This is a genomic window from Aequorivita soesokkakensis (assembly GCF_001641085.1).
Taxonomy (GTDB): Bacteria; Bacteroidota; Bacteroidia; order Flavobacteriales; family Flavobacteriaceae; genus Aequorivita; species Aequorivita soesokkakensis.
Window position 1 is genome coordinate 1 of record NZ_LXIE01000050.1, and the last position, 230686, is coordinate 230686.

The window sequence follows — 230686 nt, forward strand, 5'->3', positions numbered from 1 at the left end:
AAGGCGCAGAGAACGCAGAGAGAAAAATAAAAAATGAAAAATAAAAAATATCTAAAATTAAGCGGTCTTGAACCATTGATTATCACCCCCGAAAGCAATTTCATAAACGTGGGAGAACGCACCAATGTGGCAGGTTCAAAGAAATTTCTTCGACTCATAAAAGAACGAAATTTTGAGGAAGCCCTTTCCGTTGCCCGCGAACAGGTGGAAAACGGCGCACAGATCATCGACGTAAATATGGACGACGGACTGATTGACGGGAAAGAGGCGATGGTGAAATTCTTGAACCTTGTGGTCGCCGAGCCGGATATTTCCCGCGTTCCAATAATGATAGACAGCAGCAAGTGGGAAATAATCGAAGCTGGATTACAGGTTGTGCAGGGAAAATGTGTGGTAAATTCCATTAGCTTAAAAGAAGGCGAAGCGGAATTTATCCATCACGCAAAACTCATAAAACGCTACGGAGCCGCAGTGATCGTGATGGCTTTTGATGAAACCGGCCAAGCCGATAATTACGACAGAAGAATTGAAATTGCCAAACGGTCTTATAATATTTTGGTGAACCACGTGAAATTCGCGCCAGAGGATATTATTTTCGATTTAAACATATTTCCTGTGGCAACGGGAATGGATGAACACAGAAAAAATGCGATCGATTTTATTGAAGCTACGCGTTGGGTTCGTGAGAATTTGCCACACGTTAGCGTAAGCGGTGGCGTAAGCAATGTTTCTTTCAGTTTCCGCGGAAATGATCCCGTTCGTGAGGCGATGCACTCCGTGTTTTTGTATCACGCCATCCAAGCTGGAATGAATATGGGTATCGTAAATCCGGCAATGCTGGAGGTTTACGATGATATTCCAAGGGATTTGTTAGAGCGTGTTGAAGATGTAATGCTCGACCGTCGCGAAGATGCCACGGAACGTTTATTGGATTTTGCCGAAACCGTAAAAGGAACCACAAAGGAAAGTAAAGTTGATCTTTCGTGGCGAGAGGAGCCACTGCAAAACCGCATTACAAGGGCATTGGTAAAAGGAATTGACGAATTTATTTTAGAGGATATTGAAGAAGCAAGGCAAAATGCTGACAAGCCAATTGAAGTAATTGAAGGTAATTTAATGATTGGAATGAACGTAGTCGGCGATCTTTTCGGAAGCGGGAAAATGTTTTTGCCACAAGTGGTAAAAAGCGCTCGTGTAATGAAAAAAGCTGTAGCGTATTTACTTCCATACATCGAAGATGAAAAACTAAAAAATCCTCAAATAAATGATTCAAAAAATGCTGGCCGGATTTTAATGGCAACTGTAAAAGGTGATGTTCATGACATCGGCAAAAATATTGTCGGGGTTGTTTTGGCGTGTAATAATTATGAAATAATCGATTTGGGCGTGATGGTTCCGCCGGAAAAAATTATTGCTACAGCAAAAGAGGAAAACGTGGATGCCATTGGTTTGAGTGGTTTAATAACCCCTTCATTGGACGAAATGGTTTTTTTGGCGAAGGAAATGCAGCGGCAAAATTTTAAAGTTCCGTTGTTGATTGGCGGCGCAACCACGAGTCGGGCGCATACCGCGGTAAAAATTGATCCTGAGTACGAATGTGCCGTGGTGCACATAAACGATGCTTCGCGGGCAGTTACCGTTGTGGGCGATTTGCTGAAAAAGGAAACTTCGGCTTCGTATAAGGACAATTTGAAAAAGGAATATGACACTTTCCGACAGGATTTTTTGAAGCGACAAAAGGTAAAAACCTATTTACCTATTTCCGAAGCGCGGAAAAACAGATTTCAAATTGACTGGAATTCTTCAGAAATAGTGAAACCCAACAAACTGGGAGTCCAAGTTTTAAAGGATTTCGATTTAAATCTGTTGTTGGATTTCATGGATTGGACCCCGTTTTTCAGAAGTTGGGAACTGCACGGAAAGTATCCAAACATTTTAACAGATGAAATTGTGGGCGAACAAGCTTCGGAATTATTTGAGGATGCGAAAAAAATGCTTCAGAAATTAATTTCAGAAAAACTGTTGGAAGCGAGGGCTGTCCTTGGAATTTTTGAAGCAAATACTGTTAATGATGATGATATTTCTTTGGAAATCCCAAATCCCAAATCCCAAATCCCAAATCCAGTATTCCGAACCCTTCGCCAACAATCCCAAAAGGCAAAAGGAAAACCAAATCTCGCCTTGGCAGATTTTATCGCTCCGAAAGAAACTGGAATTCAAGATTACATCGGCTGTTTCTGTGTAAGTACAGGTTTTGGAACTGCGGAATTGGCCGCAAAATATATTGCAGAACACGACGATTATAACGCCATAATGGTGAAAGCGTTGGCAGACCGCTTGGCGGAAGCCTTTGCGGAATATCTTCACAAAGAAGTACGTACCAACTATTGGGGCTACGCTTCCGAGGAAAATCTTTCAAATGAAGACTTGATTTCCGAAAAATACAAGGGCATTCGTCCCGCGCCCGGCTATCCTGCCTGTCCAGATCATTTGGAGAAACGAACCATTTGGGAAGTTTTAAAAGTTATGGAAAATATAGGCGTTGAATTGACCGAAAGTTTGGCAATGTGGCCGGCAGCTTCGGTTTCGGGCTATTATTTTGCAAACCCTGAAGCGCGCTATTTCGGACTTGGAAAAATTAAGGAAGATCAAGTGGAAGATTTCGCAAAGCGAAAAAATATGAATTTAGAAGAAGCCACGAATTGGCTGAAAACAAACCTTGCAGATTAGATGAAAGTTACAGAACACATAAAAAACGGAAACGGAAAAACGCAATTTTCGTTTGAGATTTTACCGCCATTAAAAGGGGAAAATATACATTCCATTTTTGAGAATATTGATCCGCTGATGGAGTTTAAACCACCATACATTAACGTAACCTATCATCGCGAGGAATATGTTTTTAAGGAATTGAAGGATGGTTTAATAGAGAAAAAAGTTGTTCGTAAGCGTCCTGGAACGGTGGGGATTTGCGCGGCAATTCAAAATAGATATGAAGTAGATGCCGTGCCGCACATTCTCTGCGGCGGTTTTACAAAGGAAGAAACTGAGAATTTTTTAATAGATCTTCAGTTTTTAGGAATTGATAACGTAATGGCCTTACGTGGTGATGCGGTAAAAAGCGAAACCTATTTCACGCCTGAAAAAAACGGACATAAATATGCTTGCGATCTTGTTTCGCAAATAAATGCTTTGAATAAAGGAACATATTTGGATGACGAACTTCAGCATACTTTCCCGACGGATTTTTGTGTGGGCGTGGCGGGTTATGCCGAAAAACATATGGAAGCGCCAAGCAGTGAAAGCGACATTCATTTCCTAAAAAAGAAAATTAAAAATGGCGCAGAATACATTGTAACACAAATGTTTTTTGACAATGAAAAATTCTTTCAGTTTGAAAAAAAATGCAGGGCAGAAGGCATTACCGTTCCAATTATTCCGGGGTTAAAACCCATTGCCGTAAAATCACATCTCAATTTAATTCCGCATAGATTTAAAGTTGATTTACCAGATTCGTTGGTGATGGAAGTGGTGAAAGCCAAGGATAATAAGGCTGTTCGGCAGATTGGGATTGATTGGTGCGTAAAGCAAAGTCAAGAACTTGTAAAAGCTGGAGTTCCGTTTCTACATTATTACTCAATGGGAAAAAGTAGCAATATTAAGGAAATCGCTTCGCAGGTATTTTAAGATTGCTTTATTTTGCGGTAATGTCCCGAATTGCGTTTTTGGTGTTTTTTCTCACAACTTCTTTTGTTTTTTCACAGGAAAAAAACAGAGACTTTTTCGTGGACGCCAATTATTTCTACGGAACCATTCTTCGGCACAATAAGGATATTTCACATTTGGTGAAAGCCCATCCCGATGGTTTTATCGTTGGCTTTAACCGAAAAACTTACGGAGCCGAGCGATGGCAACAGGAATACAATTACCCCGATTGGGGTTTTTCATTTGTACATCAAAATGCAAATTATGATGTTTTGGGTGAAAATTATGGGCTGTACGGGCATTTCAATTTTTACTTTTTAAAACGAAATCTTTTCTTCCGAATAGGGCAGGGTATTGCCTATAATACTAACCCTTTTGACTTTGAAACCAATTTCAAAAACAATGCTTACGGCAGCCATTTGTTGAGTTCAACTTATTTGATGCTGAATTACAACAAGCAAAATCTTTTCAAAAACTTTGGGGTTCAAGCGGGAATTGCCTTGGTGCATTATTCCAACGGAAATTTTAAGGCGCCAAATTCGAGCACAAATGCCTTCACTTTAAATATTGGCGTGCAATATTCGTTGGCTGACGAGACTCAAGAATATATCTCCGATTCGCTTCCGAAGAAAATCGCAGAGCCCATAAAATACAACTTCGTGCTTCGAGGCGGGTTGAACGAAAGCGATTATTTAAATCTTGGGCAGCATCCGTTTTTTGTGGTTTCGGCCTTTGCGGACAAGCGGTTGAGCTATAAAAGTACCCTTCAGTTGGGTGCGGATTTTTTCTACTTGCCATTTCTGAAAAAGGAAATTGAATACCTTTCCATTGCTTTTCCAAATATGGGCGTGGAAGGCGATGAAGATTTTAAACGCGTCGGCATTTTTGCGGGCCACGAATTGCACATTAACAAATTGGCGGTAGTTTCACAAGTAGGTTATTATGTTTATTATCCCTATGATTTTGAGGGAAGAACGTATTTTCGGGTAGGTTTGAAATATTATTTAACCGAAAAACTTTTCAGCGCAATCACTTTAAAATCGCACGGTGCGAAAGTGGAAGGCGTGGAATTTGGCGTGGGAATTAGAATATAGATTATGAAGAAGTTATTTTTTGTCAGCTTGGTTTTTTTGTTGCTTTCATGCGATTCCGAAAATGGTTGGGATTGTGTGCAAGCTGCGGGAAGTTCGGTTTCCAAAGAATATTTTGTTTCAGATTTTACAAAAATCAGGATTGAGGATGACGTGACTTTACATTTGAAACAGGGCGATTCCACAAAGATAATTCTTGAAACGGGCGAAAACCTTTTAAGCGATATTTCCGTAAGTGTTGAAGGCGTAACATTAGTGGTGAAGGATCATAACAATTGCAATTTGGTGCGCGATTACGGAATTACAAAAATATATGTAACCGTTCCAAACATTACTGAAATCAGAAACAGCTCGGCTTACGACGTTATTGGCGAAGGAGTTTTGCAATTTCCGAGACTCACTTTGGTGAGCAATAGTTCAGCTGGTCCAGAAACAATTAGAAAGAGTGGCGATTTTTATTTGAACATTATTTGCGAAGAATTCCGTGTAAATGCAAACGGCCAAAGTGTTTTTTATATAACTGGCACTGCTGAAAAAGCCAATCTAAGCTTCGCTGATGAAATGCCACGTTTTGATGGAATGGATTTTTTAATAAATGAACTCACTGTTTTTCAAAGAAGTGCAAACAAAATGATTGTCAATCCACAGCAAAGTATCATCGGAAAAATCGTGGCAACGGGCGATATTATTAGTTATAACCGTCCGCCATTGGTGGATGTAAAAGAATTATTTACTGGCAGGCTATTATTTGAAGATTAGTTTATCTTTACCGGCGTTGAAAAAAATATGAAGCACCTTCTTTCCTTATTTACAATATTGCTTTTAAGCTTTCCCCTTTTTGCGCAGGAAGAAAAAGAATTGAAACCCGTTTCGCTGGAAGCAGATTTTTTCTACGGAAGTGTTTTGGAGCACAATCCGGATATTGAACATTTAATATCGGGGCATCCTACCGGATTTATTTTTTCCTTCAACAGAAAAACATACGGTTTTAATGAGTGGGAACGCCGCTATAATTATCCTGATTGGGGTGTTACGGTCGCTTTTCAAAATTTGCACAATGAGTATTTGGGAAATGTTCTGGGTGCTTACGGACACATAAACTGGTATTTTTTAAACCGAAATCTGATGGTGCGTGTTGGGCAGGGAATTGCCTATTCCGATCTTAATTATGATCCAGAAAACAACTACAATAACAATGCATACGGCACAAACCTTTTAAGCACCACTTTTTTAAAGGGAAATTATGTGCGTGAAAATATTTGGAAGGGGCTCGGTTTTCACGCTGGCTTTACTGTAATTCATTATAGCAATGCCAATTTTAAAGCGCCTAACAATAGTACAAATTCATTTTTGCTAAATGCTGGAGTAAGCTATCAATTGGATTACAAGGAATTTCCAGAATACATACATAAAGAAGATTCCCTCAGTAAAACGCACGCCGAAAGGTTTAAGTACAATCTTGCTTTCAGAACAGGTTTGAATGAAAGTGATGTAGTGGGTCTTGGGCAGGAACCGTTTTATGAATTGTCTTTTTTCGTTGATAAACGATTAAATTATAAAAGCACACTTACTGCTGGGGTAGATGTTTTCTTTTCCACTTTTTTAAAGGAATTGATTAAGTATCGTTCCATAGCTTACCCTGAAGACGGACTTTCGGGCGATGAAGATTACAAACGTGTCGGTATTTTTGTGGGGCACGAATGGCGTTTTAATCGTGTAGCTTTTGTTTCGCAGTTGGGCTATTATGTGTATTGGCCGTATGCTTTTGAAAATCGAATTTATAACCGCTTGGGGTTGAAGCGTTATTTCTTTGATGATAATATATTCGCCTCCGTAACAGTGCATGCGCATTGGGCAAAGGCGGAAGCTGTGGAATTTGGAGTGGGATATAGATTGTGATGCAAAATGATGGAAAAAATGAGAAACAATAAAAGTATCGAATTTTGCAAAAGAACATCAAAGCTTTTCCGAAAAGTCTTGCTTCTTGTTTCTTGCAGCGCAGCGTTCTTGGTTCTTTTTTCTGGATGTGATTCAGAAAATGGTTGGGACTGCACACAGAAAGCCGGCACTATTGTACAAACGGAATTTACCGTCCAGCCATTTTCAAAAATCCTAGTGTGGGAACGCATTAAACTTTTTGTAAAGCAAGGTGATGAACAAAAAGTAGTTGTTGAAACTGGTGAAAATTTAATGAACGATATTGAAGTTACCGTAACAGATGGAAAACTTGAAATACACAACAACAATTCCTGTAATTTGGTTCGTGATTATGGTTTGACTAAAGTATATATCACTTCACCAAACATAACTGAAATCCGCAGTAGCACAGGTTTGCCTATTGAAAGCATTGGCGTGCTTCAATATCCTTCCTTAAAACTTTTGTCAGAAGACCAACAAAATGAAGATCAATATCATACCGATGGTGATTTTACGATGAATCTGGAAGTAGAAAATTTGACTATCGTAGCTAATGGTTTGTCCAAATTTTATTTAAGTGGAAGCGCTACAAGTGCCAACTTTGGGCTTTACGCTAGTGATTGTAGAATTTTTTCTGAAAATCTTATCGTACAAAATCTGATTGTTTTCCACAGAAGCACTGCCGAAATGATTGTGAATCCACAGCAATCTATCCGAGGAAAAATAGTAAGCCTGGGGGATGTAATTTCCAAAAACCGACCGCCGATTGTTGAGGTTGAGGAATTGTATCGCGGCAAGCTTATTTTTGAATAGTAAGCTCGCTGAAAAGCTTTTCCAAAGTAGTATTCTTTTGGTGCAGTTGAAGTATTTTTAACCCATTGTCGTGCGCAAAATCGAATACTTTTCCACGCATATCCTGTTCGGTTTCAAAATAAAGTTGATACACAAAACCTAATGAATTTTCAACCTTTTCAATCTTTGGAAGTTTTTGTAACGCAATTTCTTCAACGCGATAATCAAACTCCACTTCAATAATTTGTTGCTTGTTGTTTTTTAAATCTGAAAGCTTTTTATCGAGGACTATTTCGCCTTTATTTATAATAATTACTCGGTCACAAATTGCTTCAACTTCCTGCATAATGTGGGTAGAAAGCAAAACGGTTTTTTCTTTTCCAACGCTTTTTATAAGTTGTCTTATTTCAATTAATTGATTTGGATCTAAACCGGTAGTTGGCTCATCAAGAATCAAAACTTCAGGATTGTGCAAAAGTGCATTTGCAAGTCCAACACGCTGACGATATCCTTTTGAAAGCTGTCCAATTTTCTTGTTCGCTTCGGGCGTTAAGCCAGTCTTTTCAATAACATTTTCAACTTCTGTTTTTGAAATATTATAAATCCCAGCATTGAAAAGAAGATATTCGCGAACGTACATATCCAAATAAAGCGGGTTGTGTTCCGGCAGATACCCAACGCTTTTTTTAATGGAAATATCATCTTTGGTTACTTCAAAACCATTTACAACAGCAACCCCTTCCGAAGCTGGAAGAAAAGTGGTCAAAATCTTCATCATCGTAGATTTTCCCGCGCCGTTTGGCCCGAGAAAACCAACAATTTCACCTTTTTCAATTGTGAAGGAAACCTTGTTCAGCGCTTTTTGTTCGCCGTAGGTTTTGGTAATATTTTCTACTTGTATCGACATATTTTCAGAAGTTGAACAAAGTTAAGCAAATAAAAAAATGAAAAAAGGCTTTTTCGTTTTTAAGAATTAACTACATTAGCAATCTATTAAAACACAATGAGCACACTTTTTACTTTCAACAATTTTTGGTTTTTCTATTTTAACGATAGAACCGGGATTGTTGTATAGGTAATTGAACCATAAAACATTTAAAGTCCCGGAAATATTTTCCGGGACTTTTTTTTTAACCTAAATTTAAAATTATGAGCCTAAAAGTAGCAATACAGGGAATTGAAAGTTCGTTCCACCACCAAGCCGTTCAAAAACTTTTTCCCAATGAGGAAATTAATCTTTTGACTTGCGATTCTTTTGAAAAGGTAACGACCGCAGTAAATAATAGTAATGCTGATTTTGGCGTGATTGCAATTGAAAATACTATCGTTGGCTCGATTTTGCCGAATTATGGGTTGATTGATGCAGGCAATTTTGAAATCTTGGCAGAAACCGTTTTAAATATTCAAATGTACGTGATGGCTTTGGAAAGTGAATCCATTCACGATATAAAAGAGATACATTCACATCCTGTGGCGCTGCTTCAGTGTCGGGATTATTTGCAGAAATTTCCGCCGCAATTCAAGGTTATTGAAGGAAAAGACACCGCTTCCGAAGCAAAAAGAATCAAAAATCAAAACTTAACAGGCGTTGCTGCAATTGCTGGGAAACAAGTTGCAGAGAAATTCGGACTTAAAATTTTGGACAGTAATATCCAAGATATAAAGGAAAACCATACGCGCTTTGTACTTTTGGGCAAAAAAGAAAAGCAAAGTATTCGGCAAGCCGACAAAGCTTCTCTTAAATTTGTACTGGACCATAATGTTGGGAGTTTAGGAAATGTTCTGAGTCTTTTAACGACTTTCAACATAAATTTAACCAAGATACAATCGCTGCCAATTGTCGGCAAACCTTGGCAGTATGCTTTTTTTGTCGATGTGGTTTTTGAGGAGGAGAATTTCTTTTTTGAAGTGGTGGAAATGCTCAAAAAAACAGTAAAAGAATTAAAAATATTGGGTGTTTACAAACAAGATGAAACACATGCCCAAGCTCAATTTTCAAATGCAATTTTAAATGGAAAATAATAAAAATCTACGCAATTGGCTAAATAAAATGGAACTGGCACACCCAATTGTAATTGCGGGTCCGTGCAGTGCCGAAACGGAAGAACAAGTGCTGAAAATAGCACACCAACTAAAGGAAACCGATACAACCGTAATGCGTGCCGGAATCTGGAAACCCAGAACCCGTCCAGGAAATTTTGAAGGCGTTGGTGCTTTGGGATTGAAGTGGCTTCAAAAAGCGAAACAGGAAACTGGTTTGATGACCGCGACCGAAGTTGCAAACGCAAACCACGTAGATTTGGCGTTGAAACACGATGTGGATATTCTTTGGGTTGGCGCGCGCACAACAGTTTCGCCTTTTATTGTTCAGGAAATAGCCGATGCTTTAAAGGGAACCGATAAAATAGTTTTGATAAAAAACCCAGTGAATCCAGATTTAGCACTTTGGTTGGGAGCAGTGGAGCGTTTTTATGAAAGCGATGTAAAAAATCTGGGTGTAATTCACCGCGGATTTTCAACTTATGAAAAAACGCGTTACCGAAATAATCCGGAATGGCAGATACCGATTGACCTTCAAAATAAATTTCCAGATTTACCTTTGATTTTGGATCCTTCGCATATTGCGGGACGTCGTGATATTATATTTGATTTATGTCAAACCGCCTTGGATCTAAATTATGACGGATTGATGGTAGAAACACATTTTGACCCAGATAACGCTTGGAGCGATGCCGCACAGCAAATTACACCAGCCGCTTTAAGGCAAATGACTATCGATTTGCGAATTCGGAAACAGGAAGGCGATGCAGTTGAATTTAGAAATAAATTGAACACATTGCGTACAAAGATTGATGTTTTGGACCATCAGCTTATAGAATCATTGGGCAAAAGAATGAAGATTGCAGATAGTATTGGAGCTTTAAAAAAGAAAAATAACGTGGCTATTCTTCAAACAAAAAGATGGAATGAGGTTTTAGGGAAAATGATTTTGGAAGGCGAAGAAAACCAACTGAGTGAGGAATTTATTTTGAAAATTTTTAAAGCCATTCATCAAGAATCCATCAATCACCAAAAAAAGGTTATTAATGAATAATGAATAATGAATAATGAATAATGAATAATGAATAATGAATAATGAATAATATTGTAATATAGATTGAATATTTTTGAAACCTGAAACCTGAAACCTGAAACCTGAAACCTGAAACCTGAAACCTGAAACCTGAAACCTGAAACCTGAATGAAAGGCCTTGTCTATAAATCTACCGGAAGTTGGTACAGCGTAAAAGCCGAAAGCGGAACTTTTTACGATTGCCGCATAAAAGGCAAGTTCCGTATGGATGGAATAAAAAGCACAAATCCTGTTGCGGTAGGCGATCACGTAGATTTTGATATCGAAAAAAAAGGCGATGAAACCGTTGGGGTAATCAAACATATTGACGAGCGCGAAAACTACATCATCCGAAAATCTGTAAATCTTTCAAAGCAAACCCATATAATTGCGGCTAATATTGATGTTGCTTTTTTGTTGATTACCCTAAACAATCCACCAACCTTTACAACTTTTATAGATCGGTTTTTAGTTACTGCGGAAGCATATCACATTAAAGCGGTTTTGCTTTTCAATAAAATTGACACTTACAACGAAGACGAATTATTAGAGATAAAATTCCTTGCGGCACTGTATCGAAAAATTGGGTACGAATGCATCGGAATTTCAGCAATCACAGGAAAAAATATTGATAAAGTAAAAGCTTTGATGCAGGACAAAGTAACTATGTTTTCTGGCCATAGTGGCGTGGGCAAATCTACTTTGATAAATGCTTTAGAGCCGGGCTTGAGTTTAAAAACCTCAAATATTTCTGAACAACATTTGCAGGGACAACACACAACTACTTTTGCCGAAATGTTTGATTTATCCTTTGGCGGACAAATAATAGACACTCCCGGAATTAAAGGTTTTGGAGTGGTTGAAATGGATAAAGAAGAATTGGGTGATTATTTCCCTGAGTTTTTTGAGCTGAAGGAAAACTGCAAATTCAACAACTGCCTTCATTTGGAAGAGCCACATTGTGCGGTGAAAGAAGCCTTGGAAAATGAAGAAGTAGCGTGGTCCCGATATAAAAGTTATTTGCAGATTTTAGAAGGCGAAGAGGATCATTTCAGAAAAGATATTTATGAGAAGTAAAATTCCAAATCTCAAGCACCAAATACCAAAATTCCACTAATCGAACTATCCAACAATCTAAAAATCCAACGATCCAAAAATGCGCGTTTTAATCCAAAGAGTAAAAAAAGCATCCGTAATTATTGAAGAAAAAGTTTTTTCCGAGATAAATCAAGGGTTGCTGATTTTATTGGGAATTGAAGCGGAAGATACCCAAGAAGACATCAACTGGTTAGCTGGAAAAATTGCCCGTTTGCGGATTTTTTCTGATGAAAATGATGCGATGAATCTTTCGGTGCAGGACATAGACGGCGAATGTTTGGTGGTTAGTCAATTTACACTTCATGCAAACACAAAAAAGGGAAATCGTCCTTCTTTTATAAACGCCGCAAAGCCAGAAATTGCTATCCCACTTTATGAAAATTTTGTGTTACAACTTGAAAGGGAAACCAATAAAAAAGTTGAGACCGGTAGCTTCGGAGCAATGATGGATGTAGCTTTAATTAATGATGGGCCGGTTACTATTTGGATTGATTCGAAAAATAAGGAATAAACTCTTTAACTTTTTTTTAACCTTTCGGAAATTTTATATATTGCCAAGCATTAAAATGAATTCATGAAAAAGATTTTTTGCTTTGCAATCCTACTTTGCTCAGCTCATACGTTTTCCCAAAAGGGTTATTCTATAGCATCCATTCCCAGTGAATTAACTGAATATTCAAACAGTGTATTGATAGATGAACTTGTTGAAATTGATGTAACCGACATCAATAAAATGAAGGAAAAAACACACAGAGTTATAGCCGTTTTTAACAAACTTGGCGATGAAGACACCAATCTTTACGAATATTACAACGAAAATTCACGTGTAAAAGACGTGGAGGTACGCATCTATGATTCCTTTGGAAAAGAAATGGAGCATTTCAGAAAAAAGGATTTTATGGACGTAAGCCGGACCGGCAATAATATGTATGTAGATTCTAGGGCATTGTATATAAATTACACTCCAACAACCTATCCGTATATTGTGGTTTATGACAGTGAGACTGAAACAGGCGATTCTGCATTTATAAGTCCTTGGTATCCTTTGGGCGGGTATGCCGAAAGCACTCAAAAAAGTACGTTGAAAATTAAGTTCGATCCGTTGAACAAACCAAAATACAAGTCCAAAAATTTGGAAGATTTTGATATTTCAATTTCTGAAAGTGCTGATGAAATTACCTTTTCGGCTTCAAATATTTCGGCAATTCGTTATGAAGAGCACAGCCCTTCCTTCAGCAATATTTTCCCCAATGTAACCATCGCACTCGATAATTTTCGGTTAAAAGGTACTTCTGGTTCTGGCAAGGATTGGCAACAATTTGGAAGCTGGATGGACAAAAGTTTGCTTTCTGATGTTCGTGACCTGCCCGAAGGTACGTTAGCGCGTGTAAAAAGTCTTGTTGCAAATGAAACAACAAACGAAGGAAAGGCGCGAAAAATTTATCAATTTCTTCAGAATAAAGTGCGCTATGTAAGCATACAAATAGGTATTGGTGGATGGAAACCTATGCTGGCATCAGATGTGGACAAGCTTAGTTATGGGGACTGCAAAGCGCTGACCAATTATACAAAAGCAATGCTTGAGGCAGTGGGTGTTCCTTCTTATTATACCATATTATATGGCGATACAACGGAACGGAATATTGTTTCGGATTTTTCTTCACTTCAAGGAAATCATATGATTTTGGCAATTCCAAACGGAGAAGAAATGACTTGGCTTGAATGTACAAGCCAAGATACGCCCTATGGCTTTATAGGCGATTTTACTGATGATAGGGATGTTTTGATAATTACTCCCGAAGGCGGAAAAATTGCACATACCAAAGTTTACAAAACCGAAGAAAATACCCAAGAGAATGTTTCAAAAGTAAAAATTGATCCAAAAGGAAATGTTACTGCCAGCTTTCAAAGTATTTCCAAAGGACTTCAGTATGACGATAAATATTTGCTTCCCAAAGAAAAAAAGGAAGATTTGGATGAAAAGTATAAAAACAAATGGAGCTACATTAATGGTTTTGCAATAAACAGTGTGGAATTAAATAATAATAAGGAAGATGTAGTTTTTACTGAAAACTTATCGCTCACTATTCCAAATTACGCCAACCCGGTTGGTAATGATTTTCTTTTCTGTGCCAATATTTTTAACCAGAGTCAATACATTCCGCCGCGAATTGAAACCAGAAAGCAAAACTTATATATAGGAAGCGGATTTATAGATGTTGATACTGTTGAAGTTGAAATTCCAGAAAACTTCGAAATTGATGGGCTTCCAGAAGAAACTATTTTGGAAACAAAATTTGGAAAATACCAGATTGGTTTCAGTAAAAATCCTGATAATAAATTAATCTATAGTCGAAAAATGACTCTAAACAAAGGCGAGTATCCACCTTCAGAATATGAAAACTTTAGAGATTTTTTAAGGTCTATAGCAAGGTTGGACAAAACAAAAATTCTTTTAAAACAAAGCGTACAATAAATATTAATAACCAATGAAAACAAATATACTTACAGCAATTACAGTTTTATGCTTTTTGAATTTGTCAATTGCCCAAAACTATAAATTTGGAAAAGTTTCCAAAGAAGAACTGGTTCAAAAGGAACACCCGCAAGAACCTACGGCAGATGCAGCAATTCTGTATAGGGAAATCCACACAAACTTTGATTATTCAAGCGATTCGGGATTTTATATGATTACTGACGTTTTTGAACGTGTGAAAATTTACAAAAAAGAAGGATTCGATTGGGCAACAAAAGAAATAGATTTATATCAGGGGAGCTCAGGGGCCAACGATGAAATTTCGGGATTAAAGGCCTATACCTATTACTTGGGAGCCAATGACAAAATTGAAGAGATAAAACTTAGAAGTGAAGGTATTTTTGAAGAAGCAACTACCAAATACATCCACAAAGTAAAGTTCACGATGCCCGATGTAAAAGAAGGCTGCGTTATTGAATACAAATACACCATTAAATCGCCATTCATAAACAATATTGACGAGTTCCGTTTTCAGGAAATGATTCCAGTGGATAATGTTGAGGTGACTTTTGCTTCCCCAGAATATTTTATTTTCAAGACACATCAAAAAGGATGGATTCCCTATAAAGTTGATAAAGGCGGAAAAGACCGCATTATCCCTTTGGCCAATTCGCGTTCGGAATTTGACAGACATGGAAACATGACCAGTAAAGCCAGTACGAGAGATTTAAAGTTTAAGGAAGACGTATATACCATAAAACTGAATAATGTTCCCGCAATGAAGGAAGAAGCATTTGTGGGTAATATTGACAACTATTCCACCAGTCTCAAATTTGAATTGAGTTATGTGGATTTTCCAGGATCTCCAATGAAAACCTATTCTACAACCTGGGAAGATGTTTCAAAAGGTATTTATGAAGTGGATTCCTTTGGAAATGAATTGGAGCGAAGCAATTATTTTGAAGACGATCTAAACAGCCTCATAAACGGAGTCAGCAATCCCGAAGAAAAGGTAAATCGTATATTTTCATATGTGGTAAACAAAATGACTTGGAACAAGTTTACAGGCTATTATACAAATGAAGGCGTTAAAGAGGCCTATAAAAAAGGCTCGGGAAATGTAGCCGATATCAATTTGATACTTGTGGCCATGCTTCGTAAAGCAAACTTGAATGCCGACCCTGTTTTGGTCAGTACCAAAGACCACGGTATGCCTTTGTTTCCAACCCGAAATGGTTTCAATTATGTAATTGCTGGGGTTGAGCTTCCACAGGGTGTTATCCTGCTTGACGCCACCAACAAAGATGCTGAAATGGGCATTTTAAAATCCAGCATAATGAATTGGCAAGGAAGAATGATTAAGAAGGACGGTTCTTCCGGATGGGTTTCATTAACTCCACAAACTCCCGCAGTAAAGAGCGCAATGGTGACTGCTGAAATAAAACCTGATTTGTCCGTTTCAGGGAAAGCACAAAATAGATTTACGGGCAATTATGCTTTTAAATACAGAACAGAATTTAAAAGCTTAAACGAAGATGCACAGCGCAAGGAAATCGAAAAAAACAGTAATCAAGTGGAACTTTCCGCGCTGCATTTTGAAAATTTGGATACCACCGGAAAACCGGTTTCGTTGGAATATGATTTTGAATCACTGGACGCGGTAGAAGATGTTGCCGGAAAACTATACTTTTCGCCAATGGTGTTTATGGCCACAAAAGAAAGCCCCTTTAAACCTGAAACACGCGACTATCCAATTGATTTTGGCTATCCAATGAAAGACCGCTACATCATAAACATAGCGTTGCCCGAAGGTTATAAAGTAGAATCCCTTCCTGAAAATGCAGTGTTTAATTTAGGCGAAAATACAGGTAGCTATCGTTATTTAATTTCACAGGTTGGCAACAAATTGCAACTTTCAGTAGAATTTACAATAAATAAAGCTTACATCGCAGCCGAGGAATACGGAAATTTGAAAAAATTCTACGAGCTTTTAATAGCGAAGGAAAACGAAAAAGTTGTACTTTCAAAGGCATAATGGATATTAAAAACGCACAAAAAGCAGTTGATGCCTGGATACAGGAACACGGCGTTCGCTATTTCAATGAGTTGACAAATATGGCACAACTCACGGAAGAGGTAGGTGAAGTGGCCCGTATTATAGCGCGTCGTTATGGAGAACAAAGCGAGAAGGAAAGCGACAAAAACAAAGATTTGGGCGAAGAACTTGCAGATGTTATTTTTGTGGTACTGTGTCTCGCCAATCAAACCGGTGTTAATCTTGAAGAAGCGTTCAAAAAAAAGTTAGAACTTAAAACCAAACGTGACCACGACAGACATCACGGAAACAAAAAATTGAAATAAATGTTCAAAAAAGTACTAAATACAAAAGGTTTTTGGAAATCGGTTTTTGTTTTGGCCATCTCTTTTGCTGTGCTTTTTACACTTATAAAATGGGCTATAGAGGGGTTTGAAATGGCTTACTTCACAGAAAGAAATCCCGTAATGTTTATACTCACTATTTTACTTGCCGGGTTTGTGTATGGCTTTTTTGTAACTTTTGGAAAGTTCAGGGCGAAGCTAAAAGAAAACGATCCTGGGCGATGAAAGCCAATCTTGAACGCGGAAGTTTCCCAACGGAAAATATAAAAATCAACATTAGTGGATCTAAAAGTGAATCCAACAGAATGCTGATTTTGCAAGCACAATTCCCGAATATTTCAATAGAAAATCTATCAGAAAGTGATGACACGGTAGTTCTTCAACAAGCACTTAAAATCTTAAAAGGTTCAGTTGATATTCATCACGCAGGAACAGCAATGCGGTTTTTGACGGCTTATTTTTCCGCAAAGGAAGGAGCTGAAATTACTCTCACGGGAAGTCAGCGCATGCAGGAACGCCCCATTGGAGTTTTGGTAAATGCGCTAAAAAGTTTAGGGGCAGATATTGAATACCTTAAAAACGAAGGTTTTCCTCCACTGAAAATAAAAGGTAAATCACTTCAAAAAAGGGAAGTGAATATTGAAGCCAACATTAGCAGTCAATACATTTCTGCGTTAATGCTCATAGCGCCGATGCTTCCCAATGGCTTAAAAATTTCTTTGGAAGGAAAAACCACTTCCATTCCATATATTGAAATGACCTTGTCCTTACTTAAAAATTTAGGGATAAAAGGAAGTTTCAGTAATAATGAAATCGAAATTTCCGCAGCAAAAAATGTTGAAAATACCAAATTGATCGTAGAATCTGATTGGAGTTCGGCATCCTATTTTTATAGCTTAGTCGCACTTTCTGAAAATGCTGAAATCACCCTTGGAAGTTTTTCTGAAGATAGTTTGCAAGGCGATGCTGCTTTAGTGCAAATCTATAATTCTTTGGGCGTACAGACGGTTTTTAATTCTTCCAAAAAAACCATTTCAATTTCAAAAAAGAAGATTGAATTGCCGGATTCGTTATTGCTGGATTTGGCAAACACACCTGATTTGGCGCAGACAATTGCCGTAACGTGCTTCGGTTTGGGCATTGGCTGTAAACTTACTGGTCTGCACACATTGAAAATTAAGGAGACTGATAGGCTTTCAGCCTTAAAAAATGAATTGGAGAAATTGGGTGCTACAATTCAAATTGATGAAAATTCTTTAAACCTTGAAATAGCTTTACAAATTCACCCGAACAAAATCATTGAAACCTATCAAGACCACAGAATGGCTATGGCTTTTGCGCCACTTTCATTAAAAACAAATCTCACTATAAACAATGCCGGGGTGGTTTCGAAATCATACCCAGCCTTTTGGGATGATTTTCAGAAAGCGGGTATTAAATGCGAAATTGAAAATTCCTAAAAAAACTAATTTCCTTCCCGCTTTCGGCGCTTAGCGCCCAGCATCAAACATTTCCAAATAATAATCAGCCATTTACTTGACAACGCCTGTTTTGAGGTTGTATATTTGCGCCCTTGTAAAATCTAAAGACACGACGAATTATGGGAATGAAACTTTCAAATTTTAACTTTAACCTTCCTGAGGAATTATTGGCCGAATATCCAGCTCCAAACCGCGACGAATCTCGCTTAATGGTCCTCAACAGAAAAACCAAAACCATTGAGCACAAAATGTTCAAGGACCTTATTGATTATTTTGAAGAAGATGATGTGTTGGTAACCAATAATACAAAGGTTTTTCCAGCACGCTTGTTTGGAAACAAAGAGAAAACAGGCGCGCGTATTGAAGTTTTTCTTTTGAGGGAATTGAATTCTGAAACCCGTCTTTGGGACGTTTTGGTAGATCCCGCAAGGAAAATCAGGATTGGAAACAAATTGTATTTTGGCGATGATGAAACGCTTGTGGCTGAAGTTATAGACAACACAACTTCCCGTGGAAGAACACTTCGTTTTCTTTTTGATGGTTCTTATGAAGAATTCCGAAATAAATTGACAGAATTGGGTGAAACACCACTTCCAAAATATATTAAAAGAGAAGTAGAGCCAGAAGATGCAGAACGTTACCAAACCATTTTCGCGAAAAATGAAGGAGCCGTAGCTGCGCCAACCGCTGGGTTGCATTTCTCAAAACATCTTTTAAAGCGACTTGAAATTAAAGGTGTGAATGTGGCTGAAGTTACATTGCATGTTGGTTTGGGAACCTTTAGTTCTGTGGAGGTTGAGGATCTTTCAAAACATAAAATGGATTCTGAAGAGATGAGCATTCTCCAAGACGCTGTAGATATTATAAATACGGGTATTAAAAAGAAGAAGCGAGTTTGTGCCGTGGGAACAACCGCAATGCGTGCTTTGGAAAGCTCGGTTTCTTCAAACCATACTTTAAACTCTTATTCAGGCTGGACTAATAAATTTATTTTTCCTCCCTATGATTTTAGTATTGCAAATGCAATGGTTACTAATTTTCACACCCCGAAATCTACTTTATTGATGATGGTTTCTGCGTTTGCGGGGCATGATTTTATAAAGCAAGCCTATGCCGAAGCCATTAAAGAAAAATACAGGTTTTATACCTATGGCGATGCCATGTTGATTATTTAGTGAGAAGTTTTAAATAGCAAAAATCCTGATGAGAATCAGGATTTTTTATTTTATAAGCATTTGGTTTTCAAATGTCAAAATAAAAATTTACCTTAGTCTTCCTTATTAAAAACTAACTAGCCGTCTGAATGAAAAAAACATTACTTTTCTTCATTTTTTGCATAATTTTCTCCAATGCCTTTTCACAAGACGGTGATGGGGATTTGCCAGAAAGCTGGGGCCTAAACTTAGCGGAACTGCCCAATGTAGTTCGTCTTCCCGCATTAGATTTTGAAATGATAATCCAGCAGGACAGCATTAACGATTTAGACAAAAGCATGCCTTGGCGTTACGGTATTGAAAGATCCGTTGTACTGAACATGCAAAATGGAGGGCTTTGGACGGTTTTGCCAAATGGCGGGAAGATATGGCAAGCAACCATAAAATCACCCAGAGCATTAAACCTCAGCGTAAATTTTGACGATTATTATCTGCCCCATGGTTCACGTCTTCAGCTATATAATCAAGACCATACTGATATTACAAATACATATACAAATTCCCAAAACAGATTGAATGGCCAAATAGGAACTTGGTTTGTTGAAGGGGATATAATTTGGGTAGAATATTATCAACCTCCAGGAACACAAGACTCGCCAAGACTCCAAATTAACAGTGTTATTCACGGTTATAGAATGGGAAAGGTAAACACCCTATTTGAAGGAAATCGTGGTTTAAATGATTCAGGGGAATGTAATTACGACGTAAACTGCCCGATAGGAAGTGATTTTGATTCAAAAAAGGACTTGGTTAAAAAAACTGTCGCACTTTTGAATTTGGGGAATGGGTATTTATGCTCTGCTGCATTGATGAACAATACTACTAATGACAAAACCCCATATCTGCTAACGGCCAATCATTGTTTGGAAAACAGCAATCCTAGCCTTTGGTCCGTTCGGTTTAACTGGGTAAGTCCGGTGCCGGTTTGTGGAACGGGTGATGAAAGTGGGGATTTGCAAACCAATTTCACAATTAGTGGCGCAGAACTAAGAGCAAACAATAGCAAAAGTGATTTTGCATTGGTAGAACTTTTTGATCCCATTCCTGAAGCTTGGGATGTTGCTTTTGCCGGCTGGGACAATTCAGACGGTAATCCTTCGTATGAAGTAGGAATCCATCATCCAAATGGCGATATAATGAAAATATGCCGCGATGATTCCGGGGCACAAAAAGTAGATGCTAATGGTACCCAAGTTTGGCTTATTGGTGGAGGTTCTCATGGAACTGGCAATGGCTGGGAAATTGGCACTACGGAAAGTGGATCTTCGGGCTCGCCTTTATTTGATGAAAACGGAAGAATTATTGGCCAGCTTTATGCAGGACAATCTGCTTGCATCGGTCAATCCAACAATCACGATTATGATATTTACGGTAGGTTCGGTGTTTCTTGGGATGCCGGGACAACTCCCGAAACCCGATTATTGGATTGGTTGGATCCAATCAATTCAGGCCACACCAATATTGAAACCCTTCAAAATCTCTTGAATACTCCAGATTTTGAACTTATTGGAGATCTTAAAATTTATCCAAATCCGGCAAGCACTTCTATTACAGTTATGAACAACAGGTATCCGCATTTATCATTTCAGTTTATAAATGTAATTGGGCAGCGCATACTCTCCGGATCATTGTCAAATACTATGAATACCATCACCGTTGATAATCTTGCTGAAGGTATTTATTTCCTTTATTTATTAGATGAAGACAGCAAGGACAGTATCACCAAAAAGGTAATAATTAAAAAGTAAACCATAATTCTATTTATTGGTAAGCCTCTATTCTGAAAAGGAAAGGGGCTTTTTACTTTAAAATAAAGTAATTTTGCGCAATGGTTTCAGAAAAAAAAGATATTAGGGCACTTTCAAAAGAAGAATTGCGAAGCTTTTTTGTAAGCATTGGTGATAAAGCCTTTCGCGGTACGCAAGTTTATGAATGGCTTTGGAGCAAAGGCAGCCACAGTTTTGATGAAATGACAAACTTGTCAAAAGAAACCCGTGCACATTTGAATGAAAATTTCGTAATCAACCACATAAAGGTGGACCATCTTCAAAAAAGTGCGGACGGTACTATAAAAAATGCAGTAAAGCTTCACGACGATTTGGTAGTGGAATCTGTTTTAATTCCCACAAAAAAGCGAACAACTGCCTGTGTTTCCTCTCAAGTGGGCTGCAGTTTGGATTGTACTTTCTGCGCCACGGCCAGACTTAAAAGAATGCGAAACCTAAACCCGGACGAAATTTATGACCAAGTAGTTGCAATAGATAAAGAAAGCCGTTTGTATTATGACAAACCACTTTCAAATATTGTGTTTATGGGTATGGGAGAACCGCTGATGAACTATAAAAACGTGCTCGAATCCATAGAGAAAATAACCAGTGATGAAGGTTTGGGAATGTCTCCAAAACGCATTACGGTTTCTACTTCAGGTGTGCCGAAAATGATTAAAAAATTGGCGGACGATGAAGTGAAATTCCATCTCGCCGTTTCGTTACATTCCGCAATCCAAGAGACTCGGGAACAGATTATGCCTTTTGCCAAAAACTTTACATTACCCGATTTGCGAGAAGCTTTGGAATATTGGTACAGCAAAACAAAAGGCAAAATAACTTATGAATACATAGTTTGGAAAGGCATCAATGACAAGAGGGCAGATATTGAGGCGCTGGTCACGTTCTGCAAATATGTGCCGTGCAAAGTAAATATTATAGAATACAACCCAATAGACGATGGCCATTTTCAGCAGGCTTCGTCAACAATTATAGACGATTATATTGAAGCTTTGGAGCAAGATAGAATTCCAGTAACCGTCCGCCGAAGCAGGGGAAAGGATATTGATGCCGCCTGCGGACAGTTGGCAAACAAACAATAAAAAAGAGCGGCTTTTGGCCGCTCTTTTCAATTCAGTATAAAACGTAAATTAGTTTTTTACAATTTTGAATGACTTGCTTGCTCCGTCAATAGATACCGTAGCAATGTAAACGCCAGACTGTAATCCTGAAATTTCAACAGTTTCGTTGTTGCTGTTCAATTTTTGGGAAACAACTTGTTGGCCCAACATATTGTAAAGTGCAACTTGCTCCATTGAAGTGTTTGCAGAAAGGTTCAATTGGTTGTTTGCTACAAAATAGTTGAAGCCTGAAAAAGCAATATCGTTCACTCCCAAAACATCCGCAGTAACTTTAAAGTCGTCTACTTGGAAACCAAACTGATCAGCACCTACGTGGTTAATTGCGATATAAACATCCTGTCCTGCATATGCATCAAGATCAACTGTGAATTCTTCCCAATCAATTGCTTGAGGAACTAAGCCTGTTTCAAGTGGTGAAAAGTTGCTTGGATCTGTATCAACTGTTGAAATTAAAATGTTGAAGGTTTCTTCCGAATATAAAGCATCGGCAGCTTTTGCCCAAAAAGATAAAGTATTTCCAGCTGCTCCAAGAGTCATTTGTGGAGAAATTAGCCAATCATTGTTTGCGTTAGTTGTTCCATCTGGTACAGCTGCGAAAGATGTCATTGCTTTTACACCACTATATGCTGTCCAGTCCGAATCAGCTGTAGGATCTAACGGAGGATTTGTTGTAGTTGAATTGAAAACAATAAAAGCTCCAGTGTACCCAGAATTATCAAATGTAATGCCTGTGAAACCATAAGTAGGTAAAAGGTCAAGATCTACTAAAGTCCAATCTCCAACATTCTCAATTATGAAGTCATCGTAAGCTTCAAAATCGTCTTCAAAAATTGTAGTCTGTGCATTCATAGCAAAGCCAGCAAATAATGCTGCCAATAATGTAATTTTTTTCATTGTAAATATAAATTAAGGAGTTAAAATGATTTTTCCAAAAATAGGGCTAGCACCTTTATTTTCGAGGGTTTCCAAATATTTTAACGTCTTTTTGAAGATTGGCAGAATATTACCATAATATTAAATTTTCTGTATTTTTATTAACAGCCTTTTTAAAACATTCTATTTATAAGACAGAAATAATTGCTTTTTTTATTTCTTCCTGTGCTGGACATTTATATAAAAAAATGTTAAATAAATTTTTTCGGTCTTCGAAGCAAGCAATTCTAGTTGTTTGCCAGCTTGAAACCGTCATCCAATTTTAACTATCTTTGAGCCTTTATGAAGATAGTTTCGCGCATCAAACTTCCCATTGAAAAGGAAATGGAGCTTTTTGAAAAAAAGTTCACGGCTTCCATGTCTTCAAAAGTTTCCCTTTTAAACCGAATCACACATTATGTAGTAAACCGAAAGGGAAAACAGATGCGCCCTATGTTCGTTTTCCTCATTGCAAAAATGACAGGCGGTGGCGAAGTGAACGAACGTACCTATCGCGGAGCTTCGGTAATAGAACTCATCCACACCGCAACCTTGGTGCACGATGATGTGGTGGACGACAGCAACCGCCGCCGCGGATTTTTCTCTATAAACGCACTTTGGAAAAATAAAATCGCCGTACTGGTTGGTGATTATTTGCTTTCCAAAGGTTTATTGCTTTCCATTGACAACGACGATTTTGATTTGCTGAAAATAATTTCGGTCGCCGTTCGTGAGATGAGCGAGGGCGAATTACTTCAAATTGAAAAAGCGCGAAAACTAGATATTACCGAAGAGGTATATTTTGAAATAATCCGTCAAAAAACAGCAACATTAATTGCCGCGTGTTGTGCAATGGGCGCACGTTCCGTAATGGCTCCCGACGAAGAAGTTGAAAAAATGCGCAAATTTGGTGAACTCATCGGTACGGCCTTTCAAATAAAAGACGACCTTTTTGATTATGGCAACGAGCATATCGGCAAACCCACGGGCATAGATATTAAGGAGCAAAAAATGACGCTACCTTTAATATATGCCTTAAATAATTCCACTTCCGAAGAAAAAAAATGGCTTATCAATTCGGTTAAAAACCATAACAAAGACAAACAGCGTGTAAAGGAAGTTATCAGTTTTGTAAAAGAAAACGGTGGTTTGGATTATGCCGTTGAAAAAATGAAGGAATATCAACAAGAAGCATTGCAACTTTTGGAAACCTATCCCGCATCGCCATACAAGGAATCACTGGAATTGATGGTGAATTATGTTATTGACCGGAAAAAATAGTAGTCAGTAATCAGTTCGCAGTAGTCAGTTTTTACTGCGTACTGAATACTGCGTACTGAATACTGAAAACCCAGACAACCATTCTTCAAAAATCTGCGTCTATTAAAATAGAAGCACAAACAGCAAAGCTTGCGTGAAAATTATACCATTACATAAAAACTATTCAAATTTAATTGACAAAGCGTCCAAAGGCGATCGCCGCGCGCAGCATCAATTGTTTGAAATGTTTTCACCAAAAATGTTGGGAGTTTGCAGACAGTATTTAAAAAACAACGATTTAGCGGAAGAAGTAATGCTTTCGGGCTTTTTCAAAATGTTTACACATTTAAAGGATTTTAAAAACGAAGGCAGTTTTGAAGGCTGGATAAGAAGAATAATGGTGAACGAAAGCATTTCACAACTCCGGAAGGACAAAAAGTTGCATTTCGTTTCAGAAACCGAAATTGAAAATACAACAGAGCATTCCACTTTTATTGAAACCGAACTTGAGGAGGCCGATATCCAAAAAATGATAGACAGTCTGCCGGACGGTTATAAAACGGTGTTTGTGCTTTATGCGGTGGAAGGTTACAAACACAGTGAAATAGGGGAGTTGTTGCAGATAAGTGAGAACACTTCAAAAACACAACTTTTCAAAGCGCGTAAAATGCTTCAAAATATGGTAAAACAACAAAACAATTTAAGCTATGGCATCCTATAAACTGGAAGACAACATCCGTGAAAAACTGGAGACGAGGGAACTGAAACCTTCTGCGGACGCATGGAAAAAACTGGAAGCAAAATTGGATGCCGAGCAGCCCAAAAAGAAAAGTAATGTTTTGTATTACGTGGCAGCAAGCTTTGTTGGGATTCTCATTTTGGCCTCTGTTCTTTTTAGCAGAAATAATTCAGAAGTGGATAATCAAATAGTGGAAGAAAAAATTCAGCAAAACCAAACCAATTCGCAACCCGAAATTATTCCCAATAAAACTCTTTCTGAAGAAATTGTTTCCGAGGAAAGAAATTCTGAAAAGATAAATTCTGAAGAAAAACAAAAACCGAATACGAGGGAAGTAAAAGTGATTCCGCCGAAAAAATCGACAATTGATAAAAAAATGGAAAGCACGGAAGCGCTTGCAAATGTTTCAAACGAAAAAATAAAAAAGCCTGTAATTAAAGAGGATTTAATCATTTCCGAAGAAGACAAACTCATCAATAATAAGGTTGATGAAGTGGTTGCCTCAGTAAAAAAACTACAGGAAGACAATGCGGAAATATCGACGACGGAAGTGGAAAGGTTGTTAAATAATGCACGTCGCGATATTCAAACCCAGCGAATTCTAAACAGCCCAAAAGTAGATGCAACGGCCTTGTTGCAAGATGTGGAATGGGAGCTTGATAAAAGTTTCCGCGATAAGGTTTTCGACGCTCTTGGCGAAGGTTTTCAAAAAGTGCGGACAGCTGTTTCAGAAAGAAACGATTAGCAATTTTAATTCTCAATTTTCAATAAACAATAAACATTCATCATCATTAATCAAAAATCGAATAGTTATGAAATCATTAATTACAATTACAAGTGCGCTTACAATTTGGTTGCTTGCGTCGTGTTATTCCAACGCACAGGAAAATGACCAAGATACCCAGGCTTCCATAGAGAAACTCACCAATCTGAAGGAAAAAATAATTCAAGAAGAAAAGGATGCTTTAAAGTTAGATGTTGAAAACATCAATGCCAGACTCCAAAGTGAAGCCATTACAGAAGAAGAAGCTGAAACGCTAAAAAAAGAAGCTGCAGAAAAGCATGCGCTTAATATTGAAAACAGAATTGCGATTGTTGACAATCAAGTGGCATTAGTAAAACGAAATGGAACCATAGAAGATGACGAAGATAACGGAATGATCATTCGGATTGGATCCAGCGGAAAAAATAGTGAGAATGACAACGTTCTCTACATTGGACCCAAAAATAAAAAGCGCAAATTTGACCGTCGCACTACCTCAGATATGGTATTTGCTTTTGGATTGAACAATGTAATTACTGAAGGAGAATCTTTGCAGGATTCAGATTTTAAGATAGCTGGCAGCCGTTTTGCAGAGTTGGGCTGGGCTTGGAAAACCCGCGTATTTAAAAACACAAATTGGTTGCGGATTAAGTATGGCGTTTCTTTTCAATTTAATGGTTTAAAACCAACGGACAATCGTTTTTATGTAGATGCTGGCGAGCAGACCAAACTTCAAAATTATCCATTGGACTTGGACAAATCAAAATTCCGGATGGACAATCTTGTTGTTCCAATCCACTTTGAGTTTGGCCCATCCAAGAAAGAAGAATACGATGGTTACTTCCGTTATAACACAGAAAACCAAATTAAAGTAGGTTTAGGCGGGTATGCAGGAATAAATCTCGGGGCCCGCCAAAAACTAAAGTTTGAAGAAGATGGCGAAGACCAAAAACTAAAATTAAAAGCAGATTACAACACAAATAAATTTATCTACGGTTTAAGCGCTTATATAGGCTGGCAAGGTGTAGCGCTTTATGGTAAGTATGATTTAAACACAATCTTTAAGAACAACCCAATAGATCAGCGCAATGTTTCCCTCGGACTTCGGTTTGATGTGGATTAGCCATAAACACTTTCATTATTCGTTGTTTAAAACCTGCATGGATTTTTAAAATTCGTGCAGGTTTCTTTTCTTAATATCCCTATTTTTACAAATCAAAAATCAAACCGTCCAAAAACCTAAAATTCCAATAATTTGATTTCCAAAACCACCATAGACAATGTTTTTGAAACCGCCCGCGTAGAGGAGGTGATCGGTGATTTTGTTCAGTTGAAAAAATCCGGAAGCAACTATAAAGGGTTAAGTCCGTTTACTGACGAGCGTTCGCCGAGTTTTATGGTTTCGCCGGTGAAACAGATTTGGAAAGATTTCAGTAGCGGAAAAGGTGGAAACGTAGTTGCTTTTTTGATGGAGCACGAACATTTCACCTATCCCGAGGCCATAAAATTTTTGGCAAAAAAATACGGGATTGAAGTAGAGGAAACCGAACAAACCGCCGAAGACAAAGAACAGGCAAATGAACGGGAAAGCCTTTATTTAGTAAGCGAATTCGCTAAAGATTATTTTCACAGTACGCTTTTAAAAACCGAAGAGGGGAAAGCCATCGGCCTTTCATACTTTAAAGAAAGAGGTTTTACGGACGAAACCATCAAAAAATTTGAACTGGGTTATTCTCCCGATTTTTGGGATGCTTTCACAAGCCACGCAATAAAAAAGGGCTACAAGCTGGAGTTTTTGGAAAAGACGGGTCTGTCGATTGTAAAAGAAGAAAAACAGTTTGATCGTTTTAAGGGAAGGGTAATGTTCCCAATTCTCAGTATGAGCGGCCGCACCCTTGGTTTTGGCGGTCGTATTTTAACATCGGATAAAAAAGCGGCGAAATATTTAAACTCTCCCGAAAGCGATATTTACCACAAAAGCAAAGTGCTTTACGGTATTTTTCACGCGAAACAAAGTATTGCGAAAGAAGACAATTGTTATTTGGTGGAAGGTTATACAGATGTTATCCAGTTTCACCAAACGGGAATCCACAATGTGGTTTCGTCTTCGGGAACGGCATTGACTTCGGAACAAATTCGGCTTATAAATCGACTTACCAAAAACATTACCGTTCTTTTTGATGGCGATGCGGCGGGGCTTCGTGCATCGCTTCGCGGAATCGACCTGATTTTGGAACAGGGAATGAACGTGAAAATCTGCACTTTTCCTGAAGGCGAGGATCCCGACAGTTTTTCGCGTAAAAATACGTTGGAAGAATTGACGCTTTATTTAGAAGAAAACGCCAAGGATTTTATCACTTTCAAGGCTTCTTTACTCGCTAATGAAGCAAAAAATGACCCCATAAAAAAGAGCGAGACCATACACGATATGGTGAACAGTATTGCCAAAATTCCCGATGTTATAAAGCGGGAAGTGTATATAAAGGAATGTTCACGGATTATGGATATTTCGGAGCAGGTTCTTTTTAATACGCTGGCGCAGATTTTTCAAAAGGACAAAAAAGATGCGGCTAAAAGGGAAACTATTCCGCAGGAGGCTTTTGAGGTTATTCCCACAGAAAAAAAGATTGAAAAAGTAGATGTACAGTTTCAACTGGAACAAAAAATAATCGAGCTGTTGCTTCTTTATGGCAATGTTGAAGAGGATTTTGAGGAACTTATTCTTGAAGCGAACGAAAAAGGCGAAATTTCATTAAAACCAGAAATTCATAAATCGCGCGTTTATGAAAAAATATTTTTGGATTTGCAGGAAGACGAAATTGAGTTTACAAACCAGGAATTTAAAGATTTGTATTACGAAGTTGTAAATCGTTTTACACAAAATCCAGATGCGAAAGCAGAAACTTTTATAAACGAACTTCAGCCAGAAATGGCTTCTGCAATTACGCACGTTTTGATGGAAGAGGAAAGATATATTCTCCACGATTGGGAGCGAAAGGAAATTTATGTAAAGGAGAAAGAACAGACCATTGCCCAAATGGTGAGTGAAACTATTTTAAATCTTCGAAGGCATTTGGTTTCCCAAAAAATAAATGAATTGTCCGAAACAATGAAGCAAGAGGACAATACTGAAAAAGAAACAGGACTACAGGAAATTGTAGATTACATCAGTCTAAAAAAAGTGCTTTCCGATAAATTGAATAGAGTACTGTAGTTAATTAAACTGAAACAAGCGCGCCTGGTTAATAAGCTCTGCCAGGCTGGTAACGTTTAATTTTTTCAAAAGCCGGGTCTTGTAGGTGCTCACGGTTTTTTCGTTAATTTCAAGTAGGGTAGCAATGTCTTTGTTGCGTTTGCCGTTTGAGAGAAGGTTCAACACTTCAATTTCCCTTGCGGAAAGTTTTTTATAGCGGCCCACAATGGTATTGTCGTTTACGGCTTTGCTGTTTAGAGCCGCCGCAAGTTGTTCGTTTAAAAATACCCCGCCCATAGCTATGCGCTTAATGGCTTGAATAAATGTCTCTTTGGAAGCCGTTTTCGGAATATAGCCAGCAGCGCCAGATTTTATGGAGCGCAAGGCATAAATTTCTTCTGGATGTGATGAAAAAATTGCGATTCTTGTTTTTGGAAATTCTTCACGAATGCTTCGTAAAGCGTGGAAACCATTAATTTCCGGGATGTCGAGCTCTAAAATTAAAATATCCGGGCGTTCTTTTTCCAGACATTTCAATAATTCCGAACCTCGCGAAACCTTCCCAACTATTGTATAATCGTTTGTATTATTGAGCAAAACTGATACCCCTTTTCTGGTAATAGGGTGGTGGTCTGCAATTACAACTTTTTTCATCTTATGGTATTTTATAGATTCTTAAAAATATAAAACCTTCAGATTTGGGGGGAGAAATTAAGGTTTAACAACGTAATATTAATACTACATTTTGGATATATAAAATCTTAAGGAGAAGAATGATAAACCTTTCGTTTAATGGTTAAATTATTCGATAAATAACAAGACTACCTAAGTTTTTCAGGGATTTCGCAAACGGGAATAGGTATCATTTTGTGTTGATTTGCCCGATTCAATCTATGGAATATATCAAAAACTACTTTTTGCCTTCCCGAAAAATCTGAAGTGGTTTTGCCATTTTCCTTCATTTTCATCGCCCATTCCAGTTCGTCATAGCTTGCGCCAAGTTGGTCTTCATCGGTCCGGTCATCACCCCACAGGCCATCCGTTGGGGCTGCGTCAATAATTTCTTTGTTAATACCCAAATGACGGGCAATTTGATAGACTTCACTTTTCATTAAATCGGCAATCGGACTTAAATCCACCCCGCCGTCGCCATATTTTGTGTAGAAACCTACGCCAAAATCCTCTACTTTATTGCCGGTCCCTGCTACCAAATATTTTTCCAAAGCCGCAAAATAATAAAGTGTCGTCATTCGCAAACGGGCACGCGTATTTGCAAGCGACATAAAACGATCTTCCTCTTTTTCAACTTTTGGTAAAACATCAATCAGGGTATCAAAAACAGGCGTGAGGTTAATCTCAATTTTTTCAACGCTTGCAAAATTTTCCTTAAGCCAAGCAATATGGTTGTAGGCCCGACTAACTTGTGAGGCCGCTTGGTGTATTGGCATTTCCACACATAAAAGCTTAAGTCCTGTTTTTGCGCATAAAGCGGAAGTTACGGCAGAATCAATCCCGCCGCTAATGCCAATTACAAAACCTTCCATTTTTGCATTTACGGCGTATGTTTTTAACCAATTTACAATATGATCTACAACTTTTTCGGTTTGCATTTTCTGTGTTTTTAATCTTTTATAATAATACCTTTGCAGCGCAAAAGTTGTTAAAGATAAAATTAATAAAAAGGAATGGCGTTAACCAACAATAACATTTTTTCTACTATGAAGTATTCCGTTTTGGTTCTTTTTCTGGTCCTTCTTTTTTCCTGCAATAACGAAAGTAAGGTTGAAAAGGAAATTGAAAAAATTCCTATTGATTTTGAAATGATTCGTTTCGACAAAGAATTTGCAAATGCATCTCCCGTAGAACTTCCAAAGTTAAAAGCTGAATTTCCAGCTTTTTTTCCGAAACAGTACAACGATAGTATCTGGATTGAAAAATTGACGGATACCCTTCAAAATCAACTGGAAATTGAAGTGATAAAAACATTTCCAACGGATGGGATTTTGGAAGATGATTTGGTTCCGTTGTTTCAACACATAAAGTATTATTTTCCCAAATTTCAAACTCCAATTGTTGTAACTACGACTTCAGACGTTGATTACCGAAATAAAATAATTCTTGCAGACAGTTTGCTGATTATAGGTTTGGACAATTATTTAGGAAGTGAACATCGTTTTTACGAGGGCATAGATAAATACATTTCAAAGGAAATGAAACCTTCACAAATTGGTCCCGATGTTGCAGAAACCTATGCAAGACTTTATATAAAACCGCCAAACAAGGCTTCATTTTTGGGGCAAATTGTTTATTACGGAAAGCAACTTTACTTGAAGGATATTTGGCTTCCAAATGCATCCGATGCCGAAAAAATAGGATATACTGAACAGGAATATAAATGGGCCGAAGAAAATGAGGAATATATGTGGCGCTATTTTGTGGAAAAGGAATTGCTTTATAGCACCGACCCCAAACTTGGCGCACGCTTTATAAGTCCGGCACCTTTTTCAAAATTCTATCTTGAACTAGACAACGAATCTCCCGGCATGTTGGGGCGTTATTTGGGCTGGAAAATTGTTCGTGCATATATGGAAAACAATGATACAAACGTGCAGCAACTAATGGTAACAGAGGCTGACGAAATATTTACAAACTCAAAATACAAACCAAAAAAGTAATGGCAATAAAACATACTTCTGAAATAAAGCTAAACGTAGGCCTTGACGAAAATAAAATCCCTGAAACCATTCATTGGACCGCTGAAGATGGCGGTATTTCAAATGAAGAAACAAAGGCGGTGATGCTCTCGGTTTGGGACAGCAAAAAAAAGGAATCGCTTAGAATTGATCTTTGGACAAAAGAAATGCCCGTTGATGAAATGAAAATCTTCTTCCACCAAACTTTAAGCGCGATGGCTGATACTTTTCAACGTGCTACAAATGATGATAAAATGAGCGCTACCATGCGCGATTTCTGTGATTATTTTGCTGAAAAGCTAGAGCTGAAGCGGGATAATTAATTTAGAATTCAGAAGTTTGAATTGAATTGTTGAGTTCATTAATATAATTCAAAACTTCATCCCTTCCCGTGGAATCGCTGGCTGAGGTTATAAAAAACGGGGGCATTTCTTCCCAAGTTTCCAGCATTTTTTCGGAGTATGTTTTAATATTTCTTTCCAATGCTTTTGGTTTCAGTTTATCAGCTTTTGTGAAAATTATGTTGAAGGGAATTCCTGTTTCGCCCATCCATTCCATAAATTCCAGGTCGATGGGTTGTGGTTCGTGGCGACAATCTACCAAAACAAAAGCGAGTACCATTTGTTCCCTTTTTTCAAAATAATTGGTAATAAATTTCTGAAAAACTTTCTTACTGCTTTTTGAAACACGGGCATAACCGTACCCTGGCAAATCTACCAAATACCAGTTTTTGTTTACGAGAAAATGATTGATAAGCTGCGTCTTTCCGGGTCTTCCAGAAGTTTTTGCCAAGCTTTTGCGCTGCATCAACATATTGATAAGCGAAGATTTCCCAACATTACTTCTTCCAATAAATGCATATTCCGGCAAGCGGTCCTTCGGGCATTTGGCAACATCACTGTTGCTCATCACAAATTCTGCGGATTTTATATGCATTGTTTAAAAGTTAAGAATTAGGAATTAAGAATTATGTGGGAAATATTTTTTAGAAACCAGAAACCCTTTAAAACCCACGCTTTTCCAGCCAAGCATAAAGCAATTGGTTAAATTCTGCAGGATGCTCCATCATTGCGGCATGGCCACATTTATCAATCCAATAAAGTTCAGAATCAGGCAGGAGTTCATCAAATTCTATAGCAACTTCGGGCGGTGTAACATTGTCGTTTTTTCCCCAAATGATGCACGTTGGCGTGTGCATTTTTGGTAAATCTTTCGCCATATTATGTCTAATGGCACTTTTGGCAATGGCAAGAGTGCGTATCAATTTATTTCGGTCGTTTACGGTTTCATAAACATCGTCCACAATTTCTTTGGTAGCAACCGCAGGATCGTAAAATACATTTTCTGCTTTCTGCCTAATGTATTCATAATCGCCTCGTTTTGGGTAGCTTTCGCCCATTGCGCTCTCATAAAGGCCAGAACTTCCGGTTATTACTAAAGCCTTAACTTTTTCAGGATACATTTTCGTACAGAGCAAACCGATGTGTCCGCCAAGCGAGTTCCCTAAAAGAATAACTTCTTCATACCCCAAATGATCAATGAATTGCGCCACGTATTTTGCAAAATTTTTCACATTCGTGCGCAACAAAGTCATTTTGTAAATGGGCAATTCGGGAATTAAAATTTTATAGCCTTTCGGCGGAAAGAAATCTGCAACGCCGTCAAAATTGCTCAACCCGCCCATAAGCCCGTGAAGGATGATTATTGGAGTGCCTTCACCTATTTCTAAATATGAAAATTTTCCTTCTTTCTTTAAGTTTTCCGACATGCGTTGGTTGCTGCAATTTAGAATGACAAAAGTAAACAAAATTATTTCATAAGGTCTATTTAAAAGAAGCCTTTGTTTTTTCAAATTTTCAATCTGGGTTATTTACAAAGTGGTAAAACTTATCAACAAAGTGGTAGAATGTGGTAAAATGTGGTAAAAGTTATATATATTTGAAACTACAAATTACAAATCGGGAATTTCTACAATGCTCAATCTAATAGGCACATACGAATGTAAAGCAGACGTAAAGGGACGGGTCATGGTGCCCGCGCCTTTAAAAAAGCAATTGGCATCCGTAGCGCAAGAAGGTTTTGTTATTAAACGTGCCGTTTTTCAGCCCTGTTTGGAGATGTATCCAATGAAAGAATGGGACGCCCTGATGCTGAAAATGGGCGAACTAAACCGCTTCAGCAGAAAGAACAACGATTTCATAAGAAGATTTACCGCCGGCGTAAAAACGGTTGAACTGGATTCAACTGGCAGATTGCTCATTCCCAAAGACTTAATGGCTTTCGCTGGAATTGATAAGGAATTGGTTATTTCTTCCGCAATAAATATTGTTGAAATCTGGGATAAAGATAAATACGAACAGGCCATAGACGATGCGGCAAGTGATTTTGCCGACTTGGCTGAGGAAGTAATGGGAAACAAAAGCAATGATGGTGATGGAGTATCATAATCCGGTTTTGCTAAATGAAACTGTAGAGGGGCTAAACATAAAGCCAGACGGGGTTTATGTGGATGTTACTTTCGGCGGCGGCGGCCACTCCAGGGAAATTCTTAGTCGATTGGGTCCAAACGGAAAACTTATAGCTTTTGACCAAGATAAAGATGCTTTGGAAAATGCTTTTGACGACCCAAGATTTTTATTAATCAATCAAAACTTTCGATTTCTGAAGCAATTTTTGAGATTTCATGGCTATAAAACTGTAGATGGAATTTTAGGTGATTTCGGCGTTTCCTCGCATCAATTTGACGTTGCCGAAAGAGGCTTTTCAACACGTTTTGAGGCCAATTTGGATATGCGGATGAATCGCGACACAAATTTTTCGGCATATACGGTGGTCAATAAATATGAAGAAGCACAATTGCGAAATGTGCTTTCAAATTATGGTGAATTGCGCAGTGCAGCCGGAATGGCACGTGTTATTGTTGAAGCCCGTGAAACCGAAAAAATAAAGACCAGCGAACAACTTAAAAAAGTGCTCAGTAGATTTCTGCCAGCACATAAAGAAAACAAAATCTTGGCCCAAATCTATCAAGCAATTAGGATTGAGGTTAACCAAGAATTGGAGGCGCTTAAGGAATTTTTGCTTCAAACAAACGAAGTTCTGAAACCTGGCGGACGTATCAGTTTGATAAGCTATCATTCTTTGGAAGACAGATTGGTAAAGAGATACATAAGAAACGGAATGTTTGAAGGGGAGCCAGAAAAAGATGTTTTTGGAAGGGTGGAAGTTCCTTTTAAAGCAGTGGAAAAATTTATAATCCCTTCCGAAGAAGAAATAAAACAAAACAACCGCGCCCGAAGCGCAAAGCTTCGCATTGCGGAAAAACTATAAAATGAAAGACGGTTTTTACAATATAATAAAAGGAAAATTTTTGGTGAGTGACGATGCCTTGAAAAACTGGCGCTTCATCATTTTTCTTTCTGTCTTGGCTTTGATAATGATTGGCAGCTCGCACACCGCAGACAAAAAAGTGCATAAAATTTCAAAACTGAACGCTGAAGTTAAAGAATTGAAAAGCGAATACGTTGACGTTCGGATGCTGTTGATGCAAGCAAGAATGGAAAGTAAAATTATAGCCGCAATGGAAAATCGGGGCCTCCAGCCTTCCGGAACGCCACCAAAGAGAATCCGAATTGTAGAAACGAAAAAATAGAATTTAGAAAATAGCGAAGAGCGAAAAAAAACCTGACAACAGACAACTGATAACTGAAAAATGGCTTTTGAAGAAAAAAACATATTAAACCGTTTGTACATCGTGGCCGGATGTATGTTTCTTTTCGCGCTTGCCATCAGCATCAAGTTGATGAACATTCAGTTTGTGGATGGTGAAAAATACCGTGAATTGGCAAAGGAAAACACTACAAAAAACTTTGTAATTCCGGCAAATCGTGGAAATGTTTATGCAGATGACGGCAGTTTGTTGGCAACGTCGGTGCCGAAATATGACATTCGTTTTGATGCAGTTACGGTTTCTTCCGAAGATTTCAATGAAAACGTAAAACCACTTTCCGAAGGATTGAGCAAAATGTTCGGAAAGCCGGTAGCTTATTATCTGGATATGTTCAGAAAAGCTCGCGCCGATAAAAACCGCTACCAATTGGTGGTTAAAAATCTAGGTTATTCAAATTATATTAAAGTGAAGAATTTACCGCTTTTTAACAAAGGTCCGTACAAAGGCGGAATTATTGTTGAACAGCGCACCGTTCGCGAGCATCCCATTGGGCAGATTGCACAACGAACTGTTGGCGATGAGGCTTTTGACCGTCCCGGCTATTACGCAGTAGGTTTAGAAGGCGCCTTCAATGATTTGTTGACTGGGAAAGAAGGCCATCGCCTAAAACAAAAAATTGCCCAAGGCCAATGGAAGCCAGTTTATGACGAAAACGAAATTGAACCACAGGATGGGTATGATATTGTTTCAACCATAAATGTAAACATACAGGATATTGCCCACCATGCGCTGTTAAAACAGCTGGAATACTACGAAGCAGAACACGGGAGCGTAATTGTAATGGAAGTTGCCACGGGTGAAATTAAAGCCGTTTCAAATCTTGGTCGAACTTCTGACGGAACATATTACGAAAAATTGAACTACGCCATTGGCGAATCACACGAGCCTGGTTCTACTTTTAAAGTGATGGCTTTTATGGCCGCTTTGGAAGATAAGGTTATCGATACCAGTTCGGTAATAGATACTGGTAATGGCGTGAAAGTTTTTTACGGAAGAAAAATATATGATTCGCACCGTGGAGGCTTCGGAAAAATTTCTGCAGCTCGTGCTTTGGAAGTTTCCTCAAACATTGGTTTGGCTACGATTATAAACGATAATTATTCAAAAAACCCGAACAAGTTTATCGATCGCTTGAAAAGTTGGCATTTAAATGAAAAAACTGGAGTTGCCATAAAAGGCGAGGGAACCCCAATGATTCCACAACCGGGTGACAAAAAATGGAGCCGAAATGCACTCCCTTCTATGGCTTATGGCTATAATCTGAGACTGACGCCTTTGCAAACGCTAACTTTTTATAACGCAATCGCAAATCATGGCGTAATGGTAAAACCCCGATTTATAAAAGAAGTTAGGGCTTGGAATGAAAAAGTTACTGCCTATGATACCAAGATTATAAATCCTAAAATATGTTCTGATGAAACGTTGAAGCAGGTTCGGGAAATACTAAAAAATACTGTGAAAAGAGGTACTGGTAAATCACTTTATTCGCCAGATTTTTCGATGGCAGGAAAAACGGGAACTGCCCAAACCGAATATTGGATGCCGGATTGGAAGAGCAATCGCCGCTACATTTCATCATTCGCAGGATTTTTTCCTGCGGAAAACCCGAAGTATTCCTGCATCGTGATTATTCACAAACCGAGTACAAAAAAAGGATTTTACGGAGCCGATGTTTCGGGTCCAGTTTTTAAAAGAATCGCCCAGAAAATCTTTACCGATTCCCAAATTATTGATTCTGTGGAAGGCGTAGAAAAGACCGATCCAGCAATTGAAAAAGATTTTGAACAGTACTATGCAAAGTTGCAACAACCCGCCAAAACCGTTCCAAATGTTACCGGAATGGCGGGAATGGACGCTGTTTCACTTTTGGAAAACCTTGGGCTGCGAGTGCAAGTTGTGGGCAATGGAACTGTTTCAAGCCAATCCATAAAATCTGGCGAAAACCTGAAAAAAGGACAATTAATAACATTGAACTTATCGTGATTTTGTTAAAGGACATATTGTACAAAGTTACCATCGAAAGCGTCGTTGGCAGTACATCCGTGGCCATAAACAATCTTGAATTTGATTCGCGAAAAGTTTCATTGAACGATGTTTTTATTGCAATAAAAGGAACCGTTTCAGACGGACATCAGTTCATAAAAAAGGCAGCCGATCAAGGCGCTTTGGCCATTATTTGCGAGACCTTACCGGAAAATATAGTCAACGGAATTACGTATGTTCAGGTTGCAGATTCACACAAAGCTTTGGCTATTATGGCCGCCAATTATTACGGAAATCCTTCAGAAGAATTAAAGCTTGTGGGTATAACGGGAACCAACGGGAAAACAACGGTTTCCTCTCTTTTATACCAACTTTTCAAAAAAGCGGGGTTGGAGGCTGGACTGCTTTCCACCGTAAAAATAATGATCGGCGATGCTGAATTTAAGGCTACACACACAACGCCGGATTCTTTAACCATAAATAAATACCTGCGCGAAATGGTGGATGCAGGTGTGGAATATTGCTTTATGGAAGTGAGTTCCCACGGAATCCATCAAAAACGTACAGAAGCGCTTCATTTTACGGGGGGCGTTTTTACGAATCTTTCCCACGATCATTTAGATTATCACAAGGATTTTGCGGAATACCGAGATGTAAAAAAATCTTTTTTTGATGAATTGCCAAAAACCGCTTTTGCATTGGTAAATGTGGATGATAAAAATGGTGTGGTAATGCTTCAAAACACAAAAGCAAAAAAATACACCTACGCCCTAAAAACCTATGCTGACTATAAAGCGCAGATTTTGGAAAGTCAATTTACTGGCCAACTTCTTAAAATAAACAATCAGGAATTGTGGGTTAAATTGATTGGCGGTTTTAATGCTTATAATCTACTTGCAATTTTCGGAACTGCACAACTTTTAGGCTTGAAGGAACTGGAAATCCTTCAAATAATGAGCACTTTGAATAGTGTTGATGGACGTTTCCAATATTTAATTTCAGAAAAGAAAATTACCGCCATTGTAGATTATGCACACACGCCCGATGCATTGAAAAATGTTTTGGAAACCATAAATAGCATCCGCACCGGAAATGAAGAAGTGATTACTGTAGTTGGCTGCGGCGGCGATCGCGATGCGCAAAAACGCCCTGTGATGGGGAACATCGCAGCTTCATTGAGCACAAAAGTGGTTTTTACAAGTGACAATCCGCGGACTGAAAATCCAGAAAAAATTATAGAACAAATAGAAACAGGCGTGCCTGCGGAACATTATAAAAAAACAATTTCCATAACAAATAGAAAGGAAGCCATAAAAGCCGCCTGCCAAATGGCGCAGGAAAATGACATCATTTTGATTGCCGGAAAAGGCCACGAAACCTATCAGGAAATAAACGGAGAGCGCTTCAATTTTGATGATTTTAAAATAGTAAACGAAATTTTAATAGCCCTAAACAAATAGCCAATGCTTTATTATCTTTTTGAATATTTAGATAAAACATACGACTTGCCAGGTGCGGGATTATTCAATTTCATTACGTTTCGGGCTATTTTGGCGGTTATTCTTTCGCTTTTTATTGCTTCGGTTTACGGAAAAAAAATAATCAATTATTTAAGAAAAAAACAAGTTGGTGAATCTATCCGCGACCTTGGTTTGGAAGGACAAAACGAAAAAGCGGGAACGCCAACAATGGGCGGAATCATTATAATTCTCGCTACGTTGGTTCCGGTTTTACTATTCGCAAAGCTTGAAAATATATATGTAATACTTCTGATTGTAACCACACTGTGGATGGGAATTATTGGATTTATAGACGATTATATAAAGAAATTTAAAAATGACAAACAAGGTTTACCCGGAAAATTTAAAATAATAGGGCAGGTTGGCTTAGGATTGTTTGTTGGCGCAACAATGTATTTTCACCCAGATATCATCGTGCAGCGAAATATTGCCGATCCAGGAACCGAAACTGAAATTATTGCGAAAGGGCCAACCAATGAATTTTACGTGAAGGACAAAGCAATGCTCACAACCATTCCTTTTGTAAAAGAAAACGAGTTTAACTATTCCGAATTGATCAGTTGGGCTGGTGATAATTACAAAAGCTATGTATGGCTAATTTTCATTCCGATCGTAATTTTTATCATCACCGCAGTTTCAAACGGGGCCAATCTCACCGATGGAATAGATGGGCTTGCGGCAGGAACATCGGCAATTATTGGAGTTACGCTCGCACTTTTTGCTTGGGTTTCGGGTAACGTAATTCTTTCTGACTATCTCAATATTATGTACATCCCGAACACGGGTGAAATGACCATTTTCATCACCGCATTTGTTGGAGCGCTTATCGGGTTTTTATGGTACAATACCTACCCTGCACAAGTATTTATGGGCGATACAGGCAGTTTGACCATTGGCGGAATTATAGCAGTAATAGCAATTGCCGTTCGAAAAGAATTGTTGATACCGATTCTCTGCGGAATATTTCTGATGGAAAATCTTTCAGTGGTTTTGCAAGTAAGTTGGTTCAAATACACAAAAAAGAAATTTGGTGAAGGAAGGCGCATTTTCAGAATGTCGCCATTACATCATCACTATCAAATTAAAGGTTTTCACGAAAGTAAAATTGTAACACGATTTTGGATTGTGGGAATTTTTTTGGCAATAATTACAATTGTTACACTAAAAATTAGATAAAGTGAAACAACGGCTGGTGATTTTAGGAGGTGGAGAAAGTGGAGTAGGAACAGCCATTTTAGGATTAAAGAAGGGGTTTGAAGTATTCGTTTCAGACTTCGGAAAAATAAAGGATAAGTACAAAGAAGTTCTTATAAATAATGGGATTGAATGGGAAGAGGAAGGTCATTCCGAAGAGAAAATCCTTTCCGCAACAATAGTGATGAAAAGCCCGGGAATTCCCGATAAGGCACCAATCATCAAAAAGTTGCACGAAAAAGGAGTGAAGGTTATTTCTGAAATTGAGTTCGCTGCAAAATTCACGAAAGCAACAATCGTAGGAATCACTGGAAGCAACGGAAAAACCACAACGGCAAGCTTGACCTATGAATTGCTAAAAAATGGCGGATTGAATGTGGCTTTGGGCGGAAATATCGGGAAGAGTTTCGCAGAACAGGTTTCCGAGGAAAAGTATGAAAATTTTGTACTTGAGCTAAGTAGTTTTCAGCTTGACGGAATTGAAACCTTTGCGCCACACATCGCAGTTTTGACCAATTTGAGTCCGGATCATTTGGATAGATATGATTATAAATATGAAAACTATATCGCTTCAAAATTCAGGATAACGATGAACCAAACGTCGCAAGATTATTTCATCTATGACGCAGATGATGTTGAAATAATAAAATGGCTTTCGCAAAACCCAATCAAATCGCAGCCGCTGCCATTTTCAACAAAAAAAGAATTGAATCAGGGGGCGTTCAAAAGAAATAAAGAAATAATAATAAAAATAAATAATAAAGAATTCAATATGCCAATCGCAACAATCGGAATCCAAGGGGAACACAATGTAAAGAATGCTATGGCCGCTTCAACGGTAGCCACATTATTGAGAATACGGAAACAGACTATTCGTGAAAGCCTGGAAGGTTTTCAAGGTGTGGAACATCGACTTGAAAAAGTATTGAAAATTAACAATGTGATGTACATCAATGATTCCAAGGCCACCAATGTGAACGCAACATTTTTTGCGTTGGACAGCATGGAAAATCCAACCGTTTGGATTTTGGGCGGCGTTGACAAGGGCAATGATTACACTGAATTGCTTCCATTGGTAAACGAAAAAGTAAAGGCAATAATCTGTTTAGGAGTTGATAATGAAAAAATTATTAGTGCTTTTGGAAACGTTGTGGATACTATTGTTGAAACAGATTCTATGAAGATGGCGGTGCAGGTTGCTTATAAATTGGCCGAACGAAACAACACTGTTCTCCTTTCTCCCGCCTGCGCAAGTTTCGATTTATTTGAAAACTACGAAGACCGCGGAAGACAATTTAAAGAAGCGGTTAGAAATTTATAATTTCAATAAACAATAAACAATAAACGGAAAAGTGAAAAACATTTTTCAATACATACAAGGCGATAGAGCAATTTGGGGAGTAGTGGGGCTTTTGGCGTTGTTTTCCTTTTTGCCGGTTTACAGCGCGAGTAGTAATCTTGCGTATTTGTATGGCGATGGAAGTACACTGCCTTATCTATTTAAACATTTCGCCCATTTAGTATTGGGGTTTGCCATTTTGTATGGCGTTCACAAAATTCCGTATAACTACTTTCGTGGACTTTCAATTATTGCTATTCCGGTAGTTGTATTGCTTTTGATAATTACAATGGCCGAAGGAACCACTATTGAAGGCGCCAACGCGAGCAGGTGGATTCGTGTGCCTTTTGTTGGGGTTACATTCCAAACTTCAACTTTGGCTGGAGTGGTTTTGATGACTTATGTAGCGCGTTATTTATCGCGAATAAAAGATAAAGCGGTTACTTTTAAAGAAACATTGTTGCCGCTTTGGGTTCCGGTATTTATTGTACTTGCTTTAATACTTCCGGCAAATTTTTCTACCACGGCAATCTTCTTTTTAATGATCGTATTATTGGTGTTTATCGGCGGGTATCCATTGCGATATTTAGGAATTATTTTAGGCGCAGGCCTAATTTTTCTCACCCTTTTTGTGATTTCAGCAAAAGCGTTTCCGGGAGTTTTCCCGAACCGTGTAGATACTTGGATAAGTAGGGTTGAAAATTTCAGTGATGATAAAGATACTGAAGCAGACTATCAAATAGAAAAAGCGAAAATAGCAATTGCCTCGGGTGGTGTAACAGGTCTTGGACCGGGCAAAAGTGTCCAAAAAAACTTTTTGCCGCAGTCGTCGTCAGATTTTATTTATGCAATAATTGTAGAAGAATTTGGTCTTTTTGGTGGTCTGTTTTTAATGGTGCTGTATTTATTTCTATTATTCCGAATTGTAATAGTTGCACATAAATCAACTTCCGTTTTTGGAAAACTGCTCGTCATTGGCGTGGGCTTGCCAATTATTTTTAGAGCGATGATAAATATGGCTGTTGCCGTGGAATTGTTTCCTGTAACGGGTCAAAACCTACCATTAATAAGTAGTGGAGGAACTTCAATTTGGATGACCTGTTTGGCCTTGGGAATGGTTTTGAGCGTAAGCGCAAAAAGAGAAATAGTTGCAAAAGAAGAAAAGGAAGAAAACCCATTGGATATTTTAAGCGAAGCGATTTAGAAATACGAAATACAAAATTGAATAAATAGAAATCTTTTGAAACACAAATTCATCATAAGCGGCGGCGGCACCGGAGGTCATATTTACCCGGCGGTTGCCATTGCGAACGAGTTAAAAATCCGTTTCCCCTATGCTGAATTTTTGTTCGTGGGCGCTGAAGATAGAATGGAAATGGAGAAAGTGCCGCAAGCGGGCTATAAAATAAAAGGTCTTTGGATTTCTGGTCTGCAACGAAGTTTATCACTTCAAAATTTAGCTTTTCCCTTAAAACTCGTTTCCAGTTTGCGAAAATCCCAAAAAATCCTGAAAAATTTTAAACCAGATATTGCAATAGGAACGGGAGGTTATGCAAGCGCTCCGTTATTGCGAATGGCTGCATTGCGTAATATTCCCTGCTTAATCCAAGAACAGAACAGTCATGCCGGAATCACAAACAAATGGCTGAGTGGGAAAGTTCAAAAAATATGTGTGGCTTATGAAGGGATGGAGAAATTCTTCCCATCGGAAAAAATAATACTTACGGGAAATCCAGTTCGGCAGGATTTGCTGGATATTTCTTCCAAAAAAGAAGAAGCTATTTCTTTCTTCAATTTAAAAAATGAAAAGAAAACATTGTTGGTTTTGGGCGGAAGCTTGGGCGCAAGACGCATCAACCAATTAATTGAGAAATCATTGCCATTTTTTGAAAAGAACGATTTACAACTAATCTGGCAATGCGGAAAATATTACGAAGAAACCTATAAAAACAAAGGAAGCGAAACAGTGCAAGTCCACGCTTTTTTAAACCGAATGGATTTGGCGTATGCTGCGGCAGATTTCATTATTTCAAGAGCGGGAGCACTTTCTGTTTCTGAATTGTGTTTGGTTGGAAAGCCTGTTGTTTTCATTCCATCACCAAATGTTGCCGAAGATCACCAAACAAAAAATGCAAAAGCAATTTCTGAAAAAAATGCTGCGTTGCTGATTAAAGAAAACGATTTGGATTCCAGCTTTGAAAGTGAATTTTCAGAATTGATTACTTCCGAAGAAAAACAAAAAACCCTTTCGGAAAGCATAAAAAAACTGGCGAAACCAAATGCCACAAAAGAAATTGTGGAGGAGATTGAGAAATTATTAGAAAAAAGTCGATGAGTTGAGAAGTCGATGAGTTGAGAAGAAGACTCAACTCCTAAACTTATCGACTCATCGACTAAATTAAACCTGAAACATTGAATAACCTAAAAGACATACAAACTTTCTACTTCGTCGGCATCGGCGGCATTGGGATGAGTGCGCTTGCGCGTTATTTTAAAATGCAGGGGAAAGCGGTTTTTGGGTATGACAAAACTTCAACAGATTTGACGGAGGAATTGGTTGCCGAAGGAATTTCGGTGACTTTCATTGATGAAATTTCTGAACTTCAAAAAGAAGTCATTTCAAAAGAAAACGTTTTGGTGGTTTATACCCCCGCAATTCCGAAGCATAACAAGATTTTAAATTATTTCTTTTCCGAAGAATTTTATATCGTGAAACGCGCCGAGCTTTTGGGTGAAGTTTCAAAAAACACCCTTTGCCTTGCCGTTGCCGGAACGCACGGCAAGACAACAACTTCAGCAATTTTGGGGCATTTATTGGCAGAATGCAATATGCCCGTAACAGCATTTTTGGGTGGAATTGCAGAGAATTATAATTCAAATTTTATCTATAAAGGCAGTGAAATAACAGTTGTTGAAGCCGATGAATTTGATCGTTCGTTTCTCCAACTCCGTCCAGATATTGCTTGCGTTACATCAATGGACGCGGACCATTTGGATATTTATGGCGATGCCGCTGAAATAGAAACCGCCTTTAGAACATTTGCGAAATTGGTTGAAAAAGAGGAAAATGTTTTCATCAAAAAGAACCTTCCTCTTGACGGAATGACTGTTGCGGTAGAAGAAACCGCCGATTACGAAGCGCAAAACGTAAAAATAAAGGGCGGTGCCTATCTTTTCGATTTAAAGACTCCGAATGGAACTTTGGAAAATTTAACTTTCCATCTTCCCGGGCACCATAATCTTACAAATGCCATCATGGCTTTGGGCATGGCAATTTTAGCAGGCTCCCCAACCGATTGCCTGCCCAAAGCATTGGCAACTTTTAAAGGCGTGAAGCGTCGTTTTTCGTATAAAATTAAATCTGAAAATTTGGTTTTGATAGACGATTACGCACATCATCCCACAGAAATTGATGCTTTATTTCAAGCAGTGGATGAAATGTATCCGAACGATCACAAACAGATTGTTTTTCAGCCGCATCTTTTTAGCAGAACACGTGATTTTGCAGTAGGTTTTGCAAAAAGCCTTTCCCAATTTGATGAAGTTGTGTTGCTTGATATTTATCCCGCACGGGAGGAACCTATTGAAGGAATTACTTCAGAATGGCTTTTAAATCAAGTTGTTTCAGAAAAGAAAAGATTGGTTTTTAAATCTGCTTTGCCAGAAGTTTTATTGAAATCGAAATGTAGAATAAAATTGCTTGTAGGCGCTGGAGACATTGGTGCCGAGGTAAATAAACTAACCCAAAAATTGAAAGATGAAGCGTAGTTTAGAAATCATAAAATTTATTTTTCTGCTTGGATTAATGGCGCTTCTTTTCAGCTTCACCAAAAAGCGAAATGATGCCCGAAAACTCACGAAACTGGATGTGGAATTTGTGGATGAAAACAGCCCATTCATCACCTACAATTCAGTTAATAAATTGTTGATACAAAATCATGGGAAGGTTACGAGCATAGATAAAGAAACTTTAGTTTTGAAGAAGATGGAGCAAAGACTGCGTGAAAACCCTATGGTTCGTGATGCTCAGGTCTATGTATCGGTTGACGGTACTTTGGGGGCAAAAATTGAACAGCGCAAACCTATAGGTAGGGTGTCTGCTTCGCCGGATTATTACTTGGATGCAGACGGAAAAAAGATGCCGTTGTCCAATGTTTATTCAGCGAGGGTACCCATAATTACGGGAACTTCAAAGAATAATTTCACCGAAGTTACCCCATTGTTGCTTAAAATTGAGAAAGATGAATTTATGAGAAGCAGCGTAGTAGGTTTAAACCGAAAAACAGATGGTGACATCGAGTTGGAGCTTCGAAAAATAAATTTTAAAGTTCTTTTCGGGAAGCCGGAAAATATTGAAAAGAAGTTTCAAAATTTTAAAGCGTTTTATAAAAAAACAAAACAGGACAGTACGCTGTATGGGTACAATATGGTAAACCTGAAATTTGACAATCAGGTAATCGCCACAAAAAAGTAAGGCCATGGAAAACGAAAATATTGCTGTAGGATTGGATATTGGGACTACCAAAATTGTTGCTATGATTGGTAGAAAAAATGATTACGGCAAAATGGAAGTATTGGGAATTGGAAAAGCGAAAAGCCTTGGCGTGCACCGTGGCGTCGTAAACAATATTACCCAAACCATTCAATCTATTCAACAGGCGGTGCAGGATGCAGAAACTTCTTCAGGAATGAAGATTAAAGAAGTGGTTGTAGGTATTGCGGGGCAGCACATTCGCAGCCTTCAACACAGCGATTATATTACCCGCCCGAATGGCGAGGATGTTATTAGTGAAGCCGATATTGACAGGCTTTGCAACCAAGTTCACAAGTTGGTGATGCTTCCCGGGGAAGAGATATTGCACGTATTGCCACAGGATTTTAAGGTTGATGGGCAGGCAGAAATAAAAGAACCCATCGGAATGTACGGTGCGCGTTTGGAAGCTAATTTCCACGTTGTTGTGGGGCAGGTTTCTTCTATCAGAAATGTGGGTAGATGTATTAAAAGTGCGGGTTTGGAACTTTCAGCAATAACCTTGGAGCCATTGGCTTCGGCAAAGGCTGTTTTGAGCCAAGAAGAGAAAGAGGCTGGTGTTGCCTTGATTGACATAGGAGGTGGAACGACGGATTTGGCAATTTTTAAAGATGGAATCATACGTCATACGGCAGTAATTCCTTTCGGTGGAAATGTTATTACGGAAGACATAAAAGAAGGTTGCTCAATAATTGAAAAGCAGGCAGAATTGCTGAAAATAAAATTTGGCTCTGCTTGGCCTGGGGAAAATAAAGACAATGAAATTGTTTCAATTCCCGGTCTGCGCGGAAGGGAACCGAAGGAAATCAGCTTAAAAAACCTTTCAAAAATAATCCATGCACGTGTTATCGAAATTATCGAGCAGGTGTATATGGAAATCAAAAATTACGGACACGAAGACCAAAAAAAGAAACTTATTGCGGGAATAGTACTTACAGGGGGTGGAGCCCAGCTTCAGCATATAAAACAATTGGTTGAATACATTACTGGAATGGACACCCGTATTGGTTATCCAAACGAGCATTTGGCAGGCGATAGCGATGCTGAAACTACCAGCCCAATGTACGCAACCGCAGTAGGTTTGGTGCTGAATAGTTTGGAAAGCAAAGAAAAATCTTCTTTGATGAAACGTTTTTCGCACGAAGATACTGCTCAAACTGAAGAAGCTGCATCGGATACAACGCAAGCAGAAACTGAGCTAGAAACGGAAACAGAAAAGAAAGACAAAAAAAGCAAAGAAAAAGAATCAAAGACTTCAAAAAAGTTTTTTGATAAATGGGCTGAAAAATTCAAAGAGTTTTTGGATAACGCCGAGTAAAAAGTGTTCAGTATGCAGTAACAGTACGCAGTAAAAATTAAAAATAAAAAATTGCAATAAAAAATATAAAATATGAGCAGCAAAACAGAATTTGACAACATTTCCTTCGACCTGCCAAAGAACCAATCCAACGTGATTAAGGTAATTGGAGTTGGTGGTGGAGGGAGTAACGCCATTAACCATATGTTCAGCCAGGGCATAAAGGGAGTTGACTTTGTAATTTGTAATACAGATTCACAAGCATTGGAAAACAGTCCGGTGCCAATCAAAATCCAACTGGGGGTTTCACTCACAGAAGGTTTGGGAGCTGGTGCAAATCCTAAGGTTGGCGAACAATCTGCCGTGGAAAGCATGGAAGAAATTCGCAGTATGCTCACCACCAATACCAAAATGATTTTCATTACCGCCGGAATGGGCGGAGGTACGGGCACTGGCGCAGCGCCAATTATTGCAAAAATGGCCAAGGATATGGACATTCTTACCGTGGGAATCGTTACCATTCCATTTCAATTTGAAGGTAAAACCCGAAACGATCAGGCCCATATTGGGGTTGAAAAACTGCGTCAAAATGTGGATTCGTTAGTGGTTATCAATAATAATAAATTACGTGAAGTTTACGGAAATCTTGGTTTTAAAGCAGGTTTTTCAAAAGCTGATGAAGTTTTGGCCACTGCTGCTCGTGGTATAGCCGAAGTAATCACACATCACTACACCCAAAACATTGACCTTCGCGATGCTAAAACAGTATTGGCTAATAGCGGAACCGCTATTATGGGAAGTTCTACCGCTTCGGGTGCCAATAGAGCCAAAGAGGCTATTGGTAAAGCTTTGGATTCCCCATTGCTGAACGATAACAAAATAAAAGGTGCCAAAAACGTGTTGCTGCTTATCGTTTCTGGAACTGATGAAATTACCATTGATGAAATTGGAGAAATCAGTGATCACATTCAAGATGAAGCTGGCCACAGCGCAAACATCATTATGGGGGTTGGCGAAGAGGAAAGCCTTGAAGGTTCAATCTCTATTACTGTAATTGCGACCGGTTTCAATGTGGAACAACAAAACGAAATAGTAAATACCGAAACAAAAAAAATAATCCACACCTTGGAAGATGAGCAAAGGGCTGAGCAAAACCTTACTCCGAAAGCAACCGCTTCACCTGTAAGATTGCCTGAAAAGCCTTTGAATGCAACTCAAAAGGCCGAAATTCCCGTTGTGAAACATACATTGTTTGACGAAACTGAAGTTGAAGAAAAATTGCCGTTTAAGGGGTATATTAAAACTTCCGAATTGCTTAAAAACCTACATGTTTCTTATGAAGAGGTTGAAGTTGAAAACATTGAGGAATTCAACCAAGTGGAAATTAATAGAATAAACGTCAATGAGTTTGTGATTCTTGAAGCGCCAAAGAAGCAAGTTGAAGAAGAGGTGCAAGCTTCTGAAAATGATTCTGATGAGCAAATATTAATGTTTGACCTTCCTATAAATTCCGCAAAAAAACCTTTACAAAGCGAAGAGAAGGAAGAAACAGTTTTCTTTAATTTGGAAGAAATTGAAGTGCAGGATCACGTAGAGATTATTCCTATTACAGAAGTTTCGGGCGATGGAATAAAGCGTTATAGCTTGGACGATTACCAAGAGGTGGAAAATCAATTAAACAGCGCTAAGCCTTCAAAATTGGTTGCTGAAGAAGTGGAAGACGAAGAAATAGTCTTTGAAAAAAGAACTGTTGTTGAGCCCAATACCAATGAAACGGAAACCCAAGAAGAAGATCCATTGAATTCACCAATCTCAAAAATCTTGAGCGATCGCACCGAAGAGCGCAAAAGAAAGATGAAAGAATTCAACTATAAATTCAAAAACAGTCCTTCGCGAATTGATGAGATTGAAAAACAACCCGCATACAAGCGTATGGGCATTGATTTGAATGAAACCAAAAACGAACCGAATATCTCCAGAACTTCTGTAAATACAGAAGATGATGAGATTGAGTTGCGGAAAAACAATTCATTTCTACATGATAATGTAGATTAAGTGAAATTTTTTCACTTAAAGCAGGGCCCGAATTTCAGTATTGATTTCGGGCTTTTCTTTTTAATGCCAATTCATTGCGAATAATCTAAATTTTACTGTTTCGGGTTTCCGCATTATTAAGTATCTTCGCACTCTATAAAAAACAAAGAAATGAGCTTACAGGAAAAGGTAATGGAGGCGATGAAGACTGCAATGAAAGCAAAAGACACCCAGTCTTTGGAAGCCTTGCGCGCCGTAAAGTCAGCCTTGCTTTTAGCGCAGACGGAGACAGGTTCTAAAGCAGATTTAACTGAAGATGAAGAACTGAAATTACTTCAGAAACAAGTTAAACAACGAAAGGATAGTGCTGCAATTTATACAGCCCAAAACCGTCCAGATCTCGCTGAACCTGAACTGATTCAGGCAAAAGTGATTGAGCAGTTTTTACCGCAGCAATTAAGTGAAGAAGAAGTAAGCAAAATTGTAGATCAAATTATTGCTGAAACTGGTGCCTCATCTATGGCAGATATGGGAAAGGTTATGGGTTTGGCAAGTGCTAAGCTTGCAGGAAAAGCTGATGGCAAAACCATTTCAACCGTGGTGAAGGCGAGACTTTCTTGATTATTAATTAATAAGTTATTGATTATTTATAAATACTGAATAAGGCCGCGTGGCGCAACTGAATAGCGCATCAGATTTCGGCTCTGAGGGTTGGGGGTTTGAATCCCTCCGCGGTCACGAATAAATGAAAAGGAAGAAAAAAGTTCTGAGCTTGCTCAAGAATTTTTTCTTCCTTTTCATTTTCAAAGCGGAGCTTTGAGGGATGCGCGCGGCGAATCCCATTCGTGAATTTGTGGTTCAGTTCTGAGCTTACTCAAGAATTTTTTTCTTCCTTTTCATTTTCAAAGCGGAGCTTTGAGGGATGCGCGCGGCGAATCCCATTCGTGAATTTGTGGTTCAGTTCTGAGCTTGCTCAAGAATTTTTTTCTTCCTTTTTTTTTAACACAGATTGTTCGTTTCAAACCCCAAACTGCTTTAAATGATGGTCCAAATGTTTGTATTGTATCTGTCCCCATTGTTGTTTTGTAAAATAACCAAATCCTGGATGGGCCTTCCATTCTTCCCGTTTTCTTTGGCTTTCAAATTCATCCAGTAAAGTGGTAAGTTTTCCCTTTTCAATGTTAAAATCCCGAGCTTCAGATTCTTTTAAAAATTTAGCGGTGGGCAAATTTTTTCGAAATGGGGTATCGTTATAAAGCATTTTTTTGAAAAATAACTTGGCCAGTAAATTTGGCTTCATACCATAATCATCCTTTTCCAACATAATGTTAAAAGGACCTTGGCAATGGTGCATCATTTGTCCAACGGTCATCTTGCCCCATTGTCTTTCAGAGTTTTCAGAAAGCTTATCCAATCTATTTCGCGTTTCAGAATACGTTTCGGCATCAAAAAGTGATTTCATCTTTATGTATATGTGTTTGAAGGAATAAATTTATTCAATAAAATATGAAATCTTCTATTTAATAAGATTGTTTTCAAATCTTTATGTAGTTTAAACATTCGTTATTATCTTTAATGAAAAGCTTAGAATATGGAAGAAACTACTTCTTTTTCCATAAAAAACTGGAACGAAGACGATCGCCCGCGCGAAAAATTGCTGCTGAAAGGTAGAACCGCGCTTAGCGATGCCGAGTTGATTGCAATTCTGATTGGTTCTGGCAGCCGCAACGAAAGCGCCGTTTCATTAAGTCAGCGTATTTTGGCTTCAGTGGGCAATAATTTAAGCGAATTGGGAAGGCTTTCCATTCCTGAATTAATGGAATTCAAAGGTATAGGCGAGGCCAAGGCCATAAGCATCGCCGCTGCAATGGAACTGGGGCGAAGAAGAAGAACGGGCGAAGCTTTGGAACGAAAAAAAATAACTTCAAGTAACTCGGTTTTTGAATATGTGCAGCCCATAATTGGAGAACTTCCGCACGAGGAGTTTTGGATACTTTATTTAAACAACTCAAACAAAATTATAAAAAGCGCCCAACTAAGTAAAGGTGGAATTACTGGAACGGTTGTAGATGTGCGGCTGGCTTTTAAGGAAGCTTTGCAGTTAGGTGCCGTTGGAATTATTTTAGCGCACAATCATCCCTCGGGAACGTTGAAGCCCAGTCAAGCAGATATTCAACTTACCAAAAAACTGAAAACGGCAGGCGAAAGTCTGGACATAAAAGTGCTGGACCACCTCATAATTACCGAAAAAGCGTACTTTAGCTTTGCCGATGAAAATATGCTGTAATCCGCTATGCTTTTAATTTATACCCAAAAACTCACACCTCGAATTTCCTATATTTTCAAGCATATTTGCTTGCGTATTTTGGGTATTGATGTTGTTTTCACTTCAGGAATTGAGGAATTTATTGCCCATACTGGCCCTAAAATTTCCTATGGGAAAAAACCTATGGGCAACGAACTTTTTTTCCAGAGTTATGGTCTTTTGGAACAGCAAGGTTTTGAAGCCATTGAAATAACGGTAAAAAAATGGGGGGACACCTTTGGTTTTTTTGCTGTTTCGGCAAACAGCCATTTGCCTTTTGATATTTTTTCCGCTAGCTTTTATATGATCTCGCGCTATGAGGAATATCTGCCGCACGTAAAAGATGAAACGGGTAGGTTTATGGCTTCGGAAAGTCTTGCTTTTAAGGAAGGATTTCTCCAGCAGCCCATTGTGGACATCTGGGCCTATATTTTTAAAGGCAAGCTGGAGGAAGCTTTCCCCGATATGACTTTTCCCGAAAAGAAACTCACTGTTCACCCAGTGATTGAGGCGGCCCAGCCTTATGCTTACAAACAAAAGGGTATTTTCCGTTCTGTGGTGGGTTATGCAAATAATCTCTTTCAAGGGAAATTCCGCAATATTATAGCGCGTACGCAAGTAATTTTGGGCTTCAAACGCGATCCTTTGGACACATTTAAATGGGTTGTGAACAAAGCAACAAGAAGTAAGTTCAATTTTACTGTTTTCTTTCTTTTGGGCAATTCCTTGGTTTTTGATGAGAGTATGAACACACATAGGCAGAAGTTCAAAATGCTTATAAAATATGTATCTGATTACAAAGAAGTGGGGCTCATTTTCTCGTTTAACGCCTTGAGTGACTATGAAATTCTTAAAAGTGAAAAACGCCGAATGGAGGAAATTACAAACCGTTCCCTTTCAAGTTCAATGAACTCTGAGTTTTTAGTAAACTTACCGGATATTTACCGCCATTTGATAGAATTGGAAGTGAAGCGCGATTTCACAATGGTCTTCCGCGATACTATTGGTTTTAGGGCCGGAACTTGTACGCCATTTCTTTTTTATGATTTGGACTATGAAATCAAGACGCCTTTGGTTGTTCAGCCTGCGGCGATGACTACCTTGGCTTTTCAAAAGAAATATGCTTCAGATATTGAGAAAACCGTAAATAATCTAATCGCTACGGTAGCTAAAGTGAACGGAACCTTCACAATTATCTTTTCAAACAAGGATTTTACTTCCACTGAAAATAATAAAGTTTGGCGAAGTATTTTTTCCGAAAAATTAGATGAGTATGCCCAATAATATTACAGATGTTTTTTTTGACTTGGACCACACCCTTTGGGACTTTGACCGAAATTCTGCTTTGGCATTTGCACGCGTTTTTCAAAAGCATAAAATTGATTTGTCGCTGACGGATTTTTTAAAAGAATACGAACCCATCAATTTGATTTATTGGAAAAGATTCAGGGAAGAGACCGTTTCCAAGGAACAGCTTCGCAGAGGAAGACTGACGGATACTTTTGATGTTTTTAAAATACAATTTCCCCTGGAAACCATAGATGCGCTTGCCATTTCCTATATTGAAGAACTTCCTGTGGACAACCATCTTTTTTTGGATACGATTGAAATTCTGGAATATCTTTCAAAAAAATATAATCTTCATATAATTACCAACGGTTTTGAGGAAGTACAATACCTTAAGTTACATAATAGCGGTATAAAAAAATATTTTTCCACAATTACCACTTCCGAAGAGGTAGGGTTAAAGAAGCCCCATCCTGTTATATTTGAAATTGCCCTAAAGAAGGCTTCGGTAGCGCCACAGAAAAGCATTATGATTGGTGATAGCTTGGAAGCAGACATTATAGGAGCGAAAAATGTAGGTATGAATACGCTATTTTTTAATTACAGAAATGAAATTGTTGCAGAAAACTTTTTTGCAATTAATGAGCTTTCGGAAATTAAAAACCATCTGTAATAATAATACTACAGAAAAGAGCGTTAATAACTCGTAAACTATCCCCACTTATGAATAAAACCCTATTCCTGCCCATCTTTGTGGTATGCATTTGCCTATTTTTCACGGGTTGCATAAAGAATACCGATTTTGATCAAGCCGAGGATATTGCACTTACCCCGGTTGTTGAACTGGATTTGATATACTTCAATCTTCGCGCGGAGCAGTTTTTTGATTCTATAAATTCCAACCCCATACTTACCGTTCGCGACACGACCGATATTAAATTTTTAGATGATGGTACTTTGCAGGAAAGTCTAAAAAGAGCGGAATTCTATTTTAATTTTACCAACAGCATTCCCCGAAGTTTCCAAGTTGATTTTCAGTTTTTAAGTGAAGTGAATGACACTACCTATGTAACCCAAACCTCAGTAAGCCAAGGTACGCCAAATGCTCCCGTTATATCTGAATTTATTGAAAACATTGAAGGCGATGACATTTTGCAACTTACGAAGGCACATAAGGTTGTGGTTTCAGTAACCATACCTTCTTCCGATGAAAACCTTGAGGGCACATTGAATCTAAAATCCAAAACTACCTACTTTTTGGAATATTAATACAATGCAACATTACTTAACTATCATATTATCCCTTGTGGGCTTTTTTGCTATATCTCAAAATAAGCAAATACTTTACGGTTTTGATGACGTTCCGCAGTCGTTAATGCTCAATCCCGGAATGAAAGTGACCCAGAAAAAGCACTACGGAATTCCTTTTTTGTCTCAAATACATTTTAATGGCGGTTCTTCTGGCGTATCTGTTTATGACATTTTTAAAGATGGAAGTGATAATATAAACGACCGGATTACGGCAAAGATTTTCGAAATGAAAAATACTGATTTCTTCACGGCCACCCAGCAGTTGGAGCTTATCAACTTTGGGTGGCGCGCAAAAAACGAAATATATTTTTCCGGCGGAATTTATCAGGAATTTGATTTTATAGCCTATTTCCCGCGAGATTTGGCCATTCTTGCTTGGGAAGGAAATCGCGATTATCTGGATTATGAATTTGATTTGGGAGAAATAAGTACGACCGGCGATTTTATGACCGTTTACCATTTCGGGCTAAACAAGCAGATTACGGATAAATTGACAGTGGGAGCACGGCTTAAACTATATTCCAGTATGTTCAGTTACAGAAGTGTAAACAATGCAGGAACTTTCGTCACCACCTTGGGCGATGAAAATTCGGAAAATATTTATGAACACACAGTTAGAAATGCCGATGTTACTGTGGAAACCTCTGGCTATGCGTCACTGCGCGAATTGGATGGAGCGTCCCAGGTTACAAATGAAATTTTAGGCCGTGCTTTTTTTGGGGGCAACTTTGGAGTAGGAGTGGACTTGGGTTTTACCTATGATTTTAATGAAGCTTGGACGCTTTCAGCAAGCGCACAGGATGTGGGCGCCATTTTTCATTCAAAAGATGTTGAAAATTATCGCGCCCATGGCAATTATACTTTAGATGGTATAAACCTTATTTTCCCGCCTTTAAGTCAAGGGGAATCAACCTTTCCGTACTATGACGATCTTGAGGATGAAATAGAGCGTGAAATTCCGATAGACACACTTCACAATTCATATACTCAGTTACGTCCCGTAAAATTCAATGCGGCACTGAGTTTTGGTTTTGGTAGGTTTAATGCTTCTGGCGATTGTGATTGTTTGAATATGGGTGGAGGCAAGCTTCACAAACAGAATGTTGGGCTTCAGTTCTATTCTATTTTTAGGCCGAAGGGACCACAAATGGCGGGTACACTTTTTTACCACAGAAGGCTTACGGACTATCTTTCCGCCAAGGCAACTTATACGGTAGATTCCTATTCGTTATCCAATGTTGGCCTTGGTGTTTCGGCAGATATTGGTAAAATAAATTTTTATATCGCAGCAGACAATCTCATAAAGTATGGCAATTTGGCAAAAGCAAAAAGTGTATCTTTACAATTAGGTTTTAATATTATAATTGACGAAGAATGACACGATTATTACTGATTTTTATTTCTTTATTTTTTGCCACAAATGCTATTTCGCAAAATGCAAACCTGAGTGATTATAGCTATGTAATTGTTCCGAACCAATTTGATTTCTTAAAAGAGAAAGATCAGTATCAAATGAATTCCATGTCAAAATTCTATTTTGAGAAAAACGGATTCAATGCATATTTTGCTGAAGATGCGCCCAATGCAAATCGTTGCGATGGTCTTTACGCAAATGTGGAAGAGCTTAAAACCATCCTAGGAACAAAGTTGCAAATAGTTATAAAAGACTGCAATGACAACGAAATATACAGAAGCCAAGAAGGGAAAAGTAAATACAAAGAGTTTGATAAAACCTACCAAGATGCTCTAAGAAAAGCGTTCAATAGCATTGAAGGGATGCGCGTGAAACAGAAAGATGTAATCCTTCTAAGTGATAACTCCAGCAATACAACTGTTTCTGATCAAACAAAATTAAAAACAGAAGAGGCTGAATTAACAAAACCAAAAGTTTCAAGAGTTTCGGGGAATTTGCTTCCCGACGCAAAATTTTCAAATTATTCCAACAGTGGAAAAACATTTCTACTTAGAAAAACCACGGAAGGTTATTCATTATATGAAGAATCTGCCAACGCTTCGGATGGCCTTCTTTTAATAGGGAAAATAATAGTTATGGATAAAGTTGTGAAATATATGGATACCTCTGGAAAAGTTTCTGATGCTTCTTTTGATCCTTCCGGGAATCTTACAATTAAGGATGGTTCCTCGGTTACAAACTATCTCTCTGAAAACTAAAAATCATATTTATCCTTCCAAAGTTGTTTCAAATAGCTTTTTAGCGCATTTTCCTTGGGATTATTTCCCGGCCTGTAAAAAGTGGTGCCCGCTAGTTCTTCGGGCAAAAATTCGTGCGGCACAAAATTACCTTCATAATTGTGCGCATATTCATATTCCTTTCCGTAGCCCAATTGCTTCATAAGCTTTGTTGGCGCATTTCTAATTGATAATGGAACAGATAGATCGCCTGTTTGCCGAACGGTTTGTTGTGCTTCGCCAATGGCTTTATAGGAAGCATTACTTTTATGTGAAGTTGCCAAATAAATAGCGCACTGGCTCAAAATGATTCGTGCTTCGGGATAGCCGATAGTGTTTACGGCTTGAAAAGTACTGTTGGCGAGTAATAATGCATTGGGGTTTGCATTGCCGATATCTTCGGAAGCGAGGATGACCATTCTTCGCGCGATGAATTTTATATCTTCTCCACCTTCAATCATCCGCGCCAGCCAATAAACCGCAGCATTTGGATCACTACCGCGAATGGATTTTATAAATGCTGAAATAATATCGTAATGTTGCTCGCCAGTTTTGTCATAAAGCACCGTGTTTTTTTGTGCTTTTTGCATTACAAGTTCGTTTGTAATTGAAACCTTTTCTGCGCTTTCAGAAAGAATGACCAGTTCCAAAATATTCAGAAGTTTTCGTGCATCACCACCGGAAAGTCTTATTAAAGCTTCTGTTTCCTGCAGTTTTACTTTTTTTGAGGACAACATTTTATCTTCCTTTAAGGCCCTTTTCAATAAGGCTTCCAAGTCCTCGCGGCTAAATGCTTCCAAGACATATACCTGACAGCGCGATAAAAGTGCGGGAATTACTTCGAAACTCGGGTTTTCAGTAGTTGCACCAATAAGCGTTATCCAACCCTTTTCAACAGCGCCGAGCAATGAATCCTGCTGCGATTTGCTGAAACGGTGTATTTCGTCAATAAATAGAATTGGGTTTTTTGTAGAAAATAGCGTATCGCTTTTCTTTGCCTTTTCAATCACTTCCCTAACAGCTGCCACGCCACTATCTACAGCACTTAACGTATAAAAAGGTCTTCCGCTTTCATTGGCAATAATGTTTGCGAGTGTGGTTTTTCCTGTTCCCGGCGGTCCCCAAAAGATCATTGAGGGAATCATTCCGGACTTTAATTGCGAAGTAAGCGAACCCTTTGGGCCAACCAAATGTTGCTGACTTAAATATCCTTCAAGAGTATTGGGACGGATTCGTTCGGCGAGGGGAGCATTCATATATATACAAAATTACAATTTTAATAAATCGGTTTCACTGACAATTTATCATAAATTTGAGTTTGGGATTGTTTTTGTAATCACGTATCTATGTCAAATCAATTAAAGTTTTCTAATTCTATAATCTATTACCCGTTGCTGTTTGTGATGGTGTTGTGGATTATATTTTGGGTAGAGACTGTTTTTGGTTTTAATTTCAACTCCTACGGAATTTATCCAAGAAGGGTAGAAGGTTTACGGGGCATTATTTTTAGTCCTTTTATTCACGGAAGTTTGGAGCATCTTTTTAATAACTCTGTTCCATTGTTCGTTTTGACTGCGGCCTTATTTTATTTTTATAGAAATATACGTTGGAGAATTTTAATTTTTGGCCTCTTGTTGACAGGTTTGGCCACTTGGTGCATTGGTAGAGCATCTTTGCATATTGGCGCAAGTGGCGTAGTATATATGCTTGTGGCATTTTTATTTTTTAGGGGAATCTTTTCCAAAAAGTTTCAGCTTACCGCCTTGGCCTTGGTTGTTGTTTTTCTTTATGGGGGAATGTTGTGGTATGTATTTCCCATAAATTCCAGTATATCGTGGGAAGGGCATCTTTCGGGATTTTTCGTTGGAATTTTCCTTGCTTTTTTCTTTAAGGAAAATCACATAGAAAATAAAAAGTACGAATGGGAAAAAGAGGATTACAATCCAGAAAACGACCCATTTTTAAGACAGTTTGACGAAAAGGGTAATTTTATTGAATTGCCAAAGGAACTGCCAATAGAAGAGGAGATTGAGCGTAAGCCTCGTGGGATTAGAATAATATACAGTTTAAAAAAGACGCCAGACACTAAATCTGAGTGAACTACAAACGCCGTTGGCGCGTTACTTCATAGAGAAAAGCTCCACAGGCTACAGATACGTTCAACGAATTAATTTCACCAAGTAGGGGTAAAGAAGCTTTTTGGTCTACCAGGTTCAATACAGATTTTGAAACTCCTTTTTCTTCTGAACCCATAATGATTGCCAAGGGCATGGTTAAATCTAAGGAATAAATATCAGTTTGGGTTTTTTCAGTTGCCGCTACAGTGGTAATTCCTGAGCCTTGCATATAAAAAATAGCGTCCTTTATATGTTCCACTTTACAAATTGGAATTTTAAATATAGCCCCAGCTGAAGTTTTTACGGTATCACCTGAAACAGGCGCACCTCCACTTTTTTGAATTATAACGGCATCAACGCCGGTACATTCTCCTGTGCGCAAAATGGCCCCGAAATTTCTAACGTCGGTTATTTGATCGAGAATTAAAAACAGTGGATTTTTTTTATTGGCTAAAGCTTTTTCCACAACGTCTTCCAATGAATGAAAAGCAACTGGTGATGTTACTGCCACAATGCCTTGGTGATTACCTTTTGTAAGTCTATTAAGTTTTTCAAAAGGAACTATGCTTACAGCTATGTTTTCTCTTTCAAGATCCTTAATAAGGTTTTCAATTTTATCACTATCAACCCCTTTTTGGATAAACACTTTATCAAAGATAACTTTTGAAGCTAAGGCCTCTTTTACTGGGTAAATTCCAAAGATTGTATTTGTTTTTTCTTTCATAATGCTTGCAATTAATTCTTCTTTTTGGAATTAAAAACGCGTAAAGGTAAAGAGAATAATTTTTCTTTTGGATCTAAATTATTTGTAAAAAAAAGCACCCCTTAAAAAAGGGGTGCTTGATAAACTGATTGTTTAATATGTGGAATATTAAAATTTAATTTTTAACACCTACTAAAACTAAACCACCTGAAACTACATCTGGACCTCCCTGAATAGCAAGTTTGAAGAAATTTCTTTCATCAGTTATTGAATTATCAATCGCGGTAACCACGATAGATGCTTCACGCGTATTTGCTGGAAAAGTTACTGTAGCGTCATAAGTATAGTTCTCTGATGCTGTTTCCATTGAATCTAAAGGTACTTGTATAACAGTATAGGTTCTATCTGCACTAGACAAATCTGATACAAATAAATTTACAGTTTCACTTTTTGTACCACCTTCAGGAATATTATTAATATTCTTTGTGGCTGTTGTAAAACCTACAACAGTTGTGCGATCTGTGTTATAATCATCATAAGTCTCACAAGAAACTGCTACTAGAGCTATGGTAAGAATAACAATTAATATATTAACTTTTTTCATTTTGATAGATTTTAAAAATTATTAATACCCAGGATTCTGAACAAGGTTAGGGTTTACGTCCAATGAACTTTGTGCTATTGGCAATTGGAATTTAAAATTACCAGCAGGTAGCGATTGAGCATCTGAAGGTGTTCCACTTCCATCGGCAAGATCACCATTTCCATCACGTTCAATACTCACGCCCCAACGTTTAAGATCGAAATATCTTTGATATTCAAAAGCAAATTCGAATCTTCTTTCCAAACGTATTGCATTACGAAGTGCAGTTCCGGTCTCACCACTTGGAGGTGAAGTATATCTCTTGGTTCTCACAACATCCAAAGCAGTTCTTGCTGGACCTTCTTGGCCTAGATTATATAAAGCTTCAGCTTTGTTCAAATATGCCTCAGCTGCACGTAAAATTTTAATGTCTACTTGACCATTAGATTGGCCAGGTCTTCCATATAATTTTTTAATTGCATTAAACTGAAGACCATCAGCGTTGTTTGCTGCTTGCATTGTATATGCATCTTTACGAATATCGTCACTAGCAAAAGAGTTGTAGAAATCGTAAGAAACAACATATTCAGGAATTAAGTTGGTAAGACCACCTTGGCTCCAAGTAACTCCAACATTTAATCCTAAAACAGGTAGAGTGTTAGGGATGTAAAACAACAAGCCAGATTGCTTAGTGTCTTCCCATACATCTACAACATCTGCTCTTGGAGCAACTGGAGTTGTTACCAAATTAGCTGCGTTTACAGCATTTTGCCATTGACCCATATACAAATAAACTCTAGAAAGCAAAGTGTTTACAGCATCTCTACTCATTCTACCTGCATCATTATCTGTGTTAATATCTGCAGCAGCGTCAGTAAGATCTTGAACAATCAAATCATATACTGCCCCTACAGTTAGTCTTGCAGGCTCAACATTTGGATCTGGTTCTGTAACATAAGCAATTCCAAGACTTCCGTTAGCATCTCCTGATTGTGTTGGTATTTTTCCGAAGAAAGTTATTACATCAAAATGAGCCAAAGCTCTTAGCGCCTTTGCTTCCGCAACTACGTTTGCTTTGTTTTCACCATCAAAACCTTCACTATTTGCCAATAATAAATTAGCTCTATAGATTACGGTGTAAGCAGCAGTATATAATCCGTTCATTGGACCATCTGCAGCTCCATACTGCCAGTTATGTAATGTTCTTCTTGTTCCACGTCCTTTTTGTGCAAAAGTAACGTTGTCTGAAAGCACGTCAGGAGCATCTAGCATTCCGCCGGCATCGCTACCACCGTAAAAACCTCCGGCAGTTAATCCTGAATAGATACCACGAACAGCATTTTCAAAGTCTGCTGTTGTAACATAAGCATTCTCGTTACCAAACGAATCAAATGGGATTTGGTCCAGTTCCTTGTCACAAGAAGCAAACGCTCCAACGATCAAGGCTAAAACTGTTATTTTATAAACTATTTTTTTCATTGTATCAATTTTTTTTAAATTAGAAACTAACATCCAAACCTAATTGGTATGATTTAGTGTTTGGATAGCTATAAAGGGTAGCCTCACCCGGTGCAACAGCATTTACGAATGAAATGGTTTCTCCAGAAGAAAGTCCAACTTCAGGATCTCCCCAGAATTTAGTAAAGGTCAACAAGTTTTGTCCCTGAACATATAATCTTAATGAGCTTATTGGAGTTTTCTCCAAAGTTTCTCTTGGGAATGAATAGGAAAGGGTTACGTTACGCATACGTATGTAATCTCCTCTCTCTAACCATCTGTCTGAGTTACCAGTAACAGTAGCATCAGTAGTAGCATAAATTGGGCTTGGTAAAACACCAGTGTCACCAGGTTGTTGCCAGTAATTGAATGCTCCTACAGATTGGTTGTCAGCAATAGCTAAACCATCAGATTCACGGTCAGAACGTACAAAGTTGTTAATCCAGTTTCCGTATTTGAATACGAAGTCAGTACGAAGTCCAAAACCTTTATAGGTAATGTTTGAGAAGAATCCACCTTCCTTATCGGCAATAGTAGATTTTCCTTGGAATACTCTGTTTTCCATATCTGGCATTTCATCAGCAAAATAAATATTGCCATCACCACCGTAGAATTGAGATCTACCAGTAGCTGGATCTACACCTGCATAACGGATTAAATAATGCTCATTAATTTTTCTACCTTCACTAAAACGAACGAAGAATGTATTTGTAGCATCAATATCTTCTCCCTCAGGTAAACTTACAATTTCGTTATCCAAGAAAAGAATGTTTCCTCCTAAAGTCCAAGTGAAATCTGAATTACGGAAAACATCAGCTTGTAAAGAAACTTCTAAACCTTTGTTGCGAATATCTCCTAAGTTACCATTAACAGTACCCACTCCAGACTCGTCAGCTTTAGGGATAGTAAATAGAAGATCCGTGGTATTTCTGATAAAGTAATCACTTACAAGACGTAATCTTTTACTGAACATGTTCAATTCAAGACCTATATTGGTTGTAGTTGTTGTTTCCCAAGTTAATTCTGGGTTGGCAACGTTATTAGGCAGTGTACTTGATCCACCTGGATAAGAACCAAAACCAACTGTACCTTGAGAGGCGTAGTTAGGCAATGATGATCTGTTACCTACTGAACCGTAAGATCCTCTTAATTTTAGGTCATTAACCGCATCAACTTGGAAGAAAGATTCTTTTGCAATGTTCCATCCAACACTTCCACTATAAAAAGTACCGTATTGTACATCTTTACCAAAGTTTGAAGAACCATCACGACGAACAGAACCTTGTACAAGGTATCTTTGTTTGTAGTCATAATCAGCGAAAACACCATAAGAAACCAAAGTCAATCTACTTCTGTTGGTGAAACCATCAGTAAGCATAGACGCGTTAGCTTGAGTAGTTAACAAAGCAGAAGGAAAACCGATGCTTCTAACAAATGCACGATTAAATTCGTTCATGTTGTATTCATATAATCCTAATACGTTCACAGAGTGTGCGTCAGTTGAAAGATTATAGTTAAGTCGATTACTAATAGTAAAATCTACTCTGTGTTGTTGGTCATCAAACTTATTACCTGGGTTAGCTGGATCTCCAATAAGGGCATCCAAAATACCTCCTGGCTTAGAATAGCTTTCTCTACGGGTTGATAACCAGTTTGCAGCTACAGTGAAGTTATAACTCCAGTGTTTGTCAAATGTTACCAATGCATCCACACTACCAAGAGTGGTGTTATCTATATCTTCGCTAGGTTCAGACAATAATGCCCCTCTAATAGGGAATGTTGTGTGAGTAGGGTTGTAGATTGGGTTTCCGTTTTCATCAAGTACGGTATTTCCATCTTCATCCAAAACAAATTCTGTTTCATAACCATTATAGTCAAGTAATCCTCTAAATGGGTTTTGAGTGTTGTTTCTATCTCTTGGTTCATCACTCATTGATCTAGAATATCCAACGTTAACACCTACTTTTAGCCAATCTTTAGCATCGAAGTTAACATTCAATCGAGCACCAGTTCTTTCAAAACCATCTATATCGTCTATAATACCTGTATTACGGTCATTTGTTACTGAGAAATAGTAGTCCATTTTTTCGGCACCACCAGAGATGGACACACTGTTATTTTGGATTATACCATCCTTAAGAATAAGTTCAGCCCAATCAACTTCGTTGTCAAGTAAGAATTGACGTTCAGGAGAACCTGGCTGAGTAGTAACCCCAGGAAGTCCTGAAGCACCAGAAACACCTAAAGCGTATAATTCAGCTTCGTACTGCATTTTTTCAGAAGCAGTCATCATAGTATAGTTTGGTTTTATCCTAGAGGATACACCATAACGAGAACTAAAGCGAATTACGGCATCTTTATTACGGTTACCATTTTTAGTAGTAATAACCACAACCCCGTTTGAACCCCTAGATCCGTAACGAGCTGTCATTGCAGCATCCTTTAAAATGGTAATGTTTTCGATGTCTTCGTTAGGAATGTTTGCAAGATCTTGTTCTCTAATAGGAGCTCCATCCACAATATATAATGGTGAAGATGCCCCCGCAACAAGAGATCCTGTTCCACGAATTCGAACAAAAGCTCCTTGCCCTGGCTTACCGTTGGCTGCAGTTACCTGCACACCAGCCGCTTTACCTTGCAGCATATTGTCTATACTGGTGGTTGGTGCCATTTGGGAAAGTTCTGCGGCAGAAATAGAAACAACTGCCGAAGTTTGTACTGTTTGGTTTCTTGTAGAATACCCTGTTACCACAACTTCTTCCAGAGCAGCAGCATCTGGTTGTAGTGTAACATCGATTTTATTCTGAGCTCCTACTTTTACTTCCTTGGTGTTAAAACCTACATAACTAAAGGCAATTGTTTGGCCCACACTCGCAGAAACGGTATACTTACCGTCAAAATCTGTCTGGGTTCCAGAACTGGTTCCTTTAATTATTACGTTTGCACCAGGCAATGGCAGACCTGTATCGTCCGACACCGTACCTGTAATAGTTTTTTGCTGCGCGAAGGTAAGCTGCACAACTAACACTAATATTAGTGTTAAAATTCCACTAAACTTTGTTCTCATTTTTATAAATTATTTGAATTAGCCAACGGCAAAAATCATAATAAAAAGTTAATTACACAAGTATTTAATCCCAAAATTTAGGTTTTATTTAGGAGTGATGAATGTTTTCAGCGATATGTATTAAAATTTTGAGGAAACGCTGATGTGTATTTTGGTATTTGAAAAACTGAAAGTTTGGTTTTCAGAATTTCCATTTGCGACGTTAAAACGAAATAGTCCTGCCTTGGTTTTTAAACCAAGGCCCAATCCAAAGCTGTAAATTTTTTCTTTTAAGGAAAGTGTCTGATTCTCAAAATATCCTATATCTATAATACTATGAAGATAAACGCCTTCATTAAATTGGTATCTGTATTCGGTGTTTATTACAGAAAAAAGGGAGGCGTCTATACTGTTCTCATTGAATCCGCGAATGCTGTTTATACCGCCAAAACGAAACAATTCATTAACAAGATAGGTGTCGCTGAAAAGAACACTGGTTGTGTTTTGTGCAAAAATTGAATTTTTAAAATTAAGATTGAAAATATTGTTAAGTGTCGTTTCAAAGGATATTTGGTTTTCGGCCTTGCTTTCTTTTTCGCGCGAACCGATGCCTGTGTTAAATAATATTTCGGTTTTTATTGGAAAGAGCGCCCTGTTCTGTGCTTTAATATAGGTAGCTCCGAAAATGAAAAATTTTGATTTAAAATCTTCAATTGGCGTTCCGGCAATTATTACATCCAGTAAATTGCTGGAATCATAACCTTTATAGCCTACATAGGTTGTTGATCGTGGATTTATTTGATATGTAGCTCTAAGTTGTTGCTCGGTGGTGACAAAAGTACTGTCTCGCTTAAAAATTTTCAATTCACCACTTAGTCCAAATGGAGTCTTTAATAAATAAGGCAGTGTTATTTTGGCCCTAAAGTTTACTTGTTCCTGTCCGTCCGCTTTATAGTTTATTAAAAGCTGCTCGCCGTAATTTAAATTATTGTTTAATTCCAGGTTTAAATAACCATTAAGCTCAAGTTTTTGGGTTTCTTCATTGGTAGCAAACCCTAAAATTCCATCAAAAAGATTGTTGTTTTGCTTTTCCAAATAAAAATATACAATAGTTGAATCTTTTCTGAAAAGTGCCTCCGGGGGTTTAATTGCATTTACAAAACCCAGACTGTTCAAATTCTCATTTTGTTCCACCAATCTTTTTTGGTTAAAAACTTTCCCTTTTTTGATGCCGGCATGATATTTTAAGAATGATCTAGGGAATTTTTCATAACCTTTCACGGCTATTGAATCTACCGTTCGTATGTTTCCATTGTCAACTGTTAGTGTTGCGCTCAGGCCGTTCAATTCTTCTTTTTCCAGTTCTGTTAGTTTCAATCTGGCAAAAGCATTTCCCTTTTGGTTCCGTAGGGCTGTAAGTTTTTTTAATGAATTTGGAATTTCTTCAAAGGGAAGAATAAAATAAGTATCGGTAATATCGGAAGAAACACGTTGCAGTTCCTTTTTATTAAAATCTTCTTCGGAATAGTAAACTTTAAGTTCGCTGTATTTTTTTCCGAGGAAAAATTCTGCCACGTAGCTGCTGTCGTTTTCCTTTTGGAGCTGGAGCAGGTCGCTTTCAATATACCCCATCCGTTGTAATTTTAAATATATTGTGTCTGTTTCTTTTCTTAGCGCGGCATAATCCTTAAAAGTTGTTTGCATCCGCAGCGAATCTTTTATGCCTTGTGGAATTGGTTTTTCGGCCTTTATGGAAAGTGACAATTCCTGTGCATTCATTCCGAAGAAAAAACAGGTATATATATTAAGGTATATAAAAATGTATAGGAATTTTTTCAAAAAGGGCAAAATTAGTTGTGTAAAACTAACGTTTCAACTTCGTGTTTCATATTCAAATTAAAAAAATATTGAAAGTATGCTGAAAATTAATTCGGTATGGTTTGATTAGTAAAAAAAATATTCTACATTTGCATCCCCTAAAAATAGGGGTGTTTTATTTTTAAACAGTAATAATACATATTTTATATGCCAACAATTTCACAATTAGTACGTAAAGGAAGAACCAAAATAACCAAGAAGAGTAAATCGGTTGCTTTGGATTCGTGCCCACAACGTCGTGGTGTTTGTACGCGTGTATATACTACTACACCTAAGAAGCCTAACTCTGCAATGCGAAAAGTTGCAAGGGTAAGACTTACAAACGGTAAGGAAGTAAACGCATACATCCCAGGCGAAGGACACAATCTCCAAGAGCACTCGATAGTATTGGTTAGAGGTGGAAGGGTAAAGGATTTGCCAGGAGTTAGGTATCACATTGTTCGTGGAGCGTTAGACACCGCAGGTGTTGCAGGCCGCACGCAACGTAGATCTAAGTACGGAGCAAAACGCCCAAAGAAGTAAAAATGAAAACGGGTCAAGAATAAATTGAAAAATTAATTCTTTGCCATTAACAAACAACAAATGAGAAAAAGACAGGCCAAAAAAAGACCACTTTTACCAGATCCAAGGTTTAACGACCAGTTGGTTACGCGTTTTGTGAACAACATGATGTGGGACGGAAAAAAGAGTGTGGCTTTCAAAGTTTTCTACGATGCAATTGACATTGTAGATGAAAAGAAACAAGACGACGAAAAAACTGCGTTGGAGCTTTGGAAAGATGCACTTTCCAATATTATGCCTCACGTAGAAGTGCGTAGCCGTAGAGTTGGTGGAGCAACCTTCCAAATTCCTATGCAAATACGTCCAGACCGTAAAATTGCAACTGCAATGAAATGGTTGATTACCTATTCAAGAAAAAGAAACGAGAAATCCATGGCTGCAAAACTTGCAGGTGAGATTCTTGCGGCTGCCAAAGAAGAAGGTGCTGCTGTTAAGAAACGTATGGATACTCACAAAATGGCAGAAGCTAACAAAGCATTCTCACATTTCAGATTCTAAAAAATGGCACAAAGAGATTTAAAATACACAAGAAATATCGGGATTGCCGCGCATATTGATGCCGGTAAAACCACAACTACAGAGCGTATCCTTTTTTACACAGGGGTAAGCCATAAAATTGGTGAGGTTCACGATGGAGCTGCAACCATGGACTGGATGGAGCAAGAGCAGGAGCGTGGTATTACCATCACTTCAGCTGCTACCACTTGTACTTGGAAGTTTCCAATGGAGAACGCTCAGCCACTTCCTGAAACAAAGGATTACAACTTCAACATTATTGACACTCCTGGCCACGTGGATTTTACCGTAGAGGTAAACCGCTCGCTTCGTGTTCTTGACGGGTTGGTTTTCCTTTTCAGTGCAGTGGATGGTGTTGAGCCACAATCTGAAACAAACTGGAGGCTTGCTGATAACTATAAAGTGCCACGTATTGGTTTCGTTAATAAAATGGACCGTTCTGGTGCTAACTTTATGGCTGTTTGCCAACAAGTAAAAGATATGTTAGGCTCTAATGCAGTGCCTATTGTATTGAATATTGGTGACGAAGCAGATTTTAAAGGAATTGTTGACCTTGTAAAAAACCGTGCCGTTATTTGGCATGATGATTCATTCGGCGCAACGTTTGATGTAGTTGAAATCCCTGAAGAATTAAAAGCTGAAGCAAAAGTTTTGCGTGGTAAACTTATTGAAGAAGTTGCTGCGTATGACGAAAACTTGCTTGAGAAATACATGGAAGATGAGGATTCTATTACTGAAGAAGAAGTGCATGCTGCGCTTCGTGCTGCGGTAATGGATATGTCTATTATTCCAATGATCTGTGGATCTTCCTTCAAAAATAAAGGTGTTCAGTTTCTTTTAGATGCTGTTTGCCGTTACCTTCCTGCTCCAACGGACAAAGAAGGTATTATCGGGATAAATCCTGATACTGAAAAAGAAGAAATTCGTAAACCAGATGTGTCTGCTCCTTTTTCAGCATTGGCATTTAAGATTGCTACCGATCCTTTCGTAGGTCGTTTGGCCTTCTTCCGTGTTTATTCTGGTCGTTTGGATGCAGGTTCTTATATCTTGAACAACCGTTCAGGTAAAAAAGAACGTATTTCTCGTATCTACCAAATGCATTCCAATAAACAAAACGCTATCGATTTTATCGAAGCTGGTGATATTGGAGCGGCAGTTGGATTTAAAGATATCAAGACTGGTGATACTATGTCTGATGAAAAACACCCAATTGTTTTAGAAAGTATGAACTTCCCTGATCCAGTAATTGGTATCGCGGTAGAGCCTAAAACTAAGGTTGATGTTGATAAATTGGGTATGGCTTTATCTAAGCTTGCCGAAGAAGATCCAACATTCCAAGTGCGTACAGACGAAGCTTCTGGCCAGACTATTATTTCTGGAATGGGTGAGCTTCACTTAGATATTATTGTTGACCGTTTGCGTCGCGAATTCAAAGTTGAAGTAAACCAAGGTCAGCCACAGGTTGAGTATAAAGAAGCTATTACAAGAGTTGCAGATCACAGAGAAGTTTACAAAAAACAATCTGGTGGTCGTGGTAAATTTGCTGATATCGTATTTACACTTGAGCCAGCTGAAGAAGGAAAAGTAGGTTTGGAATTCATTAACGCCGTAAAAGGTGGTAACGTGCCAAAAGAATTTATTCCTTCTGTTGAAAAAGGTTTCAAACAAGCAATGGTCAATGGACCACTTGCAGGTTTTGAAGTTGATAGTATGAAGGTTACTTTAAAGGACGGATCTTTCCACCCTGTGGATTCTGATGCGCTATCTTTTGAGCTTGCTGCAAAAATTGGTTTCAAAGAAGTTGCCAAAAAAGCAGGAGCTGTAATTCTTGAGCCTATTATGAAACTTGAGGTGCTTACCCCAGAAGAAAACATGGGTGATATAGTAGGTGACCTTAACCGTCGTCGTGGAACAATCAGTAACATGAGCGACCGTGCAGGAGCAAAAGTAATAAAAGGTGAAGTGCCACTTTCTGAAATGTTTGGTTATGTAACCACATTGAGAACGTTGTCTTCAGGCCGTGCAACTTCCACTATGGAATTTTCACATTACGCTGAAACTCCTTCAAATATTTCAGAATCAGTAATCGCGTCAGCAAGAGGAACCGCTAACGCTTAATAATTTCAGCAATGAGTCAAAAAATAAGGATAAAACTAAAATCTTACGATCACAATTTGGTGGACAAATCTGCTGAAAAAATCGTTAAGACCGTAAAGAGTACCGGAGCTGTAGTTACAGGACCAATTCCTTTACCAACACATAAAAAAATCTTTACAGTATTGCGTTCTCCGCACGTGAACAAGAAGAGTAGAGAGCAATTCCAATTAAGTTCGTACAAAAGACTTTTGGACATCTACAGTTCTTCTTCGAAAACAATTGACGCTCTAATGAAATTGGAGTTGCCAAGCGGGGTTGAAGTAGAGATTAAAGTATAGTGCAATTCTGAATTCAGAATTTTGAATTCAGAATTATTAAAAATGTCCTCAACGATGGTTGTGGAAAAACGGAAACAAAATAACATTCAGGGTTGAATTTATTTTGACCCTGTTTTTTTGAATAGAAATTTAAATAAGTAATAATCAATAAATAATTAAATATGTCTGGGTTAATTGGAAGAAAGATAGGGATGACCAGCATCTTTGACGAGAATGGGAAGAATATTCCTTGCACCGTTATTGAGGCAGGCCCTTGTGTTGTCACCCAAGTCAGAACCAAAGAGGTTGACGGGTACAATGCTCTTCAACTTGGTTTCGATGACAAGAAGACTGTAACTAAAGCTGCCGAAGGGCACGCCAAAAAAGCAGGAACCGTTGCAAAACGTAAAGTCGCCGAATTCAAGTTTGAAGAAGATTACAAATTAGGTGACACAATTACTGTGGAGCATTTTATTGAAGGTGAATTCGTGGATATCGCGGGTACATCTAAAGGTAAAGGTTTCCAAGGGGTTGTAAAACGTCACGGTTTTGGCGGTGTGGGTCAAGCGACTCACGGTCAGCACAACCGTTTGCGTGCACCAGGTTCTATTGGAGCTGCATCTTATCCTGCGAGAGTATTCAAAGGAATGAGAATGGCGGGCCAAATGGGGAACGAAAGAGTAAAAGTTGAAAATTTAAGAGTTTTGAAAGTAGTTCCTGAAAAGAATCTACTTGTGGTAAAAGGAGCAGTTCCTGGCCATAAAAACGCTTATGTAATGATCGAGAAATAATGAAGGTAGCTGTATTAGACATAAACGGAAAAGACACAGGCCGGAAAGTTGAACTTTCTGCAGATGTGTTCGGAATAGAGCCTAACAATCACGCGGTGTATCTTGATGTGAAACAATATCTTGCCAACCAACGTCAAGGAACTCACAAAGCAAAGGAACGTGCTGAGATTGCTGGTTCTACCAGAAAAATAAAGAAACAAAAAGGAACTGGAACTGCCCGTGCGGGTAGCATAAAGTCTGGTGTATTTAAAGGTGGTGGTAGAATGTTCGGGCCTCGTCCGCGTAACTACTCCTTCAAATTGAACAAAAACCTAAAGCGTTTGGCGCGTAAATCTGCCCTAACGATGAAGGCGAATGACAAAGCTATTTTTGTAATGGAAGACCTTAATTTTGATGCTCCAAAAACCAAGAATTTTACTGCGGTTTTGAAGAGTTTAGGTCTTAATGAGAAAAAATCTTTGTTTGTGTTGGGAGACTTAAATAATAATGTATATTTGTCCTCTCGCAATTTGAAAGGTACTGAAGTTATAACTAACTCACAATTAAGTACTTACAAAATTATGAATGCAAATAGTGTAGTGCTATTTGAAGGTTCTTTGGAAGGAATTGAAACAAACTTAAGTAAATAGAAACAAGATGAACATCTTAATTAAACCTATAATTACGGAAAAAGCTACCAAAGATGCTGAAGACAAAAACGTTTTTGGCTTTGTAGTAAACCCAAAGGCGAATAAGGTAGAAATCAAGAAAGCGGTTGAGGCCACTTACGGAGTTTCTGTTGAAAAAGTTCGCACAATGAATGTCCGCCCTGATAGGAAGACCCGTTATACAAAAACAGGTGTCCAAACTGGTAAAACGAACGCTTACAAAAAAGCAATCGTACAGGTGGCGGAAGGTGATACAATAGATTTTTACAGCAACATCTAAGGCAACTTAGATTTAATTAGACACAAATGTCAGTAAGAAAATTAAAACCAATCACCCCAGGTCAGCGTTTTAGGGTTGTTAATGGTTTTGACGCCATTACAACCGATAAGCCGGAGAAGTCTTTACTTGCTCCGAATAAGAGATCTGGTGGTAGAAACAGTCAAGGAAAAATGACCATGCGCTACATAGGTGGTGGTCATAAGAAGAAATATCGAATTATCGATTTTAAACGCGACAAAGCGGGAGTTCCTGCTACTGTTGCAAGTATTCAATACGATCCAAACCGTACGGCGTTTATCGCACTTTTGAACTATCAAGATGGTGAAAAGCGATATGTAATTGCGCAAAACGGACTACAAGTTGGGCAGAACATCCTTTCGGGTGAAGCAGTAGCTCCAGAGATTGGAAACGCAATGCCGCTTTCAGCTATTCCATTAGGTACTATTATTTCCTGCATCGAGCTTCGTCCCGGTCAAGGAGCTATTATGGCCCGTAGTGCTGGTGCTTTCGCACAGCTTATGGCCCGTGATGGAAAATATGCTACCGTAAAACTTCCTTCAGGTGAAACCCGATTAATTTTGGTAAACTGTATGGCTACCATTGGTGCCGTATCAAACAGTGACCACCAATTGTTAGTATCTGGTAAGGCTGGTAGAAGCAGATGGTTGGGTAGAAGACCACGTACAAGACCAGTAGTGATGAACCCTGTTGATCACCCAATGGGTGGTGGTGAAGGTAAATCTTCTGGAGGTCACCCACGTTCTAGAAAAGGTATCCCTGCAAAAGGTTACAGAACCCGTACTAAAACGAAAGCAAGTAATAAATATATCTTAGAACGAAGAAAGAAATAAGTTATGGCAAGATCGTTAAAAAAAGGACCGTTCGTTCATTATAAATTAGACAAGAAAGTTCAACAAAACGTTGAGGATAACAAGAAGACCGTAATCAAAACTTGGTCACGTGCTTCTATGATCACTCCAGATTTTGTTGGTCAAACCATCGCTGTACACAACGGGCGCCAATTTGTTCCTGTGTATGTAACAGAAAACATGGTTGGGCATAAACTAGGAGAATTTTCACCTACAAGATCATTCCGTGGTCATTCAGGTGCTAAAAACAAAGGTAAAAAATAATAGGCCATGGGAGTTCGTAAAAGAGAAAGAGCAGAAGCAATCAAGGAAGCAAAGAAAACAATGTACTTTGCTAAATTGAACAATTGCCCCACTTCACCAAGAAAAATGCGTTTAATGGCGGATTTGGTAAGAGGTGAGAAAATAGACAAAGCACTTAATATTTTGAAGTTTAGTTCAAAGGAATCTTCACGCAAATTGGAGAAACTACTTTTGTCTGCCATCAATAACTGGCAACAAAAGAACGAAGACGCTTCAGTAGAAGATGCAGATCTTTTTGTTAAGGAAATCCGTGTGGATGGTGGAACGATGTTGAAAAGACTTCGTCCTGCACCACAAGGCCGTGCGCACAGAATTAGAAAACGCTCCAACCACGTAACACTGGTATTGGCAGCTAACGATAACACACAAAGCAAGTAATTAAATGGGACAGAAGACAAATCCAATCGGGAATCGCTTAGGTATCATTAGAGGTTGGGAATCCAACTGGTACGGAGGCAACGACTACGGCGATAAATTGGCCGAAGACGACAAGATTAGAAAATATGTTCACGCACGTTTAAGTAAAGCTAGTGTGAGTAGAGTAATTATTGAGCGTACGCTTAAGCTTGTAACCGTTACTATAACCACTGCCCGTCCCGGTATCATTATCGGTAAAGGTGGCCAGGAAGTAGACAAGCTAAAAGAAGAGCTTAAGAAAATTACAGATAAAGAGGTACAGATCAATATTCACGAGATCAAAAGACCTGAGCTTGATGCATTTTTGGTAGCTGCAAGTATTGCACGCCAAATTGAAAGCCGTATTTCATACCGTCGTGCCATAAAAATGGCTATCGCGGCTACAATGCGAATGAATGCTGAAGGTATTAAGGTTCAGATTTCAGGACGTTTGAACGGCGCTGAAATGGCACGTTCAGAATCTTACAAAGAAGGTCGTATCCCGTTATCAACTTTTAGAGCCGATATTGACTACGCTTTAGTTGAGGCACACACTACTTATGGTAGATTGGGTGTTAAAGTATGGATTATGAAAGGCGAAGTATATGGAAAGAGAGAACTTTCCCCATTAGTTGGTCTTGCTACTGGCAAAACCAAGAGTGGTGGAAAAGGAGCTCCAGCAGGACGCGGTGGCAACAAAGCACGTCGCAGAAAGTAATTTTTTAAATAGAAGAAAATGTTACAACCTAAAAGAACAAAGTACCGTAAACAAATGAAAGGCCGTATGAAAGGCGATGCCGGTCGTGGCAACCAGCTAGCATACGGAACCTTCGGTATAAAATCGTTGGAATCAGAATTTCTTACAGCAAGACAAATTGAAGCTGCACGTATCGCTGCTACCCGTTTTATGAAAAGAGAAGGTTCTATCTGGATCATGATTTTTCCAGATAAGCCAATTACAAAAAAGCCTCTTGAAGTACGTATGGGTAAAGGTAAAGGTGCTGTAGAATATTACGCTGCTGTGGTAAAACCAGGAAGAATGCTTTTTGAAGTATCTGGTGTTCCAGTTGAAACAGCAAAAGAAGCATTGCGCCTTGCTGCACAAAAGCTTCCGGTAAAAACTAAATTTGTAATGTCTCGGGATTTCCAAGCATAATTTTTTGAACGATGAAACAATCAGAAATTAAAAAAGCATCAACGGCAGAACTTCAGGAAGCATATGCTGACTCAAGAAAGGCTTATACAGACCTTAAAATGGCTCACACCATATCCCCGTTGGAAAATCCAATTCAACTAAGATCCCAAAGAAGGGTGATAGCAAGAATAGCGACTGAACTAACTAATAGAGAAGTGCAATAATTGTACAGCTGAAAGATGGAAGAAATTAAAAGAAACTTAAGAAAAGAACGTATAGGTGTAGTAACCAGTAACAAAATGGACAAGTCCATTGTAGTTGCCGAGGTGAAAAAAGTAAAACACCCTATGTACGGAAAGTTCGTAACGAAAACTAAAAAGTACGTTGCGCACGACGAGACAAACAACTGCAACGAAGGTGATACAGTAAGGATCATGGAAACACGTCCTTTAAGTAAAACCAAATGTTGGAGATTAGTAGAAATAATTGAAAGAGCGAAGTAATTATGTTACAACAAGAATCAAGACTCAAAGTCGCAGACAATACCGGTGCTAAGGAAGTGCTTACCATCCGTGTATTGGGCGGAACAAAAAGAAGGTATGCTTCTATTGGTGATAAGATTGTAGTTTCTGTAAAGGAAGCAACACCAAATGGAAACATTAAGAAAGGAGCAGTTTCTACAGCAGTTGTAGTACGTACCGTGAAGGAAATAAGAAGACCTGACGGTTCTTATATCCGTTTTGACGATAACGCTTGTGTACTTTTGAACGCCCAAGGCGAGATGAGAGGAACACGTGTTTTCGGACCGGTAGCAAGAGAGCTTCGTGACAAGCAATTTATGAAAATAGTATCATTGGCACCAGAGGTGCTTTAATATGAAAACTAAGATGACAAAGCTTAAAATAAAATCAGGCGATACAGTAGTAGTTACTGCCGGAGACCACAAAGGTTCTGAAGGTAAAGTAATGAAAATATTCCTTGACAAAAACAAAGCAATCGTAGAAGGAGTAAACATGGTTTCAAAACATGAGAAGCCAAGCGCAAAAAACCCACAAGGAGGAATTGCAAAAAAGGAAGCTCCTATCCATATTTCAAACCTTTCATTGGTTGATCCAAAATCTGGAAAAGCAACACGTGTAGGGTACAAAACCGAAAATGGTAAAAAAGTACGTTTTTCAAAACAATCGAATCAAGCAATATAGTTATGGCATATACACCAAGACTTAAGGAAGAGTACAAAAGCAGAGTGATCAATTCACTTACTGACGAATTTGGTTACAAAAACGTCATGCAGGTACCAAAATTGGAGCGTATTGTTGTTTCCCGCGGTGTGGGCGCAGCAGTGGCTGACAAGAAACTTATTGACTATTCGGTTGATGAGTTTACAAAGATAACCGGGCAAAAAGCGGTTTCAACCAACTCTAAAAAAGACGTTGCAAACTTCAAACTTCGTAAAGGCATGCCAATTGGTGTGAAAGTTACGTTGCGCGGAGAGCGTATGTATGAATTTTTGGACAGGTTAGTAACTTCGGCTTTGCCAAGGGTACGTGACTTTAACGGAATTAAAGCAACCGGTTTTGACGGAAGAGGAAACTACTCTTTGGGAATTACCGAGCAAATTATCTTCCCAGAAATCGATATCGATAAAGTGAAGAAAATTGAAGGGATGAACATTACGTTCATCACTACCGCAAAAACCGATAAAGAAGCGAAATCATTATTACAGGAATTGGGATTACCCTTTAAAAAGAACTAAGAGATGGCTAAAGAATCAATGAAAGCCCGCGAGGTTAAGAGACAAAAAACGGTAGCAAAATATGCAGCCAAGCGTAAAGCTTTGAAAGAAGCCGGCGATTGGGAAGGTTTGCAGAAACTACCAAAAAATGCCTCACCCGTTCGTTTGCACAACCGTTGCAAATTAACCGGAAGACCAAGAGGGTATATGAGAACTTTTGGAATTTCACGTGTATTGTTCCGTGAAATGGCAAATTCAGGGTTAATTCCAGGAGTGCGTAAAGCATCTTGGTAAGAACAGATTTCTGTTCAAAAGAAAAAAGTATAAACTGGTTGAAGGTTCAGAATAGTCTGAAAACCACTTCCGCAAATTCAAATAAATGAATACAGATCCAATTTCAGATTATCTAACGCGAGTTAGAAACGCTGCGAAAGCCGGACATCGTGTTGTAGAGATTCCAGCTTCAAATCTAAAAAAGGAGATTACAAAAATCCTTTTTGATCAAGGTTACATTTTAAGCTACAAATTTGATGACGAAAGTACCCCACAAGGTATCATCAAAATTGCATTGAAATATGACAAGGTTACCAAAGAATCGGTAATCAAAAAAATTCAAAGAATAAGTAAACCAGGTTTACGTAAATACGCAGGTTCAACAGAACTTCCTCGTGTTTTGAACGGTTTGGGTATTGCTATTGTTTCTACTTCTTCGGGAGTAATGACCGGCAAGCAGGCCAAAGCTCAAAATGTAGGTGGTGAAGTATTGTGTTACGTTTACTAAAAAATAGACAAAGAAATGTCAAGAATAGGTAAAAACCCGGTAGCCATCCCACAAGGAGTTACAGTTGATGTAAAAGACAACGTAATTACCGTAAAAGGAAAATTAGGCGAGTTAACTCAGGATTTTTCTGACGTTAGCGTAAAAGTAGAAGACGGAAACGTATTGGTTGAGCGTCCTTCAGATTCTAAAAACCACACTGCAAAGCACGGTCTTTACAGAGCGTTGGTAAATAATATGATTGAAGGCGTAAGCAAAGGATGGACCAAGGAATTGGAATTAGTTGGTGTAGGGTACCGCGCCAGCAACCAAGGACAAAAATTGGATTTGGCTTTAGGATTTTCACACAACATCGTTTTGGACATCGCACCAGAAGTAAAAGTGGAAACCGTATCTGATAAAGGTAAAAACCCAATCGTAAAATTAACGTCTCACGACAAACAATTGGTAGGACAAGTAGCGGCAAAAATCCGCGGCTTCCGTAAGCCAGAACCTTACAAAGGAAAAGGTATCAAGTTTGTAGGTGAACAATTAAGAAGAAAAGCAGGTAAATCTGCATAACAAATAGAGTTATGGCATTATCAAAGTACGAAAGAAGAGAGCGCTTGCGCATGCGAATCAGAAAAACGGTTGAGGGCACTGAAAGTCGTCCACGTTTGGCTGTTTTCCGTAGCAACAAAGAAATATACGCTCAAATTATTGACGATGTAAATGGAAAGACCATTACCGCTGCATCTTCAAGAGATAAAGATATTGACGCTTCAAAAGTAAACAAAGTTGAAGCTGCAAAATTAGTAGGAAAAGCTATCGCTGAAAAAGCTGTTAAAGCTGGTGTTGAAACCATCGCTTTCGACAGAGGCGGTTACCTTTACCACGGAAGAGTAAAATCATTAGCTGAAGGTGCACGCGAAGGTGGCCTTAAATTCTAAGTCAAATTATGTATCAAGATTATAAAAACGTAGAATTAGTAAAACCAGGAGGTCTTGAATTGAAAGACCGTTTGGTAGGTGTACAACGTGTAACCAAGGTGACCAAAGGTGGTCGTGCCTTCGGATTTTCAGCTATTGTAGTTGTTGGTGACGAAAAAGGAGTGGTAGGCCACGGTCTTGGAAAATCCAAGGATGTAGCAAGCGCGATAGCAAAAGCTATTGAAGATGCCAAGAAAAACTTGGTTCGTATTCCACTTAACAAAGTGACACTTCCACACGAACAAAAAGGAAAATATGGCGGAGCCCGTGTTAATCTTCTTCCAGCTGCGCCTGGTACCGGAGTAATTGCTGGTGGTGCCGTACGTGCCGTATTGGAAGCAGTAGGGGTTCACGATGTATTGTCAAAATCACAAGGATCTTCTAACCCACACAACGTGGTAAAAGCAACTTTTGATGCCCTTTTGCAAATGCGAAGCGCACAAACTGTAGCAAACCAACGTGGAATTTCACTTGAAAAAGTATTCAAAGGATAAATATCAGAGCGATGGCAAAAATTAAAGTAACAAAGGTAAAAAGCGTTATAAAACGCCCAAAAAACCAAAAGAGAATCATGGAATCTTTGGGTCTTCACAAGATGAACCAAACGGTTGAACATGAAGACACGCCAAACATTCTTGGTATGATCAATAAAGTTAATCACTTGGTTTCTGTTGAAACCAAATAAGAAACACGATAATGGATTTAAGTAACTTACAACCGGCTCCTGGGTCGGTAAAAAATCAAGGCAAGCGAGTAGGTCGCGGACAAGGTTCCGGTAAAGGTGGTACTGCCACCCGCGGACACAAAGGAGCAAAATCACGTTCAGGTTATTCCAAGAAAGTTGGATTTGAAGGTGGACAAATGCCCCTACAACGTCGTGTTCCTAAGTTTGGATTTACAAACATCAACCGTAAAGAGTATAAGGGAATCAACATTGATACTCTTCAACAATTGGTTGACGACAAGAAAATAAATGATACCGTTGACTTTGAAACCTTAGTTGGTTTGGGTCTTGCTGGTAAAAACGAAATGGTTAAGATTTTAGGAAGAGGCGAAATAAAAGCAAAATTGAAGGTATCTGCTCACAAGTTCACTGCCTCGGCAAAAGAAGCTATTGAAGCTGCCGGTGGCGAAGTAGTAACATTGTAACAAAAGCTAAGGATGAAATTTATCGATACCTTAAAAAATGTATGGAAAATAGAGGAGCTGCGTAACCGCATCATGCTTACTCTTGGAATGCTATTGGTTTACCGTTTTGGTGCGCAAGTAGTACTTCCAGGAATTGATGCAGATATGTTGGCACAGTTCGCAGGTAAATTCAATGCCGGCGGTATTGGTGGATTGCTGAACGCATTTACAGGAGGAGCTTTTGCTAACGCTTCTGTTTTTGCATTGGGGATTATGCCATATATTTCTGCTTCCATTGTTGTACAGTTGATGCAAATTGCTGTGCCTTACCTTCAAAAATTACAGAAAGAAGGCGAAAGCGGACGTAAGAAAATCAACCAGATTACCCGATGGTTAACTATCGGTATCTGTTTGGTACAAGCGCCAAGTTATTTAGCAGGTCTTCCAGCAATGGGGGTTCCGGCTGAAGCTTTTGTAATGGGGCAAAGCGTTATGTTCTACGTTTCTTCAGTAATTATACTTGTAACAGGAACAATATTCGCAATGTGGTTGGGTGAAAAAATTACCGATAAAGGTATTGGTAACGGTATATCCATACTTATTATGGTTGGTATTATTGCACGTTTGCCACAGTCATTTGCACAAGAATTTGTTTCAAGAGTAATTGAATCAAACGGTGGTTTGATTATGATACTTATTGAATTGGTTATCTGGTTCGTAATTATTCTTTTATCAATTATGTTGGTAATGGCAGTTAGAAAGATACCTGTTCAATATGCAAGAAGAACTGCAAGCGGTGGTTACGAAAAGAATATTTTCGGTGCCCGTCAGTTCATTCCATTAAAGTTGAACGCTTCTGGAGTAATGCCAATCATCTTTGCACAGGCAATTATGTTTGTGCCATCAGCAGTAGCTAGTCTCTCCGAAAGTGATTTTGCTCAAGGAATTCAGGCTACATTCAGTGATATATTTGGACTATGGTATAACTTGGTATTTGCAATTTTGATTATCATATTTACCTATTTCTATACAGCTATCACTGTTCCAACAAATAAGATGGCGGATGATTTAAAGAGAAGCGGTGGTTTCATTCCAGGTATTAAGCCAGGATCGCAAACCGCTGAATATTTAGACCGAATAATGTCACAAATAACACTTCCTGGATCTATATTTTTAGCATTGATTGCTATTGCACCGGCATTTGCGGTAAAGCTTTTAGGAATTCAGCAAGGTTGGGCGTTATTCTACGGCGGTACTTCACTATTGATTATGGTGGGTGTTGCTATCGATACCATGCAACAAGTAAACTCGTATTTATTGAACCGTCACTATGATGGCTTGATGAAAAGCGGTAAAAATAGAAAGGCAGTAGCATAATTATGGCAAAACAAAGCGCAATAGAACAAGATGGAAGTATAGTGGAAGCACTATCAAACGCGATGTTCCGTGTAGAATTGGAAAATGGTCATATTGTAACAGCGCATATTTCGGGCAAAATGCGTATGCACTACATAAAATTATTGCCCGGCGATAAAGTAAAATTGGAAATGAGCCCTTACGATTTAAGTAAGGCGCGAATAACCTACAGATATTAATACAACGGACCTCACGGTTCATTGAACTATAAAAACAGAAACAGATGAAAGTTAGAGCATCCGTAAAGAAAAGAAGTGCCGACTGCAAGATTGTTCGCAGAAAAGGCAGATTATATGTAATTAATAAAAAGAACCCAAAGTTCAAACAAAGACAAGGATAAGTTATGGCAAGAATCGCAGGTGTAGATATCCCGAAGCACAAAAGGGGTGTAATCGCGTTAACGTATATCTTCGGAATCGGTAAGAGCCGTGCCCAAGATATTCTGAACAAAGCCGGAGTTGACGAAGACAAAAAAGTAAGTGAATGGAACGATGATGAAATCGGTGCTATTCGTGATGCTGTGTCGTCTTTCAAAATCGAAGGTGAATTACGTAGTGAAGTTCAATTAAGCATTAAGCGCTTAATGGATATTGGTTGTTACAGAGGTATTCGTCACAGATCGGGTCTTCCATTAAGAGGACAACGTACAAAGAATAACTCTCGTACCAGAAAAGGAAAACGTAAAACTGTTGCTAACAAGAAAAAAGCAACTAAATAAAACCTAACGTTATGGCAAAGACAAGTCAAAAAACTACAAAAACAGTTAAGAAACGCAAGGTTAATGTTGAATCAACTGGAGAGGCGCATATCAATGCTTCCTTCAACAACATTATCGTTTCGTTGACAAATAAGAACGGAGATGTTATCTCTTGGTCCTCAGCCGGTAAAATGGGCTTCCGTGGATCTAAGAAAAATACTCCTTATGCAGCTCAATTGGCATCAGAAGATTGCGCAAAAGTTGCACACGACGCCGGTTTGCGTAAAGTAAAAGTTTACGTAAAAGGGCCAGGAAACGGTAGAGAATCTGCAATACGTTCCATCCACAACGCAGGAATTGAAGTAACCGAAATCATCGACGTTACGCCAATGCCGCACAACGGATGCCGTCCTCCAAAAAGAAGAAGAGTTTAATTAATTATAAATATCAATCTGAAGGAACCAAAAACTAAAGGATTAACGTAAGACCTTAATTTAGTTTTCCTTCATAACCTTAAATTAGAAATGGCAAGATATACTGGTCCAAAAACTAAAATCGCCCGTAAGTTCGGGGAAGCTATCTTCGGAGACGATAAGTCTTTCGAAAAAAGAAACTACCCTCCTGGGCAACACGGTAACGCACGTCGTCGTGGTAAGAAATCTGAATATGCAATCCAGTTGATGGAGAAGCAAAAAGCTAAATATACCTACGGTATTTTGGAGCGTCAGTTCAGAAATATGTTCAAAAAAGCAACTGCTGCTCCTGGAATTACAGGTCAAGTATTGCTTCAATTGTGTGAGTCTCGTTTAGACAATGTAGTGTTCCGTATGGGAATTTCCCCAAGTCGCTCTGGTGCTAGACAATTGGTTTCTCACCGTCATATCACCGTTAATGGTGAAAAAGTAAACATTCCATCGTACCAGTTGAAAGCTGGAGATGTAGTGGCCGTTAGAGAGAAATCAAAATCTCTTAGCGCAATCAACGATTCGTTGGCAAATGCAAGTCATGTTTATGAGTGGATCACTTGGAATGGCGACAAAAAGGAAGGAACTTTCGTTTCCGTACCTGAGCGTATCCAAATCCCAGAAAACATCAACGAGCAGTTTATCGTCGAATTATATTCTAAATAATAAAATAATCATATTGGTATTTGGCCAAAGGGTTTATAGTGTTCTTCAAACTTTTAAACCGCGCAACTAAATAACAATTAAAACGAAGAAAAAAAATGGCAGTATTTAGTTTTCAGAAGCCTGATAAAGTTATAATGGTAAATTCCACCGATTTCGAAGGGAAATTTGAATTTCGTCCTTTGGAACCAGGTTACGGACTTACCGTTGGTAACGCATTAAGACGCGTATTACTTTCCTCATTGGAAGGATTCGCCATCACTTCGGTTCGTATCGAAGGCGTGGATCACGAATTTTCTACCATCGCTGGAGTAGTAGAAGATGTTACCGAAATTATTTTGAACCTTAAGCAAGTTCGTTTCAAAAGACAGATTGATGAAATAGACAACGAAACCGTTACTATTTCAGTTTCTGGAAACGAGCAGTTAAAGGCTGGTGATTTCCAAAAATTCATTTCTGGCTTCCAAGTATTGAACCCAGACTTGGTTCTTTGCAATATGGACAAGAAAGTGAACCTAAATTTCGAAATAACTATCGAAAAAGGTCGCGGTTATGTTCCTGCTGAAGAGAACAAAAAGGCCAACGCTCCTTTGGGAACCATCTTTACAGATTCTATCTACACCCCTATAAAAAACGTGAAGTACAGTATTGAAAACTTCCGTGTAGAGCAAAAAACAGATTACGAAAAATTAGTTTTCGAAATCATTACAGACGGATCCATTCACCCAAAAGATGCATTGACCGAAGCTGCAAAAACTTTGATTCACCACTTTATGTTGTTCAGCGATGAGCGCATTACTTTGGAGGCTGACGAGATTGCACAAACTGAAACTTATGATGAAGAATCTCTTCACATGCGCCAGTTGCTTAAAACAAAATTGGTAGATATGGACCTTTCGGTTCGTGCGCTAAACTGTTTGAAAGCTGCAGAAGTTGATACTTTGGGAGATCTTGTTTCTTTCAACAAAAACGACTTGATGAAGTTCCGCAACTTCGGTAAAAAATCGCTTACTGAGCTTGAAGAGCTTGTAAACGTGAAAGGCCTAAACTTCGGAATGGATCTTGCAAAATATAAATTAGATAAAGATTAGTTAATACGTCATATTTTGCTCCCCAAAATGGGTTGATGCAAGATGATGATTAAAACAAAAATGTCATGAGACACGGAAAAAAAATAAATCACTTAGGCAGAAAAACTGCCCACAGACATTCAATGTTGGCCAACATGGCTTGTTCACTTGTTGAGCACAAACGTATCAACACAACTGTTGCGAAAGCAAAAGCTTTAAAACAATTTGTGGAGCCGTTGGTAACAAAATCTAAGGAAGACACCACACACAACCGTCGTTTAGTTTTCGCAAAATTGCGTCAAAAGGAAGCAGTTGCAGAACTTTTCAGAACTGTTGCGCCAAAAGTTGGTGATCGTCCAGGAGGTTATACCCGTATTATTAAACTGGGGAATCGTCTAGGTGATAATGCTGATATGGCAATGATAGAGCTTGTGGATTTCAACGAAATCTATAACGCTGGCAAAGCTACCAAGAAGAAATCTACTCGTAGAAGTCGTCGTGGAAGCGGAACTGGCACTGAAGCTGCCGCTGCAAAAGCTGCTCCGGCAAAAGCTGAAAAAGAAGCGAAAAAAGAAGAAGAATAAATGAATTTGAATTCATTAAATAACAAAGGGATAAGCGTTTTCGTTTATCCCTTTTTTTTATACTATTTTTGCAAAGAATTTTGAAATGCTGGATGCTTGATGATGGGTGACCTATGTTTTTTAACCTGAAACTTGCAACCAGAAACTTGAAACACTTCAAATAATGAAATACCAAACACGAAAAAAAGCACTTATTTTACTGGCAGATGGAACCATTTTCTACGGAAAAGCGGTTGGAAACAAAGAAGGCTCCGCCTTTGGCGAAGTTTGTTTTAACACCGGAATGACCGGTTATCAAGAAATTTTTACGGATCCATCATACTTCGGACAGATTATGGTTGCCACAAACGCCCACATCGGTAATTACGGTACCAATAAAGAAGAAGTAGAATCTGAAGGAATAAAAATTGCTGGCTTGGTGGTTCGAAATTTCAGCTACCATTATTCCCGCCCAGCGGCTGATGATTCCTTGGAAGAATTTTTAAATAGAAATAATCTTCTCGCAATAAGTGATGTGGATACTCGGGCGTTAGTAAGCTACATCCGCGACAATGGCGCAATGAACGCTGTAATTTCCACAGAAGTTGACAATATTGAAGGTTTGAAAAAACAACTGGCCGAAATTCCAGACATGAACGGTTTGGAACTCGCTTCAAAAGTTTCCACAAAGGAGCCCTATTTCTTCGGAAACGAAAATGCCAAATACAAAATATCAGCATTGGATTTGGGTATTAAGAAAAATATTCTTCGCAGACTTTCGGAGCGCGATTGTTATATAAAGGTATTTCCGTACAATGCTTCTTTTTCGGATATGGAAGCCTTTAATCCCGATGGTTATTTTATATCCAACGGCCCTGGTGATCCGGAACCACTTCACAGCGCAATAGAAGTTGTGAAAACAATTTTGGATAAAGAAGTGCCCATGTTTGGAATCTGTTTGGGCCACCAAATGTTAGCCTTGGCAAATGGAATTTCAACCTATAAAATGCATAATGGCCACCGCGGAATAAACCATCCCGTTATGAATTTGATCAGTGGTAAAGGTGAAATCACTTCCCAAAACCACGGTTTCGCTATCAATAGGGAAGAGGCAGAGGCAAACCCAGATATCGAAATAACCCACGAACATCTAAACGACCACACTGCGGCCGGAATTCGTCTGAAAAACAAACCAGCATTTTCAGTACAATATCATCCCGAAGCAAGTCCGGGACCGCACGATGCATCTTATCTTTTTGACCAATTCATTGAAAGTATTGAAAAGCATAAACTGCAAACTGCATAAAATATTCCAGACCTCACAGGTTTTTAAAAACCTGTGAGGTCTTTTCAAATAACTATTAACCAGTAACTATTAACTATTAACTTTCACCAATGAGCATCATCATCGACATCAACGCAAGACAAATATTTGATTCCAGAGGAAATCCCACAATTGAAGTTGACGTAATCACCGAAAACGGTTTTATGGGCCGGGCCGCAGTTCCTTCCGGAGCATCAACTGGCGAACATGAAGCTGTAGAACTTCGTGATGGGGGAAAAGCTTATATGGGGAAAGGTGTTTTAAAAGCTGTGGAAAACGTAAACGGTAAAATTGCCGGAACACTTTTGGGAATCTCTGTTTTTGAACAGGAATTGATCGATAAAACAATGATTGATTTGGATGGAACCAAAAATAAATCGAAACTTGGTGCCAATGCAATTTTGGGAGTTTCCTTGGCCGCGGCAAAAGCTGCTGCCAACGAACTTGGAATGCCATTGTATCGTTACGTAGGTGGAGTGAGTGCAAAAACGCTTCCCGTACCAATGATGAATATTATCAATGGCGGTTCGCACAGTGATGCGCCTATCGCATTTCAGGAATTTATGGTTATGCCTGTAAAGGCGAAAAACTTTACGCACGCAATGCAGATAGGTTCTGAAATTTTTCATAACCTTAAAAAAGTACTGCACGATCGCGGGTTGAGTACTGCTGTTGGCGACGAAGGCGGATTTGCCCCAACTTTAGATGGAACGGAGGATGCTTTGGATACTATTGCAAAATCAACCAAAAAAGCAGGTTACAAATTGGGCGATGATGTAATGATTGCTTTGGATTGTGCTGCAGCGGAATTCTATGTGAAGAAAAAATACGATTATACAAAGTTCGAAGGCGAAAAAGGAAAAGTACGTACTTCAAAAGAGCAGGCTGATTATTTAGCTGAATTGTGTAAAAAATATCCAATCATTTCAATTGAAGACGGAATGGATGAAAACGATTGGGAAGGCTGGAAATACTTGACCGAAAAGATTGGTGATAAAGTTCAATTGGTCGGAGACGATTTGTTTGTTACAAACGTGGAAAGGCTTTCAAGAGGTATTTCAGAAAAAATAGCCAACTCAATCCTTATAAAAGTGAATCAAATTGGCACCTTGACCGAAACTATCGCTGCAGTAAATATGGCACATAACGCGGGATATACTTCCGTGATGAGCCACCGAAGTGGGGAAACCGAAGACAACACTATTGCAGACCTTGCCGTTGCGCTTAACTGTGGTCAAATAAAAACAGGTTCGGCTTCAAGAAGTGACCGAATGGCAAAATACAATCAATTGCTAAGAATAGAGGAACAATTAGGCGAAGTTGCCTATTTTCCGCAGCGAAATGCTTTCAAAATATAGCATTTAATGAATGAATTGAAAACCTCGCAAATAGCGAGGTTTTTTTATATTCCAAAAATAGGCTGTATAACCGATGATTTAAGGATTTTTTAACCTAAGATTACTTAGAAATGTTAAAAAAATTGCTTGAGATTTTGTAATTTAGCATTTCTGAATAAATTAAAAAAACACACTATATTTTATGGCAAAGATGGCGACCCTCGAGATAGATGGTAAAAAATACGAGTTTCCAATTGTAGAGGGAACTGAAAACGAATTAGGGATAGATATAAAGAGTCTTCGTAGCGACACTAAGGGTGTTGTTACACTAGATCCAGGATATAAAAACACAGGTGCTTGCGAAAGTGCGATCACTTTTCTGGATGGTGAAAAAGGAATACTTCGTTACCGTGGATATGCCATCGAGGAACTTGCTGAAAAAGCACATTTCTTGGAGGTTTGTTACCTTCTTATTTTTGGTGAATTGCCCACCAAAACCCAATTAGAAAAATTCCATACAGACATAAAAGCACAATCACATGTTGATGAAGATGTAAAAAGAATTTTGGACGGTTTTCCAAAAGCCGCACACCCAATGGGCGTTCTGTCTTCTTTGACTTCGGCTTTGGTGGCTTTCAATCCTTCGTCCGTAAATGTGGATAGCGAGGAAGATATGTATAAAGCTATTGTGAAAATCCTTGGAAAATTCCCGGTTTTGACTGCTTGGACATATAGAAAACGTATGGGACTTCCGTTGGATTACGGCGGAGATTCTTTAGGATACGTGGATAACTTCCTAAAAATGATGTTCAAAAAACCAAGCGGAGAGTACACTACAAACGAAACTGTTTTAGAGGCTTTGGATAAATTGTTGATTCTTCATGCAGACCACGAACAGAACTGTTCTACGTCAACTGTGCGAATTGTTGGATCATCACACGCTGGTCTTTTTGTTTCAATTTCTGCAGGAATTGCAGCGCTTTGGGGGCCACTTCACGGAGGGGCAAACCAAGCGGTTATTGAAATGCTTGAAGCTATTAAGGAAGACGGTGGCGATACCAAAAAATTTATGGCCAAAGCAAAAGACAAGGACGATCCTTTCCGATTGATGGGCTTTGGGCACAGAGTCTATAAAAACTTTGACCCACGCGCAAAAATCATTAAAAAGGCTGCAGATGATGTTTTAGAGAATTTGGGTATTGAAGACGAAATTTTAGACATTGCAAAAGCATTGGAGAAAGAAGCTTTGGAAGATCCATATTTCGTGGACAGAAAATTATATCCAAACGTAGATTTCTATTCAGGAATCATTTATCGCGCATTAGGAATTCCAGTTGAAATGTTTACGCCAATGTTCGCTTTAGGGCGTTTGCCGGGTTGGATTGCACAATGGAGAGAAATGCGTTTAAACAAAGAACCAATAGGCCGTCCTCGTCAAATTTATACTGGCGAAACCCTAAGGAGCTTTGTGTCTGTAGAAAAAAGATAAAAACAATTTTTAATATATTTGAAAGCACTTCGGTATCGAGGTGCTTTTTTTATATTTGCTATATGATCAATTTAAATATCAACGACGAAATTTCACCATTGCGTGCTGTAATATTGGGTAGGGCCGATAGCAATGGCCCCGTGCCAAAACTTGAAGACGCTTACGATCCAAAATCTGCAGAGCATATAAAAGCTGGTACATATCCAAAGGATGAAGATATGGTTGCCGAAATGGAGGCCGTTGCTGAAGTTTTTAAAAAGTATGATGTAAAAGTTTATAGGCCGCATTCCATAAAAGATTACAATCAAATTTTTTCGAGAGATATTGCTTTTGTGATTGAGGATAAATTTATAATCGCCAATATTCTCGATGACCGTTCTATGGAAATTGAAGCCATTGAGCATGTAATAAACCAAATTGATCCCTCGAAAGTAATAGAATTTCCCGAAAATGCACATATTGAAGGTGGCGATGTAATGCCATGGGGTGACTACATTTTTGTGGGTACCTATTACGGCGAAGATTATCCAAGTTTTATTACGGCACGCACAAATATGAAAGCCGTAAAACATCTTCAAAAATTGTTTCCGCATAAAAAAGTGAAATCATTCAGTCTTCGGAAAAGTAATTCCGTTGCCGATGAAAACGCATTGCATTTGGATTGTTGTTTTCAGCCTTTGGGAAGAGGCAAGGCAATCATCCACAAAGAAGGTTTTTTGATTGAAGAAGAATATCAATGGCTTATTGATTTCTTCGGAAAGGAAAATTGTTTTCATATTACAAAAAACGAAATGTATAATATGAACAGTAATATTTTCTCTATTTCCCCCGATGTTGTTATTTCAGAAAAAAACTTTACAAGATTAAACACTTGGCTACGCGAACAAGGCTTTACGGTTGAAGAAGTTCCCTATGCCGAAATCTCCAAACAGGAAGGTTTACTTCGTTGTACAACTATGCCTCTTATTAGGGATTAATGTAATTTCTTTTCTTTTCGGTCGACCAAAAAGCTATTATTTACGTAAGTATTGTAAATAATCCTTTTAAAACCTTCCGATGAAAACTCTAACCACTCTTATTTTTTCGCTATTTATTTTTTCTGACAGCTTTTCACAGGGTAAAATTGACGGATTTTACAAAGGAAAAGGCAACACTTCCGTGGTTTTGGGGGTTGGTTTTGAGGATCCCAAAAGTTACTTTGCTGGGACAGAAAAAATCGATTTAAGTCGAAGTCTTTATTATATAAATCTTTACAGTGCTTATGGAATTACAGATAATCTTGATGTGAATGTTTCAATTCCTTATTTAAGTAGTAATAATGAAAGTGATTTTCAGGATGTTTCCTTAATGTTGAAATATCGTTTTTTTAAATCTGCTTCTGAAATCGGAAATCTTGAATTTAGTTTGGGCGCTGGGTTTTCAACACCTCTTTCAAATTATAATGTTGGGGGGTTGAATGATATAGGCCAACAAGCAACAATTATTGAAACCCGGGTAATGGCACATTACAAATGGAGCTCTGGTTGGTTTGCGACCTTGCAAAGCGGTTTCTCTTTTAAATTTGAGGAAACCCCAAATAGCATTCCCATAACCTTCAAAGCAGGAAAGGCAGCCGGCAATTGGTATTACGATGCTTTTTATGATTATCAGCATTCTTTTGGCGGAATTGATTACAGAGGGACTCCCCGTCCGCAAAACTTCAAGGAGCTTGGCGTTGACTATCACAAAGTTGGTGGAACGCTCTATCGCACTCTTTCTGAAAACTTTGGAGCCGCAATAAATCTTTCCTATATTTTAAGTGGAAGAAATACCTTCCAAGGGCCAGCTTACGGTTTGTCAATAGTGTACAATTTGTAAGGCATTGTAACTATTTGTTATTCCTATTAAATGACGGTTCAAAGGCTTATTTAACAAAAAATCCGCCCGCACTTTCACAAAAAATTAGTAAACTTGGCGTAACAAAATTTTAACACTTTGAAAAAATTATTCTCCCTGTCTTTTTTAGTACTGTTTTTAGCAGTTTTTTCCCCGCTTACCGCCCAACAAAAAAACATAACCTTAGAAGATATTTGGAAACCGGGCTCCAATGTTTTTAGAATTGAAAGGCTTGACGTGCTACATTCTATGAACAATGGTAAGGAATATGCCGTTTTAAACTATGATGGGCAAAACAAAGTTTCCACTGTAGATGTGTATGATTATAAAAGTGGTGAAAAAGTACGAACACTTTTAAACAGTAAGGATTTAAAGGGAATAGATTACGTAATTTCCTATGAATTCAACAAAGACGAAACCAAAATCCTTTTTTCAACTGAACTGGAGCAAATATACCGCCGTTCTTCACTTGGCACCTATTACGTTTACGATTTAAAAACCAAGAATTTCAGCCTCGTTTCAACCAATAAAATACAGGAGCCAACCTTCAGTAACGATGGCAGTAAAATGGCTTATGGTTTTCAAAACAATCTTTATATAAAAGACCTAAATTCTGGCGAAACCCAGCAAATAACCACAGATGGTAAAAAGAACAGTATTATTAATGGTATTACCGATTGGGTTTACGAAGAAGAATTCGCCTTTGTGCGTGCTTTTGAATGGAGCTTAAATGGCGATAAACTGGCATATATAAAATTTGACGAAACCGAAGTGCCAGAGTTTACGATGGATGTTTATGGCCAAAATCTTTATCCATATCCCAATACCTTCAAATATCCGAAAGCAGGGGAGAACAATTCCAAAGTTTCCTTGCAGCTTTATGATCTTTCCAGCGGAAAAACTTCCGAAGTAAATCTTTCAAAATACAACAGCTATTACATTCCACGCTTGCTTTGGACGCAAGACAACAATCAGCTAAGCGTTCAACTTACCAATCGCCATCAAAATATTTTGGATTTGGTTTTTGTGGATGCTTCCAACAATACTTCAAAACTAATTTTAGAGGAAAAGGATGCTGCGTATGTTGACGTTACGGATAATCTAACTTTTCTGAACAACAACAGCTTCTTTTGGACCAGTGAGAAAGATGGCTGGAACCATATATACCAATACGATAAAGACGGAAAACTTTTGAACCAAGTAACAAAAGGTCCGTGGGAGGTGACCGCATATTACGGTTTTGATCAAAATACGGGGCGGGTTTACTATCAAAGTACCGAAAATGGAAGCATCAACCGCGATGTATATTCCATACTGCCTTCGGGAAAAAATAAAGTCCGCTTATCCCAAAAAACGGGAACGAATGATGCCGATTTCAGTGCGGACTACACCTATTATATCGGTTCTTTTTCTGATGTAAATACACCTTATTTATTCACGCTAAATGAAGCTAAAACTGGAAAAATAATCCGCGAAATAAAGAATAACAACAATCTAAAAAACCGATTGGCTTCCTATAAAATTTCACCAAAGGAATTTTCTACCATAAACATCAACGGCGAGGATTTGAATATGTATATGATAAAACCTTTGGACTTTGATGAAACCAAGCAATATCCACTTTTTCTTTATCAGTACTCTGGTCCCGGTTCGCAGAACGTTTCCAATAGTTGGATGGGTTCAAATGATTGGTGGCACCAAATGCTTGCCAATGAGGAGCAAATTATTATTGCCTGTGTTGATGGCCGCGGAACAGGTTTTAAAGGAAGGGATTTCAAAAAAATGACCCAAAAGGAAATGGGCAAGTATGAAGTGCAGGACCAAATAGCCATCGCAAAAAAACTAAGCGAACTACCGTATATTGATGCTTCCAGAACAGGTATCTGGGGCTGGAGCTACGGCGGGTTTATGTCCTCAAACTGTCTATTTCAAGGTGCCGATACTTTTGAAATGGCCATCGCCGTTGCGCCTGTAACCAGCTGGAGGTTTTATGACAGTATTTATACCGAAAGGTATATGCAAACGCCGCAGGAAAACCCTTCAGGTTATGATAATAACTCACCAATTTCGCACGTAGATAAATTGAAAGGAAAATTTTTGTTGGTTCACGGAAGTGCCGATGATAATGTTCACGTTCAAAATACCATGCGTTTAATTGAAGCCTTGGTGCAAGCCAACAAACAGTTTGATTGGAGAATATATCCCGATAAAAACCACGGTATTTATGGTGGCAACACCCGTCTGCATCTTTATACTTTAATGACCGATTTCATCAAAAAGAATTTATAAAAATTAAATCTAACTAATAATTAATCATATGTCAGAAGCACTTCAATATCAAAAACAAAAGGAATTATTTGGCCACCCTGTAGGTCTTTACATATTGTTTTTCACAGAAATGTGGGAACGTTTTTCCTATTACGGAATGCGCGCCATTTTGGTACTTTACTTAGTGGCAGAAGCAACAAGCGGTAACCCAGGCTTAGGTTGGACCAATGGTGATGCGCTTTCACTTTACGGGACTTATACGATGTTGGTTTATGTGGCTTCTATTCCCGGAGGTTGGATTGCCGATAAATTTTTAGGACAAAAACAGTCCGTACTTGTTGGTGGGATTTTACTTGTTCTGGGCCACGGAATTCTTTCAGTGGAACAAATGTGGGCATTTTACACAGGTCTTGGACTGATCATAGCGGGAGTTGGAATGCTAAAACCGAATATTTCAACTATGGTTGGAGGTCTTTATAAGCCTGGAGATATTAGAAGAGACAAAGGTTTTACAATATTCTATATAGGTATAAACGTTGGTGCATTTTTATCAAGTTTGATAGTAGGTTATGTAGGCGAAGTTTACGGCTGGCATTACGGTTTTGGTCTTGCTGCAATAGGAATGTTGTTGGGTTTAATTCAATATTTGGTAGGACAAAAACATTTGAAGTATGTAGGTAACAATACCAATAAATCGATTGATCCGGAAGAAAAAGCGGCAATGAAAAGACCGCTATCAAAAATTGAAAAAGATAGAATGATTGTATTGTTCATTTCTTTCATTTTGGTGATTGTATTCTGGGGCGCTTTTGAACAGGCAGGAGGTTTAATGAACATTTATGCTTCAGAAAAAACCAATAGAATGTTGATGGGGTGGGAGGTGCCAGCTTCTTGGTTCCAATCTTTAAATGCACTTTTCATAATCATTTTAGGGACAAGTGTTGCTGCTTATTGGGCACATAGAAAGTTGAAAGGAAAAATATCAACCTCACTTTTCAAAATGTGTATTGGCTTAATTATAATGGGAACTGGCTTCTTTTTTATGACAGGAGCCGCTGCACAGTACAATGCAGATGGCGCTTCTGCAATGTATTGGTTAGTAGCTGCTTATTTGTTCCACACTGTTGGTGAATTATGTTTGTCGCCGGTAGCACTTTCATACATTACAAAATTGGCTCCTTTAAAATATGCTTCCTTAATGATGGGTGTTTATTTTGCAATGACTGGTTTTGGAAATAAAGTAGCTGGACTGCTTGGAGAATCTGCTTCAGATTTAGGTGAATATACAGTGTTTACTGGAATTGCAGTTTTCTGTGTAGTATTCGGCTTATTGGTATTATTGGTAAGAAAGAAACTAGAGAATCTTACACATGGGGCAGAAGATAACGAGCGCGAAATTCTTGAAAACGAAGGATTCGAATTGGCAGATCCAGACCATACTAAAGGAAACTAATTTTTCAAAAATTCAATTTAACCAAAGCATAAACAAATGAACACCGATATAGAAAATCTGTTTAAGGACAAAGTTTTAGGGCATCCCGCGGGGCTTTTTATCCTTTTCTTTACTGAAATGTGGGAGCGCTTTTCCTTCTACGGAATGCGAATCCTTTTGGTACTATTCTTAACGGCTCCAATTTTAAGTGACAATCCAGGTTGGGAATGGCCACGTGAAAACGCGTTAGCTTTAATAGGTACTTATGCTTCCTTGCTCTATTTAACTCCAATTATTGGAGGGTGGATAGCCGATAAAATTACGGGTTATCGTATGGCGGTGGTTATTGGATGTGTTGTAATGACATTGGGCCACGCCTCTATGGCGTTGGAAACAACTGCTTCTTTTTATTTGGGGCTTGCCCTTTTGGTGATAGGAACAGGTTTTTTTAAGCCGAATATTACGTCTATTATTTCTGAAATGTACAAAGGCAAGGAATCCAAAAAAGATGGAGCTTATACCATATTTTATATGGGTGTGAATGCTGGAGCATTTTTCGGAATGATGCTTTGTGGTTATTTAGCCGAAAATTATGGCTGGTCTTGGGGCTTTGGTTTGGCAGGTATTTTTATGTTTTTGGGAATGCTTCAGTTTTTGCTGGCGGGAAAACTATTTGGAAATATTGGTGCAAAACCTTCAAAAATTCACGAGGTAGAAATTCCACAAAACATTAATGAAGAAAGACCTGAACTACGTGAAGAGGAAGTGGTGCCAACAAAATTAAACCCATTTACCACTTTTGATAAAATTTTGGTAGTGCTATCCTCAGTTGGTGGTTTGTTGTATCTTTTTAATGATCCATTGGAAAAAATAGGCGGAACATCGTTAGTCCCTTTTGAAGTTGGTGGTTTAAGCGGTACTAATGTAGTTGTTTTAACAGCCTTGGTTTTGTTCTTAATATTATTAATAACACGTATAGCTAGATATTTGCCAATAGTTCGCGACAGGATTATAGCTGTTTCAATCTTCGGACTTTTTACCGTTTTCTTCTTTTCGTTTTTTGAACAATCGTTGGGTTCAATGACATTATTCGCAAGGGATTATACCGACAGGACTTTGGTAGGAAATTCTGCAATGATTTTTAAAGTTGTGGATGCACTTTTAACTACAGTTCCGTTGATAATAATTACTTGGGTAATCTTTCTTCTTTTCAAGAAAACTTTCAATAGAATTGGAGCCTCCAATATTGTGCTGGCAATAGCCTTTATTGGTGTTTGGGGATTGGTGCTTTATAGACTGTACGATAAATTTTCACAGGAAGGAAATGAAGTTGACGCAACTTGGTTTGGTATTTTGAATTCGTTCTTTATTATTACATTGGCACCTTTATTTTCAAGATGGTGGGAGAGTAAGTACAATCCGAGCGCTGGAATGAAATATGGAATAGGGTTAATACTTCTAGGGCTTGGCTTTGCGGTATTGTCCTATGGTGCTTCCGACATTCCTTCGGGAGCAATGACTGCTTCTGTGAGCATGATATTTTTGATTTTGGCTTATTTGCTCCACACAATGGGCGAGCTTTGCATCTCACCGGTTGGACTTTCTTATTTAAGTAAATTGGTGCCAGCAAGAATGATTGGTTTCATGTTTGGAGTATGGTATTTAGCCATTGCAGTGGGTCAAAAAGCAGCAAACACAATGGGAGGTATGATTGATGAAATTTCCGCTAAATATTCCTTAGGGACATTCTTTTTAATTTTCACATTAATACCTATTGTTGTGGGGATAATTGCAATGGTGTTAAATCCTGTTCTAAAAAAATTAATGCACGGCATCCGTTAATACACAATACTTTATACTACAAAAGCGTTCCTTTTTTATGGAACGCTTTTTGTTTCAAAAATCCTGAAAACTAAAAAAAATTACAATGAAATATTTTCTACTTCTCCTTTTTGTTTTTTCCGCAGCTACAATCAATTCCCAAGAAATTAACTGGATGACGATGAACGAAGCCATTGCGGCGCAAAAAAAAGAACCCAAAAAGATTTTTATGGACGTTTACACCACTTGGTGCGGCCCCTGCAAAATGCTCGATAAAAATACCTTTAGCGATAAAGAGGTTATTGAATATATAAACAAAAATTATTACGCTGTTAAATTCAACGCGGAGGGGACTGAGGAGGTAAACTATCAAGATTTTGTTTATACCAATCCCAATTATGATCCGGCAAGAAAAGGCAGAAACTCACAGCATCTGTTCGCGCACGCCTTAAAGGTAAATGCCTATCCAAGTGTTGTTTTCTTCAAAGAGAATGGAGACCTCATTCAAGCTGTTCCTGGCTACAGAACGCCACAGCAACTTGAGATTTTCCTAAAAATGATCCACAGTGATGATTATTTGGAAATAACAACCGCAGAGGCGTGGGAAGAATACCAGAAAAATTTTAAACCCACATTTTAGAATAGCATTTTCGGTTTCATATTCGGGCTATTCTATTGAGAAAGCTCCTTGTTTTGCAGTATGGCAAAACGGGAGCTTTTTTAATTTACACGTCTTTTCCCAGCGTTTCACATAGGTAAAATAGTTGCTTCCATCTGCGACAATCTGCTTCGGTTTTAAGCTGTCAATAATTCGGTTGAGGTTCACTTTTGGGCTGTTGGTCAGTAAAAGTGTGTGGATGCTTTTTCGCTTCGGATAAATTCCCAAACTATCCAAAACTAAAATGTTTTTGTTCTTATATTGAAATATTTTTGGAATTTTTTCTTCGGAATAATTTTCAATATTATTTGCGCTTCGGAATGATTTTATAGGATATTCTTCGGAAATGTTATTAGTTGAGTCGTTTTTAAAAACCGTAAAATTCGTTCCATTTTTATAGCCAATCAAGGTCTGTTTGCTTTTCTGAAAAACGATAAATTGGTTCGCTGAAGTTCGGAATTCATCATAAATGTAAATTGCTATAAACGCGGAAATGGACAATAACGATACTACTAAACGGCGATAATTCATTTTTTTCAGAAATAGTGCCAATGCAATTATCAAAAGATAGGCAGCCAAAACCTTTAATGCAGAAAAGTGTATGTCTTTAAAAAGAAATTCATCCTGCACGGCAACCCAATGAATAAAGCCATTCAACCCTTCAATCAGAAAATTATAGCTTTCCGCAAGCCAATTTGGAAGGATTTCTAAAGAAGCTAAAACAACTATCAGTATTCCGCCGCCCATCAAAATTGTTAAAAAGGGAAGTATCACAATATTGGTCAACAAAAACAACCCGGGAAACTGATGGAAATAATAGAGAGTCAAAGGCAAAACGCCAATTTGGGCACAGATGGTTACAGACAAAATCATCCAAATTTTACGAATGATCCGATATTTTGAATAACCAACTTTATAGAAAATGGGTTGAAGCCAAACAATAAAAAACACAGCTAAATAACTCAACTGAAACCCAACTTGAAAAAGCCAAAGGGGATTGATGACCAAAAGCGTTAAAAACGAAAGAAACAAGGTATTTATGGAATTCGTTTCCCTTTTAAAAATTCCTGCCATTGCAAAAAAGATAAACATAGTTACGGCCCGCGTTACGGAAGGCGATAAACCCGAAAGCAATGCGAAACCCCACAGCAGTAAAACAATTACCGCAGATTGAAGATATATTCCATATTTCCATCTTTTAAGAGGGTTCAAAAGAAATGTTAGTATGAAAAACAGAATACCCACGTGCAGCCCCGACACTGCCAAAATATGGACGGCTCCCGCAGCGGCGTATTCGTTGTAAAGATTTTTATCAACGTCTTTCTTTTCGCCTAAAATCAACGCTTGAATTATGGCGCGTTCGTCGGTTTTCAATTTTGTTTTTTGCAGCTTTTCAACTATTCCCGCCCGAAAATTCTGTGCTGCCCCAAGAAACGTTTGTTTGCCCATTTTGGACTTTAAAATTTTCTTTTCTGAAATTCGCATTTGACCATAAACCCCAAGGGATTGCATGTATTTTGAATAGTTGAATTGGTGCGGGTTCAGCGGTTGTGGGATTTCGGAGATTGGAGCGTAAACCAATAAAATCTCATCCGGTGAAATTTTTTTCTGCAAGGAATCCTTTGTAATGTTCAGCAATATTTTGCCGTTTGCTTTTTCCCCGTTTACGGCATTCACTTTTGCAAAATATTTAAAATTGAACTTGTCTGGTTTTAAGTTCTGCGTAATTTTCAATTGAACCAATGCAGCAGATTCTTCAGAAATAATATTTGAATAATGATTATCTTGAAATCGCGGCAACCGCATTTGATAGCTGAAATAACCAATACAGAAGAAGCAGAAATAAATCGCAATTCCGAAGTGAACTTGTTGAAAAAGCTGGTTTCGTGTCCAAATCCAAAGGATAAAAACAAGAAAGAAAACAATTAAAAGAAAGGGCAAAGAAAAAACGGAAAGAGGGAAGTAGTGCGAAGTGAGAATTCCCAAAACCAGAAAAACGGAAAACTTTACGACAGTGAAGTTTATGAATTTCATACCCCCAAATTTTAAGTGAAACCTAAAATGTATTGGGGAGAATAGAATTACTTAAAATTAAGGAAAATTCTTTAAAGAAACTAAATAATCCGTCGCACTTCAACAAATGCCTTTTTCCAATAAGCTTCATCTAAAGACGAAATAATAACGCCGGCCTGTGTTGTGGAGTGGATAAATTTCACCTCGCCTCTTTTGGCTTCAACCACCAAACCTACGTGTGTAATTGCATTTCTTGAACTTGTTTTGAAAAAAACCAGATCGCCCTTTTCAATATCCTTAAAGGAAACAAGAATTCCCTTTTTTGCCATATCGCGCGATATTCGCGGCAAAGTGATGTTTTCTTTTTGAAAAGCGGTGTAAACCAAACCTGAGCAATCCATTCCTGCACTTGTGGTGCCACCAAATTTATAACGTGTTCCCTGAAAAGATTTTGCGTAATCTATAATGGTTTCCCGAACGTCTTTGGCGTCTTCTTTTTCAGGTTCTTCCTCTTTTGCAATTACTTGTTTATTGCTTTTTGTTCTTTCTTTTTTAGTGTTTTGTGTTTTTGGAGTTTCCTTTCCTATAATGGCTTCCGGAACTTTTCCTGTATTTTTTGTGCTCCCACAGGAAACTAGGAAAAAAGCAAAAAGGGTAAAAAAGAGTATTTTTTTCATCAATAGGGAATAGCAGATTAATGCTTAAAAGTAAAGAAAAATCTTTACTTGGGCTTGATTGCGGAATGAATTAGTTTTGCGGTGTTTTCACTCGCGCCCCGTCCGCCAAGGGCTTTTTCCAAATCGTAATAGTCCAAAAACATTGTGGCTCTTTTGTAGGGATCCAAAATTTTGGTTAGTTCTTCCTTTAAACGTTTTGTATTAAAATCATTTTGAATTAACTCAGTAACTACCTCTTTGTCGAGAATTAAATTCACTAATGAAATATAATCCAATTTAATAACCCTTTTTGCAATTTCATAACTGATTTTGCTGCCTTTATAACAAACCACTTGCGGCACTTTAAACAATGCGGTTTCCAAAGTGGCCGTGCCCGATGTAACCAAAGCAGCGTCTGAAATGCTCAAAAGATCGTAGGTTTTATTGGTTACAAAATGCACGTTTTTGGTGCTGAGAAATGTTTCGTAGAACGATTTTTCCTGACTTGGTGCACCCGCAATCACAAACTGATAATCCTTAAAATCCTTTGCTACGGAAATCATTATTTCCAGCATTTTTTTTATTTCTTGTTTTCGGCTGCCGGGAAGTAGTGCCACAACTGGCCGATTATCCAATCCGTTTTCTTTTTTGAAAGTTTCTGGGTCAACTTGCTTTTGGCTATAGATGGCATCAATCAACGGATGACCCACAAAATGTACGGGAAATTCGTGTTTCTTTTCGTAAAAATCCTTTTCAAAAGGAAGGATGACATACATCTCGTCCACATCGCGTTTTATGTCTTTGATGCGACCTTCCTTCCAGGCCCAGATTTGTGGGGAAATATAATAATGTGTTTTATAGCCTTTGTTGCGTGCCCATTTCATAATCCGGAAATTGAAGCCGGGGTAATCTATAAAAATGAGAACATCTGGATTGTATGTTTCAATGTCCTTTTTACACAGTTTTATGTTTTTCAGAATGGTGCCAAGATTCATGACCACTTCAGCAAAGCCCATAAAAGCTAGCTCGCGATAATGTTTTACCTCAACTCCTCCAACAGCCTTCATCAAATCGCCGCCCCAAAAACGGAAGTCAGCCTTGGCATCTTCCTTTTTTAGCGCTTTCATTAAATTGGCTCCGTGCAAATCGCCGGAAGCTTCGCCTGCTATGAGGTAGTATTTCATTTTGAAATGTTATATGTTTAAAGTTATAAGTTTAAAGTTTAAAGTTGTGGTTCCTGATAATAACCAGAAACTAGAAACTTGAAACAAGAAACTATTTTATTACATTTTGAATAAGAATATCAAAAAATTCCGTCAATGTCATTCCAGCCTCTCGGGCTTGTTTGGGAACGATGCTTTCTGTGGAAAGACCGGGATTGGTATTAATCTCAAGAAAATAGGGTTTTCCTTTTTCAATAATAAATTCGCTACGGGTGATGCCTTTCATATTCAGCAATTTGTAAATACGGACGGCTTCTTTTTGTACCATTTCGGTCTCTTCCTCGGAAATTCTTGCAGGAGTAATTTCCTGTGATTTCCCTAAATATTTTGCTTCGTAATCAAAAAAGTCATTTTCGGAAACAATTTCGGTAACCGGAAGCGCGATTATTTCTTCGCCTTTATTATAAACTCCAACCGAAACTTCAACACCAACAAGGGCTGTTTCAATTATAATTTCAGAATCTTCCTTAAAGGCATTTTCAATGGCGGGCATCAGTTCTTCCATTTCGTGAACTTTGCTCACGCCAAAACTGGAGCCGGAACGGTTTGGTTTTACAAAACAGGGCAGGCCGGTTTTCTTTACAATTTCTTCCAAATTAATTTCCGTGCCTTCATTCACATAATACGAATTTGCAGCCCGAACCCCAAAATTCTTTAAAACCGAAAGACAATCACGTTTGTTAAAACTCAGCGCCGCTTGGTAATAATCCGTACTGGTATGCGGAATTTTCAGCAATTCCCAATAGGCTTGCAAATAGCCATCCTCACCGGGCGTCCCGTGTATGGTATTAAAAATAACATCGGGGCGAATGGTTTCCGTGCCGTTATTAAAGCTAAAATCTGCTTTGTTTACGGGATGTTTTGTGCCGTTTTTAGCAACAAAATACCAGCCTTCCTCCAAAATATGGACTGGATACACTTCATATTTATTTTTATCGAGGGCGTTGCAAACCACTTCGCCGCTGTTTAGCGAAATCTCAAACTCGCTGGAATAGCCGCCCATAGCCACGGCAATATGTTTTTTTCCCATAACAAATCATTAAAACCTACGTTAAATAACTCACAAAACAAAAATATCACTTATCCATAGAAAGATACTAACTTTGGGTTTTATATTTTTGTGCATTAACAAAGAAACGTATGACTTTTTTCCAGTTCGTATTTTCCAAAGCATTTTTGAAGCAATTACTAATCGCTATTGTTGCATTACTTGTTTTGACTTTTTTAATTTTATGGTGGTTACGCATAACTACAAATCACAACGAAAAGATTGAAGTGCCAAATCTCGCCAAGATGTCATTGGACAAAGTAGAGGAGAAGTTGGACGAAATGGACCTTCGCTATGAAATCCTGGATTCTGCAAACTACAATCCAGATTTTCCAAAATATTCCGTAATTGACCAAATTCCGAAGCCCGGCAAATTTGTAAAAGAAGACCGAAAACTATATTTAACATTAAACCCTTCAGGCTACCGCAAAATTGAAGTGCCCGATGTGTTGGGCCGCACGCGTCGCCAAGCTGAGCCAACACTTTTGGCGATGGGTTTTGTTATTGGAAAAATAAGTTACCGCCCGCATATTAGCGACAACGTTTTGGAATTGCGCTACAAAGGCGAAAAACTTGAACCTGGCACCCCGCTTCAAAAGACTTCTATAATAGATTTGATTGTGGGTGATGAATCATTGAACAGAATTCAATCTGAAGAAGAACCTTCCGAAGAAAACCAAGATGCTCCTGTTCAAAATGAAGAAGAGAACAATGGCGAATTTTAAAGAGGAGGAAATTGAAGATACTGACGGTAGTGATGACCTTTATGAGCATTACCGCTTTAAGGCAGACAAAGGGCAGGGCGCGCTTAGGGTAGATAAATACCTGATGAACCTCATTGAAAAGGCCACGCGCAACAAAATACAAAAAGCCGCTACTGCGGGAAATATCTACGTAAATGGCGTTCCCGTAAAATCCAACTACAAAGTTAAAGGCAATGATGTGGTGACGGTGCTTTTTGAGCATCCTCCGTATGAATTTCTGCTTGTTCCTGAAAATATTCCTCTCGACATAGTTTATGAAGACGATGCTGTACTCGTAGTGAACAAGCCTGCGGGAATGGTGGTACATCCTGGGCATGGAAATTACAGCGGAACACTTATAAATGCGTTGACGTATCATTTTGAAAACCTTCCGAATAATTCAAGTAATAGACCAGGTTTAGTTCACAGAATAGACAAAGATACCAGTGGATTATTGGTTGTTGCAAAGACTGAGGAAGCGATGACACATCTCGCCAAGCAGTTTTTTGATAAAAGCACGGAGCGCGAATATGTGGCTTTGGTTTGGGGAAATGTGGAAGAGGAAGAAGGAACGATTGAAGGCAACATAGGCCGCCATCCAAAAAACCGTTTGCAAAACACTGTTTACGAAAACGATGAAGAGGAAAGAGGAAAACCAGCGGTTACACACTATAAAGTTTTGGAACGATTGAGTTATGTTACTTTGGTGTCTTGTAGATTGGAAACGGGACGTACACATCAAATTCGGGTGCATATGAAATACATTGGGCACACCCTTTTTAACGACGAGCGTTATGGCGGCGAAAAAATATTGAAAGGCACAACTTTTAGCAAATACAAGCAGTTTGTTGAAAACTGTTTTAAAGTATTGCCACGTCAAGCTTTACACGCCCGTACTTTGGGTTTTGTGCATCCAACTACTGGAGATTTTATGCGCTTTGAATGCCCCATTCCAGAGGATATGGAAGCGTGTTTGGAGAAATGGCGAAATTATTCGCAGCATGTAATTGAATAATTGCCAAGTCGAGCGGAGGTCTCGACTGCCTTTCGACTGTGCTCAGGACGGGTTGCTCGACCGGACAATTTATTATTCTATTTTAATTCTTCACCCATTTAGCAGTAGAAGTATGCTCACCATCAGAAATGGTTACGAAATAGAGACCGCTATTTAAATGTTTTAAATTATAGCTATTTGAAATTTCAAGATTTCTTTCTTCAGAAAAAACAACTTTTCCGTCAATACTATAAATTTTCATTTTTGCATTTTGAATCGTTTCCGAAATTTTAAATGACAATATTCCTTCCGAAGGATTAGGGAATATTTTTATTGTAGGCGATGCTATAAAATCTGATACTCCAGCTATTGGATCCAACTCTACGAATCCATCGCGAGTATTGTCGCCTTTATAACCGTTGCGTTTTATGGTATCGGGATTGTATGGAACATTAAGGTTGTAAACATTTACAAAAGTAGAATCTATTCCGGAGCCAAAAGTTAAAGTGTAACTATTTGCCGTAAGATCTAACATTCCATCATCGTCTACATCGCCTAAAACGGCTCCGTTCAAGAAGGTAAAACCGTGAGGACGTAAAGGAAATCCAGCTATTTCACCGGAGCCGTCTAACGAATAGGCATGTATAAAGCCTTCACCAGCGGCATCGGTTAAAACACTTGGAAAAATAATATCCAAGACACCATCGTCATTAACATCGGCAATGGAAAGTACACCTTCGGTGCCGCCATATTTTTCTATCGGGAAATTGGGTATGTTGTTGCCATCTGGATCAAGGGCATAAATAACAGGCAATTCTACGCCAGGGGTTCCGCTAGTATTGCGGTCTGACATAAAAATTTCAAATGTACCGTCGTCATTTATATCCAAAACTGTTGGTGGGGAATAGGTCCAGCCTCCCAGCGGTATGGGCCATCCGGATCTGTAGTTGCCATCGTGTTCCATAACATAGAAACCAGGATTATCACCGTGGTTGCTTCCTATAATTTCCAAGTCGTCATCCCCATCAAGATCAGCGAGGATTGGGGATTGGTAGGAATAACTTACTGTAGGGTCAAAAACTGGAAAACCTGGAAATACTTGCCCTTGGTTATCAAAAATATACATTCCTGCTGAAGAGGCAGCTATAACCACATCGAGGTTGCCGTCGTTGTCCATGTCAGCAATAGAAGGAGTGAAAGCAGGGGTTGCTGCAACTTCAACAGGCCAGTTGGCATTTATAGGTGTAGCATCCATTTTAATAGCATGGACAAAACCCTGCGCGCTTCCCACGCGTTCCCCCGTAATAATATCCAAAATGCCATCGCCGTTTAGATCTGCCACAGCAGGTGCGTTGATCATCCAGTGATTGTCAAAGTTTAATGGCCAGCCTGCAAGGTCATTCCCCAGATTATCCATTAAATATATCCTGCCTGCATTTGGTACACCGCCTGTATTCAGCACTATTTCAAGTGAACCATTTCCATCCAGATCTGCAACAGTTGGTGGGAGTAATATTGTGCCGCTTACGGCTTTTTCCCAAAGTAAGTCGCCATTGCCTTTAAAGGCATAAAGGGTATTCCAAATTCCATAAAGTATTTCATCAACGCCATCATTATCTATATCGGCTAAAGTTGCTCCGCGACTATTTTTGAAATTAGGATGTGCTGGTTCGCCGTAACGCCAAAGCATATCGAATACTTGCGTTTTTTTTGGGCTGTAATCATTTGTTGGAAGCGGTATTGTTTCTGCTGAGATAGTTCCGTCTTCATTTAGGTTAGCCTTTTTGCCTAATTCTTGGGCAATTGTTGTTGATACTATTCCGATAAATAAAGAGAATAGGAGAGTGGTTTTCTTTTTCATAAGTTTTCAATTTATTTTTATAAAGCTATCGATAAATGTTGGGTTATCAAAAGGTAATACATGTGGCCAGAAAACTTACTTGGAAATTTTTAGCAGTATAGGATGAAGGGTTTAATATTGAAGTAATGGATTTAATATTTATAAAATAAGCTATAAACACGCTATATATATACTATAATTATGCTATATACATGCTTTAAATTGTTGATTATTGTGATATAATGCACTAATCTATTTTTTAATTTGTTTGGTTTTCAGGTTTGGAAGTAATAAGAAATTATTACAATAATTGAATTATCAGTTGGTCTGTTTTTTTTGGAGTTCCGTTCTCATTTTCTTCGAAGACGCTTCTCCTTTGGGGGCGGGGAACCTATTTGCTTTTTTATAAAAAAGTTTTTTATATATTGCTCCACGTTTTGTTAACGTTTGACAAATGCTTTAAAAAGAATTCTACCCATTTCAACTCCACACAATTATGAAAAAAACACAATCAATTAACTTTATTATATTGCTAGTTTTTGCCCTTTTAAGTTTTAACGCGCATAGCCAATATGGTATTATCGAAATGAAAAATGGCGATCAATTTGAAATGGCAACTGAGGACCTTATTGTTGAAAGAGATTCCCTAAGATATTTTAAGGAATATTGGAAAAGAAAAACAACAATTATGGGATTTGGAGCTGGTAAACTACTCCAAGAATATAAAGATAAATCTGACCTTGTTAGTATTGATGATATTAAAAAAATTCATGTAAAAGGGAAATTGACCGTAGGCAGGCAATTAATTTATAATTATATCGGCATTAAATACATAAAAGATAAGAAGCGTTACGAAGAATATTATGTAGTTGAAGATGGCGAATGCCAGTTATTGGTTAAAAGTGGAGATGTAAATGATATTTTTTCAATCTATGTGCAAACGGGAGATGAAGAACCCTTTGAACTACATAGGTCCGGAACAGGAACAGGGCCAAAATATGAGCGGAAAGCAAAGGTTTATTTCGCCGAATGTGCGCCTGCCATGGAATTCATAAATAAAAAAGGTTTTAAAAGATCTGAACTTCCAAAAGTAGTGGAGTTATACAATAACGAGTGTTTGGAATAACTTTTAAACCAGAAACCGAAAACTGATAACCGCTAACCGCTAACCGACAACCGATAACTGATAATTAAAAATATGAAACACCTACTACTCACCCTAACCCTGCTTACCTCTTTTTTTGCCAGTGCGCAAACTGATTTTCTTAATCACCTAATCATTGATAATACTTTTAGTGTTTTTTACATTAGCTGTACAGTAGCTATAGACGTAGATGATGATGGTGATTTAGACTTAGTTTCTGGAGCATCAAGTGGTGACCGGATTGCGTGGCAGGAAAATATTGATGGATTGGGGACTTTTGGGGATATTAAAATAATTACCGAAAATGCCAAGGCAGTTGTATCGCTTATTGCAGCAGATGTTGACAATGACGGAGACTTGGATTTAATATCTGCCTCAAAAAACAATCAAACTTTAGCATGGTATGAAAATCGCGATGGAACGGCTGGCTTTGGCTCTCAACGGATTATTTCTTCAGATTTAAGTTATTTGCGAACTGCTGCTGCTAGCGATATAGATGGAGACGGTGATTTGGATATCTTAATAAGTGCTGAATACAATATAAAATGGTTTGAGAATTTGGATGGTGCTGGTAGTTTTGGAAACTTACGTACAATAGATACAGATGCATGGGGCAGTATGGCTATTGCTACGGCGGATTTGGATGGAGATGGTGATATGGATGTGATATCCAACACATCATCAACAATAGACAATTACATTCACATAAATTGGTACGAAAATTTAGATGGGCAGGGTACATTTGGAACTCCTACTTTGCTCTATGATTTTGCTTCTGAACCCAATTATTCGGTTTATTCAAAAATATATACAAGTGATTTGGACGACGATGGAGATAGCGATATTCTATTTTTTACAAATCACGAAATATGGTGGGTTGAAAACACGGATGGTCAAGCCACTTTTGAAAATCACTTAGTTGACCAGCGTTATCAGCGAAATAGATATATGAATTTGGAAGTGACAGATATGGATGAAGATGGAGATTTGGATATTGCAAGTGCTGGTTTGGAAGCTGGAGATCCTGACCGTATTGCTTGGTTTGAAAATACGGATGGCGAAGGTACTTTTGGAAGCTTACTAGATATTGCCAGACCTGATCTTGATACTACAGGAATATTGGTAGCTGATCTTGATGGGGACGGAAAAAAAGATATTACAAAAAGCGCTGCTTTTGAGCCATGTTTGGTATGGTATAAAAAGCTTGATAACCAAGGTAGCTTTGATTCAGAACAGGTAATTTCGAAATTCTTTTCTCACCCTAAACAAGCACAGGCAATAGATGTAGATGGCGATGGAGATTTAGATGTACTATATTTGGTTGATCAGGCTCTTGTGTGGCATGAAAACCTAGATGGTGCTGGAACGTTAAGTTCGCAACATTTGATTAAAAATCATTTTTATCTTGGCTATGTAGCAAGTGATTTTAATGGGGATGGGCTTATAGATATAGCCGCTGGACAAGGAAATAATTTTATTTGGATGGAAAATCTAGGTGGAGGTAATTTTGGAGCAGAAAATAATATAACCATCAATGTGAATGTTTTGTCAACCCCCCAAGCAAGTGATATTGATAGTGATGGCGATATGGATATTATTTACATAAAATCTATTAATTCAAGTCTAACCTATATCGTTTATCTTGAAAATAATGGGTCAGGAGGTTTTGCAGCGCCAGAGAATTTAACCTTTGTGCAATCGCAGATAGGGTCTCTACATCTTACTGATTTGGATGGGGATATGGATGTTGATTTAATGTACTCTAAAGCCAGTGGTAGTGCAAAAATTGCTTGGATAGAGAATACAGATGGACAAGGAACCTTTGGTAGTCCAGTATTTATTAACAATAATACAGGAGGACGTCTAACTACAGGAGATATTGATGGCGATGGCGATTTGGATATCTTGGTTGCACATGATATTACTGAAATTGAATGGTTGGAGCATCTTGATGGAATGGGGACTTTTGGGCCCTTGCAAAGAATCTCTGGAAGTATTGACGTAAGGGGTGCGAATGATTTAAGAATAGTAGATATTGATAATGATGGTGATAATGATGTATTGGTAGCATCAGATGAGAATTCAAATTTAATTTGGTATGAAAACCTGGATGGCGAAGGTGATTTTGGAACCAAAAACATAATTACTGATACGACTCCTGATCCTAATAGCGCCTTTCCAGCAGATTTAGATAACGATGGGGATTTTGATATTATACTTTCTTCAGATGGAGTTCCTGCCAAGGGAGTTTCTTGGCTTGAAAATATAGGTCTTTCAAATAATAGAATACAAGGAGACGTTACTTTGGATATCGACGCAAATGGTTGTTCTCCATCGGATTTACCGATAGGGAATGTTATGGTTACTACATCAAACAACACCGAAACTTTGGCAACTTTTACTTTCGCTAATGGATATTATCAAATATATCCCATGCAGGAAGGTGAATATACAACAGAGATAGTTTCTTTACCATCCTATTTTAGTTCAGATCCAGAATCTCATATTAATCAGTTTGCAGGTGTAAACAATGTTGTTGTTGCAGACTTTTGTGTTGCTGCCAATCAGACCGTTAATGATGTTAATATAACGATGTATCCATTAAATTCGGCGCGACCTGGATTTGGTGCTAGTTATATAGTTAATTTTAATAATGTTGGAACTACCGTATTAAGTGATGTAATTACTATTGAATTTGATGGCTCAAAAATGGAATTTTCGAATGCTAGTGAACCAGTTTCCTCGCAAACTTCAGAGGCGATTACTTTTGATTATTTAGAACTTAACCCTTTTGAAAGTCGTTCTATTGAGATGCATTTTCAGGTTTATACAATACCAACAACCAATATAGGTGATGTTTTAAGTTTTAGGACTACCATTGAACCAACTTCCATAGATACAACAGCAGAAGATAACGTTTTTACTTTTAACCAAACCGTTATAGGAGCTTACGATCCAAATGACATTGCTGTGTTGGAAGGGGAAAGTATTTATCTGGAAGAAGCTAATGACTATTTGCATTATATAATCAGGTTTCAAAACACTGGTACCGCTTCGGCACAAAATGTGGTTGTAAAAAATAGATTTGATGAAAAGTTGGACTGGACTACTTTAAAATTAGAGGCAATAAGTCATTCAACCCGCGTGGAAATTCGAAATGAAAACGATCTGGCCTTTATTTTTGACAATATTAATTTGCCGGACAGCATCCATAATGAACCAGCATCGCACGGGTATATTTCCTATAAAATAAAGCCCAAGCCAAATGTAGTGCTTGGTGATATTTTTTATAATAAAGCCAATATATTTTTCGATTTTAATCCAGGGATTGAAACAAATAGAGTTTCGACTGAAATAATAGAATTTCTAGGAACGGAAGATTCATCCGCTCCTTTTCAATTTGCGGTATATCCCAATCCTGCGAAAAATATTTTGTACTTGAACAGTAAGAACAAAATTTCATCCGTGCAATTATTTTCAAATTTGGGACAATTACTTATTGAGTCAAGAAATTCAAACACAATTAATTTACATAATCTAATTTCGGGTATTTATATCCTTCGAGTAATGGATGATAACGGAAATATTGGGGTAAGAAGAGTTATAAAAGAATAGGTTATTTACTCTTGGGGTTTTAGAAATTTTAAAAATAATAGAATTATTAAAAAAAAGTTTTAACTACACTATACCTGAGTAGGGATTGTACCAATGTAATATCTACTCTTAACAAAAAGTTAAAGTTCCGCTTTTCAGTAACGTTCGGGCAGTATAAATGACCAATCATTCTATATTTACCGTTTGATAAATCTATGTACTTCTGTTACATATTTATCGTCTTTATTACTAATAGAAAAACTCCCTTACTAATGAAAAAAATTATCCTTTCCCTTTTGCTGATTGCTTTCGTTTTGCCCGTAAAGGCTGATGAAGGCATGTGGTTTTTAATGCACATTGAACGGTTGAACTACCGCGATATGCAAAAAATGGGACTACAGCTTACGCCCGAAGAAATTTACAGTGTTAACCATTCCAGCCTAAAGGATGCCATCGTGCAGTTTAACCGTGGGTGTACTGCGGAAATTATTTCAGACAGTGGTTTGGTACTTACCAACCATCACTGTGGGTATAGTTCTATTGCTGAGCTTTCAACGGCTGAAAATGATTACTTGACCAATGGCTATTGGGCAGGGAATAAGGGGGAGGAACTGAAACCGAAAAGTTTATCGGTTCGTTTCTTTGTAAGAATGGACGATGTTTCCAAACGAATCTTAAGTTTGCTGAACGATAGCATGACCGAAGCGGAGCGTGAAGCTACCATAAACAAGGAAATTGCGAAGATTGAGCAGGAAAACAATGAAGGCGGGAAATATACCGTTTCTGTAAAGTCCTTTTACCAAGGCAATGAATTTTACTATTTCGTTTATCAAGATTATAATGACGTGCGTTTGGTGGGAACTCCTCCTGCAAGTGTTGGAAAATTTGGTGGCGATACTGATAACTGGGAATGGCCAAGACATACAGGCGATTTTTCACTTTTCAGGGTGTATGCCGATAAAGATGGAAACCCTGCCGAATATTCTAAGGACAATGTGCCACTAAAACCAAAGTATCACTTAACCACAAGTTTAAAAGGTTTTGAGGAAAATGATTTCGCCATGATTATGGGCTATCCTGGAAGAACCAACCGATGGATGCCGGCCGGAGGCATTGAGCAAAACGTAGAATACGCATATCCGGCTTGGGTAGAGGCTTCAAAAACGTCTATGGATGTTATGAAGAAATATATGGACAAAGACCAACAGGTGAAACTTGACTATGCTTCAAGTTATGCTTCTACTGCCAATTATTGGAAGAATCGCCAAGGTATGATTGATGCATTGAAGCAGCACAAAACTGCAGCAAGCAAACGCGCTGATGAAAAAGCTTTTCAGAAATGGGCTTCCAAAAAGGAAAATAGCAAGTATGCAGATGTAATGTCCGTAATCAATAACTATTACAGTAAAACCAACGCGAATAGTAGCCATAACAACTATTTGAGTATGTTGTTGCGAACCCAAATGGCAATTATTCCATACCGCTTGGGCAATGATATTGACTATTATTTGCAGCAGAATGAAGCAAAGCAGGCAGAATTGAAACCTAAAATAGATGCCGAAATAGATGATTTTTACGAGGGCCTTTATCTTCCCTTGGAAAAAGACGTTGTGGCGGCACAACTTAAACTTTATTCCACAAAAGCGAAAGACATTGCGCCGATGGTAGCTCAAGTTGCTTCGGCAAATAATAAAACGGATGCCGGTTGGAACACCTATATAAATACTGTTTTTAACAACAGCATATTTGAAACAAAGGAAAAAATACAAGCTTTTATGGCAAACCCCAATGCGGAGGTTTTAAAGAACGATCCGTTGTTTCAGCTTTCTACTGATTTGGTGAAACGCTACCGTTACAAATCGGAGGAAGAAAAACAGATGGATAACGATTTTGAAAAAGCCTATAGATTGATGGTGCAGGGCATGCGACTTCAGAATCCCGATAAAAAATACTATCCGGATGCCAACAGCACTTTACGGCTTACCTATGGGAAAGTGATTGCTTTGCCAGCAGACAAACGCAACGATGCTGCTAAAAATTATTACACCACTTTAAAAGGCACGGTTGCAAAATACCAACCCGGCGATGATGAATTCGATATGCCAAAAAAGCTGATTGATCTATATGAGAAAAAGGATTTTGGGCAATATGCAGACAAAGATGGCTACTTGCCAGTAAACTTTTTAACCGATAATGACATTACGGGCGGAAACTCCGGTTCCCCAGTATTGAACGGAAAAGGGGAGTTGATTGGTTTGTGCTTTGACGGAAATATTGAAGCAATGGCGGGTGATGTGATTTTTGATGACCAATTGCAACGCACCATAAGTGTAGATATCCGCTATGTTCTGTTTTTGATCGATAAATATGCTGGTGCCAGCCATATTATTGATGAACTGACTTTATCTAAATAAATTTTTGACGCAACTTTATAGTCGCATTTAAAACCCACGATTCTAATTTAAAAGAACTGTGGGTTTTTAGTTTTTAGAAAAAATAATTTTGAATTAGTAATTAAGCGGATTTAATAAGAATTGCTAATTATCGCATACATTTGAAGTGAAATTTATTATATGAATTATTTTAAAACACTGCTATTTTTAGTCCTTTTAACCTTTTTTACAGGCTGCAAAAAGGACGAATATAAAGAGTTCAAAAAAGTACCGGAATATATAACCCATCCAGATAAGGCACATAAGGCATATTATGAAGCTTATGATAAAACCCTTCAAAATTGGGGAGTAGCTTATGAAGATCTTTATATAACCACTTCAAAAGGAATAGCCCATGTTCTCATGAGCGGTCCAAAAGATGGCACACCCGTGGTTTTACTGCATGGAATGAGCGCGAGTTCCACGATGTGGTACCCCAATGCCAAAGCATTGGCAAAGCAATTCCGCATTTTTGCAATCGATTTAATTATTGAACCCGGAAAATCACATAAAACAGCAGACTTTGAAAATATTGAAGAAGTTACCGCTTGGTATGAAGAGGTATTCTGGGCATTAAAACTAGAATCATTCCATCTGGTCGGTACTTCTCGCGGTGGCTGGATTGCTACTGATATAGCACTTCAAAGTAAAAGAGATATAAAAAGTTTAATTCTGTTAAGCCCGGTCCAGACTTTTATGTGGATTCCACCAAGTACTGACTTGCTGAAAAACATTTTAAATGTATTTTATTCTAAAGAAGATGGTGTGTGGCGCACTATGGAAACCCTGTCAAAAAACCCAAGTAAAATTGATAAAACTTATATGGCCCAGTATCGCCTTGGACTGAAAAATGATACAGAAGACAAATTTTTGGTGCAAATGAAGCCATTCCCAAATAAAGAATTGAGTACCCTAAAAATGCCTGTACTTGTTTTAATTGGCGATGACGATATGTTCAATACAAAACATACCATTCACCTAACCGAAAAATACCTGCCGAGAGGTAGGGGTGAGATTATTTCAAACTCTGGCCATTTCCTTTCTGTGGATCAGGCTGAAATTGTAGATAAGAAAATGATTGATTTTATGAAAAGTGCCGAAAAAGTTGATTAGAGATTGAAAAAAGCCGCTTTTGCATAAATAGATTTCAAAGATTATTTTTAACCAAACTTAAAATAGAATTATAGCATATGGCGTCAGGGTTTTTCGCAATATTGGATGATATAGCCGCATTGTTGGACGATGTGGCAATGATGAGCAAGGTTGCTGCCAAAAAAACAGCCGGAATCTTGGGCGATGATTTGGCAGTAAATGCTGAAAAAGCTTCCGGCTTTGCCTCTTCACGTGAAATTCCTGTGTTATGGGCCATAACGAAAGGTTCTCTTTTAAACAAATTGATAATCCTTCCCATCGCTTTTTTGCTGAGCGCTTTTTTGCCGTGGGCTGTTACTGTTATCTTAGTGCTTGGAGGCTTGTATTTGGCCTATGAAGGTGCCGAAAAAATATATGAATTCTTCTTCCCGCACGCACATGCCTCAGAGTCATTCGTAGAAGAAGGGCTGACCGAAAGTGAGATCCTCGCCATTGAAAAGGAACGGGTAAAGTCCGCCATAGTTACTGATTTTATTCTTTCATTGGAAATTGTGATCATCGCATTGGGAACCGTTTTGGGAGAGCCAATCGGCACCCAGATTATGGTGGTTAGCATTATTGCCCTTTTGGCAACAGTGGGAGTTTATGGCATAGTGATGCTGATTGTTAGAATGGACGAAGCCGGTTATAAGCTGATAAAAAAGAGCAAGAAAGAAAAAAGTTTTTTAAAATCTTTAGGAACAATATTGGTTCAGGCATTGCCAATAGTTATAAAGTCTTTAAGTGTAATCGGCACGATAGCCTTACTTTTGGTTGCTGGCGGAATCTTTGTCCACAATGTTGATTTTTTCCATCATTTTTTGCCACAGTTGCCTTCTTTTATTTTGGAATTTATTGTTGGGCTATTGGTTGGTTTTGTTTGTTTAATTGTGGTAGTGGGATTTAAGAAAATATGGAAAGGAATTAGTAAAAAGCACTAATTCATTTTTGAAAGGATTAAGCTAATTCCACAAACAAAAAACAAAAAGGAGTAATAGATATCTCCAATTTTACGACATTTGGGTAATAGTAGGTTTTCCATTGAAAGAAAGAATAATCGCCATATCATTCCTGTTTGTATTGTTTGCGCCCGTTGCAACAATTTATACATTTCTTCAATTTGAAAAATCAGCAATCCGCCGTGAAATAAAGGGAAAAATGATAGCCTATATGGATCCAGAGGAATTGGTACTTTTAAAATTCACGAAAGAAGAAACCGAAACTAAACTGCGATGGGAACATTCCAAGGAATTTGAATACAACGGGCAGATGTATGATATTGTTTCTTCAGAAATAAAAGGCGACTCTATATTCTATAGATGTTGGTGGGATTACGAAGAAACCGAACTGAACAAAAAGCTAAAGAAAATGGTCGCGCTCGCTTTTAACCAAGATGAAGAAAACCGTGAGACCCAAGAAATATTTTACAGTTATTTATGGTCTTTTTTCTGCACAGACTTATTTGATTGGAAGGCAACACCTTCCCAAAACACTGAAATTGTTTATCAAGATGCCATGCATCTAAACATTTTTAACGCCATCAAGTTAAGTCCGCCAACGCCGCCACCCAAGGCAAGTTAACATTCTAAATAGATTAAATTTTACCGTTGCTGTAAGCTTTTGGCAACGTGAACTATTGTGCTCGAAAAGAGCGTGTTAACTTAAACAAATCATTAAATGAAAAAAATATTCATATTATGGTTTTTGTTGGGTTTTATGGGAATTTCCTATGGACAAACAATAACCATAAAAGAACAAGAAACTAACAATCCAATAGAGTTGGTGACTTTAAGCAGTGCAACTTCAAAAGTTTACGCTACAACCAACTCCAAGGGACAGGCAGATATTTCGACTTTTAAAGATGTTGAAAAAATCGAAATTCGCAGTCTTGGTTATAAAACAATAATAAAAAGCTATGCCGAACTTGAAGCGGAAGGCTTTGTAATTACTCTTGAAACTTCAAATTTAAACCTGGATGAGGTGGTGATTTCTGGTTCCCGATGGCGCCAGAGTAGTGATGATATACCTTCAAAAATCATTTCTATTTCAGCAAAGGAAGTGGCATTACAAAATCCACAGACCGCCGCCGACCTTTTGAGTGTTTCTGGAAAAGTATTTGTCCAAAAAAGCCAACAGGGCGGAGGAAGCCCGATGATTCGTGGTTTTGCGACCAATAGATTACTGTATTCAGTAGATGGCGTTCGCATGAACACCGCAATTTTTAGATCGGGAAACTTGCAGAATGTAATCAATCTGGATCCTTTCGCCATAGAAAATACCGAAGTGCTTTTTGGTCCCGGGTCCGTCATCTATGGAAGTGATGCGATTGGTGGTGTAATGAGTTTTCAAACCTTGACGCCACAACTATCACTAACGGATGATGCATTTATTAGCGGAAAAGCCAACGTGCGTTATTCTTCCGCCAATAATGAAAAGACCGGACATTTTGATGTAAACCTCGGTTTTAAAAAGTGGGCATTTGTAACCAGTATCACTTCATGGGATTATGACAATCTGCGTCAGGGAAGCCATGGCCCTGATGATTATATAAAAGATTATTATGTGGAAAGACAGGACAGTACTGATGTTATAATTTCGCAGAAGGATAAATTATTACAGATTCCATCAGCATACTCGCAGATAAATATAATGCAGAAAATTCGATTTCAGCCAAATGAAAATTGGGATTTTCAGTACGGCTTCCATTTTTCTGAAACATCTCCCTATGGCAGGTATGATAGGCATAACCGAGTTCGCAATGGTACCGCCCGTTATGCAGAATGGGACTATGGGCCACAGATTTGGATGATGAACAATTTGAGCTTAAATTATAATGCGGGCAATTCAATCTTTGACCAAATGAGTCTGCGGCTTGCGCATCAATGGTTTGAAGAGAGCAGAATTGACAGGGCTTTCAACAAAACCGAGCGCAACACGCAAAGTGAAGAAGTGGGAGCCTATTCTGCAAATCTAGATTTTATAAAGACTATAGGCGAAAAGAACACGTTTTTTTACGGTGTGGAATATGTTTTGAACGATGTAAATTCCGAGGGCGAATTGACCGATATTTCAACAGGTCTTTCCGAAATTGGTCCAGCCCGTTACCCACAATCCAAATGGCAATCCATGGCAGTTTATGTTACGGATGAATTTAAGGTGTCGAATCAGTTTACTTTGAGCGCTGGCGCACGATACAACCATATTTTGCTTGACGCAGAGTTTGACACTACATTTTATCCATTTCCTTTTACTGAAGCGAGTTTGAGCAACGGGGCGCTTACGGGAAGTATTGGCGGCGTGTACCGCCCAAACGATTCTTGGGTGATTAGCGCTAACTTAGGTACGGCTTTCCGGTCACCAAATGTTGACGATCTCGGAAAAGTGTTCGATTCTGAACCAGGAAGCGTTGTAGTTCCCAATCCAGACTTAAAGCCGGAATATGCATACAATGCAGATTTGGGAATTGCCAAAGTTTTTGGCGATGTTGTAAAGGTTGATATTACCGGATACTACACCCACCTTAAAGATGCGCTTGTTCGCCGCGATTTTAAACTGAACGGTTTGGATAGTATTGTTTACCAAGGCGAATTAAGCCAGGTACAAGCCATTCAAAACGCTGCAATCGCAAAAGTTTATGGAGTACAGGCAGGTGTTGAGGTGAAGCTGCCAAAAGGTTTTGGCTTTTCAACTGATGTAAACTTTCAAAAAGGCGAAGAGGAACTTGATAATGGCGAAACCAGTCCGTCGCGCCATGCTGCACCGTTCTTTGGCGTTTCGCGTTTAAACTATAAAGCGAACAAGCTTCAAATGGAAGTTAATTTGGCCTATCAGGGAAAACGTGATTTTGAGGATCTTCCGGAAGAGGAAAAGGAAAAAACAGAGTTTTACGCCTTGGACGAAAATGGAAATGCCTTCGCACCTTCGTGGTACACTCTTAATTTTAAGGCACTTTACAAATTGACCGATACCTTTGACGTGAGTGGCGGAATTGAGAACTTGACAGATCAGCGTTACCGCCCTTACAGTTCAGGCATTTCGGGAGCGGGTAGAAATTTTATCCTTTCGTTGACGGCCCATTTTTAAAAAAGGACAGTATATTATTTATACTCTTAAAAGAAGTGGATGATATTCTTCTTTTTCTTATATTTGAGCTAAGCCACAGGCTTATTTCTCCCCACTTAATTTGATAAAACCCGTTTCGAAAGAGACGGGTTTTTGATTTTAGAATGCCTGAGGCTCAAAAATAGAAAAAGGGCCTGTCAACATTTGTGGTATTGACATTGGCCCTTCTTCTTCATCAAACCAACTAAATCAGAAACAAAAATTAAACGCGCGACTTGCGCTTTTTCATTTTTTTGTCTTCCAATTTCTTTAATATTTTTTCCTGCTTCAACGCTTTTGCGTCTTTTGAGGAAGTTTTAAGGTTCTTTCCTTTTACCATTATAAATTAATTTAAAATTCAAAAATTGAACATCTCAGTTTCCTTTTCAGAAAAAACTATAAAGCGAGTTGGCAACACCAAAATAATTGGTGCTTTGCGTTTGGATGTAATTATTAAAAAGAAAACCATTACGGCACACTCGCGGGTGCGCCTTAATTCGGAAAGATAATTTTCAATTTAGAGAATGAAATATTGCTGATAGATTTTGAAAATACAGCGACATATTTGTAGAAAAACAAAATCGCCCGCAGCCTGATACTGTTACAAATGCTCTTAATAAATGAATTAAAACCAAGCATAACGGAGTTTTTGTTTTTTTGTAAACATATCCAATTATTATGTATAAAACAACTTTAAGCTATTAATTTAGGAAGTCTTTTGTAGTAGTGGATTCCCACAAATTTGAAGACGTATTTTACAATTTCGTTTTCCTTGCAGAACAGTATAATCTCTTTATTGTTTTCCCGCGCTTTTTCCGAAGCAATGTAAAGCATATAGGCGCCTGCGGCATCAAAATTTTCCAGACGGTCTAAATCAATAATCAATGATTGTGTCCTGTCCAAGGCTGATTCTATTTTGTGTTGAACTTCAGATAAATTACCGCTGTACAACTTTCCCTCAAGGCGTAATAAACGATTGGTTAAAAAACTATGAAACTGCATTTTAATGTGATTAAAAGTTAACGATCACATAGGTTTTGCGTAGGAATTTAAGGGCGAATTTGATTTAGGGCTAGAAAAAAAATATTGAATGTGAATTTACGAAATGTAAATTAATTGTTAACTGTAAAAGCTGTGCGAAGATAGCTACCAAACATAGAAAATTTGAAGTTTATTCCTTCAAAATTTGCAAAACAACTTTCTTTCAAGCAATTCCTAATCCACTTCTTTTTAATAGTTTTGCAGCCTTAAAAAGCAGATATGATTTCAATAGACGGATTGGCGGTTGAGTTTAGTGGTGAAACACTTTTTAGTGACGTTAATTTTGTGGTTAACGAAAACGACAAAATAGCCCTAATGGGAAAAAACGGCGCAGGAAAAAGTACGATGATGAAAATAATAGCCGGCGAACAAACGCCAACCCGTGGCAACGTGCGAGCGCCAAAAGATGCCGTGATTGCTTATCTACCACAGCATTTGCTCACTAACGATAATTGTACTGTTTTTGAGGAAGCTTCCAAGGCTTTTAAGCAGATTTTTGAAATGCGGGACGAAATGGACAAATTGAACAAAGAGCTGGAAACCCGAACCGATTATGAAAGTGATGCATATATGAACATCATCACCAAAGTAGCCGAACTCGGAGAAAAATATTATGCGCTCGAAGAAATAAATTACGAAGCGGAAGTAGAAAAAGCATTACGCGGACTTGGTTTTAAAAGAAGTGATTTACACCGCCAAACTTCAGAATTTAGTGGTGGCTGGCGTATGCGTATTGAATTGGCAAAACTCCTGCTTCAAAAACCGGATTTGATTTTGCTGGATGAGCCAACCAACCACGTTGATATTGAATCGGTTATTTGGTTGGAAGATTTCTTGCTGAACAAGGCTAAAGCCGTAATCGTAATTTCACACGACAGAACTTTTATTGATAACATTACCAACCGAACCATTGAAGTTACAATGGGAAGGATTTATGATTACAAAGCCAACTACAGCCACTATTTGCAATTGCGCGCCGATAGAAGATCGCACCAAATAAAGGCTTACGAGGAGCAACAAAAATTCATAGCGGAAACCCAACTATTTATTGAACGTTTCAAGGGCACATATTCCAAGACCAATCAAGTAAACTCTCGCGAGAAGATGCTTGAAAAGCTTCAGATTATTGAAATTGATGAAATTGACACTTCGGCTTTGGCGCTACGTTTTCCACCTGCACAACGAAGCGGTGATTATCCTGTGGTAGCCGAAGGGCTTACTAAAAAGTATGGCGACCACGTAGTTTTTAAAGATGCCAATTTAAGTATTTCACGAGGTGAAAAAGTAAGTTTTGTTGGAAGAAACGGCGAAGGAAAATCTACAATGATAAAAGCCATTATGGGCGAAATTGATTTTGAGGGAAAATGTACGTTGGGCCACAACGCAAAAGTTGGTTATTTTGCCCAAAACCAAGCCGCACTTTTAGATAAAGAACTTACCGTTTTCCAAACAGTTGATGAGGTTGCTAAAGGCGAAATCCGTACACAGATTAAAAATGTTTTAGGACGCTTTATGTTTAGTGGCGATGCTATTGATAAAAAAGTTGGCTTGCTTTCCGGAGGAGAAAGAACGCGTTTGGCAATGGTGAAATTATTGCTGGAACCCGTAAACGTTTTGATTCTGGATGAACCTACCAACCATTTGGATTTAAAATCGAAAGATGTTTTGAAGGAAGCGCTTCTTCAGTTTGACGGTACTTTAATACTGGTTTCCCACGATCGTGATTTTCTACAGGGTCTTTCGCAAAAAGTTTTCGAATTTAAAGACAAACGTGTTATTGAACATTTTGAAAGCATAGACGATTTCCTTCAGCGCAATAGAATTGAGAATTTGAAGGAGATTGATTTAAAAGTTTAAAAGTGGGTTTAAGAGTTTAGAGTCGATAAGTTTAGATGTTAAGACTTTAACGCTTGTTTCTACTTTTTGTAGAGATTTGGGTATCTTTAGAAATAAAAGATATTATGCAAAAACCAGATTTCTCAAAACTAAAAGCACTCTACATTAATTGTACCCTAAAACAATCTCCGCGTAAGAGCCATACGCAGGGCTTGATTGATGTTTCACAAAATATAATGGAAGCCGAAGGGGTTTCTTTTGAAAATATTCGTCTTGTGGATCATCCGGTAGCTTACGGCGTATATCCAGATATGACTGAGCATGGTGCAAAAGAAGATGCGTGGCCAGAGATTTGGGAAAAAGTTGATGCTGCGGATGTTTTAATTATAGGTACTCCTATTTGGCTGGGCGAAAGATCTTCGGTTGCCAGCAAACTGATTGAACGTTTGTACGCTATGAGTTCACTTCAGAATGAAAAAGGCCAATATTATTTTTACGGAAAAGTTGGTGGTTGCATCATAACCGGAAATGAAGATGGCATCAAACACTGCGGTATGGGTATTTTGTATGCCTTACAGCACGTGGGTTACAGCATACCTCCGCAGGCAGATTGTGGTTGGATTGGTGAGGCCGGACCGGGACCGAGTTACCTGGATAAAGAAAGCGGAGCAAAAAACAATGATTTTACGAATAGGAATACTACTTTTATGACGTATAATTTGCTTCATTTGGCAAAGATGCTAAAAGAGCAAAATGGCTATCCCGCTTACGGAAATTCCCGTAAAGATTGGGATGATGGCACTCGATGGAATTTTGAAAATCCTGAATATCGCTAAAACAAAACCTTTATATAACTATGAAAAAACTGAGCCTATTTATTGTGTTTTCAATCGTTCTTGCGAGTTGCAATTTCGGTACAGATAAATCAACTACCCCCGAAAGCAGCCCTGCAGACCCTGAAGTTGTAGCCGAAATGGAACAACAGTCGTTAAAACCAATTAACGACAGCCTGCCGATTATTGGCCTATTGATGTACGACGGCGTTTTGACTACTGAGGTTACTGCCACTGCAGATGTTTTTACAAAACCTACTCCAGAGGGCAAACAACTTTTCAATGTAATTACAATTGCAGAAACTTCTGACCCAATTGTTAGTGAGGAAGGTTTAAAAATAGTCCCAGATTACACTTTTGAAAACTGCCCAAAACTGGACGTTCTTTTTGTGCCGAGCGCTTATGATATGTACACGCAAGTTCACAATCCTAAAATCGTCAACTTCATAAAAGAACAAAATAAAAACACAAAATACACCGTAAGCAACTGCGCCGGCGCACATTTAATTGGTGAATCTGGAATTGCGGACGGCAAAAAAATAGTCACTTGGATTGGTGGGGGTGAAGAGCTTCAAAAAGCCTATCCGAACTTAAAAGTGCAGAATGACAGCGTTGTGAGATATGTGGAAGATGGAAAGTTTTTATCCTCAAACGGAAATCTAATCAGTTATGTGTCCGCATTGAACTTATTGAAAAAAATGGCAGGGCAGGAGCAAGTTGATTTTGTGGAATCGTATCTGTATGTGAAGGAATTGCAGGACTGGAAACAATAAAGTATTCAGTTGCAGTGGACGGTAATTGATTGAAATTTTGGGCACAAAAATTGAGTTATTGTTTAAAAAAAAGGAAATGAAAACACTTAGAATATTTTATACGTTGGCTGTTCTATTTATTTTCGGCAGCACCACTGCGCAGAATAAATCTGAAAAAGCACATACTTCCATTGAAACATTATTAAATTCAAAAAACTTTGAATTTATTGCAAATACAGCAATTCCATTAAGTGGACCTACCAAAAATTTAGTGGGAAGCAATTATTCCATAACCTTTACTCCTGAAATGGTAACCAGCAACCTGCCTTTTTACGGCAGGGCTTACAGCGGTATGGTTATGGGTCGCGATAAAGGCATGCGTTTTAAAGGAAAACCAGAAAATTTCAATATTGAAAAAAGTAAGGAGTATCAAGTAAACACTAGTGTAACGAGTGAAAATGATACTTATGAAATTTTAATGTCAGTAAGTGATTCTGGATATGCTACACTTATCATTAGCACCAATGACCGCGGGACAATTACTTATCAAGGGGAAGTTGTTCAAATTCAAATGTAAGGGTTTTTAAAGCACTAATTCCGAAAAAAGACGTTTCAAGGTAGCATCCAAATCATCACTAAAACCGTTGTGCGGACGTGAAGTTTGTAATGAAGAACTGCGTTGGGCAGTAAGCCAGCGGAATCTGTCGGGTTTTTCCCATTGCGCAACTGGGCCGCCGTCTTTGGAGCCTGAACATATTTTTTCAAAAGCCTTTAAATTGTTTTCAATCTCTTCAACTTCCAATTCACAGGAAAAGAGTTTTAGCTTTTCGGTGTCAATTTGGTGTTTACAATTCAAATAGTTGGCTCCTTTGCAGAAAAGAATTATCCCAACATTCAGGAACTCCTCGCGTTCCACGCGGGGCACCAAACGTATTACCGCATATTCATACAAGTGTTTCCCGGGCATCCTGAATTTGTTTTACAAAGTTGTTTGCATTGTTTCTTCTCGTCACCAAAAACTGGTAATATACTTCCCTTATTTCTTCCGAAGGCATTTCAATACCTTCCCAATCTAGCCAATCTGCGGGAATAAGATCAGTTATTTCCCGTATTTTTTTATCTGGCAAAAGCGCAATTATTTCTTCATTAATTTCTTCAATCAAAGCAGCTTTTGGCAAAAGCACGTGATCTTTAATATAAGGAAATGGCGTAACAGCCGCTTTTTGCCAATCGCCCCAAGAATGGTGAAAATAAAAGGTGGCGCCGTGGTCAATGAGCCAAAGTTCCTTATGCCAAATAAGCATATTGGTATTTTTTACGGTTCGGTCAATATTTGTGGTAAAAGCATCCAACCATACAATTTTGGAAGCCAAAGTTTCATCAACCTGTGTTACTACGGGGTCAAATGTGAGCGCCCCGGAAAGAAAATGCAAGGCCAAGTTTAGTCCGCGACTGCCTTTTAATAGATCCTGTATTTCCTCATCGCCTTCACTTCTGCCAAAAGCTTCGTCTAAATTTGCGAAAACAAGTTCGGGAACTTTTAAGCCTATAGTTCGTGCGATCTCACCACCCAAAAGTTCCGCTATCAGTGCTTTCACGCCGTGTCCCGCCCCGCGAAACTTCAAAACATATTTAAAATCATCATCCGCTTCGGCCAAGGCTGGTAGCGAACCGCCTTCACGCAAAGGAGTTATGTAACGTGTAACGTTTACGGTGCGGAGCTCTATTTTGTCGGTTGCCATTGCCTGCAAAATTAAGTTTATTTGTGAATATGTCGGCACTATTCTGTAGAGATGTTTTTTTATGCCTTAAAAATAGAATCCAATATTTTTTTGAAAGTTTAAATTTGTATTTTGCTGAAATATGAAACCTTAAACTAAAAGTTATTGGATTTAACCATTGAAAACATTTTGCTTGTTGGGTCGTTACTGCTCTTTATAAGTATAATAGCAGGTAAAACTTCTTATAAATTTGGCGTACCCACTTTAGTTCTTTTCTTGGGAATAGGGATGCTTGCCGGTGAAGATGGCATAGGTGGCATCAGTTTTGACAATCCGCAAATCGCCCAGCTAGTTGGTATAATTTCATTGAACTTTATTCTTTTTTCAGGGGGGCTGGACACTGATTGGAAAGCTGTAAAACCAATTATGAAAGAAGGTTTTGCACTTTCAACTTTGGGGGTTTTGCTTACCGCTGTTGGCTTGGGAACCTTTGTTTATTACGTTACCGATTTTACCATTTATGAAAGTTTGCTGTTGGGAAGTATAGTGTCGTCAACAGATGCTGCTGCGGTATTTTCCATACTAAGATCCAAAAATCTTGCGCTTCGAACCAATTTGCGTCCCACCCTGGAAATGGAAAGTGGAAGTAACGACCCCATGGCCTATGTGCTTACAATCGCTTTTTTAGGTTTGGTAATCAATCAGGATAAAGGATTGGTGTCTATGATTCCACTGTTTTTTCAACAAATGATTATAGGAACCATAGCTGGGTTTGGCTTTGGAAAGTTGAGCAAGATTATAATCAATAAAATCAACTTGGATTTTGAGGGTTTATATCCCGTACTCGTCATTGCACTAATGTTTATAACCTTTTCCGTAACCGATTTTGTGGGCGGCAACGGTTTTTTGGCCATTTATATTTGTGCGGTCTTTTTAGGGAACCAATATTTAATCCACAAAAAAACCATTCTTAAAATGTATGATGGTTTGGCGTGGTTGATGCAGATTGTACTTTTCTTGACGTTGGGGCTTTTGGTATTTCCATCGCAGATTGTTCCTGTGATTGGTATTGGACTTTTAATATCGTTGTTTTTGATTTTTGTGGCACGTCCCGTAGCGGTTTTTATAAGTTTGATTCCCTTTAAAATGAAACTTCGAAGGCGTTTCTATATTTCCTGGGTGGGTTTACGCGGGGCTGTGCCGATTGTGTTTGCAACCTATCCATTATTGGCGGGAATCGATAAAGCGAATATGATTTTTAACATTGTATTTTTTATTTCGCTGACCTCCATTCTAATTCAGGGAACTACCCTTTCGGTAGTCGCAAAATGGTTAAGGGTAAGTATTCCCAGTGAAGAGAAAAAAATATCTCCCTCTGAAAAATTTCTTGAGGAACATCCAAAAACTGAAATGCGGGAGATTGGTATTGCAAAAGGGAACACGATTGTCGGCAAAAAGATTGTTGATATTGAATTCCCAAAAACAGCAATTATCGCAATGATAAAAAGAGACGACAAATACATCACTCCCAACGGAAACACGGTCATTAATGCAGATGATGTGCTCATCGTACTTTCCGAAACAAAAAAGGGAATCAAAAAAGTGTTTAAGGCATTGAATATCCATGAATTTTCAGCTGCCTAAATTTGAATAAGGGGTTTTGTAAATACTTTTTGCATCGTATTTTCTAGCTTCCTCAGCGTTCTCCAATTCTTTTTCAGAATAATTTAAATTGAAATGGGGCAGAATTTCGCTTTCGAATTTATTTGGAAATGAAGGATATTCCAAAAATAAATTATTTCCGAGCCGAATTTTTTCTATTGCTTTTTTATGCGCTTCAACCATTGCGAATAGATAATTTTCCAATGATTCAAACTGCTTTTCTTCGCCCAAAAAATAATTTTGGAGCAAATTGGTGGGATGATAAAACCATTCCACAAACCCACGGCCCGATTTTAAAAGGCTTGCAACCACTTCCTCCGTTTTTCTATCTATAAAAATCCAAGGAACTTCGGGATATGCTTTTTGGAAAAGCTCGATAAAGAATACATTCCACGATGTAAGTTTGAAGACCACTTGTTCGGCTTCGTCCAGCCGCTGTAAATAGCTTTCAACTATAGTTTTTAAACTTTTTAAAAGTATTTTTTCTTCCAAATTGTAAAATATCGCGGATAGCAACAATCCGTTTATGGCTTCCGTTTCGGACACAACTCTTGTCTTTTTTGCTGCTCTAAACATATTAGCAAGCAGCGTTGAGCCGCAATGGGAAGTGTGAAAAATAAAACCTTTAAGCGGTAATAACCCTCTATTTTGTGAAATGGTTTCCTCAGTCAAATCGAGTTCTTTCCGAAGGGAATCTTTTGCGCGAAATATAGAAACCACATCATTAAAAAAAGGCGGGTCAAAAACTTCCGGGTGTAGTTTTTCAAAGATTGTAACCGGCGTTTCACTTACTTTCGTGTAGCTTGGAAAATATGCTGTTTTGGACACTTTGTTATTTCAAATTATAAAAAGTGAAGCTACAAAATCTAAAGCAAAAGCAATTAAAATATTTTAAGTGAAAGAAATATTTTCGGTTAACTTTGAAAATGGTTTAAATCACTGACTTAAAAATTTAATTATGGGTAAACGGCTACTTAATTTTTTCCTTCTGTTTTTTGTTTTACAGAGCGGTTTTTCACAGGAAATTTCCATCGGGAAACGCGATAAGGTTTATTCTGAAATACTTCAGCAAGACCGTGAGTTTTCAGTCTATTTTCCACCATCATATAATACCGCGGTAAACCAAAAATATCCCGTGCTTTATATTTTGGATGGCGATTACAACTTTCAATATGTTGCTGGGATTTTGGAATTGCAGGGCGGAATCAGTGAAGTTATCCCAGAAATGATTTTGGTTGCAATCTCAGGAAAAGGAACCAACGAGTACCGCAGAAACTGCAAACCAAAAATTGATGGTTTGGAAGATAGCGGAAACGCTGAGGAAATGGCAAGTTTTATTGAAAAGGAACTGATTCCGTATGTAAACAAAAACTATAAAGCAGCCGATTATAAGATTCTTGGCGGCCATTCCGTGGGCGGTATTTTCGTTATAAATACTGCCATAAACCATCCCAATCTTTTCAATGATTACATAGCCATAAGTCCCGCGCTTTGGTGGGGAAAAAACGCGATGGAGAATGTAATGGAAAATACTTGGGGCAAAACCAAAAAAACCACAGCCAGTTTATACGTTTCGCTAGCCAATGAACAGGGAATGGGAGTTACTGAATTTCTAAAAAAAGTACCCGAAAATATTATGGCAAAAAATGTGAAATTTCATCAATTTTCTTCTGAAATCCACAACTCGGTAGGTATGCCAACCTATGTTTGGGCGCTGGATGAAATTTTCAAAAACTGGTATGTAAAGGAAGAGTATTTTGGCTCTGCGGAAGCTTTAAAAAACCATTATTCCGAAGTTGAAAAACAATACGGCAGCATTTTCAACATTCCATATACCATTGTTGGTAATACACATTATATGCTTCAAAAGAATGAAAAGGAGCGTACAAAAGTGCAAGCCGTTTTAAAGGAACTGAACCCAAATGCGTTAGTTCTTTTTAATACGTATAGGGCCGGAAAACTTGTGGACAGTAAAGATTATGCTGAAGCTGAACAGCTTTTAAAAGATGCTTTGGCCATCAATCCAAACAATTTTGACAGTTACGATGTTTTGGCGAGGATTAAAATGGCAAATGGCAATATTTCTGAAGCAAACGAAACCATTGATAAAGCTATAGGTTTGGCAAACAAACAACAGGCAAGACAGTGGCAAATTAACGAACTGCTTGAAACAAAAGCCGAAATCAATAAAAAGCCGTAATTTTATAAGAATTAAATACAATGGGAATCCTTTTTAAAATAACACAAATAACGGTCGTTCTATTTCTTTTCGGAATGCTTATGGGCTGTGATGACCCCAAGGAAATAAGCTCTTTTAACCCAAACCATTGGGAAGACCATTATGCAGACCCCGAAGTATTGGGGCTACTGAAGGATTCGCTGCAAAATGGAAAAACCTATTTGAGTATCTATTCGCATATCTATAGTTTTACTTTAGAAAAATCGCAAAATCTCACTGCAATGGTCAGCCTCAGAAATGTAAGCGATAGCGATACAATTTATATTTCAAAAGCAGATTACTACAATACCAAAGGAGAATTGATACGTAGCTATTTTGAAAAGCCAATTCAACTTAAACCTGTGGAAACTGTTGAAATTGTTATAGACGAAACGGATGAGCACGGAGGTAGCGGAGCCAATTTTATTTTTGAATGGACTACAAAAGCAACAACTCCCGAACCCATTTTTGAAGCAGTTATGACTTCGCTGCGGGGTTCGCAGGGATTGAGTTTTACAACACAGGGGAGAAGGATTGAGTGAAATATGAATTACGAGCGACGAATTACGAGTGACGAATGACGAAAGTGGAAATTAGAAATACGAAGTAAGAATCCCTAATCCCAAATCAACGAATCCCGAATTCAGAATTCAGAATTGTTTTCGTTATTTTTGAAGCAAAGAAAAAGTTAATGAAAATAGTTATCTCCCCAGCAAAAACGCTGGATTTTGAATCAAAACTTCCCACCACCCGCGCAACTCAACCCAAGTTTTTGGAGGAAGCTTCAATGATAAACGCCAAACTGGAACACAAAAGCAAAAAAGTCATCGGCAAATTGATGGACATTAGTGATAAACTTGCAGAGCTAAATTATCAGCGTTATAAAGAGTTCACCCTTCCTTTTACAAAAGAAAATGCACGTCCAGCTGTTTATGCCTTTGCGGGTGATGTTTATATTGGTCTGGATGCCTACACAATTCCTTCGGAAAAACTTGACCTTTTGCAGGATTCTCTGCGGATCCTTTCGGGGATGTATGGAATGTTGCGTCCCTTGGATTTAATGCAGCCGTACCGCTTGGAAATGGGAACCAAACTCCCTATAAACCGAAAAAAGGATTTGTATTCCTTTTGGAAAAAAACACTTACCGAAACTTTGAATGATGAATTGGAAGACGATGAGCTTTTCTTAAATCTTGCTAGTGTGGAATATTTCAATGCCATTGATGAAAAGAAATTGAAAGTGCCCGTTATTTCTCCAGTTTTTAAAGATTTCAAAAATGGCAAACTGAAAATAATTTCGTTCTTCGCCAAAAAAGCACGTGGCAGTATGAGCCGTTTTGCGATTGATAAGAATGTAAAAACCTTGGATGAATTGAAAGCTTTTGATTATGATGGTTATGGTTTCAGTGAAGAATATACTGAAAAGGAGATTGAGCCTGTTTTTATTCGATAAATCTAAAATCTAAGTGTCCAGAAATCTAATAATCTAGATATCTAAAATTTGTTCCACCACATCCACCCATACCCGCCATTTATTCCCGAAAATGCAACCAAACTGATAGTGGGAACCCTTCCGCCACCACGTTTCACAACCGGGGAATTGAAAGAGGGCGATGTGGATTTTTGTTACGGCAGCCGCGACGGACAATTATGGTTAATTTTGGATAAAATATTCGGTCTCGATTTAAAATTTGAAACCACCGCCGAAGCCATAAAGCAACGCGAACATTTTTTAATAAAAAGAGGTATTGGCATTTGTGATATGGTAGCTTCCGCCAAAAGAGAAAAAGTAGATGCTTCAGATATTGGTATGCTGGAAGTGGAATTGCGAGATTTGGTTGCCGTACTTCAGCAAAACCCGAAGATTGATACGCTGCTTTTCACGGGCGGAAACAGTAAAAATGGTTCAGAATATTTCTTCCGAAGAAAATTGAAGGAGTACAATATTTCCCTGAAATTGGTTACCAACAAAGTGCCGCGAATACATACATTCCAACTTCCGGAAAACGGCAGAATTGTAAAAACCGTTTCATTAATTGCGCCCTCGGGAGCTGCAAATAGAGCTGTGGGTAGCCTTTCAGCTTATAAAAAAATGAAAGACGAATTCCCCGAAAAAACTACGATAGATTTTCGGGTAGAGCAATACCGTCCGTTTTTCTAATCCTACGATTTAAAACTAAAAATCTGCAAAGGAGCATTGTTGCTCACAACCATAAACATTTCATTGCCTTTTATTTTAATGGCCTTCATATTTTTTGCATCGCTGTCTATAAATGGTAAGTATTCTTTTGAATATTTAAAATTGCCTTTTCCATCTCCAAGCAATACATAACCGTAATTACTGTCATAGCGAATGGTTTCAACCTCAGCATCATAAATGGCACCCACGCCCATAATGTCCATATTGCCATCATTGTTATAATCGCGCGGTATAAAAGAAAGTGTTGGGCCCAGTTGCGCTTCGTGCGGTAGGTTTGTAACCTTGAATTTTCCGCCACCCAGGTTTTCCGCATACATACTTTCAAAATCATGTGCAATAAGCTTAAAGGCATCTTTTAATTCTTCTTCGCCATAAATGTCCTTAAATTCCAATTGGGAAAATTCTTTATAGGTTTTAATTTTGTCCAATAGGAAGGGGTTTTGCTGGCTACTGCATTCTTTGCCACGAACGGGCACTACTTTGCCGTTGCTTATTTTGCTCATAGCAACATCAAAACTGCCGTTTTTGTCAAAATCTTTCGCCGAAATATATAGTGGTTTTTCTGCGGAAGGATGAAACTTATTGTTTCCGCCAATATTTCCAAAAACGTAATCCTCGTCGCCATCGCCGTCAAAATCTGCAGCACTGATACTAAACCACCAACCTTCGGTTTTTTCAAGGCCTGAAGTTGTATCATTGTGGGTAAACTTACCATTAGTGTTGTTAAAAATAGTTGGCCCCATCCATTCGCCAGTTACCAAAAGATCTAAATCTTTATCGTTATCATAGTCCGTAAACACTGCGTCTGAAACCATTCCTATATTTTTTAGGGAAGGATTTTCGTCCGTTACATCTTTAAAAATTCCTTTTTCGTTTTTAAGAAGGAAAGAGCGGGGAGTGGTTGGGTATTTTTTAGGAACTACATTTCCGCCCACAAACAAATCCATATCGCCATCGCCATCGTAATCTGCTGCTACAACACTTTTTCCGGATACCAACATAGTTGGCAACGCTTCTTTTTTATAGGTGAAATTTCCTTTGCCATCATTCATAAATAATCTGTCTTGCAGAAGCGGACTGTTTTCATCCAATTCATAACCAGCGCTTGCTACGTACAAATCTTGGTCACCATCCCCATCCGCATCAAAAAAGATTGCGTTTGCATCTTCAAATTTTGCATTGTTTTTCCACAGCGCTTCGTTGGTTTTTGTAAAAGTACCGTCCGTTTTTTGAATATACGAAGCGGCTTCCGCGCCCGCGGCATTTCCTACGAAAAAGTCATCCAGTCCATCACCGTTTACATCTGCCACAGCTATTCCCGTTCCTTTTGTGGACTGTTTTTGCGGAATTAAAAGCTGAAGTGAAAAATCGTCAAAATCATTCTCTTTATGGATAAAACTGATTCCTAAGCTAGCCGGGTCAATGGAGGATTTTTTGGAGGTAGGGCTTAAATATGCCACGGAGCCTGTTCCCGCACTTTTATAATCGGCAGTGAGCATTTTGTTGGTTGCCGGATTTGGGAATTTAGATACTTTCCCGTCGGGCCATTGCACCACTACTTCATCCACATCGCTATTATTGCCAAGGCCAAAATGCAAAACATCTGTAACCGATGATTCAAATCCGCGGGCAAGATACAGTTGTTGATATTGAATAGTATCGGCTTTTTTAACGTAAACCTTAGCGCCAATTCCCACAGGATTGCTTTGTGGACCTTTCAGTTTCACTTGAATGAAATTGCTGTTTGCGTTGTTTCGGTATAGCCCTATTTCGTCGTTTATATTGTTTACTACCAAATCCAAATCGCCATCGTTATCAAGATCGGCATAGGCCGCGCCATTTGAAAAGGAAGGGTCTTCAAGCCCCCAATCTTTCATCATTTTGGTGAAAGTGAGGTCGCCATTGTTTTTAAATATATAGTTATCCAGTTTTTGTGAAGGAAGCATATCATTAACCGCTTCAAGTGTCATCGATTCGCCTTTCTCGTTTTTCTCCCGAATTTGTGTTCTAAAATCCTGATTTGTATAATCCTTATAAACACCGTTTGAAACGAATATATCTTTTAAACCATCATTGTCATAATCTGCAATGAGAGGTGCCCAGCTCCAATCTGTCTTTACAACACCACTAAATTGAGCCGTTTCGGTGAACTTGCCATTACCCAAATTGTATTGTAGCAAGTTGGCCATATATGCGTGGTGGTAGCCCACTTTCACCATCGACATAAAATTGGAAGTACTCATAGAAGCCATATTCTGTTTGCTACGGGCGTAATTTTCTGCGGCCATATCCAGCGTGATGAGGTCTGGGTATAAATCGTTGTTCAAATCTGCATAGTCTGAACCCATACTGTTGAAGGAAATATGGTTCATACGGCTATTGATTTCATTTTTGAAAGTGCCGTCTTTCTGGTTTATGTACATAATATCCGGTTCCAAATAATCATTGGAAACATATATATCATCCCAGCCGTCGTTGTTAAAATCGCCAATCGCAGCAGCTAAGCCCCAAGATTTGTTATAGACTCCGGCTTCTCCCGTTACTTTTGTGAAAATACTGCCGTCGTTTCGGTAAAGTTGGTCGCTGGTGGTTTCTTCAATTTGATGTTGAATCTCCCCGCTTATCTTTGTGTTGTTTTTAAAATCATACCGATAGTTTACAACATATAAGTCAAGGTCGCCGTCCTTGTCATAGTCAAGTTGATACACTTGGGTGGTGTAGCCCGGATCGTCCAAGCCCCATTTTTTTCCTTCTTCGGCAAAAGTGCCATCCTGTTTGTTTACAAAAAGAAGGTTTCTGCGGGCATTGTCATCATTTAGGGAGCCTGCTTTTGAAACGTAAATGTCCAACCAGCCATCATTATTGATGTCCAGCATAGTCACTCCAGTTGAAAACCCATTGTAATCCTCAGTTTTTGAAGCTGTTGTTATATCTTCAAAATTTAGATTTCCTTTGTTTTTATACAATTTATTGGGTCCGAAATTGGAAACCAAATAAACGTCTTGCAGCCCGTCATTGTCAATATCGCCCACAGCAACCCCTGCTCCAGTATAGATATAAGGGTAGTTCAAAAAGTTAAAATCCATCGTTTCAACCACCGAGTTTTTAAAATGGATATTTGATTGTTCCGGAGTTATTTTTGAATATAAAGTGGTGGCGTCATCTGTGTATTTTGACGTGTTTTTCTTTTCCTCAGTCTTTGAGCATGAGAACGTTAATAATGAAAGTGCGATAAGGAAGTACGGTGATTTCATATTGGTTTGGTTAATGGTCTAAAAAACAAATATATAAAAAGCTTGGGTTCGAAAATAGATATTTTTAAGCTATAATTTTTAACAAATAACGGGTAATTTATACATTGAATTTAATTTTGCGATTAAGAAATAATTATGGTATTTTTAACCACTTTTTAACTATTAATTTAAATTAACAATTTATGAAAAAAATTACGTTATTATTAATGCTCTTTATTATTGGTGTGGGGTATTCCCAGACTAATAATTTAGTGTCGACGGGCAGTCATCCCAATTTGCAGTTAAACGGAAATGGGGTATTGCAAAATTTCATTATGGCTCCATGTAATTATTCCCATCCTATAGCAGGAGCTCCAAATGGGTATAGTGTTGATGGCTCATTTTTACATCAAACTGCAGATGATATTGATGTAATGGCTGGAGAAATATTTTCTCCTAACTCTTTTGTGGTGCCATTGGTTTTATTTGCTCCTAATACTATTACTTCAGCAAATATTACTTTTTATTCAGATAATGCAGGTGTTCCAGGAACAGCTTTGTTTACATTGCCTGCGCAAGTTCCCGTTACTCAAAACATAATTGGAGCTGCCTTTGGAAGAGATATTCGGGAATGTGTTTTTAACCTTTCAGCTAGCGGTGTTTCATTGCCAGGTGGAGTTGCAGGCACAAAATACTGGATTGGCTTATCAAATGGTGTAGATTCTAGTGGTGCTGATAATATATTCTGGTTGGCAACCGATACCGTAATTGGTACTCAGGCTGCATTCAATAATGCAGGTGGCGGTTGGGCTCCTGGATCTGTGACGTTTGGTGTTCCACGAGACACGGTAATGTTGCTTTCAGGCGATTGCGCTGTTGCGCCTATTTCAGTGTGCGGTACTGGTAACCCACAACCAATTCCTGTAACAGGAACTGGTGGTGCTCCTTGTGTTGGTGGTCCAACTACCTCACCAGCTAACGTTTCCGCTACTGGAAATATTGGAGTTGGTGCTGGCGATTATACTCTAGACAGTGTTGAACTGAACCTTACCCATACTTGGGATGCAGATTTGGACATCACGTTGGTTTCGCCTTCAGGAACCAGTCTAAACCTTTCAAGTGATAATGGTGGCAGTGGCGATAACTATACCAACACAGTATTTATGGATGGTGCGCCAAGCATTACTACTGGTGCTGCTCCATTTACCGGAACTTTCCAAGCTCAAGGAGGTACTTTTGCAGCTACTTTTGCAGGAGAGCCAATCAACGGCAACTGGACCCTAAGCATCTGTGATGATAGTGGCGGGGATAGCGGATCATTGTTGAGCTATTGCATAAACTTTTCTGAAATTACAACTGTTGGTAATCCACCAAGCATTGTTTGTCCTGGCGATATCGTTATAAACAATACTGCCGGTACCTGCGGTGGCGTAGCAAACTATGTAGCTATTGCATTAGATGATGAAGATGGAAACATCTCTTCCTCTATTGTATCTACACACCCAAGTGGAAGCACGTTCCCAGTAGGTGATACACTTGTAACACTATCCGTAACAGACAGCGATGGAAACACCGCTACCTGTGACTTTACAGTTACCGTAATTGACAACGAGGCTCCTGTGGCAATATGCCAGGATCTTACCTTAGATCTTGACCCAGTTACTGGCACCGTAACTATTACTGGTGCTGATGTGGACAACGGTTCTACAGACAACTGTGGTATTGCTTCTATGACTCTTGATATTTCAACTTTCGATTGTTCTATGACAGGACCAAACACAGTGGTTCTTACTGTTACCGATAACTCTGGTAATTCAAGCACTTGTACTTCTACAGTTACGGTTCAGGACGTTACCGCTCCTGAGGTATTCTGCGTTGGAGGTTTTGGAAGCTTCAGCGAGTCTGAGGATTTTGAAGGCGCTTCTATACCAGCTGGCTGGTCAACAGTAATTGAATCAGGTGTTGCAGATTGGACTTTTGGTTCAAACGTTATGCCTCTTGGTCCAAACTTTGCAACTAATGCTGCAATCTTTGATGATGATGCTGCTGGAAGTGGACAAGTAAACCTTGTAAGACTTCTTTCTCCAGTTTATGACCTTACAGGTGCAAGCAACGTTCAACTTTCTTTTGAATATGCAATTCAGGATTTCATTGGCTCAGGTACATTGGAAGCTGAAGTTTGGGATGGCGCTGCTTGGCAACAAGTATTGTTTATCGATGATATGGATGTTATACCTACAAATACAGGAGACATTGATGTTTCTGCATTTGCAAACGCTGCGTTCCAAGTACGTTACACTTACGATGACGAAGGTGACTGGGCTTGGGGAGCTGGTGTTGACAACTTCTTGTTGACCTACGAAGCTACTTCTGGCGGTGGACTTGATGTTTTCCTTGACGCTAACGGTATGGCCAGTGTAGATCCTAACGATCTTGTTACTGGTGTTAACGAAGCTTGTGGATATACTATTACTGCTGGCGGTGCTGGTGGTGGAACTATGGAAACTCTTACTACTACCTTTGCTGGTGGAAACGGACTTGACGGAGCAATGTTTGATGTTATGGCAATTAATGACCTTACCATTGATTCATTCGATGTTAACCTTCCAACTGGTGCAGACAATGATTTCGAAGTATATTACAAGACAGGTACTTGGGTAGGTTTCAATACCGATCCTTCTGCTTGGACTTTGGTAGCTACTCTTACAGGTATTGTATCTGCTGGTGCTGGTTTACCAACCTCATTGGATTTAGACTTAGGAATTGTGGTTCCTGCTGGCGATAGAGTTGCATTCTATGTTACTACTACTGACAACGGAACCCTTTCATATACTAATGGTACAACTACCGGAAACCTTTTCGCTTCCGATGCTAACCTTGAGTTTTACGAAGGACGTGGAATGGATTATCCATTCACTGGTGGTTTTGAACCAAGAGTATTCAACGGTAACATTCTTTATACCACAGGCGGTGGCGGTGGAGGTCTAGACTTCACTTGTGCAGATCTTGGCGAAAACCTTGTTGAGGTTACTGTAACTGATGCTAGCGGAAACACTTCTACCTGTACTGCTGTGGTGAATGTATTTGACATTACTGCTCCGGTTATCACTTGTGGTCCAGAACCAACAGTTTCTGAAACTGCTTCTGATAGCCCAGGATTGGCTATTCCAGATAACGACCCAGCTGGTGTTTCTTCAACTATTTCCATAACAGATGATGTTACTATAGATGACTTAAACATTGACCTAGATATTACTCATACTTGGGTTGGTGATATAAATGTTACTATTACCTCTCCTATGGGAACTTCTGTTATGATCGTAGATCGTATCGGTGGAACCGGTGGTGGTGTTGGCTGTTCAGGAGATGACATTCTTGCAACTCTTGATGATGCTGCTGCTCTTCCAATTGAAGGTCAGTGTGGTTCGGGTGTACCATCTATTGATGGAACTTTCAGCCCTAACAACCCACTTGCTGCTTTCAACGGTGAAAGCACTCTTGGGGATTGGACTATCACAATTTCTGATAATGCAGGTGGTGATACAGGAACGCTTAACGCTTGGGGTATTACTTATTCATATGCAAACACAAATACTGATGTTGTTATTGAATTGGGCCCAGACGGTACTGCTACCATAGATCCTTATGACATTATTAGCAGTGTGGACGAAGCTTGCGGTATTGCTACTGCTGCTGTAGATGTTCCAGAAGTTAGTTGTGCTGACATAGGAACAACTATCCTTGTTACTGTTTTTGTAACTGATGCTAGTGGAAACTTAGCTTCTTGTTCTGCAAACGTAACTGTGGTTGATCTATTGGCTCCAGAAATTACTTGTCCTGCAGATCAAACTGTTGATCCAGGAGCTGGTAACCTGTTCTACATTGTACCGGATTATTTTGCAACTGGCGAAGCCACTGCAGATGACAACTGTACAGATCCTGTAACAATCACAACCCAAGATCCTGCTCCAGGTACAGCATTGTCTGATGGTGTTTACACTATCACTATGACTGCAACTGACGAGTATGGAAACACTTCAACCTGTAACTTTGAACTTACAATTGAATCAATTCTTGGCGTGAACCAAAACTCATTGGAAACTGGCGTGGCTTTATATCCAAACCCAGCTGCCAATGTGGTGAACCTTGTTAACAGAACCAACATTTCTTTAGAGAAAATGATGATTTATGACATAAACGGAAAACTAGTGAACCAGACAGACCTTCGCAATATGCAGGCTGAAAAAGCAGTGGATGTTTCATCCCTTGCCGCTGGAGTTTATGTTGTTCAGATTATTGGTGACAACGCAAGCACTGTGAAGCGCTTGATTAAAGAGTAATCACCAAATAACCAACCAAAAAGGAAAACCCCTTCAGCTTTGCTGAGGGGGTTTTTTGATTTTGTAACGTTGAAGATAAAAAGTACACTAATTCCTTATCTTTACAATCCAATTAAAAAATTACCATAGCATGAAAAAAGCAATTCCCTTTTTAGCGTTCGCCCTAATTCTTATGGGCTGCAACAATTCCAAAGAAAAAGACAATCAAAACAAAACCGAAGAACAAATGACCAATAGCGAAAACCCGCTACTTTCCGAAAGTACCTTGCCTTATGGTGCCCCGGACTTTTCAAAAATTAAAGACGAAGATTTTAAACCCGCAATGCTTGAAGGAATTGCCCAGCAACAAAAAGCGGTAATGGCTATTGCCAATTCCGAAGAAGCGCCTACTTTCGAAAATACGGTTATTGCCTTGGAGAAGAGTGGAATGCTTTTAAATAGAACCGCGCAGGTATTTTATGCGCTTGCAGGTGCAAATACCAATGAAACACTTCAGGCGGTGGAAGAGGAAATGGCACCAAAATTTGCAGCTATAAATGATGAAATATATCTTAACGAGAAATTGTTCTTACGCTTCCAGACTTTATATAATAAAAAGGAATCCCTAAATCTTGATGCGGAATCCTTAAAATTGCTTGAAGAATATTACGAAGATTTTGAAATAGCTGGAGCCAATCTTTCTGCCGAGGATAAAGAAAAACTAAAAGACTACAATTCCAGATTGGCTACCCTTACCACCAAATTCGGAAAAACCCTTTTGGATGCAAACAATGCCGGGGCGGTAACTTTTACCAATAAAGAAGACTTGGCTGGAGTGGATGAAGATTTCCTAAAATCTAAGGAAAGTAAGGATGGGAAAGGATGGACAATCCCACTTCAAAATACTACCCAACAGCCCTTATTGCAATCTATGGACAATAGGGCGAGTAGGGAAAAACTGTTTAAGGCCGCTTGGCATAGAGCCGATCAAGGCGCAAATGATACACAGGAAATTATCAAGGAAATTGTTGAAGTACGCGCCCAAAAAGCAAAACTGTTAGGCTTTAACAATTATGCCGAATGGAGCCTTCAAAAAACAATGGCAAAAACTCCTGAAAATGTAAACAAATTCTTCAACGGCCTTATTCCGGCAGCCACTGCCAAAGCTCAAGCTGAATCAGATGAAATTCAAAAAATGATAAAAGCCAAAGGGCAGGATTTCACCTTGGAACCTTGGGATTGGAACTATTATGCCGAAATGGTTCGAAAGGAAAAATACGATCTTGACGAAAACCAAATAAAACCCTATTTCGAATTGAAAAATGTTTTGGAAAAAGGTGTTTTCTATGCGGCCCAAAAACTGTACGGCATCACATATAAAGAAAGAACGGACATCCCAGTATATCAGGAAGACGTAAAGGTTTACGAACTTTTTGAAGAAAACGGGGAAGCATTGGGTCTTTTCTATACAGATTATTTTGCACGCCCCAGTAAGAGTGGGGGAGCTTGGATGGACAATTTTGTTACCCAATCCAAGATGTACAATAAAAAGCCAGTGATATTTAATGTGATGAATATTCCAAAACCCGCTGGCAATGAACCTGCTTTATTGACCTATGATGAAGTAGAAACCATGTTCCACGAGTTCGGCCACGCCCTGCACGGCTTTTTCGCAAGTCAGCAATATCCATCGCTTTCAGGAACTGCTGTGTCTCGTGATTTTGTTGAGTTTCCTTCACAGTTCAATGAAAACTGGGCGCTGTATCCAGAAATTCTGAAAAACTATGCGCTCCACTATAAAACAGGAGAGCAGATTCCACAGGCATTGATTGATAAAATAAAGAATTCCGGTACGTTTAACCAAGGCTATAGCCTAACGGAAAACTTGGCGGCTTCCAATTTGGATATGCAATGGCATATGGTTTCAGCCGATAAAAAGATAGAAGACGTAAATGCCTTTGAAACGGATGCTTTAAAAAGAACAAAAGTGGACACCGTTCATGCGGTCCCGCCTAGATATCGTTCCACTTATTTCTCCCATATTTTTGCGGGTGGCTATGGTGCTGGTTATTATTCTTATCTCTGGACCGAAATGCTCCATCACGATGCCTACAATTGGTTTGAAACCCATGGAGGTTTAACACGTGAGAATGGGCAACGTTTCCGCGATATGGTTCTTTCCAAAGGAAATACATTGGAACTTGAAAAAATGTACAAAGATTGGCGCGGTAGCGATCCTAAAATTGAACCCATGCTAAAAGCGAGAGGGTTGAAATAGAAAATGAAATTAGCCACGAATTCACAAATAATTTTTTACAAATATTCGTGAATTCGTGGCTAAAATTTATTTGTTACTTCTTCTTTTTACTTTTCCCCATTTCCTTTTTAGGGTGTACAAGTTTCAACTCATTAATCAAATTCTTTGCGCCAGCGTACTTATCCATAATAAAAAGCACATAGCGGATATCCACCATAATGTTGCGGGAAAGGGCAGGGTCATAATATAAATCACTCATGGTGCCCTCCCAAACGCGGTCAAAATTTAGGCCTATTAAATTTCCTTCGGCGTCAATGGCTGGGCTACCAGAATTTCCACCAGTAGTGTGATTTGTTCCTATAAAGTTAATTGGCATCTTTCCGTCCTCCCCATATTGGCCGTAGTCTTTGGCTTTGTATAGATCAATCAGTTTTTTGGGAACGTCAAATTCATAATCGCCGGGAACGTATTTCTGCATTACGCCTTCAAGATGGGTTACGGGTTCGTAATAAATGGCATCGGCTGGAGAGTATCCCGCAACTTTCCCATAAGTTACTCGCAAGGTGCTATTGGCGTTTGGAAAAATACGTGCGTCTTTTGGGCTTAATTCCAACAAAGCTTTCATATAATCGCGCTCCAGACCTGAAATGTTCAATTCCAGTTCTTCATATTTAGGCGCAACCTTATCAAAATAAGCATCCGCCATTTCCTTCACCATTTGATAGCCCGGGTCGCCGTTCAATTTTGCAACAACCGTTTCGGCATCGCCGGTGAGTAAGTTTTTTACGGATGCATAATCTACAAAAGCAGAGTTTTTATAGATGTTTTCGGTTACAGTCTCTGTGTTCATGTTCTTAAATGAAGCAGGCAAAAATTGAGCGGGAACGTTTTTCGCATACAGTGCAATTAAAGCTTCAAAAACCTCTTTGTCCACTTGTTTGCTGTAGTCCTTATATTGGCCTTCCAAGGATGTCACTAAATTGTTTCTGCGGTCTTCAAAAGATTGGGCGCCACGGTTTTCATAAACCTGTTTCAGTTGGTAGGTTTGATATGCTGTTTTCAGCAATTCCACATTTCGCAATACAGTTTCAAGAAAGTATTCACGGGCGAGGGAATAGGGTTCAATTTCACTATAATATTGTTCAAATTTTGGCAATAACTGCCCGAATTCCTGTTGTTTCCCTTTTTTATTAATTTCTGAAGTAAGTGCAGTTTCTTGTTGCTTCTTAATTCCTACGGCGTTACTTTTTGTCAAACCGAGGGTTTCGCCTTTCCATTTTTTCCAGTAGTTGGCAATACGGGCGTATTTTGAAGCATATTGAATCTTTATCTGCGGATCGGCACGCATATATTTATCCTGTATGGCCAAGGCTGCATCGCGAATGGCAATACGTGCTGGATTGATGGTGTTTACAACCTGCTCAATGGCTATGGACGGCAAATATTCATCGGTTGTTCCGGGATAACCGAAAACCAAGGTGAAATCGTTTTCGGCTACACCGTCCAATGAAATGGGTAGAAAGTGTTTTGGGGTGTAGGGCACGTTATCTGCGGAATATTCTGCGGGACGGTTATTCTTGTCGGCATAAATTCTGAAAAGGGAGAAATCGCCTGTATGTCTTGGCCATATCCAGTTATCGGTATCGCTACCAAACTTCCCAATAGAGGAAGGTGGCGCGCCCACCAAACGTATATCCTTAAAGGTTTCCACTACAAAGAGCATATATTGGTTGCCTTCATAAAAGGTGCGCACACGGTTTTCCTGCCAAGCTTCTTTTGGCGAAGTCTGTACCACATTGGCGATGTTTTCCTCTATCTTTTTTTGTTTGTCCGCTTCAGTCATTGCTTCGGTAATTCCATTCATTACTTGGTTTGTGACGTCTTCAATACGAACCATAAAACTTGCGGTAACCCCGGGATTGGGAAGTTCTTCTTTTAAGCTCATCGCCCAAAAACCATCCTGCAGATAGTCATTTTCTAATGAGGAATGTCTTTGGATTTGTGAATAACCACAATGATGGTTGGTAAGTAAAAGTCCCTGGTTGCTGATTACTTCGGAAGTACAGCCCCCGTTGAAGTGTGGTACGGCATCTTTAAGGCTCGCATTGTTAACGTCATAAATATCCTTGGCGGTCATTTTCATGCCGAGGTTGGTCATTTCAGTTTCGTTCATTCCCTCCAAAAGTGAAGGAATCCACATGCCGCCTTGTTGGGCGAATAGGGGTAGGGATAAAAAGATAAAGAGTAGGCGGAATAATTTCATTTGCTGATTAATTTAGAATTCCTGCAATATACTAAATAGTAAAATTTTATATCGGTTAAATAAACAATCGGGAACCTAATATGGTAGTTTTGTAAAATGAAAGAAGCCCGACTTATTTAAAATCGGACTTCTTTGTTAAATATAAATGTGGGTTTTGTTATGAGCCGCACTGATCTAGACAGTATTCAAAATACATTGCCCAGCTGTTTCCGCCATAAGGAAGGCCTGCACCCCAGGCTGTTTCGTTTCCTGAAGGGCCGCTCACTTCTGCATGGGCAGCAATACAGAGGCAATTTGGTAAAGATGCAATTGGAATACTATAGGTATAGCTTGTGGTTCCTTGGGCATGTGTGGCTGCATATGGAAAATGCCCTATTTTTGGATTTCCTGATTTGTTGGCGGGTCTTTCCGAGCATTCACCAACAAAAAGATGTGTAGCGTTTAATACCCAATCGCCTTCCATAGTATAAGTGACCAATAGGTTTTCTCCGTCAATAGCTACTTCTACATTTCCAGAGTCATAATGCTGTCCGGCCATAAGATCCACTTGGGTACAAATCTCAGCACCTGGAATCGGTTCTTCTCTACTGTCTAAAGCATCTTCAGCGTTGTTTTTTTGAAATAGTTCCAGATCCGATTCTTTGGAGCAACTAAGTAAGACTGTAAAACCTACAAGTAGGATAAGTAGTTTTGATTTCATAATATTTAAATTTGGGGTTAGTGACCAAATATAAATATAATATTTAATTTATCCGTTAAAATGTAATAAATAATCGATTAAAAGCATAAGTAATTTAACAGAATGTTAAATAATTTCACATATTTGATTTAATGGGCATTAAAGAATAACCCTGGTACATTCTATGATAATGGTTGTCTATTCTTTTATAACCGTATGGGATCGGCGACCATTGTTGGTCTGAAAATTTATTAAATAAGTACCTGCAGCGTATGGAAAGTCAAAAGAATAATGCTTTGTGCCTGCTGCGGCAATTCTGTCGCGCATTAAGCTTTCTAAACGTTTTCCGGTCATATCATAAACTTCAATCAACAGATTGTCAATATGCGTAAAGTCTATAGAAATGTTCAGCTTTTCTTTTATGGGCATTGGGGCAATTGTTATTGAAATATCTTCGCTGCGTTCATCGGAAAAATCACTAACCGAAAGTTCGTCTTCAAATTTATAGATAGTTTCCCCCGAGGCATATCCAAAGTGGTCATTAAAGATTAAAAACCTGTTTAGGTTAAAGCCAAGCCCTATATCTGTCCAAGTATTTCCTCCATCGGTGGTTTCATAAAAACCGCTGTTGTGGCCGCCCATCCAACCATGTGTAGGGCTAACAAAGCCAATACCCTGCACGCTTGGGTCGGGAAAGTTTTTTTCTTCCCAAGTAGCGCCGGAATCGAATGACTTGATTAATTTTCCTTGAAATCCCGATTCCACGGAACCGTAAATAAAAGTATTGTTTTCCATTAACTGTAGTTTCCACACATATTCCCCAGCATTCCCTGAATTATAGATTTCTTCCCAGTTTTCACCTCCATCCTCGGTTCTAAGGATAATTCCACCATCTTCATTTTGCCCCGAGGCATAGCCAAATTGCTCGTCAACAAAAAGAACCTCTACTAGCGCAGTTGCATAATCGCTCATATCTGTATATTCCCAAGAAACGCCTGCGTCTGTGCTTTTAATAAAATAGGCTGGCGTAAACCAAGCGCCACAGCCATATACGGTGTTTTCTCCTACGGCATCAATACCACAGATGGCATCGGGATTGGTGGACATAAATACTTCCTGCCAATTTTCGCCTCCATCTGCAGTTCTGTAGAAAACCCCGTCAAGGGTTCCCAAAAGGCCTATATTTTCATCAATAAACTCAATATTTCGAAAGTAGGAGAATAGTTCCAATTGTTGCTCCCAGGTTTGTCCTCCATCAGTAGTTTTAAATACCAAGCCCGAAGGTCCGTTTGCAGCCCAACCCAATTGTTCGTTTAGAAAAAATATATCGTCAAATCTTCCGAGTCCACTTGGCGCATTGTCCAAAGCTTTCCAAGTTGGTTGAGCGGCTGTGAAGAATGATATTGTTGAAAAAGCTATAAGTGTAAGAAGGATTCTAATTTTCATAATCTTTATTTTCTAATGCGAAAAATACAAGTTTATTTTTAATTAGTAAATATAGCATACAATACCAATTAGAATATTAAACCATTTCAAAGTATTGCAACAATCCGCAGTGGGCCGCCGCTACCCCCTTTAATTTTCATGGGCAGGGCAATTACGGAAAAACCTTTAATGGGGAGTTTATCAAGATTCGTTACATTTTCAAAAGCGGGGATGTTTTTGGAAAGCAAGGTTACATGGCTCTCAAAAAGCTTCGATTGGCCAAAATCTATGCTCGGCGTGTCCAAACCAATGGCATGGATGTTCCTATTGTTTACCAACCATTTTGCAGCCTCTGGGGAAAGACCGGGAAAATGTAGCTTTGCCACGGCATCGGGCCCGCGCTCGTCTGTTCCCAGATATTTTATTTTGTCGGGATAGAATGTGGAATATCCGGTTTCAAGCAAGACAATACTGCCGTCGGGAATTTTGCCGTTTGTATTTTCCCAATCTGTAAAATCTTCAACGCTTATCAGGTAATCCGGGTTTTTTAGTGCCTTTTCGGAAACAACTATTTTTATGGCAGATCCTATCAAATTTTCAAGGGGAATTTCATCTACGGTTTGGGCGTTTTTGGCAAAATGTATAGGAGCGTCAATATGGGTGCCGCCGTGTTCCGCTGTGGTAAAATTGTTTGCGGAATAGAAAAACCCATTATCGGTATCGCCATAGGCTACGGTGTCTAATTCAAATTCCTTGGCGGTAACCCAATAAATAGACTCTCTTGAAAAAGTATGCGTTAGGTCTATTATCTTTCCATTTGGAAAAGGTTTTGGACCTTCTTCAGAAACTATATTCTTTACTGTCGAATTATTTTGACAGCCCAAAACAAGGAGAGCGATGGTTATAAAAAGCAATATGTTTTTCATAATGGATGACTTATTTCTAGGGTTAAATTAATGCTGCGGTAGCTATTTATTCCAATTCCCGGGTTTCAACGGACAGTTCAATCAAAATGCGCATCACCGTATTTTTGGAAATACCCAGTCTTTCAGAAATAGCGATCATACTTAAATCACTTTCCTCTCTTATTATTTCAGCAACTGAACTTTTTAGCCAACTATCCTCCAAATGTGGGTTGTCGGCATTTGAAATTTTTGACAATACCTCGGCTTCCAACAATTCATTTAATTTTGAGTCAAAATACTTTTCCTCAAATGGACTGTCGGGTTTCATAGGGGAGCCGCCCGAACGCGTGGGCCCTTCAGTGGCTGTTGACGGATCTATTGAAGCACTTTTTTCCTTCATAAAATCCTTTACGTTTTTATCATGGCTTGACTTGAGCGTATTGATTTTTTTAAAATCTACAGGCTTGAAAGTGGTATAGGGAGAGTCGTAAAACAGGTTTTCTGATATATAATCATTCATGGATAAAATGGGAATTAGCTTGTCATCCAATAACGATTCCTGTAAAATGGCTTCAAAACCAATTCTAAACATGGGCGGGTTGGGGATTGTAAAATGTTTTGCGTCCCTACTTCGAACGTGTGAGTTTAAAATCACTTCAAGCGCTATTAAATCTGGTGCTTCGGTGTTGTCTTTAAGAATTACGTTCTTAATATTGTTTACCATAATATTAAAAAGCGAATCATTTTTATGGCTATCCCCTTTAAGATATAGGTAACTGCACAAAAGTCCTAACATAGGCGATTCAAACTTGTTGCGCGCCGCGATATTGATGGTGTTTCCCTCTAAGGAATAATCATTGTTTTGCAGCGCATCCAGAAGAGTGTCAATATATTTATGGTCAAAGCTATCAGGTATAAATCTTCTTTCCGGCGATAAAAAGGTTCTAATGGAACCAAATTGCGGTTCCCTCGCAAGCATCATAAAGAACTGGGTGTGCCAGTCCTTAAAAACATATATGGGTATTTGTCTGGCATCTTTCCCACTGTAGATTAAATAATAAAGCCCATTGGGAAGCATCATATTAAAAGCCAACCAGCCAAAATCTAGATCGAAAGCGACCTTTGATTTATCATTGAAATCATAGATTAAATATCCCGTTTCATCCACCAGTTTAAATTGAAAGAGAATGGGGGAATCTGTCTGCTGTTTGTAAATATCATACATTTCCCTGGAAGAAAATCTCAAAAAGATGTAAAGGGAATTATTTTCCAGGCTATTTGATTCTACGGGATTGGTGCCTACTTGGCTATGGTCTATGGAAGGATAAGTGTAATATTCGTGCGAAGATCCGTAGGCTTCCCCTAAGGTTGCGGCCGTAAATTGGGTGGGCGGGCTTATTACTATTGTTGATGCAGAAACACCCCATTCATTGGGACTGCCCACAAAAAAATTCTTATCAGTGTCCAAAAAGAACACCTCATCTTGAACGGCTCCATTTAAGGTAACCCGTAATTTATAGATGCCTGGGTATTGCTTAAAATAAATATCCACTAAATCGCTTCTGGATTCTGGAGCTATTGTACGGTTGTTGCTATCAAACAATTCAATGGTGATTAGATACGTATAATTAGCGGATACTGTTATTTTTATAAGATGTTCCATTTTCTATAAAAATTTAAAGTTTTGGTCCTTTCCGTTTGCGAGCACCTTAAACAGCAACACTTTTGAAGTGTCCTTCTCTTTTATAAAGTAATCGCCCGGAAGCAATTTTATAGCAATGGTTTCAGAATCCATCGGATTAAAGATCTTTTCCAGCCCTTTGTTACTAAACAGTTCAATTTCATTTTTAATACTGCTAGCTATCTGTATAGTGCAATCCACTTCCCCGGTTATTACGTTCAATTGGAACAAAGGGATGTTGGCGCCAAAGGTGTGTTTTATCTGGGGGGTTTGTTTATAGCCGTGCTTATTTGCCAAGGGCGGAATTTGTTGCTGTAAATAATCCCTCAAACGGTCTGCGTTTATTATGCCTTGTTCATCGGCAGCCCCACCCTGTAGTGCTTCTAATAATACCTTGGTAAAAACACCTCTTTTTTCGGCACGGGTCAGGGAATCCACATCGGTTAAATCAACTGGGTTTGCATTGGAAATAACGTCCACCTCAAATGATTGGTCTTGATAGAGGGTTGCATAGGCAGTAAAAACATTGGTAGCCCCAACAGTGTCTCCTGAAAAGGAAGTATCAAATGTAGGCTGCAATGGCTGCACATTTATTTTTGTATTTCGGCAGCAATCCATTAAAAAAATAATCTCCTTAAAAGCACCATACCGAACAAGCACATCTTCATATTTGGAAGAGGAAAGAGCGGTATTCCTTCTGGTATCAGACCATTTAGACAGACATAATGCGGTGTTTTTTTCATCAAACTGAACCCCGAGACCGTGTCCCGCAAAATAAAAATACAACCGCCTACAGCCCTCTGGATTTTTAACAGCCTCGTCCAAAATAGCAACGGCAGCTTCGTCAATCTGGTCCTGTATGGGGTTTAAGGGAGTTTCTGTGGAAGTTATTTTAAAACAATTTGCTTCGGGAATATTGCCGCCCTTGGGGTCCAAGACCCACTTTTCAAAAGCATTGGCATCGTTAATAGCACCGTGTAGGGTTCTCAAGCCCCTATTTTCAACAGGCGTATAATTATTGATCCCAATTATTAAGGCAAAGTCTTGATCCATCATGGGCTTATTTTAAAAAGTGCAATACGCTTTTAATGGTGGCAGGGTCGTCGTCAAAGCCACCGTGACTAAGGGATTCCGTTTGTAGGCCAATGGCCGAGCCAACATCGCTTTTAGAATAGACCACACTGTTTTCAATATTGGATAAATACGCAATAACCGCTTTTAGTTCCACCGCTTCATGATAGGGTTTTTCCGAAAGAAGATAACGTTCCATTCCCAAAATATAACTGTCGTAATCTTTCCCCTCATTCTCCAATATTCCGGAAATTAAGTAGAGCAACGAATGGGTATAAAAATAAGGAACCATCCGGTCCTTCTTTTCAAAGGCGTCTGCCATAGTATACATTTTGAACTCTTTAAACTTGCTGGAATTCGCAATGAGCTTTTCAACAAACAAATCCACCCTACAGGCGGGAGCCATAAAGGCGATTTTGTTATAAGTAAAGTTGCTGTCCCTCTCAACGGTAGCTTGCAGCAGATTGCAGATAGCAATTGAGCCTGCACTGTGCCCCACCAAATTTATCTGCACCTCTGGGAATTGTTTTTTGTGGGCTATCAGTTTTTCCAACACATAGGTCCCCGCAAACATATTTAGATTAGACCGCAAGGCGTTATCGCCCCACATATCCTGGCTTTTCACCTTCATTTCGTTCCACACCCAAGCGCCAACTTCGGCTATGTAAAGTTTCCGAAGAATTTCCTCTATAATGGTTGGATAAAAACCGTGATCGCGTTTTGTGATAAAACGTTTAATAACCTTAAAGGCAATTTGGGCCACACTTTTAATAAAGAGTGCCGAAGAGATAATACCACGCCCACCTATATTTTCCTCAGTTTGGTCCTGCCCTGTAAATTTGTGCTTTTCAATGGCCTGCATAAACTCATAGTCCGGTTCTATCAACTGCCTGAACTCAGCTTGCAGTTCAAGCTCATACCTGTGCTCGTTGTCTGGCAGGGCGGTTATAGCTGCTGGCCCTCTGTTGTTTTTATCGAGAAAATCTTGGTCAAAATTTTCAAAGGGAACTTCCTTGTTTAATTCGTTTTCAATAACTGCATCTGGCAAGGATTGCCCTGCACCCCTTCCGTCGGCAAAATCGAAGCCCAGTTTTTCCGATAGCTTTTTCACCAACACCTTCACTAATTTATTAAAGATTTCGGTACTTGCAATTTTGGAAATGTTTGCCTTTAGGGTTTCTGAAAAGCCAGTTTCCCATACAAAACAAAGGGGCGCATGGTTATCATTCTTAAAATGGGTAGCCATTTTAAGGGCGGTTTCAATACCGGCCTCCTCATTTACCAGGCCTCCGTGAAAAAAGATGGTTATTTTTTCAGGCTTGTCTGCTCGAAATTTTTGGAATATTTCATCAATATCCTGGGTAGTAGTTTGGTATTTTCCCGAGGGTCTAAAGGTGCCGTGCGGCCCAACATTAACTACGAATTCTTTTAGTTCCATGTTTAAAAGGGATTAAGAAAGTTTGTATTTGCGGGGGAGGGAACTCAAATATATGAATTTTTTGTAACTAATTCATTGGATTGGTGTTACAGTTATAGGTTGTGGGTTTATGAAGTATCTAGTCAAAAAGCGGATTCCTTTTGGTAAAGTTTAAAGTTGAAAGCTTAAATTTTAAAGTATAAAGTTGAAAGTATTTTAGTCTTTAGCCTAAAGTTTACAGCCTACAGCCTTGATACTGTTTCGTTAATAAAAATTAATTATTTTAGTGGAAACATTCCACAGATGAAAAACTTAACGTTTAGTGTGCTCACATTCTTCGTATTGGCACTGACTTTTTCTTGCCAAGAAACCAAAGAGAAAAAAACAGATACAACTGTGGATGTTACAAATGCCGATAAAGGCACGGAAACGGCAAATAGCAATGCAACTTCAAATAAAGATAACGAAGAAAGCAGCGCTGAAAAAGTAGGTGATTCCTCCCTAACAGCGCAATATTTTTACACAACTACCGGGAATAAAGCGGCCATACAAATACGCGTAGGCGATGTAGACAACCTTGGCTTTGGCTGGGATAAGGGGTTTGATCCATTTTGTGGTCAAAATACAAGAAGGCACAGATTTCCTTGGCCGGTAGATAAAAAGGACCATTTGGGTACTGATCGCATTATGGTGGTAAGTAGTTATCAATCCGGGAAAAAGGATGGTTATACCTCCACGACATCAAAACCGAATAACACTCCAGTGCCGATAAAAATGGACTATAAAAAACCCACAGTGACCATTAACGAAGTGGTTTTACAATTGATGCTGGATGATTTTCAGGCTCCTGTTTGGAAAACCTCATTTCAGTTTTACATCAATGACAAACGGCTTACTTATATAGAGCCCATTCTAAACAATTTAAACCAGACGGGTCCTGTGGGCAAATTGGTGCAAGTTGGCATTTTGCCCGAAGACCTTTATTTGTTTAAGGAAGGGGCTATAAATATTATGATAGACGACCCCGTAACGGGAGCAGGAGATGGTTTTGCCATAGATTTTGTTCAAGTTTTAATAAACCCCAAGGAAGAATACAATTGTACGGGCAGTATTAAAGGCGTGGTAAAAGACGAACAAAACAAGCTGCTAAAAGATGTTTTGGTTTCTGCCAATGGGTTAAAGGAAAACCTTACAAAAGAAGATGGCACCTTTAATCTGGAAGGAGTGCCCGTGGGAATGATAAACGTTAGCGCCGGCAAAAAAGGCTACGAAACCGAAAACGTAAATTTTGAACTGAAGCGTGATGAAACAAAGCAGCTAACCATTATTCTAAAGATAAAAGAGGCAGAGTCTGAAAACTATTTAGACGAAGAAATAAAGGAAAAAGGCTTCGTGAATTTGTACGGAATCTTATTTGATACGGGCAAGGATGTTCCCAAGCAAGAATCGCATGCAACCTTGGAACAATTAGGAAATTTTATTAAGAACAACCCTAATTTAAAATTAGAGATAATAGGCCATACCGACTCTGAAGGCGATGATGCATACAATAAGGATTTATCGCAACGCAGGGCAAAAGGAGTTTTAAACTGGCTTCAAGAAAAGAAAATTAATGTGTTGAACATCCAAACACAGGGAATGGGAGAGTCCAGTCCTGTAGCCAGCAACAAAACCGAATCAGGCAAAGCGCTAAACAGACGTGTGGAGATTAAGGTAGTTGAATAAGGGTATTACTTTGTCGCTATTAGCTCTTGGCGCTTCGCTAATTCCTCATCGCTAAGCGCTTCCTTGTATTCAATTCGGCAAACGCAAAAGCTAAATTACTTAGACCGTTCCTGTATATAGCTTATAACAAACAGCGCCAAAAACAAAACAACGGTGGCAACAAATAGATTTCCTACACCCATAATAAAACGGTTTTAAAGATTTGAAAAAGTAAAGATAATGAATTGGAAGAAATGTTGAGGTGTTGATTTATTGAATTGTTAATTGGCTCTTGGCTCTTTTTGAGTTCTTTCTACCTTCCCGTAAACAATAAACAATGAACAATAAACAATCCAACTAACAAATCAACAACAACCGCCGTTCCCCTGCTTTTTCCATAGGGGCACGGTGCACGCACGGTAGCACCTTACTTTCTGGATAATCCACAGCCAACCGCCATAAATTGCCAACCCCTAAGTTGATGGGCTGTGCATTTGGGGTGGCTTGGTAGTGTAAGTCAAAAAAGTATTCCTTTAAAAAGGCTTCAAAACCTGCGCCTTCTTCGCCATCGTATAATACTTTGAGTTCAGCGCGTATTTCGGGAACAAGCACTTTTTGAATGGCTTGCGAATTTGGAAGGATATCACTTGCCGCACCGTAATACGTGCATAAAAAAGTAGATGTTGGTATAGGCGACCTATCTACGTGATAAGAATAAACATCCGTGGGAAGCAACGGAAAATCCGCATCCCGCTCATAATGATTAATCACATTTAGAACGGGTGCTGCCCCATAGGCTTCCAATAGTTTCAAGTCGTTTAAAAGTACCTCCCGAGCAAGCCTTCCTTGTTCACTCAACTGAAGTTCCAGCAGTTTCTTTGGAGGAATGGTCGCCATAGTTCCAGCACAGACTAGCTTATTGGCAATTTCAGAAAAATCCCCTATCAACTTACGGTGCCAACAAATTGCATTTATTTCCCCCAGAAATGGAGCAGCCAATAGCGCTTCAAAACTTGTGACTTCTTCAATTTGAGATGGAGCAGAGGAAGGGTTTTTCATTATTGAAACAAAGGGAATATATTCATTGGGTAAAAGTAGGGATAATACGCTTTTTAAAAAACTGGGTAAAACCGTTAATACTGATATTGGGTTTTTGTAAAATTGATAAGGTTGCTAATCTCAAATAGAGACTTTAGGTTATTAGCATAAAAGTACTTTTTATAGACTTATGCGTATTAATATTTACTGGAGTCAATTGCCTTGATCAGAGATAACCTCTGAATACCTCCGAGATATACCCGATGTAAGGTGGGGGTAAATAACGAATCGTTACATTTGAAAAGCGGGGCGGAACACCTTCACTGAAAAAGTTACAGTGAGTGAAAGATATAAATGTGGATAGGAAGCAGTTGTCTTTAATTTTTTTTTTATAAATGTATACGTATAAAATTTTTTTGAATAAAAGAAGGTAATTACATCAAAACCCAACAGAGCCTCATAATATAAAATCCTATTTTGTTTTTTTATTTCTAAAAGTTAAGTGAACGTTATTTACAGTACTAAACATTTATTAGCAATTCATAGGAAGGACTTGTTAAAGATAAGGTTAATTTTTGTAAGTAAAATGTTTACAAGGTTTTTAATTAAGGCATCACCGAAGTTTAGTGCCAAAAATTTTGATTAGATTTAACCAGCAAAATATGTTGAAAATATATATCGGCTTTGTTTGTCTATTTATTTCGAGCATAGCTTAACTACTTTCAAATCACTCAAAAAATGACACTCTAGCTCGGTGATTTGAAGGTAGTAAAGTGGCTTAAAACTGTTGAAAGCAAGCTTGCCTTTCTAAACAAAGGCTTAATTTTAAAAGTAATGAAGAAGGACTGATTTGCTTAAACCTTAAGTGATAAATGAAAACATTAAAACAACAAAGAGCAAATTTGGAATCTCACCAACTTAGGATGCGTTTACTAAAAATGCTTGTTTTTTTTTTAAGTGTTACACTTTCCCAACTGAGTGCTCAAACGCTATCTCAAGTAGAATCATTATCAACGGCAGATGCTTTGCCTTTTAGGGATGTAGCATCAATTACACAGGATAGTCTCGGCTTTATGTGGTTTGGAACTACTCAGGGGCTTTTAAAGTATGACGGTTATTGGTTCAAACAATACAACAGTAATACCGAAAACCCCAACTTTATATCCAAAGAACTATTAACAGATCATAATACCATCTACACGGGCTCAGGTCATATATGGTATGTAGCAAATAATTCATTGTTTAGATTGAACATAAAAACAGATAGTATTCGATCTTACAGCAAACTAGATGGCTTGAAGGGAGGTGTTATCGAACTTCATGTAGATCATAAAAAGCAAATTTGGATAGTTTCAGAAAACCATTGGACTTCTTCCAAAGCAGATACGAAGCAATACCTCCAAAAGTTTAATGAGACAGGCAGATTTAAAGTAATTGATAGTGTAAAAAGAGGAGAACGAGAATTTACCAGACTAACATCAGATGCTGAAAACAACCTATGGTGGACCACAATAAATGGGGGTACCAGAAAATATACGGACAAAGGCAATATACTTGATGTACTCACCTTGGATTGGTGGAACAGCTTCGCTAATGATTCCTTTGATCCAGCCAATTCCTTAATTCCATTTGACCGTGCAACTATTTCTGCAAATAGTGAACCGTGTAATTGCCCCAATAATTTTGGAGGTTTTCTGTTTTTTGATACAAATAATAAACATTTTTTCTTCCCTATATCTGGAGGAATTTTTAGGTTCGATCCTAATTCAAAAAGAATGGAATGTCTTTTAAATATCTCAAAGGGCATTAATCATGCTATTGAAGACAATGAAGGTAATATTTGGTTTGCAGGACAATCAGTATTATATAAAATGGATAGCTCCGGAACTATTTCAGATTTTACTGAAACCATACATCAAGTGCTAGATTTCACTAATATTTCTCAGCTTTTTATTGACAGTAATGGGTTGCTTTGGATTTCTACCGATAACGGACTCTTAAAAATACAGGTAAAACCTAAAATTTTTGATCAACTGTTTCGATCCACTGAAAAGGGTTGGGGAAATAGCATGCGCAGTATTTTCGAAACAGCTGAAGGAAACGTAATGGCCATGTACGAGCGTGAAAAAAAACTCATTGTATTCGACTCTCTTGGAAACCAACTAAACAATTTGGAGTTATGGGGTGATTATCCAAAAACGTTTAACCCCTTGTTTGGGGCTCGTTTTTTTGCGATGGATATAAATAAGGAGTACGTATATACGGTAAATGATTATCTAATTAGAATTCGATTAAAAGATGGTCATACCACAATTTATCCCCAATTTTCAAATCGACTAAACATCACCGGTCCTAATCCGATTATAACCCTAAAAGATGGACGCTTATTATTTGGTTTTACACTTTCAAAACTTACCATTTACAATCCTGTTACAGGGAAAAGTGAGTTGGTTTTTAAAGATAGGTCTCACCACGATATCTTGCATTTTCGTTTTTTTTTAGAAAGCAAAACACCCGGAATCATATGGGTTGGGACAGTTAATGACGGGCTTTTAAAAGTAAATGTGAATGGTACGGTGGAAGCGCAGTACTACTTAAATTCTAACCCCCCTTTAAACAATAATAATGTAATGGTCATTCATGAAAATGAAGATGAAAGTTTGTGGCTGGGTACGTTTGGAGGAGGCTTAACATACTTGAATCCCACAAAAGGGAAAGTGACGTTTTATACAGCAAAAAATGACTTGCCAAACAATAATGTGGTTGGAATTCTACCCTATAAAGAGTCCTATCTTTTAGTGAGCACCTATGAAGGACTTTCTTTTTTTAATACCAAAACGAAGCAATTCAAAAATTTTTATGAAGAAGATGGGCTTACCCATAACGAATTTAACTTTACATCCTTCTTTAGGGACAGTAAGGGCTATTACTACTTTGGAGGAATGAATGGAATAAACAGATTTAAACCGGAAAAATTAATGGATGAGGAACTTCATTCGAACCCCATTCGTTTTACTTCCTTAACCCGTTTTAACAGTAAACAAAACGATGTATTGCATTTCGATTTGTCGTATGTACCCCTTGAAGGTATCACAATCTCACCCTACGATGAATATTTTCAGGTCAATTGGACCATACCTAGTTATTTTAAAAATAAATCAAATACATATTTTACAAAACTAGAGGGTTATGAGTCGTCTTGGTTTTTTCAAGGGACAAACCCCTATGTGCGTTACAATAAATTACCCGCTGGCAATTATGTACTAGAGGTGAAAAACGCAGCCTTCAGCAATTCAGAAGATGGAAACACCTTAATGATCCCTATTTATGTAAAACCGATATTCTATAAAACCTGGTGGTTTATTTTATTGAGCATATTATGTGCGTTGGCAATTATCTATGGATTGTATAGACTCCGTATCAAACAACTATTGGCTGTAGAACATTTGCGGACAAAAATTTCAAGTGATTTACATGATGATCTAGGCTCCATGCTTTCCGGTATTGCCATGCAATCTGAATTATTGGAAGCTAATGCTAGAATAGAGGACAAAAACAAACTAAATAAAATAGCGCGTTTAAGTAGAGATGCCATTTCAAGCATGCGAGACCTGGTGTGGAGTATTGATAACCGCAAAGAAAGAGTTTCAGATTTATTAGAGCGCATGGAAGAACTTGCAGAAGAATTATTATTCCCTAAAGGAATTAACTTTCATATGGAAAAGAACAACATAGCTCTTAACAAAAAGCTTCCCATTATCACAAAGCAACACTTATTTTTTATTTATAAAGAGGCTATTACCAATATCCTAAGACACTCCAACGCTAAAAATGTATGGCTTCAATTTAAAAATCACCAAGGGAATTGTATCGTACTAATTAAAGACGATGGAACCTTAAAACCATCCAAAAAATCAACCGGCTTCGGACTTTCCAATATGGCACTTCGCGCAAAGAAAATGAATGCCACGATTAATTTTAATACTGAAAACGGATTTGAGATTTATATTAAGTTGCCATTTATGTTGTAAAAAAACCACATATTGATGTTATTGCAACACATAAATAAGTAGGCTACCTTTAAAATCTCATTTTAACAAACCTGGATGAAAACCATACAACTTGCCTTTATAGAAGATGATCCTTTGGTTCAAGATAGTTTGAATGCATACTTTACGGATCAATTACACACACATATATTATTGTCGGCTACTTCGGTGGAAGCGTTTTTGGATGCATTGCCCAATGCAGATACCCTTCCATCTATTTTACTATTGGATATTAATTTACCCGGGATTTCAGGAATAGATGGATTACCATTGATTAAAAAAGCCTGTCCGGATACGGATATTATCATGCTCACCACCTTTGAAGAAACAGACGTCATTTTTAAAGCCTTATCCAATGGAGCCTGTTCCTATGTATCCAAAAGGGTGTCACTCGAAAAAATTTCTGAAGCGGTAACGGTTGTTCATGAAGGAGGTTCGTATATGTCTCCTTCCATCGCCAGAAAAATAGCAAACTTTTATATGCCTAAAACTGAAAATAAAAGCGTTTTGACAGACCGTCAAATGGAAATAGTAAATGGCATCGTTTCAGGAAAAAGCTACAAAGTAATTGCGGAAGATTTATTCGTGTCCTTAAATACAGTTAGGAGCCATATCAAGAACATCTATAAGATTTTGGAGATCAACAGTAAGACCGAATTGATCAAAAAATCCTTCGACAGAGAACTATAAATCACACTTCATTCACGAATTTATTTCAATCTTTCAGCAGAATGGAATGGTTTTTTTATAAAGCTCATTTCGGTTTCTATTTAAGACTCTTCAGTACAAAAAACCACATCAAGATGTGATTGACATTAGCTTTTATAGTAAATATCTTAGTGCACATGATTTTACTTCAATTATACGAAAGTAAATCACTTTGTAAAAGATTCTATTATGAAATTAAGAAGTATTCCAACCATTCTATTTTTTTTATCCTTTTTTGGTAGTCTAAATGTAAGTGCACAAGTGGGTATTGGCACCACGAGCCCAAATGCCCAACTGGATATACAGGCGTCCAATCAAGCAACCCCTGCCAATACGGATGGTATTTTGATACCTAAAGTAGATGAATATCCGGCTGTCAATCCAACAGCGCTACAAGACGGCATGTTGATCTATGCCACAGGTGCCGGAACCCCGACAAAGGGATTCTACTATTGGGACAATGCGCTTACTGCCTGGGTTCCTTTTGGGGGTGGAGGTACGGTTGAAAAGATAGATGATTTGTTGGATGGTAAATCGGATAGCGATGGTACCGATGATGGGTCTTCGGTGTTTTTGGGACTTAACGCAGGTGCTGCCGATGATAGTTCCAACAATCAAAATGTCGGGGTAGGGTTTAATGCATTGACAATCAATACAACGGGTCGTTCTAATTCTGCCTTTGGCTATGAAACATTAAGTTCAAATTCTATAGGTGTTTTCAACACGGCATTAGGACATCATGCCTTAAAAAAGAATACAACTGGCCATCAAAATACTGCAACTGGGAAAAATGCCCTGACTAATAATACTTCGGGAGGAGATAATGTTGCCGTAGGATACAACGCAGTTAGTAATAATACCACAGGAACAGCTAATGTTGGAGTGGGGGTTAGTGCCTTGGGTAATAACTTTATTGGCAGTAATAATGTTGCTCTTGGAACTCAGGCTTTAACTACAAACTCTGGAAGCAACAATACTGCTGTAGGACGTACAGCAGGAGGATTCACTACCAATAATGTTACCGCTGTAGGATATTATGCCTTACTAAGGAATCAATCAAGTGAAATAACAGGTATTGGAGCGTTTGCACTAGAAAACAACCAGGGTGCAGGAAATGTAGCTCTGGGCGCTTATACGTTACAAGCAAATACCACGGGTATCGAAAATACAGCTACCGGTTTTGAAGCCTTAAAATTAAACACGACAGCGAATGGCAATACGGCCTATGGCTACAAATCATTGGCCACAAATGCAACAGGATTATATAATACGGCCATAGGAAGGAATGCTTTAAGAAATAACACGTCAAATTATAATATTGCAGTTGGTGCATCTGCTATGTTCTCAAATACCATAGGTACAAATAATATTGCAGTGGGCACAGATGCGCTTTCTTACAATGTAAGCGGTAATAATAATACTGGTATTGGGTCCAGTGCGCTTCGATCAAATACTACTGGAAATAGAAATACTGCAAGTGGGTTTTACGCTTTGACTTCAAACACCACAGGCATTGAAAATACTGCCACAGGGAATTTAGCTTTGGACAAAAATGGCACTGGGAATTACAATACTGCAATGGGGTCTGCGGCCTTAACATTAAATACCTTCGGAAATCATAACTCGGGGTTTGGAAGGGAAGCCTTGCTAAATAATACCACAGGTTCCTACAATACAGCAGTGGGAGTGGGTGCGGCCTATAGCAATACCACAGCGAGTGGTAATACTGCCGTAGGGGGGGCTGCATTGTATTCCAACACTACGGGAATTGAAAACAGTGCCTTTGGAAGGGAGTCACTTTATAATAATATGGGAAGTAGCAATACCGCAGTTGGATTTAGATCTTTATATTTAAATACCATTGGTTCGAGTAATTCTGCAGTAGGTGTGAATGCACTCTATACAAACACCTCAGGTACAGAAAACACAGCCACAGGTTTTGAAGCTTTAAGATTAAATACCACCGCCAATGGAAATACCGCCAATGGCTATAGGGCTTTGACTTCAAATACAACTGGGGCAAACAACACTGCAGTTGGTGCTAGTGCCTTAAACGCAAACACGACTGGTTTTAGGAACATTGCCATAGGCTATAGATCATTAGAAAGCAATACCGATGGATATCATAATGTCGCTATAGGCGCTGAGGCATTAGCGTCGAATAACTTTGGTTATTTCAACACAGCCGTAGGTGATAATGCTCTAAAAGGAAATGCCTCTGGAGTGAATAATACGGCCATTGGCGCCAATTCTATGGGGGTTAGTACCGGTGGAGATTATAATACAGCATTAGGGGCTGGTTCTTTATTTAGAAACACCACTGGATCTAATAACACAGCCCTAGGTTATCTCACCATGGAGTACAACACTACAGGTACATTTAACATAGCGATAGGACAGAGTGCTTTAGCATTTAATACGATTGGCAATCAGAATACGGGTAGTGGGTATAATGTTTTGTATTCAAATACCACCGGAAATTTTAATACAGCGGATGGATCTCATGCGATGTATGGGAATACCACGGGTTCCCAAAACGCTGCGTTGGGAGTCAATGCGTTGCGAGCCAATGCTACTGGAACAGATAATACGGCGGTTGGCTTTAATGCGGCAAAATCAAGTTTAGTCTCCAACCTTACTGCTATAGGAGCCTATGCCCTAGAAAACAATTCTACGGGCATAGAGAATACGGCAACTGGGTTTGAGGCGTTAAAATTAAATACCACGGCCAGCGGCAATACGGCTTTTGGGTATCGGGCATCTGCCTCAAACACCACAGGTAATAACACCACTGCCATTGGACAAGGTGCTTTAGAAAATAATACGGCCGATTTTAATACAGCAGTAGGTAATAGCGCATTAAATTCAAATACTACAGGTATTAATAATACCGGAATAGGTAATGGTGCACTTTCTGCAAACATAACTGGTGTTTCTAATACAGCTATCGGAGTGAACACGCTTCTTAACAATACAGGAGGAAACTATAATGTTGCTTTTGGATATATTTCCTTATATAGTAATACTACAGGCAGTTATAATACCGGTAGTGGATTAAAGGCTTTGTTCTCAAATACTACCGGTTATGAGAATACTGCTATGGGTGCCTTTGCCTTAGATGACAATACCATTGGCTATCAAAACACTGCTATGGGTACTAGTGCATTAGATGCAAATACCACCGGTTACCAAAATACGGCTTCAGGGTATTTAGCTTTGGGTGCGAATACCTCTGGTGGGTTAAATACAGCCAGCGGTTTTAGAGTTTTAAAATCAAATACCACTGGCGCTAATAATTCGGCTTTTGGTGGAGAAGCACTCAATGGGAATACATCCGGAAATTTAAATGTGGGGATTGGCTATGGCTCTGGAACTGGTATTACCACCGGGAGCAACAATATCGCTATTGGCTATAATGCACAAGTGCCCGTGGGTACGGCATCCAACCAAGTACAAATAGGCGATGCTAATATTTCTTACGCGGGTATTCAAGTAGCCTGGACGGTTACTTCAGACAAGCGTTGGAAAGATAACATACGTCCCTTACCGTATGGCCTAAATATGATAGAAAAACTGACTCCGGTAGATTATATCCGTAAAAACAATACATCCGAAACCCGTGAGATAGGATTTATAGCCCAAGATTTGAATGAAGTGTTACAAGCCTTGAACTATGACGATCAAGGGCTGCTCACCACCGATGATCAAGGATTTATGAGCGTGCGGTACAACGATTTTATTCCTGTGCTGGTAAAAGCGGTGCAAGAGCAACAGCTAATGATTGCCGAACAACAAAAATTGATTGAAACCCTTCAAAGGGAAAAAGGAAAACAAGAACTAATTATTTCTCAAAGCCAAGAAACCAATAAAAACATTGAAGCTAGACTATTAAAATTAGAAGCCCTTATTTCTCAATGATTTAAGTAAGGAATTACTTTATTACTGTTGTTGGTATTTGGTTAATTACCTCTAAAAGACCTACAGCGTATAGCTAAATAAACTACTGGAAACGGACTGACGGCTATTACGGTTACTAATACAAATGGTGAAATCAACACCCTTATGGAATTTCTTGCTAGGTTTATTTTTTATGGAACAGATGCTATTACAGGAACTTTAGCTTGTATGAAGAAGATAATGTTACTGCTTTTAAAGGTATTACAGGCAAAGTATACTATTTGTGAGGCCTGTATATCTTACCTTCTATTACAAAAATTGCAAACTTTTATATGCCAAAAAGCAAGCACAACAGTGTGTTAACCAAACGTCAAATGGAGATAGTAAATGGCATCGTTTCTGGGAAAAGCTATAAGGTAATTGCGGAAGATTTATTCGTGTCCTTAAATACAGTCAGGAGCCATATCAAGAACATCTATAAGATTTTGGAGATCAACAGTAAGACCGAATTGATCAAAAAATCCTTCGACAGAGAGCTATAAATCACACTTCATACACGATTTTATTTCAATCTTTCAGTAGAATGGAATGGTCTTTTTATAAAGCTCATTTCGGTTTTCTATTTAAGACTCTTCAGTACAAAAAACCACATCAAGATGTGATTGACAACTGCTTTTTTAGTGAATACCTTAGTATGCAGGATTTTACATCCTAATAAAACTAAATTCAACATACTAAATATTTCACTATGAAACCAAATTACAAAACCTTCGTATTTTTCGTATCCTTTTTTGTACTCTGTTTTTCTGAAGTTGCTCAGGCTCAGAAAAAGAAGGTCGAAGCACCCATCCCTTCGCTGTCCGAAATTGAAGACCCAGTGCAGGCAATGCCTACCAGTAAAAAGTCCGTTGCCAGTTTCGCCATGCAAGGCTACCCAGAAAAAATAGCACCACCTAGTTACGAACAAAAAAGTTCAACCCAGATGGCCAAAATTAAGGATGTAGAAAACATGACGCTACCAGATTATCATCAGAAAAATCTAGCAAGAGCAGCGAAAATTTTGGACGTTGAAGACAATACAAAACAAGAGGTAACATATCCAAAGGTCTTGTTCCCCACAGCGGCAATGGTAAAGCAAGCAAATAAGCAAGTGGCCGGACTCGTCGCGGTCCTGAAAGCTGAATCCAATACCTCTTTTAGTATGGCCGAAAATGACAATGTGTTATTGCATTATAATTCTACTACTGGAAAGATCGAGTTATCTCCCTTAAATAGCAATTCCGAAGTCTTACAGGAAGTAACCGCTACCTCTTTAAATGGCGTACTTGTCATTAAAGGGAATAATAATGACAACAATTTAGTGGTAGACGATTCGGTTTTGGAGCTTGGGATTCACATACTTTACGAAGGCGGCGGGGAACAAACTACAAAAGGGGATATACTAACCCTAAAAAATACGGGTATGCCTTGGGAAAATGTGGTGACAAGCGCGTATAACAAAAGTTCAGGAAAAATTATTGTCAACAATAAAAGTTTCATTACGTATACAGGTTTGGAGCCTATCATTTACTTAGGCACTGGCGGAACCCTTACTATTAATTTGCCCAATGTCCCAAATCCTGATGTAGTAGTGGCAAGTGAGGTAACACCAAACCTTACCATTGTTTCCGGAAGCACTTTTGAGAATCATCTTTTTAATGGGTTTGATGCAATTGTTATTAATGGTGGAACCGATATGGACAACGTTTCATTCCAAGGGGTAGACCCCACCATGGATAGCGATATGACCTTGAATTTTGATACGGACGACTTGGTAACGTTTGAAACAACTCCTACCGATCTTGTCAATAAAGATATAACTGTTAATACGGGATTTCTTGTAGTAAGTGAAGATATCACTACAATGGGAAACATAGATCTTACTTCGGAAAGAAGTACTGTTATAAACAACAATGCCACCATTTCGGTCACCGATGGCGCGATCAGCATCGCGGGTGGAACAGCCATTGTCATGAATGATGTGTATAACGGCGTTCTGCTAGACGATGGAAACGTACAAGCAACCGGAGTGGGCACTATTACAATCATAGGTACGGGGAGCAATGACGGCGCTAACAGTAGAACACAAGGCGTTTTTGTAACAGGAACGTCTTTATTGGAAACCGTTTCAGGGGATATAAGCATTACCGGTACTGGGGCATCATCCGGAATCGAACGGCAAAATGGCATCAGGATCAATGAAGGGGACGCCGATGGCGCTACCCTGCAATCGGCCGATGGTGACATTTTATTACTTGGATTCGGAGGAAATGGTACGAGCATACATAGTGATGGAGTCTACCTGCATGGCGTGAATCCAATTCTACTCACCGGAACGGGTTCATTGGTTGTTACAGGTTTTGGTGGAACTGGAGCCTCATCGTTGTATGGAGTATTTATTGCTTCAGGTCTCATTAGTTTGGAAGATGGATCTGTTGAACTGAATGGAACTGGAGGTGTTGGCAATGGTAATTTTTGCGAGGGTGTCGGACTAGTCAACGGAGTTACAGTGCAAATTTCTGGAACAGGGACTGTTTTGGTTTCAGGACAAGGCGGGTCTTCAAGCGGAGGGCAGCAAAATGATGGAATCGTGATACAAGCATCTAATATTAAAGCCTCTGGCGGAGGTATAGTTTTAAATGGTAATGGGGGCTCAGCGGGCTTTGCGATAAATGCAGGAATTTCTTTTTTGCGCGGTGCAAATATTGAAGATTCTGAAAATGGGGATATCATACTTAATGGTACTGGAGGTGCATCAAATCAACAAAATCATGGAGTTTCGTTTGACCTTGCTCCTAATTCCTCGGTGACTACCAATAATGGAAACATTATAATCACTGGTACTAGTGGAATCCCAGGGTTTGTTAATAGGGGAATAGACATGAGAACTGGTAATTTGTTGGCAACAGGAACAGGTTCTATTCAATTAAATGGTACCTCAAACTCTTCTGGAACTTTAAGCGAAGGCGTCTATGTAGAGAATAGTAATGTTTCTACCACAACTGGAGATATCACCATGATCGGAGCAGGAAACGGCAACGGCCTTGCTAGTGATGGAATAAATGTGCTTGAAAATTCATTGGTGAGTACTACCTCAGGTAATATTACCATGACGGGTACTTCAACGGCCGTGGGCCAACAACATAGAGGTGTTTATATCTATACACCCGCAAAATTACAGACGGAAGACGGTACTATTACCATAAACGGTACAGGAGGTTCTGGAGCATTTGGTGAACATCATGGTGTCGTATTGGGCGGAGGTAATGTAGTTCGGGCAACAGGTTCTGGTTCCGTAAATGTTACGGGTGCCGGTGGATCTGGGGGTGCTATTAACGCTGGAATGCTACTTTATAATAATGGCTTGGTATCAACTTCCGGTGGTGGTATAACGTTCAACGGACAAGGAGGCACGGGTACCGGAAATAGCCATTTAGGTATTTATATAATAGCAGGGGGCTCAATTTCTGATACGGCAGGAGGTAGCATTGTACTCAATGGAACCGGTGGAACGGGAGCAGTTACCAATGTCGGTGTTTATATCAATGGGAATCTTGGATCTTCTATCACAACAACCAATGCAGATATTAGTATTACCGGTACAGGTGGCACCGGAGGCGATTCTAATAATGGGGTTCATATAGAATCTGAAACCCAAGTATCAGCAACCGGAACCGGAGCTGTACAAATAACAGGTATAGCCGGAACCGGAGCAAATAATAACGTAGGAATTCTACTGGTAAACCCTGCTGTAGTGCAGACCGAAGATGGCAACATCACCATGAATGGAACCGGGGGTAATGGATCAGGAAATTTTCAAGTAGGTACCGCCCTGCTTAACGGAAATATAGTCCAAATAGCGGGTGAAGGTATTGCCAATATAAATGGTACCGGAGGTACAGGTATAGATAACAATTATGGTGTTTTGGTGCAAAATGCAGCGGTAACAACCTCCGGCGGTGGTGCAGTGATAACCGGTGATGCCGGTCCGGGTTCGGGAGATGGACAGATAGGCGTTATTCTGTTGTTGGCATCCACTATTTCTGATGCAGCAAATGGCGATCTAGTACTAAATGGAACAGCAGGGAACGGAGTAGATCTTAATTCCGGTATTTTCCTGGATGGGGGATCAAGGGTGAGCTCATTAGACGGAAATATTTCGATGAAAGGGGTTGGTGATGGAACCGGGGATTTCAATCATGGTCTTCAAATGTCGGCAGCCGCAGTTATTGAAAATACGGGTATGGGTTCAATCAATCTACAAGGAACCGGAGGTGACGGAGTTTATATCAATCAGGGGATACGAATGGAGAATACGGGAACAAAAATTAGTACTATCGATGGTGGAATTACGCTATCCGGTACTGGAGGGAACGCAACGGGGACAAACAATGAAGGAATCACAATTATAAACGAAGCTAGTATTGAGGCGGAGGGAACGGGATCTATTACTTTGACAGGAAACGCTGTTGCCGGTGACGGCAGTAATAAAGGGGTGGTTCTATTTGCGCCAAATACCTTTGTCCGCTCTAATGGAGGTGGAATCGCAATCACTGGAAACGGTGCCGGGACAGGGAGTAATAACTTAGGAATTTCACTGGAAAATGCTTCTAGTATCCAAGATATGGTGGATGGAAATATTGTTCTGAATGGAACAGGCGGTAATGGTCTTAGTACCAATCGAGGCATTAGCATTACGGCCGGAAGTGTTGTCACAACCATGGACGGCGAAATTTCACTTACAGGGCAAGGCGGTATTGGCACGGGAAACAGCAACGATGGGATACTCATAAACGGAGTGGGCAGTCAAGTGACTTCGAGTCAAGGTAATATACAAATTATGGCCAATGGGGGTAGCTCCGGAAGTGGCAGTCAGCATATTGGCCTTTATGTAAATGGCTCCGGAACCATTCAAACCGTAGATGGGGACATCAACATACAAGGGGTAGGCGGTGATGGATTAGGGAATTACCATAATGGTGTTCACCTTGCTTCCCAGGGGCGTATTGAAGCTACTGGAACAGGTAGCGTGGACATTACCGGTATTGGAGGTGCCGGCACCAGTAGCAATACTGGTGTTTGGCTTCAAAATTCAAATACACGTATTACTGCCAATGGTGGCGGTATTGCCATCAATGGAACAGGTGGTCCCAGTACAGGTGATTTCAGTATAGGGGTGCTCTCCGGATTTGAAGCAGATATCATTGAAAATGGAATGGGGACCATTACAATTGATGGAGCGGCCGATACGGCCAATTTATGCAGTTGTGGTGTCCTATTTCAAAATACAGGCTCTACTATTGTGTCAAACGGTGGTGGTATCACAATTACAGGAACGGGAGGGAATGCACTTTCACAAGACGCCACAGGATTATATACATACGAAGGTCTCTTACAAGATACCGGGAATGGAACTATCACAATGAACGGAATTGGTGGTACAGCACCTAGTTTTGGAGCTGGAACTTGGATAGACGCCAGCTCTGTTATTACAACAGCCACAGGTGCTATTCAAATAGCGGGTACCTCCACCAACACCCCAGGAACAGGAAAGGAAGGAATACTTATTGACGGAAACTCAGTGATTACATCCACCTCTGGTAATATCGATTTACTGGGAACTTGTGTGGCGGAGGAGACATCCGCAATTAATATAGCCGCTATAGGTGGTCCCATTGCCACGGGAGGAACCATTACGGCTACAGGAATTATCGGCGAGATCAACACCCCCGCAGGGATTCCGGCAACGGCTATTTTTGAGGGAGCCAATACCATTATAAACGGTGTATTCTCTCCGGGGCAATCGCCCGGACAAGTAACTGTAAACGGTGACTTTACTATAGGGTCCGGAGATAGGCTCTTAGTTGAATTTTTGGATTACCTGAATCCGGGAACCGATTTTGATCAAGTGGTGGTAAACGGCTTGGTTACTATTACAGATGCTGCGCTAGAATTGGATAATATTACTGGTGCAGCTGAAGACTCCTGTGAAACTGTAACTTTAATAGACAACGATGGAACAGATGCTGTTATTGGAACTTTTGCAGGGATAGCCGAAGGAGATTCCGTTAATCTAGGAGACATTACCGGCAAGATATCCTATGTAGGGGGCGATGGAAATGATGTTGTTCTTGTGCTGGACGATACATTGCCAACAGTGACCTGCCCCGCAGACATCACGATCAACACCGATGCGGGCAACTGTTCCGCAATGGCAAGCTTCCCAATGCCTATAACACAGGACAACTGTGGGGTGGCAACGGTGGTGCAGACCATGGGCGACCCAAGCGGGAGCGCTTTCCCAGTGGGCGTTAACACCATTGAGTTTACTGCAACAGACGTGAACGGGAACACCAACACCTGTAGCTTTAACATTACAGTTGTAGATAATGAAGCACCAACAATGATCTGCCAAAACATTACCATTCAATTGGATGCTTCAGGTAACGCATCCATAACGGCAGCAGATGTTGACGGAGGCTCTACCGATAACTGCGGAATTGCGGGCACATCTGTAAGTCCGAATACTTTTGACTGTGGCGATGTGGGCGATAACCCAGTAGTGCTTACAGTTACAGATGTCCATGGAAATTCCAATACGTGTACGGCAATAGTAACGGTTCAGGATGTGACCAATCCCGTTGTTGCCTGCCAGAACATTACGGTTGAATTGGATCCTCTAACAGGAACAGTGACCATTCTTGGAACGGATATAGACAATGGTTCAACAGATGCCTGTGGCATCGCAAGCTATGACCTGGACATAGACACTTTCGATTGCTCTAACATCGGCAACAACACGGTTGTGCTCACGGTGACCGATGTAAACGGGAACAGCGATACGTGTACCGCCATCGTAACGGTAGAGGACAACACAAGCCCGGTGCTTGTCTGCCAGGACTTCACCCTGGAGCTAGGCCCGGACGGAACTGCGATGCTTGATCCAAACGATGTGATCGCGAGCAATACCGACAACTGTGGCATTGCAACGGTAGCCGTTGATGTCAATGAGTTTAGCTGTGCGGATATCGGAACCCCGGTAACGGTACAGGTATTCACCAGCGATGTGAACGGTAACCTGAGCACCTGCACCGCAGTGGTAACCGTCGTGGACCTATTGGAACCGGTACTTACCTGCCCAGCGGACCAAACGGTCGATCCGGGAGCTGGCAACCTGTTCTACATCGTTCCGGATTACTTTGCAACGGGCGAGGCTACCGCAATCGACAACTGTACGGACCCTGTTGCGATAACCACACAGGATCCTGCTGCGGGCACACCGTTAACAGATGGGACCTATACCATTGCCCTAACGGCAACGGACGAGTACGGCAATACGGCTACGTGTGAGTTTGAGCTTACCGTGGAGAGCATTTTGGGAGTGGGCGATAACAATGCTAACATTGGAAGCCTACAAATGTATCCGAACCCGGCCAAGCACTCGGTAACGATTGGAAACCCACAAAGCCTTTCTCTTGAAAGCCTAAGTATTTTCGATTTAAGGGGAAGAATGGTAAAATCCATCGATCTTAGAAACATGGGAACACAAAAAACAATTGATGTCTCTGAAATGGCTGCCGCTACGTACCTTGTAATTATACAAGGTGAAAACGGCCAGATAACCAAAAGGCTTATCAAGGAATAGTATTTCATAATTGTTGATTTTTGATAAGAGATCGCCCGAGGAATTTCCTTGGGCGGTTTTTATTTTATGACACTTATAAACGCCGTTAGGGTATTCTTGAAAAGCCCCTTTAGAATTAGATTTAGTGCGGTACCATTGGAAGGAGGAAATATGTGAGGTGAGGAGCGGTTTTAGGTTGAATATGCCTATTGAATTGCAAATGCTTTATATATGTGTAAGCTTTTTACAAAGAACCAAAGGCGTCTTTTGTCCATGCTATATGTTGAAGGGAAATATTAACTTCCTTTACAAGCATTAATATTCGTTAAAATAAGATCAAGGGAGTACAGGAAAACAACTGAACAATTCCTTAAAGTGCTACGCTTAACCAAGTCTTGTTTTACTTACATATACATATAAGGCAATAGTGTAATACTACCACCCACATCCCGCGCACAGCCTTTCTATGCCATAGCTTTAGCGAAGGTGGAGACAACCCATAACCACCAACCCACTTTTCACATCTCACAACTCCCGTCTCCCCTCTCACGTCTCACAACCAACAACCGAGAAAGTAATTTTTAGTAGCGAAGTATTTTTAAATTTAATATCTTTAGTGTTCTCCCCCGAAGTATATTATATTCTTAAAACCAACTCGTTATGCCAACCATTCTAGACATACCGCCCATTGAGGTTGTTGAGAACCTCCGTTTACTTTCTGAAGACCTAGATGCCAAGATTCCCTCAAAAAAACTGGACAAAAACCTGCTGATTGCTACCTGGAACATCCGTGCCTTTGGCGACCTAACCCGAAAGTGGGACTCGGTAGGTACCGATTCCCCTAAAAGAGATTTGCAATCTATATTGTGCATTGCAGAAATCATCAGGCGGTTTGATGTAATTGCCGTGCAAGAGGTAAAAGCAAACATCCGCGCCTTGCGCGATACCTTAAAAGTATTGGGAAGCCATTGGAGCCTTATACTTACCGATGTAAACAAAGGCGATTCCGGCAATGGGGAGCGAATGGCATATCTATTTGATACCCGTCGTGTAAACCTTTCTGGGCTGGCCTGTGAACTGGTTGTACCCAACGAATGGTATGGCACTATAGATGCCAATGCTTTAAACGAACAGTTTGTGCGCACTCCTTATGCCGTAGGATTCCGTTCGCTGGATAAAACCTTTGTACTGGTTACGCTACATATTAAATACGGCAGTAATGCCTCAGATAGGGTAAAGGAACTAAAAGGAATTGCCAAATGGCTTGCAGACTGGGCGGGCGATATGAATGCCTATGACCAAAACCTGATTGCGCTGGGCGATTTTAATATTGATGCCCGTGGTGATTTGTTGGATAATACCTTTCTTTCTGAAGGACTCTCTGTGCCACCAGCCTTGCAGGACCCAACCGTTACACGCTCCATTTTTAACGAAACCAAATATTATGACCAGATAGCCTGGTTTAACAACCACCAGCACCTTCCCAATCTTTCTATGGAGTTTATAAAAGCTGGTAATTATGATTTTGTGCCGCTTGCATTACAAAACCAAAACCTAAGCAAGTTGAGCCTTTCATGGCATATTAGCGATCATTATCCGTTGTGGGCTGAGTTTGCGGTTTAGGGTATTGAGTAGTGAATGTTAGGAGTATTAGGAACACCTATTTCCTTTTTTATTTGCGTATTGACGATAAAAGTGTTTTTACTTCGGAATAGTTTTTTGGATTTGATATATTTGATATTCTCCCCATCGTCCTCCATAGTTTCTTAGTACACCGAAGCTTTAGCATAGGTGTATAGCGAAGGAGGGCATCGTCCCCCGACATAGTATTCCGAAGCTCTTAGTGCTCCGAAGCCGCGGCACAGGAGTATAGCCTAGGGATAAGTTATTGCAAATAACGTATGGGGGCAGTTAATTATCTCAATGCGATTTCCCGTAATGGGATTGAAGTACTATTGTATTATATTTGAAAACCTAACAAAATAGGCATTGCTTAATAATTGATTAAAGACTATACAAAACTCCTCATGTCAGAAAACCAAAAACAACAATACCTCAAACAAACTCTCTGGAATATTGCAAATGAACTGCGTGGCAATATGGATGCAGACGATTTTAGAGATTATATACTAGGCTTTATATTTTACAAATACCTGAGCCGAAAAATGGAGAGCTACGCAAACGTTATTTTAGAGCCTGATGGTTTAAGTTATAATACAGTTGAAACACATAAAGATGCCGAAGCCCTGCTAGAAGCAATTAGGTATGAAGCTCTAGACAAACTGGGCTATTTTTTAAAGCCTAGTGAACTGTTTAGCGAACTTGCAAGACGTGGTAATGCGGGCGGTAAAAACAATTTTATTTTGGGCGACCTTGCCAATGTACTTACAAGCATTGAGCAAAGCACCATGGGGAGCGAAAGCGAAGACGATTTTGGCAACCTCTTTGAAGACCTCGATTTAACCAGCAGTAAACTTGGCAAAACCGAAGACGCCAAAAACGAGCTAATCGTAAAAGTACTTACCCATCTTGAAGGCATTGATTTTGACTTAGAAAACAGCGACAGCGATATATTGGGCGATGCCTACGAGTATTTAATAGGGCAATTTGCAAGTGGCGCTGGCAAAAAAGCAGGCGAGTTTTACACACCCCAACAAGTTTCAAAAGTATTGGCTAAACTGGTGACAACCAATAAAACCAAACTGAAAAGTGTGTATGACCCTACCTGTGGCTCTGGCTCATTATTGTTGCGGGTAGCTAAAGAAGTAAAAGAAGTAGGTGCCTTTTACGGGCAGGAAAGCAACCCGACCACCTACAACTTGTGCCGTATGAATATGATAATGCACAACGTACACTACAAACGTTTTGATATTTATAATGAAGACACTCTAGTAAACCCAAGCCCAAACCATATAGACAAACGTTTTGAAGCCATAGTGGCAAACCCGCCATTTTCGGCAAATTGGAGTGCTAGCCCTTTGTTTATGAGCGACGATAGGTTTTCGGCTTATGGGAAACTTGCCCCAAAAAGCAAAGCAGATTTTGCCTTTGTGCAACATATGGTACATCAATTGGATGAAAACGGAACCATGGCTTGCGTATTACCGCACGGCGTATTGTTTCGTGGCGCGGCAGAAGGACATATTCGTAAGTTTTTAATAAAAGACAAAAACTACCTAGACGCCGTTATTGGCCTGCCAGCAAACATATTTTTTGGCACTGGCATCCCCACCTGTATTTTGGTACTCAAAAAAGATAGAAATACTAATGCAGAGCGCAGTAAAAGCATATTATTTATAGACGCCAGCCAACATTTTGAAAAAGTCAAAACCCAAAATGTATTGCAGGAAGAGCATATAGAAAAAATAGTAAACACCTATCGAACCTACTGTCATGCTGAGCCTGTCGAAGCATCTAAAGCCGCAATAGACAAGTACAGCCACGTAGCCACATTGGCTGAGGTTAAGGAAAACGACTACAACCTAAACATACCGCGCTATGTAGATACTTTTGAAGAAGAAGAACCCATAGATTTAAGCAGAGTAGTAGCAGAACTAAAAGAGATTGCTGCCCAAAGCCGAAGCACAGACGCTACCATTGCAGATTATTGTAAGCAGTTAAACATAGAAACTCCTTTTTAATGACGCTACTAACTGAAACAAGCCCTCGTTGCGAGCACAAAGGACGAAGCAACCTCATCACGCAAACAAGCCGTCGTTGCGAGGAGGCACGACGAAGCAACCTCAACATGCAAGCACCAACCAAACCAAAAAAACCAATGACCCAATGAAAGCAAAACAATTAAAACCACAATTGCGCTTTCCTGAGTTTGAAGGGGAATGGGAAGAGAAAAGGTTAGGTCAAGTAACTAAGTACACAAAGGGGTATGCTTTTAAATCAAAGGACTATAAGATTGAAGGAAAAAGAATTATTAGAGTTTCTGATTTAGGAGCAAACTATATAAAGCAGGATAATGAGAAAGTCTATATAGATTTTTCTGAAGAAGTTAAGTATGAAAAATATTCTTTAAAAAAGAATAATATCATAATAACAACTGTTGGCTCTAAACCAGATATGCTAGAATCCGCTGTAGGTAGAGGAATCTTTATAATTAATGACGATGAGGGTTTGTTAAATCAAAACATGTTGAAATTTGAAAATATTGATAAAATATCTAATAAATTTTTAATAGGTTTTATAAATAGCGATAGATATCAATATTTTATAAAAGGAATTGCGAGAGGAAATGCAAATCAATCGAATATTACTGTTGTAGATTTGCTAACATATAAAATCAACCTTCCCACCCTCCCAGAACAACAAAAAATAGCAAGTTTTTTAACTGCGGTAGATACCAAACTACAGCAACTAAGCACCAAAAAGGAACTGCTGGAACAATACAAAAAAGGCGTGATGCAGCAGCTTTTTAGCCAGCAATTGCGGTTTAAACAGGATGACGGGAGTGATTTTGGGGATTGGGAGGAGAAGAAGTTGGGGGAGATGTTTAAAATCAACGCAGGAGGAGATGTTAAACAAGAAAATGTAAGTTTAGAAAAAAACGATAAATTTAAATATCCTATTTACGCTAATTCAGAAAAAAACAAAGGATTGTATGGATATTCCGATTTGTATAAAATAGATTTTGAATGTGTTACAGTTACTGGTCGTGGAGCTTTAGGTGTTGCACATGCTAGAACTGAAAAGTTTTATCCAATAGTAAGATTATTAGTTTTAAAACCTAAAAAGAAGAGTAATGTTGTTTTTTTTGAAAACCTGATAAATCAAATTAATATTTTTCCAGAAAGTACGGGAGTGCCACAATTAACAGGTCCTCAGATATCTATTTATAAAATTAGGTTCCCTAGTTACGAAGAGCAACAAAAAATAGCCAGTTTTTTAAGTGCGCTAGATGCAAAAATAGAAACGGTACAAACACAACTAGAAAAAACGCAGCAGTTTAAAAAGGGCTTGTTGCAGGGGATGTTTGTGTGATTGCTTCGGCATGTTGCTTTGGCGTTCCGCCAAGCAAAACCCCTCGCAGTGACAGTCACTGCGAGGACGAAGGACGAAGCAGACTCACACACCCCAGCGCAAGTAACGTGGGATTGCTTCGGCTTGCAGCCGAAACAATTCCACCTCGCAATGACTGAAACAAACCTTCCTTGCCAGGAGGTATGTTAACAAAAGTAAAATGAAACATAACCGTCACTGCGAGGACGAAGGACGAAGCAGATGAAACCAGGATACGTTTACATAGTGACTAATAAAAACAACACCACGCTTTACATTGGTGTAACGTCTAATTTAAAACAGCGTATTTCGCAGCATAAAGAAAAGTATTATAAAAAATCGTTCACTGCCAGATACAATTGTGATAAATTAGTTTATCACGAAGCACACCAACAAATAGGCGATGCCATTGCAAGAGAAAAGCAATTAAAGGGTGGTAGCAGGGCTAAGAAAATAGCTTTGATAGAAAGTATAAATCCAAATTGGAATGATTTATTTAACGACCTTTAAAATATGACCAAACAATCTGAACTTCAACTAGAAAATAATCTAATTAAACAATTAGTAGGTTTGGGTTATAAGACTGTTGCTATTTCAGATGGTGATGGTTTGTTGTCAAATTTAAAAACACAGTTAGAGGCATTCAACAATACCGTATTTAATGCAAGGGAGTTTGAAACTATCTTAAACCATCTAGCAAAAGGCAATGTTTTTGAAAAAGCAAAAACCTTGCGCGACCGTTTCAACATAACCAGAGATAACGGCGATAGCTTTTATGTGCGCTTTTTTAATAATGAAGATTATGCAACAAACTTATTTCAAGTAACCAACCAAATAGCCCAAGAAGGCACTTATAAAAACAGGTATGACATTACGCTTTTAGTAAATGGTTTGCCTTTGGTGCAAATAGAGTTAAAGCGTAGAGGTTTAGAAATTAAAGAAGCTTTTAATCAGATCAACAGGTATCAGCGCCATTCGTTTTGGTCTAATCACGGCTTGTTTCAATACGTACAATTGTTTGTAATAAGCAACGGCGTAAATACAAAGTATCTAGCCAATAATAAGTTGCAATCAGTAAAACAAACCTTCTTTTGGGCAGACCACAACAATAAAAATATCACAGATTTAACTGAATTTGCAGCTGCCTTTTTAAACCCAAACCACTTGGGTAAAATGATTGCCAAATACATAGTCCACAACCAAACCCATAAAATATTAATGGTGTTGCGCCCTTATCAATTTTACGCCACAGAGCATATAGTAAACCAAGTTGCCACGAGTAATGAAAATGGTTATATATGGCACACCACAGGTTCTGGTAAAACCTTAACATCGTTTAAAGCCAGCCAGCTTATTATGGATTTGCCAGGCGTTCACAAAGTAGTGTTTGTGGTGGATAGGAAAGACTTGGATTATCAAACCATGCTAGAGTTTAATAGCTTTAAAAAAGACAGTGTAGATGTTACAAACAATACAAAGTCGCTGGTAAGGCAATTAACGGACGATTCTAAATTGGTATTAACAACCCTTCAAAAATTGAACAATGCCATTTCTAAAGTAAAATATGAAAAGGGCCTAACCCATTTACAAGATAAAAAAGTGGTCTTTATTTTTGATGAATGCCACAGAAGTCAGTTTGGGAATACGCATAAAGACATCACCGAGTATTTTAAAAGTAGTCAGCTTTTCGGGTTTACAGGAACGCCTATTTTTAGGGATAACGCCTCTAAAAATGATTTAGGAAAACGCACTACCAAAGATTTGTTTGGAAAGTGCTTGCATAAATATGTAATTACAGATGCCATTAAAGATCAAAACGTGCTGCGTTTTGGAATAGAATACATTGGCAGATACAAGCAAAAAAGCAATACGTTTATAGATATAGAAGTAGAAGATATTGATACTGCCGAAGTGTTTGCAGATGAAAAGCGTTTAGAAAAAATTGCAGATTACATAATTGCCTATCACAATCAGAAAACATTTGGTAAAGACTATTCTGCCTTGTTTGCGGTAAGTAATATTGAAACCCTAATTAAGTATTACGATATCTTTAAACGCAAAAAAGAAGCAGGCGAGCATGATTTGCGTATTGCAACTATTTTTTCCTACGGAACCAATGAAGACGATGAAGACGCACAGGATTTCATGCCAGATGATGATTTTTATGTAGCTGGCGAACCAGATAAGAACTATAAAACAAGTCATAGCCGCGACAAGCTAGATGAATATATTATTGACTATAATACAATGTATAACACTAGTTTCTCAACAAAAGACAGTCAGCAGTTTGAAAACTATTTTAAAGACATTAGCAAGCGTTTAAAGGAACGTGAAAAAACATCTTTTCAAGATAAAGACAGGTTAGATATTGTAATAGTAGTTAATATGATGCTTACTGGCTTTGATGCTAAAAAGGTAAATACATTGTACGTAGATAAAAACCTAAAGTATCACGGTTTAATACAATCATACTCTAGAACAAATAGGATTTTAGGCGAGCAGAAATCGCAAGGAAATATTTTGAGTTTCAGAAACCTTAAAAAAGCAACAGACGAAGCTATTACCTTGTTTTCCAATAAAGAAGCAATAGAAGAAATAATAATGCCACCGTATGAATCAATTGCCGAAAAATTTGATGAGGCTTTAAAAAACCTATTAGCGATTGTTCCCACCTATCAAAGTGTTGATGATTTGTTGAGTGAAGAAGATGAATTAAAGTTTGTAAAAGCCTTTAGAAGTTTACTGCGTGCAAAAAACGTTTTGGAATCGTACACAGATTTTGAATGGGAAGATTTAGGAATAGATGAGCAAACCTTTGAAAATTACCAGAGCAAATATTGGGATTTACACGACAAAGTAAAGCAGGACAACGCAAAACATAAAACATCTATTCTTGATGATATAGATTTTGAATTAGAATTAATACATCGCGACCAAATTAATGTAGCTTATATTTTACAGCTATTAGCAAAACTTAAAGAAGCTAAAACAACAGATGCCAAAGCACAGAAAAAAGCAATAATAGATATGCTTTCTGGCGATGTAGAGCTGCGTAGCAAAAGAGAACTTATTGAAAAATTTATAGAAGAAAACCTGCCTTACATTAGTGATGTGGATACTATTCAAGATGAGTTTGAACGTTTTTGGCACGAAGAAAAAATCCTCTCATTATCAAAAATATGCGAAGAAGAAAATCTAGACAAAGCACAGTTTAAAGCTTTGATAGAAAGCTACACAACCTACGGCCGTGAACCCTTACGCGATGACATATTTAAATGCTTAGACAATAGACCAAGCATCTTAAAAGCAAGAGAAGTTGGCGAACGTATTTTAGATAAAATGAAGGAGTTTGTGCAAGTGTTTGTGCAGGGGATGACGGGATAAACTAAATCAATGACGCAAGCTTACAGTGCGTGCCATATAGCTTATGAGGTAGGATTGGCATACCGTAGTATAAACTATTTTAATAATTATAACATTGTTCTCTCAAACTCTAATAACCACTGCTCCCGAAAATATTTTAAAATCAAAAGTATATACTATTCACTCTCTGGTGAATCAAGATAGAAAATATAATTATAAAAAGGAACTCCCAAACAATAGTGGTTGTTATGCATTTTGGTGGATTAATAACTGTCCGGAACTGAGAGGCATTTTAAAAAACGCGCAATATTATATTAAACTTTCACACAAAAAATATAACTGCGATGAGGATCATTTTGAGAAAATACAGTTTACGAATGAATGGATAGATGCCTCTACTCACCAAGTTGTAATTAATGACCGTACTGTTGATGCTATTTGCCTATATGTTGGTAAATCCACAAATATGCGTAATAGGGTTCAGGCACATCTAAAGCTTAATGTTGATGATATATGGAAGAAAATTGAGGTAAAGAAAAATGCGCCATATACTGCTAAAAGGTTGCGCGAAGTAAAGTTTGGTTTTGGGCAAAAGCCTAATACAGTCTCACAGCTTAGAATAGGGTTAGAAAGAGTTTTCAATGCCCATTGTGTTGATGTAATCCTTAAAAATGTAGCCCTAAGTTGGATGCCGCTTAATAAAGAACAGAATAACTTGGTCAATCGTTTTTATATTGAAGATAAACTAGTTTCTTGTTTATTCCCATTGTTTAATATAGATGCCGAGCGCTAACCTTATCTCCTCGCTGGCACCATTGTCCCTATCTTGACCTTATATATAAATATCATATCCAACAATCCTTTGTCCTCCGTAGCTCTTGTATTCTAAAACTTCAGCGTTAGAAGTATAGCATACGAATATAACGTAGGAGGAAACAATCCAACAGTCCAAAAAAAAACCTCCCCAAGTCGTCACTAAGGGAGGTTTCACTTTTAGCTAAAAATACTACCCAGTAGTAGCCACTTTCATGGCGTTCCCTTGGGCCAGTTCATACATAGCACCATTCACCTCTTGGTAAAAAATGATACCAGTACCCACAAACAGCTCCGAGGTTGCTGGAATGCTTCCCAATGAAGATAGATCAACCACAAGCGTAGTATCGCTGCCCACCATACCGCTCAACGGTATATCGGGGCTAAAGCTAACGCCGCCACGGCCATCCACACTTTCATCATCGGGCACATAACTGTCCAGAGTAGCATTGTAAAAATAATTGCTCACATACCCAGCGGCAAGCACCAACCTGCAGTGCGTCGCCCCTTCTGGTATGGTTATATAGGCATCAATGCTAAAATCCGGTACAACCCATGTCGCCTCGTCCCGTGCCACGTTCACCGTCGGGGGTGAAGAAGGCGCCGAAAATTGAGAGTCAAAAGGAGTAGAGGTATTAAACTCAAAACCCTTCAGTTGGTCTCCAAAAGTCACCAGGTTAAAGTCACGTTCTCCGCGAAGGCCAGAGCCACTGCGGTTTATCCGTTTCATAAAACGGTTTAGGCGTGCCCCCATATAGGTGTCCGCCATGGTCTTGGTTATTCCGGAAAATGCTTCCCGAAAAGCCTTCCCAACGCGGGAAGCCCCACCAAACTCACGCATGTTTTCGCGTGTACGTCTAAAAGCAGAATCGCTCAAGATCTTGCTCTTTGAAAGACTAGTTTGCGATTTCACGAGGTTTTCCCCGTCTTGCATATAGAAGGTCATACCATCTATGGTACCCTCCAACTTAATAAAAGATTTATTTCGTGCCATAGCTTAAAGTTTTAGGGTATCCCGGTACTATGGCAAATAAATACCAAGACACCAGATTACACATAAGATAAAACCCAAAGGCTTATCCGTTAAAATAAATCAAATTAAATAGTGGGGAGAATAAAAATTCAACGTTGAAACAATAAACCCAAAAGCCTCTAGAGTACATACTTTTGAAAGTATTGCCTTACAAAGCTATAAAATAAAAATTATAAAATCAAAATAAAATAACATAAAAATTTAGAGCATTCATTTTTTAAAAATCATAATATTGAATATAATGCAAAAAATTAACAGTTTGCCGGCAATTGTTTAAAATATCCGCAAGACCACTTGAATATGAATTTAAAATAATGAAACAAAATCACCCAAAAAAAAATTGAAAAAAAAAGCATTGCCAGCCTCAAAATAATCCCCAAAACCGAGAATTATTAAAACCGAAGAGTTTCCAGAAAGAATAAAATCCAAATCGGAAATGCGTTTTTCCAATTAGACTTTTCGTTTGTTTTGATATCAAGAAAAAATGAAAATAATTAAAAAAAAAAGAGTCAACAGATACCTAAGGTTTACCTAAAGGATAAGTAAGGTTTACTTAAGGTTTACTTAAGGTCATGGTAAGTTAATTCCTACAAATAATAACTTACAAATAAATGTTTTAAATGATGAAATAAAAGCCCTCATGCGCTTTGCTGAAAAGCGCAGCATTATAGCTAAAAACAATTTAGACCAATCTTTTATTTCTTAAAGCAATACCAGAACCAGATTTTAAATACCGTTCAAAATCGTAAGCCTTTTGTTTGTTGGCAAAAAGAGAAAGGTGAAAAAGTGTTATAGGTAGTTTATCTTTCGTAAAAGATACTTCGCCTTTGTTATGCGCAATTAGCCTTGTCTCGATATTAGTGGTATATCCTGTATAATATTGCCCATTTGCACATTTAAGAATATACACGGCGTAGGGTAGTTCCATAATTTATAGATTTATAATTATGGGGAGATTTATAAAGTTAAGAAATAAATCTTACTCTCTTACGCTTCTCATAAACTTGAAGCTACGAAGAGCGTAGGCGCAAGCCCTCACACGGAACCATTAATGATTGTACTGAATATACGCTGAAGCTACGGAGAGCGAAGGATAAGCCCCCCTACGCTTTGCTGAAAACGCAAAGCTTCGGAATAGAAGTGGACTGCGTCCACCGAAGCCCTCACACGAAACCATTAATGATTGTACTGAATATAAAAAGCCCCCCTACGCTTTGCTGAAAAACGCAAAGCTACGGAGGGCGAAGGTGGAGCCGGAGGGATTCGAACCCTCGTCCAAACGCGCAATTATACTGCCTTCTACATGCTTAGTTTTCATTTAGGTTTTCGTGGGCTTGCCGGTCGAAAACTACCAACGCACCCCTTAGCTTTACTTGAGCTTCACAAGAGCATCAAAGCACTACTCTTGCTAGGTTTACTTTTACGAAGCCACTATATCAACCGCCGCAAACCAAGGCCGTTGAGTGACTTCCTGCTTGCCCACCTTGTGGGCCGAGGCACATCCTACTGTAATTCGGATTATGCAGCTAGGGCGTAGTTATTCTCGCCGTTTAAAAAGTGTGAAATATGATATTAACGAGCTATATCCCAGCGCTCGGCATGCTTACAATACAATTAGACCCGCTGTCAAAACCAGTCGGCCCCTTTTTCAATGAACAATTAGCAATAAAGTATACTTATTGACAAAACCTATCAAAGTGAGTTCTCCTTCGCTAAAGCTTCGGAGAGCGGGGGCAAAGATACATGAAAAACCCTATCTTTGCCACCGCAATTAACCATTCAAAAAACATACCAAATGCCCATAACCTTTGCCATCATCAAAGAACGTAAAACCCCGCCAGATCGTCGGGTGGTTTTTTCACCGGAAAAGTGCCAAGAAGTCATAAAACAATTCCCCGAGGCACGGATAATCGTGGAAGCTTCAGATATTCGCATCTTCCCGGATGATGCCTACCGCGAAGCAGGGTTTGAGGTAGTGAATGATGTTTCCCATGCAGATGTGATGCTTGGCGTAAAAGAGGTGCCCGTGGATGCATTGATTCCGAATAAAAAATACTTCTACTTTAGCCATACCATAAAGAAACAGCCTTACAACCGAAAGCTGTTAAAGGCAATGCTTGCTAAAAACATTGAAATGTTTGACCACGAAACCATCGTGAATGCAGACAAGCATAGGCTTATTGGGTTTGGCTATTACGCAGGTTTGGTGGGAGCCTACAATGGTTTTAGAGGCTTGGGATTGCGCGATAATCTCTTCACACTTCCCAAAGTGGAACACCTTCCAGATCTGGAAGCCGTAAAGGCCGAGCTGGATAAAATCACCCTGCCGAACATTAAGATTATTCTTTCAGGAACTGGAAAAGTTACCAGAGGGGCAAAGGAGATATTGGATCATTTAAAAATTAGGGAAGTTACCGATGCCGATTATCTTTCCAAGGATTATAACGAACCCGTTTATTGCTTGATAGACGTTTCGGAATACAACAAACGCAAGGATGGTCGCGCCTTTGACAAAAATGAATTTTATGAAGACCCATCCGACTACGAAAGTGATTTTATGAAGTATGCCAAAGTGAGCGATGTTTTCTTCACAGGCCACTTTTATGGCAATGGCGCTCCCTATCTTTTCACAAGGGAAGATGCCAAAAGCCCAGACTTTAAAATAAACCTGGTAGCCGATATCTCCTGCGATGTTGATGGCCCCATAGCCTGCACCCTTCGGGCTTCCACCATTGCAGATCCGTTTTACGGGTACGACCCCAAAACGGAAAGCGAAACAACTTTTGACGCTCCGGGTGCAATCACCGTTATGGCCGTTGACAACCTGCCTTGCGAACTGCCAAAGGATGCCAGCGAAGGCTTTGGCGATATGTTCTTGGACAACGTGATTCCGGCCTTCTTTAATGGGGATGCTGATGGTATTTTGCAACGTGCCAGAATTACTACCCAAGACGGGAATCTCACTCCCAGATTTGCATATTTAAAGGATTATGTGGAAATTGCCGACTAACAAATTAACTTTTTGTTAACGATTATGCCGGGGATACATAATGACAAAAATGCACAAATGGCACTGGTCACTGGAGCCGCTTCAGGATTGGGGTTTGAATTGGCATTGCTTTTGGCCAAGGATGGATACTCTCTTATATTGGTTGATGTAAATGCCGAAAAATTGCAGGAAGCGCAAAACGAAATAGAGGCGCTTTATCCCACTCAAATACAAATACTGCACAAAGATCTGAGCCAACAGAATGTGGCGGAAGAAATATTCCAGGCGCTTGATGGCAAAAACGTAAATGTACTCATCAATAATGCAGGCTTTGGCATCTACGGAAGCTTTAACGATACCGATTGGGAACGCGATTTGGCAATGCTAAATCTGCACGTAATTACCACTACACATTTAACAAAATTAATCTTAAAGGGAATGGTTGCCCGTGGCAGTGGAATGATATTGAATATGTCATCCCTAGCTGCCTTTCAGCCGGGACCATTAATGTCTTTATACTACGCTTCCAAGGCGTATATTCTCTCCTTTTCGGAAGCTATTGCCAACGAACTAAAAGGTACGGGGGTTACCGTTACCGCACTATGCCCGGGCCAGACCAGGACCTGTTTTCAGGAAGTGGTATCAAATGGGGCAAAGGCATCGGAAAATAGAATAAACTTCAATATTGCTTGCCCCAAAGAAGTTGCTGAATACGGATATGAAGCAATGAAAAAGGGAAAAGTAGTGGCCATTCCCGGTAACTTTAACAAGTTTCTGTCAAAGCTCCCGCGCTTTGTCCCCAGGCGAACAGCCACTGCCATTATAAGAAAGATTCAGGAAAAGAATCGCGACCAATAGCGTTATAATTTCTTAAGCTGAATAGGCTCCTCAGATTGTATTTTCACCAAGCTTGCAAAAAACTGTTTTAAGGCTGGATAGGCTTCCGTTGGAAAACTTGGGTTGTTAAGTTTTACGCTTAATCTCACATTTATCTTGCTGCCGGAAACATCATACACCACAGAAAGCTCCCCATCGTTTTCAGGCAGTTTAAGCGATTTGTTTTCGGGCACCTTGACGATTTCGTATTGGTCCTTCACATCAATGGAAACCAAATAATTGTTCATAACAGGAATCCCAAAATCTATGGGATATTGGCGCGTTTCCTTGGTAAAGGGGTTTTCGGAAAAATAGGTCTCCATCAAAAAAGGAAATACAAATAGTTTATCGCCCACTGGCTGTTCATGTACGGTAATATCATAGGTTTCCTTATAAGGCTGCTCCAGATCTTTCTCGTTTTCAATTTGCAGGTTTGTGATGTCCAGCGTTTCGTTTCTACTCTGTTTTCTTTTTATAATATCTTCTTTATTGCGATTGTTGTTCTCCCTTCGCATCGGTACGGCAATATAGCCTGTTGAAACCTCATTCACCTTTCCGGAAAATAGCCCTTTGTCGTCTGCGGCCAGTTGCATGTTCACGTAATGCATGTTTTTATTTATAGGAACAATAGGCTCCCAAAAACTGCCTTTTTTAAAGTCCATTACACGGCCTTGTGGGCAGAGGTCACGGAAAGGCAATACACCAAACGGAGTGTATTTGTCGGTAGCATCCAAAAGGTAGGTTTCGTCCCCAATTTTAAGATAGACAAGGGCATAGATGAAATCGTTCAAAACAGGGTATTGCATCGTGGGCTGTCTAAAATCGCGGGTAGTGATAAGCATAATCTTGGCATCAATGCCCGCAGCATCCAGAGCATTTATAAGGGCGAGATTTATTTCGGAACTGTTGCCCGACTTGCGTTCAAAGGCTTCCTTCACGCGTACCTCTGAAAAAATCCGGTATTTGCCGTCCCAAGCCATTTGGTTCTGAATGTAATAATAGATGGCTTTGGCTTTTTCCAATTGCCCTTGGGTATTCATAATATTTGCAGGGATTGCATCCTTAAAATACCCGGAATACTTAAGCTGTCGCCCTAAATCCTTGTCGTATTTAAACACGTTGTCCACATCGTCCCAGCTTTTGGTATAGAGGTGTTTATCGCCTCTAAAATCAAGAAATTCAATCATTTCATAACCCATTCCGGAAACGTAGTTTTCCAAAGCGAGCATATATTTCTCCTCTTTTACGGCTGGCACATGCTTCATGGCATAGGTAGCTGCCTCACAATCGGCATTAACACCATAACCGGGAAGCGTGAAACAGTTTTTTACTATTTCGGCATTGTTGATGTCGAGTTTTTTTGGACCGTAAAGCGTACGGTTGTAACGCATATTGCCAGGGATTTTGGTATATAGTTCTGAATATATTTTTGGCATATTCCCCTGAAATTGCCAGTTCCCGAAATTTGAAAAGAAAAAGGATTCCTTGCGGTAGGAATATTCCAAAATGCTTCCATCTTTTATATTGGGAAAGGTGAACTTTTTAATGGACCAACGTGGATACTCGTCAACGGTGAAAATATCCTTGTCTGCAAGAAACGTTTTTAATGCGCCATTGTGGCTAATCACCTTTATATTTTTAATTTCCTCACTGTTGTTTTTTTGACTGTAATAGGGAATTTCAATGGTTGCATTCTCAAAGCGTTTGGCGTCAAAAACTTTAATTTTCACGTGTACTTCCTTTGCAATCATAATTGACCCATCATAAATATCCAAAAAATTGTTGGCGCGTTCATAGAGCACAACGGCTGGCGCCTCAGGGTCTGGGGTGTAATGGTCCATTGCAAATTCCTCGGGAAGCGGTTCCCCAAAAGTGGGCACGGGAGGCGGGGTTTGGGCGTATGAAAAAAGAGATATTGAAAAACAGGCTATTAAAAGTAGGTTTTTGATTTGCATCTTATATTTTTTTAAGAATAATGGATTCTTTTTTTAGTATGGTAAGCATAGTGCCGAAATACTCTTTAAGCGATTGGTAGGCATCTGGAGGGAAATTATAGGCGGCGAGCTTCATATTGAAACGGATGTTTATTTTATTGCCTTCGGCAACATAGGTAACAGAACATTCGCCATCTTCTCGGGGAAGCTTTATACTTCGGCTTTTTGGCAGTTGTTCCACTTCGTAAACATTGCCCAAATCTATGGAAATTAGATAAGTGTTCGTAAAAGGAAAACCAAAATCCATGGGGTAGCTGCGCTCCTTCATTTTGAAAGGGTTTTCATTAAGGTATGTTTTGTTGAAAAAAGGATAGAGAATTATCTTGTCTCCAACTATTTCGGGCTCTATGGTAATGTTGTAATTTTCTTTTAAGGGTTTCTCTATGTCGCCAATATCCTCTACTTGATAGGAGTCAATCTCAATACCTGCTTTGTCCTTTTCTTCTGTTTTTATGTACTCTTCCAGATTTTCTTCTGCAATGGCGTTTCTTTTTTCGAGACCTATATAGCCATAACTTGCCTGATTTACTTTTCCGTTGAAACTGCCATTTTCATCAGCCGTTATTTGTGCGTTTGCAAAATGTATGTTTTGTTTAAAAGGAACGATGGGCATCCAATAACTTCCGTTTTTGAAATCCATCACACGACCCTGCACGTTCAAAGCCCGAAAGGGAATTACCCCGAAAGGGGCTTGTTTGTCGGTGGCGTCGAGCAATATCCTTTCGTTGTTTATCATTAATACCGCCAACACATAATTGAAGTTGGAAAGTACGGGATAGAGCTCTGTGGGCAGTCCATTATCCCGGGTAGAAAGTATGACCGATTTTGAGTGTAGGTTAGCCGCTTCAAGCGCGTTTACGAGCGAAAGGTTTATATCTGATACACTTCCTAATTTATCTTGAAACGAATCCTTGATATCATTTCCATAATTGAAATACCTGCCGTTCCAAGTATAATTGTTTTGAATAAAGCCATATACCGCTTTTGCGCGCTCCATATCATCCTGTATTTGAAGAATGGCATTTGGCAATTTTCTTTTGAAATAATTGTTTTTATTCAACTGATCTCCAAAATCCTCCCGGCTCTCAAATTGGTGGTCTACATCTTTCCACGAACGGGTGTAAACTTTTTCTTCCCCATGGAAAGGTTTATACGATACGGGTTCATAGGCAATGCGGGAAATGTAATTTCTTCGCGCCAGCATAAAACTTTCCTCTTCAAAAGATGGAATATTCTTCATTACATAAATATTAACTTCTGAATCAACATGCCCATTATTTGAAGGTATCAGGAAACCGTCTTTCTTAATGTAGTTGCTGTGATTGTCCAATTTTTTTGGACCATATAGCACTCGATTGAATTTAATATTTACGGGCAATATAGTTTGAAAGAAGCTATAGATGGTAGGCAAATTGTTCTGAAATTCCCAACCATTCATATTAAAAAAATAGGGGGTGACCAATGTGTATTTATATTCTAATATGCTTCCCTTCTGCACATTTGGGAACGTAAACTTTAGTGCTTTTCTTCCGCCAGATTTTTCAATGGTATAAAAAGCATCGTCCTGTACGGCGTCCTGTAAAATTCCATTGTGGGTAATGGCCTTATAGTCCAATAGTTCTTCTTCATAAAACCCGTTCCCCACATAATATGGAATCTCTACTGAGGAACTGCCAAATTTTGCGACATCAAACACTTTTACCTTTCTGTGTATTTCCATCACCAGCCGAAATGCAGTTCTTTTAACTATGGAAACCGCATAATAATTACCGGATTCATATAAAACCACCCCGGCAGCTTCGGGTTCGGCCTCATAACTCTTAAGTTCCAATTCCTCCTTGCTGGGCTTGCCGAATTCGTCAATGCGCCCCGATTGGGAATAGGATAGATAGAAACTTGAAAATAATAGAAGGAAGAAATATTTTTTAAGATGCATTAAGTTGTGTTCAAATTTTCTTGCGCAAAATAAAATAAATATTGCAATTACAAAGTGCTTAATCTTTCATATAATCAAAAAGATATTTCTCGAAACCCCAATAGACCAATTTTAAAAATAGCCCGAAAAATATTGTAAATGTCCAAGCTTCCAAATTGTCAATTGGGTTTGTGATTATTTCAAAAACATCTGTAAAAAGGATAAAGGGATTGTGAAGAATATCCCAGGAATTCCATCGTAATACGCGCCCGAGATACATTCCAAAACTTACCGCAAAAGAAAGGATAATCAGGGATTTTAAAACTATTTTTTGGTTGAAATGTTTAATGCACAATTGCTTCATTTCCTTAATGGAAACTACATAAAAAGCGAGTCCCGTAACTGCAAAAACCGCAATCATCAAACTGTCAAAACCAATCCATTCCAGTGGGCTTAAGCGCAAGTGGATAAAATCTGTCAATAAATAGGGCGCATTGGGGAGAAACAACAACCAAACTATTAATAAAAAGTACAGTTTCAGCTTTTTAATCTGTTTTTGGTTTTTCATATAAGTGGAAATGAAAAAAGGAATCATGGCCAAGAATAGGTTCCAAACCAAAAAAAGATAGAAAAAGGAATGGGTTATTTTTAAACGAACGGAAAGCAGAAAAATGCTAAAAACCGTCAGTGAAAAAAGAGGAAACCAGATGTTGAAACGATCAAAGAGAAATGTTTTTAAAGTCTTCATTTTTGATGTATATTTTTTCGATTAATAAAATAAGTAAAAAGCCCAGTGTATAGGCAACCAAGTCTCGCCAATCAAACACGGAACCAATAATGGTCAATAGTATTTCTGAATGGATATTGAGTTTTTCAGCTAGCTTGAATAATTGGAGCAGTTCCACAAAATAGGCAAAAGCCAATACGGAAACGGCAGTTTTGAGAACGTGATTTTTTATAAAGATTTTTATAAAGCAATATATTAGAAGTATAACCAGCACATCGCCCAAAAAACCTCTAATAAAGTGATTGAAATGAAAATAGGCAATGGCAATCTCTATTGCAAAGAGAATGCTTGTTCCTAAAATATGTCTTGTCGAAATATAAAACTTCATTGTATTGCTATTTTTTCTCCCAAATATTTTGGTTGCGAATCAAAAACAATATCGAGGCAGGCTTTGGTTCGCGCCAAGTATTCCCGAAGTTCTGTTTTTATTGAATACTTTCCCGTTACCGTTTCGGCGTTAAAACCTATTGCGGCAATTCCTTTTTGTTTTGCCAGGAAAATTGCTCGTTCGTTGTGAAATCTTTGTGAAATAACCGTAAAGCTATTCAGTCCAAAGATTTTTTGTGCCCTTAAAACAGAATCCAAAGTGCTGAATCCGGCATAATCCAAGACTATTTTTTCTTTGGGTATTCCCAGTAGAATTAGGTCTTTTTTAAAAAGCAAGGGTTCGTTGTAACCTATTCTGCCATTGTCGCCGCTCACTAAAATAAAATCAATCTTTCCAGCTTTAAAAAGTTTCTCGGCCGCTTTTATTCTGTATAGATAATATAGGTTTATATCGCCATTGGCCATAAATTTTGAAGTGCCCAAAAGCAAACCTACCTTATTATGCGGAATTTCTTCGGTACTTTGAAATGTTTGGTTTTCCGTTTCCAAAAGCACGTAAGTATCCAAACAAATAACGGCAAACAATCCAAATGGGCTTAGCAATAAAGCCCATTTGTAAAGTTTTGCAATTTTACTGAAAAGTGTTTTCATCTTTTTCAATCGTTATTCCAATCAATCCGCCGTGAGGCAAACATTATGATTGCTAGGATTAAGAATAGACCAATGCTGCCTACCAAAAGCGCATAGTTTTCCAATTGGATAATCACATAAATAAATCCATATAACGAAGCCAACGAACCGCAGATGAGCAACGGAAATTTAAAGCCTTTTAAAATGGCGCGCGAATAGACCGTTATCAACACAAGTACCGAAATTGCGGCAACGGCATACGCTTTAAAGAAATTACTGTGCTCCGAAATGGAGATGAGCAGCGTATAAAACATTACCAAAGCCAAACCGATCATCATATATTGAAAGGGGTGGATATAAATTCTGCTAACCAATTGTATCAGTAGAAAGACCAACAATGTTAGCCCGATAACCAAAATACCGTATTTGGCTGTGCGTTCGCTCTTTTGATATTCGTCCACGGGAATGATAAGTTTGGTGCCGAAAGCGGAAGCTGAAAGATCTGGCAGATGTCCAAAAAAAGATTGCTCAAACTGTCTGTTTATTTGCAGGATGCGCCAAGTGGCCGTAAATCCCTCTTGGCTTATTTCCTTATTGGTGTCTTCGGGCAGAAAGTTGCCGTCAAAACTGGGGGAGTGCCAGTTCGATTTCATCGTGGCATCGGTTTCTTTTCCTATAGGTAAAAACTTCAAACTTTCACTGCCGTTTATTTTTAAATCGAAGGAAAAGGGTAGCGATGCAGCGAATATTTCCTTGGCGTTTGCAATGTAATAGCTTTGGATAGTGTTCAAATATTCCGTGGAATACTGTGGCGTCATTGAAAGTGCTTCCGAAGCTAAGTTTACAACCGGAGTGGTTTTTATTCCCTTTAAATTTGTGGTTTTTAGAAGAACGGTCGCTTTTTCCCAAAGAATATTTTCCTCGGGAATATCAGTATCCGAAAAATCAATTGTGGGGAAGTTTCCCTTTACGCCTATTGCAGCGGAATAGACAACCGATTCATAAATGCTTCGGTTCAGCGGTTTCGTATCAACATTTGATGTAATATTCAATTTATCCGGAAAGAAGTAAGCGTGCTCTATCGTTTCCTTCGTTTTCGTATAATAGGCGTTGCTTTTTTCATTGAAAATTTTTTCTTCAGAAATGACTTTATAAGGAATTTTGACGATGGGGCCGGAGAGCAAGACCTCGTTTCCCCATTTTTGATTTATTTCGCGCACAACTTCTTCCTGTCTATACGCCCGTTCATTGATTAGTGATTTTACGAATTCCAAAGGAATCAATAAAACCAATAATAAAAATCCTACCACGAGCATGCGCGCGGTGATGGAGTTGCGCATCCAATTGCTGAATCTACTTTTTTTCTGTTCCATAATTTTTGTGTTAAAGGTTAAATGCCATTAGTTAATTGTTTGTGGACTGTATTGAAATTCATCGTATTGATATTGAAGCTTTTGAAGTTTCAATAATTGTTTTTCGGAAAAAATTACTTTTCTAAACCCTTCAAAATCTGTGTGCAATAATTTTTTGAAGTCAAAGTGGTGGAAGGTGTTGATCTGTTTACCAATCAAGTAGGAGTTGTAATAATAGGAAGCATATTCCGGGAGAAGGGTGGTGCCCAATAAAAGTACGCCCGTTAAATAAGGCGTTCGTTTGCCGTTGCCGTAGCATAAGTATTGAAGCGCAATTTCGTCTTCCACATTGGTGCCGAAACCGGACAATACATGATAGGCATCGTGACGTTCCACTTTCCCAATAAGTTCGAAACCATTTTTATTGAGAAATGCGCCTAATTTTTTTCCGAAGCTTTCATTTGGAAATTCAAGTAATTCAGCGGTGCTGATTCCCCAGGGTTCTTTCTTTTTGAATTTCAAATAAATTTTTTGGGAACATTCAAAGAGTTTCTCAATAAGTTTTTTCCGTAGTTTCATGTTCTTAAAGTACTTTGTTTTTCAAAGTGAAATGATAAAAAAATATAATTATTATGTTTTCGGTTTTTGAATCAATTTCTCAAGAGCATCAATATGCTTTTTGAATTCGGCCTTTCCCAGCTTTGTGGCTATGTAATTTGTGTTTGGCTTTCTTCCCACAAAACTTTTTTCCACCAAAATATACTCTGCCTGTTCCAGAGCTTTTATATGACTGGCCAGATTGCCATCGGTAACATCAAGCAGTTCCTTAAGCCTATTGAAATCTGCATCCTCGTTCACTACAAGTATGCTCATAATTCCCAAACGGATGCGATGGTCAAAAAGTTTGTTTATGTTGTCTATGATGCCCACTTTTAGCTTTTTCTTTCTTTAATATACATTATACTTCCATAGATAATATGGAAAAGCCCGAAGCCCAAGAGCCAGAACCATAGTCCGTAACCTGGAAGTGCTGCGCAAATTAGCCCTATAGTAATTTCGGCATAGCCCAAATATTTTACGTTACCGATGGTGTATTTTGAAGCGTTCACGAGTGCCAGTCCATAAAAAATGAGCATCAGCGAAGCGGTTAGCCCGTAATGTTGGCTGTTCAGCTTTATAATTATGTAGATTCCGCCGGTAATTAAGGGAATTAAAAAGTTTATGAGTAAACGACGGGTGGTGGCATCCCAAATTTTCTCATTGTTTTTTTTTGCTTTTTGGGTCGTCAACAGATAAGCAGTGACTACGCTGAGAATTGCCACGGAAGCCAGGAGCGCGAGCAAGAGTTTAAAATTCCAACTGTGGAGGGTAAGAAATTCGCCCGGTTTTGGGAAAAGATATATGTATGCTATTGCCGCTCCAATAATAGCATAGACTCCAGCAAAGATACCGGAGAGCCCGCTCAGCGATATAAAACGGGAAGAGCGGTTCATTAAGTTTTTAATTTCGCTTATGTCTTTTAGATAATCCTGATTACTCATAATAAAGTACTTTGAAAAACAAAGTAAATATAAAATTGTTTATTAGCCAAATAAAATCCTGAAATATATAGAGTGGTTTTATGGCAATTAAATTAAGTAGGAGAAACCTTACGTTAAAAAAGGGGGAAATCCCCCATGAAATTCAGGGTTTTTCCTCTTGACTGGTTTACTTCTTCTTCGCATCTTTACAGTATCAAATTAATTGGGGAGTTAATTTAGACAAGAGGTTAAAAGCTGTTTCCAAAAAGGAGCAGCTTTTTCTTTTTTCAGCATATTCTGAAATATAAAAACAGGAAAAACCCTTAAAAAAAATGGGGGAAATCCCTCTTGACAGGTATTTGTTTTTAGCCTGATATTTGAATACTTATTTAATTGGGGAGTTTTATAAGTATTGAGGTTAATTAGCTGCTCCCTAAAAAGGAGCAGCTTTTTCTTTTAAAAACCAACAGTTCTTATTTTATAAATTTTGTTTTTAGCCAAAGCGCCCTGCCATCAACTGATGGCAGGGCGCTTTATTTTTACAAATAACTTTAAGTTATAATTGATTTATAGTTTTCCGTATTGCTACAAGATCTGTCAACAGTTTTTCAAGCAGATTTAAATTGAGCATATTGGCGCCATCGCTTTTTGCGTTTGCGGGATCAAAGTGGGTTTCAATAAAAATTCCATCCGCGCCGGTTGCAATTCCCGCGCGGGCAATGGTAGAAATCATTTCGGGTCTTCCACCTGTTACGCCTACACTTTGGTTGGGTTGTTGCAAACTGTGGGTTACGTCCAAAACTACGGGTGCGTATTGTTTCATTGTGGGTATTCCCCGAAAATCAACAATCATATCCTGATAGCCAAACATTGTTCCGCGGTCTGTGATAACAACTTGTTGGTTGTTGCAATCGGTTACTTTGGTCACTGCATGTTTCATACTTTCCGGACTCATAAACTGTCCTTTCTTCAAGTTTACCACTTTTCCGGTTTCTGCGGCAGCAACCACCAAATCGGTTTGGCGAACCAAGAATGCGGGTATTTGTAGCACATCCACATATTCTGCTGCCATTGCGGCATCGCTTACTTCGTGAATATCGGTAACAGTGGGAACATCAAAGGTTTCGGAAACTTTTCGGAGGATTTTCAATGCCTTTTCATCGCCTATTCCTGTGAAACTGTCAATCCGGCTTCGGTTTGCTTTTTTGAAACTTCCTTTAAATATGTATGGAATTTCCAGCTTGTCTGTAATTTTTACAATCTTTTCGGCAATTTGCATCGCCATTTCTTCGCCTTCAATGGCGCAGGGACCCGCGAGGAGGAAGAAATTATTGGAAGTTGTATGTTTTATTTTTGGGATTAAATCAAGTTTCATACTATAATTTTAATAATGTAAAGATAGGTATTTTACTATTCTGATATGTCGTCAAGCTAACACTGCTTTGTTTCATTTATTCCAACCTCATATTTCAACTAAAATAAACACCCAACTTTTATTTCTAATCCACTTAGAAACACTACTTTTGCACCCTCTTAAAAAAAGGAGCATTGTTATGAAAATCAAAAACATCGCCATTATTGCCCACGTTGACCACGGTAAAACCACATTGGTTGACAAAATTATGCACCACTGTAGTATTTTCCGTGAAAACGAAAATACTGGAGAACTTATCCTGGATAACAACGATTTGGAACGCGAAAGAGGAATTACTATTACCTCTAAAAACGTTTCAGTTATATATAAGGACACAAAAATAAACATTATCGATACTCCTGGTCACGCCGATTTTGGTGGGGAAGTAGAACGTGTATTGAACATGGCCGATGGGGTTTTGCTTTTGGTTGATGCTTTTGAGGGGCCAATGCCACAAACCCGTTTTGTATTGCAAAAAGCGATTAACCTTGGTTTGAAACCTTGCGTTGTTATTAATAAAGTTGATAAGGAAAACTGTACGCCAGATGATGTTCATGAGTCCGTTTTTGATTTGATGTTTGAATTGGGTGCTGAAGAATGGCAGCTCGATTTCCCAACCGTTTACGGTTCTGCGAAACATAACTGGATGAGCGAGGATTGGAAAAACCAAACCGATAATATTGAGCCTTTGCTTGATATGGTTTTGGAACACATTCCATCGCCAAAAGTGGAGGAAGGCACCGTGCAGATGTTGATCACTTCTTTGGACTTTTCATCCTTTACAGGTCGTATCGCGATCGGTCGCTTGCAAAGAGGTGTTTTAAAAGAAGGAATGCAAATTACTTTGGTGAAGCGGGATGGCTCTAAAACAAAATCAAAAATAAAAGAACTTCACACTTTTGAAGGCTTGGGCCGTAAAAAAGTTGCAGAGGTACAAGCTGGAGATATTTGTGCCTTGGTTGGTTTGGAAGGTTTTGAAATTGGTGACACAGTTGCTGATGCTGAAAACCCCGAAGCACTTAAAACCATCGCTATTGATGAGCCAACGATGAGCATGCTTTTCACAATTAATGATTCGCCTTTCTTCGGAAAAGATGGAAAGTTTGTCACTTCTCGCCATATTAAGGAAAGACTTGAAAAGGAATTGGAGAAAAACCTTGCGTTGCGCATGCAGCCAACGGACAGTGCAGATAAATTTATGGTTTTTGGCCGTGGGGTTTTGCACCTTTCGGTTTTGATCGAAACTATGCGTCGCGAAGGTTATGAACTTCAAATTGGTCAACCACAGGTTATCATTAAAGAAATTGACGGAGTTAAATGTGAACCAGTTGAAGAAATGACAATCGATTTACCGGAAGATGTAAGTGGAACCGCCATTAATATGGTGACCATACGTAAAGGTGAAATGGTAAGTATGGAAGGCAAAGGTGATAGAATGGTATGTAAATTCATCATTCCATCCCGTGGAATTATTGGGATGCGTAACCAATTGCTTACCGCAACTGCCGGGGAAGCTATTATGACACACCGTTTCTTGGAATACCAACCTTTGAAAGGCGGAATTCCAGAAAGACAAAACGGAAGTTTGGTTTCCATGGAATTAGGCCAGGCTATTCCATATTCTATTGATAAATTGCAGGATCGTGGACGTTTCTTTGTGAATCCTAACGAAGATATTTACGAAGGTCAGGTTATTGGAGAAAACAGCCGTCAGGATGATATGACTGTGAACATCACTAAAACCAAAAAGCTTTCAAACGTTCGTTCCTCTGGAGCTGATGATAAAGCAAGGATTATTCCAGCTATCAAATTTTCTTTGGAAGAGGCTTTGGAATACATTCAAAAAGACGAGTATGTTGAGGTTACCCCAAACCACTTAAGGCTTCGAAAAATCTATTTGAAAGAAGTGGATCGCAAAAGAAATAAATTGTAAAAAAAGAAAATCGCTGAGCAACTCAATAAACTCGGCGATTTTTAGTTAATTTGTTATCGCCGAAAGGCAAACGTAGTATAAAACAATAGGTATGAATTTTCTTTATTTCGATCCAGGGCTGGGAGCAATGATAGTACAGGCGGTAGTGGCAGCAGCAGCTGGCATTTTGCTTTTTTCAAAAAATGTTATGTATAAGGTGAAATCTTTTTTCGGATTGGTAAAAGAAGAGGAAGATACTTACGATTCAATTGACATTGAAGAGGAAGACACCAATACAGATGACAAAAAAAACTGACGCACACCAAGCTTCATTCCGAGATCCTTCTGGATATATTTTTTATGATGGAAAAACCCTTCGAAGGGCCATTAAACCTATATATTTTCCACAATACAATAAACTGAAAGAAAGCGGTTTTTTTAAAAACCTAATTTCGAACGGTTTGCTTATATCGCATGAGGAAACCTCGGTTTCTTCGGAAGAAATAATCATCACTCCGGAAGAAATTCCATTCATTACCAATCCTTATGAGTGGAGCTTTGAGCAATACAAACACGCCGCACTTCACACTTTAAAAATTCAGAAATACGCGCTTTCAAAAGGGTTTATTTTGAAAGATGCCTCTGCTTACAACGTAACATTTCACAAAGGAAAACCTGTTTTTATAGATACCCTTTCTTTCGATTTTTATGAAGAAGGAACACCGTGGCGCGCTTACAAACAATTCATAACGCACTTTTTTGGACCGTTGGTTTTGTCAAAATACCACGGCACCGAAATCTTCAAAATGATGCAAACGCACATTGATGGAATTCCCGTGAAATTGATTGCCTCAATGTTGCCAACACGTTCCAAGCTAAGTTCAATACTTTATCCAAACATTCACTTGCTCGCCAAAATGGAAAGCAAGCACAGTGAAGACTACAAAGCCGAAACCAAAATTGCGACCCTTTCAAAAAAATCGCAGGAAAATATTTTGGAAAGCCTTTATGATTACATAAAAGGTTTAACGCTAAAAGAAGCCAGCGAATGGGGCGATTATTACAACAAAACAAATTATGATGAAGCCGCTTTTGAAGCAAAAAAAACGCTTATAAAAGAATGGATAAAGCCATTATCGCCACAAAAACTGATTGATGTTGGAGGGAATGATGGAACTTTTGCACGAACGGTAATTGACAGTGTGCCGCATATAATCGTTACCGATATTGACAGCAACGCGGTGGATTATAACTACAAACAACTTCAAAAGAATAAGGAGACGAATATGCTTCCTTTTGTTTGTGATGTTTTGCAACCCGCACCGGGCATCGGTTTCAACAATACGGAGCGCAATTCCTTAATTGAGCGTTTGGCGGATTATGCGCCGGATGTCACGATGGCTTTGGCTTTAATTCACCACATCACACTTTCGGGCAATGTTCCTTTTGAAAAATCGGCTTCGTTTTTTGCTTCCTTTTCAAAAAATCTTATCATTGAATTCCCGACCCGTGAGGATTCTTGGGCGCAATCACTTTTGGTTCGCAAACGCGAATTCATAAACCACTTCGATTTTTACAACGAAACGGAATTTGAAAAAGGGTATCTTAAATATTTCGATTTAGAAAAAAAGGAGGTCGTAAAAGGCACAAAACGTTTGCTGTATCTTCTGAAAAACAAAAATAATGAAGTATAAAAAGAAGCAAGGTTTTTTCTCGAATTTTTTAAATAACGGGAAAGCCTATCCTTTGCTTACGGCTGTTGCGGCTGGACTTTACCCACTTTTATTCTACTACACAAACAATTACAAAATGATAAATTCCTGGGGGCACTTGGGGTATTTTGTAACACTGTTTCTTTTGGTTCCCTGCGTTGTATTTTTTGTTGCACATAAAATATCGGGAATTGGTTTTCTTAAAAAATTGCAACCTTTCGTACTTCCTTTTTTAAATTTTTTCTTTTTCTTTTCATATCTGAATGTAGCGCTCTACGCCGGTTTTAGCTGGATGCGAATGTTTATTGTTTTTGGGATTGCTGTTTTGCTAACGGTTTTGCTTCGTAAGTTTTTCAAAAAAATAATTGTTTTTCAGTTGATTTTAGCGGTGATCGGTCTTTTCACGTTAACGCCAGTAGTTTTAAAACAGCTAAATTATTCAAAAGAATGGATGAAGCAGCCGGACAATATTGAGGCTGCCACATTTAAAAAGAAACCAAACATCTACTATATTCAGCCCGATGGATATGCGAATTTTTCGGAATTGAAAAAAGGAAATTACAATATTGAAAATGCCGAGTTTGAAAGCTTTTTAGCGGAAAACAATTTTAAGGATTACCCCAATTTCCGAAGTAATTATGCAGCAACATTGCCCACCAATAGCGCAGTGTTTATGATGAAGCACCACTATTACAACAACGGGTCAGATTTTACCGAAACTATTGATGCGCGTAATGTTATTGTTTCCGACAATAGCGTGCTCCGCATTTTGAAAAACAATGGGTACCGCACTTTTTTTCTTACGGAACAGCCCTATTTCTTGACGAACAAACCAAAAATGGGTTATGATTTTTGCAATTTTTCAAGCAAGGAAATCAATTTTGTAACTACGGGAATTGGAGATCCTAAAGATGTAATTGCACCCTTTAAAAACTATTTAGAAACCTATCCCGAAGGACCAAATTTCTTTTTTGTGGAAATATTCAATCCTGGGCATATCACCAATAAATTGGCAGATTCAAAAGGAGTGGAAGGCGAACGTGAACACTATATTGAAAGTTTAAGGGAAGCAAACAAAAAACTAACGGAACTCACAAAAACCATACTCGCAAACGACCCCGAGGCTTTGATAATAGTTATGGCAGACCACGGTGGTTTTGTGGGAATGACCAACACTAGCGTATCATACACAAAAAATACCAGTCCAGATTTTGTAAACTCCATTTTCAGTACCATTCTCGCCATTCATTGGCCAAATGGGGAAGTTCCTGAATTTGACAATAAATTGAAAACTTCAGTGAACTTGTTTCGTATTCTTACCGCTTATCTTAGTAAAGAACCTTCGTATCTTGCAAACTTGCAGCCTGACAAAAGTTATATAATCATCAATTTTGACGCTCCGCAGGGGGTTTATGAATATTTGGACAACGAGGGCAATGTGGTTTTTAATAAGAAATGATAAAATCTAAAAATACACAGAAGAACACCAAAAAGGTTTTGGGCAATATTTCATCTAATCCCTTTTTTATAGGGGTTGCAACTGGTTTATATCCGCTGATTTTTTACTATTCCCGAAATTTTGGAATGATCAATTCATGGGAGCAGTTTGGGTATTTTTTTGCTCTTTTTTTGCTTTTTCCCATAGTTTTATTCTTCGTTTTAAAATGGCTGTCCAATCTTTCCTTTTTAGGAAAATGGGGAAAATATGTACTTCCCTTTTTTAATGTTTTTGTTTTTTTCTTTTTTATAAAAATCATTTTATACACCGATGTTGAACGAAAAATAATATTGGGAATCTTTATTATTTCTGCTTTAATAACTTATTTTTTGCATAAACATTTTAAAAAATGGCTCGCCGTCCAACTGCTTTTGGCCGTAATTGGGTTTATAGGTTTAGTGCCGATTTTAATGAAATATTTGAATTATTCTTCCGAATGGACACAACAGCCAGACAATATTGAAGAGGTTGTATTTCAGAAAAAGCCGAATATCTATTACATCCAGCCTGATGGTTACGTAAATTTTTCTGAACTTGAAAAGGGGTTTTATAACGTGGACGATTCAGATTTTAAAACTTTTTTGAAAGAAAACGATTTTAAAAATTACCCCAATTTCCGCAGCAATTATATTTCCACCTTAACTTCCAACAGTGCTACGTTTATGATGAAGCACCATTATTACAATAAAAACACTGATTATAAGGAAATGATCAATGCACGAAGAAACATTATTTCCCAAAATGCAGTGCTTACAATTTTCGAAAATAATGGCTATAAAACACATTTTATTACCGAGCATCCGTATTTAATGGTGAACCGTCCAAAAGTGGGCTATGATTTCAGCAACTTCACTTATGCCGAAATTCCCTATATCACTACAGGGTTCAATGTTGTAAAGGATGTATATCCCGATTTGGAAAACGCCATTGCCTCGAAAAGTGATGACGGAAATTTCTTTTTTATCGAAATATTTGAACCCAGTCACATATCCAGTACAAAAGCTGCCTCGATGGGAAAGGAGAAAGAGCGGGAGCATTGGCTTGAAAAAAGGAAAATTGCCAATGTGAAAATAAAAAAAATGGTAAACCTTATTGTTGAAAAAGATCCCAATGCTTTAATAATGATTATGGCGGACCACGGCGGTTTTGTGGGGCTTGATTATACCCATGAACTTTATGAAAAAACTACCGATCGGAATAGTATTTATAGTGCTTTTAGCGTAATGTTGTCTATCCGTTGGCCCAACAATGAAATCCCTTCCAGCGATTCAAATTTAAAGAGTTGTGTAAATGTTTTCCGTGTTTTATTTTCATATCTGGGCAACGATGAAAAATATCTGGAACACCTTCAAGAAGACAAAAGCTATTTAATCTTAAAAGAAGGAGCAGCTGAGGGAATATATGAATATATAGACGAAAAAGGAGACGTTGAATGCAAAAAAATCTAACTTGCACTATTAATTTACTTTAAGTGTTCAATTCCTAAACATAATAAAAAGCTTTGGCTAATTATTCCGTAAAAAAATATACCTCGAAAGATAAATTGCTTTGGCAGACTTTTTTGCGCAATGCAAAAAATGTTACATTCCTGTTTCATCGTGATTTCATGGAATATCATTCCGATAGATTTGAGGACCATTCTTTACTGATCTTTAAAAATGAAAAAGTGGTTGGGCTATTGCCGGCCAATATTTCAGAAAAAACATTGTTCAGCCACCAAGGGTTAACATACGGCGGATTGTTGCTTAATGAAAAAGTAAAATTTCAGGAAGTGGCCGCTATTTTTAAAAATGTACTTCAGTGGCTTGACGAAAATAAAATTGAAAAACTTCAGTTAAAAGTAATTCCAAGTATTTACAATTCAATCCCTTCCGATGAAATGGATTACCTGCTTTTTTTAGTTGGAGCAAGGCTTTTAAGAGTTGATCTTTTAAGTGTGATAGAAAAACAGCATCCTTTGAAAATCGCATCAAATCGTTTGGAAGGCGTTAAAAAAGCACAGAAAAATAATTTAAGGATTGAGGAAAGCAATGATTTTGAGCCCTTTTGGAATACTATTTTAGCTCCCAACTTGGCGTTGCGCCACAATGCATTGCCTGTTCATTCGGTGGGTGAAATAACTGAACTGGCGAGCAATTTTCCAAAAAACATACTTCAATTTAATGTATATAAAAATGATGAAATTGTAGGCGGAGCGAACATTTTTGAAACCGAAAATGTAGCGCACGTGCAATATATTTCAGCAAATGAAGATAAACAGCAGTTGGGAACATTGGATTTTTTGTTTGAATATTTAATAAACAAACGCTTCAAGGAAAAGAGGTATTTTGATTTTGGAACTTCAAATGAAAATCAAGGAAAGAATATAAATGAAGGATTGCTATATTGGAAAGAATGTTTTGGAGCCCGAAGTATTTCACAATCATTTTATGAAGTGAAAACAGCAGATTATAAAAAATTAGAAGCCATATTTATATGATTCCATTTTTAGATTTAAAAGCAATCAACCAGCGATTTGAAAAAGAATTTCAAAACAGTTTTCAGCAGTTTTTGGATTCTGGATATTATATCCTGGGAAGCCAAGTGAAACTATTTGAGGCAAATTTCGCGCGTTATTGTGGAACAACGCATTGCATAGGCGTCGGCAATGGCTTGGATGCGCTACGATTGATTTTGGAAGGCTATAAAATACTTGGAAAACTAAAGGAAAACGATGAAGTTTTGGTGGCTTCAAATACTTATATCGCAACAATTTTGGCGATAAAACAAGCTGGTTTAAAACCTGTTTTGGTGGAAGCGGACCTTGCGACTTATAATTTCGATTTGGCGTCACTTCAAAAATCTATTTCAAAAAAAACAAAAGCGATAATGCCGGTGCACCTATACGGACAACTTTCGCCAATGGAAGAAATTTTAAAAATTTCCAAAGAAAATAATTTGTTGGTGATTGAAGACGCCGCCCAAGCCCATGGCGCAAAAGCAAAAGATGGAAAACGCTCAGGAAATATAGGCGATGCTGCAGGTTTCAGCTTTTATCCCACCAAAAACCTCGGTGCGATGGGCGATGGGGGAGCCGTTACCACAAATGACGATGCCTTGGCTGAAGTAATCAAAAAGCTAAGAAATTATGGCACTTCCATAAAATATGTCAGTGATCTTATAGGTTTCAACTCACGGCTTGACGAACTGCAGGCTGCGTTTTTAAATGTAAAATTGCCAACCGTAGATTCTGATAATGAAAAGCGAAGAGTAATTGCTAAAAAGTACATTTCTGAAATAAAAAATAAAAAAATCACACTTCCGCTTTACGACGGCAGTGAAAATCACATATTCCATCTTTTCGTGGTTCGCGTGCAAAACAGAAATGCGTTTATAGAACATTTGGACCGAAACGGAATTGGCCATTTGATCCATTATCCTATTCCACCGCACAAGCAGCAGGCACTTTCGGAATATTCCCATTTAAAATTTCCTATAACAGAACAAATCCATAATGAAGTTGTAAGCATTCCCATGAGCCCCGTGCTTAGTGAGGGCGATGTGAAAAAGGTAATATCAGTTTTAAACAGCTATTAATTGAAAATTCCCCAATCTATACGCGGTAATCTACTTTTAAAGATGACTTCTTTAAATGCTGGGGTTATCGTTGTGCGGCTGGTCATTTCGTTTTTTATTCAGCGTATGCTGGCGTTGATGGTTGGCGAAGCGGGAATAGCGAAAATTGGTTCGTTGCGTAATCTTTTGGAAATACTAAGCTCTTTTGCTTCCGTGGGTATTTTTAGTGGTATAGTGAAATATGTTGCAGAATATAAAGAGGACAAAGAGCAACTGCAAAAACTTTTTTCCACAACTTTTGTTTTCACGGTTTTTGGAACACTACTGGTTTCTTTGGTACTGTTCTTTGGGGCTGATTATTTAAGCAACACTATTTTTGATTCTCCCGATTATATTTATCTCATAAAATTATTGGCGGTCATTGTACCATTTATTAGTATGTACCGTGTTTTTAACGGTATAGTTAATGGACTTTCGCGATACAAAAAATTGGCTGGAATAGATCTTTTCAGTTATATTTTAAGTGCCATTCTTACCGTTGTTCTATTACTAACAAATAATATTGATGGTGCGCTGGTTGCCATTGCTATTACTCCCGCCTTACAATTTTCTGTATTGCTTTTTATTTTTGTAAAAGTGCTTCGCGAATACGTTCAGTTTTCAAAACTTACGTTCAAAATACCATTGGCGAAGGAATTATTGGCTTTCTCGTTAATGTCTTTCTTTTCTACCGTTTTATTGAATTATGTTGAAATAGACATTAGGGTGATGATACAAAAACGAATCACCATGGCAGATGCGGGAATCTGGACCGCAATGACGAATATATCCAAAAACTATATGGTTTTTTCCAGTGCTATCTTCACATTATATGTGCTTCCAAAATTCGCTGGCATCCATAATAAAACTGACTTTAAAGTAGAGCTTTTCAATGTTTACAAAACATTACTGCCTCTTTTTGGCGTAGGGATGTTGCTTATTTATTTTTTGAGGGATTACGTAATCCAAATTATATATCCAGATTTTCACGCAATGGGCCCACTATTTAAATGGCAGCTTTTGGGTGATTTTGTCCGGTTGGCAGCTATTGTTTTAGTCTACCAATTTTTGGCAAAAAAAATGGTGCGCAACTTTATATTTTCAGAAATAATATCGTTAGCGCTTTTCTATATTCTTTCCTATTATCTCGCCGGCATTTACGGTGTTGAAGGAGTAGTAATGGCACATTTTATTAGATATGTTCTTTATTTTTTTGTTGTTTCTTTTTTGGTGTTTAGATATTTTAAAAAGCAAAAAAGTAAATCTTAAAGTTATATATTGAGTGTAGTTTAAAAAGTGTTACAACAATTTTAATGCATGCTAGAATCTAAAAATTCATATAGACAGGTAATGAAGGCCACATCGCTTTTTGGGGGTGTTCAGGTTTTCAATATTCTTGTTTCTATAGTGCGTTCAAAATTTATTGCCCTTTGGATTGGTCCTGCTGGATATGGAATTGCGGCACTCTTTACCTCAACATTGGGGCTTATAAGCGGGATGACCGATTTTGGTCTTGACAAAAGCGCTGTTAAAGACATTTCATTTAATTCTGAAAACCCTCAAAATGTTTCGCGAACTATTCAAATTTTAAAAAGGTTGGTTTCGTTTACGTCAGTTTTTGGAGCTTTGGTTATGATTATAGCTTCACCGTGGTTGAGCGAATTTGCTTTTGAAAGTAAAGAATATACTTTTTCCTTTGTTTGGATTTCTATTGCACTTTTGTTCAAACAGCTTTCAAGTGGCCAATTAGCAATTTTACAAGGCCTTCGGAAATTAAAAAAGCTAGCACAGGCCAATTTATACGGAAATCTTTTTGGATTAATAATAACGCTTCCTCTGTACTATTTTTATAGGGTAGATGCTATTGTTCCTGCTATAATAATATCCTCTTTTATAGCCTTTATCTTCACCTTTTATTATGCAAAAAATACTGAAACTGAAAAAGTAGAAATTTCAAATAAACAAGCTTTTTCTGAAGGTAAGCCAATGATTTACTTAGGAGTAACGCTGAGTATAAGCGCCATGATAGGGCTGTTGGTAGCCTATCTAATCCAGATTTTTATAAGCCAAACTGGAGGGATAGCCCAAGTGGGATTTTACAATGCTGGCTTTGTGATATTAAACTCCTATGTAGGTCTCGTCTTTAATGCAATGGGGACTGATTACTTCCCAAGGTTAGCTGCAATTTCCGATAAAATTGAACAAGTACGCAAAACCGTTTTTGAGCAGGCTTATATTGCCATTTTGCTTATTACGCCAATTGTTGTTGTGTTTTTGATCGCTGCTCCTTTAATTATAGTTCTTTTGTATTCCAAAGAGTTCACTCCAATAATTAGTATGGTAAATTGGGGCATTTTAGGGATGGCCTTTAAAGCGGTTTCTTTTGCTATGGGCTATATTATTATTGCGAAAGGAGATTCCAAAATCTTTATTAAAACAGCCATTGGCTTTAATACTTTACTCTTGGCGGGCAATATTCTGGGTTACTATTTTGGCGGACTTGAAGGTTTGGGCATTAGTTTCCTTATTTATTATATTATTCACTTTATTGGGGTACGGATTATAACGAAGTATTATTACAATTTTTATTTTGAAAAAGGGTTTTATGCCATATTCAGTGTATGCATCTTGGTGTGTAGTTGCGCTTTTTTGTTGACATATCTTGAAAATCCATTCTTAAAATATATTAGCCTTTCAATATTGGCAGTGTTTTCTTTTGTATTTTCATATATTCAATTGGACAAAAAGATGGACATAAAAGAACTGTTTTCTAAGATTTTCAAAAGAAAAAAATGATAGAATTTACGAAGAAGATATATCGAAAAATTAAAGGTAAATATCATTATTATAGGGCTGTCAATTGGATTAAGACCTACTATTTCAATTATAAAAAATTTCCAAATTCAATAGCAAAAAAACTTCCAGTATTTATTTATGGAAAACTGAAACTTTCAAGTATTGAAGGTGAATTTATTATAGATGCCCCTATTAGTAAAGGAATGATTGGCTTTGGAAAATCATTTGAGTTTCCCACAACAAGCAAAGGCGTTTCTGAACTTTCACTCAATGGTACTTTTATATGCAAAGGAAATGTTCAGATTGGAAAAGATGTATGTATCCAAATTGCCAAAAACGCCTATTTTGAAATGGGCCATTTTTCCTGTCTCGGCTCAGACATAAAAGTGATTTGCAAAGAAAAAATTGTAATAAAAAACTTTGTCCGCATTGGCTACCAAACACAACTTATTGATACCACCATCCATCAAATGATTGATACAAAAGGCAACACAAAATTGCCAATGACCGCCCCAATTGTCTTAAACAGCAACACTTGGATTGGAAATAGAACAACAATTATGAAAGGTACCGTTACACCAGAACAGTGTATTGTGGCTTCAAACTCATTGTGCAATAAAGATTATACTGCTTATGGCAATAATATTTTGATTGGCGGCATGCCGGCTAAACTTTTAAAAGAAGGCATTGTCCGGGATTGGAAAGGAGAACAGGCTATGTTAGAAAAATCTGTGGTTATAGCGTAAAAAGCACTTCTTCGCTATTGCCAAGCTTCAATATAGCTTTCCGCTATCTTTTTAAAATTGTGTTGCTTCTCTATAAAAAAGTTGGCATTTTTTCCAATCTTTTCAATCATTTCAGGATTTTCAATTAACCAACTTAATTTTTCTACCAATTTTTCAATATTTGGCAGTGCATTTAGGCAAACCTCATCTTCTTTTAAATTATAGTGGTCCAGAAATTCTTTTTCAGCCCCAGTAAAAACAACCTTTCCCTTTGCCATTGCTTCCAGGGCGTTATAACCTTGGTCATAAGCAAAAACTTGATCCAAAAGAATATGTGCAGAATTATACTTTTCAATATATTCTGAATACGGAATATTTTCAGTTGAAATGATTTTAACTTTTGAAGGATATTTTTTTTGAATTAACTCAAGTGCGGCTTCAAAATAATCATTTCCCTTTTTGAAATAATTCGCCCGATTGACACCGTGAAAAATGATGATTTTTTCTTTGATGGGAAGTGGGTGGTATTTCAGTTTTTCAGTATTTATTGGGTTTGGAATAAGTCCCAAATATTTCGCATTCCCAATTAACGGAATATCATAATCCAAATCGGAAGCAATTATTCCATCCACATTTTCAAAAACAAAATCGTGCAATTTTTTGTATTCGGGTTTCAAATATTTCAGGACGGGAAAAAATTCTTTTTCGGAAATTTTCCCATCAAAAAAAGGCGTAAAAATGGAATAGCGAAACTTTTTTTCATAGGCATATTTCACGCTGATATAATCCGTGCCGCAGGAAAGTAGAAAAAGCTTTGAGTTGTTGTTTTTTAAAATTGAAATAATTTCCTTTTCGTATTTGGGCAAAATCCCGAACGGACTTTCGTTTATTAATTGAACAACATCAAAACCTTTAAACTTTTCTTGTTGTTGAAAAAATTGTTTTTTCAAGGATCGTGAAGTAATATCCAGTCCGAAAAGTTTAAACAGACCAACCTTCAATTTCTTGGAAATTCCTGAATTATATCTTGGCTTCAGTAAAACGTCAGAAGGATACCCTTTAAAAGCATCCCCTGTTGAAACAAGCGTTACAGTATGCCCAAGCGCGATTAATCCTTCTTTTAAGGAATTGTGCAACCTGCTGTATTCGCCCACCAAAAGTATTTTCATATTTCTTTTTTTTTAACGCAAAAGACCCAAAGCAAAGCCACAAAATTCACAAATATTTCTCTTTGAATTTTGTGGAAAACCTTTACGAACTTTGTGGTTAAATTTCATAAACCTTCGGATATAAGTACTCTTATAAAGTTATATTTGCCTTATGCAACCAAAAATACACAATTAATGGCGATGGTGGCTGAAAAGAAATTCAAAGTATGTCTTGTTTCCATTTCGCTTGCAAAAGGCGGGTTGGAGCGGTCCTGCGCTATGCTTTCGCAAATGTTGGATGCACACGGGCACGAGGTGCATGTAGTGATTTTGAACGATGAAATTGATTACCCATACAGCGGAAAAATGCTGAACTTGGGCAAAATGAAAACCGAAAAAGATTCAATGGTGAAACGATTGCTGCGTTTTCGGAAGTTTCGGAATTATTTAAAAAAGGAAAATTTTGATGTAATTATAGACCACCGACCGAAAAATAATTTTGAGCGCGAGTTGTTTTACTCCAAATTTATGTATCGTGAACTGCAAAAAATTTATGTAACGCACAGTTCCAAAAAAACGGAATATCTCACTGAAAATCCCGCAGCGTTTTCAAAAATTTGCAAAAAAAATCTTTTGAATGTTGCGGTTTCAAAATATATTGAAAACGAGATTTTGAGAAAGGAAGGAATTGACAATTCGTTGACAATCCATAATGCCTACAATCCTACTTGGGAAAACGAAATTGGTGAGTTTCCCAACATACTTCAAAATAAAAAATACATACTTTCATACGGCAGACTTGATGATTCAATAAAGGATTTTTCGTTTTTAATAGAAGCCTTTTCGCAATCAAAAGTTTGGGAAAAAGATGTGCATCTCGTCATTTTGGGAGATGGAAAGGATAAGGAAATACTTCAAAATCTGGCAGCATCAAAACCCTGCGTGAAACAGATTTTATTTTTACCTTTTACCAATACTCCTTTTGAAATCATTAAAAATGCCCGTTGTGCAACGCTAACAAGTAAATATGAAGGTTTTCCAATGGTATTGGTAGAATCACTTTCTTTGGGAACTCCCGTGGTTTCATTAGATATAATATCTGGGCCTTCAGAAATTGTAAAGCATCAAAAAAACGGTTTGCTGGTTGCGGAAAGAAGTTTACCTTTATTTGCGGAAGCAATTCAAGATGTATGTTTTGATGATGCACTTTATGAAACTTTGAAGAAAAACACAAAATCTTCAGTTGAGCGGTTTTCAATGAAAAGCATTGGTGAAAAATGGAACAAATTATTACAGGATGGTTTATAAAAAAATTGAAGATATAGATCTAATTGACATTCAAAAAATCACGGATCCCCGCGGAAATCTTTCGGTTATTGAGGGCGATTTTTTGCCGTATTCTATTGAAAGAGTGTATTATTTGTACGATGTTCCAAGCGATGCCTATCGCGGGGGGCACGCCCACAAAGAGCAACAGGAATTTTTGATTGCATTAAGTGGGAGTTTTGAAGTGGTTTTGGATGATGGCGAAAATAAAAAATCAATAACGCTCAATAAGCCAAATAAAGGATTGTTGATACCTACTGGAATATGGCGGGAACTTGAAAATTTTTCTTCCGGGGCTGTATGTTTGGTACTTTCTTCCGGAAAATTTTTGGAAGATGATTATATTAGGGAATACGAAGATTTTCAGTTATTTAAAAGTTCCTAAACGCAACCCTAATTTTTCCAAATTATCTTTTGTTTTTGAAAGATATTTCAAAATGGTTTTGTTTTGACGCAGCAGAAACTGTTGTTTTTTACTGAGGTTTTCTTGGTTTATTTTTTGAAAGTTTTTCTGAAAAGCTTCGTGGTTTCCTTCCATTTTAGCCAAAACACAAAGCGAATATCTGTTTAAATCCAGAAATTTTTTAAGCGCGGGATTGTCTTTTTCGTAAATTTCATAAGCCTCAAAATTGGCTTTTTCATCCAGATTTCTGACGCTTTTAAACAAACTGTTTTTTCGCACTATATAGGTGGCACAGACTTTTGGACTAAAAACTACTTTGTGTTTAAGCCCAATCCGCACGTAAAGATCTGTGTCTTCGCCGCTCTTTATTTTTGGGTCATACCAACCCACATCTTCAAAAACCGATTTTTTCAAAACAGTGGAACTGCTGTGCAGAATGGAATCTAACTGGCTCGCCTCAAAATAATCCACAAGAATTGAATCTTTCCCAAAGGTTTTAATGGTATAACTGTTTGTGAAAGTTTTTCCGTTTCGTTTTATTTCAGTTGCAGTGGCAAAAACTGATTCTTTCGGAAACTTACTTATTAATCTGTTTTGCTCTTCCAAATAAAAAGGATACCAATAATCATCGGCATCCATCAACGCTATATAATCCGTTTTGGCTTGCTGTATTGTAAAATTTCGGGCTGCAGATGCACCGCTGTTTTCTTTTGAAAAATAACGAATCCGGGGATCGTTAAATTTTAAAATTTCAGTTTCACTATTGTCTGTGGAGCCATCGTTTAAAATAACGATTTCAAAATCCGTAAAAGTCTGTGCTAAAACACTTTTCAATGTGTTGGCAATATACTTTTCTTTGTTAAAGACCGATATGACAACCGAAAATTTAGGCATCTTTCTGTTTAAGAGAACTAAGATAACCCAAGCGGTATAAATCAAAAAGGAAAAGCGATGGTTTTGGGGAATTTAAATTTTTAAGCATAAGCTTTTCCGAAATCTTATAAAACTGTCGAACTGCGAAAAGGAGATTATTTTTTTTAAGTTTTAAATATGTTTTAAGGATTTTTACAGTTTCTCCATCAATCACGCCAGCTTCATAAAAATCCAATAAATTCTGAAGTGCGAGCTTAGATTTTTTTAAAAAATCTTCGTTGGTTTCAAGATTTAAATGAAGTACTGGATTGTCAATATGCAGCAATGGAATCTTATTTTTCTGAAGTTCATGCCCAAATACGGAATCTTCATAGCCATAACCCAAAAGGTTTTCGTTGAACTTTATAGATTTAAATACTTCCTTTTTAATAGCAAACCCCATTGTTATAAAGCTTCTGTACGGATTTTTAATTCGTTCCGGAAGTGGCAGACTTTCGCGTTCGCTTCCGTATTTATGTCTTAAACTGAAATTTTCAGCATTTTTCTCTGGATATTTAATTCCTCCAAAAACAACGGAATTTTCCTTCGAAAATGCTGCTACATACTTTTCTATAAACTCTGAATTTGAAGGAAAAGTGTCTGCATCCAAAAAAAGCACCCAATTGTGTTTTGCTTTTTCCGCTAAAAGATTTCGAATTTTACTCCTGCCAATATTTTGTGGCAAAACCTCAAAAGTGGAATGCGTCAAAAAATTTATTTTTGAATTTTCTTCCAAAGAAACTTTATTGGTTGAAGCATCGTCCAAAACCAATATTTCATAGTCAATTTTTAAAGCCCCACACTGTTTGTGCAAATCTTCTACTAATGGCGCTACATTGTAATTGTATGTTGGGATAAGGATGGAAATCATTTAATTTCTTCATTTTAAGCTCGAAGAATTTAGCTAAAATACAGTAATCTTTTTGGGATGCAGAAAAATTATATCCTGATTTAATTTGAAAAATATCAATGCCAGCCATTTTTGAAAAAAGAAGTATCTTGTGAAAAAGTGTTTCTCGTGCGAAATTTATTGTTTTTTTTAATTGTCCTTTCCTCGTTTACAGTCAATGCACAGAAAGATGCTTGGTTTTATCTGCGCGCTCGTGATACTTCCTTTACGCCTTCCTTTGAAAAAAATGGAGACTATTTAATTTATTCAGGAAATGATGCTAGGTTAAAAGCAGCATTAAAAAACTACAAAATAAAAACATTTAAAAAAACATGGAAACACGCGAAAAAGCAAAACCTTAAAAAGACGTTTTTCGTGGTTGCTGACAAAGAAGCGCTGATGACAGATTTATTGCAAAATGCCTCCCATCTTTTTGAGTTTGGCGAATTGATTGCCGAAGAAGACAAAAAAATATTCGAACCCAATGATTATGGTCTTACAAGTACTATTGGAGAAAATTTAGGAGCGCAGGTAAATCTCGATTATCTGGATGTTATGGAAGTGCCGAAAGCTTGGTATTACACAACGGGTTCTCGGGATGTAATTATTGGAATTTCAGATGGAGGTATAGATTCCTTAAACATCGAATTTGCCGGAAAAACTAAAATTGTAAGCAAATCATCTCTTGTAAAAGGACATGGTTATTCAGTTGCAGAGAGCGCGGCGGGACAAGGAAATAATGCTTACGGTATTCCTGGGGTATGTTATGATTGTAGTATATATGCTACCCATTTTATGCATATTACTACTTTGGCAAACTTAGTGGAGCTTTCTAAAATGGGCGTAAAAGTAATTAATTGTAGTTGGGGAACTTCACGTTATTATGAAACTGCCCAACAAGCTGTTTATGAAATTCTGGAAAACGGGACAGTTATAGTAGCAGTAGGCCATAATCCGGATTTTTCAAAAACGAGAGGCAAATCCTTGTATTATCCTGCTTCTTATGATAAAGTGATTGCGGTTTCTTCGGCGCAACATCGCTATGAAAACTATTGGGAAAATATTAAAATTGAGAAAGACAAAGGATTGTATTACGTTCAAAATATTCGCAATTACATTGGGCTCAATGCAGGTTTCAAAGATAATGACACTACCCAAGTTCCATATCTCTACCCAATAAGTATCCGAAACATCAATAGCGCTATAGATATTGTTGCACCTTCCACTGGTATTTTTAGATACAGTAAATTGGTGATGAACAATGAAATTGTAATGAGTGAATTTAATCAAACCTCGGGAGTGGCTCCCTTGGTAACTGGAACAATTGGCCTAATGTTTTCGCTCTATCCGTGTCTTCCTGCGGAAGAGGTGGAAACTATCATCAAATTTACCTCAACTAATATTGACGATGTAGAACCCAATAAACCCTATGCAGGAATGTATGGCTCAGGAATGTTGAATACAGGTAGGGCAGTGGAAATGGTCTTCGATATGTTTGCCGAAAAAGAACCCGTAAAAATTGAAAACCAGCGTTTCAGCAGGTGGGATTTTAAGCTAACTTCTCTTTCTGAAGTAGTAATGAAAAACCAACAATTCACAAAAGACGCGACATTGGAATTAACCTCAAAAAAAAGAATTGTAATTTCTGAAAACACAATTTTAAAACCAAACTCAAAAGGAAAAATTCAACTAAAGATTGATCCATCGCTCAAAAAAGAATGTGAGCTAAAATTGCGCAATCCAAGTATTTTAAATGATTGATTTTTTTGAAAGGAATGTTTTTAAACTGTTTTCTGCACCACTTCAAAAATCTGGTTTTCATCACATTTTAAAGTTTTGGAGGGATACTTTAAAAGTAAGGCATAATCGTGGGTAGCCATTAAAATGGTGTTTCCGTTTTTGTTTATTTCTCTCAAAACCTCCATCACTTCAACGCTGGTTTGGGGGTCTAGGTTTCCTGTTGGTTCATCTGCCAAAATAAGTTCGGGGTCGTTCAAAAGTGCTCGCGCAATTGCAACGCGTTGTTGCTCTCCGCCCGAAAGTTGGTAAGGATATTTAAAAGCTTTTGTTTTCATTGCAACTTTATCCAGCACTTCGTTTATTTTGCTTTCCATTGCCGCTTTATCTTTCCAGCCAGTTGCGGTAAGAACAAAACGCAGGTTGTCGCTCACAGTACGGTCATTCAACAGTTTAAAATCCTGAAAAACAACGCCCAGTTTTCTTCGTAAAAAAGGAATGTCTTTCTCTTTGAGAGTTGCCAAATCATAACCTACAATACTCCCTTCGCCTTTTTGAAGCGGAAGATCGCCATAAAGCGTTTTCATAAAACTACTTTTTCCCGTTCCGGTTTTTCCAATCAAATAGACAAATTCGCCTTTTTCAACTGAAACGGAAACGTCAGAAAGTACCAAGTTATCTCCTTGAAGAATGGAAGCGTCTTTTAAATGTAATACGTGATCAGCCATTGTGGTTATATAGATTAGCTTTTAATTAAATTTTAATATTCGAAATCTAACGAAATATTGGAAGGTGTTTCGTTAATAATTATTGTTTCATTGTAATTTGAAAGGGAACCATTTTTTATTTTACGAACCTTAATTGCATTTTCGCCAGTTCCAGTTATAATGTTAAATTGAGTATTTGCACTGTTAGCATTTACACTCATAGTTAAAGCCATTTGCTCTCTAAAACCATATTCAACTCGAGATTCAAATCCAAATAAATCATTGTCAATTATTGGTTCAAAGTTTTTGAGATTTATAGTTAGATCGGTTTTAAAAGGTACAATATAATCTATTACATTAATTGTTTCAGGTCTAGTTTGAAACCCCTCAATCACTATATTGTCTGTTCTCGATAATATTTCCTTTGGCATCTCATTTGTTTTCAAAAAAGCATTACTAAGAGAAGACTGAACTTTTAAAGTATCTATAGTTATTTTGAAATTCTTGGTTAAATCTATCTCATTGTCCTTTATATAACCACTAAAGCTATAATTACCATTTTGATCAGTATATCCATCTGCAATATTTCTTATACTATAATTTGGAGTTGATATAATATATGAAAAAGTAACTTTTACGCCTTCTATCCCACTATTATCAGCACGTATAATTTTCCCTTGAATTGTAGTACAATCGTTTGTGCAAACTTCGTCAGTATCGTCTTGCTTACAAGAAAAAAAACTTAATAGGAATAATAACATTAAAAAAAACGCCTTATTTTTCATGTGCCTAGTTTTTTGGGTTTGTATTTGGACTCTTCAAAAGTAATTTGAATTACTTCAAACTGCAACTGAATGTCGCCAACTTATTTATTTTTCTGAAATTTTTTCTTTTAACGCATCAATCTCCTTTTGTTGTTGGAGCGTATAAAGCGTAAGTTCCTCAATTTTTTGGAGTAAAATAAGGTTCATTTCTTTCAATGAAATTCCTTCCTTCTGCATCGTTGCGGCAGAAGGAACGTTTGGCAAATGATTATTTTCTTTTAAAAATGATTCCAATTCTTCCAAAGAAATCAATCTATATTCTGGCATCATTTCCGAAAAACCATTAAAATGACTTTCAAACACATAATCGGGTGCAACAGCACCGTCCAGATCTACCAATACTTCCTGGGTGTGAATTTTCCCTTTTACCGTTAAAAGTTCGTCTGGAGAGGTTGTGCCAATTCCTATTTTGCCATTTTTTTCAGTAAGATTCGCGAATGGATTGCGTTGTGCTGTGGCCGAAAGAGAAAATAAAATAATGGCGAAAATCAATAATCTGTTCATAAACAATGCTTTTAGAATTTGTAAAGTTTTAAAATTACGGTAATTTTTTAAAGCGTTTCGCCATATGTTAAAATCTCTTCTGCATTAAATACTTATTTCACTTTTGCGCCGTTATATTGCTAAGAAATTCATTTAAAAATCATTCGTTAATTAAACCTTAAAAATTTACAGTATCGCCGAAAGCTACATTTAAAGTTAAATATCTTTACGCCACAAAAACTGTAAATAATGATAAAGAATTTTCTTGTTTTCTCATTTTTTCTATTTCTCTCATTTTCATCATTTTCGCAGCAAACAGCGACCTTTACAAACGATCTTGCTGAGTTCAACCAAGCGCTTGAACTTTATACCAATGAGCAATTTTTAGCTGCACAAAGTCTTTTCGACAAAATTAAAAATAGCAACAATGATGAAACCGTGCAGAGCGATTGTGCCTATTACATTGCGAATGCGGCAGTTAGGTTAAACCAGCAAAATGCCGATCAATTGATGGAGGAATTTGTGGAGAAATATCCCACGAGCTTAAAGCGAAATTCTGCATTTATAGATGTTGCAAACTATTATTTTGAAAACGGAAAATATTCATACGCACAAAAATGGTATGAAAAAGTTGACATCGGAAATTTAAGCAGAAGCGAACGGGAAAAATTTAACTTCAACAATGGCTACGTTAATTTTAAGGCGAAACGGTATGATGACGCAAAGAATTATTTCAACCAAGTTTCCACTTCACAGCAGTATGGTTCGCAGGCCAAATATTATTTGGGTTTTATAGCATATGAGGGCGATGATTATGAAGAAGCAAACAAGAATTTTGAGGAAGTAAAAGGCGAGGAACGCTATTCCGAAGATCTTTCTTACTACCAAGCAGATATGAATTTCAAATTAGGAAACTTCCAAAAGGCAATCGATATGGGGAAGGAGCAGTTTGATAAATCCAGCCCCGCTGAAAAAAGCCAACTTTCAAAAATTATTGGTGAAAGCTATTTCAATCTTGGCCAGTATGCTGAAGCAGTACCCTATTTAAAGGAATATAAAGGCACGCGCGGAAAATGGAACAATACCGATTATTACCAATTAGGCTACGCGTATTACAAACAAGAAAATTATGAAAGCGCCATTGGCGAGTTCAACAAAATTGTGGACGGGAAGAATGCCGTGGCTCAAAATGCCTATTATCATTTGGCTGAAAGTTATTTGAAACTTGACAAAAAACAAGAGGCATTGAACGCCTTTAAAAATGCTTCGGAAATGGATTTCAGTGCCGAAATTCAGGAAGATGCGTATTTGAATTATGCGAAATTGAGTTATGAAATCGGAAACAGCTACAAAAGCACGCCGCAGGTTTTGCTTTCTTTTATTGAAAAATATCCAAACAACGCCAATAATGACGAACTGAAAAAATTGTTGATAGACAGTTATATCACTTCAAAAAATTATAAGGAAGCTTTGGATTTGTTGGAAAACAACAAAAATTTTACTGACAAAGCTGCCTATCAAAAAGTAGCTTTTTACAGAGGAATTGAATTATACAACGAAGCAAATTACAATGAAGCGATTTCATTTTTTGATAAAAGTATGAAAGAGTCGCAAGATGCACGTTTCGCTGCCCGTGCTACGTATTGGAAAGCAGAAAGCGATTACCAGCTTTCAAATTTTGAGAAATCGTTGGCTGGATATAAGAATTTTGCTCAAATGGCTAGCTCACAAAATACTTCAGAAAATAAAAATTTGAGGTATAATATGGCTTATAACCAATTCAAACTTAAAAATTACACCGAAGCCATTGTAAATTTTAAGAGCTACGTTGGTTCTTCTTCCGCTGAAACTGTGCGTAAAAAAGATGCTTATTTGCGTTTGGGCGACAGTTATTTTGTCACCAGCCAATATTGGCCAGCGATGGAAAACTACAACGCAGCTGCTGAAATGGGTGGTGATAACGATTATGCGCAGTTTCAAAAAGCCATTAGCTACGGCTTTGTGGACCGAAGCGAAAAGAAAATTGAGGAACTGATTGCCTTCATAAAAAAATATAATAAATCCGTTTATCGCGACGATGCCCTGTATGAATTGGGAAATACCTATGTGGCGCAAAACAAGTCCAACGAAGCTATTTCGGCTTACGATCAATTGGTTCGCGATATTCCAAACAGTAGTTTCGTTTCAAAAGCATTGTTGAAAAAAGCTTTGATTTACGACAACACCGGAAAAAGCAACGACGCGTTGGCAATTTTTAAAAGGGTTGCGAAGGACTTTCCTTCAACGCCCGAAGCGTTGCAGGCTGTTTCTTCCGCAAAAATAATATACATAGACCAAGGAAATGTTGACGAATACGCCCGTTGGGTAAAAACCTTGGATTACGTACAAGTGGGCGATACCGAACTTGACGATGCCACGTATTTGGCGGCGGAACAACCGTATTTGGAGAATAACCAGAGTCAAGCCAAAGGCAGATTTGAGGATTATTTAAAACAATTTCCGAACGGGCAGCACGCTTTAAACGCACATTTTTATTTGGGTCAGATTTATTTCGCTGACGGAAAAAACGATCAAGCCATTCCACATTTTGAATATGTTGTGAATCGTGAGCGAAGTGAGTTTACCGAGCAAGCTTTGGCGCGGGTTTCGGAATTGTATTTGGGCAAAAAAGATTATCAAAACGCTTTAAAATACTTGACACGCTTGGAAGCCGAAGCAGATTTTCCACAGAACATTATTTTTGCGCAGACCAACAGTATGAAGGCTTCGTATGAATTAAAGCAATATGCTGAAGCTGTAAATTACGCTGAAAAAGTACTTCAGAATTCAAAAATTGACAACTCAATAAAAAGTGACGCACAAGTAATTATTGCCCGTTCGGCAATGAAAACCAATAATGAGTCAAAAGCAAAAACCGCTTACGCCGAAGTTCAGAAAATTGCAACAGGCCAACTTGCTGCTGAAGCGCTTTATTATGATGCATATTTCAAAAATAAGGAAGGAAATTTTGAAGGTTCAAATGCTTCCGTGCAGAAATTGGCGAAGGATTATTCAGGTTTCAAATTATACGGTGCAAAAGGTTTGGTGCTGATGGCGAAGAATTTTTATGCTTTGAAAGACGCCTACCAAGCAACCTATATTTTGGAAAGTGTGACAAAAAATTTCACTGATTTCCCAGAGGTAGTAGAAGAAGCAAAAGCAGAACTCGCAGTAATCAAAAACACTGAGGCAAAAACCAATTCATCTGTAGAAACAGAAAATTAAAACCCTCTGTGCTCTCTGTGCCTTTGTGGTGAAAAATTAAACCGCAGAGACACAGAGGACGCAGAGATGAATATCAATAAAACTATCATTATAAACTTTGAAAATATGTCCATAAAACAAAAAGTTTTATTTTCAATTCCAGTATTATTTCTATTTCATTTTTCAGCTTTTTCGCAGGAAAAAGAACTGGACCCCGAAGTTGTAAATATTGTGAAACCATACACTCCCACAATTTCTGACGCCTTTAAAGTAAAGGAAACGCCATCGTTGAACGATTCAATTTCCACCACAAAAAAGGAAGTGAAATACAGTATTTTCTCGGTTCCGGTTGCTTCAACTTTTACACCTTCAAAAGGAAAGGCAACGACTGTGGAAAAGTCAAAACCGATAAAACTGTACGATAATTACGCGACGCTCGGCTTCGGAAATTACACTTCCATTTTGGGTGAATTTTACAGCAATTTTGAAATCAGTCGCACCGATAATGCTGGATTTTTCTTTCGGCACAATTCTTCACAGGGCGATATAAAAGATGTGAAATTGGACAATAAATATTACGACACCAGCTTGGATGCGAATTATACAAGCCGCCAAAAAGATGCAACTTATAGGTTGGATGCTGGGGTTGAGCACCAACTTTACAATTGGTATGGGGTGCCAGATGTGGTTTATATTCAAGAACCAAATGTGCAAATAAATCCACAGCAAACCTATATTGGTGGTTACGCGGGCGGAAGTATTGCGTTGGATGATTCCTATTTTGAAAGAGCCTCGCTGAATATTCGCTATTTGGGAGATGCATTTTCTTCTTCAGAATTTAATGCTACGTTGAAACCTGAATTCTCTTTTCCGTTGGAAAATTTGACTTTGAAAGTAGATGGTGATATTGACTATTTAAGCGGAAGTTTTGATAAAAATTACACCAACACTTCAGCTATTAAATACAGTTATTTAAACGCCGGACTTGCCCCTTCCATCACTTTTGTAAATGATGATCTTTCAGTTTCACTAGGCGTTGCGGCATACGTGAGTTTGGATTCCGAAAATAGTAATACTGATTTTTCATTATACCCAAGATTGAACGCTTCGTACCGTTTGATGGATGAAACAGTTATTGTTTACGGTGGAGCAGAAGGTGGTTTACAGCAAAATTCCTATTACAATTTTAAGGAAGAAAATCCTTTTGTTTCGCCTACTTTAAATGTTGCGCCTACCAAAAAACTCTATGAAGGTTTTGGAGGAGTTAAGGGAAAACTCTCTAATTCCGTGGCTTATAATGTGCGGGCTTCCTATGGAAAAGATGAAAACAGATCATTATTTCAAGCAAATTTCATCAATTTGCTGGCGCCAGGTTTGGAAGGTTACCAATTTGGAAATTCCTTCAATGTAGTTTATGACGATGTGAATACGCTTGCTTTTTTCGCAGAGTTGAAAGTGGAGGTTTCGAATACATTTTCACTGGGAATAAACGGAACCTACAATAGTTACAGCACAGATTTGCAAAGTGAAGCGTGGAACCTACCCGATTTAAAAGCTTCTATATTTTCAAATTTCAACATTACTGAAAAACTTTACGGAGGCGCTTCCTTGTTTTATGTTGGAGAACGCAAAGATCTTTATGCAGACCCCTTTACTACTCAGGAAATTACTTTGGATGGCTATGTGGATGCCAATATAAATTTTGGGTACAGATTTACCGATAGACTTTCGGTTTTTGTAAAAGGAAGCAATCTTTTTGGTGATAACTACGAAAAGTGGCTAAACTATCCCGTGCAGGGAATTCAAGGTTTGGCTGGAGTTACTTATAAGTTTGATTGGTAGTATTTATTTTTTTATTTCATTCGTATCTTCATTTAATAAATAAACTAATATGTTGACCAAGAAAATAGTACAATCACATTTGGCCGAACTACCTGAAAAATTTTCAATTGACGAGCTTGTCGATAGACTTATATTAATTGAAAAAATTGAAACTGGCATTTCCCAATCTGAAAATGGCGAAGTAATTCCAGATTCGCAGCTTGATAAAGAATTGGAAAAATGGTTCAAATAAATTGGACGAAACAATCTACAGAAGACTTAAAGGATATTCTCGAATATATATCCAAAGATTCAATAAAATACGCCAAATTTCAAGTTATTAGAATTAGAAATCGAGTGAAAATTCTCTATGCCTATCCCTATTTAGGTAAAATAGTTTCTGAAATGAAAAATGATTCTATAAGAGAACTTATTGAAGGAAATTATAGAATTATTTATAGAATAGTCTCGCAAAACCAAGTTGATATTTTGACTGATCATCATACTTCCCGTGATTTATTAAAACGAAATATTCAATAAACATTCGTCTTTGGCGGATGTTTTCTATTTTTACACTTCAATAAAGCCAACCATGAAAAAACTACTCTTCTTTTTATTCTCAATATCGATCCTTTCCTGCGCCCCGGACAAACTTCCCGCAGATTTATTGATAAAAAACGCAACGATATATACTGTTGATAAAGATTTCAGCACAGCAAATGCCTTAGTTGTAAAAGACGGAAAAATCCTCGAAATAGGTTTAAAACCAGAGCTTGAACTTAAATATAAAATCAAGGAAACCTACGATGCCAAAGGCAATACCGTGGTTCCGGGTCTGATAGATGCCCACGCACATTTGTACGGTCTTGGACTGGCTTTGCAGCAAGTAGATTTAGTGGGAACCACAAGTTTTGAAGAAGTTTTGGGCCGTGTGGTGGCCTTTCAGGAAGAAAAGAAAATGCCTTACATCATTGGCCGCGGTTGGGACCAAAACGATTGGGATGATAAAAATTTCCCATCTAAAAAAGAATTGGATTCCTTATTTCCAAATACGCCAGTTTCTTTGCGCAGGATTGATGGTCACGCTATGCTGGTTAATTCAAAGGCTTTGGAATTGGCTGGAATTACTTCAAAAACTAAAGTTGCCGGAGGCGAAATAGTTTTGGAAAACGGCGAGCCAACGGGAATAATTGTTGATGCACCAATGCGATTAATAGGAAAAACCTTCCCAGAAACTACAATTGAAGTTTCCGCTGAAGCACTTTTGGAAGCTGAAAAATTATGCCTACAATACGGATTAACAACTGTTGACGATGCAGGTTTGGATAGAAGTATTATTGAATTGATAGATACACTTCAAAAAGAGAGAAAGTTTAAACTGAGAATGTATGCAATGGTCAGCAACAGTCCCAAAAACCGTGATTATTATTTAAATAACGGAATTTATAAAACCGATAGATTAAATGTGCGTTCCTTTAAAGTTTATGCAGACGGTGCTTTGGGTTCCCGTGGTGCGGCAATGCGTGAGCCATATAGCGATATGCCACACCATTTTGGAGCGATGATTACTACTGCAGATAGTTTGGATTATTTAGCTGGAAAAATCGCCGCTTCAGAGTTTCAAATGAATACGCACGCCATTGGTGATTCTGCGAATATTGCGGTTTTACGGGCCTACAAAAAAGCGTTGGAAGGAAAAACCGACAGACGTTGGCGCGTGGAACATGCGCAGATTATTTCAGCAGAGGATTTCAATTATTTTGATGACAACAATAACATCCTTCCTTCGGTACAACCAACGCATGCTACCAGCGATATGTATTGGGCCGAAGATAGAGTAGGAGCTGAACGTATAAAAGGGGCTTATGCTTATAAAGAATTATTGGAGAAAGCTGGTAGCATCGCTTTGGGAACCGATTTTCCAGTAGAGCAAGTCAACCCGATGTACACTTTTTATGCCGCCATTGCTCGTAAAGACTTAAAAAATTATCCCGAAAATGGTTTTCAAATGAAGGACGCTTTGACCCGTGAAGAAGCTTTAAAAGGAATGACCATTTGGGCAGCATTTGCCAATTTTGAGGAAGATGAAAAAGGAAGCATTGAAGTTGGGAAGTTTGCAGATTTCACCATTCTCGATAAAGATATTATGAAAGTTGACGAAAAAGAACTTCCGAATACCAAAGTTGTTGCAACATTCATCAATGGCGAAATGGTTTTTGAAGCTGAATAAAACCTCCGTGTCCTTTGTGTCTCTGTGGTGAAATTTTACCACAGAGACACAGAGTTCACAGAGAAATTAAATGGAATGGAAAATATTCTGAAACAACTTCCGCAGAAAGCAAAAGAAGCCGAAAGTGAAAACAAAAAGTTTTTCGCGAAGCTGAAGAAAAAGCCGCCAAAGCATCTGGACAGCTTGATGCAGGAATTGCACGAGGAAGAATTCCGAAGAACAGATTGTCTCACTTGTGCCAACTGCTGCAAAACCACCGGCCCGCTTTTCACTGATAAAGACATTGAGCGGATTTCAAAACATTTCCGGATGAAACCGCAACAATTCATCGAAACCTATTTGCGGATTGATGAAGACAAAGATTACGTTTTGCAAAGCGTTCCCTGTACGTTTTTGGGAGCCGATAATTACTGTAGCATTTATGACGTGCGCCCAAAAGCTTGCCGCGAATTTCCGCATACAGACAGAAAAAAATTTCAGCAGATTTCAAATCTTACGATGAAAAATGTTGCCATTTGTCCGGCGGCTTTTAATATTGTTGAGGAAATGAAAAGACTTTTAAATAAGTAGGCAGTAACAGTCGCAGTTTTAAGTAAATTAAAACTATTTATTGCCACTGAAAACTGCGACTGTGACTTTTTTCAAGGATAAAGCAAATATTGCCCCCGAATAATTCGAAATTCCATAAGTCCTTTTTTCCAGGAATCCCGAATTTCTTCCGCAGATAAACCTTGCTCAATTTGTTTTTGCAATTTTTCCGTTCCGGCAAGTTTCACAAAAAAAGAATTAAAGAAATCTTTCTTTTTTCCATTTGCGTTGTAAGCATCAATCAGCCATTCCAGATTTATTTTACTTAATCGCGGTTCGTTCCGAAGATCTTTTCCATGGCAAAGTTGCCCTTTGAATTTTGGGTCTTTTGCACCTTCATTGGATTGTGGCGTGTATTCAAAAGTATATTTTGAAGCGGGCAAACTCGGTGCTCCGAAAACCTGAAATTGCATATCCGTGCCGCGGCCGGCGTTTATAAATGTTCCTTCAAAAAAACAAAGGCTTGGATATAGATTTATAGCTTGGTCGTTTGGCAAATTAGGTGATGGTTTTATGGGAAGTGCATAAGGTGTTTCGTGCGTGTAGTTTTGCATTTCAACCACAGTCAATTTGCATTTTATTTTATCTTTTAACCAGCCTTCGCCATTTATCATCTGTGCATATTCGCCAATAGTCATTCCGTGAACTACCGGAATAGGGTGCATACCTACGAAACTCTGGTTTTCGGGTTCCAAAATTGGGCCGTCAATATACCGTCCATTAGGGTTTGGACGATCTAAAACAATCACAGGAATACCTGCTTCAGCGCAAGCTTCCATAACATAATGAAGTGTTGAAATGTAGGTGTAAAAGCGTGCGCCTACATCTTGAATATCAAAAACCACAACATCAATTCCCTTCAATTGCTCTTGTGATGGCTTTTTATTACTTCCGTAAAGTGAAATTAATGGCACGCCCGTTTTTGAATCAACGCCGTCCTTCACGTGTTCGCCGGCATCTGCAGTACCTCGGAAACCATGCTCAGGCGCGAATACTTTTTTTACTGAAACTTTTTTCGAAATTAGGAAATCTACTAAATGTTGCTTTTCATTTTCTAAAAATGAAGTCTGATTCGCTACCACGCCCACGTTTTTACCTTTCAACAAATCAGAATAAAGATGAAATTGCTCCGCACCAAAGATGATTTGTTCGTCTTGATTCTTGGTTCTTGCTTCTTGATTCTCTTTTATATCTTCTCTTTCTCCTTTCTTCTCAGTAGAACTTCCGCAGGAAAAAATGGTCAAAACAACCAATAAAACTGTATTTTTGAAAAAAGTTAAGCCCATAAAATCATAGTGAATTTCGAATTTTTCATCGCTCGGCGCATCATTGCTTCCAAGGACTATAAAAGTAGTATTTCGGCACCGATAATAAAAATTGCAATTACCGCAATCGCGCTCGGTATTATTATGATGTTAATCTCTATTGCTACAGGTGTTGGACTCCAAAAAAAGATTCGAGAAAAGGTTTCGGCTTTTAATGGCGACATTATTATCACAAATTTTGACACCAATTTTTCCAATGATTCGCAAAACCCGATTTCAAAAAAACAAGACTTTTATCCAACTTTTAAAAATATTGACGGCATAAAACACGTGCAGGTTAGCGCTTCCAAAGGTGGCGTAATACGTACCGAAACCGATTTTGAGGGCGTGGTGGTTAAAGGCGTGGGCAACGATTATGATTGGGAGTATTTCAAGGATTATTTAACCGAAGGAAAATTGCCGGATTTTAAAGGCGATTTAAATGAAGATATATTAGTTTCAGAATATTTGGCGAATCGGTTGCATTTAAAATTGGGCGATAAAGTGACCACTTTCTTCCTGAACGATGAAGTCTCCAAAACGCCGCGCAGTCGGGGTTTTAATATTGTTGGAATTTACAACAGCGGCTTTCAGCAGTTTGATGAGCAATTTATAATTACTGACATTCGGCACATTCAACGGCTGAACAAATGGGAAGATGATCAAATTGGCGCTTTTGAAGTTTTTATAAATGATTTTGATGAAATAATCCCCATTGGAAACGAAGTTTACAACGAAACCGGAAGCACGCTGGACACGCAGACCATCCGCCAAAAATACGCCTCCATTTTTGAATGGCTCGATCTTTTCGATTTCAATATTATTATGATTATCGGGATTATGATTTTGGTTGCGGGCATTAATATGATTACGGCGCTTTTAGTTCTGATATTAGAGCGCACCCAAATGATAGGAATTCTGAAAGCCTTGGGCAGCAGCGATTGGAGCGTGCGGAAAGTGTTTCTTTATAACGCGATGTATTTGATTGGTGTGGGGCTTTTTTGGGGGAATATTATAGGGATTGGTTTACTTTTAATTCAGAAATACGGTAAGATTTTCAAATTAAATCCAGATACTTACTACGTTAACGAAGCTCCTGTTTATTTGAATTGGGACTACATTTTAATTCTAAATGCAGGCACATTTCTACTTTGTCTTTTGATGCTTTTGATACCTTCGTTTATTATTTCGAAAATTTCTCCGGTTAAGGCAATTCGGTTTGAGTAAGCATTGGGAAAACCAATGGCTTTTGTACCTTTGTCCCCAAACTCCGAAGCTTTATGCGAAGGAGTTCTTTCTTTAAATAAATTTATGGAATACGCAGAAAATATATTGGGAACCATCGGCAACACGCCCATGGTGAAAATCAACAAGATAATTGGGGATATTCCCGCTTTGGTGCTCGCCAAATACGAAACTTTCAATCCAGGAAATTCGGTTAAAGACCGAATGGCCTTAACAATGATTGAAGATGCCGAAGCAGACGGAAGACTGAAACCGGGCGGAACCATCATCGAGGGAACCTCTGGAAACACGGGAATGGGATTGGCGCTTGCTGCAATTGTAAAAGGCTATAAAATGGTCTGCGTTATCAGCGACAAACAGAGTAAAGAAAAGATTGATATCCTAAAAGCCGTTGGCAGTAAAGTAATTGTTTGCCCAACAAACGTTTCCCCCGAAGACCCACGCAGTTATTATTCCACTTCAAAAAGATTGGCGGAGGAAACGCCCAACAGTTGGTACGTAAACCAATACGATAACCTTAGTAACACCAAAGCGCATTACGAAAGCACCGGCCCGGAAATTTGGAAACAGACCGATGGAAAAGTAACGCACTTTGTAGTGGGCGTGGGAACTGGCGGTACCATCAGCGGTGTTGGGAAATATCTAAAAGAACAAAACCCGAATGTTAAAATTTGGGGAATTGATACCTACGGAAGTGTTTTCAAAAAATATCACGAAACAGGAATTTTTGACGAAAACGAAATATATCCATACATAACCGAAGGTATTGGCGAAGACATTCTTCCAAAAAATGTTGATTTTAGTGTTATTGACGGTTTTGTGAAAGTAACCGATAAAGACGCCGCAATCTACACCCAAAAACTTGCCAAAATGGAAGGTTTCTTTTTGGGCAATTCAGCTGGAGCTGCAATTAAAGGCCTACTTCAACTTAAGGATAAATTTACAAAAGATGATGTAGTGGTTGTTCTTTTTCACGATCACGGCAGTCGTTACGTAGGCAAAATGTACAATGACGAGTGGATGCGCGAGCGCGGTTTTGTGGAAGATGAAGTGAAAAACGCTTCGGATTTGATTCAGGAACACGCAGATAAACCACTGATTACCGTGAAAACTGAAGAATTGGTCGGTCACGCAATCGAGCGGATGAAAAAATACAACATCAGCCAAATTCCAGTAGAAGATACTTCAGGTTTTGTGGGCGCTTTGGACGAAACCGATCTGCTTCGAAAATATTTGGAAAACAAAAATGTGGCCGATCTACCGATAAAGGAAGTAATGCACAAACCCTTCCCAATTGTAAAAAAGAGCACGCCTATTGAAGAAATTTCAAAGTTAATTCACAAAGAGAACAATGCTGTTTTGGTGGATTTGGGCGATGGCAACTACAATATAATTACAAAGCACGACATTATTCGCGCATTGTAATTTTACTCAAATTAAAAAATAATATCCCGCTTCACTTTAAATGGAGCGGGATTTTTGTTAATTTTAAACTGAAATGAAAGACGAAGCAAAAAAATTATTTCGGTTTTTGAGGACCAAACCTGTGCCAGCCAACACCAACGAAATTTTGGCATTGGAGCGCACCAAATTGGCCAACGAGCGAACCCTACTTTCCTATATTCGTTCGTCGCTTTATCTTCTCTTGGGCGGAATAGCTATACTTCAACTTAAAGATTTTAGAAATATCCACTGGTTGGGTTATGTTGCATTGGCTGTCTGCATTATTTTTTTAGCTGTTGGCATTTTTCGTTATGTGCTTTTGTATCGCCGTTTGTATAAATGGAATCGTGTTTTATACGTGGATACCATTTCAGATAAAGTAAAGAAAGATGCTGATACACAGATAGAAAAAGAAAAAGCTACGGCAGAATAATTTTTTTCTTATATTTACGTAATACCTTTATTGCTCCCCCTAATTTTTTATAGATGAAAGAAGATTTTCTGCACTATGTGTGGAAATTTCAGAAGTTGGAGGTGGGCAATTTTTACACTTCAAATAACGAAATTCTACACGTTAAGAAACAAGGGAGCCACAACTTAAATTCAGGGCCTGATTTTTTTAATGCGCAAATTGAACTAGACGGCCAATTATGGGCAGGTAATGTTGAATTGCATGTAAAATCATCAGATTGGTATGCACATGCTCACGAAATGGATCCGGCCTATGACAATGTGATCCTGCATGTAGTCTGGGAACACGATGCCGAAGTTTTCAGAAAGGACGGTTCTGTAATTCCAACATTTGTACTGAAAAAACACATCTCCAAAAATACGCTGCAACAATATCACAAGCTATTTTCAAAAGATGAAAAATGGATAAACTGTGAAAATGATTTTGCGGATGTTGATGGGTTCATTATTGAAAATTGGCTAGAAAGAATATATTTTGAGCGGCTTCAAAAGAAAGAATCCCTGCTTTTGAAGGAACTTAAAAACTCCCAAAATCATTGGGAAAGTTTGCTTTTCAGAATGCTTTGCAAAAATTTTGGATTAAAAGTAAATGGCGATTCTTTTTTCAGTATCGCGAAGTCTATAGAATTTTCAGTATTGCAGAAATGTAGTCAAGACAGACAGCAATTGGAAGCTTTGTTAATGGGCCAAGCCGGATTGCTGGACGGTGAAAAGGAGGAATGGTATTTCAAAACGCTGAAAACCAATTATGAATTTTTAAGGCACAAATTTGGATTGATGAACGAATCGGTAATCACTCCCAAATTTTTTAGGCTGCGGCCACCAAACTTTCCAACCTTACGATTGGCTCAGTTGGCGATGCTTTATTTTGAACGCACAAACCTGTTTTCGCAAATAATAGCTGCCCAAAACACGAAGGATTATTATGATATTTTCAATATTTATGCAAGTGAATATTGGAACACACATTACAATTTTGGTATTTCTTCTTTGGAACGAAAGAAGCGAATTACCAAAAGTTTTGTTGATCTTTTAATAATCAACACTATTATTCCTATAAAATTCTGTTATGCAAGGCAGCAGGGTAGGGACATTTCAGAGGAAATATTAAAGCTCGCTTCCGAAATTGCTTCCGAAGAAAACACAATTGTAAAGAAATTCGATTCGTTCAAGAACATTTCAAAAAACGCATCCCAAAGTCAAGCCTTATTGCAACTTAAAAATGAGTATTGTGACAAAAATAAATGTTTGCAATGTGGGGTGGGCAATTTTATTATTGGCTCTGAAGCCGAAATCAGAAAAATCCGGCAATTGCAAAACTGACTTTTCTTTCGCCCATTTTAAAAAAATAAAAGTAAAAAGTGTAATTTGCGGCTATGCTACAAGCTGTGTACACCTTACGCCATTACTTAGAAAAAAGGGGCTTTTATGTTTCCTCCCGTTTTGCGGATAGGCTTGGAATGCGCGCCAAAAACGTGCGGCTTTTTTTTATTTATGTTTCATTTGCCACTTTGGGCGCTGGTTTTGCCATCTATCTTACGTTGGCATTTCTTTTAAAATTAAAAGACCTTGTAAACACAAAACGAACCTCGGTTTTTGATTTATGAAGAATTTTTTCACTTCCAAAATAACAGTTGCGCTGTTTTTGTTGCTCGTTGTGTTTATGACGGGTATTTTCGGATTTCGGTTTTTTTCGGACTACAGCTGGATTGATGCTATCTATATGACCGTAATTACCATTACAACCGTAGGTTATGGCGAAGTGATGCCGTTGAGTCCTTCCGAAAAAATTTTTGTTTCGCTTCTCATCATTTCCAGTATCTTTATCGTTGGGTATGCCATTTCGGTTATCACGGAATATATTTTAAGTAAAAACATTGGTGTTTTAAGACAGAAAAAAGTGCAAAGAAAATTGGAATCCATGCATGATCATATTATTGTTTGCGGCTTCGGAAGAAACGGAAAACAAGCAGCCCAGAAATTGTTGGCTTACAACCGTCCCTTTGTAATTATAGAAAAGAATGAAGAAGTGATTGATCGTTTTTCCGACGAAAATACTTTGTTCATTTTGGGAAACGCCATTGAAGATGAAATCCTTTTGAAAGCGGGCATAGAAAAAGCTTCCACGTTAATATGTGCTACGCCCAGTGACGCTGATAACCTATTTGTAGTGCTTTCCGCACGACAGATGAACAAAAACCTAAAAATAATTAGTCGCGCTAGTGAAGAGACCAGCTACAAAAAGATGAAACTAGCCGGTGCCGATAATGTTATTATGCCAGATAAAATTGGCGGTGACCACATGGCATCTCTTGTTGTGGTTCCCGATCTGGTGGAATTTTTGGATAATCTTACTGTTTCAGGGCAGGAAGACAGCATTAATGTAGAACAGATTCCTTTTGAAAAAATGTGCCCAAATGGAAAGGAGCAGGCCATACAGGATTTGGATGTTCGGAAGAAAACGGGCTGTTCCATAATTGGTTACCGTTCTCCCAATGGAGAATATATTGTTAACCCAGAACCTTCGCTTGTTCTCCAAAAAAAATCAAAACTTATATTGATAGGTCGTCCAAACCAAATAGAGATGCTCAAAAAGGAATACGGGGTTTAAGAAAGCGTTAACAAATTTCCATTCAAATCTTTGAAATTGTAAATTTTTTTAAGCATCTTGCTTCGTTTTAATTCAAAAAACGTTTCATTTTAAAACTCCACTATGAAGAAATATCTTCTTTCGCTAATCGCTTTTTTAATTCCAATTTTCACTTTTGCCCAGGAGACTACCGCTTCTGACCAAATTGATGCAGCTTTCAAACAATATACGGGTTGGTTTGTAGATTTAATATTCTATGAAATACCTTTTTCAGATTCTTTTCAAATTCCTTGGGTATTAATCGTTTTAATTGGAGGCGCGGTTTACTTTACGATTTATTTTAAATTGATAAATTTTACTGGCTTTGGAACCGCAGTCCGTGTGGTTAGGGGGAAATATGAAGATATTGAAAAACATGGTGCAGATACACTTTACGGCGATGTAACGCCCAACGAACAGGAAAATCTTATTGAAACAATTCGGGACGATAGTGCCGATGGAGAGGTTTCCCACTTTCAGGCACTTACCGCTGCGCTGTCTGCAACAGTAGGTTTGGGGAATATCGCTGGAGTAGCTGTGGCACTTTCCATTGGTGGACCGGGCGCTACTTTTTGGATGATAGTTGCGGGCTTATTGGGTATGGCTTCAAAATTTGCCGAATGTACCTTGGGGGTTAAGTTTAGGGATGTTGGTCCGGACGGCACTGTTTATGGTGGACCAATGTATTACCTTAAAAAAGGTTTAAAACAAAAAGGATTGGGCGGTCTTGGAAAAGTACTCGCTATTGTCTTTGCCATATTCGTAATTGGGGGTTCCTTTGGAGGCGGAAATATGTTCCAAGCCAATCAGGCAGCAGCTCAGTTTGTTCAGTTGTTTGAATTGCAGGGCACAAGTGGTGCTATGTGGTTTGGTATTATAATGGCCATTATTGTTGCTGTTGTAATTATTGGCGGAATAAAACGTATTGCGAAGGTAACCGAAAAGATAGTGCCTTTTATGGCGGGAATCTATGTTTTGGGAGCTCTCATAATCTTAGTTGCAAACTACCATCATATTGGTGATGCTTTCGCCTTAATTTTTGAAGGTGCTTTCTCTGGTCTCGGTATTGCGGGTGGATTGGTTGGTGTAATGATTCAAGGAGTTCGCCGTGGGGCATTCTCAAACGAAGCCGGTGTTGGTTCAGCAGCTATTGCCCACTCGGCAGTGCGAACAAAATATCCCGCTTCCGAAGGAATTGTGGCACTTTTGGAGCCTTTTATTGATACTGTGGTTATATGTACTATGACCGCTTTGGTTATTGTAATTACCAATTTTGACAACAATATTATTCAATATGGAGTGGAAGTTAAAGAAGGAGTAGAACTTACCGCAACTGCTTTTGATAGTGTGATTCCACATTTCTCAATAGTACTTACTGTGGCTGTAATTCTATTCGCTTTTTCAACAATGATATCGTGGTCCTACTACGGAATGCAGGGCTGGGTTTATCTCTTTGGAAGAGGAAAAGTTACTGAGCTTATTTATAAACTGTTATTTTGTATCTTTATATGGGTTGGATCGGTTATCAGTCTTGGTTCGGTTATCAACTTCTCCGATGCCATGATTTTTGCAATGGTCGTACCTAACATTATTGGTGTTGTATTATTGACCCCAGTTGTAAGAAAAGAATTGAACCGCTATATGAATGCAATTCGCACCAAACACGATGCGATTGATGATGGTTTGGAAGATATGCAGAAGCATATGTAAAAACGAAACAATATGGAATTAAAATCCCACTTCACGTTCAATAAGCAACAACGGAGTGGGATTTTGCTTTTGTTGCTGCTCATCATTTCATTGTTGTGCGTTTATTGGTTTGTAGATTTTTCGGAAGAAGACACTTTTGATATCTCTTCCGCAGAAATAGTTTCCGCCCAAAAAGAATTGGATTCACTTCGGCTTGTTGAAATTCAAAATAGAATGCCGAAAAAATATCCCTTCAATCCCAATTTCATAACAGATTACAAAGGCTACACTTTGGGAATGACAAACGAAGAAATTGACCGTTTACTTCAATACAGAAAGCAAGGCAAATGGATCAATTCCGCAGCCGATTTTAAAAAAGTTACGGGAGTTTCAGATTCGTTGTTGAATGAATTGAGACCCTATTTCAAATTTCCCGATTGGGTTACAAATCCGAAACCAAAGAATGATTTCAAAGATTCTAAAAGTGAAAAGGGTTTTACTGAAAAATCTTTTGCCCAAAAAATTGATCTCAACAAAGCCACCGAAGTGCAACTACAACAAGTGAGCGGCATTGGCGATGCACTCAGCAAACGAATTATTTCCTATCGTGAAAAGATAGGTGGCTTTTCTAATGACGTTCAACTTTACAATGTTTATGGATTGGAACCTTCCGTTGTGCAGCGAACTCTAAATCTTTTCACTGTAAAAACGCCAAGGGAAATTTTCACAATTAATGTGAATAAAGCCTCAGCTTCCGATATTGCAACCATTCCCGGCATCTCTTTTGAAATGGCAAAGAAAATTTGGGAATTCCGCCGACTTCGTGAAAAAATAACCGACATTCAAGAACTCGAGAAAATTGAAGGAATGACGGAAAGAAAGTTACAGCTAATTCAGTTATATTTGTCCGTTGAGTAAATAGAAAAAATTGCCGAAAGGCTTATAAATATTAGTATCACAGCAGCATGAGTAAAATGTATTTTACAGAGGAACACGAATTTTTCAGAAAGAGTTTTCAGGATTTTCTTCAAAAGGAAGTAGTGCCACATATTGAAAAGTGGGAAAAAACGGGACATATTGAACGTTTTATATGGGAGAAATTTGGCGAAATGGGCTATTTCGGAATCTATCAGCCCGAGGAATACGGCGGAATGAATCTCGATCTTTTTTATACAGTAATCTTTTTGGAAGAACTTCAAAAGATAAACAGCGGTGGCTTTGCCGCGGCTATGTGGGCACACGCCTATTTGGCGATGACGCATCTTAAAAAAGAGGCAAACCACGAACAAAAAGAAAAGTATTTGGCGCCAAGCATTACCGGTGAAAAAATAGGATGTCTTTGCATTACCGAACCTTTTGGCGGTAGTGATGTTTCTGGAATGCGAACCACTGCCGTAAAAAACGGCGATAAGTATATTTTGAACGGTTCAAAAACTTTTATTACCAACGGAATTTACAGTGACTATTTAATAGTTGCTGCCAAAACTTCACCAGAATTGGGCAACAAGGGAATAAGCATTTTTGTAGTGGACCGCGATGCAAAAGGTGTTTCTGCAACAAAACTTGATAAACTGGGCTGGCGCGCCAGCGATACTGGTGAAATAGCGTTTGATAATGTTGAAATTCCTATTTCAAACTTAATGGGAGAGGAGAACGCTGGCTTTCCTTATATAATGCAGCACTTCGCTTTGGAAAGACTTATTATGGGCATCAATGCCCACGCCCGTAGCGAGTTCGCTTTGGAATACACCATTCAATATATGAAAGATCGCTTTGCTTTTGGAAAGAGTATTTCGAAGTTTCAAGCCTTGCGTCATCGCGTGGCACAGATTGCCAGCGAAATTGAGGTTTGTAAAACATTTAATTACGTTACCGCAAAAAGATTGAACGATGGCGAATACGTAGTAAAGGAAGCTACGATGAGCAAACTGATTTCCACCAAAGTTGCCGATGAGGTAATGACCGAA

The 230686-nt window shown here is 38.5% G+C and carries 201 protein-coding genes, 1 tRNA gene and 1 other RNA gene (1 of these 203 cut by a window edge); 152 read left to right on the plus strand and 51 right to left on the minus strand.

Going from position 1 to position 230686, the window contains the following annotated elements:
• Positions 1-33: 33 nt before the first annotated feature.
• The 6 genes from metH to A7A78_RS13675 are packed head-to-tail and all read left to right on the plus strand — an operon-like array spanning position 34 to position 7526.
• Complete coding sequence (gene metH, locus A7A78_RS13650; RefSeq protein WP_094746157.1) at positions 34-2730, plus strand: methionine synthase; 2697 nt, start codon at positions 34-36, stop codon at positions 2728-2730.
• On the plus strand, positions 2731-3687 hold the full coding sequence (gene metF / locus A7A78_RS13655) for a methylenetetrahydrofolate reductase [NAD(P)H] (protein WP_068763032.1): 957 nt from the start codon (positions 2731-2733) through the stop codon (positions 3685-3687).
• A 20-nt stretch (positions 3688-3707) separates the two neighbouring features.
• The gene (locus A7A78_RS13660; RefSeq protein WP_068763033.1) at positions 3708-4799 is read left to right on the plus strand and encodes an acyloxyacyl hydrolase; all 1092 of its coding nucleotides are present in this window, start codon (positions 3708-3710) and stop codon (positions 4797-4799) included.
• A 3-nt stretch (positions 4800-4802) separates the two neighbouring features.
• Positions 4803-5555, plus strand: coding sequence for a head GIN domain-containing protein (locus tag A7A78_RS13665; protein WP_068763034.1), 753 nt, complete (start codon positions 4803-4805; stop codon positions 5553-5555).
• A gap of 27 nt (positions 5556-5582) precedes the next feature.
• Positions 5583-6695, plus strand: a complete 1113-nt coding sequence (locus A7A78_RS13670) for an acyloxyacyl hydrolase (RefSeq protein ID WP_068763035.1) — start codon at positions 5583-5585, stop codon at positions 6693-6695.
• An 18-nt stretch (positions 6696-6713) separates the two neighbouring features.
• Complete coding sequence (locus A7A78_RS13675; RefSeq protein ID WP_068763212.1) at positions 6714-7526, plus strand: head GIN domain-containing protein; 813 nt, start codon at positions 6714-6716, stop codon at positions 7524-7526.
• On the opposite strand, the gene gldA is transcribed toward A7A78_RS13675, so the two are convergent.
• Positions 7513-8412 carry a gliding motility-associated ABC transporter ATP-binding subunit GldA gene (gene gldA / locus A7A78_RS13680; protein ID WP_068763036.1) on the minus strand — a complete coding sequence of 300 codons (900 nt, stop codon included), beginning with the start codon at positions 8410-8412 and terminating at the stop codon, positions 7513-7515. The two genes, A7A78_RS13675 and gldA, sit on opposite strands and share 14 nt — an antisense overlap.
• A 242-nt stretch (positions 8413-8654) precedes the next feature.
• Between gldA and A7A78_RS13685 the strand changes: the two genes are divergently transcribed.
• The 12 genes from A7A78_RS13685 to rlmN all read left to right on the plus strand — a co-directional run bounded on the left by A7A78_RS13685 (position 8655) and on the right by rlmN (position 22134).
• Positions 8655-9527, plus strand: coding sequence for a prephenate dehydratase (locus A7A78_RS13685; protein ID WP_068763037.1), 873 nt, complete (start codon positions 8655-8657; stop codon positions 9525-9527).
• Positions 9517-10599: a bifunctional 3-deoxy-7-phosphoheptulonate synthase/chorismate mutase type II gene (locus tag A7A78_RS13690; protein ID WP_068763038.1), complete on the plus strand. Its 1083-nt coding sequence runs from the start codon at positions 9517-9519 to the stop codon at positions 10597-10599. Before A7A78_RS13685 ends, A7A78_RS13690 begins: the two co-directional genes overlap by 11 nt.
• Before the next feature lie 147 nt (positions 10600-10746).
• Positions 10747-11694 carry a ribosome small subunit-dependent GTPase A gene (rsgA, locus tag A7A78_RS13695; protein ID WP_068763039.1) on the plus strand — a complete coding sequence of 316 codons (948 nt, stop codon included), beginning with the start codon at positions 10747-10749 and terminating at the stop codon, positions 11692-11694.
• Between the two features lie 79 nt (positions 11695-11773).
• Complete coding sequence (gene dtd / locus A7A78_RS13700; protein WP_068763040.1) at positions 11774-12226, plus strand: D-aminoacyl-tRNA deacylase; 453 nt, start codon at positions 11774-11776, stop codon at positions 12224-12226.
• Positions 12227-12289: 63 nt separating this feature from the next.
• Entirely contained in the window at positions 12290-14191 is a 1902-nt protein-coding gene (locus A7A78_RS13705; protein ID WP_068763041.1) for a DUF3857 domain-containing protein, read from the plus strand.
• Positions 14192-14204: 13 nt separating this feature from the next.
• Positions 14205-16226: a transglutaminase domain-containing protein gene (locus A7A78_RS13710; protein WP_068763042.1), complete on the plus strand. Its 2022-nt coding sequence runs from the start codon at positions 14205-14207 to the stop codon at positions 16224-16226.
• Positions 16226-16552 (plus strand): nucleotide pyrophosphohydrolase, encoded by a 327-nt coding sequence (locus tag A7A78_RS13715; RefSeq protein ID WP_068763043.1) that lies wholly within the window; start codon positions 16226-16228, stop codon positions 16550-16552. The genes A7A78_RS13710 and A7A78_RS13715 overlap by 1 nt, the downstream gene beginning before the upstream one ends.
• Positions 16553-16795 (plus strand): hypothetical protein, encoded by a 243-nt coding sequence (locus tag A7A78_RS13720; protein WP_068763044.1) that lies wholly within the window; start codon positions 16553-16555, stop codon positions 16793-16795.
• Entirely contained in the window at positions 16792-18030 is a 1239-nt protein-coding gene (locus A7A78_RS13725; protein WP_068763045.1) for a 3-phosphoshikimate 1-carboxyvinyltransferase, read from the plus strand. The genes A7A78_RS13720 and A7A78_RS13725 overlap by 4 nt, the downstream gene beginning before the upstream one ends.
• A gap of 146 nt (positions 18031-18176) precedes the next feature.
• Entirely contained in the window at positions 18177-19226 is a 1050-nt protein-coding gene (gene queA, locus A7A78_RS13730) for a tRNA preQ1(34) S-adenosylmethionine ribosyltransferase-isomerase QueA (protein ID WP_068763213.1), read from the plus strand.
• Positions 19227-19354: 128 nt separating this feature from the next.
• Positions 19355-21013 (plus strand): T9SS type A sorting domain-containing protein, encoded by a 1659-nt coding sequence (locus tag A7A78_RS13735; protein ID WP_068763046.1) that lies wholly within the window; start codon positions 19355-19357, stop codon positions 21011-21013.
• Positions 21014-21093: 80 nt separating this feature from the next.
• Entirely contained in the window at positions 21094-22134 is a 1041-nt protein-coding gene (gene rlmN, locus A7A78_RS13740) for a dual-specificity RNA methyltransferase RlmN (protein ID WP_068763047.1), read from the plus strand.
• Positions 22135-22182: 48 nt separating this feature from the next.
• Here the strand turns inward: rlmN and A7A78_RS13745 are convergent, their stop codons facing one another.
• Entirely contained in the window at positions 22183-23067 is an 885-nt protein-coding gene (locus tag A7A78_RS13745) for a T9SS-dependent choice-of-anchor J family protein (protein ID WP_068763048.1), read from the minus strand.
• 321 nt (positions 23068-23388) lie between these two features.
• Between A7A78_RS13745 and A7A78_RS13755 the strand changes: the two genes are divergently transcribed.
• The 5 genes from A7A78_RS13755 to dnaG all read left to right on the plus strand — a co-directional run bounded on the left by A7A78_RS13755 (position 23389) and on the right by dnaG (position 29061).
• Positions 23389-24366, plus strand: a complete 978-nt coding sequence (locus A7A78_RS13755) for a polyprenyl synthetase family protein (RefSeq protein ID WP_068763050.1) — start codon at positions 23389-23391, stop codon at positions 24364-24366.
• A 133-nt stretch (positions 24367-24499) separates the two neighbouring features.
• Positions 24500-25066, plus strand: a complete 567-nt coding sequence (locus tag A7A78_RS13760; RefSeq protein WP_068763051.1) for an RNA polymerase sigma factor — start codon at positions 24500-24502, stop codon at positions 25064-25066.
• Entirely contained in the window at positions 25053-25829 is a 777-nt protein-coding gene (locus A7A78_RS13765) for a hypothetical protein (RefSeq protein ID WP_068763052.1), read from the plus strand. The genes A7A78_RS13760 and A7A78_RS13765 overlap by 14 nt, the downstream gene beginning before the upstream one ends.
• A 67-nt stretch (positions 25830-25896) precedes the next feature.
• Entirely contained in the window at positions 25897-26970 is a 1074-nt protein-coding gene (locus tag A7A78_RS13770) for a porin family protein (RefSeq protein ID WP_068763053.1), read from the plus strand.
• A 132-nt stretch (positions 26971-27102) separates the two neighbouring features.
• Positions 27103-29061 (plus strand): DNA primase, encoded by a 1959-nt coding sequence (dnaG, locus tag A7A78_RS13775; RefSeq protein WP_068763054.1) that lies wholly within the window; start codon positions 27103-27105, stop codon positions 29059-29061.
• Here dnaG and A7A78_RS13780 read toward each other — a convergent pair whose 3' ends face one another.
• On the minus strand, positions 29062-29694 hold the full coding sequence (locus A7A78_RS13780; protein WP_068763055.1) for a response regulator: 633 nt from the start codon (positions 29692-29694) through the stop codon (positions 29062-29064).
• Positions 29695-29861: 167 nt separating this feature from the next.
• Positions 29862-30650 (minus strand): NAD(+) synthase, encoded by a 789-nt coding sequence (gene nadE, locus A7A78_RS13785; protein ID WP_068763056.1) that lies wholly within the window; start codon positions 30648-30650, stop codon positions 29862-29864.
• 108 nt (positions 30651-30758) lie between these two features.
• On the opposite strand from nadE, the gene gldB reads away from it, so the two are divergent.
• Positions 30759-31715 (plus strand): gliding motility lipoprotein GldB, encoded by a 957-nt coding sequence (gene gldB, locus A7A78_RS13790; RefSeq protein ID WP_068763057.1) that lies wholly within the window; start codon positions 30759-30761, stop codon positions 31713-31715.
• The gene (gene gldC, locus A7A78_RS13795; RefSeq protein WP_068763058.1) at positions 31715-32056 is read left to right on the plus strand and encodes a gliding motility protein GldC; all 342 of its coding nucleotides are present in this window, start codon (positions 31715-31717) and stop codon (positions 32054-32056) included. Before gldB ends, gldC begins: the two co-directional genes overlap by 1 nt.
• 1 nt (position 32057) lies before the next feature.
• On the opposite strand, the gene yihA is transcribed toward gldC, so the two are convergent.
• The gene (gene yihA / locus A7A78_RS13800) at positions 32058-32669 is read right to left on the minus strand and encodes a ribosome biogenesis GTP-binding protein YihA/YsxC (protein WP_068763059.1); all 612 of its coding nucleotides are present in this window, start codon (positions 32667-32669) and stop codon (positions 32058-32060) included.
• 67 nt (positions 32670-32736) lie between these two features.
• Positions 32737-33501, minus strand: a complete 765-nt coding sequence (locus tag A7A78_RS13805; RefSeq protein WP_068763060.1) for an alpha/beta fold hydrolase — start codon at positions 33499-33501, stop codon at positions 32737-32739.
• A 205-nt stretch (positions 33502-33706) separates the two neighbouring features.
• Here A7A78_RS13805 and mraZ point away from each other — a divergent pair, with 205 nt between their 5' ends.
• From mraZ to A7A78_RS13880, 15 genes are all read left to right on the plus strand, one after another.
• Positions 33707-34180, plus strand: a complete 474-nt coding sequence (gene mraZ / locus A7A78_RS13810) for a division/cell wall cluster transcriptional repressor MraZ (RefSeq protein WP_068763061.1) — start codon at positions 33707-33709, stop codon at positions 34178-34180.
• Positions 34167-35063, plus strand: a complete 897-nt coding sequence (rsmH, locus tag A7A78_RS13815) for a 16S rRNA (cytosine(1402)-N(4))-methyltransferase RsmH (protein WP_068763062.1) — start codon at positions 34167-34169, stop codon at positions 35061-35063. Before mraZ ends, rsmH begins: the two co-directional genes overlap by 14 nt.
• A gap of 1 nt (position 35064) precedes the next feature.
• Complete coding sequence (locus A7A78_RS13820; RefSeq protein ID WP_068763063.1) at positions 35065-35385, plus strand: FtsL-like putative cell division protein; 321 nt, start codon at positions 35065-35067, stop codon at positions 35383-35385.
• 60 nt (positions 35386-35445) lie between these two features.
• Entirely contained in the window at positions 35446-37446 is a 2001-nt protein-coding gene (locus A7A78_RS13825) for a penicillin-binding protein (RefSeq protein ID WP_068763064.1), read from the plus strand.
• Positions 37443-38906 (plus strand): UDP-N-acetylmuramoyl-L-alanyl-D-glutamate--2,6-diaminopimelate ligase, encoded by a 1464-nt coding sequence (locus tag A7A78_RS13830; protein ID WP_068763065.1) that lies wholly within the window; start codon positions 37443-37445, stop codon positions 38904-38906. Before A7A78_RS13825 ends, A7A78_RS13830 begins: the two co-directional genes overlap by 4 nt.
• 3 nt (positions 38907-38909) lie before the next feature.
• Positions 38910-40142 carry a phospho-N-acetylmuramoyl-pentapeptide-transferase gene (mraY, locus tag A7A78_RS13835; protein ID WP_068763066.1) on the plus strand — a complete coding sequence of 411 codons (1233 nt, stop codon included), beginning with the start codon at positions 38910-38912 and terminating at the stop codon, positions 40140-40142.
• Between the two features lies 1 nt (position 40143).
• Complete coding sequence (gene murD, locus A7A78_RS13840; RefSeq protein ID WP_068763067.1) at positions 40144-41481, plus strand: UDP-N-acetylmuramoyl-L-alanine--D-glutamate ligase; 1338 nt, start codon at positions 40144-40146, stop codon at positions 41479-41481.
• Positions 41482-41512: 31 nt separating this feature from the next.
• Entirely contained in the window at positions 41513-42703 is a 1191-nt protein-coding gene (locus A7A78_RS13845) for an FtsW/RodA/SpoVE family cell cycle protein (RefSeq protein WP_068763068.1), read from the plus strand.
• A gap of 36 nt (positions 42704-42739) precedes the next feature.
• On the plus strand, positions 42740-43834 hold the full coding sequence (murG, locus tag A7A78_RS13850) for an undecaprenyldiphospho-muramoylpentapeptide beta-N-acetylglucosaminyltransferase (RefSeq protein ID WP_068763069.1): 1095 nt from the start codon (positions 42740-42742) through the stop codon (positions 43832-43834).
• Between the two features lie 77 nt (positions 43835-43911).
• Positions 43912-45267, plus strand: a complete 1356-nt coding sequence (murC, locus tag A7A78_RS13855; RefSeq protein WP_094746159.1) for a UDP-N-acetylmuramate--L-alanine ligase — start codon at positions 43912-43914, stop codon at positions 45265-45267.
• Positions 45257-45973 carry a cell division protein FtsQ/DivIB gene (locus A7A78_RS13860; RefSeq protein ID WP_068763071.1) on the plus strand — a complete coding sequence of 239 codons (717 nt, stop codon included), beginning with the start codon at positions 45257-45259 and terminating at the stop codon, positions 45971-45973. The genes murC and A7A78_RS13860 overlap by 11 nt, the downstream gene beginning before the upstream one ends.
• Positions 45974-45977: 4 nt before the next feature.
• On the plus strand, positions 45978-47348 hold the full coding sequence (gene ftsA / locus A7A78_RS13865) for a cell division protein FtsA (protein ID WP_068763072.1): 1371 nt from the start codon (positions 45978-45980) through the stop codon (positions 47346-47348).
• Positions 47349-47420: 72 nt separating this feature from the next.
• A complete protein-coding gene (ftsZ, locus tag A7A78_RS13870; RefSeq protein WP_068763073.1) occupies positions 47421-49382 on the plus strand; it encodes a cell division protein FtsZ in 1962 nt (653 codons plus the stop codon).
• 150 nt (positions 49383-49532) lie between these two features.
• Positions 49533-49982: a GatB/YqeY domain-containing protein gene (locus tag A7A78_RS13875; RefSeq protein WP_068763074.1), complete on the plus strand. Its 450-nt coding sequence runs from the start codon at positions 49533-49535 to the stop codon at positions 49980-49982.
• Between the two features lie 43 nt (positions 49983-50025).
• Positions 50026-50099, plus strand: a tRNA-Arg gene (locus A7A78_RS13880).
• Positions 50100-50379: 280 nt separating this feature from the next.
• On the opposite strand, the gene A7A78_RS13885 is transcribed toward A7A78_RS13880, so the two are convergent.
• On the minus strand, positions 50380-50823 hold the full coding sequence (locus tag A7A78_RS13885) for a DUF1569 domain-containing protein (protein ID WP_068763075.1): 444 nt from the start codon (positions 50821-50823) through the stop codon (positions 50380-50382).
• Between the two features lie 129 nt (positions 50824-50952).
• On the opposite strand from A7A78_RS13885, the gene radC reads away from it, so the two are divergent.
• From radC to A7A78_RS13915, 6 genes are read left to right on the plus strand one after another with little or no spacing between them, the layout of a single operon-like run.
• A complete protein-coding gene (radC, locus tag A7A78_RS13890) occupies positions 50953-51648 on the plus strand; it encodes a RadC family protein (protein ID WP_068763076.1) in 696 nt (231 codons plus the stop codon).
• A gap of 6 nt (positions 51649-51654) precedes the next feature.
• Complete coding sequence (locus A7A78_RS13895) at positions 51655-52950, plus strand: DUF7033 domain-containing protein (RefSeq protein WP_068763077.1); 1296 nt, start codon at positions 51655-51657, stop codon at positions 52948-52950.
• Positions 52940-53626 carry a YjjG family noncanonical pyrimidine nucleotidase gene (locus A7A78_RS13900; RefSeq protein ID WP_094746162.1) on the plus strand — a complete coding sequence of 229 codons (687 nt, stop codon included), beginning with the start codon at positions 52940-52942 and terminating at the stop codon, positions 53624-53626. Before A7A78_RS13895 ends, A7A78_RS13900 begins: the two co-directional genes overlap by 11 nt.
• A gap of 50 nt (positions 53627-53676) precedes the next feature.
• Positions 53677-54222, plus strand: coding sequence for a hypothetical protein (locus A7A78_RS13905; protein ID WP_068763079.1), 546 nt, complete (start codon positions 53677-53679; stop codon positions 54220-54222).
• 4 nt (positions 54223-54226) lie between these two features.
• The gene (locus tag A7A78_RS13910) at positions 54227-55642 is read left to right on the plus strand and encodes a DUF5723 family protein (protein ID WP_068763080.1); all 1416 of its coding nucleotides are present in this window, start codon (positions 54227-54229) and stop codon (positions 55640-55642) included.
• A complete protein-coding gene (locus A7A78_RS13915) occupies positions 55639-56436 on the plus strand; it encodes a hypothetical protein (protein ID WP_068763081.1) in 798 nt (265 codons plus the stop codon). Before A7A78_RS13910 ends, A7A78_RS13915 begins: the two co-directional genes overlap by 4 nt.
• Here the strand turns inward: A7A78_RS13915 and A7A78_RS13920 are convergent.
• The gene (locus A7A78_RS13920; protein ID WP_068763082.1) at positions 56433-57710 is read right to left on the minus strand and encodes a replication-associated recombination protein A; all 1278 of its coding nucleotides are present in this window, start codon (positions 57708-57710) and stop codon (positions 56433-56435) included. The genes A7A78_RS13915 and A7A78_RS13920 overlap by 4 nt on opposite strands.
• 90 nt (positions 57711-57800) lie before the next feature.
• Between A7A78_RS13920 and A7A78_RS13925 the strand changes: the two genes are divergently transcribed.
• Positions 57801-58553 (plus strand): rhomboid family intramembrane serine protease, encoded by a 753-nt coding sequence (locus A7A78_RS13925; protein ID WP_068763083.1) that lies wholly within the window; start codon positions 57801-57803, stop codon positions 58551-58553.
• Position 58554: 1 nt separating this feature from the next.
• Here A7A78_RS13925 and rlmB read toward each other — a convergent pair whose 3' ends face one another.
• The 5 genes from rlmB to A7A78_RS13950 all read right to left on the minus strand — a co-directional run bounded on the left by rlmB (position 58555) and on the right by A7A78_RS13950 (position 66239).
• The gene (rlmB, locus tag A7A78_RS13930) at positions 58555-59295 is read right to left on the minus strand and encodes a 23S rRNA (guanosine(2251)-2'-O)-methyltransferase RlmB (RefSeq protein ID WP_068763084.1); all 741 of its coding nucleotides are present in this window, start codon (positions 59293-59295) and stop codon (positions 58555-58557) included.
• Positions 59296-59449: 154 nt separating this feature from the next.
• Entirely contained in the window at positions 59450-59878 is a 429-nt protein-coding gene (locus A7A78_RS13935; protein WP_068763085.1) for a hypothetical protein, read from the minus strand.
• A 21-nt stretch (positions 59879-59899) separates the two neighbouring features.
• Positions 59900-61336, minus strand: a complete 1437-nt coding sequence (locus tag A7A78_RS13940) for a RagB/SusD family nutrient uptake outer membrane protein (RefSeq protein WP_068763214.1) — start codon at positions 61334-61336, stop codon at positions 59900-59902.
• 19 nt (positions 61337-61355) lie between these two features.
• Entirely contained in the window at positions 61356-64421 is a 3066-nt protein-coding gene (locus A7A78_RS13945) for a SusC/RagA family TonB-linked outer membrane protein (RefSeq protein WP_068763086.1), read from the minus strand.
• Between the two features lie 120 nt (positions 64422-64541).
• Complete coding sequence (locus A7A78_RS13950) at positions 64542-66239, minus strand: POTRA domain-containing protein (protein WP_131811156.1); 1698 nt, start codon at positions 66237-66239, stop codon at positions 64542-64544.
• A gap of 186 nt (positions 66240-66425) precedes the next feature.
• On the opposite strand from A7A78_RS13950, the gene rpsL reads away from it, so the two are divergent.
• The 41 genes from rpsL (at position 66426) to A7A78_RS14150 (ending at position 95858) form a co-directional block, all read left to right on the plus strand.
• Complete coding sequence (gene rpsL, locus A7A78_RS13955) at positions 66426-66800, plus strand: 30S ribosomal protein S12 (protein WP_014782632.1); 375 nt, start codon at positions 66426-66428, stop codon at positions 66798-66800.
• Positions 66801-66860: 60 nt separating this feature from the next.
• Positions 66861-67337 carry a 30S ribosomal protein S7 gene (rpsG, locus tag A7A78_RS13960; RefSeq protein WP_068763088.1) on the plus strand — a complete coding sequence of 159 codons (477 nt, stop codon included), beginning with the start codon at positions 66861-66863 and terminating at the stop codon, positions 67335-67337.
• A gap of 3 nt (positions 67338-67340) precedes the next feature.
• On the plus strand, positions 67341-69473 hold the full coding sequence (fusA, locus tag A7A78_RS13965; RefSeq protein WP_068763089.1) for an elongation factor G: 2133 nt from the start codon (positions 67341-67343) through the stop codon (positions 69471-69473).
• 11 nt (positions 69474-69484) lie between these two features.
• Positions 69485-69790: a 30S ribosomal protein S10 gene (gene rpsJ, locus A7A78_RS13970; protein ID WP_010181931.1), complete on the plus strand. Its 306-nt coding sequence runs from the start codon at positions 69485-69487 to the stop codon at positions 69788-69790.
• A 161-nt stretch (positions 69791-69951) separates the two neighbouring features.
• A complete protein-coding gene (gene rplC / locus A7A78_RS13975; RefSeq protein WP_068763090.1) occupies positions 69952-70560 on the plus strand; it encodes a 50S ribosomal protein L3 in 609 nt (202 codons plus the stop codon).
• Positions 70560-71189, plus strand: coding sequence for a 50S ribosomal protein L4 (rplD, locus tag A7A78_RS13980; RefSeq protein ID WP_068763091.1), 630 nt, complete (start codon positions 70560-70562; stop codon positions 71187-71189). The genes rplC and rplD overlap by 1 nt, the downstream gene beginning before the upstream one ends.
• Before the next feature lie 7 nt (positions 71190-71196).
• Positions 71197-71487: a 50S ribosomal protein L23 gene (gene rplW, locus A7A78_RS13985; RefSeq protein WP_068763092.1), complete on the plus strand. Its 291-nt coding sequence runs from the start codon at positions 71197-71199 to the stop codon at positions 71485-71487.
• Positions 71488-71513: 26 nt separating this feature from the next.
• The gene (gene rplB, locus A7A78_RS13990; protein ID WP_068763093.1) at positions 71514-72338 is read left to right on the plus strand and encodes a 50S ribosomal protein L2; all 825 of its coding nucleotides are present in this window, start codon (positions 71514-71516) and stop codon (positions 72336-72338) included.
• A gap of 3 nt (positions 72339-72341) precedes the next feature.
• Positions 72342-72620, plus strand: coding sequence for a 30S ribosomal protein S19 (gene rpsS / locus A7A78_RS13995; protein WP_045079241.1), 279 nt, complete (start codon positions 72342-72344; stop codon positions 72618-72620).
• A gap of 6 nt (positions 72621-72626) precedes the next feature.
• Positions 72627-73037, plus strand: a complete 411-nt coding sequence (rplV, locus tag A7A78_RS14000) for a 50S ribosomal protein L22 (protein ID WP_068763094.1) — start codon at positions 72627-72629, stop codon at positions 73035-73037.
• 4 nt (positions 73038-73041) lie between these two features.
• Entirely contained in the window at positions 73042-73773 is a 732-nt protein-coding gene (gene rpsC / locus A7A78_RS14005) for a 30S ribosomal protein S3 (RefSeq protein ID WP_068763095.1), read from the plus strand.
• 18 nt (positions 73774-73791) lie between these two features.
• Positions 73792-74211 (plus strand): 50S ribosomal protein L16, encoded by a 420-nt coding sequence (rplP, locus tag A7A78_RS14010; protein ID WP_045079244.1) that lies wholly within the window; start codon positions 73792-73794, stop codon positions 74209-74211.
• 11 nt (positions 74212-74222) lie between these two features.
• Positions 74223-74414 carry a 50S ribosomal protein L29 gene (rpmC, locus tag A7A78_RS14015; protein ID WP_068763096.1) on the plus strand — a complete coding sequence of 64 codons (192 nt, stop codon included), beginning with the start codon at positions 74223-74225 and terminating at the stop codon, positions 74412-74414.
• 15 nt (positions 74415-74429) lie between these two features.
• Positions 74430-74693 (plus strand): 30S ribosomal protein S17, encoded by a 264-nt coding sequence (rpsQ, locus tag A7A78_RS14020; RefSeq protein ID WP_068763097.1) that lies wholly within the window; start codon positions 74430-74432, stop codon positions 74691-74693.
• Between the two features lie 2 nt (positions 74694-74695).
• Positions 74696-75064, plus strand: coding sequence for a 50S ribosomal protein L14 (rplN, locus tag A7A78_RS14025; RefSeq protein WP_068763098.1), 369 nt, complete (start codon positions 74696-74698; stop codon positions 75062-75064).
• A 13-nt stretch (positions 75065-75077) separates the two neighbouring features.
• A complete protein-coding gene (rplX, locus tag A7A78_RS14030) occupies positions 75078-75392 on the plus strand; it encodes a 50S ribosomal protein L24 (protein ID WP_068763215.1) in 315 nt (104 codons plus the stop codon).
• Positions 75393-75394: 2 nt separating this feature from the next.
• Positions 75395-75946: a 50S ribosomal protein L5 gene (gene rplE / locus A7A78_RS14035; protein ID WP_068763099.1), complete on the plus strand. Its 552-nt coding sequence runs from the start codon at positions 75395-75397 to the stop codon at positions 75944-75946.
• Positions 75947-75949: 3 nt separating this feature from the next.
• Positions 75950-76219: a 30S ribosomal protein S14 gene (gene rpsN / locus A7A78_RS14040; protein ID WP_068763100.1), complete on the plus strand. Its 270-nt coding sequence runs from the start codon at positions 75950-75952 to the stop codon at positions 76217-76219.
• A gap of 85 nt (positions 76220-76304) precedes the next feature.
• The gene (gene rpsH / locus A7A78_RS14045) at positions 76305-76706 is read left to right on the plus strand and encodes a 30S ribosomal protein S8 (protein WP_068763101.1); all 402 of its coding nucleotides are present in this window, start codon (positions 76305-76307) and stop codon (positions 76704-76706) included.
• Between the two features lie 15 nt (positions 76707-76721).
• Complete coding sequence (gene rplF / locus A7A78_RS14050) at positions 76722-77264, plus strand: 50S ribosomal protein L6 (RefSeq protein WP_068763102.1); 543 nt, start codon at positions 76722-76724, stop codon at positions 77262-77264.
• Between the two features lie 11 nt (positions 77265-77275).
• Positions 77276-77632, plus strand: coding sequence for a 50S ribosomal protein L18 (rplR, locus tag A7A78_RS14055; protein WP_068763103.1), 357 nt, complete (start codon positions 77276-77278; stop codon positions 77630-77632).
• An 8-nt stretch (positions 77633-77640) separates the two neighbouring features.
• The gene (gene rpsE, locus A7A78_RS14060) at positions 77641-78165 is read left to right on the plus strand and encodes a 30S ribosomal protein S5 (protein WP_068763104.1); all 525 of its coding nucleotides are present in this window, start codon (positions 77641-77643) and stop codon (positions 78163-78165) included.
• A gap of 11 nt (positions 78166-78176) precedes the next feature.
• Complete coding sequence (gene rpmD, locus A7A78_RS14065) at positions 78177-78356, plus strand: 50S ribosomal protein L30 (protein ID WP_045079254.1); 180 nt, start codon at positions 78177-78179, stop codon at positions 78354-78356.
• Positions 78357-78367: 11 nt separating this feature from the next.
• Positions 78368-78820 (plus strand): 50S ribosomal protein L15, encoded by a 453-nt coding sequence (gene rplO, locus A7A78_RS14070; protein WP_068763105.1) that lies wholly within the window; start codon positions 78368-78370, stop codon positions 78818-78820.
• Between the two features lie 12 nt (positions 78821-78832).
• Positions 78833-80176 carry a preprotein translocase subunit SecY gene (gene secY, locus A7A78_RS14075; protein ID WP_068763106.1) on the plus strand — a complete coding sequence of 448 codons (1344 nt, stop codon included), beginning with the start codon at positions 78833-78835 and terminating at the stop codon, positions 80174-80176.
• Between the two features lie 2 nt (positions 80177-80178).
• Positions 80179-80394: a translation initiation factor IF-1 gene (infA, locus tag A7A78_RS14080; protein WP_068763107.1), complete on the plus strand. Its 216-nt coding sequence runs from the start codon at positions 80179-80181 to the stop codon at positions 80392-80394.
• A 44-nt stretch (positions 80395-80438) separates the two neighbouring features.
• A complete protein-coding gene (gene ykgO / locus A7A78_RS14925) occupies positions 80439-80555 on the plus strand; it encodes a type B 50S ribosomal protein L36 (RefSeq protein WP_009779203.1) in 117 nt (38 codons plus the stop codon).
• A gap of 3 nt (positions 80556-80558) precedes the next feature.
• On the plus strand, positions 80559-80933 hold the full coding sequence (gene rpsM / locus A7A78_RS14085) for a 30S ribosomal protein S13 (protein ID WP_045079257.1): 375 nt from the start codon (positions 80559-80561) through the stop codon (positions 80931-80933).
• 11 nt (positions 80934-80944) lie between these two features.
• Entirely contained in the window at positions 80945-81346 is a 402-nt protein-coding gene (gene rpsK / locus A7A78_RS14090) for a 30S ribosomal protein S11 (protein WP_068763108.1), read from the plus strand.
• A 90-nt stretch (positions 81347-81436) separates the two neighbouring features.
• Positions 81437-82042 (plus strand): 30S ribosomal protein S4, encoded by a 606-nt coding sequence (rpsD, locus tag A7A78_RS14095; RefSeq protein WP_068763109.1) that lies wholly within the window; start codon positions 81437-81439, stop codon positions 82040-82042.
• A 95-nt stretch (positions 82043-82137) separates the two neighbouring features.
• Complete coding sequence (locus A7A78_RS14100) at positions 82138-83130, plus strand: DNA-directed RNA polymerase subunit alpha (RefSeq protein ID WP_068763110.1); 993 nt, start codon at positions 82138-82140, stop codon at positions 83128-83130.
• A gap of 65 nt (positions 83131-83195) precedes the next feature.
• Positions 83196-83693, plus strand: coding sequence for a 50S ribosomal protein L17 (gene rplQ / locus A7A78_RS14105; RefSeq protein ID WP_068763111.1), 498 nt, complete (start codon positions 83196-83198; stop codon positions 83691-83693).
• Between the two features lie 163 nt (positions 83694-83856).
• Positions 83857-84978 (plus strand): glutamine-hydrolyzing carbamoyl-phosphate synthase small subunit, encoded by a 1122-nt coding sequence (gene carA / locus A7A78_RS14110; protein ID WP_068763112.1) that lies wholly within the window; start codon positions 83857-83859, stop codon positions 84976-84978.
• Between the two features lie 89 nt (positions 84979-85067).
• Positions 85068-86354 (plus strand): phosphopyruvate hydratase, encoded by a 1287-nt coding sequence (gene eno, locus A7A78_RS14115; protein WP_068763113.1) that lies wholly within the window; start codon positions 85068-85070, stop codon positions 86352-86354.
• Between the two features lie 181 nt (positions 86355-86535).
• Entirely contained in the window at positions 86536-87822 is a 1287-nt protein-coding gene (locus A7A78_RS14120; protein WP_068763114.1) for a citrate synthase, read from the plus strand.
• Positions 87823-87884: 62 nt separating this feature from the next.
• Entirely contained in the window at positions 87885-88799 is a 915-nt protein-coding gene (locus A7A78_RS14125; protein WP_068763115.1) for a dimethylarginine dimethylaminohydrolase family protein, read from the plus strand.
• Positions 88800-88878: 79 nt separating this feature from the next.
• Positions 88879-89679, plus strand: a complete 801-nt coding sequence (locus tag A7A78_RS14130) for a transporter (RefSeq protein WP_068763116.1) — start codon at positions 88879-88881, stop codon at positions 89677-89679.
• Between the two features lie 117 nt (positions 89680-89796).
• On the plus strand, positions 89797-91986 hold the full coding sequence (locus tag A7A78_RS14135; protein ID WP_068763117.1) for a S9 family peptidase: 2190 nt from the start codon (positions 89797-89799) through the stop codon (positions 91984-91986).
• 28 nt (positions 91987-92014) lie between these two features.
• The gene (locus A7A78_RS14140) at positions 92015-93418 is read left to right on the plus strand and encodes a peptide MFS transporter (RefSeq protein ID WP_068763118.1); all 1404 of its coding nucleotides are present in this window, start codon (positions 92015-92017) and stop codon (positions 93416-93418) included.
• A gap of 36 nt (positions 93419-93454) precedes the next feature.
• A complete protein-coding gene (locus tag A7A78_RS14145) occupies positions 93455-95239 on the plus strand; it encodes a peptide MFS transporter (RefSeq protein ID WP_068763119.1) in 1785 nt (594 codons plus the stop codon).
• Positions 95240-95324: 85 nt separating this feature from the next.
• The gene (locus A7A78_RS14150; protein WP_068763120.1) at positions 95325-95858 is read left to right on the plus strand and encodes a thioredoxin family protein; all 534 of its coding nucleotides are present in this window, start codon (positions 95325-95327) and stop codon (positions 95856-95858) included.
• Between the two features lie 27 nt (positions 95859-95885).
• On the opposite strand, the gene A7A78_RS14155 is transcribed toward A7A78_RS14150, so the two are convergent.
• From A7A78_RS14155 to A7A78_RS14170, 4 genes are all read right to left on the minus strand, one after another.
• Complete coding sequence (locus A7A78_RS14155; protein ID WP_068763121.1) at positions 95886-97910, minus strand: ComEC/Rec2 family competence protein; 2025 nt, start codon at positions 97908-97910, stop codon at positions 95886-95888.
• Between the two features lie 80 nt (positions 97911-97990).
• Positions 97991-98566, minus strand: coding sequence for a C40 family peptidase (locus A7A78_RS14160; RefSeq protein WP_068763122.1), 576 nt, complete (start codon positions 98564-98566; stop codon positions 97991-97993).
• Positions 98567-98610: 44 nt separating this feature from the next.
• Positions 98611-99729, minus strand: coding sequence for a lipid-A-disaccharide synthase (gene lpxB, locus A7A78_RS14165; RefSeq protein ID WP_068763123.1), 1119 nt, complete (start codon positions 99727-99729; stop codon positions 98611-98613).
• Between the two features lie 91 nt (positions 99730-99820).
• On the minus strand, positions 99821-100798 hold the full coding sequence (locus A7A78_RS14170; RefSeq protein WP_068763124.1) for a D-alanine--D-alanine ligase: 978 nt from the start codon (positions 100796-100798) through the stop codon (positions 99821-99823).
• A 110-nt stretch (positions 100799-100908) separates the two neighbouring features.
• Between A7A78_RS14170 and A7A78_RS14175 the strand changes: the two genes are divergently transcribed.
• Positions 100909-101541: a PASTA domain-containing protein gene (locus tag A7A78_RS14175; RefSeq protein WP_068763125.1), complete on the plus strand. Its 633-nt coding sequence runs from the start codon at positions 100909-100911 to the stop codon at positions 101539-101541.
• Positions 101528-102574 (plus strand): RluA family pseudouridine synthase, encoded by a 1047-nt coding sequence (locus A7A78_RS14180; protein ID WP_068763126.1) that lies wholly within the window; start codon positions 101528-101530, stop codon positions 102572-102574. The genes A7A78_RS14175 and A7A78_RS14180 overlap by 14 nt, the downstream gene beginning before the upstream one ends.
• An 82-nt stretch (positions 102575-102656) precedes the next feature.
• On the opposite strand, the gene A7A78_RS14185 is transcribed toward A7A78_RS14180, so the two are convergent.
• Positions 102657-104414: a T9SS type A sorting domain-containing protein gene (locus tag A7A78_RS14185; protein WP_068763127.1), complete on the minus strand. Its 1758-nt coding sequence runs from the start codon at positions 104412-104414 to the stop codon at positions 102657-102659.
• Positions 104415-104889: 475 nt separating this feature from the next.
• Between A7A78_RS14185 and A7A78_RS14190 the strand changes: the two genes are divergently transcribed.
• From A7A78_RS14190 to A7A78_RS15175, 8 genes are all read left to right on the plus strand, one after another.
• Positions 104890-105519, plus strand: coding sequence for a hypothetical protein (locus tag A7A78_RS14190; RefSeq protein ID WP_068763128.1), 630 nt, complete (start codon positions 104890-104892; stop codon positions 105517-105519).
• 72 nt (positions 105520-105591) lie between these two features.
• A complete protein-coding gene (locus tag A7A78_RS14195) occupies positions 105592-109152 on the plus strand; it encodes a T9SS type A sorting domain-containing protein (RefSeq protein WP_068763129.1) in 3561 nt (1186 codons plus the stop codon).
• 251 nt (positions 109153-109403) lie between these two features.
• On the plus strand, positions 109404-111545 hold the full coding sequence (locus A7A78_RS14200) for a S46 family peptidase (RefSeq protein ID WP_068763130.1): 2142 nt from the start codon (positions 109404-109406) through the stop codon (positions 111543-111545).
• A gap of 159 nt (positions 111546-111704) precedes the next feature.
• A complete protein-coding gene (locus A7A78_RS14205; protein WP_068763131.1) occupies positions 111705-112676 on the plus strand; it encodes an alpha/beta fold hydrolase in 972 nt (323 codons plus the stop codon).
• Between the two features lie 77 nt (positions 112677-112753).
• Positions 112754-113635, plus strand: a complete 882-nt coding sequence (locus tag A7A78_RS14210; RefSeq protein ID WP_068763132.1) for a DUF808 domain-containing protein — start codon at positions 112754-112756, stop codon at positions 113633-113635.
• A 100-nt stretch (positions 113636-113735) separates the two neighbouring features.
• A complete protein-coding gene (locus A7A78_RS14215; RefSeq protein WP_068763133.1) occupies positions 113736-114275 on the plus strand; it encodes a hypothetical protein in 540 nt (179 codons plus the stop codon).
• A 96-nt stretch (positions 114276-114371) separates the two neighbouring features.
• On the plus strand, positions 114372-116777 hold the full coding sequence (locus A7A78_RS14220; RefSeq protein ID WP_068763134.1) for a TonB-dependent receptor: 2406 nt from the start codon (positions 114372-114374) through the stop codon (positions 116775-116777).
• A 383-nt stretch (positions 116778-117160) separates the two neighbouring features.
• Positions 117161-117304, plus strand: coding sequence for a hypothetical protein (locus A7A78_RS15175; RefSeq protein ID WP_165593578.1), 144 nt, complete (start codon positions 117161-117163; stop codon positions 117302-117304).
• 184 nt (positions 117305-117488) lie between these two features.
• Here the strand turns inward: A7A78_RS15175 and A7A78_RS14225 are convergent, their stop codons facing one another.
• Positions 117489-117797, minus strand: a complete 309-nt coding sequence (locus A7A78_RS14225; protein WP_068763135.1) for an STAS domain-containing protein — start codon at positions 117795-117797, stop codon at positions 117489-117491.
• A gap of 258 nt (positions 117798-118055) precedes the next feature.
• On the opposite strand from A7A78_RS14225, the gene A7A78_RS14230 reads away from it, so the two are divergent.
• From A7A78_RS14230 to A7A78_RS14245, 4 genes are all read left to right on the plus strand, one after another.
• Positions 118056-119693, plus strand: a complete 1638-nt coding sequence (locus A7A78_RS14230) for an ABC-F family ATP-binding cassette domain-containing protein (RefSeq protein ID WP_068763136.1) — start codon at positions 118056-118058, stop codon at positions 119691-119693.
• A 104-nt stretch (positions 119694-119797) separates the two neighbouring features.
• Positions 119798-120508 carry a flavodoxin family protein gene (locus A7A78_RS14235; protein ID WP_068763137.1) on the plus strand — a complete coding sequence of 237 codons (711 nt, stop codon included), beginning with the start codon at positions 119798-119800 and terminating at the stop codon, positions 120506-120508.
• 20 nt (positions 120509-120528) lie between these two features.
• A complete protein-coding gene (locus A7A78_RS14240; protein ID WP_068763138.1) occupies positions 120529-121278 on the plus strand; it encodes a DJ-1/PfpI family protein in 750 nt (249 codons plus the stop codon).
• 76 nt (positions 121279-121354) lie between these two features.
• Complete coding sequence (locus tag A7A78_RS14245; protein ID WP_131811157.1) at positions 121355-121834, plus strand: DUF4251 domain-containing protein; 480 nt, start codon at positions 121355-121357, stop codon at positions 121832-121834.
• A gap of 6 nt (positions 121835-121840) precedes the next feature.
• On the opposite strand, the gene A7A78_RS14250 is transcribed toward A7A78_RS14245, so the two are convergent.
• A complete protein-coding gene (locus tag A7A78_RS14250; RefSeq protein ID WP_068763140.1) occupies positions 121841-122224 on the minus strand; it encodes a DUF3037 domain-containing protein in 384 nt (127 codons plus the stop codon).
• Entirely contained in the window at positions 122202-122999 is a 798-nt protein-coding gene (locus A7A78_RS14255) for a HipA family kinase (protein WP_068763141.1), read from the minus strand. Before A7A78_RS14255 ends, A7A78_RS14250 begins: the two co-directional genes overlap by 23 nt.
• A gap of 144 nt (positions 123000-123143) precedes the next feature.
• Between A7A78_RS14255 and A7A78_RS14260 the strand changes: the two genes are divergently transcribed.
• Complete coding sequence (locus A7A78_RS14260; protein WP_068763142.1) at positions 123144-124622, plus strand: potassium/proton antiporter; 1479 nt, start codon at positions 123144-123146, stop codon at positions 124620-124622.
• Here A7A78_RS14260 and A7A78_RS14265 read toward each other — a convergent pair.
• The gene (locus tag A7A78_RS14265; RefSeq protein WP_068763143.1) at positions 124611-125468 is read right to left on the minus strand and encodes a hypothetical protein; all 858 of its coding nucleotides are present in this window, start codon (positions 125466-125468) and stop codon (positions 124611-124613) included. The two genes, A7A78_RS14260 and A7A78_RS14265, sit on opposite strands and share 12 nt — an antisense overlap.
• A gap of 130 nt (positions 125469-125598) precedes the next feature.
• Here A7A78_RS14265 and A7A78_RS14270 point away from each other — a divergent pair, with 130 nt between their 5' ends.
• The 4 genes from A7A78_RS14270 to A7A78_RS14285 all read left to right on the plus strand — a co-directional run bounded on the left by A7A78_RS14270 (position 125599) and on the right by A7A78_RS14285 (position 129019).
• Entirely contained in the window at positions 125599-126840 is a 1242-nt protein-coding gene (locus A7A78_RS14270) for an alpha/beta hydrolase-fold protein (RefSeq protein ID WP_068763144.1), read from the plus strand.
• Positions 126841-126860: 20 nt separating this feature from the next.
• Positions 126861-127400, plus strand: coding sequence for a DUF3124 domain-containing protein (locus A7A78_RS14275; protein ID WP_068763145.1), 540 nt, complete (start codon positions 126861-126863; stop codon positions 127398-127400).
• A 149-nt stretch (positions 127401-127549) separates the two neighbouring features.
• Positions 127550-128311 carry a peroxide stress protein YaaA gene (yaaA, locus tag A7A78_RS14280; protein WP_068763146.1) on the plus strand — a complete coding sequence of 254 codons (762 nt, stop codon included), beginning with the start codon at positions 127550-127552 and terminating at the stop codon, positions 128309-128311.
• Between the two features lie 48 nt (positions 128312-128359).
• Complete coding sequence (locus A7A78_RS14285; protein WP_068763147.1) at positions 128360-129019, plus strand: uracil-DNA glycosylase family protein; 660 nt, start codon at positions 128360-128362, stop codon at positions 129017-129019.
• Between the two features lie 2 nt (positions 129020-129021).
• On the opposite strand, the gene A7A78_RS14290 is transcribed toward A7A78_RS14285, so the two are convergent.
• The gene (locus A7A78_RS14290) at positions 129022-132312 is read right to left on the minus strand and encodes a VCBS repeat-containing protein (protein WP_068763148.1); all 3291 of its coding nucleotides are present in this window, start codon (positions 132310-132312) and stop codon (positions 129022-129024) included.
• 182 nt (positions 132313-132494) lie between these two features.
• On the opposite strand from A7A78_RS14290, the gene A7A78_RS14295 reads away from it, so the two are divergent.
• Together A7A78_RS14295 and A7A78_RS14300 are read left to right on the plus strand one after the other, a co-directional pair.
• Positions 132495-136631: a proprotein convertase P-domain-containing protein gene (locus A7A78_RS14295; RefSeq protein WP_068763149.1), complete on the plus strand. Its 4137-nt coding sequence runs from the start codon at positions 132495-132497 to the stop codon at positions 136629-136631.
• 130 nt (positions 136632-136761) lie between these two features.
• On the plus strand, positions 136762-138888 hold the full coding sequence (locus A7A78_RS14300; protein WP_068763150.1) for a M3 family metallopeptidase: 2127 nt from the start codon (positions 136762-136764) through the stop codon (positions 138886-138888).
• 73 nt (positions 138889-138961) lie between these two features.
• On the opposite strand, the gene A7A78_RS14305 is transcribed toward A7A78_RS14300, so the two are convergent.
• The 7 genes from A7A78_RS14305 to A7A78_RS14335 all read right to left on the minus strand — a co-directional run bounded on the left by A7A78_RS14305 (position 138962) and on the right by A7A78_RS14335 (position 148329).
• A complete protein-coding gene (locus tag A7A78_RS14305) occupies positions 138962-141130 on the minus strand; it encodes a S46 family peptidase (protein ID WP_094746164.1) in 2169 nt (722 codons plus the stop codon).
• A gap of 157 nt (positions 141131-141287) precedes the next feature.
• The gene (locus A7A78_RS14310) at positions 141288-141668 is read right to left on the minus strand and encodes a hypothetical protein (RefSeq protein WP_131811158.1); all 381 of its coding nucleotides are present in this window, start codon (positions 141666-141668) and stop codon (positions 141288-141290) included.
• Between the two features lie 339 nt (positions 141669-142007).
• Positions 142008-143255 carry a YCF48-related protein gene (locus A7A78_RS14315; RefSeq protein ID WP_068763153.1) on the minus strand — a complete coding sequence of 416 codons (1248 nt, stop codon included), beginning with the start codon at positions 143253-143255 and terminating at the stop codon, positions 142008-142010.
• Between the two features lie 86 nt (positions 143256-143341).
• Complete coding sequence (locus tag A7A78_RS14320) at positions 143342-144160, minus strand: cyclase family protein (RefSeq protein WP_068763154.1); 819 nt, start codon at positions 144158-144160, stop codon at positions 143342-143344.
• Positions 144161-144206: 46 nt separating this feature from the next.
• Entirely contained in the window at positions 144207-145802 is a 1596-nt protein-coding gene (locus tag A7A78_RS14325) for a winged helix-turn-helix domain-containing protein (protein WP_068763155.1), read from the minus strand.
• 3 nt (positions 145803-145805) lie between these two features.
• Entirely contained in the window at positions 145806-146876 is a 1071-nt protein-coding gene (locus tag A7A78_RS14330) for a caspase family protein (protein ID WP_068763156.1), read from the minus strand.
• A gap of 4 nt (positions 146877-146880) precedes the next feature.
• On the minus strand, positions 146881-148329 hold the full coding sequence (locus A7A78_RS14335; protein ID WP_068763157.1) for a hypothetical protein: 1449 nt from the start codon (positions 148327-148329) through the stop codon (positions 146881-146883).
• 282 nt (positions 148330-148611) lie between these two features.
• Between A7A78_RS14335 and A7A78_RS14340 the strand changes: the two genes are divergently transcribed.
• A complete protein-coding gene (locus A7A78_RS14340) occupies positions 148612-150033 on the plus strand; it encodes an OmpA family protein (protein WP_068763158.1) in 1422 nt (473 codons plus the stop codon).
• 336 nt (positions 150034-150369) lie between these two features.
• On the opposite strand, the gene A7A78_RS14345 is transcribed toward A7A78_RS14340, so the two are convergent.
• Positions 150370-151071 carry a hypothetical protein gene (locus A7A78_RS14345; protein ID WP_068763159.1) on the minus strand — a complete coding sequence of 234 codons (702 nt, stop codon included), beginning with the start codon at positions 151069-151071 and terminating at the stop codon, positions 150370-150372.
• Positions 151072-151922: 851 nt separating this feature from the next.
• Here A7A78_RS14345 and A7A78_RS14350 point away from each other — a divergent pair.
• From A7A78_RS14350 to A7A78_RS14400, 12 genes are all read left to right on the plus strand, one after another.
• Entirely contained in the window at positions 151923-155081 is a 3159-nt protein-coding gene (locus A7A78_RS14350; RefSeq protein ID WP_094746165.1) for a sensor histidine kinase, read from the plus strand.
• Positions 155082-155156: 75 nt separating this feature from the next.
• Positions 155157-155789: a response regulator transcription factor gene (locus A7A78_RS14355; RefSeq protein WP_068763160.1), complete on the plus strand. Its 633-nt coding sequence runs from the start codon at positions 155157-155159 to the stop codon at positions 155787-155789.
• 207 nt (positions 155790-155996) lie between these two features.
• A complete protein-coding gene (locus A7A78_RS14360) occupies positions 155997-159725 on the plus strand; it encodes a tail fiber domain-containing protein (protein ID WP_068763161.1) in 3729 nt (1242 codons plus the stop codon).
• A gap of 311 nt (positions 159726-160036) precedes the next feature.
• Positions 160037-160246, plus strand: coding sequence for a response regulator transcription factor (locus A7A78_RS14365; protein ID WP_068763162.1), 210 nt, complete (start codon positions 160037-160039; stop codon positions 160244-160246).
• Between the two features lie 206 nt (positions 160247-160452).
• Positions 160453-167388, plus strand: coding sequence for a T9SS type A sorting domain-containing protein (locus A7A78_RS14370; RefSeq protein ID WP_068763163.1), 6936 nt, complete (start codon positions 160453-160455; stop codon positions 167386-167388).
• A gap of 639 nt (positions 167389-168027) precedes the next feature.
• Positions 168028-168990, plus strand: a complete 963-nt coding sequence (locus A7A78_RS14375; RefSeq protein ID WP_068763164.1) for an endonuclease/exonuclease/phosphatase family protein — start codon at positions 168028-168030, stop codon at positions 168988-168990.
• Positions 168991-169394: 404 nt separating this feature from the next.
• On the plus strand, positions 169395-171008 hold the full coding sequence (locus tag A7A78_RS14380) for a type I restriction-modification system subunit M (RefSeq protein ID WP_068763165.1): 1614 nt from the start codon (positions 169395-169397) through the stop codon (positions 171006-171008).
• Positions 171008-171157 carry a hypothetical protein gene (locus A7A78_RS15180; protein ID WP_165593579.1) on the plus strand — a complete coding sequence of 50 codons (150 nt, stop codon included), beginning with the start codon at positions 171008-171010 and terminating at the stop codon, positions 171155-171157. Before A7A78_RS14380 ends, A7A78_RS15180 begins: the two co-directional genes overlap by 1 nt.
• Positions 171154-172359 (plus strand): restriction endonuclease subunit S, encoded by a 1206-nt coding sequence (locus A7A78_RS14385; RefSeq protein ID WP_068763217.1) that lies wholly within the window; start codon positions 171154-171156, stop codon positions 172357-172359. The genes A7A78_RS15180 and A7A78_RS14385 overlap by 4 nt, the downstream gene beginning before the upstream one ends.
• 240 nt (positions 172360-172599) lie before the next feature.
• Positions 172600-172887: a GIY-YIG nuclease family protein gene (locus A7A78_RS14390; protein WP_068763166.1), complete on the plus strand. Its 288-nt coding sequence runs from the start codon at positions 172600-172602 to the stop codon at positions 172885-172887.
• Between the two features lie 3 nt (positions 172888-172890).
• Positions 172891-175761, plus strand: a complete 2871-nt coding sequence (locus tag A7A78_RS14395) for a type I restriction endonuclease subunit R (protein WP_068763167.1) — start codon at positions 172891-172893, stop codon at positions 175759-175761.
• 94 nt (positions 175762-175855) lie between these two features.
• The gene (locus A7A78_RS14400; protein WP_068763168.1) at positions 175856-176533 is read left to right on the plus strand and encodes a hypothetical protein; all 678 of its coding nucleotides are present in this window, start codon (positions 175856-175858) and stop codon (positions 176531-176533) included.
• 213 nt (positions 176534-176746) lie between these two features.
• On the opposite strand, the gene A7A78_RS14405 is transcribed toward A7A78_RS14400, so the two are convergent.
• The 3 genes from A7A78_RS14405 to ssrA all read right to left on the minus strand — a co-directional run bounded on the left by A7A78_RS14405 (position 176747) and on the right by ssrA (position 179230).
• Positions 176747-177547 (minus strand): hypothetical protein, encoded by an 801-nt coding sequence (locus A7A78_RS14405; RefSeq protein WP_068763169.1) that lies wholly within the window; start codon positions 177545-177547, stop codon positions 176747-176749.
• Positions 177548-178268: 721 nt separating this feature from the next.
• Positions 178269-178514, minus strand: coding sequence for a GIY-YIG nuclease family protein (locus A7A78_RS14410; RefSeq protein ID WP_068763170.1), 246 nt, complete (start codon positions 178512-178514; stop codon positions 178269-178271).
• Positions 178515-178831: 317 nt separating this feature from the next.
• Positions 178832-179230: a transfer-messenger RNA gene (ssrA, locus tag A7A78_RS14415) on the minus strand.
• 157 nt (positions 179231-179387) lie between these two features.
• Between ssrA and A7A78_RS14420 the strand changes: the two genes are divergently transcribed.
• A complete protein-coding gene (locus A7A78_RS14420; protein WP_068763218.1) occupies positions 179388-180596 on the plus strand; it encodes an NAD(P)-dependent oxidoreductase in 1209 nt (402 codons plus the stop codon).
• Between the two features lie 24 nt (positions 180597-180620).
• The gene (locus tag A7A78_RS14425) at positions 180621-181433 is read left to right on the plus strand and encodes an SDR family NAD(P)-dependent oxidoreductase (protein ID WP_068763171.1); all 813 of its coding nucleotides are present in this window, start codon (positions 180621-180623) and stop codon (positions 181431-181433) included.
• 2 nt (positions 181434-181435) lie between these two features.
• Here the strand turns inward: A7A78_RS14425 and A7A78_RS14430 are convergent, their stop codons facing one another.
• The 10 genes from A7A78_RS14430 to kdsA form a co-directional block, all read right to left on the minus strand.
• Positions 181436-183406: a transglutaminase family protein gene (locus tag A7A78_RS14430; RefSeq protein ID WP_068763172.1), complete on the minus strand. Its 1971-nt coding sequence runs from the start codon at positions 183404-183406 to the stop codon at positions 181436-181438.
• A gap of 1 nt (position 183407) precedes the next feature.
• The gene (locus A7A78_RS14435; RefSeq protein ID WP_068763173.1) at positions 183408-185381 is read right to left on the minus strand and encodes a DUF3857 domain-containing protein; all 1974 of its coding nucleotides are present in this window, start codon (positions 185379-185381) and stop codon (positions 183408-183410) included.
• Positions 185382-185439: 58 nt separating this feature from the next.
• Positions 185440-186108 carry a DUF1361 domain-containing protein gene (locus tag A7A78_RS14440; protein WP_068763174.1) on the minus strand — a complete coding sequence of 223 codons (669 nt, stop codon included), beginning with the start codon at positions 186106-186108 and terminating at the stop codon, positions 185440-185442.
• Positions 186080-186475 carry a ribosomal maturation YjgA family protein gene (locus tag A7A78_RS14445; RefSeq protein WP_068763175.1) on the minus strand — a complete coding sequence of 132 codons (396 nt, stop codon included), beginning with the start codon at positions 186473-186475 and terminating at the stop codon, positions 186080-186082. Before A7A78_RS14445 ends, A7A78_RS14440 begins: the two co-directional genes overlap by 29 nt.
• Positions 186472-187125, minus strand: a complete 654-nt coding sequence (locus tag A7A78_RS14450) for a SanA/YdcF family protein (protein ID WP_094746169.1) — start codon at positions 187123-187125, stop codon at positions 186472-186474. The genes A7A78_RS14445 and A7A78_RS14450 overlap by 4 nt, the downstream gene beginning before the upstream one ends.
• 5 nt (positions 187126-187130) lie before the next feature.
• Positions 187131-188477: a cell envelope integrity protein CreD gene (gene creD, locus A7A78_RS14455; RefSeq protein ID WP_068763177.1), complete on the minus strand. Its 1347-nt coding sequence runs from the start codon at positions 188475-188477 to the stop codon at positions 187131-187133.
• A 27-nt stretch (positions 188478-188504) separates the two neighbouring features.
• Positions 188505-189035: a Coq4 family protein gene (locus A7A78_RS14460; protein ID WP_068763178.1), complete on the minus strand. Its 531-nt coding sequence runs from the start codon at positions 189033-189035 to the stop codon at positions 188505-188507.
• 51 nt (positions 189036-189086) lie between these two features.
• On the minus strand, positions 189087-189386 hold the full coding sequence (locus A7A78_RS14465; protein ID WP_068763179.1) for a winged helix-turn-helix domain-containing protein: 300 nt from the start codon (positions 189384-189386) through the stop codon (positions 189087-189089).
• A gap of 2 nt (positions 189387-189388) precedes the next feature.
• Complete coding sequence (locus A7A78_RS14470; RefSeq protein WP_068763180.1) at positions 189389-189997, minus strand: hypothetical protein; 609 nt, start codon at positions 189995-189997, stop codon at positions 189389-189391.
• Positions 189998-190532: 535 nt separating this feature from the next.
• Entirely contained in the window at positions 190533-191351 is an 819-nt protein-coding gene (kdsA, locus tag A7A78_RS14475; RefSeq protein WP_068763181.1) for a 3-deoxy-8-phosphooctulonate synthase, read from the minus strand.
• 178 nt (positions 191352-191529) lie between these two features.
• On the opposite strand from kdsA, the gene typA reads away from it, so the two are divergent.
• The 10 genes from typA to A7A78_RS14525 all read left to right on the plus strand — a co-directional run bounded on the left by typA (position 191530) and on the right by A7A78_RS14525 (position 203648).
• Positions 191530-193323, plus strand: a complete 1794-nt coding sequence (gene typA / locus A7A78_RS14480; protein ID WP_068763182.1) for a translational GTPase TypA — start codon at positions 191530-191532, stop codon at positions 193321-193323.
• 91 nt (positions 193324-193414) lie between these two features.
• Positions 193415-193618, plus strand: coding sequence for a hypothetical protein (locus A7A78_RS14485; RefSeq protein WP_068763183.1), 204 nt, complete (start codon positions 193415-193417; stop codon positions 193616-193618).
• Entirely contained in the window at positions 193602-194996 is a 1395-nt protein-coding gene (locus A7A78_RS14490; RefSeq protein ID WP_068763184.1) for a nodulation protein NoeA, read from the plus strand. The genes A7A78_RS14485 and A7A78_RS14490 overlap by 17 nt, the downstream gene beginning before the upstream one ends.
• A complete protein-coding gene (locus A7A78_RS14495) occupies positions 194986-196473 on the plus strand; it encodes a sulfatase-like hydrolase/transferase (protein WP_068763185.1) in 1488 nt (495 codons plus the stop codon). The genes A7A78_RS14490 and A7A78_RS14495 overlap by 11 nt, the downstream gene beginning before the upstream one ends.
• A complete protein-coding gene (locus A7A78_RS14500) occupies positions 196470-197960 on the plus strand; it encodes a sulfatase-like hydrolase/transferase (protein WP_068763186.1) in 1491 nt (496 codons plus the stop codon). Before A7A78_RS14495 ends, A7A78_RS14500 begins: the two co-directional genes overlap by 4 nt.
• A gap of 53 nt (positions 197961-198013) precedes the next feature.
• Positions 198014-198991, plus strand: a complete 978-nt coding sequence (locus A7A78_RS14505) for a GNAT family N-acetyltransferase (RefSeq protein ID WP_068763187.1) — start codon at positions 198014-198016, stop codon at positions 198989-198991.
• A complete protein-coding gene (locus A7A78_RS14510; RefSeq protein WP_068763188.1) occupies positions 198988-200088 on the plus strand; it encodes a DegT/DnrJ/EryC1/StrS family aminotransferase in 1101 nt (366 codons plus the stop codon). The genes A7A78_RS14505 and A7A78_RS14510 overlap by 4 nt, the downstream gene beginning before the upstream one ends.
• Entirely contained in the window at positions 200089-201375 is a 1287-nt protein-coding gene (locus tag A7A78_RS14515; protein ID WP_068763189.1) for an O-antigen translocase, read from the plus strand.
• A gap of 48 nt (positions 201376-201423) precedes the next feature.
• Complete coding sequence (locus tag A7A78_RS14520) at positions 201424-202902, plus strand: O-antigen translocase (RefSeq protein WP_068763190.1); 1479 nt, start codon at positions 201424-201426, stop codon at positions 202900-202902.
• Positions 202899-203648 (plus strand): acyltransferase, encoded by a 750-nt coding sequence (locus A7A78_RS14525; protein WP_242649285.1) that lies wholly within the window; start codon positions 202899-202901, stop codon positions 203646-203648. The genes A7A78_RS14520 and A7A78_RS14525 overlap by 4 nt, the downstream gene beginning before the upstream one ends.
• Before the next feature lie 14 nt (positions 203649-203662).
• On the opposite strand, the gene A7A78_RS14530 is transcribed toward A7A78_RS14525, so the two are convergent.
• Entirely contained in the window at positions 203663-204796 is a 1134-nt protein-coding gene (locus A7A78_RS14530) for a glycosyltransferase family protein (protein ID WP_068763191.1), read from the minus strand.
• Positions 204797-204940: 144 nt separating this feature from the next.
• On the opposite strand from A7A78_RS14530, the gene A7A78_RS14535 reads away from it, so the two are divergent.
• Entirely contained in the window at positions 204941-206083 is a 1143-nt protein-coding gene (locus A7A78_RS14535) for a glycosyltransferase (protein ID WP_131811159.1), read from the plus strand.
• Positions 206073-206486, plus strand: coding sequence for a sugar 3,4-ketoisomerase (locus A7A78_RS14540; protein WP_068763192.1), 414 nt, complete (start codon positions 206073-206075; stop codon positions 206484-206486). The genes A7A78_RS14535 and A7A78_RS14540 overlap by 11 nt, the downstream gene beginning before the upstream one ends.
• Here the strand turns inward: A7A78_RS14540 and A7A78_RS14545 are convergent.
• Positions 206469-207398: a glycosyltransferase family 2 protein gene (locus tag A7A78_RS14545; protein ID WP_068763193.1), complete on the minus strand. Its 930-nt coding sequence runs from the start codon at positions 207396-207398 to the stop codon at positions 206469-206471. The genes A7A78_RS14540 and A7A78_RS14545 overlap by 18 nt on opposite strands.
• Complete coding sequence (locus A7A78_RS14550) at positions 207391-208287, minus strand: glycosyltransferase family 2 protein (protein WP_068763194.1); 897 nt, start codon at positions 208285-208287, stop codon at positions 207391-207393. The genes A7A78_RS14545 and A7A78_RS14550 overlap by 8 nt, the downstream gene beginning before the upstream one ends.
• Positions 208288-208398: 111 nt before the next feature.
• Here A7A78_RS14550 and A7A78_RS14555 point away from each other — a divergent pair, with 111 nt between their 5' ends.
• Positions 208399-210066 (plus strand): S8 family peptidase, encoded by a 1668-nt coding sequence (locus A7A78_RS14555; RefSeq protein ID WP_068763195.1) that lies wholly within the window; start codon positions 208399-208401, stop codon positions 210064-210066.
• A gap of 20 nt (positions 210067-210086) precedes the next feature.
• On the opposite strand, the gene A7A78_RS14560 is transcribed toward A7A78_RS14555, so the two are convergent.
• From A7A78_RS14560 to A7A78_RS14570, 3 genes are all read right to left on the minus strand, one after another.
• Entirely contained in the window at positions 210087-210770 is a 684-nt protein-coding gene (locus A7A78_RS14560) for a cell division ATP-binding protein FtsE (protein ID WP_068763196.1), read from the minus strand.
• 32 nt (positions 210771-210802) lie between these two features.
• A complete protein-coding gene (locus tag A7A78_RS14565; protein ID WP_068763197.1) occupies positions 210803-211534 on the minus strand; it encodes a carboxypeptidase-like regulatory domain-containing protein in 732 nt (243 codons plus the stop codon).
• 84 nt (positions 211535-211618) lie between these two features.
• Positions 211619-212077, minus strand: a complete 459-nt coding sequence (locus A7A78_RS14570) for a tail fiber protein (protein ID WP_068763198.1) — start codon at positions 212075-212077, stop codon at positions 211619-211621.
• A 228-nt stretch (positions 212078-212305) separates the two neighbouring features.
• Here A7A78_RS14570 and A7A78_RS14575 point away from each other — a divergent pair, with 228 nt between their 5' ends.
• The 6 genes from A7A78_RS14575 (at position 212306) to A7A78_RS14600 (ending at position 219920) form a co-directional block, all read left to right on the plus strand.
• Entirely contained in the window at positions 212306-215320 is a 3015-nt protein-coding gene (locus A7A78_RS14575) for a tetratricopeptide repeat protein (protein WP_068763199.1), read from the plus strand.
• Between the two features lie 105 nt (positions 215321-215425).
• Entirely contained in the window at positions 215426-217141 is a 1716-nt protein-coding gene (locus tag A7A78_RS14580; RefSeq protein ID WP_068763200.1) for a TonB-dependent receptor, read from the plus strand.
• 49 nt (positions 217142-217190) lie between these two features.
• Positions 217191-217373, plus strand: a complete 183-nt coding sequence (locus A7A78_RS14585; RefSeq protein ID WP_068763201.1) for a hypothetical protein — start codon at positions 217191-217193, stop codon at positions 217371-217373.
• Positions 217361-217660 carry a type II toxin-antitoxin system RelE/ParE family toxin gene (locus A7A78_RS14590; RefSeq protein WP_068763202.1) on the plus strand — a complete coding sequence of 100 codons (300 nt, stop codon included), beginning with the start codon at positions 217361-217363 and terminating at the stop codon, positions 217658-217660. Before A7A78_RS14585 ends, A7A78_RS14590 begins: the two co-directional genes overlap by 13 nt.
• Before the next feature lie 52 nt (positions 217661-217712).
• On the plus strand, positions 217713-219350 hold the full coding sequence (locus A7A78_RS14595; RefSeq protein WP_068763221.1) for an amidohydrolase: 1638 nt from the start codon (positions 217713-217715) through the stop codon (positions 219348-219350).
• Between the two features lie 75 nt (positions 219351-219425).
• On the plus strand, positions 219426-219920 hold the full coding sequence (locus A7A78_RS14600) for a YkgJ family cysteine cluster protein (protein WP_068763222.1): 495 nt from the start codon (positions 219426-219428) through the stop codon (positions 219918-219920).
• Positions 219921-219991: 71 nt separating this feature from the next.
• On the opposite strand, the gene A7A78_RS14605 is transcribed toward A7A78_RS14600, so the two are convergent.
• The gene (locus A7A78_RS14605; RefSeq protein ID WP_068763203.1) at positions 219992-221224 is read right to left on the minus strand and encodes an exo-beta-N-acetylmuramidase NamZ family protein; all 1233 of its coding nucleotides are present in this window, start codon (positions 221222-221224) and stop codon (positions 219992-219994) included.
• Positions 221225-221233: 9 nt separating this feature from the next.
• Between A7A78_RS14605 and A7A78_RS14610 the strand changes: the two genes are divergently transcribed.
• From A7A78_RS14610 to A7A78_RS14650, 9 genes are all read left to right on the plus strand, one after another.
• Positions 221234-222469, plus strand: a complete 1236-nt coding sequence (locus tag A7A78_RS14610) for an ABC transporter permease (RefSeq protein WP_068763204.1) — start codon at positions 221234-221236, stop codon at positions 222467-222469.
• A gap of 84 nt (positions 222470-222553) precedes the next feature.
• The gene (locus A7A78_RS14615) at positions 222554-223912 is read left to right on the plus strand and encodes a pyridoxal-phosphate dependent enzyme (protein ID WP_068763223.1); all 1359 of its coding nucleotides are present in this window, start codon (positions 222554-222556) and stop codon (positions 223910-223912) included.
• A 73-nt stretch (positions 223913-223985) separates the two neighbouring features.
• Positions 223986-224363 (plus strand): DUF202 domain-containing protein, encoded by a 378-nt coding sequence (locus tag A7A78_RS14620; RefSeq protein WP_068763205.1) that lies wholly within the window; start codon positions 223986-223988, stop codon positions 224361-224363.
• 53 nt (positions 224364-224416) lie between these two features.
• A complete protein-coding gene (locus A7A78_RS14625; protein ID WP_068763206.1) occupies positions 224417-225724 on the plus strand; it encodes a DUF2851 family protein in 1308 nt (435 codons plus the stop codon).
• Positions 225725-225777: 53 nt separating this feature from the next.
• A complete protein-coding gene (locus tag A7A78_RS14630) occupies positions 225778-226008 on the plus strand; it encodes a PspC family transcriptional regulator (protein WP_068763207.1) in 231 nt (76 codons plus the stop codon).
• The gene (locus tag A7A78_RS14635) at positions 226005-227012 is read left to right on the plus strand and encodes a potassium channel family protein (RefSeq protein WP_068763208.1); all 1008 of its coding nucleotides are present in this window, start codon (positions 226005-226007) and stop codon (positions 227010-227012) included. Before A7A78_RS14630 ends, A7A78_RS14635 begins: the two co-directional genes overlap by 4 nt.
• 102 nt (positions 227013-227114) lie before the next feature.
• Positions 227115-228740 (plus strand): alanine/glycine:cation symporter family protein, encoded by a 1626-nt coding sequence (locus A7A78_RS14640; RefSeq protein WP_068763209.1) that lies wholly within the window; start codon positions 227115-227117, stop codon positions 228738-228740.
• A gap of 12 nt (positions 228741-228752) precedes the next feature.
• On the plus strand, positions 228753-229637 hold the full coding sequence (locus tag A7A78_RS14645; protein WP_068763210.1) for a helix-hairpin-helix domain-containing protein: 885 nt from the start codon (positions 228753-228755) through the stop codon (positions 229635-229637).
• A 47-nt stretch (positions 229638-229684) separates the two neighbouring features.
• On the plus strand, positions 229685-230686 hold the 5' portion of the coding sequence (locus A7A78_RS14650) for an acyl-CoA dehydrogenase family protein (RefSeq protein ID WP_068763211.1). Its footprint extends 165 nt past the window's final position; only the first 1002 of its 1167 coding nucleotides appear in the window; it begins with the start codon at positions 229685-229687; its stop codon lies beyond the right edge, outside the window.

Bases quoted from the DNA above. Each gene is read 5' to 3' on its own strand.
- metH (WP_094746157.1), top strand. From the start codon at position 34: ATGAAAAATAAAAAATATCTAAAATTAAGCGGTCTTGAACCATTGATT.
- metF (WP_068763032.1), top strand. From the start codon at position 2,731: ATGAAAGTTACAGAACACATAAAAAACGGAAACGGAAAAACGCAATTT.
- A7A78_RS13660 (WP_068763033.1), top strand. From the start codon at position 3,708: ATGTCCCGAATTGCGTTTTTGGTGTTTTTTCTCACAACTTCTTTTGTT.
- A7A78_RS13665 (WP_068763034.1), top strand. From the start codon at position 4,803: ATGAAGAAGTTATTTTTTGTCAGCTTGGTTTTTTTGTTGCTTTCATGC.
- A7A78_RS13670 (WP_068763035.1), top strand. From the start codon at position 5,583: ATGAAGCACCTTCTTTCCTTATTTACAATATTGCTTTTAAGCTTTCCC.
- A7A78_RS13675 (WP_068763212.1), top strand. From the start codon at position 6,714: ATGAGAAACAATAAAAGTATCGAATTTTGCAAAAGAACATCAAAGCTT.
- gldA (WP_068763036.1), bottom strand. From the start codon at position 8,412: ATGTCGATACAAGTAGAAAATATTACCAAAACCTACGGCGAACAAAAA.
- A7A78_RS13685 (WP_068763037.1), top strand. From the start codon at position 8,655: ATGAGCCTAAAAGTAGCAATACAGGGAATTGAAAGTTCGTTCCACCAC.
- A7A78_RS13690 (WP_068763038.1), top strand. From the start codon at position 9,517: ATGGAAAATAATAAAAATCTACGCAATTGGCTAAATAAAATGGAACTG.
- rsgA (WP_068763039.1), top strand. From the start codon at position 10,747: ATGAAAGGCCTTGTCTATAAATCTACCGGAAGTTGGTACAGCGTAAAA.
- dtd (WP_068763040.1), top strand. From the start codon at position 11,774: ATGCGCGTTTTAATCCAAAGAGTAAAAAAAGCATCCGTAATTATTGAA.
- A7A78_RS13705 (WP_068763041.1), top strand. From the start codon at position 12,290: ATGAAAAAGATTTTTTGCTTTGCAATCCTACTTTGCTCAGCTCATACG.
- A7A78_RS13710 (WP_068763042.1), top strand. From the start codon at position 14,205: ATGAAAACAAATATACTTACAGCAATTACAGTTTTATGCTTTTTGAAT.
- A7A78_RS13715 (WP_068763043.1), top strand. From the start codon at position 16,226: ATGGATATTAAAAACGCACAAAAAGCAGTTGATGCCTGGATACAGGAA.
- A7A78_RS13720 (WP_068763044.1), top strand. From the start codon at position 16,553: ATGTTCAAAAAAGTACTAAATACAAAAGGTTTTTGGAAATCGGTTTTT.
- A7A78_RS13725 (WP_068763045.1), top strand. From the start codon at position 16,792: ATGAAAGCCAATCTTGAACGCGGAAGTTTCCCAACGGAAAATATAAAA.
- queA (WP_068763213.1), top strand. From the start codon at position 18,177: ATGAAACTTTCAAATTTTAACTTTAACCTTCCTGAGGAATTATTGGCC.
- A7A78_RS13735 (WP_068763046.1), top strand. From the start codon at position 19,355: ATGAAAAAAACATTACTTTTCTTCATTTTTTGCATAATTTTCTCCAAT.
- rlmN (WP_068763047.1), top strand. From the start codon at position 21,094: ATGGTTTCAGAAAAAAAAGATATTAGGGCACTTTCAAAAGAAGAATTG.
- A7A78_RS13745 (WP_068763048.1), bottom strand. From the start codon at position 23,067: ATGAAAAAAATTACATTATTGGCAGCATTATTTGCTGGCTTTGCTATG.
- A7A78_RS13755 (WP_068763050.1), top strand. From the start codon at position 23,389: ATGAAGATAGTTTCGCGCATCAAACTTCCCATTGAAAAGGAAATGGAG.
- A7A78_RS13765 (WP_068763052.1), top strand. From the start codon at position 25,053: ATGGCATCCTATAAACTGGAAGACAACATCCGTGAAAAACTGGAGACG.
- A7A78_RS13770 (WP_068763053.1), top strand. From the start codon at position 25,897: ATGAAATCATTAATTACAATTACAAGTGCGCTTACAATTTGGTTGCTT.
- A7A78_RS13780 (WP_068763055.1), bottom strand. From the start codon at position 29,694: ATGAAAAAAGTTGTAATTGCAGACCACCACCCTATTACCAGAAAAGGG.
- nadE (WP_068763056.1), bottom strand. From the start codon at position 30,650: ATGCAAACCGAAAAAGTTGTAGATCATATTGTAAATTGGTTAAAAACA.
- gldB (WP_068763057.1), top strand. From the start codon at position 30,759: ATGAAGTATTCCGTTTTGGTTCTTTTTCTGGTCCTTCTTTTTTCCTGC.
- gldC (WP_068763058.1), top strand. From the start codon at position 31,715: ATGGCAATAAAACATACTTCTGAAATAAAGCTAAACGTAGGCCTTGAC.
- yihA (WP_068763059.1), bottom strand. From the start codon at position 32,669: ATGCATATAAAATCCGCAGAATTTGTGATGAGCAACAGTGATGTTGCC.
- A7A78_RS13805 (WP_068763060.1), bottom strand. From the start codon at position 33,501: ATGTCGGAAAACTTAAAGAAAGAAGGAAAATTTTCATATTTAGAAATA.
- mraZ (WP_068763061.1), top strand. From the start codon at position 33,707: ATGCTCAATCTAATAGGCACATACGAATGTAAAGCAGACGTAAAGGGA.
- rsmH (WP_068763062.1), top strand. From the start codon at position 34,167: ATGGAGTATCATAATCCGGTTTTGCTAAATGAAACTGTAGAGGGGCTA.
- A7A78_RS13820 (WP_068763063.1), top strand. From the start codon at position 35,065: ATGAAAGACGGTTTTTACAATATAATAAAAGGAAAATTTTTGGTGAGT.
- A7A78_RS13825 (WP_068763064.1), top strand. From the start codon at position 35,446: ATGGCTTTTGAAGAAAAAAACATATTAAACCGTTTGTACATCGTGGCC.
- mraY (WP_068763066.1), top strand. From the start codon at position 38,910: ATGCTTTATTATCTTTTTGAATATTTAGATAAAACATACGACTTGCCA.
- A7A78_RS13860 (WP_068763071.1), top strand. From the start codon at position 45,257: ATGAAGCGTAGTTTAGAAATCATAAAATTTATTTTTCTGCTTGGATTA.
- ftsA (WP_068763072.1), top strand. From the start codon at position 45,978: ATGGAAAACGAAAATATTGCTGTAGGATTGGATATTGGGACTACCAAA.
- ftsZ (WP_068763073.1), top strand. From the start codon at position 47,421: ATGAGCAGCAAAACAGAATTTGACAACATTTCCTTCGACCTGCCAAAG.
- A7A78_RS13875 (WP_068763074.1), top strand. From the start codon at position 49,533: ATGAGCTTACAGGAAAAGGTAATGGAGGCGATGAAGACTGCAATGAAA.
- A7A78_RS13885 (WP_068763075.1), bottom strand. From the start codon at position 50,823: ATGAAATCACTTTTTGATGCCGAAACGTATTCTGAAACGCGAAATAGA.
- radC (WP_068763076.1), top strand. From the start codon at position 50,953: ATGGAAGAAACTACTTCTTTTTCCATAAAAAACTGGAACGAAGACGAT.
- A7A78_RS13895 (WP_068763077.1), top strand. From the start codon at position 51,655: ATGCTTTTAATTTATACCCAAAAACTCACACCTCGAATTTCCTATATT.
- A7A78_RS13900 (WP_094746162.1), top strand. From the start codon at position 52,940: ATGCCCAATAATATTACAGATGTTTTTTTTGACTTGGACCACACCCTT.
- A7A78_RS13905 (WP_068763079.1), top strand. From the start codon at position 53,677: ATGAATAAAACCCTATTCCTGCCCATCTTTGTGGTATGCATTTGCCTA.
- A7A78_RS13910 (WP_068763080.1), top strand. From the start codon at position 54,227: ATGCAACATTACTTAACTATCATATTATCCCTTGTGGGCTTTTTTGCT.
- A7A78_RS13915 (WP_068763081.1), top strand. From the start codon at position 55,639: ATGACACGATTATTACTGATTTTTATTTCTTTATTTTTTGCCACAAAT.
- A7A78_RS13920 (WP_068763082.1), bottom strand. From the start codon at position 57,710: ATGAATGCTCCCCTCGCCGAACGAATCCGTCCCAATACTCTTGAAGGA.
- A7A78_RS13925 (WP_068763083.1), top strand. From the start codon at position 57,801: ATGTCAAATCAATTAAAGTTTTCTAATTCTATAATCTATTACCCGTTG.
- rlmB (WP_068763084.1), bottom strand. From the start codon at position 59,295: ATGAAAGAAAAAACAAATACAATCTTTGGAATTTACCCAGTAAAAGAG.
- A7A78_RS13935 (WP_068763085.1), bottom strand. From the start codon at position 59,878: ATGAAAAAAGTTAATATATTAATTGTTATTCTTACCATAGCTCTAGTA.
- A7A78_RS13940 (WP_068763214.1), bottom strand. From the start codon at position 61,336: ATGAAAAAAATAGTTTATAAAATAACAGTTTTAGCCTTGATCGTTGGA.
- A7A78_RS13945 (WP_068763086.1), bottom strand. From the start codon at position 64,421: ATGAGAACAAAGTTTAGTGGAATTTTAACACTAATATTAGTGTTAGTT.
- rpsL (WP_014782632.1), top strand. From the start codon at position 66,426: ATGCCAACAATTTCACAATTAGTACGTAAAGGAAGAACCAAAATAACC.
- rpsG (WP_068763088.1), top strand. From the start codon at position 66,861: ATGAGAAAAAGACAGGCCAAAAAAAGACCACTTTTACCAGATCCAAGG.
- fusA (WP_068763089.1), top strand. From the start codon at position 67,341: ATGGCACAAAGAGATTTAAAATACACAAGAAATATCGGGATTGCCGCG.
- rpsJ (WP_010181931.1), top strand. From the start codon at position 69,485: ATGAGTCAAAAAATAAGGATAAAACTAAAATCTTACGATCACAATTTG.
- rplC (WP_068763090.1), top strand. From the start codon at position 69,952: ATGTCTGGGTTAATTGGAAGAAAGATAGGGATGACCAGCATCTTTGAC.
- rplD (WP_068763091.1), top strand. From the start codon at position 70,560: ATGAAGGTAGCTGTATTAGACATAAACGGAAAAGACACAGGCCGGAAA.
- rplW (WP_068763092.1), top strand. From the start codon at position 71,197: ATGAACATCTTAATTAAACCTATAATTACGGAAAAAGCTACCAAAGAT.
- rplB (WP_068763093.1), top strand. From the start codon at position 71,514: ATGTCAGTAAGAAAATTAAAACCAATCACCCCAGGTCAGCGTTTTAGG.
- rpsS (WP_045079241.1), top strand. From the start codon at position 72,342: ATGGCAAGATCGTTAAAAAAAGGACCGTTCGTTCATTATAAATTAGAC.
- rplV (WP_068763094.1), top strand. From the start codon at position 72,627: ATGGGAGTTCGTAAAAGAGAAAGAGCAGAAGCAATCAAGGAAGCAAAG.
- rpsC (WP_068763095.1), top strand. From the start codon at position 73,042: ATGGGACAGAAGACAAATCCAATCGGGAATCGCTTAGGTATCATTAGA.
- rplP (WP_045079244.1), top strand. From the start codon at position 73,792: ATGTTACAACCTAAAAGAACAAAGTACCGTAAACAAATGAAAGGCCGT.
- rpmC (WP_068763096.1), top strand. From the start codon at position 74,223: ATGAAACAATCAGAAATTAAAAAAGCATCAACGGCAGAACTTCAGGAA.
- rpsQ (WP_068763097.1), top strand. From the start codon at position 74,430: ATGGAAGAAATTAAAAGAAACTTAAGAAAAGAACGTATAGGTGTAGTA.
- rplN (WP_068763098.1), top strand. From the start codon at position 74,696: ATGTTACAACAAGAATCAAGACTCAAAGTCGCAGACAATACCGGTGCT.
- rplX (WP_068763215.1), top strand. From the start codon at position 75,078: ATGACAAAGCTTAAAATAAAATCAGGCGATACAGTAGTAGTTACTGCC.
- rplE (WP_068763099.1), top strand. From the start codon at position 75,395: ATGGCATATACACCAAGACTTAAGGAAGAGTACAAAAGCAGAGTGATC.
- rpsN (WP_068763100.1), top strand. From the start codon at position 75,950: ATGGCTAAAGAATCAATGAAAGCCCGCGAGGTTAAGAGACAAAAAACG.
- rpsH (WP_068763101.1), top strand. From the start codon at position 76,305: ATGAATACAGATCCAATTTCAGATTATCTAACGCGAGTTAGAAACGCT.
- rplF (WP_068763102.1), top strand. From the start codon at position 76,722: ATGTCAAGAATAGGTAAAAACCCGGTAGCCATCCCACAAGGAGTTACA.
- rplR (WP_068763103.1), top strand. From the start codon at position 77,276: ATGGCATTATCAAAGTACGAAAGAAGAGAGCGCTTGCGCATGCGAATC.
- rpsE (WP_068763104.1), top strand. From the start codon at position 77,641: ATGTATCAAGATTATAAAAACGTAGAATTAGTAAAACCAGGAGGTCTT.
- rpmD (WP_045079254.1), top strand. From the start codon at position 78,177: ATGGCAAAAATTAAAGTAACAAAGGTAAAAAGCGTTATAAAACGCCCA.
- rplO (WP_068763105.1), top strand. From the start codon at position 78,368: ATGGATTTAAGTAACTTACAACCGGCTCCTGGGTCGGTAAAAAATCAA.
- secY (WP_068763106.1), top strand. From the start codon at position 78,833: ATGAAATTTATCGATACCTTAAAAAATGTATGGAAAATAGAGGAGCTG.
- infA (WP_068763107.1), top strand. From the start codon at position 80,179: ATGGCAAAACAAAGCGCAATAGAACAAGATGGAAGTATAGTGGAAGCA.
- ykgO (WP_009779203.1), top strand. From the start codon at position 80,439: ATGAAAGTTAGAGCATCCGTAAAGAAAAGAAGTGCCGACTGCAAGATT.
- rpsM (WP_045079257.1), top strand. From the start codon at position 80,559: ATGGCAAGAATCGCAGGTGTAGATATCCCGAAGCACAAAAGGGGTGTA.
- rpsK (WP_068763108.1), top strand. From the start codon at position 80,945: ATGGCAAAGACAAGTCAAAAAACTACAAAAACAGTTAAGAAACGCAAG.
- rpsD (WP_068763109.1), top strand. From the start codon at position 81,437: ATGGCAAGATATACTGGTCCAAAAACTAAAATCGCCCGTAAGTTCGGG.
- A7A78_RS14100 (WP_068763110.1), top strand. From the start codon at position 82,138: ATGGCAGTATTTAGTTTTCAGAAGCCTGATAAAGTTATAATGGTAAAT.
- rplQ (WP_068763111.1), top strand. From the start codon at position 83,196: ATGAGACACGGAAAAAAAATAAATCACTTAGGCAGAAAAACTGCCCAC.
- carA (WP_068763112.1), top strand. From the start codon at position 83,857: ATGAAATACCAAACACGAAAAAAAGCACTTATTTTACTGGCAGATGGA.
- eno (WP_068763113.1), top strand. From the start codon at position 85,068: ATGAGCATCATCATCGACATCAACGCAAGACAAATATTTGATTCCAGA.
- A7A78_RS14120 (WP_068763114.1), top strand. From the start codon at position 86,536: ATGGCAAAGATGGCGACCCTCGAGATAGATGGTAAAAAATACGAGTTT.
- A7A78_RS14125 (WP_068763115.1), top strand. From the start codon at position 87,885: ATGATCAATTTAAATATCAACGACGAAATTTCACCATTGCGTGCTGTA.
- A7A78_RS14130 (WP_068763116.1), top strand. From the start codon at position 88,879: ATGAAAACTCTAACCACTCTTATTTTTTCGCTATTTATTTTTTCTGAC.
- A7A78_RS14140 (WP_068763118.1), top strand. From the start codon at position 92,015: ATGTCAGAAGCACTTCAATATCAAAAACAAAAGGAATTATTTGGCCAC.
- A7A78_RS14145 (WP_068763119.1), top strand. From the start codon at position 93,455: ATGAACACCGATATAGAAAATCTGTTTAAGGACAAAGTTTTAGGGCAT.
- A7A78_RS14150 (WP_068763120.1), top strand. From the start codon at position 95,325: ATGAAATATTTTCTACTTCTCCTTTTTGTTTTTTCCGCAGCTACAATC.
- A7A78_RS14155 (WP_068763121.1), bottom strand. From the start codon at position 97,910: ATGAAATTCATAAACTTCACTGTCGTAAAGTTTTCCGTTTTTCTGGTT.
- A7A78_RS14160 (WP_068763122.1), bottom strand. From the start codon at position 98,566: ATGAAAAAAATACTCTTTTTTACCCTTTTTGCTTTTTTCCTAGTTTCC.
- lpxB (WP_068763123.1), bottom strand. From the start codon at position 99,729: ATGAAATACTACCTCATAGCAGGCGAAGCTTCCGGCGATTTGCACGGA.
- A7A78_RS14170 (WP_068763124.1), bottom strand. From the start codon at position 100,798: ATGGGAAAAAAACATATTGCCGTGGCTATGGGCGGCTATTCCAGCGAG.
- A7A78_RS14175 (WP_068763125.1), top strand. From the start codon at position 100,909: ATGACTTTTTTCCAGTTCGTATTTTCCAAAGCATTTTTGAAGCAATTA.
- A7A78_RS14180 (WP_068763126.1), top strand. From the start codon at position 101,528: ATGGCGAATTTTAAAGAGGAGGAAATTGAAGATACTGACGGTAGTGAT.
- A7A78_RS14185 (WP_068763127.1), bottom strand. From the start codon at position 104,414: ATGAAAAAGAAAACCACTCTCCTATTCTCTTTATTTATCGGAATAGTA.
- A7A78_RS14190 (WP_068763128.1), top strand. From the start codon at position 104,890: ATGAAAAAAACACAATCAATTAACTTTATTATATTGCTAGTTTTTGCC.
- A7A78_RS14195 (WP_068763129.1), top strand. From the start codon at position 105,592: ATGAAACACCTACTACTCACCCTAACCCTGCTTACCTCTTTTTTTGCC.
- A7A78_RS14200 (WP_068763130.1), top strand. From the start codon at position 109,404: ATGAAAAAAATTATCCTTTCCCTTTTGCTGATTGCTTTCGTTTTGCCC.
- A7A78_RS14205 (WP_068763131.1), top strand. From the start codon at position 111,705: ATGAATTATTTTAAAACACTGCTATTTTTAGTCCTTTTAACCTTTTTT.
- A7A78_RS14210 (WP_068763132.1), top strand. From the start codon at position 112,754: ATGGCGTCAGGGTTTTTCGCAATATTGGATGATATAGCCGCATTGTTG.
- A7A78_RS14220 (WP_068763134.1), top strand. From the start codon at position 114,372: ATGAAAAAAATATTCATATTATGGTTTTTGTTGGGTTTTATGGGAATT.
- A7A78_RS14225 (WP_068763135.1), bottom strand. From the start codon at position 117,797: ATGCAGTTTCATAGTTTTTTAACCAATCGTTTATTACGCCTTGAGGGA.
- A7A78_RS14230 (WP_068763136.1), top strand. From the start codon at position 118,056: ATGATTTCAATAGACGGATTGGCGGTTGAGTTTAGTGGTGAAACACTT.
- A7A78_RS14235 (WP_068763137.1), top strand. From the start codon at position 119,798: ATGCAAAAACCAGATTTCTCAAAACTAAAAGCACTCTACATTAATTGT.
- A7A78_RS14240 (WP_068763138.1), top strand. From the start codon at position 120,529: ATGAAAAAACTGAGCCTATTTATTGTGTTTTCAATCGTTCTTGCGAGT.
- A7A78_RS14245 (WP_131811157.1), top strand. From the start codon at position 121,355: ATGAAAACACTTAGAATATTTTATACGTTGGCTGTTCTATTTATTTTC.
- A7A78_RS14250 (WP_068763140.1), bottom strand. From the start codon at position 122,224: ATGCCCGGGAAACACTTGTATGAATATGCGGTAATACGTTTGGTGCCC.
- A7A78_RS14255 (WP_068763141.1), bottom strand. From the start codon at position 122,999: ATGGCAACCGACAAAATAGAGCTCCGCACCGTAAACGTTACACGTTAC.
- A7A78_RS14270 (WP_068763144.1), top strand. From the start codon at position 125,599: ATGGGTAAACGGCTACTTAATTTTTTCCTTCTGTTTTTTGTTTTACAG.
- A7A78_RS14275 (WP_068763145.1), top strand. From the start codon at position 126,861: ATGGGAATCCTTTTTAAAATAACACAAATAACGGTCGTTCTATTTCTT.
- yaaA (WP_068763146.1), top strand. From the start codon at position 127,550: ATGAAAATAGTTATCTCCCCAGCAAAAACGCTGGATTTTGAATCAAAA.
- A7A78_RS14290 (WP_068763148.1), bottom strand. From the start codon at position 132,312: ATGAAATCACCGTACTTCCTTATCGCACTTTCATTATTAACGTTCTCA.
- A7A78_RS14295 (WP_068763149.1), top strand. From the start codon at position 132,495: ATGAAAAAAATTACGTTATTATTAATGCTCTTTATTATTGGTGTGGGG.
- A7A78_RS14300 (WP_068763150.1), top strand. From the start codon at position 136,762: ATGAAAAAAGCAATTCCCTTTTTAGCGTTCGCCCTAATTCTTATGGGC.
- A7A78_RS14305 (WP_094746164.1), bottom strand. From the start codon at position 141,130: ATGAAATTATTCCGCCTACTCTTTATCTTTTTATCCCTACCCCTATTC.
- A7A78_RS14310 (WP_131811158.1), bottom strand. From the start codon at position 141,668: ATGGCCGGACAGCATTATGACTCTGGAAATGTAGAAGTAGCTATTGAC.
- A7A78_RS14315 (WP_068763153.1), bottom strand. From the start codon at position 143,255: ATGAAAATTAGAATCCTTCTTACACTTATAGCTTTTTCAACAATATCA.
- A7A78_RS14320 (WP_068763154.1), bottom strand. From the start codon at position 144,160: ATGAAAAACATATTGCTTTTTATAACCATCGCTCTCCTTGTTTTGGGC.
- A7A78_RS14325 (WP_068763155.1), bottom strand. From the start codon at position 145,802: ATGGAACATCTTATAAAAATAACAGTATCCGCTAATTATACGTATCTA.
- A7A78_RS14330 (WP_068763156.1), bottom strand. From the start codon at position 146,876: ATGATGGATCAAGACTTTGCCTTAATAATTGGGATCAATAATTATACG.
- A7A78_RS14335 (WP_068763157.1), bottom strand. From the start codon at position 148,329: ATGGAACTAAAAGAATTCGTAGTTAATGTTGGGCCGCACGGCACCTTT.
- A7A78_RS14340 (WP_068763158.1), top strand. From the start codon at position 148,612: ATGAAAAACTTAACGTTTAGTGTGCTCACATTCTTCGTATTGGCACTG.
- A7A78_RS14345 (WP_068763159.1), bottom strand. From the start codon at position 151,071: ATGAAAAACCCTTCCTCTGCTCCATCTCAAATTGAAGAAGTCACAAGT.
- A7A78_RS14350 (WP_094746165.1), top strand. From the start codon at position 151,923: ATGAAAACATTAAAACAACAAAGAGCAAATTTGGAATCTCACCAACTT.
- A7A78_RS14355 (WP_068763160.1), top strand. From the start codon at position 155,157: ATGAAAACCATACAACTTGCCTTTATAGAAGATGATCCTTTGGTTCAA.
- A7A78_RS14360 (WP_068763161.1), top strand. From the start codon at position 155,997: ATGAAATTAAGAAGTATTCCAACCATTCTATTTTTTTTATCCTTTTTT.
- A7A78_RS14365 (WP_068763162.1), top strand. From the start codon at position 160,037: ATGCCAAAAAGCAAGCACAACAGTGTGTTAACCAAACGTCAAATGGAG.
- A7A78_RS14370 (WP_068763163.1), top strand. From the start codon at position 160,453: ATGAAACCAAATTACAAAACCTTCGTATTTTTCGTATCCTTTTTTGTA.
- A7A78_RS14375 (WP_068763164.1), top strand. From the start codon at position 168,028: ATGCCAACCATTCTAGACATACCGCCCATTGAGGTTGTTGAGAACCTC.
- A7A78_RS14380 (WP_068763165.1), top strand. From the start codon at position 169,395: ATGTCAGAAAACCAAAAACAACAATACCTCAAACAAACTCTCTGGAAT.
- A7A78_RS15180 (WP_165593579.1), top strand. From the start codon at position 171,008: ATGACGCTACTAACTGAAACAAGCCCTCGTTGCGAGCACAAAGGACGA.
- A7A78_RS14385 (WP_068763217.1), top strand. From the start codon at position 171,154: ATGAAAGCAAAACAATTAAAACCACAATTGCGCTTTCCTGAGTTTGAA.
- A7A78_RS14390 (WP_068763166.1), top strand. From the start codon at position 172,600: ATGAAACCAGGATACGTTTACATAGTGACTAATAAAAACAACACCACG.
- A7A78_RS14395 (WP_068763167.1), top strand. From the start codon at position 172,891: ATGACCAAACAATCTGAACTTCAACTAGAAAATAATCTAATTAAACAA.
- A7A78_RS14405 (WP_068763169.1), bottom strand. From the start codon at position 177,547: ATGGCACGAAATAAATCTTTTATTAAGTTGGAGGGTACCATAGATGGT.
- A7A78_RS14410 (WP_068763170.1), bottom strand. From the start codon at position 178,514: ATGGAACTACCCTACGCCGTGTATATTCTTAAATGTGCAAATGGGCAA.
- A7A78_RS14425 (WP_068763171.1), top strand. From the start codon at position 180,621: ATGCCGGGGATACATAATGACAAAAATGCACAAATGGCACTGGTCACT.
- A7A78_RS14430 (WP_068763172.1), bottom strand. From the start codon at position 183,406: ATGCAAATCAAAAACCTACTTTTAATAGCCTGTTTTTCAATATCTCTT.
- A7A78_RS14435 (WP_068763173.1), bottom strand. From the start codon at position 185,381: ATGCATCTTAAAAAATATTTCTTCCTTCTATTATTTTCAAGTTTCTAT.
- A7A78_RS14440 (WP_068763174.1), bottom strand. From the start codon at position 186,108: ATGAAGACTTTAAAAACATTTCTCTTTGATCGTTTCAACATCTGGTTT.
- A7A78_RS14445 (WP_068763175.1), bottom strand. From the start codon at position 186,475: ATGAAGTTTTATATTTCGACAAGACATATTTTAGGAACAAGCATTCTC.
- A7A78_RS14450 (WP_094746169.1), bottom strand. From the start codon at position 187,125: ATGAAAACACTTTTCAGTAAAATTGCAAAACTTTACAAATGGGCTTTA.
- creD (WP_068763177.1), bottom strand. From the start codon at position 188,477: ATGGAACAGAAAAAAAGTAGATTCAGCAATTGGATGCGCAACTCCATC.
- A7A78_RS14460 (WP_068763178.1), bottom strand. From the start codon at position 189,035: ATGAAACTACGGAAAAAACTTATTGAGAAACTCTTTGAATGTTCCCAA.
- A7A78_RS14470 (WP_068763180.1), bottom strand. From the start codon at position 189,997: ATGAGTAATCAGGATTATCTAAAAGACATAAGCGAAATTAAAAACTTA.
- kdsA (WP_068763181.1), bottom strand. From the start codon at position 191,351: ATGAAACTTGATTTAATCCCAAAAATAAAACATACAACTTCCAATAAT.
- typA (WP_068763182.1), top strand. From the start codon at position 191,530: ATGAAAATCAAAAACATCGCCATTATTGCCCACGTTGACCACGGTAAA.
- A7A78_RS14485 (WP_068763183.1), top strand. From the start codon at position 193,415: ATGAATTTTCTTTATTTCGATCCAGGGCTGGGAGCAATGATAGTACAG.
- A7A78_RS14490 (WP_068763184.1), top strand. From the start codon at position 193,602: ATGACAAAAAAAACTGACGCACACCAAGCTTCATTCCGAGATCCTTCT.
- A7A78_RS14495 (WP_068763185.1), top strand. From the start codon at position 194,986: ATGAAGTATAAAAAGAAGCAAGGTTTTTTCTCGAATTTTTTAAATAAC.
- A7A78_RS14500 (WP_068763186.1), top strand. From the start codon at position 196,470: ATGATAAAATCTAAAAATACACAGAAGAACACCAAAAAGGTTTTGGGC.
- A7A78_RS14510 (WP_068763188.1), top strand. From the start codon at position 198,988: ATGATTCCATTTTTAGATTTAAAAGCAATCAACCAGCGATTTGAAAAA.
- A7A78_RS14520 (WP_068763190.1), top strand. From the start codon at position 201,424: ATGCTAGAATCTAAAAATTCATATAGACAGGTAATGAAGGCCACATCG.
- A7A78_RS14525 (WP_242649285.1), top strand. From the start codon at position 202,899: ATGATAGAATTTACGAAGAAGATATATCGAAAAATTAAAGGTAAATAT.
- A7A78_RS14530 (WP_068763191.1), bottom strand. From the start codon at position 204,796: ATGAAAATACTTTTGGTGGGCGAATACAGCAGGTTGCACAATTCCTTA.
- A7A78_RS14540 (WP_068763192.1), top strand. From the start codon at position 206,073: ATGGTTTATAAAAAAATTGAAGATATAGATCTAATTGACATTCAAAAA.
- A7A78_RS14545 (WP_068763193.1), bottom strand. From the start codon at position 207,398: ATGCCTAAATTTTCGGTTGTCATATCGGTCTTTAACAAAGAAAAGTAT.
- A7A78_RS14550 (WP_068763194.1), bottom strand. From the start codon at position 208,287: ATGATTTCCATCCTTATCCCAACATACAATTACAATGTAGCGCCATTA.
- A7A78_RS14560 (WP_068763196.1), bottom strand. From the start codon at position 210,770: ATGGCTGATCACGTATTACATTTAAAAGACGCTTCCATTCTTCAAGGA.
- A7A78_RS14565 (WP_068763197.1), bottom strand. From the start codon at position 211,534: ATGAAAAATAAGGCGTTTTTTTTAATGTTATTATTCCTATTAAGTTTT.
- A7A78_RS14570 (WP_068763198.1), bottom strand. From the start codon at position 212,077: ATGAACAGATTATTGATTTTCGCCATTATTTTATTTTCTCTTTCGGCC.
- A7A78_RS14575 (WP_068763199.1), top strand. From the start codon at position 212,306: ATGATAAAGAATTTTCTTGTTTTCTCATTTTTTCTATTTCTCTCATTT.
- A7A78_RS14580 (WP_068763200.1), top strand. From the start codon at position 215,426: ATGTCCATAAAACAAAAAGTTTTATTTTCAATTCCAGTATTATTTCTA.
- A7A78_RS14585 (WP_068763201.1), top strand. From the start codon at position 217,191: ATGTTGACCAAGAAAATAGTACAATCACATTTGGCCGAACTACCTGAA.
- A7A78_RS14590 (WP_068763202.1), top strand. From the start codon at position 217,361: ATGGTTCAAATAAATTGGACGAAACAATCTACAGAAGACTTAAAGGAT.
- A7A78_RS14595 (WP_068763221.1), top strand. From the start codon at position 217,713: ATGAAAAAACTACTCTTCTTTTTATTCTCAATATCGATCCTTTCCTGC.
- A7A78_RS14600 (WP_068763222.1), top strand. From the start codon at position 219,426: ATGGAAAATATTCTGAAACAACTTCCGCAGAAAGCAAAAGAAGCCGAA.
- A7A78_RS14605 (WP_068763203.1), bottom strand. From the start codon at position 221,224: ATGGGCTTAACTTTTTTCAAAAATACAGTTTTATTGGTTGTTTTGACC.
- A7A78_RS14615 (WP_068763223.1), top strand. From the start codon at position 222,554: ATGGAATACGCAGAAAATATATTGGGAACCATCGGCAACACGCCCATG.
- A7A78_RS14620 (WP_068763205.1), top strand. From the start codon at position 223,986: ATGAAAGACGAAGCAAAAAAATTATTTCGGTTTTTGAGGACCAAACCT.
- A7A78_RS14625 (WP_068763206.1), top strand. From the start codon at position 224,417: ATGAAAGAAGATTTTCTGCACTATGTGTGGAAATTTCAGAAGTTGGAG.
- A7A78_RS14630 (WP_068763207.1), top strand. From the start codon at position 225,778: ATGCTACAAGCTGTGTACACCTTACGCCATTACTTAGAAAAAAGGGGC.
- A7A78_RS14635 (WP_068763208.1), top strand. From the start codon at position 226,005: ATGAAGAATTTTTTCACTTCCAAAATAACAGTTGCGCTGTTTTTGTTG.
- A7A78_RS14640 (WP_068763209.1), top strand. From the start codon at position 227,115: ATGAAGAAATATCTTCTTTCGCTAATCGCTTTTTTAATTCCAATTTTC.
- A7A78_RS14645 (WP_068763210.1), top strand. From the start codon at position 228,753: ATGGAATTAAAATCCCACTTCACGTTCAATAAGCAACAACGGAGTGGG.